This window comes from Pseudomonas sp. BRG-100 (assembly GCF_000737955.1).
GTDB classification, from domain to species: Bacteria; Pseudomonadota; Gammaproteobacteria; order Pseudomonadales; family Pseudomonadaceae; genus Aquipseudomonas; species Aquipseudomonas synxantha_A.
In genome coordinates, this window is sequence record NZ_JPRX01000001.1 from 2111838 (window position 1) to 2342523 (window position 230686).

General features: G+C 59.6%; 214 protein-coding genes, 2 tRNA genes, 1 other RNA gene, 1 pseudogene and 1 riboswitch (2 of these 219 only partly in view). Of the genes and pseudogenes, 112 read left to right on the plus strand and 106 right to left on the minus strand.

Annotated elements, in window-relative coordinates; all coding sequences use genetic code 11:
- The 6 genes from JH25_RS17920 to JH25_RS17895 form a co-directional block, all read left to right on the plus strand.
- Positions 1 to 359, plus strand: partial view of an alginate O-acetyltransferase gene (locus tag JH25_RS17920; protein ID WP_032881093.1) — the final stretch only. The gene continues 1090 nt to the left of window position 1, outside the view; the window shows 359 of its 1449 coding nt (coding positions 1091-1449); its start codon lies beyond the left edge, outside the window; its stop codon occupies positions 357 to 359.
- Between the two features lie 8 nt (positions 360 to 367).
- Positions 368 to 1477 carry a mannuronate-specific alginate lyase gene (locus tag JH25_RS17915; protein ID WP_103733353.1) on the plus strand — a complete coding sequence of 370 codons (1110 nt, stop codon included), beginning with the start codon at positions 368 to 370 and terminating at the stop codon, positions 1475 to 1477.
- Between the two features lie 227 nt (positions 1478 to 1704).
- Positions 1705 to 3237 (plus strand): MBOAT family O-acyltransferase, encoded by a 1533-nt coding sequence (locus JH25_RS17910; RefSeq protein WP_032877692.1) that lies wholly within the window; start codon positions 1705 to 1707, stop codon positions 3235 to 3237.
- 11 nt (positions 3238 to 3248) lie between these two features.
- Positions 3249 to 4421 carry an alginate O-acetyltransferase gene (locus tag JH25_RS17905; protein ID WP_032877694.1) on the plus strand — a complete coding sequence of 391 codons (1173 nt, stop codon included), beginning with the start codon at positions 3249 to 3251 and terminating at the stop codon, positions 4419 to 4421.
- A 16-nt stretch (positions 4422 to 4437) separates the two neighbouring features.
- Positions 4438 to 5094, plus strand: coding sequence for an alginate O-acetyltransferase AlgF (locus tag JH25_RS17900; RefSeq protein WP_005785001.1), 657 nt, complete (start codon positions 4438 to 4440; stop codon positions 5092 to 5094).
- Positions 5095 to 5281: 187 nt separating this feature from the next.
- Positions 5282 to 6733 (plus strand): mannose-1-phosphate guanylyltransferase/mannose-6-phosphate isomerase, encoded by a 1452-nt coding sequence (locus tag JH25_RS17895; protein ID WP_032877695.1) that lies wholly within the window; start codon positions 5282 to 5284, stop codon positions 6731 to 6733.
- A 140-nt stretch (positions 6734 to 6873) separates the two neighbouring features.
- Here JH25_RS17895 and JH25_RS0127015 read toward each other — a convergent pair whose 3' ends face one another.
- Positions 6874 to 10602: a dermonecrotic toxin domain-containing protein gene (locus JH25_RS0127015; RefSeq protein ID WP_032877697.1), complete on the minus strand. Its 3729-nt coding sequence runs from the start codon at positions 10600 to 10602 to the stop codon at positions 6874 to 6876.
- 193 nt (positions 10603 to 10795) lie between these two features.
- Between JH25_RS0127015 and JH25_RS27915 the strand changes: the two genes are divergently transcribed.
- The 3 genes from JH25_RS27915 (at position 10796) to JH25_RS17885 (ending at position 12467) form a co-directional block, all read left to right on the plus strand.
- Entirely contained in the window at positions 10796 to 11008 is a 213-nt protein-coding gene (locus JH25_RS27915) for a DUF3077 domain-containing protein (protein ID WP_148853492.1), read from the plus strand.
- 167 nt (positions 11009 to 11175) lie between these two features.
- Entirely contained in the window at positions 11176 to 11640 is a 465-nt protein-coding gene (locus JH25_RS17890) for a hypothetical protein (protein WP_005784995.1), read from the plus strand.
- Positions 11641 to 11654: 14 nt separating this feature from the next.
- Positions 11655 to 12467 (plus strand): SDR family oxidoreductase, encoded by an 813-nt coding sequence (locus JH25_RS17885; protein WP_032877698.1) that lies wholly within the window; start codon positions 11655 to 11657, stop codon positions 12465 to 12467.
- Here JH25_RS17885 and JH25_RS17880 read toward each other — a convergent pair.
- Positions 12464 to 13321, minus strand: a complete 858-nt coding sequence (locus JH25_RS17880; RefSeq protein ID WP_032877699.1) for a LysR family transcriptional regulator — start codon at positions 13319 to 13321, stop codon at positions 12464 to 12466. The genes JH25_RS17885 and JH25_RS17880 overlap by 4 nt on opposite strands.
- 111 nt (positions 13322 to 13432) lie before the next feature.
- Between JH25_RS17880 and JH25_RS17875 the strand changes: the two genes are divergently transcribed.
- Both JH25_RS17875 and JH25_RS17870 read left to right on the plus strand, forming a co-directional pair.
- Positions 13433 to 14620 (plus strand): MFS transporter, encoded by a 1188-nt coding sequence (locus JH25_RS17875; RefSeq protein ID WP_032877700.1) that lies wholly within the window; start codon positions 13433 to 13435, stop codon positions 14618 to 14620.
- Positions 14613 to 15014: a nuclear transport factor 2 family protein gene (locus tag JH25_RS17870; protein WP_032877701.1), complete on the plus strand. Its 402-nt coding sequence runs from the start codon at positions 14613 to 14615 to the stop codon at positions 15012 to 15014. The genes JH25_RS17875 and JH25_RS17870 overlap by 8 nt, the downstream gene beginning before the upstream one ends.
- A gap of 495 nt (positions 15015 to 15509) precedes the next feature.
- Here JH25_RS17870 and JH25_RS17865 read toward each other — a convergent pair whose 3' ends face one another.
- Genes JH25_RS17865 through JH25_RS17850 form a run of 4 tightly spaced genes read right to left on the minus strand, consistent with a single transcriptional unit; the run spans position 15510 to position 20270 of the window.
- Entirely contained in the window at positions 15510 to 16370 is an 861-nt protein-coding gene (locus tag JH25_RS17865) for an efflux RND transporter periplasmic adaptor subunit (RefSeq protein WP_032877703.1), read from the minus strand.
- 10 nt (positions 16371 to 16380) lie between these two features.
- Positions 16381 to 16581, minus strand: coding sequence for a DUF1656 domain-containing protein (locus JH25_RS17860; RefSeq protein ID WP_005784982.1), 201 nt, complete (start codon positions 16579 to 16581; stop codon positions 16381 to 16383).
- Positions 16571 to 18748 (minus strand): FUSC family protein, encoded by a 2178-nt coding sequence (locus tag JH25_RS17855; protein ID WP_032877705.1) that lies wholly within the window; start codon positions 18746 to 18748, stop codon positions 16571 to 16573. The genes JH25_RS17860 and JH25_RS17855 overlap by 11 nt, the downstream gene beginning before the upstream one ends.
- A gap of 10 nt (positions 18749 to 18758) precedes the next feature.
- Positions 18759 to 20270, minus strand: a complete 1512-nt coding sequence (locus JH25_RS17850; protein WP_032877707.1) for an efflux transporter outer membrane subunit — start codon at positions 20268 to 20270, stop codon at positions 18759 to 18761.
- A 181-nt stretch (positions 20271 to 20451) separates the two neighbouring features.
- Here JH25_RS17850 and JH25_RS17845 point away from each other — a divergent pair, with 181 nt between their 5' ends.
- Positions 20452 to 21420: a LysR family transcriptional regulator gene (locus JH25_RS17845; RefSeq protein ID WP_032877708.1), complete on the plus strand. Its 969-nt coding sequence runs from the start codon at positions 20452 to 20454 to the stop codon at positions 21418 to 21420.
- 56 nt (positions 21421 to 21476) lie between these two features.
- Here JH25_RS17845 and JH25_RS17840 read toward each other — a convergent pair whose 3' ends face one another.
- On the minus strand, positions 21477 to 21869 hold the full coding sequence (locus tag JH25_RS17840) for a hypothetical protein (RefSeq protein WP_032877710.1): 393 nt from the start codon (positions 21867 to 21869) through the stop codon (positions 21477 to 21479).
- Between the two features lie 211 nt (positions 21870 to 22080).
- Here JH25_RS17840 and JH25_RS17835 point away from each other — a divergent pair, with 211 nt between their 5' ends.
- The 4 genes from JH25_RS17835 (at position 22081) to JH25_RS17820 (ending at position 25494) form a co-directional block, all read left to right on the plus strand.
- The gene (locus JH25_RS17835; protein WP_032877711.1) at positions 22081 to 23055 is read left to right on the plus strand and encodes a 2-hydroxyacid dehydrogenase; all 975 of its coding nucleotides are present in this window, start codon (positions 22081 to 22083) and stop codon (positions 23053 to 23055) included.
- Positions 23056 to 23253: 198 nt separating this feature from the next.
- The gene (locus tag JH25_RS17830; RefSeq protein ID WP_005784972.1) at positions 23254 to 24156 is read left to right on the plus strand and encodes a chemotaxis protein CheV; all 903 of its coding nucleotides are present in this window, start codon (positions 23254 to 23256) and stop codon (positions 24154 to 24156) included.
- 3 nt (positions 24157 to 24159) lie between these two features.
- Positions 24160 to 24642 carry a GNAT family N-acetyltransferase gene (locus JH25_RS17825; protein ID WP_032877712.1) on the plus strand — a complete coding sequence of 161 codons (483 nt, stop codon included), beginning with the start codon at positions 24160 to 24162 and terminating at the stop codon, positions 24640 to 24642.
- A 108-nt stretch (positions 24643 to 24750) separates the two neighbouring features.
- Positions 24751 to 25494: a YkgJ family cysteine cluster protein gene (locus JH25_RS17820; protein ID WP_032877713.1), complete on the plus strand. Its 744-nt coding sequence runs from the start codon at positions 24751 to 24753 to the stop codon at positions 25492 to 25494.
- Between the two features lie 51 nt (positions 25495 to 25545).
- Here JH25_RS17820 and JH25_RS17815 read toward each other — a convergent pair whose 3' ends face one another.
- Complete coding sequence (locus JH25_RS17815; protein WP_032877714.1) at positions 25546 to 26328, minus strand: transporter substrate-binding domain-containing protein; 783 nt, start codon at positions 26326 to 26328, stop codon at positions 25546 to 25548.
- A gap of 162 nt (positions 26329 to 26490) precedes the next feature.
- Positions 26491 to 26724: a hypothetical protein gene (locus JH25_RS17810; RefSeq protein WP_005784964.1), complete on the minus strand. Its 234-nt coding sequence runs from the start codon at positions 26722 to 26724 to the stop codon at positions 26491 to 26493.
- A 193-nt stretch (positions 26725 to 26917) separates the two neighbouring features.
- Here JH25_RS17810 and JH25_RS17805 point away from each other — a divergent pair, with 193 nt between their 5' ends.
- The 6 genes from JH25_RS17805 (at position 26918) to JH25_RS17780 (ending at position 36510) form a co-directional block, all read left to right on the plus strand.
- On the plus strand, positions 26918 to 28084 hold the full coding sequence (locus tag JH25_RS17805; RefSeq protein WP_032877715.1) for an efflux RND transporter periplasmic adaptor subunit: 1167 nt from the start codon (positions 26918 to 26920) through the stop codon (positions 28082 to 28084).
- Positions 28081 to 31176, plus strand: a complete 3096-nt coding sequence (locus JH25_RS17800; RefSeq protein ID WP_032877716.1) for a multidrug efflux RND transporter permease subunit — start codon at positions 28081 to 28083, stop codon at positions 31174 to 31176. Before JH25_RS17805 ends, JH25_RS17800 begins: the two co-directional genes overlap by 4 nt.
- A gap of 7 nt (positions 31177 to 31183) precedes the next feature.
- Complete coding sequence (locus JH25_RS17795) at positions 31184 to 31861, plus strand: heavy metal response regulator transcription factor (protein ID WP_005784958.1); 678 nt, start codon at positions 31184 to 31186, stop codon at positions 31859 to 31861.
- The gene (locus tag JH25_RS17790) at positions 31851 to 33215 is read left to right on the plus strand and encodes a heavy metal sensor histidine kinase (protein ID WP_032877717.1); all 1365 of its coding nucleotides are present in this window, start codon (positions 31851 to 31853) and stop codon (positions 33213 to 33215) included. Before JH25_RS17795 ends, JH25_RS17790 begins: the two co-directional genes overlap by 11 nt.
- A 382-nt stretch (positions 33216 to 33597) precedes the next feature.
- Entirely contained in the window at positions 33598 to 34920 is a 1323-nt protein-coding gene (locus tag JH25_RS17785; RefSeq protein ID WP_032877718.1) for an OprD family porin, read from the plus strand.
- A gap of 105 nt (positions 34921 to 35025) precedes the next feature.
- The gene (locus JH25_RS17780) at positions 35026 to 36510 is read left to right on the plus strand and encodes a GGDEF domain-containing protein (protein ID WP_032877720.1); all 1485 of its coding nucleotides are present in this window, start codon (positions 35026 to 35028) and stop codon (positions 36508 to 36510) included.
- A 67-nt stretch (positions 36511 to 36577) separates the two neighbouring features.
- Here JH25_RS17780 and lpxC read toward each other — a convergent pair whose 3' ends face one another.
- The 18 genes from lpxC to rsmI form a co-directional block, all read right to left on the minus strand.
- Complete coding sequence (gene lpxC / locus JH25_RS17775; RefSeq protein ID WP_003171886.1) at positions 36578 to 37489, minus strand: UDP-3-O-acyl-N-acetylglucosamine deacetylase; 912 nt, start codon at positions 37487 to 37489, stop codon at positions 36578 to 36580.
- Between the two features lie 112 nt (positions 37490 to 37601).
- Complete coding sequence (gene ftsZ, locus JH25_RS17770; protein WP_005784951.1) at positions 37602 to 38807, minus strand: cell division protein FtsZ; 1206 nt, start codon at positions 38805 to 38807, stop codon at positions 37602 to 37604.
- A 75-nt stretch (positions 38808 to 38882) separates the two neighbouring features.
- A complete protein-coding gene (gene ftsA, locus JH25_RS17765; protein WP_003188682.1) occupies positions 38883 to 40145 on the minus strand; it encodes a cell division protein FtsA in 1263 nt (420 codons plus the stop codon).
- A gap of 15 nt (positions 40146 to 40160) precedes the next feature.
- Complete coding sequence (locus JH25_RS17760; protein ID WP_032803262.1) at positions 40161 to 41030, minus strand: cell division protein FtsQ/DivIB; 870 nt, start codon at positions 41028 to 41030, stop codon at positions 40161 to 40163.
- A 3-nt stretch (positions 41031 to 41033) separates the two neighbouring features.
- Positions 41034 to 41990: a D-alanine--D-alanine ligase gene (locus JH25_RS17755; RefSeq protein ID WP_032877721.1), complete on the minus strand. Its 957-nt coding sequence runs from the start codon at positions 41988 to 41990 to the stop codon at positions 41034 to 41036.
- Positions 41987 to 43435, minus strand: coding sequence for a UDP-N-acetylmuramate--L-alanine ligase (gene murC, locus JH25_RS17750; RefSeq protein WP_005784945.1), 1449 nt, complete (start codon positions 43433 to 43435; stop codon positions 41987 to 41989). Before murC ends, JH25_RS17755 begins: the two co-directional genes overlap by 4 nt.
- Complete coding sequence (murG, locus tag JH25_RS17745) at positions 43428 to 44498, minus strand: undecaprenyldiphospho-muramoylpentapeptide beta-N-acetylglucosaminyltransferase (RefSeq protein ID WP_032877722.1); 1071 nt, start codon at positions 44496 to 44498, stop codon at positions 43428 to 43430. Before murG ends, murC begins: the two co-directional genes overlap by 8 nt.
- On the minus strand, positions 44488 to 45711 hold the full coding sequence (gene ftsW, locus JH25_RS17740; protein WP_005784942.1) for a putative lipid II flippase FtsW: 1224 nt from the start codon (positions 45709 to 45711) through the stop codon (positions 44488 to 44490). Before ftsW ends, murG begins: the two co-directional genes overlap by 11 nt.
- Complete coding sequence (gene murD / locus JH25_RS17735; protein WP_032877724.1) at positions 45708 to 47054, minus strand: UDP-N-acetylmuramoyl-L-alanine--D-glutamate ligase; 1347 nt, start codon at positions 47052 to 47054, stop codon at positions 45708 to 45710. Before murD ends, ftsW begins: the two co-directional genes overlap by 4 nt.
- Before the next feature lie 6 nt (positions 47055 to 47060).
- Positions 47061 to 48143 carry a phospho-N-acetylmuramoyl-pentapeptide-transferase gene (mraY, locus tag JH25_RS17730; protein WP_032877726.1) on the minus strand — a complete coding sequence of 361 codons (1083 nt, stop codon included), beginning with the start codon at positions 48141 to 48143 and terminating at the stop codon, positions 47061 to 47063.
- Positions 48143 to 49513, minus strand: coding sequence for a UDP-N-acetylmuramoyl-tripeptide--D-alanyl-D-alanine ligase (locus JH25_RS17725; protein ID WP_032877728.1), 1371 nt, complete (start codon positions 49511 to 49513; stop codon positions 48143 to 48145). The genes mraY and JH25_RS17725 overlap by 1 nt, the downstream gene beginning before the upstream one ends.
- Positions 49506 to 50969 (minus strand): UDP-N-acetylmuramoyl-L-alanyl-D-glutamate--2,6-diaminopimelate ligase, encoded by a 1464-nt coding sequence (locus JH25_RS17720; RefSeq protein ID WP_005784935.1) that lies wholly within the window; start codon positions 50967 to 50969, stop codon positions 49506 to 49508. Before JH25_RS17720 ends, JH25_RS17725 begins: the two co-directional genes overlap by 8 nt.
- Positions 50969 to 52711, minus strand: coding sequence for a peptidoglycan D,D-transpeptidase FtsI family protein (locus JH25_RS17715; protein WP_164699553.1), 1743 nt, complete (start codon positions 52709 to 52711; stop codon positions 50969 to 50971). Before JH25_RS17715 ends, JH25_RS17720 begins: the two co-directional genes overlap by 1 nt.
- The gene (ftsL, locus tag JH25_RS17710; protein WP_003188663.1) at positions 52711 to 53004 is read right to left on the minus strand and encodes a cell division protein FtsL; all 294 of its coding nucleotides are present in this window, start codon (positions 53002 to 53004) and stop codon (positions 52711 to 52713) included. Before ftsL ends, JH25_RS17715 begins: the two co-directional genes overlap by 1 nt.
- Positions 53001 to 53948 carry a 16S rRNA (cytosine(1402)-N(4))-methyltransferase RsmH gene (gene rsmH / locus JH25_RS17705; RefSeq protein ID WP_005784932.1) on the minus strand — a complete coding sequence of 316 codons (948 nt, stop codon included), beginning with the start codon at positions 53946 to 53948 and terminating at the stop codon, positions 53001 to 53003. The genes ftsL and rsmH overlap by 4 nt, the downstream gene beginning before the upstream one ends.
- Positions 53945 to 54400, minus strand: a complete 456-nt coding sequence (mraZ, locus tag JH25_RS17700) for a division/cell wall cluster transcriptional repressor MraZ (protein WP_003171868.1) — start codon at positions 54398 to 54400, stop codon at positions 53945 to 53947. Before mraZ ends, rsmH begins: the two co-directional genes overlap by 4 nt.
- Positions 54401 to 54755: 355 nt before the next feature.
- Positions 54756 to 55109: RNase P RNA component class A (gene rnpB, locus JH25_RS27700), an RNA gene on the minus strand.
- A gap of 95 nt (positions 55110 to 55204) precedes the next feature.
- Positions 55205 to 56110 (minus strand): 16S rRNA (cytidine(1402)-2'-O)-methyltransferase, encoded by a 906-nt coding sequence (gene rsmI, locus JH25_RS17695; RefSeq protein WP_164699512.1) that lies wholly within the window; start codon positions 56108 to 56110, stop codon positions 55205 to 55207.
- A gap of 176 nt (positions 56111 to 56286) precedes the next feature.
- Here rsmI and JH25_RS17690 point away from each other — a divergent pair, with 176 nt between their 5' ends.
- The 4 genes from JH25_RS17690 (at position 56287) to JH25_RS17675 (ending at position 59734) form a co-directional block, all read left to right on the plus strand.
- On the plus strand, positions 56287 to 58098 hold the full coding sequence (locus JH25_RS17690; RefSeq protein WP_032877729.1) for a penicillin-binding protein activator: 1812 nt from the start codon (positions 56287 to 56289) through the stop codon (positions 58096 to 58098).
- A complete protein-coding gene (locus JH25_RS17685) occupies positions 58098 to 58469 on the plus strand; it encodes a YraN family protein (protein WP_005784926.1) in 372 nt (123 codons plus the stop codon). The genes JH25_RS17690 and JH25_RS17685 overlap by 1 nt, the downstream gene beginning before the upstream one ends.
- 93 nt (positions 58470 to 58562) lie before the next feature.
- Complete coding sequence (locus JH25_RS17680; protein WP_007904374.1) at positions 58563 to 59156, plus strand: phosphoheptose isomerase; 594 nt, start codon at positions 58563 to 58565, stop codon at positions 59154 to 59156.
- On the plus strand, positions 59153 to 59734 hold the full coding sequence (locus JH25_RS17675; protein WP_005784922.1) for a BON domain-containing protein: 582 nt from the start codon (positions 59153 to 59155) through the stop codon (positions 59732 to 59734). The genes JH25_RS17680 and JH25_RS17675 overlap by 4 nt, the downstream gene beginning before the upstream one ends.
- A 69-nt stretch (positions 59735 to 59803) precedes the next feature.
- On the opposite strand, the gene JH25_RS17670 is transcribed toward JH25_RS17675, so the two are convergent.
- Both JH25_RS17670 and JH25_RS17665 read right to left on the minus strand, forming a co-directional pair.
- Entirely contained in the window at positions 59804 to 60577 is a 774-nt protein-coding gene (locus JH25_RS17670; RefSeq protein ID WP_032877730.1) for an OmpA family lipoprotein, read from the minus strand.
- Positions 60578 to 60754: 177 nt separating this feature from the next.
- Complete coding sequence (locus JH25_RS17665) at positions 60755 to 61399, minus strand: MBL fold metallo-hydrolase (protein ID WP_032877732.1); 645 nt, start codon at positions 61397 to 61399, stop codon at positions 60755 to 60757.
- 149 nt (positions 61400 to 61548) lie between these two features.
- Here JH25_RS17665 and JH25_RS17660 point away from each other — a divergent pair, with 149 nt between their 5' ends.
- Genes JH25_RS17660 through JH25_RS17645 form a run of 4 tightly spaced genes read left to right on the plus strand, consistent with a single transcriptional unit; the run spans position 61549 to position 64982 of the window.
- A complete protein-coding gene (locus tag JH25_RS17660; protein WP_005784917.1) occupies positions 61549 to 62139 on the plus strand; it encodes a paraquat-inducible protein A in 591 nt (196 codons plus the stop codon).
- Positions 62136 to 62780, plus strand: a complete 645-nt coding sequence (locus JH25_RS17655) for a paraquat-inducible protein A (RefSeq protein WP_032877734.1) — start codon at positions 62136 to 62138, stop codon at positions 62778 to 62780. Before JH25_RS17660 ends, JH25_RS17655 begins: the two co-directional genes overlap by 4 nt.
- A complete protein-coding gene (locus JH25_RS17650) occupies positions 62761 to 64410 on the plus strand; it encodes a PqiB family protein (RefSeq protein ID WP_032877736.1) in 1650 nt (549 codons plus the stop codon). Before JH25_RS17655 ends, JH25_RS17650 begins: the two co-directional genes overlap by 20 nt.
- Positions 64411 to 64424: 14 nt before the next feature.
- Positions 64425 to 64982, plus strand: a complete 558-nt coding sequence (locus tag JH25_RS17645; RefSeq protein WP_032877738.1) for a PqiC family protein — start codon at positions 64425 to 64427, stop codon at positions 64980 to 64982.
- Between the two features lie 12 nt (positions 64983 to 64994).
- On the opposite strand, the gene JH25_RS17640 is transcribed toward JH25_RS17645, so the two are convergent.
- The 5 genes from JH25_RS17640 to JH25_RS17620 form a co-directional block, all read right to left on the minus strand.
- Positions 64995 to 67727 carry a LuxR C-terminal-related transcriptional regulator gene (locus JH25_RS17640; RefSeq protein ID WP_032877740.1) on the minus strand — a complete coding sequence of 911 codons (2733 nt, stop codon included), beginning with the start codon at positions 67725 to 67727 and terminating at the stop codon, positions 64995 to 64997.
- A gap of 250 nt (positions 67728 to 67977) precedes the next feature.
- Positions 67978 to 69342, minus strand: a complete 1365-nt coding sequence (locus JH25_RS17635) for a DUF1329 domain-containing protein (protein ID WP_032877742.1) — start codon at positions 69340 to 69342, stop codon at positions 67978 to 67980.
- A 42-nt stretch (positions 69343 to 69384) separates the two neighbouring features.
- Complete coding sequence (locus tag JH25_RS17630; protein ID WP_032877744.1) at positions 69385 to 71244, minus strand: DUF1302 domain-containing protein; 1860 nt, start codon at positions 71242 to 71244, stop codon at positions 69385 to 69387.
- Positions 71245 to 71577: 333 nt separating this feature from the next.
- Positions 71578 to 73260 carry a fatty acid--CoA ligase gene (locus tag JH25_RS17625; RefSeq protein WP_005784903.1) on the minus strand — a complete coding sequence of 561 codons (1683 nt, stop codon included), beginning with the start codon at positions 73258 to 73260 and terminating at the stop codon, positions 71578 to 71580.
- Between the two features lie 265 nt (positions 73261 to 73525).
- The gene (locus JH25_RS17620) at positions 73526 to 74158 is read right to left on the minus strand and encodes a LysE family translocator (RefSeq protein WP_032877746.1); all 633 of its coding nucleotides are present in this window, start codon (positions 74156 to 74158) and stop codon (positions 73526 to 73528) included.
- Positions 74159 to 74245: 87 nt separating this feature from the next.
- Here JH25_RS17620 and JH25_RS17615 point away from each other — a divergent pair, with 87 nt between their 5' ends.
- The 3 genes from JH25_RS17615 (at position 74246) to JH25_RS17605 (ending at position 77080) form a co-directional block, all read left to right on the plus strand.
- Positions 74246 to 75208: a 2-hydroxyacid dehydrogenase gene (locus JH25_RS17615; protein ID WP_005784899.1), complete on the plus strand. Its 963-nt coding sequence runs from the start codon at positions 74246 to 74248 to the stop codon at positions 75206 to 75208.
- Positions 75209 to 75238: 30 nt separating this feature from the next.
- Positions 75239 to 76237, plus strand: a complete 999-nt coding sequence (locus JH25_RS17610) for a class I SAM-dependent methyltransferase (RefSeq protein WP_032877748.1) — start codon at positions 75239 to 75241, stop codon at positions 76235 to 76237.
- Between the two features lie 50 nt (positions 76238 to 76287).
- Positions 76288 to 76408, plus strand: a riboswitch (yybP-ykoY riboswitch).
- Between the two features lie 87 nt (positions 76409 to 76495).
- Complete coding sequence (locus tag JH25_RS17605) at positions 76496 to 77080, plus strand: TMEM165/GDT1 family protein (protein WP_032877750.1); 585 nt, start codon at positions 76496 to 76498, stop codon at positions 77078 to 77080.
- Positions 77081 to 77146: 66 nt separating this feature from the next.
- Here JH25_RS17605 and JH25_RS17600 read toward each other — a convergent pair whose 3' ends face one another.
- The 4 genes from JH25_RS17600 to JH25_RS17585 form a co-directional block, all read right to left on the minus strand.
- A complete protein-coding gene (locus JH25_RS17600) occupies positions 77147 to 77965 on the minus strand; it encodes a M48 family metallopeptidase (RefSeq protein ID WP_005784894.1) in 819 nt (272 codons plus the stop codon).
- A 109-nt stretch (positions 77966 to 78074) separates the two neighbouring features.
- Entirely contained in the window at positions 78075 to 78695 is a 621-nt protein-coding gene (locus JH25_RS17595) for an SOS response-associated peptidase (RefSeq protein ID WP_005784892.1), read from the minus strand.
- A gap of 37 nt (positions 78696 to 78732) precedes the next feature.
- The gene (locus JH25_RS17590; RefSeq protein ID WP_032877751.1) at positions 78733 to 78993 is read right to left on the minus strand and encodes a putative signal transducing protein; all 261 of its coding nucleotides are present in this window, start codon (positions 78991 to 78993) and stop codon (positions 78733 to 78735) included.
- A 31-nt stretch (positions 78994 to 79024) separates the two neighbouring features.
- The gene (locus JH25_RS17585) at positions 79025 to 79207 is read right to left on the minus strand and encodes a CPXCG motif-containing cysteine-rich protein (RefSeq protein WP_032877753.1); all 183 of its coding nucleotides are present in this window, start codon (positions 79205 to 79207) and stop codon (positions 79025 to 79027) included.
- Between the two features lie 132 nt (positions 79208 to 79339).
- On the opposite strand from JH25_RS17585, the gene JH25_RS17580 reads away from it, so the two are divergent.
- Positions 79340 to 80503: a 1-acyl-sn-glycerol-3-phosphate acyltransferase gene (locus JH25_RS17580; protein ID WP_177327401.1), complete on the plus strand. Its 1164-nt coding sequence runs from the start codon at positions 79340 to 79342 to the stop codon at positions 80501 to 80503.
- A gap of 166 nt (positions 80504 to 80669) precedes the next feature.
- Here the strand turns inward: JH25_RS17580 and JH25_RS17575 are convergent, their stop codons facing one another.
- Positions 80670 to 80918 carry a hypothetical protein gene (locus JH25_RS17575; protein ID WP_032877757.1) on the minus strand — a complete coding sequence of 83 codons (249 nt, stop codon included), beginning with the start codon at positions 80916 to 80918 and terminating at the stop codon, positions 80670 to 80672.
- A gap of 182 nt (positions 80919 to 81100) precedes the next feature.
- On the opposite strand from JH25_RS17575, the gene JH25_RS17570 reads away from it, so the two are divergent.
- The gene (locus JH25_RS17570; protein ID WP_005784881.1) at positions 81101 to 81310 is read left to right on the plus strand and encodes a hypothetical protein; all 210 of its coding nucleotides are present in this window, start codon (positions 81101 to 81103) and stop codon (positions 81308 to 81310) included.
- Positions 81311 to 81369: 59 nt separating this feature from the next.
- Here the strand turns inward: JH25_RS17570 and JH25_RS17565 are convergent, their stop codons facing one another.
- The gene (locus JH25_RS17565; protein WP_032877759.1) at positions 81370 to 81954 is read right to left on the minus strand and encodes a YajG family lipoprotein; all 585 of its coding nucleotides are present in this window, start codon (positions 81952 to 81954) and stop codon (positions 81370 to 81372) included.
- Between the two features lie 182 nt (positions 81955 to 82136).
- Between JH25_RS17565 and JH25_RS17560 the strand changes: the two genes are divergently transcribed.
- Together JH25_RS17560 and mqo are read left to right on the plus strand one after the other, a co-directional pair.
- Entirely contained in the window at positions 82137 to 82370 is a 234-nt protein-coding gene (locus tag JH25_RS17560) for a hypothetical protein (protein ID WP_032877761.1), read from the plus strand.
- 726 nt (positions 82371 to 83096) lie between these two features.
- Complete coding sequence (gene mqo, locus JH25_RS17555; RefSeq protein WP_005784875.1) at positions 83097 to 84605, plus strand: malate dehydrogenase (quinone); 1509 nt, start codon at positions 83097 to 83099, stop codon at positions 84603 to 84605.
- 53 nt (positions 84606 to 84658) lie between these two features.
- On the opposite strand, the gene JH25_RS17550 is transcribed toward mqo, so the two are convergent.
- The 3 genes from JH25_RS17550 to JH25_RS17540 all read right to left on the minus strand — a co-directional run bounded on the left by JH25_RS17550 (position 84659) and on the right by JH25_RS17540 (position 86047).
- Positions 84659 to 84946: a PA4642 family protein gene (locus JH25_RS17550; protein ID WP_032877763.1), complete on the minus strand. Its 288-nt coding sequence runs from the start codon at positions 84944 to 84946 to the stop codon at positions 84659 to 84661.
- 72 nt (positions 84947 to 85018) lie between these two features.
- Positions 85019 to 85486, minus strand: coding sequence for a WbuC family cupin fold metalloprotein (locus tag JH25_RS17545; RefSeq protein WP_032877765.1), 468 nt, complete (start codon positions 85484 to 85486; stop codon positions 85019 to 85021).
- 3 nt (positions 85487 to 85489) lie between these two features.
- Positions 85490 to 86047, minus strand: a complete 558-nt coding sequence (locus JH25_RS17540; protein ID WP_005784869.1) for a hypoxanthine-guanine phosphoribosyltransferase — start codon at positions 86045 to 86047, stop codon at positions 85490 to 85492.
- Positions 86048 to 86211: 164 nt separating this feature from the next.
- Here JH25_RS17540 and upp point away from each other — a divergent pair, with 164 nt between their 5' ends.
- A complete protein-coding gene (gene upp, locus JH25_RS17535) occupies positions 86212 to 86850 on the plus strand; it encodes a uracil phosphoribosyltransferase (protein ID WP_003188608.1) in 639 nt (212 codons plus the stop codon).
- Positions 86851 to 86852: 2 nt separating this feature from the next.
- Positions 86853 to 88127, plus strand: a complete 1275-nt coding sequence (locus tag JH25_RS17530) for a uracil-xanthine permease family protein (protein ID WP_032877767.1) — start codon at positions 86853 to 86855, stop codon at positions 88125 to 88127.
- Positions 88128 to 88257: 130 nt separating this feature from the next.
- Here JH25_RS17530 and hisC read toward each other — a convergent pair whose 3' ends face one another.
- The 10 genes from hisC to JH25_RS17480 all read right to left on the minus strand — a co-directional run bounded on the left by hisC (position 88258) and on the right by JH25_RS17480 (position 96212).
- Positions 88258 to 89310 (minus strand): histidinol-phosphate transaminase, encoded by a 1053-nt coding sequence (gene hisC, locus JH25_RS17525; protein ID WP_032877769.1) that lies wholly within the window; start codon positions 89308 to 89310, stop codon positions 88258 to 88260.
- A 3-nt stretch (positions 89311 to 89313) separates the two neighbouring features.
- Complete coding sequence (gene hisD, locus JH25_RS17520; protein WP_003188601.1) at positions 89314 to 90630, minus strand: histidinol dehydrogenase; 1317 nt, start codon at positions 90628 to 90630, stop codon at positions 89314 to 89316.
- A 128-nt stretch (positions 90631 to 90758) separates the two neighbouring features.
- The gene (gene hisG / locus JH25_RS17515) at positions 90759 to 91394 is read right to left on the minus strand and encodes an ATP phosphoribosyltransferase (RefSeq protein WP_003188599.1); all 636 of its coding nucleotides are present in this window, start codon (positions 91392 to 91394) and stop codon (positions 90759 to 90761) included.
- A gap of 138 nt (positions 91395 to 91532) precedes the next feature.
- Positions 91533 to 92798: a UDP-N-acetylglucosamine 1-carboxyvinyltransferase gene (murA, locus tag JH25_RS17510; protein ID WP_032877771.1), complete on the minus strand. Its 1266-nt coding sequence runs from the start codon at positions 92796 to 92798 to the stop codon at positions 91533 to 91535.
- A 23-nt stretch (positions 92799 to 92821) separates the two neighbouring features.
- The gene (locus JH25_RS17505; protein ID WP_003188597.1) at positions 92822 to 93061 is read right to left on the minus strand and encodes a BolA family protein; all 240 of its coding nucleotides are present in this window, start codon (positions 93059 to 93061) and stop codon (positions 92822 to 92824) included.
- 116 nt (positions 93062 to 93177) lie between these two features.
- Positions 93178 to 93483, minus strand: a complete 306-nt coding sequence (locus tag JH25_RS17500) for an STAS domain-containing protein (RefSeq protein ID WP_005784859.1) — start codon at positions 93481 to 93483, stop codon at positions 93178 to 93180.
- Positions 93480 to 94127: an MlaC/ttg2D family ABC transporter substrate-binding protein gene (locus JH25_RS17495; RefSeq protein WP_032877773.1), complete on the minus strand. Its 648-nt coding sequence runs from the start codon at positions 94125 to 94127 to the stop codon at positions 93480 to 93482. Before JH25_RS17495 ends, JH25_RS17500 begins: the two co-directional genes overlap by 4 nt.
- An 11-nt stretch (positions 94128 to 94138) precedes the next feature.
- Positions 94139 to 94606 carry an outer membrane lipid asymmetry maintenance protein MlaD gene (gene mlaD / locus JH25_RS17490; protein WP_005784855.1) on the minus strand — a complete coding sequence of 156 codons (468 nt, stop codon included), beginning with the start codon at positions 94604 to 94606 and terminating at the stop codon, positions 94139 to 94141.
- A complete protein-coding gene (gene mlaE, locus JH25_RS17485; protein ID WP_005784853.1) occupies positions 94606 to 95403 on the minus strand; it encodes a lipid asymmetry maintenance ABC transporter permease subunit MlaE in 798 nt (265 codons plus the stop codon). The genes mlaD and mlaE overlap by 1 nt, the downstream gene beginning before the upstream one ends.
- Complete coding sequence (locus JH25_RS17480) at positions 95403 to 96212, minus strand: ATP-binding cassette domain-containing protein (protein ID WP_005784851.1); 810 nt, start codon at positions 96210 to 96212, stop codon at positions 95403 to 95405. Before JH25_RS17480 ends, mlaE begins: the two co-directional genes overlap by 1 nt.
- 298 nt (positions 96213 to 96510) lie before the next feature.
- Between JH25_RS17480 and JH25_RS17475 the strand changes: the two genes are divergently transcribed.
- From JH25_RS17475 to JH25_RS17430, 10 genes are all read left to right on the plus strand, one after another.
- Positions 96511 to 97485: a KpsF/GutQ family sugar-phosphate isomerase gene (locus tag JH25_RS17475; RefSeq protein ID WP_032877777.1), complete on the plus strand. Its 975-nt coding sequence runs from the start codon at positions 96511 to 96513 to the stop codon at positions 97483 to 97485.
- Positions 97486 to 98010: a KdsC family phosphatase gene (locus JH25_RS17470; protein ID WP_005784847.1), complete on the plus strand. Its 525-nt coding sequence runs from the start codon at positions 97486 to 97488 to the stop codon at positions 98008 to 98010.
- 8 nt (positions 98011 to 98018) lie between these two features.
- Positions 98019 to 98591 (plus strand): LPS export ABC transporter periplasmic protein LptC, encoded by a 573-nt coding sequence (gene lptC, locus JH25_RS17465; RefSeq protein ID WP_032877780.1) that lies wholly within the window; start codon positions 98019 to 98021, stop codon positions 98589 to 98591.
- Positions 98578 to 99111, plus strand: coding sequence for a lipopolysaccharide transport periplasmic protein LptA (gene lptA / locus JH25_RS17460; protein ID WP_032877782.1), 534 nt, complete (start codon positions 98578 to 98580; stop codon positions 99109 to 99111). The genes lptC and lptA overlap by 14 nt, the downstream gene beginning before the upstream one ends.
- The gene (lptB, locus tag JH25_RS17455; protein ID WP_005784841.1) at positions 99111 to 99836 is read left to right on the plus strand and encodes an LPS export ABC transporter ATP-binding protein; all 726 of its coding nucleotides are present in this window, start codon (positions 99111 to 99113) and stop codon (positions 99834 to 99836) included. The genes lptA and lptB overlap by 1 nt, the downstream gene beginning before the upstream one ends.
- 183 nt (positions 99837 to 100019) lie before the next feature.
- A complete protein-coding gene (locus tag JH25_RS17450) occupies positions 100020 to 101513 on the plus strand; it encodes an RNA polymerase factor sigma-54 (protein WP_005784839.1) in 1494 nt (497 codons plus the stop codon).
- A gap of 75 nt (positions 101514 to 101588) precedes the next feature.
- The gene (gene hpf, locus JH25_RS17445; RefSeq protein WP_003171804.1) at positions 101589 to 101894 is read left to right on the plus strand and encodes a ribosome hibernation-promoting factor, HPF/YfiA family; all 306 of its coding nucleotides are present in this window, start codon (positions 101589 to 101591) and stop codon (positions 101892 to 101894) included.
- A gap of 9 nt (positions 101895 to 101903) precedes the next feature.
- Positions 101904 to 102368, plus strand: coding sequence for a PTS IIA-like nitrogen regulatory protein PtsN (ptsN, locus tag JH25_RS17440; RefSeq protein WP_032877784.1), 465 nt, complete (start codon positions 101904 to 101906; stop codon positions 102366 to 102368).
- A 2-nt stretch (positions 102369 to 102370) separates the two neighbouring features.
- Positions 102371 to 103228, plus strand: a complete 858-nt coding sequence (gene rapZ / locus JH25_RS17435; protein ID WP_005784834.1) for an RNase adapter RapZ — start codon at positions 102371 to 102373, stop codon at positions 103226 to 103228.
- Between the two features lie 16 nt (positions 103229 to 103244).
- Positions 103245 to 103517: an HPr family phosphocarrier protein gene (locus tag JH25_RS17430; RefSeq protein WP_032877786.1), complete on the plus strand. Its 273-nt coding sequence runs from the start codon at positions 103245 to 103247 to the stop codon at positions 103515 to 103517.
- A gap of 21 nt (positions 103518 to 103538) precedes the next feature.
- Here the strand turns inward: JH25_RS17430 and JH25_RS17425 are convergent, their stop codons facing one another.
- The 6 genes from JH25_RS17425 to pmbA all read right to left on the minus strand — a co-directional run bounded on the left by JH25_RS17425 (position 103539) and on the right by pmbA (position 108792).
- On the minus strand, positions 103539 to 104432 hold the full coding sequence (locus JH25_RS17425) for a ZIP family metal transporter (protein ID WP_005784830.1): 894 nt from the start codon (positions 104430 to 104432) through the stop codon (positions 103539 to 103541).
- 32 nt (positions 104433 to 104464) lie between these two features.
- Positions 104465 to 105076 carry a superoxide dismutase gene (locus tag JH25_RS17420; RefSeq protein ID WP_032877788.1) on the minus strand — a complete coding sequence of 204 codons (612 nt, stop codon included), beginning with the start codon at positions 105074 to 105076 and terminating at the stop codon, positions 104465 to 104467.
- Between the two features lies 1 nt (position 105077).
- Positions 105078 to 105506, minus strand: coding sequence for a hypothetical protein (locus JH25_RS17415; RefSeq protein WP_005784824.1), 429 nt, complete (start codon positions 105504 to 105506; stop codon positions 105078 to 105080).
- A 27-nt stretch (positions 105507 to 105533) separates the two neighbouring features.
- Positions 105534 to 106910 carry a class II fumarate hydratase gene (locus JH25_RS17410; RefSeq protein ID WP_032877789.1) on the minus strand — a complete coding sequence of 459 codons (1377 nt, stop codon included), beginning with the start codon at positions 106908 to 106910 and terminating at the stop codon, positions 105534 to 105536.
- Positions 106903 to 107298 carry a hypothetical protein gene (locus JH25_RS17405; protein ID WP_032877790.1) on the minus strand — a complete coding sequence of 132 codons (396 nt, stop codon included), beginning with the start codon at positions 107296 to 107298 and terminating at the stop codon, positions 106903 to 106905. Before JH25_RS17405 ends, JH25_RS17410 begins: the two co-directional genes overlap by 8 nt.
- Before the next feature lie 147 nt (positions 107299 to 107445).
- Positions 107446 to 108792 carry a metalloprotease PmbA gene (pmbA, locus tag JH25_RS17400; RefSeq protein WP_005784818.1) on the minus strand — a complete coding sequence of 449 codons (1347 nt, stop codon included), beginning with the start codon at positions 108790 to 108792 and terminating at the stop codon, positions 107446 to 107448.
- Between the two features lie 108 nt (positions 108793 to 108900).
- Here pmbA and yjgA point away from each other — a divergent pair, with 108 nt between their 5' ends.
- On the plus strand, positions 108901 to 109422 hold the full coding sequence (gene yjgA / locus JH25_RS17395) for a ribosome biogenesis factor YjgA (protein WP_005784816.1): 522 nt from the start codon (positions 108901 to 108903) through the stop codon (positions 109420 to 109422).
- A gap of 44 nt (positions 109423 to 109466) precedes the next feature.
- Here yjgA and tldD read toward each other — a convergent pair whose 3' ends face one another.
- From tldD to mreB, 8 genes are all read right to left on the minus strand, one after another.
- Positions 109467 to 110909, minus strand: a complete 1443-nt coding sequence (gene tldD / locus JH25_RS17390) for a metalloprotease TldD (RefSeq protein ID WP_012722229.1) — start codon at positions 110907 to 110909, stop codon at positions 109467 to 109469.
- Positions 110910 to 110925: 16 nt separating this feature from the next.
- Positions 110926 to 111774, minus strand: a complete 849-nt coding sequence (locus JH25_RS17385; RefSeq protein ID WP_032877791.1) for a carbon-nitrogen hydrolase family protein — start codon at positions 111772 to 111774, stop codon at positions 110926 to 110928.
- A gap of 48 nt (positions 111775 to 111822) precedes the next feature.
- Positions 111823 to 115638, minus strand: coding sequence for a YhdP family protein (locus JH25_RS17380; RefSeq protein WP_032877792.1), 3816 nt, complete (start codon positions 115636 to 115638; stop codon positions 111823 to 111825).
- Between the two features lie 78 nt (positions 115639 to 115716).
- Positions 115717 to 117174, minus strand: coding sequence for a ribonuclease G (rng, locus tag JH25_RS17375; RefSeq protein ID WP_003188562.1), 1458 nt, complete (start codon positions 117172 to 117174; stop codon positions 115717 to 115719).
- Positions 117175 to 117244: 70 nt separating this feature from the next.
- Positions 117245 to 117841, minus strand: coding sequence for a Maf family protein (locus JH25_RS17370; protein WP_032877793.1), 597 nt, complete (start codon positions 117839 to 117841; stop codon positions 117245 to 117247).
- Between the two features lie 50 nt (positions 117842 to 117891).
- Positions 117892 to 118380, minus strand: a complete 489-nt coding sequence (gene mreD, locus JH25_RS17365) for a rod shape-determining protein MreD (RefSeq protein WP_003188558.1) — start codon at positions 118378 to 118380, stop codon at positions 117892 to 117894.
- A complete protein-coding gene (gene mreC / locus JH25_RS17360; protein ID WP_081883294.1) occupies positions 118380 to 119480 on the minus strand; it encodes a rod shape-determining protein MreC in 1101 nt (366 codons plus the stop codon). The genes mreD and mreC overlap by 1 nt, the downstream gene beginning before the upstream one ends.
- Before the next feature lie 139 nt (positions 119481 to 119619).
- Positions 119620 to 120657: a rod shape-determining protein MreB gene (gene mreB, locus JH25_RS17355; RefSeq protein WP_002555108.1), complete on the minus strand. Its 1038-nt coding sequence runs from the start codon at positions 120655 to 120657 to the stop codon at positions 119620 to 119622.
- 210 nt (positions 120658 to 120867) lie between these two features.
- On the opposite strand from mreB, the gene gatC reads away from it, so the two are divergent.
- The 6 genes from gatC (at position 120868) to JH25_RS17325 (ending at position 126033) form a co-directional block, all read left to right on the plus strand.
- Positions 120868 to 121155: an Asp-tRNA(Asn)/Glu-tRNA(Gln) amidotransferase subunit GatC gene (gene gatC / locus JH25_RS17350; protein WP_003188556.1), complete on the plus strand. Its 288-nt coding sequence runs from the start codon at positions 120868 to 120870 to the stop codon at positions 121153 to 121155.
- A 16-nt stretch (positions 121156 to 121171) separates the two neighbouring features.
- Positions 121172 to 122623 (plus strand): Asp-tRNA(Asn)/Glu-tRNA(Gln) amidotransferase subunit GatA, encoded by a 1452-nt coding sequence (gatA, locus tag JH25_RS17345; RefSeq protein WP_032877795.1) that lies wholly within the window; start codon positions 121172 to 121174, stop codon positions 122621 to 122623.
- Between the two features lie 10 nt (positions 122624 to 122633).
- Positions 122634 to 124079, plus strand: a complete 1446-nt coding sequence (gene gatB, locus JH25_RS17340) for an Asp-tRNA(Asn)/Glu-tRNA(Gln) amidotransferase subunit GatB (RefSeq protein WP_005784800.1) — start codon at positions 122634 to 122636, stop codon at positions 124077 to 124079.
- A 99-nt stretch (positions 124080 to 124178) separates the two neighbouring features.
- On the plus strand, positions 124179 to 124550 hold the full coding sequence (locus tag JH25_RS17335; RefSeq protein WP_005784798.1) for a septal ring lytic transglycosylase RlpA family protein: 372 nt from the start codon (positions 124179 to 124181) through the stop codon (positions 124548 to 124550).
- Between the two features lie 26 nt (positions 124551 to 124576).
- Positions 124577 to 125656 carry a calcium/sodium antiporter gene (locus JH25_RS17330; RefSeq protein ID WP_005784796.1) on the plus strand — a complete coding sequence of 360 codons (1080 nt, stop codon included), beginning with the start codon at positions 124577 to 124579 and terminating at the stop codon, positions 125654 to 125656.
- The gene (locus tag JH25_RS17325; protein WP_032877796.1) at positions 125653 to 126033 is read left to right on the plus strand and encodes a carboxymuconolactone decarboxylase family protein; all 381 of its coding nucleotides are present in this window, start codon (positions 125653 to 125655) and stop codon (positions 126031 to 126033) included. The genes JH25_RS17330 and JH25_RS17325 overlap by 4 nt, the downstream gene beginning before the upstream one ends.
- Here JH25_RS17325 and JH25_RS17320 read toward each other — a convergent pair.
- From JH25_RS17320 to kdgD, 5 genes are all read right to left on the minus strand, one after another.
- Positions 126030 to 126971, minus strand: a complete 942-nt coding sequence (locus JH25_RS17320; protein ID WP_005784792.1) for an AEC family transporter — start codon at positions 126969 to 126971, stop codon at positions 126030 to 126032. The genes JH25_RS17325 and JH25_RS17320 overlap by 4 nt on opposite strands.
- 174 nt (positions 126972 to 127145) lie before the next feature.
- Positions 127146 to 128699 carry a galactarate dehydratase gene (garD, locus tag JH25_RS17315; protein ID WP_032877797.1) on the minus strand — a complete coding sequence of 518 codons (1554 nt, stop codon included), beginning with the start codon at positions 128697 to 128699 and terminating at the stop codon, positions 127146 to 127148.
- A gap of 10 nt (positions 128700 to 128709) precedes the next feature.
- The gene (locus JH25_RS17310) at positions 128710 to 130074 is read right to left on the minus strand and encodes an MFS transporter (RefSeq protein WP_032877798.1); all 1365 of its coding nucleotides are present in this window, start codon (positions 130072 to 130074) and stop codon (positions 128710 to 128712) included.
- A gap of 170 nt (positions 130075 to 130244) precedes the next feature.
- The gene (locus tag JH25_RS17305) at positions 130245 to 131690 is read right to left on the minus strand and encodes an aldehyde dehydrogenase family protein (protein WP_032877799.1); all 1446 of its coding nucleotides are present in this window, start codon (positions 131688 to 131690) and stop codon (positions 130245 to 130247) included.
- A 54-nt stretch (positions 131691 to 131744) separates the two neighbouring features.
- Positions 131745 to 132656, minus strand: coding sequence for a 5-dehydro-4-deoxyglucarate dehydratase (gene kdgD, locus JH25_RS17300; RefSeq protein WP_005784786.1), 912 nt, complete (start codon positions 132654 to 132656; stop codon positions 131745 to 131747).
- A 237-nt stretch (positions 132657 to 132893) separates the two neighbouring features.
- Here kdgD and JH25_RS17295 point away from each other — a divergent pair, with 237 nt between their 5' ends.
- Positions 132894 to 134051, plus strand: coding sequence for a hypothetical protein (locus tag JH25_RS17295; protein WP_032877800.1), 1158 nt, complete (start codon positions 132894 to 132896; stop codon positions 134049 to 134051).
- 138 nt (positions 134052 to 134189) lie between these two features.
- Here the strand turns inward: JH25_RS17295 and JH25_RS17290 are convergent, their stop codons facing one another.
- From JH25_RS17290 to rplM, 8 genes are all read right to left on the minus strand, one after another.
- Positions 134190 to 134939: a FadR/GntR family transcriptional regulator gene (locus JH25_RS17290; RefSeq protein WP_032877801.1), complete on the minus strand. Its 750-nt coding sequence runs from the start codon at positions 134937 to 134939 to the stop codon at positions 134190 to 134192.
- A 158-nt stretch (positions 134940 to 135097) separates the two neighbouring features.
- Positions 135098 to 135517, minus strand: coding sequence for a ClpXP protease specificity-enhancing factor (locus JH25_RS17285; RefSeq protein ID WP_005784780.1), 420 nt, complete (start codon positions 135515 to 135517; stop codon positions 135098 to 135100).
- Positions 135518 to 135534: 17 nt separating this feature from the next.
- The gene (locus JH25_RS17280; RefSeq protein ID WP_005784778.1) at positions 135535 to 136152 is read right to left on the minus strand and encodes a glutathione S-transferase N-terminal domain-containing protein; all 618 of its coding nucleotides are present in this window, start codon (positions 136150 to 136152) and stop codon (positions 135535 to 135537) included.
- 148 nt (positions 136153 to 136300) lie between these two features.
- Entirely contained in the window at positions 136301 to 137080 is a 780-nt protein-coding gene (locus JH25_RS17275) for a cytochrome c1 (protein WP_032877802.1), read from the minus strand.
- The gene (locus JH25_RS17270; RefSeq protein ID WP_032877803.1) at positions 137080 to 138291 is read right to left on the minus strand and encodes a cytochrome b; all 1212 of its coding nucleotides are present in this window, start codon (positions 138289 to 138291) and stop codon (positions 137080 to 137082) included. Before JH25_RS17270 ends, JH25_RS17275 begins: the two co-directional genes overlap by 1 nt.
- The gene (gene petA, locus JH25_RS17265) at positions 138291 to 138884 is read right to left on the minus strand and encodes a ubiquinol-cytochrome c reductase iron-sulfur subunit (RefSeq protein WP_032877804.1); all 594 of its coding nucleotides are present in this window, start codon (positions 138882 to 138884) and stop codon (positions 138291 to 138293) included. The genes JH25_RS17270 and petA overlap by 1 nt, the downstream gene beginning before the upstream one ends.
- A gap of 265 nt (positions 138885 to 139149) precedes the next feature.
- On the minus strand, positions 139150 to 139542 hold the full coding sequence (rpsI, locus tag JH25_RS17260; RefSeq protein WP_002555064.1) for a 30S ribosomal protein S9: 393 nt from the start codon (positions 139540 to 139542) through the stop codon (positions 139150 to 139152).
- Between the two features lie 14 nt (positions 139543 to 139556).
- Positions 139557 to 139985 carry a 50S ribosomal protein L13 gene (rplM, locus tag JH25_RS17255; protein WP_003171742.1) on the minus strand — a complete coding sequence of 143 codons (429 nt, stop codon included), beginning with the start codon at positions 139983 to 139985 and terminating at the stop codon, positions 139557 to 139559.
- A 249-nt stretch (positions 139986 to 140234) separates the two neighbouring features.
- On the opposite strand from rplM, the gene JH25_RS17250 reads away from it, so the two are divergent.
- Positions 140235 to 141275, plus strand: coding sequence for an NADP(H)-dependent aldo-keto reductase (locus JH25_RS17250; RefSeq protein ID WP_032877805.1), 1041 nt, complete (start codon positions 140235 to 140237; stop codon positions 141273 to 141275).
- 113 nt (positions 141276 to 141388) lie between these two features.
- Here JH25_RS17250 and JH25_RS17245 read toward each other — a convergent pair whose 3' ends face one another.
- A complete protein-coding gene (locus tag JH25_RS17245) occupies positions 141389 to 142525 on the minus strand; it encodes an acyl-CoA dehydrogenase family protein (RefSeq protein ID WP_032877806.1) in 1137 nt (378 codons plus the stop codon).
- 244 nt (positions 142526 to 142769) lie between these two features.
- On the opposite strand from JH25_RS17245, the gene JH25_RS17240 reads away from it, so the two are divergent.
- A complete protein-coding gene (locus JH25_RS17240) occupies positions 142770 to 143666 on the plus strand; it encodes a GlxA family transcriptional regulator (protein WP_177327423.1) in 897 nt (298 codons plus the stop codon).
- 152 nt (positions 143667 to 143818) lie between these two features.
- Here the strand turns inward: JH25_RS17240 and zapE are convergent, their stop codons facing one another.
- The 3 genes from zapE to JH25_RS17225 all read right to left on the minus strand — a co-directional run bounded on the left by zapE (position 143819) and on the right by JH25_RS17225 (position 146994).
- Positions 143819 to 144913 carry a cell division protein ZapE gene (gene zapE, locus JH25_RS17235; protein WP_005784768.1) on the minus strand — a complete coding sequence of 365 codons (1095 nt, stop codon included), beginning with the start codon at positions 144911 to 144913 and terminating at the stop codon, positions 143819 to 143821.
- 79 nt (positions 144914 to 144992) lie between these two features.
- Positions 144993 to 146348: a tryptophan--tRNA ligase gene (locus JH25_RS17230; protein ID WP_032877807.1), complete on the minus strand. Its 1356-nt coding sequence runs from the start codon at positions 146346 to 146348 to the stop codon at positions 144993 to 144995.
- A gap of 16 nt (positions 146349 to 146364) precedes the next feature.
- Complete coding sequence (locus tag JH25_RS17225) at positions 146365 to 146994, minus strand: alpha/beta hydrolase (protein ID WP_005784765.1); 630 nt, start codon at positions 146992 to 146994, stop codon at positions 146365 to 146367.
- A gap of 146 nt (positions 146995 to 147140) precedes the next feature.
- On the opposite strand from JH25_RS17225, the gene JH25_RS17220 reads away from it, so the two are divergent.
- Positions 147141 to 147578, plus strand: coding sequence for a YhcB family protein (locus tag JH25_RS17220; RefSeq protein ID WP_005784763.1), 438 nt, complete (start codon positions 147141 to 147143; stop codon positions 147576 to 147578).
- 194 nt (positions 147579 to 147772) lie between these two features.
- Here the strand turns inward: JH25_RS17220 and JH25_RS17215 are convergent, their stop codons facing one another.
- From JH25_RS17215 to JH25_RS17205, 3 genes are all read right to left on the minus strand, one after another.
- Positions 147773 to 149497 carry an ABC transporter ATP-binding protein/permease gene (locus tag JH25_RS17215; RefSeq protein WP_032877808.1) on the minus strand — a complete coding sequence of 575 codons (1725 nt, stop codon included), beginning with the start codon at positions 149495 to 149497 and terminating at the stop codon, positions 147773 to 147775.
- Between the two features lie 100 nt (positions 149498 to 149597).
- On the minus strand, positions 149598 to 150158 hold the full coding sequence (locus JH25_RS17210) for a response regulator transcription factor (RefSeq protein ID WP_003171731.1): 561 nt from the start codon (positions 150156 to 150158) through the stop codon (positions 149598 to 149600).
- Positions 150151 to 151413, minus strand: a complete 1263-nt coding sequence (locus tag JH25_RS17205; RefSeq protein WP_032877809.1) for an ATP-binding protein — start codon at positions 151411 to 151413, stop codon at positions 150151 to 150153. The genes JH25_RS17210 and JH25_RS17205 overlap by 8 nt, the downstream gene beginning before the upstream one ends.
- A gap of 205 nt (positions 151414 to 151618) precedes the next feature.
- Here JH25_RS17205 and JH25_RS17200 point away from each other — a divergent pair, with 205 nt between their 5' ends.
- The 12 genes and pseudogenes from JH25_RS17200 (at position 151619) to JH25_RS0127020 (ending at position 170790) form a co-directional block, all read left to right on the plus strand.
- Positions 151619 to 152329, plus strand: a complete 711-nt coding sequence (locus JH25_RS17200) for an SIMPL domain-containing protein (RefSeq protein ID WP_032877810.1) — start codon at positions 151619 to 151621, stop codon at positions 152327 to 152329.
- A gap of 350 nt (positions 152330 to 152679) precedes the next feature.
- Positions 152680 to 155478 carry a hypothetical protein gene (locus JH25_RS17195; protein WP_032877811.1) on the plus strand — a complete coding sequence of 933 codons (2799 nt, stop codon included), beginning with the start codon at positions 152680 to 152682 and terminating at the stop codon, positions 155476 to 155478.
- A gap of 115 nt (positions 155479 to 155593) precedes the next feature.
- Positions 155594 to 157195: an ABC transporter substrate-binding protein gene (locus JH25_RS17190; protein ID WP_032877812.1), complete on the plus strand. Its 1602-nt coding sequence runs from the start codon at positions 155594 to 155596 to the stop codon at positions 157193 to 157195.
- Positions 157196 to 157453: 258 nt separating this feature from the next.
- Positions 157454 to 159082, plus strand: coding sequence for an ABC transporter substrate-binding protein (locus JH25_RS17185; RefSeq protein WP_005784750.1), 1629 nt, complete (start codon positions 157454 to 157456; stop codon positions 159080 to 159082).
- A gap of 331 nt (positions 159083 to 159413) precedes the next feature.
- The gene (locus JH25_RS17180) at positions 159414 to 160991 is read left to right on the plus strand and encodes an ABC transporter substrate-binding protein (RefSeq protein ID WP_371920263.1); all 1578 of its coding nucleotides are present in this window, start codon (positions 159414 to 159416) and stop codon (positions 160989 to 160991) included.
- Positions 160992 to 161162: 171 nt separating this feature from the next.
- Positions 161163 to 162563 carry an OprD family outer membrane porin gene (locus JH25_RS17175; protein ID WP_032877814.1) on the plus strand — a complete coding sequence of 467 codons (1401 nt, stop codon included), beginning with the start codon at positions 161163 to 161165 and terminating at the stop codon, positions 162561 to 162563.
- A gap of 80 nt (positions 162564 to 162643) precedes the next feature.
- A complete protein-coding gene (locus tag JH25_RS17170; RefSeq protein WP_032877815.1) occupies positions 162644 to 164242 on the plus strand; it encodes an ABC transporter substrate-binding protein in 1599 nt (532 codons plus the stop codon).
- Positions 164243 to 164317: 75 nt separating this feature from the next.
- Positions 164318 to 165328 carry an ABC transporter permease subunit gene (locus JH25_RS17165; protein WP_003171721.1) on the plus strand — a complete coding sequence of 337 codons (1011 nt, stop codon included), beginning with the start codon at positions 164318 to 164320 and terminating at the stop codon, positions 165326 to 165328.
- Between the two features lie 10 nt (positions 165329 to 165338).
- Positions 165339 to 166250, plus strand: coding sequence for an ABC transporter permease subunit (locus tag JH25_RS17160; RefSeq protein WP_005784738.1), 912 nt, complete (start codon positions 165339 to 165341; stop codon positions 166248 to 166250).
- A gap of 10 nt (positions 166251 to 166260) precedes the next feature.
- Positions 166261 to 167229, plus strand: a complete 969-nt coding sequence (locus tag JH25_RS17155; protein ID WP_032877816.1) for an ABC transporter ATP-binding protein — start codon at positions 166261 to 166263, stop codon at positions 167227 to 167229.
- On the plus strand, positions 167229 to 168200 hold the full coding sequence (locus JH25_RS17150; RefSeq protein ID WP_005784734.1) for a peptide ABC transporter ATP-binding protein: 972 nt from the start codon (positions 167229 to 167231) through the stop codon (positions 168198 to 168200). The genes JH25_RS17155 and JH25_RS17150 overlap by 1 nt, the downstream gene beginning before the upstream one ends.
- Before the next feature lie 331 nt (positions 168201 to 168531).
- Positions 168532 to 170790, plus strand: a pseudogene (locus JH25_RS0127020) (TonB-dependent siderophore receptor).
- Between the two features lie 74 nt (positions 170791 to 170864).
- On the opposite strand, the gene JH25_RS17145 reads toward JH25_RS0127020, so the two are convergent.
- On the minus strand, positions 170865 to 171119 hold the full coding sequence (locus tag JH25_RS17145) for a hypothetical protein (RefSeq protein WP_032877817.1): 255 nt from the start codon (positions 171117 to 171119) through the stop codon (positions 170865 to 170867).
- Between the two features lie 225 nt (positions 171120 to 171344).
- Complete coding sequence (locus JH25_RS17140; RefSeq protein ID WP_005784726.1) at positions 171345 to 172928, minus strand: peptide chain release factor 3; 1584 nt, start codon at positions 172926 to 172928, stop codon at positions 171345 to 171347.
- A 332-nt stretch (positions 172929 to 173260) separates the two neighbouring features.
- On the opposite strand from JH25_RS17140, the gene JH25_RS17135 reads away from it, so the two are divergent.
- From JH25_RS17135 to JH25_RS17115, 5 genes are all read left to right on the plus strand, one after another.
- On the plus strand, positions 173261 to 173977 hold the full coding sequence (locus JH25_RS17135) for an ABC transporter permease (protein WP_004372306.1): 717 nt from the start codon (positions 173261 to 173263) through the stop codon (positions 173975 to 173977).
- Between the two features lie 19 nt (positions 173978 to 173996).
- Positions 173997 to 174890, plus strand: a complete 894-nt coding sequence (locus JH25_RS17130; protein WP_032877818.1) for a glycine betaine ABC transporter substrate-binding protein — start codon at positions 173997 to 173999, stop codon at positions 174888 to 174890.
- A gap of 12 nt (positions 174891 to 174902) precedes the next feature.
- Positions 174903 to 175556, plus strand: a complete 654-nt coding sequence (locus JH25_RS17125) for an ABC transporter permease (protein ID WP_005784720.1) — start codon at positions 174903 to 174905, stop codon at positions 175554 to 175556.
- Positions 175553 to 176710: an osmoprotectant ABC transporter ATP-binding protein OsmV gene (locus tag JH25_RS17120; RefSeq protein ID WP_005784718.1), complete on the plus strand. Its 1158-nt coding sequence runs from the start codon at positions 175553 to 175555 to the stop codon at positions 176708 to 176710. Before JH25_RS17125 ends, JH25_RS17120 begins: the two co-directional genes overlap by 4 nt.
- Before the next feature lie 474 nt (positions 176711 to 177184).
- Positions 177185 to 178348: a type III PLP-dependent enzyme gene (locus JH25_RS17115; RefSeq protein WP_005784717.1), complete on the plus strand. Its 1164-nt coding sequence runs from the start codon at positions 177185 to 177187 to the stop codon at positions 178346 to 178348.
- A gap of 49 nt (positions 178349 to 178397) precedes the next feature.
- Here the strand turns inward: JH25_RS17115 and JH25_RS17110 are convergent, their stop codons facing one another.
- Both JH25_RS17110 and JH25_RS17105 read right to left on the minus strand, forming a co-directional pair.
- Positions 178398 to 179147: a tetratricopeptide repeat protein gene (locus JH25_RS17110; protein WP_032877819.1), complete on the minus strand. Its 750-nt coding sequence runs from the start codon at positions 179145 to 179147 to the stop codon at positions 178398 to 178400.
- 1 nt (position 179148) lies between these two features.
- Entirely contained in the window at positions 179149 to 179829 is a 681-nt protein-coding gene (locus JH25_RS17105) for a Fe2+-dependent dioxygenase (RefSeq protein ID WP_032877821.1), read from the minus strand.
- 205 nt (positions 179830 to 180034) lie between these two features.
- Here JH25_RS17105 and JH25_RS17100 point away from each other — a divergent pair, with 205 nt between their 5' ends.
- Both JH25_RS17100 and JH25_RS17095 read left to right on the plus strand, forming a co-directional pair.
- Positions 180035 to 182320: a TonB-dependent receptor gene (locus JH25_RS17100; protein ID WP_032877822.1), complete on the plus strand. Its 2286-nt coding sequence runs from the start codon at positions 180035 to 180037 to the stop codon at positions 182318 to 182320.
- 136 nt (positions 182321 to 182456) lie between these two features.
- Positions 182457 to 184982: a PepSY domain-containing protein gene (locus JH25_RS17095; protein WP_032877823.1), complete on the plus strand. Its 2526-nt coding sequence runs from the start codon at positions 182457 to 182459 to the stop codon at positions 184980 to 184982.
- 69 nt (positions 184983 to 185051) lie between these two features.
- On the opposite strand, the gene JH25_RS17090 is transcribed toward JH25_RS17095, so the two are convergent.
- From JH25_RS17090 to ptsP, 4 genes are all read right to left on the minus strand, one after another.
- Positions 185052 to 186593: an alkaline phosphatase D family protein gene (locus JH25_RS17090; protein WP_032877824.1), complete on the minus strand. Its 1542-nt coding sequence runs from the start codon at positions 186591 to 186593 to the stop codon at positions 185052 to 185054.
- 131 nt (positions 186594 to 186724) lie between these two features.
- Positions 186725 to 188443, minus strand: a complete 1719-nt coding sequence (locus tag JH25_RS17085; RefSeq protein ID WP_032877825.1) for a PTS fructose-like transporter subunit IIB — start codon at positions 188441 to 188443, stop codon at positions 186725 to 186727.
- An 11-nt stretch (positions 188444 to 188454) separates the two neighbouring features.
- Positions 188455 to 189375 carry a 1-phosphofructokinase gene (pfkB, locus tag JH25_RS17080; protein WP_032877826.1) on the minus strand — a complete coding sequence of 307 codons (921 nt, stop codon included), beginning with the start codon at positions 189373 to 189375 and terminating at the stop codon, positions 188455 to 188457.
- Positions 189376 to 192234 (minus strand): phosphoenolpyruvate--protein phosphotransferase, encoded by a 2859-nt coding sequence (gene ptsP / locus JH25_RS17075; RefSeq protein WP_032877828.1) that lies wholly within the window; start codon positions 192232 to 192234, stop codon positions 189376 to 189378.
- Positions 192235 to 192527: 293 nt separating this feature from the next.
- Here ptsP and cra point away from each other — a divergent pair, with 293 nt between their 5' ends.
- Positions 192528 to 193523 carry a catabolite repressor/activator gene (cra, locus tag JH25_RS17070; RefSeq protein ID WP_032877829.1) on the plus strand — a complete coding sequence of 332 codons (996 nt, stop codon included), beginning with the start codon at positions 192528 to 192530 and terminating at the stop codon, positions 193521 to 193523.
- A gap of 2 nt (positions 193524 to 193525) precedes the next feature.
- On the plus strand, positions 193526 to 194302 hold the full coding sequence (locus JH25_RS17065; protein WP_032877831.1) for a TatD family hydrolase: 777 nt from the start codon (positions 193526 to 193528) through the stop codon (positions 194300 to 194302).
- On the opposite strand, the gene JH25_RS17060 is transcribed toward JH25_RS17065, so the two are convergent.
- The 5 genes from JH25_RS17060 to JH25_RS17040 form a co-directional block, all read right to left on the minus strand.
- Positions 194249 to 194677: a hypothetical protein gene (locus JH25_RS17060; RefSeq protein WP_032877832.1), complete on the minus strand. Its 429-nt coding sequence runs from the start codon at positions 194675 to 194677 to the stop codon at positions 194249 to 194251. The two genes, JH25_RS17065 and JH25_RS17060, sit on opposite strands and share 54 nt — an antisense overlap.
- 125 nt (positions 194678 to 194802) lie before the next feature.
- Complete coding sequence (locus JH25_RS17055) at positions 194803 to 196833, minus strand: methyl-accepting chemotaxis protein (RefSeq protein WP_032877834.1); 2031 nt, start codon at positions 196831 to 196833, stop codon at positions 194803 to 194805.
- A gap of 546 nt (positions 196834 to 197379) precedes the next feature.
- Complete coding sequence (gene ampE / locus JH25_RS17050; protein WP_032877836.1) at positions 197380 to 198216, minus strand: regulatory signaling modulator protein AmpE; 837 nt, start codon at positions 198214 to 198216, stop codon at positions 197380 to 197382.
- Positions 198213 to 198776 (minus strand): 1,6-anhydro-N-acetylmuramyl-L-alanine amidase AmpD, encoded by a 564-nt coding sequence (gene ampD / locus JH25_RS17045; RefSeq protein ID WP_005784693.1) that lies wholly within the window; start codon positions 198774 to 198776, stop codon positions 198213 to 198215. Before ampD ends, ampE begins: the two co-directional genes overlap by 4 nt.
- Positions 198777 to 198837: 61 nt before the next feature.
- Positions 198838 to 200991, minus strand: a complete 2154-nt coding sequence (locus JH25_RS17040; protein ID WP_032877837.1) for a DUF1631 domain-containing protein — start codon at positions 200989 to 200991, stop codon at positions 198838 to 198840.
- Positions 200992 to 201236: 245 nt separating this feature from the next.
- On the opposite strand from JH25_RS17040, the gene nadC reads away from it, so the two are divergent.
- Positions 201237 to 202085, plus strand: coding sequence for a carboxylating nicotinate-nucleotide diphosphorylase (gene nadC / locus JH25_RS17035; protein ID WP_032877839.1), 849 nt, complete (start codon positions 201237 to 201239; stop codon positions 202083 to 202085).
- 74 nt (positions 202086 to 202159) lie between these two features.
- On the opposite strand, the gene JH25_RS17030 is transcribed toward nadC, so the two are convergent.
- The 3 genes from JH25_RS17030 to JH25_RS17020 form a co-directional block, all read right to left on the minus strand.
- Positions 202160 to 202465 carry a DUF6388 family protein gene (locus tag JH25_RS17030; RefSeq protein WP_032877840.1) on the minus strand — a complete coding sequence of 102 codons (306 nt, stop codon included), beginning with the start codon at positions 202463 to 202465 and terminating at the stop codon, positions 202160 to 202162.
- 150 nt (positions 202466 to 202615) lie between these two features.
- Positions 202616 to 202688 (minus strand) — tRNA-Thr (locus tag JH25_RS17025).
- A 63-nt stretch (positions 202689 to 202751) separates the two neighbouring features.
- Complete coding sequence (locus JH25_RS17020; protein ID WP_005784685.1) at positions 202752 to 203165, minus strand: pilin; 414 nt, start codon at positions 203163 to 203165, stop codon at positions 202752 to 202754.
- A gap of 199 nt (positions 203166 to 203364) precedes the next feature.
- On the opposite strand from JH25_RS17020, the gene JH25_RS17015 reads away from it, so the two are divergent.
- From JH25_RS17015 to yacG, 4 genes are read left to right on the plus strand one after another with little or no spacing between them, the layout of a single operon-like run.
- The gene (locus tag JH25_RS17015) at positions 203365 to 204573 is read left to right on the plus strand and encodes a type II secretion system F family protein (RefSeq protein ID WP_032877841.1); all 1209 of its coding nucleotides are present in this window, start codon (positions 203365 to 203367) and stop codon (positions 204571 to 204573) included.
- On the plus strand, positions 204570 to 205436 hold the full coding sequence (locus JH25_RS17010) for a prepilin peptidase (protein WP_032877843.1): 867 nt from the start codon (positions 204570 to 204572) through the stop codon (positions 205434 to 205436). The genes JH25_RS17015 and JH25_RS17010 overlap by 4 nt, the downstream gene beginning before the upstream one ends.
- On the plus strand, positions 205433 to 206056 hold the full coding sequence (gene coaE / locus JH25_RS17005) for a dephospho-CoA kinase (RefSeq protein WP_032877844.1): 624 nt from the start codon (positions 205433 to 205435) through the stop codon (positions 206054 to 206056). Before JH25_RS17010 ends, coaE begins: the two co-directional genes overlap by 4 nt.
- Positions 206053 to 206253, plus strand: a complete 201-nt coding sequence (yacG, locus tag JH25_RS17000; protein ID WP_003188437.1) for a DNA gyrase inhibitor YacG — start codon at positions 206053 to 206055, stop codon at positions 206251 to 206253. Before coaE ends, yacG begins: the two co-directional genes overlap by 4 nt.
- Here yacG and JH25_RS16995 read toward each other — a convergent pair.
- Entirely contained in the window at positions 206250 to 206465 is a 216-nt protein-coding gene (locus JH25_RS16995; protein ID WP_003171680.1) for a hypothetical protein, read from the minus strand. The genes yacG and JH25_RS16995 overlap by 4 nt on opposite strands.
- A 66-nt stretch (positions 206466 to 206531) precedes the next feature.
- A complete protein-coding gene (locus tag JH25_RS16990) occupies positions 206532 to 207221 on the minus strand; it encodes an energy-coupling factor ABC transporter permease (RefSeq protein WP_032877845.1) in 690 nt (229 codons plus the stop codon).
- Between the two features lie 129 nt (positions 207222 to 207350).
- Between JH25_RS16990 and JH25_RS16985 the strand changes: the two genes are divergently transcribed.
- From JH25_RS16985 to JH25_RS16980, 3 genes are read left to right on the plus strand one after another with little or no spacing between them, the layout of a single operon-like run.
- Positions 207351 to 207980 (plus strand): DUF1780 domain-containing protein, encoded by a 630-nt coding sequence (locus tag JH25_RS16985; protein ID WP_003188431.1) that lies wholly within the window; start codon positions 207351 to 207353, stop codon positions 207978 to 207980.
- Between the two features lie 53 nt (positions 207981 to 208033).
- Entirely contained in the window at positions 208034 to 208207 is a 174-nt protein-coding gene (locus tag JH25_RS0127025; protein WP_005784671.1) for a DUF3094 family protein, read from the plus strand.
- Positions 208208 to 208267: 60 nt separating this feature from the next.
- Complete coding sequence (locus JH25_RS16980; RefSeq protein WP_005784669.1) at positions 208268 to 209566, plus strand: NAD(P)/FAD-dependent oxidoreductase; 1299 nt, start codon at positions 208268 to 208270, stop codon at positions 209564 to 209566.
- Between the two features lie 178 nt (positions 209567 to 209744).
- On the opposite strand, the gene JH25_RS16975 is transcribed toward JH25_RS16980, so the two are convergent.
- Positions 209745 to 209821 (minus strand) — tRNA-Pro (locus JH25_RS16975).
- Between the two features lie 242 nt (positions 209822 to 210063).
- Here JH25_RS16975 and JH25_RS16970 point away from each other — a divergent pair.
- The 23 genes from JH25_RS16970 to JH25_RS16875 all read left to right on the plus strand — a co-directional run.
- A complete protein-coding gene (locus tag JH25_RS16970) occupies positions 210064 to 210924 on the plus strand; it encodes a ParA family protein (RefSeq protein ID WP_032877846.1) in 861 nt (286 codons plus the stop codon).
- A 1-nt stretch (position 210925) separates the two neighbouring features.
- A complete protein-coding gene (locus tag JH25_RS16965) occupies positions 210926 to 211684 on the plus strand; it encodes a hypothetical protein (protein ID WP_032877848.1) in 759 nt (252 codons plus the stop codon).
- The gene (locus JH25_RS16960; RefSeq protein ID WP_032877849.1) at positions 211681 to 212382 is read left to right on the plus strand and encodes a DUF2786 domain-containing protein; all 702 of its coding nucleotides are present in this window, start codon (positions 211681 to 211683) and stop codon (positions 212380 to 212382) included. The genes JH25_RS16965 and JH25_RS16960 overlap by 4 nt, the downstream gene beginning before the upstream one ends.
- Positions 212379 to 213098 (plus strand): HNH endonuclease signature motif containing protein, encoded by a 720-nt coding sequence (locus tag JH25_RS16955; RefSeq protein ID WP_032877850.1) that lies wholly within the window; start codon positions 212379 to 212381, stop codon positions 213096 to 213098. The genes JH25_RS16960 and JH25_RS16955 overlap by 4 nt, the downstream gene beginning before the upstream one ends.
- Positions 213082 to 213300, plus strand: a complete 219-nt coding sequence (locus JH25_RS16950) for a hypothetical protein (RefSeq protein ID WP_032877851.1) — start codon at positions 213082 to 213084, stop codon at positions 213298 to 213300. The genes JH25_RS16955 and JH25_RS16950 overlap by 17 nt, the downstream gene beginning before the upstream one ends.
- A complete protein-coding gene (dnaB, locus tag JH25_RS16945) occupies positions 213297 to 214646 on the plus strand; it encodes a replicative DNA helicase (RefSeq protein WP_032877853.1) in 1350 nt (449 codons plus the stop codon). The genes JH25_RS16950 and dnaB overlap by 4 nt, the downstream gene beginning before the upstream one ends.
- Before the next feature lie 180 nt (positions 214647 to 214826).
- Entirely contained in the window at positions 214827 to 215348 is a 522-nt protein-coding gene (locus JH25_RS16940) for a hypothetical protein (RefSeq protein WP_032877854.1), read from the plus strand.
- On the plus strand, positions 215345 to 215584 hold the full coding sequence (locus tag JH25_RS27925; protein WP_008437325.1) for a type II toxin-antitoxin system HicA family toxin: 240 nt from the start codon (positions 215345 to 215347) through the stop codon (positions 215582 to 215584). Before JH25_RS16940 ends, JH25_RS27925 begins: the two co-directional genes overlap by 4 nt.
- Entirely contained in the window at positions 215584 to 216585 is a 1002-nt protein-coding gene (gene yejK, locus JH25_RS16935; RefSeq protein ID WP_032877855.1) for a nucleoid-associated protein YejK, read from the plus strand. Before JH25_RS27925 ends, yejK begins: the two co-directional genes overlap by 1 nt.
- Positions 216586 to 216618: 33 nt before the next feature.
- On the plus strand, positions 216619 to 216855 hold the full coding sequence (locus JH25_RS29235; protein WP_032877856.1) for an Arc family DNA-binding protein: 237 nt from the start codon (positions 216619 to 216621) through the stop codon (positions 216853 to 216855).
- The gene (locus JH25_RS16925) at positions 216852 to 218624 is read left to right on the plus strand and encodes a ParB family protein (protein ID WP_032877858.1); all 1773 of its coding nucleotides are present in this window, start codon (positions 216852 to 216854) and stop codon (positions 218622 to 218624) included. Before JH25_RS29235 ends, JH25_RS16925 begins: the two co-directional genes overlap by 4 nt.
- 28 nt (positions 218625 to 218652) lie before the next feature.
- On the plus strand, positions 218653 to 219348 hold the full coding sequence (locus JH25_RS16920; protein WP_008437329.1) for a DUF2857 domain-containing protein: 696 nt from the start codon (positions 218653 to 218655) through the stop codon (positions 219346 to 219348).
- Complete coding sequence (locus tag JH25_RS16915) at positions 219345 to 220646, plus strand: STY4528 family pathogenicity island replication protein (protein WP_032877859.1); 1302 nt, start codon at positions 219345 to 219347, stop codon at positions 220644 to 220646. The genes JH25_RS16920 and JH25_RS16915 overlap by 4 nt, the downstream gene beginning before the upstream one ends.
- A gap of 53 nt (positions 220647 to 220699) precedes the next feature.
- Positions 220700 to 221560, plus strand: coding sequence for a hypothetical protein (locus JH25_RS28625; protein WP_164699513.1), 861 nt, complete (start codon positions 220700 to 220702; stop codon positions 221558 to 221560).
- Positions 221553 to 222278: a PFL_4669 family integrating conjugative element protein gene (locus tag JH25_RS16905; protein WP_032877862.1), complete on the plus strand. Its 726-nt coding sequence runs from the start codon at positions 221553 to 221555 to the stop codon at positions 222276 to 222278. Before JH25_RS28625 ends, JH25_RS16905 begins: the two co-directional genes overlap by 8 nt.
- Positions 222279 to 222282: 4 nt before the next feature.
- Positions 222283 to 222822: a DUF3158 family protein gene (locus JH25_RS16900; RefSeq protein ID WP_032881095.1), complete on the plus strand. Its 540-nt coding sequence runs from the start codon at positions 222283 to 222285 to the stop codon at positions 222820 to 222822.
- 15 nt (positions 222823 to 222837) lie between these two features.
- On the plus strand, positions 222838 to 223302 hold the full coding sequence (locus tag JH25_RS16895; RefSeq protein WP_032877865.1) for a single-stranded DNA-binding protein: 465 nt from the start codon (positions 222838 to 222840) through the stop codon (positions 223300 to 223302).
- Positions 223303 to 223412: 110 nt separating this feature from the next.
- Positions 223413 to 223835, plus strand: a complete 423-nt coding sequence (locus tag JH25_RS16890; RefSeq protein ID WP_032877867.1) for a hypothetical protein — start codon at positions 223413 to 223415, stop codon at positions 223833 to 223835.
- Between the two features lie 178 nt (positions 223836 to 224013).
- Positions 224014 to 224211, plus strand: coding sequence for a CrpP family ICE-associated protein (locus tag JH25_RS27930; protein WP_081883295.1), 198 nt, complete (start codon positions 224014 to 224016; stop codon positions 224209 to 224211).
- 99 nt (positions 224212 to 224310) lie between these two features.
- Positions 224311 to 226215, plus strand: coding sequence for a type I DNA topoisomerase (topA, locus tag JH25_RS16885; RefSeq protein WP_032881097.1), 1905 nt, complete (start codon positions 224311 to 224313; stop codon positions 226213 to 226215).
- A gap of 110 nt (positions 226216 to 226325) precedes the next feature.
- Positions 226326 to 228140, plus strand: coding sequence for a hypothetical protein (locus tag JH25_RS0127030; RefSeq protein WP_236648034.1), 1815 nt, complete (start codon positions 226326 to 226328; stop codon positions 228138 to 228140).
- A gap of 62 nt (positions 228141 to 228202) precedes the next feature.
- The gene (locus JH25_RS16880) at positions 228203 to 230158 is read left to right on the plus strand and encodes a DEAD/DEAH box helicase (RefSeq protein WP_032877868.1); all 1956 of its coding nucleotides are present in this window, start codon (positions 228203 to 228205) and stop codon (positions 230156 to 230158) included.
- Positions 230159 to 230235: 77 nt separating this feature from the next.
- A protein-coding gene (locus JH25_RS16875; protein WP_164699514.1) for a 34 kDa antigenic family protein crosses the window boundary here: on the plus strand, positions 230236 to 230686 show its 5' portion. Its footprint extends 116 nt past the window's final position; 451 of the gene's 567 nt are visible here — the first part of the coding sequence; it begins with the start codon at positions 230236 to 230238; its stop codon lies beyond the right edge, outside the window.

The window sequence follows — 230686 nt, forward strand, 5'->3', positions numbered from 1 at the left end:
CCCTCAAGCCCGGCAAGAACGAACTGATGGTCAACAGCGCGAACAAAGACCTGCGCAACGCCAACCATCAGGTCGATATCCGCTTCGCCGATCCATCGGTAAAAACCTTGCAAGCCACCCTCTGGTACATGAACGGTCGCCACGAGGACATCAAGATCGAGAAACCCGAGACATCCGATACAGACGGGCGTTTCGCCTTTGAACTGCGCACCGATGAAGACTGGGCCTCGCAGAACTTGCTGGCCGTGGAAGTGCAGGGCCCGGAAAAGGGTGCTGCCGCGCAGAAAGTCGAAGCGAAAATTTGCACACGCAACGTATTCCCAAGCGGTGGTCAACAGACCGCTTCAACTGGGCAATGAGGTTACTTATGCAGAAGCTATTGATTCCATCGTTACTGGGCCTGGCGATCTTCGCCGGGGCAGCCAACGCCGCCGCGCCGCTGCGCCCGCCCCAGGGCTATTTCGCACCGATCGAAGCGTTCAAGACCGGCGACTTCAAGGAAAACTGCGACACCATGCCGACGCCCTACACCGGGCCGTTGCAGTTTCGCAGCAAGTACGAAGGTTCGGACAAGGCGCGCTCCACGCTGAACGTGCAGTCGGAAAAAGCCTTCCGCGATAGCACCGCCGACATCACCAAGCTGGAAAAAGACACCAGCAAACGGGTGATGCAGTTCATGCGCGACGGTCGCCCGCAGCAGCTCGAATGCACCCTGAACTGGCTGGTCTCGTGGGCCAAGGCCGACGCACTGATGTCCAAGGACTTCAACCACACCGGCAAGTCCATGCGCAAATGGGCACTGGGCAGCATGGCCTCGGCCTATGTACGCCTGAAGTTCTCCGAATCTCACCCGCTGGCCAACCATCAGCAGGAGTCGCAACTGATCGAAGCCTGGTTCAACAAGCTGGCCGATCAGGTGGTGAGCGACTGGGACAACCTGCCCCTGGAAAAAACCAACAACCACTCTTACTGGGCCGCCTGGTCGGTGATGGCGACCTCCATCGCCACCAACCGTCGCGACCTGTTCGATTGGGCCGTCAAGGAATACAAGGTCGGTGTGAACCAGGTCGATGACCAGGGCTTCTTGCCGAACGAATTGAAGCGTCAGCAGCGCGCCTTGTCGTACCACAACTACGCCCTGCCGCCGCTGTCGATGATCGCCAGTTTTGCCCTGGTCAACGGTGTGGACCTGCGCCAGGAAAACAACAGCGCGCTCAAGCGCCTGGGCGACAAAGTTCTGGCCGGGGTGAAAGATCCGGACATCTTCGAACAGAAGAACGGTAAAGAGCAGGACATGAAGGACTTGAAGCAGGACATGAAATTCGCCTGGCTTGAACCCTTCTGCACCCTCTACACCTGCGCGCCGGATGTGATCGAGCGCAAGCACGGGATGCAACCCTTCAAGACGTTCCGCCTGGGTGGCGACCTGACCAAGGTGTACGACCCGGCGCACGAAAAAGGCAACAAAGGCAGCTGATACATAGCTCCCGGTTGGACTCGGTCCAACTGTGGGAGCTGGCTTGCCTGCGATAGGGGTCTGACATTCAACATTGATGTCGACTGATACACCGCCATCGCAGGCAAGCCAGCTCCCACCGTTAACCCGGTTCCTTCAGTGAAATTGCAATACAACCTCCTCCGAAATCGTGGGGGGGTTTGGGGGGGTCTGGCCCTTGACTGTTGGTTAAACATGGAGAGATCGGGATGGTTTTCTCGTCCAATGTGTTCCTGTTTCTGTTCTTGCCGATCTTTCTCGGCTTGTACTACTTGAGCGGGCAACGCTATCGCAATCTGCTGCTGCTGATTGCCAGCTACGTGTTCTACGCCTGGTGGCGAGTGGACTTCCTGGCGCTGTTCGCCGCCGTCACGCTGTGGAATTACTGGATCGGCCTCAAGGTCGGTGCCGCCGGCGTGCGCACCAAGCCGGCGCAGCGCTGGCTGCTGCTCGGCGTGGCGGTCGACCTGTGCATCCTCGGCTACTTCAAGTACGCCAACTTCGGCGTCGACAGCATCAATGTAATGATGAAGTCAGCGGGCCTGGAGCCGTTCATTCTCACCCACGTGCTGTTGCCGATCGGGATCTCGTTCTACATCTTCGAGTCCATCAGCTACATCATCGACGTGTACCGTGGCGATACCCCGGCGACCCGCAATCTGATCGACTTCGCGGCGTTCGTGGCAATCTTCCCGCACCTGATCGCCGGCCCCGTGCTACGTTTTCGCGACCTGGCCGACCAGTTCAACAACCGCACCCACACCCTCGACAAGTTCTCCGAGGGTTGCACGCGGTTCATGCAGGGTTTCATCAAGAAGGTATTTATTGCCGACACCCTGGCGGTGGTGGCCGACCATTGCTTCGCCCTGCAAAATCCCACCACCGGTGACGCCTGGCTCGGCGCGCTGGCCTACACCGCGCAGCTGTACTTCGATTTCTCCGGCTACAGCGACATGGCCATCGGCCTGGGCTTGATGATGGGTTTCCGCTTCATGGAAAACTTCAAGCAGCCATACATCAGCCAGTCGATCACCGAGTTCTGGCGGCGCTGGCACATCAGCCTCTCTACCTGGCTGCGTGATTACCTGTACATCACCCTGGGCGGCAACCGCAAAGGCACGCTGACCACCTACCGCAATCTGTTCCTGACCATGCTGCTCGGTGGCCTGTGGCACGGCGCCAACATCACCTACATCGTGTGGGGCGCCTGGCACGGCATGTGGCTGGCGATTGAAAAAGCCATCGGCCTCAATACTGCGCCGCGCAGCTTCAACGTGTTGCGCTGGGCCTTCACCTTCCTGCTGGTGGTGATGGGCTGGGTGATCTTCCGCGCCGAAAACCTGCACGTCGCAGGCCGCATGTACGGTGCGATGTTCAGCTTCAGCGAATGGTCGCTGTCGGAACTCAACCGCGCCAACCTTACCGGCCTGCAAGTGGCAACGTTGGTCGTGGCCTACGCAACCCTGGCGTTCTTCGGCCTGCGCGATTTCTACACCAACCGCCCAGCCGACAAGACCAAGCCGGCCGATCCGAGCCTGATCAAGGCGGTACCGGGCGACAACCCAGGCAGCATTCACGAGCCCGGTTTCAGCGTGGGCCGTGACGCCGCTGTGCAACCGGCCTACTGGACCGCTGACTGGCCACGCTACGCCATGCGCGCTGCGGTGCTGCTGCTGTTCGTGGCGTCGATCCTGAAACTGTCGGCGCAGAGTTTCTCGCCGTTCCTTTACTTCCAATTCTGAGGGAGCCGACCATGACCCGTTCATTACGCGTCCTCTATATCGGCCTGTTCCTGGTGCTGCTGCTGGCACTGGGGGCGTGGTCACTGCGCAGCTTCTTTGGCTTCAGCACCAACGCTGATGCCACGGTGCTTAACGGTCGCTGGACCAAAGCCGTCGAGACTCACTATGACGAGGAGTTCCCGATCAAGCGCCTGGGCACCAACCTGTGGGCTGCGCTGGACTACAAGCTGTTCAATGAAGGTCGCCCTGGCGTAGTGCTGGGCCGCGACCACTGGCTGTACAGCGACGAGGAGTTCAATCCCGCCGTCAACGAAGACCAGAACCTTGAAGGCAATTACGCACTGGTCGAAGGCGTGCGCCAGAAACTCAAGGCCCAAGGCATCCAACTGGTGATGGCGATTGTGCCGGCCAAGGTGCGCCTGTACCCGGAACACCTGGGTGAGGTGAAGCCGGCGAGCATCCACGCCAACTTGTACCAGGACTTCCACGCCCGGGTCGCCGCCGACAACATCCCGGCTCCCGACCTGCTCGGCCCGCTGCAACAGGCCAAGCTGGGTGGCAAGCAGGTGTTTCTGCGTACAGACACTCACTGGACTCCGGACGGTGCGGAAATCGCCGCCAAGCAACTGGCCAAGGCGATTGCAGACAAGACCCCACTGAGTGGCGAGCCGCAGCGTTTTGTCACCGAGGCCGAAAAGATCGAGCCACACAAAGGCGACCTGCGTCTGTTCCTGCCCCTGGACCCGCTGTTCGAAAACCTGATGCCGCCTAAAGAGCCGCTGGAAAAACGCGTCACGCACCTGGCCGAAGAAAAAGGTGATGACGCGCTGTTCAGCGACAGCGAAACCCCGGTGGCCCTGGTCGGCACCAGCTACAGCGCCAACCCCAACTGGAACTTCGTGGGCGCGCTCAAGCAAGCCTTGCACAGCGACGTGGTCAGCTACGCCGAAGACGGCCACGGCCCGATCCTGCCGATGCTCAGCTACCTCAAAAGTGACGATTTCAAGAACAACCCGCCCCAGCTGCTGATCTGGGAATTCCCCGAACGCTATCTGCCCGTGAATAACGAAATCGGTGACGCCGACCCAGCGTGGGTTGCGCAGCTTAAACAAGCCGGTTCGCGCCAACAGAACATGGCAATCAATACATCTAAATCCGAGACGCCCGACCGGGCGCAAAACTGAAAGAGAGGAAACTCACATGACTTTCACTACTACTCCTCGTCGTCTCGCCAAGACCCTGGCTATCGCTGCCGGCCTGAGCTTCGTATCAATGTCCGCCTTTGCCGGTGGTGACGCCGCCCTCTACGGCCCAACCGCGCCGAAGGGCTCCAGCTTCGTGCGCATCTACAACGCCAGCAACCAGGAAGTCAGCGCCACCGTCGGCGCCACCAACCTCAGCGACGTTGCACCGTTGGCCAGCAGCGACTTCAGCTTCATGCCGGGCGGTGACTACAGCGCCAAGGTCGGCAGCCAGACCGTACCGGTCAAACTCGCCGCCGACCACTACTACACCCTGGTCAACAGCGGCAGCGGCCAGCCGCAATTGATCGAAGAACCGCCGTTCAAGAACAAGCAGAAATCCCTGGTACGCGTGCAGAACCTCAGCGACAAGGCCCTGAGCCTGAAAACTGCCGACGGCAAGACCGATGTGGTCAAGTCGGTGGCCGCCAAGGGCCGTGGTGAGCGCGAGATCAACCCGGTGAAGGTGAGCCTGGCGTTGTATGACGGTGACAAGAAAGTCGGCGATGTGAAGCCGGTGGCCCTGGAGCGCGGTGAGGCAGCGGTGCTGTATGTCACCGGCTCGGGTTCGAGCCTGTCGCCAGTCTGGGTGAAACGCCCGGTGTCGACCCGCTGATTATTTCCCTGAGTTGACACGTCCCCTTGTGGGAGCTGGCTTGCCTGCGATGGCGGTCTTGTAGGCGCCATCGCGGGCAAGCCAGCTCCCACACTGACCGGTTTTCAACTCAGGACCGAGACAAAAACAAGAGTGAAACGACAAACCTTCGTAGCTCTGACCCAAACTGATTCAAGGAGAAACACCCATGATCCCAGTAATCCTTTCCGGTGGTAGCGGCTCACGTCTTTGGCCGCTTTCGCGTAAACAGTTCCCCAAGCAGTTCCTGGCCCTGACCGGCGAACACACGCTGTTCCAGCAAACCCTGGAGCGCCTGGTGTTCGAAGGCATGGACTCCCCGATCGTGGTCTGCAACAAGGACCACCGCTTCATCGTCAACGAGCAACTGAGCGCACGTAAGCTTGAATGCCAACGCATCCTGATGGAGCCCTTTGGGCGCAACACCGCACCGGCCGTGGCCCTGACCGCGATGATGCTGGTCAACGAAGGCCGTGACGAGCTGATGCTGGTGCTGCCTGCCGACCACGTGATCGACGACCAGAAAGCCCTGCAACGTGCCCTGGCCCTGGCCACCGTGGCGGCCGAGCGTGGCGAGATGGTGCTGTTCGGCGTACCGGCAACCCGTCCGGAAACCGGCTATGGCTACATCAAGTCCACCAACGACTCGCTGTTGCCCGAAGGCGTGAGCCGCGTGCAGCAGTTCGTGGAAAAGCCCGATGAAAAGCGCGCCATCGAGTTCGTCAAAAGCGGTGGTTACTTCTGGAACAGCGGTATGTTCCTGTTCCGCGCCAGCCGCTTCCTCGAAGAGCTGAAAAAGCACGATCCGGACATCTACGACACCTGCGTACTGACCCTGGAGCGCAGCGAGCAGACCCACGACACCGTGACCTTCGACGACGCCACCTTTGCCTGCTGCCCGGACAATTCCATCGACTACGCAGTGATGGAAAAAACCCAGCGTGCCTGCGTGGTGCCATTGAGCGCCGGCTGGAGCGACGTGGGTTGCTGGGCCTCGCTGTGGGCGGTCAATGATAAAGACGCCAACGGCAACGTGAGCAAAGGCGACGTGGTGATCCAGGACAGCCGCAACTGCATGGTGCATGGCAACGGCAAACTGGTATCGGTGATCGGCCTGGACAACATCGTGGTGGTGGAAACCAAGGACGCGATGATGATTGCCCACAAGGACAAGGTCCAGGGCGTCAAGCAGATGGTCAACACGCTCAACGAGCAAGGCCGTAGCGAAACCCAGAACCACTGCGAAGTCTACCGTCCGTGGGGCTCCTACGACTCGGTGGACATGGGCGGCCGCTTCCAGGTCAAGCACATCTCGGTCAAGCCGGGCGCGTGCCTGTCGCTGCAGATGCACCACCACCGCGCCGAACACTGGATTGTGGTCAGCGGCACCGCGGAAGTCACCTGTGACGACAACGTGTTCCTGCTCTGCGAGAACCAGTCCACCTACATCCCGATCGCCTCAGTGCACCGCCTGCGCAACCCGGGCAAGATCCCGTTGGAGATCATCGAAGTGCAATCGGGCAGCTATCTGGGTGAGGACGATATCGAGCGGTTCGAAGATATCTACGGGCGCTCGACACCGGTTGAACGAGGTGTTTCGGTGAAAACTATCGCGCAATAAAACAGTCGTACAAGAAGCCCTCACCCAACCCATTGCGTCCCCTATCCGCAGTGGGTTGGGTGGGGGCTTTTTGTTTGGGCCTTTGTGGTCAATTTAAAGCCATCATGGGCCCTTACCCAATACCGGCCAACGCCATGGGCTTATATTTTAATCGGCGTTTTCCCATGAGAAATAACGCGATTGACCATTACACGGTCAGGACCAGCTGGGTACTGCAAAGGAATTGCAAACTTCGTCTCCACATAAAAAATATGTGGGTTATGAGAGCTTTGGATAACGTTCAACCCCGACGTATTGATTTCATAGTAGTGCGACATTTTATCCAACGCATTTTGATATTTACGCTTCCCAAAGATGGTTTCGGAAATCTTTTTGGTCGGCATATCTCCTGGCGCCAAGTCCGTAAAGTAATGCCTGCCTTTACCTTGGGGCAGACGTTGACCATCAAAATCTGACGCTGAAGAAGTCAGGGCTTTCTCACCCATGATTTCGTGATGAGGATTTTTCCCGGTGTAGTGATAAAAAACATTCTGACCTTTTACCGGTGGATCCAGCAGCGCCTTTAAACCGTCAGGGACGCCCTCCACTCTAGGTTGCTTATTGGCCGGTTGAGCACTTGTCGCGTTATTCGTGTCGACGTTGCCTGAAAAGCTGCCTTGGTCCAACGGACGCTTGTTCGGCCGGGATGTCCCCGTAGCAGTGGGAACCCCGCCCGGCAATCGGCTCAATCGCCACTCACCGTTACCCGCAGACCCCAGAAATGCTTGAACCCTATAGAGCTTCGACGTCGTCAATGGCGCCTGAGGATCCACGATAGCGACCCGCCCGTCACGTGCGTGGAAGGCCGAATCAATCTGATACACCTTGTTGACCCCGGTACTGTCGGTATAGCGCACGTAAAAATTATCGCCCACGTTATAGGTACCGTCCGGCCTCAAAATGCGGCCTTTGATGACATCTTCCGACACGGAGAAGGCGCTCAGATCAAGGTTTGGACTCGTGCCGGCCGTTGGTGCTCTGGCGATGACTGGAGGGGCTGGCGGCACCACCGGGCTTTTGAACACCGGCCGCAACGGCACGGCATTCACATTGGGAATACCAGAGGCGGCCATCGTGAAATCCGAGTAGACCGCACGCATCGCGCCCGGACTTTTGAGCAGCCGCGGCAAGATTCGAGCATTGGCGCGCAAGGCCGTCACGCCAGCCTTTCCTAAGCGAACCCCCATGGAGATGCCTTTTCCGAGCACTGGCAACAAATCAAGGAAGATGGAGGCCACCTCAATGCCGAACTGAACCTTGTTGATTCTCGATTGATGCGCAACCTCTGCGCTGCTGACGCTTTGGTGGTCCGCGTGATCGATGAGCAACTTCACTTTCTGCTTGTACAGCTCATCCTGAAAGTTGCCATCGAAGGGTTTGAGTGTCACCGGAGCGCTCGTCAATTTGAATGCAGTGACGAGCGCATCCAGCGTGCGCAATGGGCTCTTCGTCGGATCGAATGCGCGCTCCTTGATCGCCTCGCCAGCTTTAACCACGTCGTTTTTATCGACCGGCGACGCTCTGCTCGCGGTGTAGAGCCTCCACTCCTTTTTCTCCATCAAGGCGTTCAGCGCATTCACATCCGCCAATTCGCGAAAACACACGCCGTCGGGCGCATTCGGCGTGCACAGTACAAGCGAGGCGTCTGTGTCATTGCCAATCACCATCGCGCCCTGAACCGGCAACCCACGCTGAATAAGGGCACTGGTGACAATTTTTTTCCCATCCACCAGAGGCCGGTCAGCCGGGTCCGGGTAGTCAAGAACAGCCGCGACCCACTGCGCCCCTCGTTTGGTACTGGTGTCTTGGGTAGCGTCTATGTTGTAGGTATTGGGGTTGAGTGCTGCGAGAAAAGCCTCTTTATCCAGCATGTCGCTCAGGTGGGTTTTCCACGCTTTGCGGACGTCGCCGGCAGCACCCGACTCGGCATCCGTGGCCAACTCCTGTTTAAGCAGCTCAGTATAGGCGCCTCCCACATCGGCAGTGTTGACCAACGCTTTGAGCTGCTCGGTATCCAGGACGACCTGCTTGCCATCGTCGCCCAGCAGAGGGTTGCCGTGAGTATCGGTCAGCGGCAGTTCGAAGGTGGACCGGCTGAAATGGCCGTGCTGGACGGCTGGAAACTCACTGGGGTTTTTCAGCGCCAGATCAGTCAGCGATACGCGGTGCTGCTTGACGGTGAGCGTATGACTGCTGCTTTGCCCGCCAGAGTGAGGATTGGACCTGGTTTTCACCCGCACCATCAGCTTGTCCGCATCGACCTGCGCAGCGGGGAACTGCCGTTTGATCGCTTCGTTCATCCGATCGCGGGAAAAGCTACCCAGAGAAGGAAGAGTTGCCAGCGATGACGCCAGCGCATTTGCACTGCGGTCCTCGGAGTGTTCCAGGTAATCAAACAACGCTTCCTGGGCCGGGCTCAGGTTTTTCAGCCACTCGGGGGCCAGCTTGTCAGCCAGTTGTTCATCTCGCGCCGCCATGGCGTTTTCGCCACTGAGCAGGTACGACCAGTCAGCGGCATCATCCATGCGCTTGAGTGCTCCCGGCTCTGTCGATACCCGGGCGAGATTCGCAACGACTTCCTCCTGCTGACGCTTGAGCATCCAGGGGATGCCTTCGGCCAGCACATCCCCCGTCAAGGGCTCGGCGCTCAACATCACATCGTCGCCAGAAGGCGGTTCCGACTTGTTTTGTAACGACAACGGCAGTGTTTGCAACAGTAGGTCCGCGTCGGCGCCCCCCTCATCAAGGCGCGCTGCAATCGCCTGGCGCGCCAGGGCTGGCGTCGCAAACTGCTCGAACCCCTCACCCGGGGTGTACAGCACGACCGGCCCATTAGTCTCATCGAGTGCCAAGGTCCGGCCTTTGGTCCAGACGGGGGGCGTGGCCCCGGAACCGTCGGTGCTGGTGATTAGGAAGCAGCCCGCCATCAAGGCTCCCCGCTCGCTACCGTCATCAACAGTAAGCGGGTAGACACCAGGGCGTGCGCCATTGGGGAAGACAGCTTCCCGTTCAGCCAGCGTGGGGTATTGCAGTGCTGCGTCGATCAACCGCTTGCTCGCCGCGCTCAGTGTTCCATCGCTCACGCGCAATGCCGCCAGCGTCGACAGTTGTTGCTTGTGCAAGGTCAACAACTGGTCTTGAGGGGCCTGCAGAACCTGAGGGTCTTTCAACGTCGGGCGGGGGGTTGTCCAGAAGGTTTGAAGGGCCATCGGAAACTGCGTGACCATGCGCTGGGCAATCGTATCCAGTGTCAACTGTGGCGTGACGAGGGTGCCCGGGCTAGTGTCCGTGTCCGGGGTAAAAATGCCGGACTGTTCAACATCGTCAACGACGGGCTGCTGGCCAGGATTGGCCAGCAAGGTCGCAACCTTCCTGTTCAAGGCGTCCAGCACCGGCTCGGACGACAGTGTTTTGATAGAGCCATCGTCCTGCTCGACCCAGCGCTTGAAGACCAGGTCTTGTGGCTTCAGGGTCGACATGTACGGAAACATTTGGTCCACTTGCTGGCGCAGGAAGTCCTGGAAGCTCGGTTGCTCACCGTGCAAACGCTGCATGTCGCGGGACTGAAGGGCGTGTTGGGTGACAAACGCCTCCTGATTGGTAACCTTGAATTGCTGCATGAGCCGTGGGTATTCCACCCCGACCGGGGGTATGCCGGCCGAGGTGGGAAGAGGAATACCGTCCGGCGCGTAGGTCAATACCGGTGGCAGGTGAACAGGGGGTTGCGCAGATGTTTCAACGGCAATATCGGTTTGGGTGGCCAATGCGTTTGGAGCAACAACGCTTTGTGGGGGGGAAAGGTGGGTCGAGTTTTCGGTCGCTGCAAACATGAAATAAACCTTACATAGAAGAGTTGAACGTCGCCGCTACCTCCCTGTAGGTCGTCAGATAAGTGGACGTTCAATGCGCTCCGGTTCCTGTCCCGAATGTAAGCTCAAGTAGCAGAACGCTGTGAGCTCTGCTGAAAATGCAAGACCAAGTACCAGGGCACTGTACGGTCCTATTGATTGAAGTGAAAAACACCTGCCTGGCGTACAGCCCCTTCCCCTCGAACATGCGCTGGAACATGCCAGTCATGTACTGGGCACCACTCGAGTCCTCACCCTGGCTGCTCAGGACCTATACACCGAACACCAGAGCTACCTGAATTGGGCCAGCTTGCAATTAGCCGAAACCGGCTTGGCCTTGGTCGAGGCCCACATCGAAGGTTTGCAGGTGGACGCTGCTGCTCAGTAAGTAAGTCATCGGGAGCAAGCCCCCTCCCACATTTGAATGTGTTCACAAATCAAAGGTGGGAGGGGGCTTGCTCCCGATGAGGCCCGCACGGCCACCACAGCACTCAAGTTAACCAATCCCACCTACGCTTAAGTTAGGATGCTCGTTCCCCATTCGAGGTGGTCTCCATGTTCTTCGGCGTTCTCCTGATCATCACCTGGCTGATCCTGCTGCTGCGCTACCCGGCGAAGGCGCTGCCGGTTTCGCTGGCGGCTGCCGTCGGCCTGGGTTTCGTCGCCGTCTGGGTGGTGTGGCTGGACAACCGCGAAGCCGCGCAACTGGCACGCCTTGAGTTGCGCATCAGCTATGCCCCGCAGGACTGCCCGGCCGACCGCCCACTGAAATTGACCCTCAACAACGGCAACGACGTGCCGTTGACCGAACTGCGCTGGCGCGTGGCCGCCTACGCGCCGGGCGACACGGTCAACCTGGCCGACAATGTCTACGCCGCCCCACGCTATCGAGGCCCCGGCGAGTTGCAGGCCGGGGCCACCTGGGACGATTGCCTGCCCACACCGCCACTGCGCCCCGGCTATCGCCCGCAAACCCTGGAATTTCGCGCCGAGCACCTGCAAGGCAGTTTCTCGGACTGACAAAGGAATGATGCATGCCCAACGTACTGATCACCGGTTGCTCCAGCGGCATCGGCCGCGCCCTCGCCGACGCGTTCAAAGCCGCAGGCTTCAACGTGTGGGCCAGCGCCCGCCAGCCAGATGACGTCGCCGCCCTCGCTACCGCTGGCTTCAATGCCGTGCAGTTGGACGTCAATGACAGCGCCGCCTTGCAACGCTTGGCCGAACAAATGGGCGAACTGAATGTGCTGGTCAACAACGCGGGCTACGGCGCCATGGGCCCGTTGCTCGATGGCGGCACCGAGGCGATGCGACGCCAATTCGAAACCAATGTGTTTTCCATCGTTGGCGTCACCCAGGCACTGTTTCCCGCGTTGCGCCGCAGCAAAGGACTGGTGGTGAATATCGGCAGCGTTTCCGGGGTATTGGTGACGCCGTTCGCCGGCGCCTACTGCGCATCCAAAGCCGCTGTCCATGCCTTGAGCGATGCCCTGCGCATGGAACTGGCACCGTTTGGCGTGCGGGTGATGGAAGTGCAGCCCGGTGCGATCAATACCCATTTTGCGAAGAATGCCGGGGCCCAGGCCGAATTGTTGATCAACGAAACATCGCCCTGGTGGCCGTTGCGCGAAGGCATTCGGGCGCGCAGCCAGGCCTCCCAGGACAAGCCAACCCCAGCCACTGAATTTGCGGCGGATGTGCTCAAGGCCGTGCAGCAAGCGCAGCCACCGCGTCTGCTAAGGTCGGGCAATGGCAGCCGGGCGTTGCCATTGATGGCGGCGCTGTTGCCCAAGGGGTTGCTGGAGAAGGTGTTGAAGAAGCGCTTTGGGTTGGGCGGTAAACTCTAACCCTTCATAAAATCAATAAACGCCCGCACCTTAAGCGGCAAATGCCGGGTATCCGGATACATCGCGTAGACCCCTTGGGGCGCGAAGCGATAGTCCGCCAATACACGCACCAGCCGTCCCGCCTCCAAATCCTCCTGCACAAGCCACTGTGGCAAGATCGCCACACCGTGGCCACGCACCGCAAACGCCTGGAGCACCGCCGCACTGTCGGCCACCAAGGCGGCCGGACCTGCGCGGTATTGATGCCCATCGCCGGCAGGGTCGGTCACGCTCAACTCCGTCAAGCGGCCATGGCCCAGCCTGGGCACCTGCTCCAACTCCTCCAGGGTCTGAACGCCCGCAAACGCTGGCGCAGCGACGGCGAACACTTCAAACGTCGACAACCGCACCGCTCGATGATTGGAGTCCAGCAAGCGCCCCAGGCGAATAGCCACGTCAAAACGCTCGGAGATCAAATCGGCGTGGGTGGAGGATGTGGATAAGTGGATATTCAGGTCCGGGTGCAGGCGGCGAAACGCTTCCACCGCCGGGGCGACCACGGCCAGGGCATACTCGACGGTGGTGGTGATGCGCAGCGTGCCTTTGAGCTGCGCATGTTCGGAACGGGCCTCTTCCACCGCCAGGCGCGCCTCTTCGAGCATTCGTGTGCAGCGCAGGTAGAAACGTTCGCCGGCATCGGTGAGCGCCAGCTGGCGAGTGTTGCGGGTCAGCAGGGTGACGCCCAGCTCCGCCTCCAGGCGCTTGAGGTTGAAGCTGACCACGGCGCGGGTCTGGCCGAGCAGATCCGCGGCGGCCGTGAGCGAGCCGGCCTCGACCACGGCCTTGAAGGTGTCGAATCGATCCAGGCTGACCATGGCCACGCCCTCCGTTTGTCAAAATATTTTTGACAAACTAACAGGCAAACCGACGTATCCCAAACCCTGCTTGCCGCCTACCCTGCGCGCTTCATTCGCAGGATCGCGTTCATGACCTACCGCTCGAAAATTGCCTGGTTCTTTCTACTGGGTTTTGCCCTGGACCTGGTGAACATGTTTGTCGCCACCGTCGCCTACCCGGACATCGCCCGCGAACTGCACGCCTCGGTCACGCAACTGGCGTGGATCAGCAATGCCTACATGCTCGGGCTGACGGTGATCATTCCCTTGAGTGTGTGGCTGGCGGCGCTCATGGGCGAGCGCACCCTGATCGCCACCAGCCTGCTGCTGTTTGCCGGGGCATCGGTGATGGTCGGCCAGGCCGGCTCCATCGACGCGTTGATTGGCTGGCGCGCTGTGCAGGGGCTCGGCGGCGGCTTGTTGATTCCGGTGGGGCAAGCCATGGCTTACCGACACTTTCCCGCGGCCGAGCGCAGCCAGTTGACGGCGCGGGTCATGTCGGTGGCATTGCTGGTACCGGCATTGTCTCCGGCGCTGGGTGGGGTAATTGTCGACAGCCTGTCCTGGCGCTGGATTTTCTACGCCAACCTGCCTCTGGCGCTGGTGACCCTGCTGCTGGCGCTGCTGTGGATAAAACCCGATGTGCCTTCCACCGTACGCCCGCCCCTGGACCTGGGCAGTATGTTCAAACAAGCCGCCAGCCCGATGCTGCGTGTGGCAATGCTGGTTTACCTGTGTATTCCGGGGATATTTATCGGCACCAGCCTGATCGCCATCCTCTACGTGCGTGACCTGGGGTATGACGCCACCCAGACCGGCGTGCTCATGTTGCCGTGGGCACTGGCCTCGGCAGTGGCGATTTACTTGAGCAAAAAACTCTTCAATCGCTGCGGCCCGAAACCTTTGCTGCTGGCGGGCATGGTGCTGCAATGCGGCGGCATCCTGTCGCTCAACGAGCCGGCGCTGATCATTGCGGCCTACGTCTTGATGGGCCTGGGCGGCAGCCTGTGCAGCAGCACCGCACAGACCCTGGCCTTTCTGGATATTCCCGCCGAGCGCATGGGCCACGCCAGCGCGTTATGGAACATGAACCGGCAAGTGAGCTTCTGCGTGGGCGCCGCCTTGCTCAGTGCAGTACTGTCGACCTTGGATTCCTTCGCCATAACCTTCACGATAGCGGCAGCTCTGACCCTGTTGCCGCTTTTCGCAGTGCTGCGTCTGGATGCGTCCAAGGTACGCAGGCTGCTTCACCCTTGCAGCGAGCCCAACCATGATTGACTACAGCGATTTTTTTGAACAAGTGATCCAGACTCATGTCGAGATTGAGCAGTGGTTTGCCGGTTTTGCGCCTGAGGGCACGCTGCAAAATCTGCTGGCGCGCTTCTCACCGGAGTTCAGCATGGTCGCGCCGGCCACCGGCACGCGGGTCAACAGGGCCGGGGTTAATGCATTGTTCACGCGCCTGGGAGGGATGCGGCCGGGGTTGAAAATCACCTTGAGTGAAATGACCGGGATTGATCGTCATGCGCGGGGAGCCACGGTGACGTATCGCGAACATCAGGTGGATGCCAGCGGTACGCAGACAGATCGCCGCGCCACGGTGGTGTTCGAGAAGCAGGCCAGTGGTGCGCTGTTGTGGCGGCACTTGCATGAGACGTTCATCAAGGCTTAACGCGGGCCTGAATGTGGGAGAGGGCTTGCCCCCGATGAGCATAGATATCTACACAACTTTGTAGTCGCCAATGGTAACCACGATGCGAAGCGAGCCGCTCTTGCTCTTGATCTGCTTTTGATCTTAGGCGCCCCGTTAAACCACGCTGGCCGGAATTCGACAGGGATTTGGGGGGGTATGCCGGTTTAGCCGCCCCGCGCCATGGATGGCGCGTGGCGGCGGCCCCCCAAATCCATGGAGGATTACGGGCACACCGAGCCTAAGCGAGGTGCCGAGTGGTGGGGCAAGAGCCCTTTGGTTACTTTGGGGCTCTTTTCCAAAGTGACCCGCTGTAAAAGCGGAACCAATAGCAGCCGTTACCCAAATAACGGATATGTACTCGGTCTGATCCAACATCCTGGTCGGCTGTCAGGCCGCCATCGGGGGCAAGCCCCCTCCCACAGGGGCCCGCGGTATACCGAAAAGTTGTGTAGATACTCATGCCCCTCCCACAGTTTAGTTTTGTGTTGGGTTGACGATCACAGTGCAGGTAATCCCGGCCGCCAACAGCACGCCCTCCGGCACTTCATCAATGTGAATCCGCACCGGCACACGCTGCGCCAACCTCACCCAGTTGAACGTCGGGTTCACATCGGCAATCAGCTCACGGCTCTCGGGGTTGTCGCGGTCGTAGATGCCACGGGAGATGCTTTCCACGTGACCCTTGAGTGTCTCGCCACTCATCAATTGCATATCGGCTTTATCCCCGACGTTGACGTGGGGCAGCTTGGTTTCTTCAAAGAAGCCATAGACCCAGAACGAATTCATATCCACCACAGCCATCTTCGCTTCACCGATACGCGCATAGTCGCCGCGATGCACGTTGAGGTTGGTGACGTAGCCATCCACTGCCGCCAGCACACGAGTACGTTTCAAGTTGAGTTCAGCGGCCTCCAGTTGCGCCAGGGCGTGCTGATAATCGGCCAGGGCCGAGTCGGCGATATTACTGGCGTCGTCGCGGTTTTCCCTGGAGATCACCAGGGCGTCGAGGTCAGCGCGGCGGTGGGCGTTGAGCTTGCGCATCTCCCAGGTAGCCTTGCGTGAAGCCACCAGCGATTGCGCCTGCTTGACCGCGATGCGGTAGTGCTCGGGGTCGATCTGCATCAGCAGGTCGCCTTTTTTTACCAACTGGTTATCGCGTACCGGCACGTCCACCACCTCGCCGGTCACGTCAGCCGCGACGTTGATGATGTCGGCGCGTACGCGGCCGTCGCGGGTCCATGGCGTTTGCATGTAGTGCACCCACAACGTGCGGCCAATCCAGATCGCCAAGGCCAGAACCAGCAAGGTCGCGAGCAGGCTGAAAAACTTTTTCATCGGGGCATTCTCAACGGTAGACGCTCAGCGCCAGGGCGCCGAACAGGCAAGCGAACAGGCTCAGGCGCAACAGCGCCGGGTGCCAGAAAAACCGGTACAGGTCGAACCCGGCCAGAAAGCGATCAATCGCCCAGGCCAGCCCGGCGGCGATCAGGAACATCAGGGTCATGGTCGGCATATAGATGCCATGAAATGCGATTTCACGAGGCATTCGAGGCTCCTTTTAGGGCCGCCAGTGGGGATTGCGGGTCGAGCAGCGAAGTGCGGATAAAGTGCAGGTAGCTCTTCACCCGGCGCAGGGCCGAGGTATCGAAGTGCGGGGCGAAAGGTTCGTCGGTGGCCTGCACGCGGCTGATCGCATGGTCGACGGCGATCAAGCCGCGCTCCAGGTTGCTGGCGCTGGGTTGCAGGAACAAGCGCACCAGCGAACGGCCCATCACGCGGATTGCCTGGCGCCACGGCTGGGACTCGGCATAGGCCGGATGCACCGGCAGGATCGCCTGCTCCTTGCGCAACTCGATGATTGCGTGGCCGACCTCCAGCACCACGAACATCCAGCGCAGCAGGTCGCGTTGCACCTGCGGCTGGCCGGCCGCGAGGCCGTAAGCCTGGTGCAGCAGGTCGCGGGTACGGCTTTCAAAACTCGACGCCAGGCCCTTGAGCTTGCCGCTGATCGCATACACCACTTGCTCACGCAGGTCCTGCTCCAGGCGGCGCCACAGCCAGCGGCTGTTGGGTGGCAGGATGATCGCCCCCGCCGCCGCGCACACCAACATGCCGATGACCATGGCGATGTAGTCGTTGATAAAGGTGTAAGGGTTGTAGACCGTGAGGTTGTCCGGCACCGAGCCGGTGCTGAAGAAAATCAACAGGCCCACGCCGACACCGGCGTACTGCGGGCGGGAGGAGAGGAAAGCACCGAAGATGATCACCGGTGCGAGCATCACGCACAGCAGCGGGAAGCCGTCGATCCAGGGGAACACGAAGAACATTTCGACAAAGCCGACCAAGGCGCCGATCAAGGTGCCGCAGGCCATCTGGAACGCCATGCGCTTGGGGTTGGGTGTGGCGGCGGAGAGGCCCACCGTGGCCGCCGCGATCAAGGTCATGGTTGCGCCGCTGGGCCAGGCGGTGGCTACCCAGTAACTGCCCAGCACGATCAGGATAAACGAGGCCCGCACCCCGGCGGCGGCGCAGGCCAGCCAGTTGGTTTTTGGTGTATAGGCTTCGTGCCAGTCTTCCCGCGCATGGCGGTGGTCAGCCAGGGACGCGTGGGTTTGCGCGTAGTTGTGCAGGTCGTCGACGAAGCGGTACAGCAGCTCGTAGGCGGTATGAAAGTCCAACTGCTCGGCTTCGGTCGGGTTACCGTCCTGGAAGCTCGCCCGCAGGCTGCGCACCTTGGCGGGCAGGTCGTCCTTGTAGGCGCTCAGTTGATTAACCAGGCGCGTGGCATCCGGACTGGTGAGGGCGCGACCGGAGAAGCTGTCGAGCACTTCGGCCAGGTCTTGCAGGCCGGGTTTGATCGCTGCGACCACATGATCGGCCTCATCGGCACGCAAGCGTTCAAGCAACTGGTGCAAGGCGTTGAAGCGCGTGGTGATGCTCATGAATTCGCTGTTGAGGCGACTGAGCCGCCCGTTGCGTCGGCGCATGTGCGGGTCTTCGAACACGGTGACGCTGCGCAGCCCTTCCAGGCCCACGGCTTCGGCGATAAAGCGCACGTTACTGGCCTCGAACCCTTCGCGTTGGCTGCGCCCGCGCAGGCCGTCGGTGACGAACAGCGCGAACACGCCAAAGCGCTGGTACAGCGCGTTGCGCATGGCGGCGCTGGAGGTCTGCGGCAGGATGGCGGCGCTGACCACTGTCGAGCACAGAATCCCCAGAGAGATTTCCAGCACCCGCCACACCGCTGCCATAAAGGCGCCGTCCGGGTGAGCCAGCGCCGGCAGGCCGACCATCGCGGCGGTGTAGCCGGCAAGCACAAACCCATAGGCGCGGAAGTTGCGGTTGCGCGTAGCGCCAGCGGTACAAATGCCCACCCAGATCGCCAGCGCGCCGAGGAACAGTTCGGTGTTCTGTGCAAACAAGGCGATCAACAGCACCATCACCGCCGAGCCCGCCAAGGTTCCGAGGAAACGGTAGAAACTCTTGGCGAACACTTGGCCGCTCTGGGGCTGCATCACGATAAACACGGTGATCATCGCGGTGCGCGGTTGCGGCAGTTCCAGGCGCATCGCCAGCCACAGCGTGAGGAACGCGGCGACCAGTACCTTGAAGATATACACCCAGGTCACGCCGTCGCTGCGTGCCCAGTCGAAAAAGCCACGGCGCCACTCAAGGGAATGCAACCAGCGCAGCGGTGCAGGCAAGGAAGTCATCGAATCCTACTCAGTGGTCGAACACGGCAAGTGCCGCCGGGGTCTTGCTTGGAAGGGTCTTGGCATCCTGGGGCACATCGTTGCCGGCACCAAGGCCGCCGCCCAATGCCGTTACCAGTTCGGCATGGGCACTCAGGCGCGCCGCCTGCACCTGTTGCTCGACCTGTTGCTGACGGAACAGCAGGGTCTGGGCGTTGAGCACATTGAGGTAGTCGGTGAGGCCACGCTGGTAGGCGATCATGGCGATGTCATAGGTCTTCTGCGCCGAGGCCACCGACTGCGCGGCGAAAGCCGACTGCTTGTCCATGGACTCGCGGCGGATCAACTGGTCGCTGATGCCCTTGAGCGCATTGACCAGCGTTTGGTTGTACTGGGCGACCGCGATGTCATAGCCGGCACTGGCTTCGCCCAATTGAGCACGCAGGCGGCCGCCATCAAAGATCGGCAAGGTGATCGCCGGACCGACGTTGTAGTTGAATTTCTTGCCAGCCAGGAACTCCAGCATACCGCCGCCCGTGGCCATGTAGCCGAGGCTGCCGACCAGGTCGACGTTGGGGTAGAAACCGGCGTGGGCCACATCGATGCCACGGGCCTGGGCCGCCACCTGCCAGCGGCTGGCGACCACATCCGGGCGTTGGCCGAGCAGTTGCGCAGGCAGGCTTGAGGGCAACTTCAATGGCGCGGCGAGGGCCAGGGTCGGGCGTTGCAACTGCGCACCCTCGCCCGGGCCTTTACCGGCCAGCGCCGCCAACTGGTTACGGCTCAGGGCGATTTCCTCGTCCAGGGCATCCAGTTGGCGATGGGTTTCCGGCAGCGGGGTTTCGGCCTGGCTGACGTCGAAGTGGGTGCCGATCCCGGCGTTAAGGCGTTTGTTGGCCAGGTCGAGAATCTGCTGTTGCTGGGCCAGGGTGGCCGCGGCGATATCGCGGTCGGCGTAATGCAACGACAACTGGATATAGGCGCGCACCACGTTGTTCTGCAGTTCGAGCTGGGCCTGACGTGCTTCGGCAGCGCTCATGTGCGCCAGGTCGACCGCACGTTCGGTGCTGTTGCTTTCCCGCCCCCACAGGTCGAGGGCATAACTCAGACCCAGGGACGAGTTGTTATCCCAGGTGTTGGCGCCGCTCAATTCGCCGGGGCCGTAGAACTGATCTTTCGGCCAGTTGTGGCGCTTGAGGGTGGTGTCGCTGTTGATCTGCAACGACTCGGCCGACTCCGCAACCCCGGCCAGCGCCCGCGCTTGCCGCACGCGTGCGGCGGCCACGGCCAGGCTGGGACTGTTCTGGGTGGCGAGTTCGACCCAACGGTTGAGCTGCGGGTCGCCGTAGGCTTGCCACCATTGGGCGGTGGGCCAATGGGCGTCCTGGGAGGCGTCTTGAATGGCTTCATCGGTGGCCAGGGTATTGGCGTTGAGGGCCTGGCCTTGGGGGGCAATTCCTCCGGTTCCGATGCAACCGCTGATGGCTAACGATAAGGCCCAAACACTGAGAGTCTTCAGCTCTCTGCTGATGCGACGCGGCACGGCAAGCGAATTCCTGAGAGGTGTTGCGCAAAAGGTGGCGCAATTCTAGGCGGCGGCATGGAGGACGATAAGCTGGCATTCCTGTGAATCTTTGTTACCGTTCAGGCGATAATCCGTTGGTAGGGATCACTGGTCGGCGTAACTTTCTGTCACAATTTGTCATCTCCCTTGAGAACACTCCATGGACACTTTGCAAAACATGCGCGCTTTCAGTTGCGTGGCCGAAGCCGGCAGCTTCACCGCCGCCGCCGTGCAACTGGACACCACCACGGCCAATGTCTCGCGCGCGGTCTCCAACCTTGAGGCCCACCTGCAAACCCGCTTGCTCAACCGCACCACCCGGCGCATCGCGCTGACCGAGGCCGGTAAACGCTATTTGCTGCGCTGCGAGCAGATCCTTGCGTACGTCGAAGAAGCCGAAGCCGAGGCCAGCGACGCCCACGCCCGCCCTGCCGGGCAGCTCAAAGTGCACACCATGACCGGGATCGGCCAGCATTTCGTCATCGACGCGATTGCCCGTTACCGCCGCACCCACCCCGACGTGACCTTCGACCTGACCCTGGCCAACCGCGTACCGGACCTGCTCGACGAGGGCTACGACGTGTCCATCGTGCTGGCCAGTGAACTGCCGGACTCGGGTTTCGTGTCCCAGCGCCTGGGCATCACCTACAGCATTGCCTGTGCTTCCCCGGAATACGTCAAGGCCAAGGGCTGTGCACAGCGGCCGCAGGATTTGCTCAACCATGCGTGCCTGCGCCTGGTCAGCCCGGTGATCCAACTGGACAAATGGACCTTCAACGGGCCTGAAGGTCAGGAAAGCGTGGCGATCAACAGCTCGCCGTTCCTGGTCAACTCGGCCGACGCGATGAAAACCGCAATTACCAGCGGCATGGGCGTAGGCCTGCTGCCGGTGTATGCCGCCATCGAAGGGCTGCGCAACGGCACACTGGTGCGGGTGATGCCGACCTACCGCTCCCAGGAACTGAACCTGTACGCCATCTACCCTTCGCGCCAATACCTGGATGCGAAGATCAAGACCTGGGTGGAGTACCTGCGTGGTTCGTTGCCGGAAATTCTGGCGGCGCACCAGGCGGAGCTGGTGGCGTATGAATTGAGCGGTGGTTTAGGTGGTGCTCGCTTGAGTAATTGAGCCAGGCATGCGGTGACTGGTTTTGAACAGGTCACCGTATGCCTTGATAGGACGCATCATCTGACGGTGAAGGTCGTCCACTCAGAGGTTTCTTTGCCATCGATGAAGTAAAGACAAAGACCAAGCTCGTTTTTATGCAACTTTTCAATCTTTTCCTTGGGTACGGTAACAACGTAAGGTTTCACCTCTATCACTGTAACGGCCTCGTTATAGTCGCCATCCGAAGGCGTATTGCTGAACAAATATAAAACGAACTCCTGACCCTCCAGCATAGTGTCGTAATCCACCCCAACCTTCAGCCCCGTCCCAGGTACATGGTCGACGAACAACTCGCCATTGACGATCAATTCGATTGTGGGAGCCTGCGGCAAAGCCTCGTCAGGCTCGTTGCGTGTTTTACCAGCGGCTAAAAAATCCCTGATTCGCTTTATCTCATCGTCGATATTCATAAGAGTGATCTCCTGTTTAACAAAGGCATCAACCCCTGCCTTGAAAAACGAGAATAGGCGCTCACGTATTGGCCGAACAGCTCGTAGTTTTCACAGTTGACAGGTATTAAAACCAATGGAAGAGAAGCAGGACCGATCAAAACCCTGCAAAATTCTTATCGGGAATGTTAGCGTGCTTGGCATTCTTCCGTAGTCGACGAGCCCGCCTGCCATGAAAAAGACTGTCCTGGCCTTCAGCCGCATCACCCCACCGATGATCGAACGCCTGCAACAGGATTTCGAGGTGATCGTGCCCAACCCCAAACTGGGTGATATCAACGCGCAGTTCAACGACGCCCTGCCCCATGCCCACGGCTTGATCGGCGTGGGCCGCAAGCTGGGCCGTGAACAGCTTGAAGGCGCGAGCAAGCTTGAAGTGGTGTCCAGTGTATCGGTGGGCTACGACAACTACGACGTGCCGTACTTCAACGAGCGCGGCATCATGCTGACCAACACCCCTGATGTACTCACCGAAAGCACTGCCGACCTGGCCTTTGCGTTGCTGATGAGCAGCGCACGCCGGGTGGCCGAGCTGGACGCCTGGACCAAGGCCGGTCAGTGGAAAGCCAGCGTCGGCGCGCCGTTGTTTGGCTGCGATGTACACGGCAAGACCCTGGGCATCGTCGGCCTGGGCAATATCGGCGCGGCCGTGGCCCGGCGTGGGCGCCTGGGTTTCAACATGCCGATCCTGTACAGCGGCAACAGCCGCAAGACTGCGCTGGAGCAAGAACTGGGCGCGCAGTTCCGTAGCCTGGACCAGTTGCTGGCCGAGGCGGATTTTGTCTGCCTGGTGGTGCCATTGAGCGACGAGACCCGTCACCTGATCAGCACGCGCGAATTAGGCCTGATGAAGTCCAGCGCGATCCTGATCAATATTTCCCGTGGGCCGGTGGTGGATGAACCGGCGCTGGTCGAAGCCCTGCAAACCCAGAAAATTCGCGGTGCCGGGCTGGATGTGTATGAAAAGGAACCGCTGGCCGAATCGCCGCTGTTCCAGTTGAGCAATGCCGTGACCCTGCCGCACGTCGGTTCGGCCACCGGTGAAACCCGCGAAGCCATGGCCAATCGTGCTTTGGATAACCTGCGCAGCGCACTGCTGGGCCAGCGCCCGCAGGACCTGGTGAACCCGCAGGTCTGGAAGGGCTGATACATAACCCAATGTGGGAGGGGGCTTGCTCCCGATGGCGGTGGATCAGTTGTACATCTGCTGACTGACACGCCGATATCGGGAGCAAGCCTCCTCCCACATTAGCAGTGCCCGACACAAAATCCGGTTAAAGCCCAGGCCAGCCGAGTCGATAACCTTCCATAGATGATCGTCATCCCTGATCCACAGAAGGTTTTTATGTCCACCACCAAAGCCCGCGCAGACTCACTTTCGCTTCTGCTCTTTACCCTGCGCAGCGGCAAGCTGATGGCCATCAACCTGTTGAAAGTCAGTGAAATCATCCCCTGCCCGCCGCTGACCAAGCTGCCGGAGTCCCACCCGCACGTCAAAGGCATTGCCACCTTGCGCGGCACCTCGCTGTCGGTGATCGACTTGAGCCGCGCCCTCGGTGAAATGCCCTTGCAAGACCCGGACGGCGGCTGCCTGATCGTCACCGACGTCAGCCGTTCCAAGCAGGGTTTGCATGTGCAGGCAGTGAGCAAGATCGTGCATTGCCTGACCACCGACATCCGCCCGCCACCCTACGGCTCCGGGGGCAACCGTGCATTTATCACTGGGGTAACCCAAGTGGAAGGTGGCCTGGTACAGGTGCTGGATATCGAGAAAGTCATCCACGGCATCGCCCCGGCACCGATTGAAACGGCGCCGACCGACCTGACCATGGAAGAAGCCGAAGTGCTCGGCAACGCCCGCATCCTGGTGGTGGACGACAGCCAGGTGGCCTTGCAGCAATCGGTACACACCCTGCGTAACCTTGGACTGACCTGCCACACCGCGCGCAGCGCCAAGGAAGCCATCGATGTGTTGCTGGAACTGCAAGGCACGGGCGAGCAGATCAATGTGGTGGTGTCGGATATCGAGATGTCCGAGATGGACGGCTACGCCCTTACCCGCACCCTGCGCGAAACCCCGGATTTCAAGGACCTCTACGTGCTGTTGCACACTTCCCTGGACAGCGCGATGAACAGCGAGAAAGCCCGCCTGGCCGGTGCCGATGCGGTGCTCACCAAGTTCTCCTCCCCGGAGCTGACCAAGTACCTGGTCATCGCCGCGCAAACCGTGGCACAAAAGGGCCTGTAAGCAGTGGCCGAGTATTTCCAGCTGCTGCGTCGCGACCTCACGGGCAGCCTGCCCGCCCCGCAGTGGCCAGCGAATACGCGGCTGGATCATTACCGGGATGAATTGGCCCCGGCGATCCATGCCGTGTTGCGCATGACTCAAGACCAGGGCGGAGGCCGTGTCGCCAGCCTGGATGAATGGCGCCGACAGTTCGTGACCGATGCCGAGTGCGACCCGACGTTGTGCCTGGTCGCCATTAACGCCGACGGCATTCTCGGTGTCGCCCAGTGCTGGACCAGCGCCTTCATCAAGAACCTTGCGATACATCCTTGCGCCCAGGGCCAGGGGCTGGGGCGCGCCTTGTTGCTGCACAGCTTTCAGGTGTTCAAGCAGCGCGGCGAACCTTATGTCGACCTCAAGGTGCTGGAAAGCAACCTGCGTGCCCGGCAACTGTATGAAAGTGCCGATATGAGATTTGTCCTGCGCGACACTGTGCCCAAGGGCTGACAACCCCTGGCGCATAACTTGCTTCCAGAGTGCCGAGCGGTCGATAGAGGTAAAAAACCCGTCACCCCTCAAGCGTGCCCTCTGACCTAGCCTGGTGACAGATCCGCCATGAACACTCAGTTTTCTTGCGTAGGTTGCGGCAAATGCTGCAGCGACCATCACGTCCCCCTGACCCTCGCAGAAGCCCGTAGCTGGGCGGCGGACGGCGGTAACGTCATCGTCCTGGTTGAGGGTTTCCTCGGCAACGGCCTGGGCCTGCCCCTGCAACAACGTGAACACGCCGAGCGCCGATCGGTGATGGTGCCCAGCGGCACTACCGAGGCGTTTGTGGCAATCACCTTTGCCGCCTATAACGCCGGACGCTGCCGGAATCTTGACGAAGACAACCTTTGCCGTATCTATGAACGACGCCCACTGGTGTGCCGGATCTACCCGATGGAGATCAACCCGCATATCCCGCTGAACCCGAGTGCCAAGGATTGCCCGCCAGAATCCTGGGAACAGGGTCCGGCTTTGATCGTCGGTGGCGAGTTAATGGACAAGGAACTGGCTGAACTGATCAGCCGCTCGCGCCAGGCCGACCGTGATGATGTACAAACCAAGGAAGCGGTGTGTGCGTTGCTCGGCATTCGTACCACAGCGCTCAAGGGCGACGGCTTTACCGCCTACCTGCCGGATATGCAGGCGTTTGCCCAAGCTGTCGAGCAGGCAGTGGTCCAGCCGAGCATGGCCAATGAGTGGGTGTTCCATGTATCCGGTATGGACATCGCCGAACAACTGCTGGACGCCGGGGCGCAGATTGCCACCGAAGTGCCGGCCAACTATGCGTTTATCTCGTTGCGGGCTGCCTGACCGCCGACGGGGATTTGACTGAGCCTGCTCCGGCATTGAGATCTATCGCGATCATGGAGTGGCAGGCGCTACATCCAGACCATAGGGCTGGAGGATGCGTTGGTATTCGCCGTTGTGCATCAGCTGTTCAAGCGCATGGTTCAGCTCATTGCGCAGTGCGGTATCAGGTTTGCGTACCGCGATAGCCACGCTGTTGCCCAACAGGCCCGATGACACCACAGGCCCCAGGAAACCGAAGTCCAGGCCGTCGGCGGTGTCGAGCAGCGCCTCACGGATCTCCACGGCACCTTGCAAGGTCGCATCGATATCACCCGACACCAGGCTCTGAACCAGTTGGTCGTTGAGCCAGAAACTTCTGATGATCACCCCCGCCGGTGCCCACTGCGAGAGCGCAAAGGCTTCACGATTACTCCTGACCAACACCCCCACGCGCTTGCCCTTGAGCGAGCGCCGGCCAGGGATCAAGCCTGAGCCTTTACGACCCACCAGGCGGGTGGTGATCGGGTAGAGGTCATCGGTAAAACTCACCCGTTGTCGGCGCCGACATGTCGGCGCCATACCCATGATCGCGTCGAACTGCCGGGCTTCGAGGGCCGGAAAATTTTCCATGACGACTTGGTCAACCCAGATACAGCGCACGTTGAGTTGTTCGCACAAGGCATTGCCCAGTTCGATGTTCAGCCCCACCAATTGCCCTTGCGGGTTGCGGCTCTGAAAGGGGGGAAAATGCGCGGCCACGGCGAAACGAATCTCGCGCCGCGGTTGAACGTCGCCCGCAACGGCAGTCGTCGAGAGCAAGAAGGCAAGCACTGCACAGAGGTGTATCAGGGCCACGGGAACGTCCTTTTCCGGAAAGCTTACTCACTCGTCCCGATGGAGCGTCATCGGGACGAAGCAAACGCTGTGCAAGCTTTCAAGAATCGACCGCGGACCTACAAGTAGAAATATCGACAGGCGACGTAGGCAACAGCCTATAACGCGAGCTTCGATTTAGCCTTAACGTTTACCCATCGAACGGCGCGTGCCTGGGGGTGCCATGCCTGGGGTCTTGGTATGGCCGTTCTTGGCGCCACCTTTGTACCAGGGCTGGCTGGCGTTTTTGGCGCCTGCCAGCTCACCCGGCTTGAAGGGGAACTTGAACGCCGGGATCTCGGCTTTTTCAGCACTGTCGGCGGTGGCCGAATCAACGAGGTCGGCCGCTTCAACAGGGGGTTGGGTGGGGGAAGTCATAGGGGCTCCGGCACAGCTATAGGTGTAAAAACGCGAGTATACGGGGCCGAGGCTGCCAGCAGTAACTTCAAGCGACAGGCTCACACAGCCTAACTGTCACGGCTGTCAGTTTGCCGTCACCGTGCTGACGGTGAAACAGCGCTATAAAGCAGCTTTCCAAACTCCAACGTGCAGTTTGCGCCGGCGCCCTCCTATGCAGATCAAACGAAACATGGCCCTGATAGTGGGTGCCCTCCTGATACTGGCTGTCGCAGCCTGGGCATTGACCCGGCCGGTCAAAGCACGGCTGGCGGCGCCTACCGCCATTCCCGTGCGGGTGGTGAGCGTGACGCAACAGGATGTTCCGCGGTTTGTCAGCGGCATCGGCTCGGTGCTGTCGTTGCACAATGTGGTGATTCGCCCGCAGATCGACGGCATTCTCACCCGATTGCTGGTCAAAGAAGGTCAGTCGGTGAGGGCCGGTGACCTGCTGGCGACCCTCGATGACCGCTCGATCCGCGCCAGCCTCGACCAGGCCAAGGCGCAACTGGGTGAAAGCCAGGCGCAGTTGCAAGTGGCACTGGTCAACCTCAAGCGCTACAAGGCACTGAGCATTGACGACGGCGTATCAAAGCAGACCTATGACCAGCAGCAGGCATTGGTGAACCAGCTCAGGGCCACCGTGCAAGGCAATCAGGCTGCGATTGATGCTGCTCAGGTACAACTTTCCTACACCCAGATTCGCTCCCCCGTCAGTGGTCGCGTGGGCATTCGCAGTGTGGATGAAGGTAATTTCCTGCGCATGAGCGACACCCAGGGGTTGTTCTCCGTCACCCAGCTCGACCCGATCGCCGTTGAGTTCTCCCTGCCGCAGCAGATGCTGCCGACCCTGCAGGGTCTGATCGCGGCGCCAACCCCGGCCAGCGTCGACGCCTACCTGGGCGCCGATACCGACGGCGACACCGGCCACCTGCTCGGCGAAGGCCACCTGAGCCTGATCGACAACCAGATCAGCTCCACCACTGGCACCCTGCGGGCCAAGGCCGAGTTCAACAACCCTGCGCAAAAGCTGTGGCCGGGGCAACTGGTGACCATCAAGATCCAGACGGCCCTCGACAAGCATGTTCTAGTGGTACCACCGACCGTAGTACAGCGTGGGCTGGACTCGCACTTCGTGTACCGGGTCAACGGTGATAAAGCAGAAGTGGTGCCGGTACAGGTTGCCTATCAGGACAGCGAGATCAACATCATCACCGGCGTGCAGGCCGGGGACGTGCTGGTCAGCGACGGTCAGTCGCGGCTCAAGGCCGGCGCCCAGGTGGAAGTACTCAAGGAGCCACCACAGGTGATCCAGACCGCTGACGCCACGGTGCAACCATGAGCGGCAGCCGTTCGCCCTCGGCCTGGTGCGTTGATCACCCGGTCGCCACCCTGTTGTTGACGTTTGCCTTGGTACTGCTGGGGGTCATCGCCTTCCCACGCCTGTCCATCGCCCCGTTGCCGGAAGCGGAATTTCCGACGATCCAGGTCACCGCGCAACTGCCCGGTGCCAGCCCGGACACCATGGCCTCATCAGTGGCCACGCCCCTGGAAGTGCAATTCAGTGCCATCCCCGGCGTGACCCAGATGACCTCCAGCAGCGCCTTGGGCTCAAGCCTTTTGACGTTGCAGTTCACTCTGGAAAAAAGCATCGACACCGCCGCCCAGGAAGTCCAGGCCGCGATCAACACCGCCTCCGGCAAGCTGCCCAGCGATATGCCGAACTTGCCGACCTGGAGAAAGGTCAACCCGGCGGACAGCCCGGTGCTGATCCTCAGCGTCAGTTCAGGCAGCATGCCCAGCACCGAGCTGAGTGATTATGTGGAAACCCTGCTGGCGCGCCAGATCAGCCAGATCGACGGCGTCGGCCAGATCAACATCACCGGCCAGCAACGCCCGGCGATTCGCGTGCAGGCCTCCCCCGACAAACTCGCGGCCATCGGGCTGACCCTCGCCGACATACGCCTGGCCATTCAGCAGTCGAGCCTCAACTTGGCCAAGGGCGCGATCTATGGCGAGAACAGCGTCTCGACCCTGTCGACCAACGACCAGCTGTTTCACCCCGAAGACTACGGCCAGTTGATCGTTTCCTACAAAGACGGCGCACCGGTGCAACTGCGCGATATCGCCAACGTCATCAATGGTTCGGAAAACGCCTATGTGCAAGCCTGGTCCGGTGATACGCCAGGGGTCAACCTGGTGATTTCGCGTCAGCCCGGCGCCAACATCGTCGAAACCGTCGACCGCATCCAGGCCGAACTGCCGCGCCTGCAAGGCATGTTGCCGGCCTCGGTGCAGGTCAGCGTATTGACCGACCGCACCAAGACCATCCGCGCCTCCCTGCATGAAGTGGAAATGACCCTGCTGATCGCCATCCTGCTGGTGGTGGCGGTGATGGCGCTGTTTTTGCGCCAGCTCTCGGCGACACTGATTGTTTCGGCCGTGCTGGGTGTATCGCTGGTGGCCAGTTTTGCCCTGATGTACGTGATGGGGTTCAGCCTGAACAACCTGACCCTGGTCGCTATCGTGATCGCCGTGGGCTTCGTGGTGGACGATGCGATTGTGGTGGTGGAGAACATCCATCGGCACCTGGAGGCCGGCCTGGGCCAGCGCGAAGCGGCGATCAAGGGGGCCGGCGAAATCGGCTTTACCGTGGTGTCCATCAGCTTCTCGCTGGTGGCGGCGTTTATTCCGCTGCTGTTCATGGGCGGCGTGGTCGGGCGGTTGTTCAAGGAATTCGCGCTGACGGCCACCTCCACCATCCTGATTTCGGTGGTGGTTTCGCTGACATTGGCACCTACCCTGGCCGCCTTGTTCATGCGCGCACCGAGCCATCCTGCCCACGCCAAACCCACCTTCAGCGAGCGCCTGCTGGCCGGCTACGCGCGCAACCTGCGCCGGGCACTGGCGCACCAACGCAGCATGGCGGCGATCTTCGTGGTGACCCTGGCCCTGGCCGTGGTCGGTTATGTGTTTATCCCCAAGGGTTTCTTCCCGGTGCAGGACACCGGTTTCGTGCTCGGCACCAGCGAGGCGGCGGCCGATGTGTCCTACAAGGACATGGTCGCCAAGCACAAGGCCCTGGCGGACATCGTCAAGGCCGACCCGGCGGTGCAGGCGTTTTCCCACTCGGTGGGCGTCACCGGCAGCAACCAGACCATCGCCAACGGGCGCTTCTGGATTGCCTTGAAAGATCGCGGTGATCGCGACGTGTCCGCCAGCCAGTTCATCGACCGCCTGCGCCCGCAACTGGCGAAGGTGCCCGGTATCGTGCTGTACCTGCGCGCCGGCCAGGACATCAACTTGAGCTCCGGCCCCAGCCGCGCCCAGTACCAATACGTGCTCAAGAGCAACGACGGCCCGACGCTCAACACCTGGACCCAACGCCTCACCGAGAAACTGCGCAGCAACCCGGCGTTTCGTGACCTGTCCAACGACCTGCAACTGGGCGGCAGCATTACCCACATCAACATCGACCGCCAGGCCGCTGCCCGCTTCGGCCTGACCGCCACCGATGTCGACCAGGCGCTGTACGACGCCTTCGGCCAGCGCCAGATCAACGAGTTTCAGACCGAGATCAACCAGTACCAGGTGATACTCGAACTGGACAGCCAGCAACGCGGCAAGGCCGAAAGCCTCAACTACTTTTACCTGCGCTCGCCGCTGACCAACGAAATGGTGCCGCTGTCGGCACTGGCCAGGGTCGAGCCGCCCAGCGTGGGGCCGTTGTCCATCAGCCATGACGGCATGTTCCCCGCCGCCAACCTGTCGTTCAACCTGGCGCCCGGCGTGGCCCTGGGCGACGCGGTGATCATGCTCGACCAGGCCAAGAGCGACATCGGTATGCCGAGCACCCTCATCGGCAACTTCCAGGGCGCGGCCCAGGCGTTCCAGAGTTCGCTGGCCAGCCAACCGTGGCTGATCCTCGCAGCGCTGGTGGCGGTGTACATCATCCTGGGTGTGCTGTACGAGAGTTTCGTGCACCCGCTGACGATCATTTCCACCCTGCCCTCGGCGGGCCTGGGGGCGCTGATCATGCTGTGGCTGCTGGGCCAGGACTTTTCGATCATGGCCTTGATCGGCCTGGTGTTGCTGATCGGCATCGTCAAGAAAAACGGCATTTTGATGATCGACTTTGCACTGGAGGCCCAGCGCATGCGCGGGCTGACGCCGGAGGATGCAATTTATGAAGCCTGCGTCACGCGGTTCCGACCGATCATCATGACCACCCTCGCCGCCCTGCTCGGCGCGGTGCCCTTGATGCTGGGCTCGGGCCCGGGGGCGGAACTGCGTCAACCGCTGGGCATTGCGGTGGTGGGAGGCTTGCTGGTGAGCCAGGCGCTGACGCTGTTCACGACTCCGGTCATATACTTGTACCTTGAACGGACTTTCCACAGGCCCAAACCAGCGCTGGCGCTGGCGACCACACACTGAGGCGGTCATGCGCGTCCTGATTATTGAAGATGAAGAGAAAACCGCAGACTACCTGCACCGTGGCCTGACAGAGCAAGGCTACACCGTCGATGTGGCACGCGAAGGCGTCGAGGGCCTGCACCTGGCGCTGGAGAATGAATACGCGGTGATCGTGCTCGACGTGATGCTCCCCGGCCTGGACGGCTTTGGCGTATTGCGGGCGTTGCGCGCCCGCAAGCAGACGCCGGTGATCATGCTCACCGCCCGCGAGCGCGTGGAGGACCGCATTCGCGGCCTGCGTGAGGGCGCCGATGATTACCTGGGCAAGCCGTTTTCGTTTCTTGAGCTGGTGGCGCGCCTGCAAGCCCTGACCCGCCGCAGCGGAGGCCATGAGCCGGTGCAGGTAACCGTCGCCGACCTGTGGATCGACTTGATCAGCCGCAAGGCCAGTCGCAACGGTGTACGCCTGGACCTGACCGCCAAGGAGTTCTCGCTGCTCAGCGTGTTGGCGCGTCGCCAGGGAGAAATCCTGTCCAAGACCGCGATTGCCGAGATGGTCTGGGACATCAATTTCGACAGCGATGCCAACGTGGTGGAAGTGGCGATCAAGCGCCTGCGCGCCAAGCTCGACGGGCCGTTCGAACACAAGCTGCTGCACACCATTCGTGGCATGGGCTATGTGCTGGAGAACCGCAGTGTCGGCTAACTCCATCGCCCTGCGCCTGAGCGGCATGTTTACCCTGGTGGCGCTGCTGATCTTCGTGTTGATCGGCGGCGCGCTGTACCAGCAGGTGGATCGCGGCCTGGGGTTGTTGCCGGGCGCCGAACTGGATGCGCGCTACAGCGTGCTGGAATCGTCGGTGAACCGCTTCGGCACGCCGGAGCATTGGGTCAAGATAAAGTCCAAGCTCAAGCTGCTGGGCGAAGAAGACAAGCGCATTCGATTCTGGGTGGTCAGCAGCGACCCGAGCTATGAATATGGCGAGCCGGACGCGCAAATCCGCGCCTTTGCACAGGGCCCGACGGGCAAGCGCGACCTGCGCCTGCCCGGCCACGCTTATCCGTTCAAGGTGCTGGTCAGCCAGTTTGCGGCCAAGGACCAGCGCCCGGCGTTGCGCTTTATGATCGCCATCGACACCGAAAACTTCCGCGCCACCCAGCATCATTTGCTGGTGGCGTTGATCAGCCTGGCAATGGTGGGTGTGGTCATGGCCGCGCTGCTGGGTTTCTGGGTTGCGCGCATCGGCTTGAAGCCACTGGAAAAGCTCTCCGACGAAGCGCGCAAACTCGCCCCGCCCAAACTCTCGGGGCGCTTGAAATTGTCACCGCTGCCGCCGGAGTTGAGCCTGTTCGTCAATTCGTTCAATGCCACTCTCGACCGCGTGGAACAAGCCTACTCGCGCCTGGAATCGTTCAACGCCGACGTGGCCCATGAACTGCGCTCGCCGCTGACCAACCTGATCGGCCAGACCCAAGTCGCACTGACCCGCGGGCGTTCGGCCGAGCACTATTTCGAGGTGTTGCAATCGAACCTGGAAGAGCTGGAACGGCTGCGCTCGATCATCAACGACATGCTGTTCCTCGCCAGCGCCGACCAGGGCAGCAAAGCCACCAAGCTGATCGAATGCTCACTGGCCGATGAAGTGGCCACCACCCTCGACTATCTGGACTTCATCCTCGAAGACGCTCAGGTGCGGGTGCGGGTGCACGGCGACGCCCGGGTGCATATCGAAAAGGCCCACCTGCGGCGTGCGCTGATCAACCTGCTGAGCAATGCCGTGCAACATACCGCGCCCGGACAGGTTATCAACGTGCACATCCAGGTGCAGGGGCAACAGGTAGCGATCGGCGTGACCAACCCGGGCGAGGCGATCGCCAGCGAACACTTGCCACGCCTGTTCGAACGTTTCTACCGGGTGGATGCATCACGCAGCAACAGCGGGGCCAATCACGGGCTGGGGCTGGCGATCGTCAAGGCGATTGCGTTGATGCACGGCGGGGATGTGTTTGTGCGCAGCGAAGGCGGTGGCAATACCTTTGGTATCACCCTTCCGGTCTAAACAACTCGGTCAAAAATGTGGGAGCTGGCTTGCCTGCGATAGCATCACCCCGGTGCGCCTGGCATACCGAGGTGTCTGCATCGCAGGCAAGCCAGCTCCCACAGAAGATCCTATCGCCCACACTGTTGCGATTTGGGCAATAGTTATTATCTTGTTACACTCTGTATCGCACCGCTCGCCTGCGTTACTTTGACGCATCGATGAGCGCGACGGCAAAGGCAGCTGACCCGCTTACCCGAATTTCCCTCGACTTATTTCCAGGGCTCTACACTGGGAATCTGTCTTAAAGCCGCTGACTTCAGCGGCTTTTTTTTGCCGTGAAAAAAGGCCGGGCACACCCCACGACACTGGCCGTTCATGATTGACCAAAGGAGCTCCACCGGTGAAGAACTCGCTGACGTTCACCCCGTTATTCCTCGCAATCGCAGCAACGATCATCCCCCTTGCCCACGCGGCGGACGCCCCGCCCGACGAAGGCTTCGTCGAGGGTTCGCACCTCACGGTCAACACCCGCAACTACTACATGAACCGCGACCGTCGCGACATCCATACCGATGACAGCAAGGAATGGGGCCAGGGCTTTATCGGCACTTTCGAGTCCGGCTACACCCAGGGCACCGTCGGCTTTGGCCTGGACGTCAACGCCATGCTCGGCCTGAAGCTCGACGGCGGCGGCGGCACTGATGGCTCCAGCATCCTTCCCTACGGCAGCGGCAACGGCAAGGCACCGGGTTCGTTTTCCACCGCCGGCGGCACCTTGAAAATGCGTGCCTTCGATACCGAACTGAAAGCCGGCGACCTGTTCCTCAACAACCCGGTGATCGCCGGCGGCATGACGCGCATGTTGCCGCAGACGTTCCGGGGTGTAAGCCTGACCAACCACAGCTTTGACGGCTGGATGATCGAAGGCGGCCAGGCCAGCTTTACCAAGCTCTACAACCAGAGCGGCCATCGGCGCATCGGCACCAGCTACGGTGCATTGCCGGCCAATGCCGACAGCCAGCACCTGGACTGGGCCGGCGTGTCGTTCAGCGGCATTGCCGGGTTGACCAGCAACCTGTACGCCTCCGAACTCAAGGACGTATGGCACCAGTACTACTACGACCTCGAATATACCTACGCCCTCAATGATCTGGTCAGCCTGACCCCCGGCCTGCACTACTACCACACCCAGGACACCGGCCAATCGCTGCTGGGTGATATCGACAACAACACCTACAGCCTGCATTTCACTGTAGGCGTGGGCAACCACAGCGTCACGGCCACCTATCAGCGGGTCAACGGCAACACGCCGTTCGACTACATCACCCAGGGCGACAGCGTGTACCTGGACAACTCCCAGCAGTACTCGGACTTCAACGGCCCCAACGAGCGCTCCTGGAAGCTCAAGTACGCCTACGACTTCGCCGGCCTCGGCGTGCCGGGGCTGACGTCTGCCGTGTCCTACATCAGCGGCAAGACCGACCTGACCAAGGTCGACCCCAACAGTCGTGGCTACAGCAGTTGGTACAGCGCCGACGGCAAGGACGCCAAGCATTGGGAACGGGATATCGACGTGAAATATGTGGTGCAGGGTGGCAAGGCCAAGGACCTGGCCGTGCGCCTGCAATGGGCGACTAATCGAGGAAGCAATGGCTACTCGGCAGTGGATCGGGATGTGGATGAGTACCGTGTGATTGTGGATTACCCCATCAACATCTTCTGACAACGTTCCAAATGTGGGAGGGGGATTGCTCCCACATTTGGGTTCTGCGACCTATTCCAGAGTTGCTACTAAGCTATTGGCATCCTCAAAGCAGAAGTGCGTCCGATGAGCCCAAGCCTTACCCGCCCTGAGCGCCTGCTTATTCTGGGCAGCACGCTGACAGTGTTGCTGATCGTGGGAGTCGTCACGGCGCTGCTGATTCGTGAACACGCCAATACCTTGCAGACGGCCAAGCGCACCGCCAATACCATCACCCAATTGATCGACGCCGACGTGTTGCGCAATGTCGAACTCTACGATGTGGGCCTCAAGGGTTTGATCACCGCTACCGAACGTACTGACCTGCAGGATGTATCCGCGAGTATCCGTCAGTTGGTGCTGTTCGACCGCTCCGCCGCCGCGCCATACAAGGGCGATGTCCTGTTGCTGGATCCCACCGGCGAGGTGATTGCCGACTCGTCACTGCTCACGATCAAGCCCGGCAACTTCGCTGATCGGGACTATTTTCAGGTTCACCGCCAGAATCCGGACGTGGGGTTGTACATCAGCCGTCCGTTCATGGCCCGCTGTGTGTGCGATGACCAATGGCGCATCGCGTTCAGCCGCCGCGTTTCGTCACCGGACGGGCGCTTCCTGGGAGTCGCCGTCGCGTCCATGCGCCTGTCGTACTTCCACCAGCTGTTCACCAGCCTGAATATCGGCAGCAACAGCACGATCAACCTGCTCAACCACCAAGGCATCCTGCTGGCGCAAGAGCCTTTGCTGGAAGCGGATATCATCAATAAGGACCTGAGCCAACGCCCCAACGTCGCACGTATGCTGCGTGAACGGGACGGCAGTTTCCAAAGCATCTCCAGTGTCGACCATCAGGCACGCCTTTACAGTTTCTCCAATGTGGGCAATTTGCCATTGATCGTTGCGGTGGCCCTTTCCAGTGATGAAGTGTTCGCGCCCTGGCGGCGCGCAGCGTGGCTGGTCAGCCTTGCGACGGGGGTGTTATGCGTGGGTCTGTTGTGGCTGACCTGGGCGCTGTGCATGGAATTGCGCCGTCGCCATCGTGCTGAGCAAGTGCTGTCAGAACTGGCAGCCACCGACGCCCTCACCGGCCTGGCCAACCGTCGTACTCTGGACGAGCGTTTGCGTATGGAATGGGACCGTGCGCAGCGCTCAACCGAGCCGCTGACTGTGCTGATGATCGACGTGGACCACTTCAAGGCCTTCAACGACCGCCACGGCCATCAGGGTGGGGATGATGCGTTGCGGGCAGTCGCGCAGGTAATCAACAGCACTATCCGTCGCCCGGCCGACCTGGCCGCGCGTTATGGCGGTGAAGAGTTCGCCGCGGTGCTGCCCCATACCGACGCCAAGGGCGCCTGGGTGATCGCCGAGCGTATCCGCCAGAGCGTTCAGCATTTGCCGCAGGTGGCCGGGGATGATCAGCCGATCACGGTGAGCATCGGCATGAGTACCTGGCACAAGCACAGCCGTATCACCCTTGAGGACTTGCTGCTCAAGGCTGACCAAGCGTTGTATGAGGCCAAGCACAGTGGGCGTAACCGCATTGTGGATGCGGCAACCCATCCCATATAAAACGGCGCGCCATAAAAAAAGGCCACCCGAAGGCAGCCTTTAAAAACTAAAGAAAGAGAGTTGTTACTTACACCGCCGCAACGGGACGCATGTAAGAGATCGGTGCGGTGCTGGCATCTTCGAAGGTCACGACTTCCCAAGCGTCTGTCTGCTCAATCAACTTGCGCAGCAGCTGGTTGTTAAGGGCGTGGCCCGACTTGAAGCCTTTGAACTCGCCTATCAGGCTATTGCCCAGCAGGTAGAGGTCACCGATTGCATCGAGGATCTTGTGCTTCACGAATTCGTCTTCGTAGCGAAGGCCGTCTTCGTTCAGTACACCATCCGCGTCGACCACAATGGCGTTTTCAACGCTGCCGCCGAGTGCGAGATTGTGCTTGCGCAGGTACTCGATGTCACTCATGAAACCAAAGGTACGGGCGCGGCTGACTTCTTTTACGAACGAAGTGCTGGAAAAATCCACGCTTGCACTTTGGGTGCGGTCACGGAATACCGGGTGATCGAAATCGATCTCAAAGCTCACTTTAAAGCCTTCGAACGGGACGAAGGTGGCGCGCTTGTCGCCGTCTTCTACTGTCACTTCCCGCAGAATGCGAATGAACTTCTTGGCTGCGTCCTGTTCTTCCAGGCCGGCAGATTGAATCAAGAATACGAAGGGTCCAGCGCTGCCATCCATGATCGGGACTTCGGACGCGGAGAGCTCGACGTAGGCGTTATCGATGCCCAGGCCAGCCATGGCCGAGAGCAAGTGCTCCACCGTGTCCACTTTGACGTCACCGTTGACCAGAGTGGTCGACATCGTGGTTTCGCCAACGTTTTCCGCGCGAGCAGGAATCTGCACCACAGGGTCCAGGTCGGCACGAACAAACACGATGCCGGTGTCGACAGGTGCGGGCTTGAGGGTCAGGTATACCTTCTCCCCGGAGTGCAGACCTACACCTGTGGCACGGATAATATTCTTCAGGGTGCGTTGTTTAATCATGGCTTGGACCGCTTCAGCGCAAATTGCGAACTGGTATCAACAAAGGCTGGCGATAATAACAGACCAGACCTTTGCTGAACACCAATCACCTTCATAGCCCTGATACATTCCATTAATCGGCCTGACGACGAAGGAATGCCGGGATGTCCAGGTAGTCCAGATCATCTTGCGGATTCAGGCTACGGGATGCAGCAGCACCGGCCTGGGCCTGGTTGCGCATCACGGTCGGACGGTCCAGATCACGGTAGTTCACCGACGGCAGTTCCTGGCGAGCAGGTGCTGCAGCGGCCGCTGCCTGATTAGCCTGGCTGACCTGGCTGTTGTGCAGGGTGTTGTCGATGACCTTTACAGGCTTCTCGATTTTCGCACCCAGGCCGGTCGCAACCACGGTTACATGCAGTTCATCACGCATGTCCGGATCGATAACGGTACCCACCTTGACCATGGCGTGCTCGGACGCGAAGGCTTCGATGATGCTACCCACGTCGGAGTACTCACCCAGGGACAGGTCGGGACCTGCGGTGATGTTCACCAGGATGCCGCGTGCACCTTGCAGGTTCACGTCTTCGAGCAACGGGTTGCGGATGGCCGCTTCGGTCGCTTCGCGTGCACGGTTAGGACCGCTGGCGCAGCCAGTGCCCATCATCGCCATGCCCATTTCGCTCATGACGGTACGAACGTCGGCAAAGTCGACGTTGATCATGCCCGGACGCTTGATGATGTCGGAGATACCGCGAACGGCACCGGCCAGTACATCGTCAGCCTTGGCGAACGCAGACAGCAGGCTTGCGTCCTTGCCCAGGATGGTCAGCAGTTTCTCGTTGGGGATGGTGATCAACGAGTCGACGCTTTCAGACAGCAGACGGATACCTTCGTCGGCGATCTGCATGCGCTTGCGGCCTTCGAACGGGAACGGACGCGTCACGACCGCAACGGTCAGAATCCCCATTTCCTTGGCTACTTCGGCAATGATCGGAGCAGCACCGGTACCGGTACCGCCGCCCATGCCGGTGGTGATGAACACCATGTTGGTGCCTTGCAGCACTTCGGCAATACGCTCGCGGTCTTCCAGAGCGGCTTGACGGCCGACTTCCGGATTGGCGCCAGCGCCGAGGCCCTTGGTCACCGCTGTGCCCAATTGCAGGATGGTCCGCGCGCCGATGCTTTTCAGCGCCTGGGCATCAGTGTTGGCGCAGATGAATTCAACGCCTTCAATGTTGCTCTTGACCATGTGGTTGACAGCGTTGCCGCCGCCACCGCCGACACCGATTACTTTGATAACCGGGCTAGCGGGGATGTTGTCTACGAGTTCAAACATGTTCCCTCTCCTTTCGTTTTCTCTAGTTTTTTCGCCTACTGCTTACTGCGGGTGCTGCGGTGTCGCGGTAAATCTTTAGAAATTGCCTTTGACCCAAGCCTGCAACCGCTCGAACAACGGCGCTTTGGCTTCGTCGTCACTGCGGTAGCTGTCGCGGATGCTCGGGCCCGACAAGGAAATGCCATCGGTCTGCTTTTGCAGCCCGTACAACAGCAAGCCCACACCGGTGGAATAAATCGGGTTGCGCACGACGTCGCCCAGGCCTTTCACGCCATGGGGCACGCCCAGGCGCACAGGCATGTGGAAGATCTCTTCGGCCAGTTCGACCGCGCCTTCCATTTTCGAGGTGCCACCGGTCAGCACGATGCCGGCCGGGATCAAATCTTCGTAGCCGCTGCGACGCAGTTCGGCCTGGATCAGGGTGAACAGTTCGTCGTAGCGCGGCTCGACCACTTCGGCCAGAGCCTGGCGCGACAGTTCGCGCGGTGGACGGTCGCCCACGCTTGGCACCTTGATGGTCTCGCCGGCACCGGCCAGTTTGGCCAGGGCGCAGGCGTAGCGGATCTTGATTTCTTCGGCGTACTGGGTCGGTGTACGCAACGCCATGGCGATGTCGTTGGTGACCTGGTCGCCGGCAATCGGGATCACCGCGGTGTGACGGATCGCACCCTCGGTGAAGATCGCGATGTCGGTGGTGCCGCCGCCGATGTCCACCAGGCACACGCCCAGCTCTTTTTCGTCGTCGGTGAGTACCGAGTAGGCCGAAGCCAACTGCTCGAGAATGATGTCGTCGATTTCCAGGCCGCAACGGCGCACGCATTTTTCAATGTTCTGTGCGGCGTTGACGGCGCAGGTCACCACGTGGACCTTGGCTTCCAGACGTACGCCCGACATGCCCAGGGGCTCGCGCACGCCTTCCTGGTTATCGATCACGTAGTCCTGCGGCAGGGTGTGCAGCACGCGCTGGTCAGCCGGGATCGCCACGGCCTGGGCGGCGTCGAGGACGCGCTCAAGGTCGGCCGAGCTGACTTCACGGTCGCGGATCGCCACGATGCCATGGGAATTCAGGCTGCGGATATGGTTGCCGGCCACGCCGACGAACGCCGAGTGAATCCGGCAACCGGCCATCAGCTGCGCTTCTTCGATGGCGCGCTGGATCGATTGCACGGTGGACTCGATGTTCACCACCACGCCCTTCTTCAGGCCCCGGGACGGATGCGTGCCAATACCGACGATTTCGATCGCGCCGTCTTCCCCAACCTCGCCCACCAGCGCCACCACCTTGGAGGTGCCGATATCGAGACCGACGATCATTTTGCCGCTTTGCACGTTTGCCATGGGTCCTGCCTCTTCTTAATTCTTCGCGACAGCGGGTTGTGCTGCCGTGGGCGCGGCCGGTGCACGCCAGCCGACGGCCAGGCCGTTGGCGTAACGCAGGTCGACGCTCGCAATGTTCGTAATCTGTTCTTTCAAGGTTTTTTCATAGATGGCAATAAAGCGGCGCATCTTTTCCACCAAGCGGTCGCGTCCCAGCAACAACTCGATGCCCGGGCCGGAACTGCCTGCCCCGGTCGTCAAAAACCAGCTGCCCCGTTCACGCAGTTCCAGGCGTGCAATGGAGAAGCCCAGTGGCCGCAGCATCTGGCTCAAGGCCTGGTACTGCTGCATCACTTGCTGCTGCGCCCGCTGCGGCCCGAACAGCTGCGGCAGGTGCTCATAGTTGGCCAGCTCACGCGGGGTGAACGCCTGGCCCTGGTTGTTCAACAGCGCTTCATCACCCCAACGGGCCACGGGCAGTTGTTCTTCCAGGCGGATCGTGACCTGGTCGGGCCATACGCGGCGCACTTCGGCGTGTGCGATCCACGGCATCTGTTCCAGCTCCGAGCGCATACCGGCCAGGTCGATAGTAAAGAAGCTCGCGGCCAGGTACGGGCCGATGCGCTGCTGTACCGCCTGCTGGCTGATGTAGCTCAAGTCGCCCTGCACGCTGATCTTGGTGATCGGCCGGTCGGCATACGGCAGCAGGCGTTGCGCGCCTTCGTAGGTACCGAACCCCAGCACCACCAGCAACACCGGCCAGAACAGCGCCTTGATAAAACCAAAGTTGGCTTTGGGCAGGCGCGCCGACATCGGCTCTTTGGCCACCATGCGGCTGGCACCCCGTGGCACCGGCTTGCGGCTCGGTGCTTGTGGGGGCTGATGACGAAGCGATGCGCCTTTCATGTCTTAGCCTCGTGACTCGATACTTGCCGCCAGGATCGCCAGCACCAACTGCTGAAAATCCAGGCCGGCTGCGCGAGCGGCCATCGGCACCAGGCTGTGGTCGGTCATCCCCGGTGCGGTGTTAACTTCAAGGAACCAGAAATTCCCTTGGTCATCCTGCATCACGTCTGCCCGCGCCCAACCGGCGATACCCAACGCCTCACAGGCTTTCGCCGTGAGGTCCATCAATTGCTGTTCCTTGGTTGCTTCGAGGCCACATGGGATCCGGTACTGGGTATCGGAAGCCAGGTACTTGGCGTCGTAGTCATAAAAGGTGTGGGGCGTGCCCAAAGCGATGGGCGGCAATACCTGGCCACGCAGGGTGGCGATGGTGTACTCGGGACCGGAAATCCACTGTTCCACCAACACTTGCGAATCGTAGGTACTTGCCGCTTTCCATGCGTCGATCAATTCGGCGGCCGAGTTCACTTTAGCCATGCCGATACTGGAGCCTTCATGGGCTGGTTTGACGATCAAAGGCAGGCCCAGTTCCTTGGCCGCAGAAATACAATCGTCTTCGCTGCACAGCACGGCGTGACGCGGGGTCGGAATACCCAGGCTGTGCCACACCTGCTTGGTGCGCAATTTGTCCATCGCCAGCGCGGAAGCGAGGATACCGCTACCGGTGTAGGGGATGCCGGCACATTCGAGCAGGCCTTGCATGCTGCCGTCTTCACCGCCACGACCATGGAGGATGATGAAGGCGCGGTCGATCTTCTCGGCTTGCAGACGGGCGAGGAAGTCATCGCCGACGTCGATGCCAAAGGCGTTCACACCGGCACTTTGCAGCGCCTGGAGCACGGCATTGCCGGACTTGAGCGACACTTCGCGCTCAGCGCTCTTGCCGCCGAACAGCACAGCGACGCGACCGAAATCGGCAGGCGCGACAGTGGAAAACAGGGAGCCGTAGTCAGTGATCATTTCGACGCCCCCTTTGCCACGGCTGCAAACAGCGGGCTCGCCAGCAACTTGGGCGCAAGGCCACCGATATCACCGGCACCCTGGCACAGCAGGATGTCGCCGGCGCGCAGCAACGGCTTGACGATAGGGGCCAGGTCGACGCCACGCTCGATGTAGATCGGGTCCAGTTGGCCACGCTGGCGGATGCTGTTGCACAGCTTGCGGCTGTCAGCGCCCGGGATCGGTTCTTCACCGGCCGGGTAAACCTCCATCAGCAGCAGCACGTTGGCATCGGCCAGCACATTGACGAAATCGTCGTACAGGTCGCGGGTACGGCTGTAGCGGTGCGGCTGGTAAACCATCACCAGGCGGCGCTCCGGCCAGCCGCCGCGCACGGCCTTGATCACAGCGGCAACTTCGGTCGGGTGGTGACCGTAGTCGTCCACCAGCATCACGTCACCGCCTTCAACCGGCAACTGGCCGTAGACCTGGAAGCGACGGCCGACACCGGCAAAGCGCGACAGCCCTTCGACGATGGCTTCATCGCTGACGCCCTCATCGGTGGCGATGCAGATGGTCGCCAGGGAGTTCAGCACGTTGTGGTTGCCCGGCATGTTCACCGAGACATCCAGCGGTTCGCGGTCGGGACGCAGCACGGTGAAGAAGGTTTGCATGCCTTCCTGGCGTACATTGATTGCGCGCACATCGGCGTCTTCGCTGAAGCCGTAGGTCACGGTCGGACGCTTGACCTGCGGCAGGATTTCACGCACCACCGGATCGTCCAGGCACACCACCGCCAGACCGTAGAACGGCAGGTTGTGCAGGAAGTCGACGAAGGTTTTCTTCAGTTTATTGAAGTCACCGTCGTAGGTCGCCATGTGGTCTTCGTCGATGTTGGTGACGACGGCGACCAGCGGTTGCAGGTGCAGGAAGCTCGCATCGCTCTCATCGGCTTCGGCGATCAGATAGCGGCTGGTGCCGAGCTGGGCATTGGTGCCGGCTGCATTCAGGCGGCCACCGATGACGAACGTCGGGTCCAGGCCACCGGCGGCGAACACCGAAGCGATCAGGCTGGTGGTGGTGGTCTTGCCATGGGTACCGGCGACGGCGATGCCGTGGCGATAGCGCATCAGTTCGGCGAGCATCTCGGCACGCGGCACCACCGGGATACGGCGTTCAAGGGCGGTGGCCACTTCCGGGTTGGACGTGTTCACGGCACTGGACACCACCAGCACGTCGGCCTCGGCGGCGTTCTCGGCACGGTGGCCGATAAAGATCTGCGCACCGAAGGACTTCAGACGCTCGGTGACCGGCGACTCTTTCAAGTCCGAGCCGGACACCTGGTAGCCCAGGTTCAGCAGTACTTCGGCGATGCCGCACATGCCCACACCACCGATACCGACGAAGTGAATGCGACGGATGCGGCGCATCTCGGGTTGCGGCATGGCTTTCTGATTCTCAACCATGGGCCACCTCCAGGCAGATATCGACCACGGTGCGGGTTGCGTCAGGTTTGGCCAGGCGGCTTGCGGTGCTCGCCATGCTGTTGAGTCGTTCCGGTTGCATCAAAACCTCGGTCAGGCGTGCGGCCAAATCGGCGGCGCCAGTCGTTCTTTGCGGCAGCAGGAAGGCAGCGCCCTCCCCGGCCAAATATTCGGCGTTGCGGGTCTGGTGATCGTCGATCGCATGGGGCAAAGGCACCAGCAACGACGGCAGACCGGCAGCGGCCAGTTCACTGACGGTCAGCGCACCAGCGCGGCAGACCACCAGGTCGGCCCAGCCATAGGCTTGGGCCATGTCTTTGATGAAGGGCTGTACATTGGCCTCCACACCGGCCTCGCGATAACGCGTGGCGGTGACTTCATCATGGTTCTTGCCGGCCTGATGGAAGATCTCCGGGCGCAGAGTCTCAGGAAGTTGCGCAACGGCTTCAGGCAGCAATTTGTTCAGTGGCTCGGCGCCCAGGCTTCCGCCCAGGATCAGCAGGTGCGCCTTGCGGCCGGCCAGAGCGTCACGCGCAATGGCCATGAACAGTTCGGTACGCACTGGGTTACCGGTGGTACGAAGCTTGTCCGAGGCAGCGAAGGTTTTCGGGAAGGCTTCACACACCCGCGATGCCAACGGCACCAGCAGACGGTTGGCAGTCCCGGCGACGGCGTTCTGTTCGTGCACGATCACCGGTACGCCAGCGAGCTTCGCCGCAACGCCACCAGGGCCGGTCACATAACCACCGAAACCGAGCACGCACACCGGCTTCAGTTCGCGGATGATCCTGCGTGCCTGCATGACCGCCTTGAGCAACACGAACGGCGCCTTGAGCAGGGACAACTTGCTCTTGCCACGCAGGCCGGTGACGTTGATCAAATGCAGGGGCAAACCGGCATTGGGCACCAACTCGTTTTCAATGCCACGGGGCGTACCCAACCAGTGCACGGTATAGCCGCGGTTCTGGAATTCACGGGCGCAAGCCAGGGCCGGGAACACATGCCCCCCGGTGCCGCCGGCCATGATCAACACGTTAGCGCCCATGGGTCGGCTCCTCGGCGAAGTCGCTTTCGCTGAACTCCATCTCTTCGCTGCCCAAGTGGGTTCGACTCTCCCACTCGATACGCAGCAACAAGCCAAGACAGGCGCAGCAGATCACCAACGAACTGCCACCGTAGCTGAGGAACGGCAAGGTCAGGCCCTTGGTCGGCAACAGGCCGACGTTCACACCGATGTTGATCAGGAACTGGCCGATCCACAGGAACGCCAGCCCGTAGGCAACGTAGGCGGCAAAGAACTGCTTGGCCTTCTCGGCCCACAGACCGATGTACATGGCGCGTACACAGACGAATACAAACAGGCCGACAGTGCACAGCGAACCCACGACACCCAGCTCTTCGGCCAGTACCGAGAACACGAAGTCGGTGTGGGCTTCGGGCAGGTAGAACTGCTTCTGCACGCTGTTGCCCAGGCCCACGCCCAGCCACTCGCCGCGACCGAAGGCAATCAGCGCCTGGGTCAACTGGTAGCCGGAACCGAACTGATCGGACCAGGGGTCGGTAAAGGTAATCAGACGCGCCATCCGGTAAGGCTGCGCTTGTACCAGAATGGTCACCGCCGCGACTGCCAATACCACCATCAAGGTGAAGCGGAACAGGCCGACGCCGCCGAGGAACAGCATGGCCGCCGCAGCCCCCATCATGACCACGGTGGCACCGAAGTCGGGTTCCATCAGCAATAGCCCGGCCATGGGCAGCAGCACGATGAAGGGTTTGAAGAAGCCCATCCAGCTTTCGCGCACTTCTTTCTGACGGCGTACCAGGTAACCGGCCAGGTAGATCACCACGAACACTTTGGCGATCTCCGAGGGCTGCACGTTGAACGCGCCGAAGCCGATCCAGCGCATCGAACCGTTCACCTCGCGGCCGATGCCGGGCACGATCACCATCACCAGCAAGCCGAACGCGCCGATCAGCATCAGCCAGCCCAGACGCTGCCAGGTGGCGATAGGAATCATCATGGTGACGATGCACGCGCCGAGGCCGATCACCAGATACACCAGGTGACGGATCATCATGTAAAGGGTATTGCCCGACTGCACGGCAGCCACTTCGGAGGATGCCGAAGTGATCATCACCAGGCCCAGGCCGAGCAGCGCGAGGCACCCGGCGAGCATCGGGAAATCGAGGTCGATGCCGCGCCCGGTAATGATCGGCGACGGGTACGGCTTGATGATGTTTTTCAGGTTGAGGCTCATGCCAAGGCCTCCACGGCGCGGGCGAACAGCTGACCGCGCTCTTCGTAATTCTTGAACATGTCGAAACTGGCGCAGGCCGGCGACAGCAGCACCGCGTCACCCGGCTGGGCCAGGGCTTTGCATTGGGCAATGGCGTCATCCAGCGAAGTCGCGCGTACTTGCGGCACCGCGTCGCCGAGGGCGGCGGCGATCAGGTCCGAATCGCGACCCATCAGCACCACGGCGCGGCAATGGGCGGCGACCGGATTTGCAAGGTCCTTGAAGTCGGCGCCCTTGCCATCACCACCCGCGATCAGCACCAGCTTGCCGTCGATATCGGCACCCAGGCCCTCGATGGCAGCCAGGGCGGCACCGACGTTGGTGGCCTTGGAGTCGTTGTAGTAGCTCACGCCATTGAGGTCGCGTACCCACTGGCAGCGATGCTCAAGGCCAGCGAACGTACGCAGGCTGGCGAGCATGGCGTCGAATGGCAGGCCAACCGCATGACCAAGCGCCAGGGCAGCCAGGGCATTGGACTGGTTATGTGCGCCACGGATCTTCAATTCGCGTACCGGCATCAGGTTCTGGAATTCGAAAGCCAGGTACTTCTCGCCGTTCTCTTCGCGAATGCCGAAGCCTTTGAAGTCGGGTTTGCCCAGGCCGAAAGTCCAGCAAGGCATGCCCTCGCCCATCAGCGGACGGCTCAGGGCATCCTGGCGGTTGACTACAAATTGCCTGGCGCCACGGAAGATCCGGTGCTTGGCCAGGTGATAAGCCGGCAGGCCGCTGTAGCGGTCCATATGGTCTTCGCTGACGTTCAGCACGGTGGCCACTTCAGCACCGAGATCGTGGGTGGTTTCCAGCTGGAAGCTCGACAACTCCATTACGTACAACTCGACGTCGTCGCTGAGCAAATCCAGCGCCGGCACACCGAGATTGCCGCCCACGGCCACGCGCTTGCCGGCCGCAGCCGCCATTTCGCCGACCAGGGTGGTCACGGTGCTCTTCGCGTTGGAACCGCTGATGGCCACGATCGGCGCCTTGGCGTTACGCGCAAACAGATCGATATCGCCGGACAACTTGACGCCACGCGCTGCAGCAGCTTGCAGGGCGGGTGTAGCCAGCGCCAGGCCGGGGCTCACGTAGAGCTCATCGGCACGGCACAGAAACTCGACATCCAACTCGCCACAACGCACTTCCACGTGCGGGTAGTCACGGCGCAGCGTGACCAGCTCCGGTGGATTTTCCCGCGTGTCGGCCACGGCAAACGACGTGCCCCGGTTCGCCAGGAAGCGAACCAGGGACATGCCGCTCTTGCCGAGGCCGACAACGATGCGGAAGTGGTCTGAAGCGATCAGGGACACTCGTTTCTACCTCAGTTTCAGGGTGGCAAGGCCGACCAGTACCAGAATCACGGTGATGATCCAAAAACGGACAATCACACGTGGCTCGGGCCAGCCCTTGAGTTCAAAGTGGTGGTGGATCGGCGCCATGCGGAACACACGACGCCCGGTCAATTTGAAGGAAGCCACCTGGATGACCACCGACAGGGTTTCCATCACGAACACACCGCCCATGATGAACAGCACGATTTCCTGGCGAACGATCACCGCAATGGTGCCCAAGGCAGCGCCCAGCGCCAGCGCGCCGACGTCACCCATGAAGACTTGTGCCGGGTAGGTGTTGAACCACAGGAACCCCAGGCCGGCACCGATCAGCGCGCCGCAGAACACGATCAGCTCACCGGCGCCCGGTACGTAAGGGATCAGCAGGTATTCTGCGAATTTCACGTTACCCGACAGGTAGCAGAAGATGCCGAGTGCACCGCCAACCATCACCGTCGGCATGATCGCCAGGCCATCAAGGCCGTCGGTCAGGTTCACCGCGTTGCTGGAGCCGACGATCACGAAATAGGTCAGCACCACGAAGCCGACACCCAGTGGAATGCTCACATCCTTGAGCATCGGGATGATCAAGGTGGTTTCCACGGCGCTTGGCGCAGTGGTGTACAGGAAGGCTGCCGCAGCGAGACCGAACACCGACTGCCAGAAATACTTCCAGCGGCTTGGCAGCCCCTTGGAGTTTTTCTCGATCACTTTGCGGTAGTCATCCACCCAGCCGATGGCACCGAACAGCAGGGTCACCAGCAGCACCACCCACACGTAGCGGTTATGCAGGTCGGCCCAGAGCAAGGTGCTGACGCCGATGGACGACAGGATCAGCGCACCGCCCATGGTCGGCGTACCGGACTTGGACAGGTGCGACTGCGGGCCGTCGTTGCGAACCGATTGACCAATTTGCAGGTTCTGCAGGGTGCGGATCATCCACGGCCCCAGAAACAGTGACAAAGACAGCGCGGTCAGCACACCCAGGATCCCGCGCAGGGTCAGGTACTGAAAGACCGCGAAGCCTTTGTGGAACTGTTGCAGATACTCAGCCAGCAGCAGCAGCATTAATGTTTCTCCGTACTTGAGCCACACAAGGCTGCGACGACGTTTTCCATCACCGCGCTGCGCGATCCCTTGATCAAAATGGTTGTGTGTTTGTCGTGTTCAGTCGCCGTCAGCGCCTGGATCAATTCAGCTTGCGTCGCAAAATGCCGCGCACCGGGACCGAAGGCGCTCACGGCGTGAGTCATGTTCGGGCCGACCGCGTAGAGCGCGTCGACCTTGCCGCTGGCGTAGGCACCTACTTCCCGATGGGACTGCTCGGCCCAGTCGCCCAGCTCGGCGATATCGCCCAGCACCAGTACTTTGCGGCCATCGAAACCCTTGAGCAGATCTATGGCGGCGCAGACCGAGGACTGATTGGCGTTGTAGGTGTCATCAATCACGCGCATGCCGTTGGCAGCCAATTGCGCCACAGTGCGGCCCTTGACCGGCTGCACCGCGCCCAGGCCCGTAGCGATACCGAACAGCGACACGCCCAGGGCATGGGCGGCGGCGGCGGCGGCCAGGGCGTTGGCAACGTTATGGTTGCCCAGCAGGTTCAGCTGCACGTGTTCGCTGCCTTGCGGGGTATGCAAGGTGAAGGACGGGCAACCGCGGGCGTCGACGGTGATATTTGAAGCATGGAAGTCGGCCGCGGCATTGAGCACCGCAAACGTCAGCACCTTGCGGCCGGCGGCGCGTACACGCCAGGTCTCGAAAGCCTTGTCGTCCTGGTTCAGCACAGCGGTGCCCGAGGCGTCGAGCCCTTCAAGAATTTCACCCTTGGCTTCGACGATTTTTTCCGGGCCGCCGAACTCGCCGACATGGGCGGTACCGGCATTGTTGATGATCGCCACGTGAGGCTTGGTCAGCGCCACGGTGTAGGCGATTTCGCCGATACGCGAAGCCCCCAGCTCGATCACGGCTGCCGTGTGCTCCGGGGCCAGTTCGAGCAGGGTCAGCGGTGCGCCGAAATCATTGTTGAGGTTGCCACGGGTCGCAAGCACCGGCCCGCGCGTACGCAGGACACCGGCAAGCAGTTCCTTGACCGTGGTCTTGCCGCTGGAGCCGGTAATGGCCGCCACCGGCTTGTCAAAAGCAGCGCGGTTGAGCGCACCCAATTGACCCAAGGCCAAGCGAGTATCGGGCACCAGCAATTGCGGCAAGGTGGAGTCGGGCACTTCACGCTGTACCAAGGCACCGACGGCACCTTTGGCGGCGACTTCGTTCAGGTAGTCGTGACCATCGAAGCGCGGGCCTGCCAAGGCGACAAACAACTGCCCAGGCTGAATGTTGCGGCTGTCGATACTCACGCCGTTGAAGGTGCAATCGCTCGACACTACGCGGGCCGACAGGGCCTGGGTGAGTTGGCTGAACTGCATGACTTTAAGCATGGGCGACCTCCCAGGCAGTCAAGGCGTGATCAGCCTCGACCAGATCGGAGAAGGCATGGCGCTCGCCGTTGATTTCCTGGTAGTCCTCGTGCCCCTTGCCCGCCAGCACCACCACATCGTCAGCGCTGGCGCTGGCAATCAGTTGGGCAATGGCGGCACCACGACCAGCAACGAAGGTGGCCTTGGAGGCATCTTTGAAGCCGACACGGATGTCATCGAAAATCTGGCTTGGGTCTTCACTGCGCGGGTTGTCGTCGGTGACGAGTACACCGTCGGCCAAACGCTCGACAATCTCAGCCATCAACGGACGCTTGCCGCGATCGCGATCACCGCCGCAGCCGAACAGGCAGAGCAATTTGCCCTTGGCATGTGGGCGCAGGGCTTCGAGAACTTTTTCCAGGGCATCCGGGGTATGGGCGTAATCGACCACCACCAGCGGCTGTTTGCCGCCACCCAGGCGCTGCATACGGCCAGCCGGGCCCTCAAGCTTGGGCAGTACGCGCAGGATTTCATCCAGGGCGTAATCCAGACCCAGCAGCGCGCCGATGGCAGCGAGTACGTTGCTCAGGTTGAAGCGGCCGAGCAAGGTACTGCGCAAGTGGTGTTCGCCCTGGGGCGTGACCAACGTGGCGCGTACGCCCTCGTCATTGAACTGGGCTTCGCGGCAATACAGGTAGGCACTGGAATCTTTCAGGCTATAACTGATCAGGCGTGCTTCGCTTTCTTCGCCAGCCAGTTGACGGCCAAATGCGTCGTCCAGGTTGATCACCCGGCACTTCAGGTCATTCCAGGCAAACAGCTTGGCCTTGGCGGCGGCGTACGCCTCCATGGTGCCGTGGTAGTCGAGGTGATCACGGGACAGGTTGGTCATCACCGCAACGTCAAAGGCCAGGGCAGCCACTCGCCCCTGATCCAGACCATGTGAGGAAACTTCCATGGCAACCGCCTTGGCGCCGGCCTTTTTCAGGTCGGCCAGGGTCGCTTGCACGGCAATCGGGTTCGGCGTGGTGTGCAGGCCGCTTTGCAGCGCACCATAAAAGCCAGTGCCCAGGGTGCCGACGATGCCGCAGTGCTGGCCCAACAGGTCAAGGGCCTGGGCGACCAACTGGGTCACGCTGGTCTTGCCATTGGTGCCGGTCACGCCGATCAGGTTGAGTTGGCGGCTCGGGTCGCCGTAAAAACGCCCGGCGATGTCAGAGAGCTGCGCAGCCAGGCCCTTGACTGGAATCAACGGCACGTCGGTGATCGGCAGCACAGTGGCGCCTTCCACTTCATAGGCCACAGCCGCCGCGCCACGTTGCAGGGCGTCTGCGATATGCGCACGACCATCGAACTTGCCGCCAGGCACCGCCAGGAACAGGTCACCGGCGCGTACGTTGCGGCTGTCCAGGCTCAATTCGCGAATCAGCAGATCGCGGCCGGCATGGGCAAAAATCTTGTTGAGGCTCAGAGACATCAGCCGCGCCCTCCATTGGCTTTGACAGCGGCGGCCGGTGGTCCGGCGTTGGCTTGTTGGGTCGGCGGCAGGTTGTCCGGCGTGATGTTCATCAGGCGCAGGGTGCCGGACATCACTTTGCTGAACACCGGCGCCGAGACCAGGCCACCGAAGTAGCCGGCTTTACTCGGTTCGTCGATGACCACGACGATGGCGTAGCGCGGGTCGCTCATCGGGCCAAAACCGGCAAACAGCGAGCGATAGGAGTTTTCGGCGTAGCCCTTGGTGCCTACCGATGTCTTGCGCGCAGTACCCGACTTGCCTGCCACGTGATATGCCGGCACCTGGGCACGGAACACGCCGCGTGGAGCTTCGATCACTTGTTGCAGCATGCCCTGGATGGTCTTGGCGACTTTTTCCGGAATGACCTGATTGGCTTTCGGCGGTTCGTCCACATGGATCAGGCTCAGCGGCACCATGCGGCCGTTATTGGCCAACACCGAGAACGCGTGGGCCAGCTGGATCGCAGTGACCGACAGGCCGTAGCCGTAGGACAGCGTGGCAGTCTCGGCCTTTCTCCACTCGCGGTAGTTCGGCAGGTTGCCCACGCGCTCACCCGGGAAATCGAGGCCGGTGGGTTGCCCCAGACCGATTTTTTGCGCCAGGTGATAGATCGTTTCGCCACCAATGTCGAAGGCAACCTTACTCATGCCCACGTTACTGGAATTGATCAGGATGCCTGTCAGATCCAGCACCGGACCTTCGCTGCGGGATACGTCACGAATGGTGTATTTGCCAAGTTGCAAGGTGCCTGGGTAAACCTCGACCTTGTCGGTAGGTTTCCAGCGCCCGGTTTCCAGGGCAGCGCTCATGGAGATGGCTTTCATGGTCGAACCGGGCTCGAACACGTCGATCATTGCGCGGTTACGCATCATCGCCGGCTGCAGGTTGCGACGGTTGTTGGGGTTGTAGGTCGGCTGGTTGACCATGGCGAGGATCTCGCCGGTCTTCACGTCCATGATCACCAGGCTACCGGCCTTGGCGCCGTTCTCGATGATCGCGTTACGCAGTTCGCGGTTGGCCAGGTATTGCAGGCGCAGGTCGATCGACAACGCCAGAGGCTTGCCGGCCTTGGCGTTTTTGGTGACCTGGACATCCTTGATCAGCCTGCCGCGCCGATCCTTGATGACCTGCCGCTTGCCCGGAACTCCGGCCAGCCATTCGTCGTACGCCAGCTCAACGCCTTCGCGACCATGATCATCGATATCGGTAAAGCCGACCATGTGCGCGGTGGTTTCACCGGCCGGGTAGAAACGACGAAACTCCTCGATGCCGTAGACACCGGGGATTTTAAGGTCGAGCACCTGCTGGCCTTGCTCGGGGGTGAGCCCGCGAACCAGATAGATGAATTCCTTGTTGGCCTGGGCTTCGAGGCGATCGGTCAGGGCCTTGCGGTCCTGACCAAGGGCGGCGGCCAGCTCGGGCCACTTGTCCTTGGCAACTTGCAGCTCTTTAGCGTTGGCCCACAGCGTCGTCACCGGGGTACTGACGGCCAGGGGCTCGCCATTACGGTCGGTGATCAGGCCGCGGTGCGCAGGAATTGGAATATGCCGCAGGCTGCGGGCGTCACCCTGGCCGATCAGGAAGTCGCGGTCGACCACCTGCAGGTCGAAGATGCGCCAGACGATGGCACCCACCATCAATGCCAGCAAGCCGAGCATCAGGCGGAAACGCCACGGGTAGAGTGCGCCTTCGAGCTTCATCATGGCGCCACCATGCGAACTTCGGCCGCGCCCGGAATGTGCATCTTCAACTGCTCGGTGGCCAGCACTTCGATACGGCTGTGGGCTGTCCAGGTACTTTGTTCGAGGATCAACCGGCCCCACTCCGCCTGCGCCTTGTCACGCACGCTCAACTCCCCATACAGGGTATTGAGCAACTGACGGTTCCAGTGGGCGCTGTAGGACACCGCAATCGCGGACACCAGCACGCCGACAAACAGCAGCAACATAAAGAAGCTGCCGCCCGGCAGGGGTTTGGCGAAAAGCTTGCTCACCGCAGCTTCTCCGCGACGCGCATGACGGCGCTACGGGAACGTGGGTTGGCCTTGAGTTCGGCTTCGGAAGCGAACTGCGCTTTGCCATGGATTTTGATTTTCGGCACAAAGGCTTCGAAACGTACCGGCAGGTTGCGCGGCAGGTTGTCGGACTCGCCCTTGACCAGACGACGCATGAACAGTTTGACGATGCGGTCTTCCAGGGAGTGGAAACTGATCACCACCAGGCGGCCGCCCACTTCCAGAGCGTCCAGAGCGGCTTCGAGGCCGGCTTCCAGATCGCCCAATTCGTTGTTGACGTGAATGCGCAGGCCCTGGAACGCGCGAGTTGCCGGGTTCTTGCCCTTTTCCCACGCCGGGTTGGCGACCTTCAACACTTCGGCCAGGTCGGCGGTACGCTCGAAAGGCTGGATTTCCCGACGCTCGACCACGGCACGCGCCATCCGGCCGGCGAAGCGTTCTTCGCCGTATTCCTTGAATACGCGGGCGATTTCTTCCACCGGTGCGGTGGCGATGAACTGGGCAGCGCTGACCCCACGGGTGGGGTCCATGCGCATATCCAGGGGGCCGTCGTTCATGAAGCTGAAGCCGCGCTCAGGGTCGTCGAGCTGCGGCGAAGACACGCCCAGGTCGAGCAAAACCCCGGCCACCTTGCCTGCCATGCCGCGCTCGGCGACTTCGGCACCCAGCTCGGCAAAGCTGCGCTGCACAACGACAAAGCGGCCGTCTTCGGCCGCTAGCGCTTGCCCGGTGGCAATCGCTTGAGGGTCCTTGTCGAACCCGAGGAGCTTACCGTCGGGCCCGAGCTGGCTGAGTATCAAACGGCTGTGCCCGCCCCTGCCGAAGGTGCCATCCAAATAGCAGCCATCCGCGCGTACGGCGAGAGCCTCAACGGCTTCGTCAAGCAGTACGGTGATGTGGTTAAAGCCGCTATCAATAGTCACAGGATCAAATCACGCAGTTCATCAGGCATGGCGCCCGGTTGTTGAATAGCAGCCAGGTCAGCTGCAGACACAGCATCCCAGGCATCTTCGTCCCACAATTGGAACTTGTTCAGCTGGCCCACCAGCATTGCGCGCTTGTCGAGCTTGGCGTACTCGCGCAGACGCGGAGGCACCAGGAAACGACCGCTGCCATCGAGTTCAAGGTCAACGGCATTGCCGATCAGCAAACGCTGGAGGCGGCGGTTTTCTTCACGCAATGAAGGCAGCGCGCGCAACTTGGTTTCAATCAACTCCCACTCATCGAGGGGGTAAACACACAAACAAGGGTCAACGGCGTCAATCGTGATGATTAACTGCCCTGAACTTCGCGAAATGAGCTCGTCACGATACCGGCTCGGCATGGCGAGACGGCCTTTTGCATCGAGACTGATAGCGTTAGCTCCGCGAAACACAGATGCGTTTCTCCAAATTTTAGCGTTTTACGTTCAAAAAACCCACTTTGTGCCACTTTCCGCCACTTGCGCACACTATAGGAATGCGCCTACCACACCGTCAAGGCGCGGATTCAAGGAAAAGCCTTACAGAACGGAGATTTAGGAGGGTAAGAGGAGGAGAAACGAGAGTTTGACGATGTTTTTGACTCAACAACGGCAAATAGCTCATGGAGCTACGACTTAAAGTTAAAGTAATTTATTAAGAGTAAGATTTTTTTGGTATTACGAAGACGCATCTGCCAATGATTTGGCAGGGAGGGATTCTTGCGTTACTACCGGGTTTGCGCACGAGATTCGAACGCAAGGAAAAAAGGTGGAGAGTCGATCTGTAAGCCGGGTTCTGTCTTGAACAGTCATTCGTCTACGATGGCCATCACTGGACATCTTTAGCAACCTACCCGGTCCCAGCGCGGGCCACGCCTTGGGACCCTATTTGGTCTTGCTCCAAGTGGGGTTTACCTAGCCACGAACTGTTGCCAGTCGTGCGGTGCGCTCTTACCGCACCTTTTCACCCTTACCGGCACCGAAGCGCTTAGGCGGTTATTTTCTGTGGCACTTTCCGTAGGCTCACGCCTCCCAGGCATTACCTGGCACTTCGCCCTATGGAGCCCGGACTTTCCTCCCCCCCCTAATTTTCATAGAGGGCAGCGACTGTCCAATCGACTCTCCGCCGCGCAGGTTAACGGCACGAAGGTCTGAGGACAAGTATTAAAGTGCAGCAGTGCCATCATGTTCAGACGAAATACAGATTCGACCCCGGAACTATTCAGCCTTCTGTTTATCGAGCGCCACTTGATACAACACGTTTTTACGCACGCCGGTAATTTCTGCGGCAAGGGCAGCGGCACGCTTGAGCGGCATCTCCTTGAGTAACAAGTCGAGGATGCGCATGGCTTCGCTGCCCACGGCATCTTCATTCTCCGGCGCGCTCCAGCCCGCCACCAGCACCACACATTCGCCTCGCTGCTGATTGCTGTCGCCCTCGACAAACGCCCGCAACGCCTCCAGCGGCAGCCCCTTGAGGGTTTCGAAGGTCTTGGTCAACTCCCGGGCCAGCAATGCCAGGCGCTCGCCGCCGAACACCAGCTCCATATCCTGCAGGCATTCAAGGATGCGGTGCGGAGCTTCGTAGAAGATCAGGGTGCGTGGCTCTTCCTTCAGGGCCTGAAGGCGTGCGCGACGGCCGACTGCCTTGGCCGGCAGGAAACCTTCAAAAATAAACCGATCCGACGGCAAGCCTGCCGCAGATAATGCGGCAATCAGCGCGCACGCTCCCGGAACAGGCACTACATTGATACCAGCGGCGCGTGCCTGGCGGACCAGGTGGTATCCCGGATCGGAAATCAACGGCGTACCCGCATCGGAGATCAATGCCACGTCATCACCGGCCAGCAAGCGGGTGATGAAACGGCTGCCTTCTTCACGCTCATTGTGCTCATGGCACGCCGCCAGTGGCGTGCTGATTCCAAAATGCTGCATCAACCGTTGGGAGTGTCGCGTGTCTTCCGCCGCGATCAATTTAACCTCGCGCAACACCTTCAGCGCCCGGGCACTGATGTCGTCCAGGTTGCCAATCGGCGTCGCCACCACAAAAAGCGAGCCAGCAGTGGAATTCAATGGACCTGGAGCAGTCAAAACGCACACCTCGATGGTTGGCAAAAGCCACATTGTAGCGCGTAGACGCCTTGAAAATATGCCATCACGGTGGATGCCGTTTCAGCCAGCCTTTGCCAATCGCAACATTTACACGACCTAAATCCACGGTTTCACGCCACTAACATCGCGCCTGGGCCAGTGCTTGGGTACACTTCCACGCTAATTTGATCGGTATCAGGAACACTTACATGATCGCTTGCCTGCGGCTGCTCTCCGCCCTCTGCCTCGCTGCCTTGCTGGCCGCGTGTGCCAGCTCGCCCTCGTCCAGCCTTGGCGACCTGCCACGGACTCCGGATGCCAGTATCGAGCAACTGCTCGAACAGGCAACGAACGCCAACACGCCAGAAAAGGCCGCCATGCTGCGCCTGAGTGCGGCAGACCTGGCCTATCAGCAGAACAATGCCGGCCGCTCGTCGCAGATCCTTGCGCAGGTGCCCCTGGACGTCCTCAAACCCGCCGCGCAGATATTTGCCAGCACCCTGGCCGCCGAACTGGCGATGACTCGCAACCAGCCCAAGGCGGCATTGGCGGCGCTGAACCATCCCAGCCTGCAAAGCCTGAAGGAGCTGCCGGCAGACCAGCAGATCCGCACCGGTACCGTGCACGCCCGCGCTTACGAAGCCGACGGCCAGACCCTGGCCGCCGCTCGCGAGCGGGTTGCCATGGCGCCGCTGCTGACCGGCGATGCCGCTGCAAGCAACCACGAAGCCATCTGGGTGCTGATTGCCGCGCTGCCGGCCGAACAGTTGCAAGCCACCGGCAACCCGACACTCGATGGCTGGGTGACCCTGGCCCAGGCGGTCAAGGGCGCCGGCACCCTGGAGCAACAACAGGCTGCTATCGATACCTGGCGCGCACAGAACCCGGGCCACCCGGCAGCGGTGCAACTGCCCACGCCGCTGACCAGGCTCAAGGAACTGGCCAGCCAGCCCCTGAACAAGATCGCCGTGCTGCTCCCGCAGGAAGGCCCATTGGCTTCGGTCGGCAAGGCATTGCGAGAAGGTTTCATGGCGGCTCACTACCAGGCCGAACAGGCCGGGCAGAAGGCGCCGGTCATCGAGTTCTACGACAGCTCGCGCCTGAGCTCCCTCGATGACTTCTACGCCAAGGCCCAGGCTGCCGGCGTGCAACTGGTGGTCGGCCCGCTGGAAAAACCACTGGTGAAACAACTCAGCGCACGCCCGCAATTGCCGATCACCACCCTGGCGCTGAATTACAGCGAGACCGATCAAGGCCCGGCGCAACTGTTCCAGTTCGGCCTGGCCGCTGAAGACGAAGCCCGTGAAGTGTCGCGCCGCGCCCGTGCCGATGGCCTGCATCGCGCTGCAGCCATGGTGCCGCGTGGCGAATGGGGCGAGCGTGTCTACAGAGCCTTCCGCCAGGATTGGGAAGCCAATGGCGGCACTGTGATGGGCGTCGAGTATGTCGATCAGCCAGTGGCACTGGCCCAGCAGATCGCCGACCTGTTCCAGTTGCGTAAAAGTGAAGGTCGCGCCAAGAGCCTGCAAAGCACGGTCGGCACCGACGTTGCCGCCCAGCCTTCGCGTCGCCAGGACATCGAGTTCATCTTCCTGGCGGTCACCCCGCAACTGGCCCAGCAGATCAAGCCGACCCTGAACTTCCAGTACGCCGGCGATGTGCCGGTCTACGCCACGTCCCATGTCTTCAGTGCCAGCGGCGACCGCAACCAGTATCTGGACATGACCAACGTGATGTTCTGCGAAACCCCTTGGCTGCTTGACACCACCGACCCGCTGCGCAACCAGGTCGCCGCGCAATGGCCGCAAGCCAATGGCAGCCTGGGCCGCCTGTACGCGATGGGCGTCGACGCCTACCGCCTGGCACCGCGCCTTGGCCAACTCAAGGCATTGCCGGACACCCGTGTCGACGGTCTCTCGGGCAACCTGGGCATCAGCGCCAACCAGCGCGTTGACCGCCAGATGCCATGGGCGAAGTTCGTCGGCGGCGCCATTCAGCGCCTGCCCGATACCCCACGCTGATGCCTGAGCGGTCCAGCGCACAAAGCGGCAAGGATGCCGAACTTCAAGCGCTGAAATATCTGCAACAACAGGGTCTGCGCCTTCTGGCGCAGAACTGGTTATGTAAACGCGGCGAGCTTGATCTGGTCATGCTTGACGGCGATACAGTAGTATTCGTCGAAGTCCGCTACAGAAAACACGCACAATGGGGTGGCGCGCTCGCCAGTATCGACGGGCGCAAGCGTCAGAAACTGATACTCGCCGCGCAGTTTTTTCTGCTAAAAGAGCATCGCTGGGCTGACAGCCCCTGCCGTTTCGATGTGGTCGCCATAGAAAGCACACCGTCGGGTCCTGCTGATCTGAACTGGCTCAAAGATGCCTTCGACAGCTGACGCACCCGGCACCTTCACCACACACTTTTGCTCTTTGCATTGCGGGCTGCACATTACCTGTGCCAAACAGCCGCGCTACTTAAGGTCACACAGATGGACATGCAATCCCGAATTCGCCAGCTTTTCCAGGCCAGCATCGACACCAAGCAACAGGCGATGGACGTACTTGCACCGCACATCGAGCAAGCCAGTCAGGTCATGGTCAACGCCTTGCTCAACGAAGGCAAAATGCTTTCGTGCGGCAACGGTGGTTCGGCTGGCGATGCCCAGCATTTCTCTTCAGAGCTGCTCAACCGCTTCGAGCGCGAGCGCCCGAGCCTGCCGGCCATTGCCTTGACTACCGACTCGTCGACAATCACTTCGATTGCCAACGACTACAGCTACAACGAAATCTTCTCCAAGCAGATCCGCGCCCTCGGCCAGCCGGGCGATGTGTTGCTGGCGATTTCCACCAGCGGCAACTCGGCGAATATTATTCAAGCGATCCAGGCCGCACATGATCGTGAAATGATTGTCGTAGCCTTGACCGGTCGGGATGGTGGCGGCATGGCTTCGCTGCTGCTGCCTGAGGACGTGGAGATTCGCGTCCCGGCCAATGTCACTGCACGCATTCAGGAAGTCCACCTGCTGGCGATCCACTGCCTGTGCGATCTGATCGACAGCCAACTGTTCGGGAGTGAAGAATGACCGTTAACCGCCTCAGCCTTTTGGCCATTACGCTGTGCCTCGCCATCAGCGGCTGCAGCTCGGCAATCACCGCTACACGGGACACCCCCATCCAGGACGACCGGGGCACACGTACTTTCGGCAGCACCATCGATGATTCGCTGATCGAAACCAAGGTCAAGGTCAATGTCGCCAAGGCCGCCACAGACCTGGGCAACGGCGCCTCGCGCATCGTGGTGACCAGCTTCAACGGCGTCGTCCTGCTGGCAGGGCAAACCCCGCGCGCCGACCTCAAGGCCCAGGCTGAACAAGCCGCTGCGGGCGTGCAACGAGTCAAGAAGGTCCACAACGAATTGCAGGTCATGGACCCGATCACCCTGCTGGCCATCAGCAACGATGCGCTGCTGACCACCAAGATCAAGGCGCAGATGCTCACTGACAGCGCGGTGCCGGGCTCGCGCATCAAGATCGTTACCGATAATGGCATCGTCTACATGATGGGCCTGCTGACCCAGGCCGAAGCGACCCGCGCGGCGAACCTGGTACAGGGCGTGTCGGGCGTACAGAAGATCGTGAAGGTGTTCGAATACATCGACTGATGTAGACACACAGCCACAAAAAAGGGCGCCGTGCATTGACTGCACGGCGCCCTTTTTAGTGGCCAGTGTTTACTGGTACTGCTGGTACGGGTTGCCCTGGAACTGATTGTTTTGCTGTGGCGCCTGTTGTTGCTGACCAGGCTGGCCGTATTGCTGGCCTGGGATCGGGCCGAGGTTGACTTCGACACGACGGTTCTGGGCACGGCCATTCACATCGGCGTTGCTGGCAATCGGGTTATCCGGGCCGGCACCGCGAGCACTCAGGTTGGCAGCGCTCACACCCTGGGAAGTCAGGTAGTCGGCCACGCTCTGCGCACGACGCTGGGACAGGTCCATGTTCAGTTGGCGACTACCGGTGCTGTCGGTGTAGCCTACGATCTGGATGGTGTTCTGGTTGAATTGCTTGAGGGAGTTGGCCAGGTTATTGAGCGGCTGGTAGAAGCTGCTGGCGATCGCGGCCGAGTTGGTGGCGAAGGTGATGTTGCCCGGCATGATCAGCTTGATCTGGTCACCCTGGCGCTGCACTTCCACACCAGTGTTGGCCATGCTTTCACGCAGTTTTTTCTCTTGCTGGTCGGCGTAGTAGCCATAGCCGGCAGCACCGGCACCCGCAACGACGGCGCCAATCAGCGCGCCCTTGCCACGGTTGTTATGGTCGATGGCCGCACCGGCCAATGCACCGGCCAGCGCGCCGAGGCCGCCGTACTTGGCGGTCTTGCTCATACCGCTTTCAGAACCATTGCCGGCCTGTCCCTGGCTGCCGTCATAAGGATTAGGTGAGGCACAGCCAGACAACAGGGCTACGGCGGTAGCGACAACAAGCAGACGACGCGGAGTAAACATGAAGGGAGCTCCTACTTTTGCATTCTGTGATGCAGAGGACATTGGCAATGGACCTGTGCCGAGTTTGGAACGCGACAAGCGGCAAAAATTCCGTGGGGCGTGCTCAAAGCATAGCTGTCTTTGGCTCGAGCCTGTGCCTGCGTGTCTGTACCGACTTGTATCAGAGCCGACAACCCATCACGCACGCACGAAAGGATTCTCTCGCATCTCATCGCCCAGCAACGTATCCGGCCCATGCCCTGTCACCACTGTCGCGCGCTCATCCAGCGTGTATAAGCGCTGCTTGATCGACCGCACGATCGTCGCCTGGTCGCCGCCCCACAAATCCGTGCGCCCAACGCCGCGCCGGAACAAGGTGTCACCGGCAATCAGCAGCTTGGCATCGGCAAACCAGAAGCTCATCGAACCCGGCGTATGCCCAGGGGTGTGCAAGGCAACACCGCATCCACAGGCCAATTCTTCATCGTGTTCCAGCCAGCGATCCGGCGACGGCACTGGCACATAGGGCACGCGAAACATCTGGCATTGCATTTCCAGGTTATCCCATAGAAATTGATCATCTTTGTGCAGGTGCAGCGTGGCTCCGGTTTTTTCTTTCAATTGGCCAGAGGCCAGGAAGTGATCCAGGTGAGCATGAGTGTGGATAATGCTCACCACCTTCAGACCCAACGCATCAAGACGCGACAGGATCAATTCGTGATTGCCGCCGGGGTCGACTACGATGGCTTTTTTAGTGATCGGGTCGCCAATGATGGTGCAGTTGCACTGCAACGGGCCGACGGGGAAGGTTTCGCGAATCAGTGGTGGTTTTTCGGTAGTCATGAGTGTCCTGCAAGCTCTCTGGCGCGTTCCAAGTGCAGTATGGTGGAGGTTGCCCCCACTCTGGAAGGGATCGATTCGGCGGTGTATCCACTGCTAAGCTACACAAGCGCCATCCCCCGCTGCAGTCCGTCGCATTTGGAGCAACACCCATGGCGAATCAACAGATCATCTGCGAGCACTGCGACTGCGTGTACGAAAAGGTCACGCTCGCCAAACATCAAAAAGCCCTGTGTGTGCGGTGCTCGGGTGTGCTGCAGCGCTATAACGGCCTGTCGGTGCAACAACGCCTCGCGCTGACGGTGACCGCAGCAGTGCTGTGGACCTTTGCCAACTTTTATCCGGTGATGAGCATCAGCCTGCAGGGCTTGAAAAACAGTGCGACGCTGTGGGATTCGGTGGTGGCGCTGAGCCTGGGGCCGATCACGTTCATTGCGTTGGTGGCGGCGATCTCCATCATCATCGCGCCGGTGTTTCAGCTGGTCTTGCTGATCTGGGTTTTGAGTTTTGCCTTGGCCGGCCAGCGTTCGCCGGCGTTCAAACTGTGCATGCGCTGGCTGGAAGCGCTCAGGCCCTGGAGTATGCTGGAAGTCTGCCTGCTGGGCGCCATGGTTGCCGTGTTCAAACTGGCGGGTATGCTGGATGTGATCCCCGGTACCGGCCTGTTTGCCCTGGCCGCCCTCAGCCTGTTGCTGATCCGCATTGCCGGGCGCGATGTCCGCGACCTGTGGGACACCGTATGAATTCACCGCCCACCGCCCGCGAGCTCAACCTGTGCCTGTGCCATACCTGCGGCCAGGCCTGCGACATGCGCCTGGAGCCCACTGAATGCGAGCGCTGCGGCGCGCCCTTGCACCGGCGCAAAACGCAATCGCTGACACGCACCTGGGCCTACATGCTCACCGCCCTCGCCTTTTACATACCGGCCAATTTGCTGCCGGTGATGAACACCACCATGCTCGGCTCCGGCGCAGACAGCACCATCATGAGCGGCGTGCTGGAGTTCTGGCAGCATGGCGCCTGGGACATTGCCCTGATCATTTTCATCGCCAGCATTGCCGTGCCGGGCATCAAGTTCCTGTCACTGGGGTTGCTGCTGATCACCGTGCAGCGCAATAGCCAGTGGGCGCGCAAGGAACGCTCAAAGCTGTTTCGGTTTATCGAGCTGATCGGCTATTGGTCGATGCTGGACGTCATCGTGGTCGCACTGGTGGCCGCGCTGGTTAAGTTTCAAGCCCTGGGCACGATCGAACCGCGCCTGGGCATTCTGTTTTTTGGCTTGGTGGTGGTATTTACCATGCTCGCGGCCATGAGTTTTGATCCCCGGCTAATCTGGGAAAACCCACATAACGAGGAGACCTCGGATGAGCGCATCCAAGGCTGACACCCCTGCGGGGCAACCCGCGATCAAGACGCGTCGCTTCAGTGTCTCGCTGGTCTGGATCGTGCCGATTGTCGCCGTGCTGGTGGGGATCTCGCTGGTGATTCACAGCGTCATGCAACAAGGGCCGACCATCGTCCTCAACTTCAAGACCGGCAGCGGGCTGGTCGCCAACAAGACCGAGGTCAAATACCGCAACGTGGTGATCGGCCAAGTGACCGCCGTGGCCTTGAGCGGTGACCAGAAAAGTGTCAACGCCACCATCGAGCTGTCCAAACAGGCCGAAAGCTTCACCCGCGAGGACTCTAAATTCTGGGTGGTGCGCCCACGTATCGGCGCAGGCGGCGTATCCGGTATCGACACGCTGCTGTCCGGCGACTACATCGGCGCGGATATCGGCCAGTCCGAAACCCGCGCCAAACATTTCACCGGCCTGGAAAACCCGCCCCCCATCACCTATGGCGAGCCTGGCAAGCGTTTCACCCTGCACACGCAGACGCTGGGTTCTCTGGACATCGGCTCGCCGGTCTATTACCGCAAAATCCCGGTAGGCCAGGTGGTGGCTTATGAGTTGGACAGCGAAGGCAAGGGCGTGAACGTCGAAGTCTTCATACACGCGCCCAATGATGGGTATGTCACCGAGAACACGCGGTTCTGGAATGCCAGCGGTGTCGATCTGAGCGTCGGTGCCAATGGCTTTGCGCTGAAGACCGAATCGGTGTCGTCCATGCTGATGGGCGGGATCTCCTTCCAGGCCCCACCCTACAACCCCAACGACAAGCCGGCCGAGGAAAATCGCGGCTTTGAATTGTTCGAAGACCAGCAAAGCGCCCTCGCACCGCCCAATGGCAAAGGGCAATACATGGTCCTGCGCTTTGATCAGGCCCTGCGTGGGCTGAAAGTTGACGCACCGGTTGAGTTCCTCGGCGTCGAGTTCGGCAAGGTGGTGTCGATCAATCTGGATTTCGATGCGAAGAAACGCAGCTTCCCGGTCAATGTCGGCATCGTGATCTACCCGCAACTGCTCGGCGCGGCCCATACCAAGCTGCTCAAGGCCATGAACAACAACCCTGACGATGAGGCGGCCGGCGTGCGCCTGATCGGCAGCTTCATTGAAAACGGCCTGCGCGCCCAGGCCCGCAGCGGTAACCTGCTGACCGGCCAGTTGTACATCGCCCTGGACTTCTACCCCAAGGCCGAGAAAGTGGCGTTCGATCCGAACCAGCGCCCCGTGGGCATTCCCACCATCCCGGGCAACCTGGAACAACTGCAGGAGAAGTTCGAAGGTATCGTCAACAAGCTCAGCCAACTGCCGGTCGAGCGGATTGCCGGCAACCTCGATGCCAGCCTGGTCGAACTGCGCAAGGGCCTGGCGCAATTCAACGCCAAGACACTGCCGGGTGTGCAGACGACACTGGCCGACGTGAGCAAGACCCTGCAATCGGCCAGCTCAACCCTGGCAGAAGACTCACCCCAGCGTGAACAACTGACCCAGACCCTGGATGAACTGGCACGCATGTCGCGCTCCTTGCGCGAGCTGTCCGATTACCTGGGCCGGCATCCGGAGTCGCTGATTCGCGGTCGTCCTGATAACGCCGCGCCGAACGACCTGCAAGGGCCACCCCGCAAATGACCATTGGAGCCGCCATGACGTCGCCGTTGAAGATCACACTGCTGACCACGATGCTGTTGCTCGCGGCCTGTCGCAGTGACCCCATCGCCTTCCACACCCTGACCCCGGCACATGCGAGCAACAGCTCACGCGCAGATGCCGGTGGTGTACGGATTGAAAGCCTCAGCGTGCCGCCCCAGGTCGACCGCGCGCAGATAGTGGTGCGCCAGGGTGACAGTGGGTTGGCGATTCTTGAAACCCAGTGGTGGGCCGCCAGCCTCGCTGACGAACTCAGGAGCGCGTTGGTGGATCAATTGGCCAATAGCGATCCACGCCACGCTGTGGCCCTGCGCCTTGAAGTGCAACGCTTTGACTCGGTCCCCGGGCAGTACGCGCTGCTCGACGTGCGCTGGCGCCTGCGCCAGATCAATGGCGACCGCCCAGCCCTGACTTGTCGCAGCACCTTGCAGTCACCCGCGGGGCCAGGCATCGACGATCTGGTGGTGGCGCATCAGAACAACCTCAAGCGGTTCGCGGCACTGATCAATCAAACCATCGGCACGTCACTCAAAGGCTGCCCTGCCGCGCCATAAACTGCGCTGGGCTCAGACCAGCAAGCCCATGGCCTTGGCTCGCGCCACTGCCTGGGTTCGGCGCTCCACGCCGAGCTTGCTGTTGATATGGCTGGCGTGGGTCTTGACGGTGTGCAAGGAAATAAACAGCTGGTTGCTGATTTCCTGGTTTGAACAGCCTTGGGCAATCAGTCGCAGCACCGCCAGCTCTCGCGTACTCAGGGTTTCTTGATGAGCTGGGGCCTGGACCACGCTGACTTGGGGCAGCAGCGCCAGCAAGCTCTGGTTCAGCAGACCATGGGGATCTTTGCCCAACTGCTCACGCATCCAGTCCGGGTAGCCCTCCAGCAACCGCTGGAACGGCTGCAACGCGCCGCCCGAGCCGGCTTCAAGTGCACGGGCCAATACCTGTCCGGCCTTGGCCTCCTGGCCGCCCGCCAACAGAAGCTGCACCTGCTGGGTCAGCGCCATCAAGGCAATCATCTGTCGCCCACTGTTCTGGGACTGTTGCGCCAATGCTTCCAGACATTGCAACGCGGTGTCGGGCTGATGGCGTATGGCATCGAGCGCGGCTTGTTGCAGTTCGATATGTTGTGGCAGGTGTGGGTGGAACTCCGGCGCGGCAGCGGCGTGCTCGCCGTTGTAGGTCTGCCCCAGCCTGGTCAGCCAGGCGTCCGCCAGCTCGGTACGACCCTGGGCCAGCCATAGCTCGCATTTGATCAACGTAATCATCGCCAGGTAATAGATCGGCGGTACGTCCCAGATGTGCATCAAGCGCTCGGCCTCGGCCAGCTCGGCAAAGGCATTGGAAAACTGGCCGCGCCGCCCTTCAAAGTTGGCGATCACGCAATGCCCGATCAGCACGCTGATATCCCGGCAGGCACGGGCTTCGGCCAGGCCGGCGCGCAAACGCACAAGGCCGGCTTCGGGCTGGTAACGCGCCAGCAGCAGGTAACCTTCGTAGAGCGACAACCGCGCACGCACCGCATACAGGCGCTGGGGCGCCAGGCCGTGCAAGCGTTCCAGGCCCTGGCGCACTTCGTCCAGGGAGCGCAGGATTTCGCCGCGTGACTGCAACACCCGCGCCCGGTCGTAATGGGCCAAGGCTTCAAACAACGGATTACCGACGCGCTGCGCCAGCTCCAGGGATTCGCGGTTCAAACCGCGGGCGCGCCACAGGTCGGCATCGACAATTGCCAGGTTGGACAGGGTCGACAGGCACATCAGGCGCTGGCCGTAGCGCTTTTGCGGCAGGCTCTCCAGTGCCTCGTTGCAATAGCGCAGGGTCAATTCGCGATCCCCGCGCCCACGGGCGATGATCCCGCTCAACGCCAGCCATTGGGCCAACATGGACCTTTGCGCGGTCGCCGAGGGTGCCGGCAGGAAGCGACTGAGGTAGCTGGAAAGCTCCTGGGCCGCGTCCAATTGGCACGCCAGCCCCAATGCCCAGCTGTAGAGCACGATCAAGCGCGGCGTGCTGATCAGCAGGCTGTCGGGCAAGTCCATCTTCCAGCGCAGCAACATGCCAACATTCTGCTCTGCCAACAGTTGCTCTTCGGACAGGTTCTGGACCAGGTTCGCCGCCACGTCCAGATGGCCGGCCCGCAGCGCCTGCTCTACTGCCTCGTCGATCAAACCCTGGGCGTTGAACCAGCGGCAGGCGCGCAAGTGCAAGCTGGCAGGCGGCAATGTGGTGCTCTTCTCGCGGCGGGTACGCAGCAGGTCGGAAAACAAATGGTGATAGCGGTACCAGTGGCCCTGTTCATCCAGCGGCACCAGGAAAACCTGATGGGCCTGCAAATAATTCAGGATTTCGGCGCTGTCATGGGCTTCGCGGACCGCGTCGCACAACTCGCTGCAAAAACGCTCCTGGGGAGCAGTGTCGTACAGGAACGCTTGCACGTCGGCAGGCAGGCAGTCGATGACTTCTTCAAGCAGGTAATCACGAATCAGCCCTTCGCCACCGTGAAGGCTTTGGGGTAAGGCCCCCTCATTGCCACCGGCTTCGGACGCCGCCAACAGCCAGAAGCGCAGGCCGGCGACCCATCCCTCGCTGCGGCGGATCAGGTTTTCCAACGCTTCGCCGCCTAACGCGCCGCTGTGCCCATCCAGCACGGCCAGGGATTCGTCGTGAGTCAGGCGCAGGTCTTGTTCATGCAGCTCCAGCAGATGCCGCGACAAACGCAGGCGCGCCAGGTGCCAGTCCGGACGCTGCCGGCTGGTGACCAGTACCAACAGACCGTCGGGCAAATGATTGAGGAAAAATTGCAGGCAACGATCCAGCACCGGGCCCTGGGCCAGGTGGTAGTCATCCAGCACCAGCAATAGCGGCGAGCGCGTGGACAGATGCTCCGCCAGCTCATCGAGCAGGCCGTCCAGCCATTCTTCAAAGGCAAAGGGTTGATGACGCTGACGCATTTTCAGCAAACCCAGGGATTGGGCGCCCAACTGCGGAAAATAGTGCTGCAAGCCGTCGAGCAATCGCTCCAGGAAGCGGCCGGGGTCATTGTCCCGTGGGCTCAGGCCCAGCCACAGACTTTGCCAGTGGGCCGGCAGGCCCTGGCAGAACTCCACCGCCAACGAACTCTTGCCGAACCCCGCCGGTGCGCAGACCAGCAACAATCGCCCGTCCAGGCCCGCGTTCAACCGTTGGCACAGGCGCGGGCGCAGCACGTAGCCGTCAGGCAATGGGGGCCTGTAGAAGCGGCCTTCCAGGGTTGGCATCACCACACTGGCAGGCCCTTGGATTCGGGACAGATCAGTCATCGCCGGGCTCTTGTAGAAGGCTGTTGTCGGCATTGCAGATGTCCGCAGACTAGCGGTAAAAGCGGCGGGATTGTAGATCTTTGCAACAATTGGCTGAAAAAGAACTGCGACAAGAAATATCCCTACAAACAGCACACACAAAAAGTGGGAGGGGGCTTGCTCCCGATGGCAGTGGATCAGTCAGAATTTTAATCGACTGTCAGACCGCCATCGGGGCAAGCCCCCTCCCACAGGGGTGCATTAGTGTGGGTTAGCGAACACCGTCCTGGCGCAGGGCCGCTGGGGTGAAGTCGCTGGTGGTGGCGGTGAAGCCGAAGTCATAAGCCTGTTTCTCTTCGTTCTTCATGCCCAGGGCGAGGTAGCGGCCGGACTGCAGGTCGTACAGGGTTTCCAGGGCGTACCACGGCACTTGCTTGTCGTAGTAGTTCTCGGCATGGGCTTCGGCAACGCGCCACAGTTGGCCACGGCCGTCGTAGTGGTCGATCACCGCCGCTTGCCAGGTGTCTTCGTCGATGAAGAAGTCACGCTTGGCGTAGATGTGGCGCTGGCCTTCCTTCAAGGTGGCGACCACGTGCCAGACGCGGCGCAGCTCGTAGCGCGCCAGGTCCTGGTTGATGTGGCCGGCCTTGATGATGTCGGCGTACTTGAGCTTCGGATCGTCGATCTTGTAGCTGTTGGAGGCGATGTAGATTTCTTTCTTGCCTTCCAGCTTCCAGTCGTAGCGATCCGGCGCACCGTTGTACATGTCGAGGTTGTCGGAGGTGCGCAGGCCATCGGCAGCAGTACCCGGCCCGTCATAGGACACTTGCGGGGCCCGGCGCACACGGCGCTGGCCGGCGTTGTAGACCCACGCTGAACGCGGTTCCTTGACCTGGTCCAGGGTTTCGTGCACCAGCAGTACACCACCGGCCAGACGCGCTGGCGCGGTGACTTGCTGCTTGAAGTAGAACAGGATGTTGCCCGGGTTTTTCGGATCGAAGTCCTTCATCTTGTCGCGGAACACAAACTGATCGCGGAAGTACACCAGGCTGTAGGAACCGTTGGTTTGCGGCGTGGCCTGGGTGACCAGACGGGTTACGCTGCCGCCGCGATAACGGGTGATGTGGTTCCAGATGACTTCAACGCCGGTTTTGGGAATCGGGAACGGCACGGCGGTCTCGAAGTTTTCCAGACCGTTGCCGCCGGACACCAGGTTGGTAGTGGTGGCGTTTTTCTTGATGGCAGCGAACACGTCAGCCGGCACCGTGGCACCGCGATGAGTCGGGTAGACCGGCATCTTGAAGCTGTCCGGGTAACGCTTGAACATCGCGTACTGCCCTGGAGCCAGTTTGTCTTTGTACTGCTCGACGTTCTGCGCGGTGATGGTGAATTGCGGTTGTTCGCTGGCATATGGGTTGGCCAGGAAGCCACGGGAATCCACGGCGCCGGCGTTGGTTGGCAAGGGTGACCATTTGGGGATGGTGCCGGCCGCGTTGCCCGCCATCTCGGCGCCCATCGGGGTCAGGGTAGTACCGAGCTTGGCAGCTTCATCCGCCGAGACTGCCGCCATGACGTTGCTCGCCAGGATCGACAGCCCAAGCACACCGACGTGCAACAGACTTTTAGTTATTTTCATACTCTGGTCTTCCTGAATACATGCCACTTGAAAAGAGTGTGCTTAGAAGTTGGCGCCGAAGCTCAAGGCGACAAAGTCGCGATCATCCACGGTGCTGAACTTGCCACCAAAGAAGTTGGTGTACGCCAGGCTCGCGGTGTAGGTGTTCTGGTATTCGGCATCCAGGCCAAGGCTGACCGCCTTGCGACCCTCTTCAAAGTTGCCGCCGGGACCTGGCGAGTAACCTTTGACGTCATGGGACCAGGCCACGTTGGGCTTGAGGTTCACGCCAGCGAACACGTCCGGGTATTCCCAGATGGCACGGGCACGGTAGCCCCAGGACGTTGCAGTGGTGTAGCCGTCGTTGTTGCAGTTGGTGTTCAGGCCGGCAGCGTTGGGCAGCCCGGCGCCGTTGGCGGTGGAGTTGTTCAGCGCGTTGCAGAACCCACCCGGCAGCGTGCCTGGGCCGAACACCGGATCGCGACCATAGCGAGCCTGGGACTTGCTTTCCAGGCCACCCACATGGGTCACACCGATTTCACCGACCGTGGTCAGGCGACTGGCGCCCATCACCTGGTCGAAGAAGTGTGTAAAGGTGGTCTGGAACTGGGTGACTTCCTTGCGGTTGTAGCCATGCAGGTCTTGGCCCGGCGAGCCCTTGAGCACCGAAGCATTGCCAAAGCCAGGGATCGGCGTGACACCGGCAAACAGAATGTCGGTGGTACTCAACTGCACCGGCGCATTCGGCCGATAGCTCAATTCACCACTCCAGGCGGTGCCGGTAGGCAGCGTGGTGGAGAAGCTCAAGCCGTAGAGACGAATATCCTCCGGGTACTCGACGAAGTAGTTCGAACTGCCCGCCACGATCAGTGGACGCAGTGCCCCCAGCGGGCCCAATGGACGGGTGTAGGCCGCGGACGGCGCACCCTGCGCACTAAAGATCGGCGCACGGCTGTGGTAGTTCATGAAGTAGGCGCCGAACTCGGTGTCCAGCGGTTCGAAGTTGTAATGCATGGCCACACCGAACTGGCCGCTGTCACGCGCATCACGGTCCGGCCCACGGCGCACCAGCACGCCTTCGCTGTTCACGTCCACGCCCAGGGCACCCAGGGTCGGCAGTGCCGCAGCGGGAATGGTCGAGCGCTTGTTCAACACCCGCAGGTTATTGCTGCAACCATCGGAGATCACGTCTGGCTGGGAGAAGAAAGTGCCGCAGTTATCAGTGACAGTCTGGTCCCATTCCAGTTGATAGAACGCTTCGGCCGACAGGTTGTCGGTGAGCGTCTGGGACACGTAGAACATGTTGACCGGAATCAGGCCTTCCTTGATCTCGGCCCCCGGGCGACGAAACGCCGACACGTCGATCGGGTTGATGGAGTTGATGCCGCCGCCGATGAAGGTACTTTCGCCCCAGCTCACGACCTGCTTACCAAAACGCACGGAACCCGGCGCATCGGCAATCGAGTAGTTGTGGTAGACGAACGCATCGAGAATCTGACCGCCAGAAGACTTGGCGCCTTCCTTGCGGTTGTTGTCGCTGATGTCCTTGAACTGACGGCTCTCGTCCTTGAGTTCAAAGTCGTACCAGTACTTGCCGCGCACAAACACGCCGGTGTCGCCGTACTTCAGTTCCAGGTCATGAATACCCTTGAAGATCTTCGAGAACGTCTCGCCGCGCTTGAAGTTCAGGTGACCGTCATCGGAAGTCTGGGACAGGCCCTTGCCGCCATTGTTGGCGCCGATCAGATCACGATTGGGCTTGGCCGTAGACCAGCTCGCACCCACCGAAAGCGAGGAGTCAAAGCTCCCTTCGATTTCACCGATGTTGAAACTGACGCCGAATGCAGGCCCGGCGAGCGTAGAAGCGAGACTGACGGCCAGGGGCAGTCTTGCCCGGCGCCAGAACTGGTTTACTTGGGTCATCGACGCTACTCCATGTGCATATTTTATTGTTATGGCAGTGAGCCCTTTCTTCAGATGTAACGGCCGGGATACAAAGATTCCAATGCCGAACCGCAACCGAGCCTCCCTGGCTCGACGCGCAACATCCGCGAAAAACTCTGAAAGGGACTATAGCCAGAGGGGGGGTAGTGCTTGATCCCTCTAAAGTGTGATTTGCATCACCAACCTGTCTGCCACAACCCTTTCGCCACGCCGACGAAGGTCGACGCGGGAAGGATGGCTGAAATTCGGCAAATCACAAGTAGAGGCTTGAGATAGAGCAGCGCCGCGCCCGAAAGGGCGCGGCGAGGGGCGTCAAAGCGTAGACAGGAAGGTGCTGTTGTTGGCCTGCCATTCGATGATGTCGATACGGATACGTTTTTTGTCGAGCTTACCTACGCTGGTCTTGGGAATTTCAGTAACAACGGCGATCTGGCTCGGAATCGCCCACTTACTCAAATGCCCCAGTTCAACGTAAGGCTTGAGGTGCTCCTTGAGCTCCCGCGCCCCAATCACTTGGCCCTCATGCACCACCAGCAAGGCAAAGGGGCGCTCGCCCCATTGCGGATCGGCGATGCCCACCACCGCTACCTCGCGTACCGCCGGGTGGCGGCTGACCAGGTCTTCGAGGGCCAGGGACGAGATCCATTCCCCACCGGTCTTGATCACATCCTTGATACGATCACGGATATCGATCACACCAAACGCGTCCAGTGTGGCAACGTCGCCGGTGTGCATCCAGCCGCCGGCCCACAGCTCGGCGCCCTTTTGCGGTTCGTTGTAATAACCCTCGGTCAGCCAGGGCGCGCGCAACACCAGTTCGCCCTGGGTTTCGCCGTCGGCGGGAAGAAAGTTGCCGTCGGTGTCCATGATTGCCGCCTCCACCAACGGCCCAGGCACACCGGCCTTGATGCGATAGGTGGTGCGTTCGTCTTCGCTGCCGGCCATCAGCTCTTCATTGAGGTGTGCGCACGACACCAGCGGCCCGGTCTCGGACATGCCATACGCGGCGGTCAATTGAATGCCGCGGGCCTTGGCGGCTTCGTACAGCGAGCGGTTGAGCGCGCTGCCACCAATGACGATTTTCCACCCACCAAAATCCACGCCCTGGGCAGCCTTGGCGTTGAGCACCATTTGCAGGATGGTCGGCACGCAATGGGAGAACGTGACCTTCTCCTTGCGCCACAGCTGCACCAGGTATTCGGGGTCGTAGCGCCCGGGGTAGACCTGCTTCAAGCCGAGCATGGTCGCCACATAGGGCAGGCCCCAGGCGTGTACGTGGAACATCGGTGTAATCGGCATGTACACATCGTTGGTGCCCAACAGACGCACGCTGTCGACGCTGCCCATGATGGTCGCCACGCCAATGGTGTGCAGCACCAATTGGCGATGGGTGAAATACACCCCTTTGGGGTTACCGGTGGTGCCGGTGGTGTAGAAGGTGGTGGCGACGGAGTTTTCGTCGAAGTCCTGGAAGTCGTACTGGGGGCTGGCGGCGGCCAGCAGGGTTTCGTACTCACCGACCAGGTTGGGTAGTTCGGCGGTGTGGGTGTCACCATCGGTAATCAACAGGGTCTTGTCGACGGTGGTGAGCTGCCCGGCAATCGCCTGATAGAGCCCCACGAACTCACTGTTGACCAGCACGAAGCGGTCTTCGGCGTGGTTCATGGTGTAGAGAATCTGTTCCGGTGACAGGCGCACATTGATGGTGTGGATCACCGCGCCGATCATAGGGATAGCAAACATGCACTCCAGGTAACGGTGGCTGTCCCAGTCCATTACGGCCACGGTGTCACCGGCCTTGACCCCGGCCTCGGTCAGCACATTGGCCAGGCGCGCAACGCGCTCGATCAGCGTCGGGTAGGTGTAGCGCAGCTTGTCGCGGTAGATGATTTCCCGGGTCTTCTCGTAGCGAGTCCCGGACATCAACAGGCGCTTGATCAGCAGCGGGTATTGGTACGCACCTTCGGCGGGCGGGATAACACGGGTCTGCAACATACGAATCCCTTTAATGACTGCACGGTCTTGACTTGAAGACCTGCACTGTAGAGGGCTTATGTTTCAACCAAATCAGCCAAAGGAATGATTTGCGGAACTCAGTAAATGCTAGCTTTGCGCCAGTATCTGCAGCTTATGGAAGACCAATGTGGGAGGGGGCTTGCTCCCGATAGCGGGGTGTCAGTCAGCTTATGTAGGGCTGACACACCGCTATCGGGAGCAAGCCCCCTCCCACATTTGAGCTGTGTACCCTTGAGAAAATTGATTACTTCATGCTGGTAAACGCCAACTTCACCCCAATGGCGATCAACACCGCGCCCATGGTCCGATCAAACCAATGCCCCATGCGCGCAAAGCCGGCGCGTACACGCTGCTGGCTGAACAACATGGCCACCAGGCAGAACCACACCGCCGTCGCCACCGCCAGGTACACGCCATAACCCGCTTGTACCGCAAGTGGCGTATGCGGGTTGATCACCACGGTGAACAGCGAGAGGAAGAACAGCGTCGCCTTGGGGTTCAGGCCGTTGGTCACAAAGCCTGCGGTAAATGCACCGCGTGGGGTGCGCTCGCCCGCTTCGAGGTGCAACTCGCCTTCGGCAGCAGGCTTGGCCGGCTGGGCGCGCAGGGCCTTGAAGCCGATATACAGCAGGTACGCCGCTGCGGCCCATTTGAGCGCATTGAACAACACGATGGACTGGGACACGATCAAACCGATCCCCAGCAACGAGTAACCCACATGCACAAAAATCGCCGTGCCAACGCCCAGGGCCGTCCAGGTGCCGGCGCGGCGACCGTGGGTCACGCTCTCACGGACCACCACGGCGAAATCCGGGCCGGGGCTGGCCACCGCCAACAAGTGAATCAAGGCTACGGTCAAAAACTCGGCGACGTACATGCTCACTCCATTAAGTAACTGATTATTTCATCTGATAGGCTCGGAAGATTACGCCTTCGAACCTCGTCGCAAAAGGTACAGTTGATCATGAACAATCGCCGCGCCGTCTTCCTCGACCACCCTTCGCTGGACTTGGGCGACCTCGACCTCAGCGGTTTGCGCGACTGCTTCAGCCAGTTGCAGCTGTTTGAGCAGACTACGCCACAGAATGTGCTGGAACGCTTGCAGGGCGCTCAAGTCGCGATCAGCAACAAAATACCGCTCACCGCGCAAACCCTGGCGGCGTGCCCCGAGCTCAAGCTGATCCTGGTTTCAGCCACCGGCACCAACAATATCGACCTTGAAGCCGCCCGCGCCCACGGCATCACCGTGAGCAACTGCCAGGGTTACGGCACGCCGTCGGTGGCCCAGCACACGATCATGCTGCTGCTCAACCTCGCCACGCGCTTGAAGGACTACCAACAGGATGTGGCCGCCGGCAAATGGCAGCAGGCCAGGCAGTTCTGTCTGCTGGACCATCCAATTGTCGAGCTGGAAGGCAAAACCCTCGGCCTGCTCGGCCATGGCGAACTGGGCAGCGCGGTGGCGCGCCTGGCCGAAGCCTTCGGCATGCGCGTGGTACTCGGCGCGATTCCCGGGCGCCCTGCCCGCGCCGACCGCGTGCCACTGGATCAACTGCTGGCCCAGGTCGATGCGCTGACCTTGCATTGCCCGCTCAATGAACACACCCGCGACTTTATCGGCGCCCGTGAACTGGCGCTGCTCAAGCCCGGCGCGTTTATCGTCAACACCGCCCGTGGTGGCTTGATCAACGAACAGGCCTTGGCGGACGCGTTGCGCAGTGGTCATCTGGGCGGCGCGGCGACCGACGTGTTGAGTGTGGAGCCGCCGATCAATGGCAACCCGCTGCTGGCCGGCGATATTCCTCGGTTGATTGTCACGCCCCACAATGCCTGGGGCAGTCGCGAAGCGCGGCAACGCATCGTCGGCCAATTGACGGAAAACGCCCGAGGCTTTTTCAGCGGTGCCCCGCTGCGCGTCGTCAGTTGATAAACTGCGCCCCTTTTCAAGGAGCAGACCATGGATCCGCGCAGTGAAGTACTGCTTCGTCAGGCCGAACTTTTTCAAGGCAACCTGCTGCTGGTAGGTTTGCCTGCCGACGACTTGCTTGGGCGCTTGCCCAACGCCCATGGCTGGTGCTGGCACGCCGGCGACCAGGCCGCGCTTGATGCACGGTTTCCCGAGCGCAGCCAGTTCGGGGTGAATGTGCCCGAGCGTGCCTTCGATGCCGCGGTGATCTTCCTGCCCAAGTCCAAGGACCTCACCGACTACCTGCTCAACGCCGTGGCCGCTCGCCTGCCTGGCGCCGAGCTGTTTCTGGTGGGTGAGAAAAAAGGCGGTATCGAAAGCGCTGCCAAGCAGATGACCCCCTTCGGCAAGCCGCGCAAGCTGGATAACGCGCGGCATTGCCAGCTATGGCAAGTCACCGTCGCCAACGCCCCGCAAGCGGTCGAACTGGAGAGCCTGGCACAGGTCTTCGATGTACTACTGGCCGAAGGCCCACTGAAGGTGGTGAGCTTGCCGGGAGTGTTCAGCCATGGCCGCCTGGACCGCGGCACCGAGTTGCTGCTGGAGCACCTGGACAAGCTGCCCAGCGGGCATCTGCTCGATTTCGGTTGCGGCGCCGGGGTACTGGGGGCTGCGGTCAAGCGTCGCTACCCGCATAACACCGTGACAATGCTGGATGTGGATGCCTTCGCAGCTGCCAGCAGTCGGCTGACGTTAGCGGCGAACGGCCTGGAAGCCGAGGTACTGACCGGGGATGGAATCGATGCCGCGCCAATGGGGCTGAACGCGATTTTGAGCAACCCGCCGTTCCATGTCGGGGTGCATACCGATTACTTCGCCACGGAAAACCTGCTGCGAAAAGCAGCCAAACATCTGGCAAAAGGTGGCGAACTGCGCTTGGTTGCCAACAGCTTCCTGAAGTATCAGCCGCTGATCGAAGAGCATCTGGGTATCTGCGCAATCAAGGCCGAAGGCAATGGTTTTCGCATCTACCGAGCCAAGCGCCCCTGACGGGCGTTTGAAAAAGAACGCTTGCCGAATGGATTTTGCCTAGGCAGAATCCGCAGCGTCCTAGGGGAGTAGTCTCCCACGAGCCCATGCTCGTCCGGCATACGTCAACATACTTGGTCAGCAGACCATGGCGTATGCGACCCAGGAGTCCGCACAGACGGGCCGGGGTTTGACAAGACCTATGACACGCACACCTTACCCGGGGCGGGAAGGCTGTACGTGTCATAGCCGTGTCGACCCGCCCCTGGAAACTACCTGATGCTGGATTCACTACTCGTTCCTACCGCAATCGTTGCCTTGGCCGAAATCGGCGACAAGACGCAGCTGCTCGCGCTCGTTCTTGCTGCCCGCTTTCGCAAACCCTGGCCGATCATCGCCGGCATTGTCGCCGCAACCCTGGCCAACCATGCGGCCGCCGGTGCCGTGGGCGCCTGGTTCGGGAGTTTCTTCTCGGATGCGGTGCTGCACTGGATCCTCGCGGCGAGCTTCTGTGCCACGGCACTCTGGACCCTGGTGCCAGACAAACTCGATGATGACGAAGCCAGTACCACCCGCAAGTTCGGGCCATTTCTGACCACGCTGATTGCGTTCTTCCTTGCGGAAATCGGTGACAAGACCCAGATCGCCACGGTGATGCTGGCAGCGCAGTATCCGGAGTTGTGGCTGGTGATTATCGGCACCACGCTGGGCATGTTGATTGCCAACGTACCGGTGGTTCTGGCGGGGAATTTCGCGGCGGAGAAACTGCCGCTGACCTTGATTCGTCGATTGGCGGCCACAGCGTTCTTTGTACTGGCGATTGTGGCGGTCTACAAAGCCATGCAAAGCAGCGGCTGGATCTAAGACTGCAACCCGATCTATTGTGGGAGGGGCGGTGCGCCCCTCCCACATTTGGATCGTCATCAAGCCTCAGGATTTCTTGGCCTGCTGGTACAGCGGCATTACCTTCGGAATCGCTGCCTGCAACGAAGCAATCCGGCTGTCGGAAGCCGGGTGAGTACTCATGAATTCCGGCGGCGCGCCTTCGGAAGCCTTGGCCATTTTGTTCCACAAGGTGATCGCGGCGTTCGGGTTGTAGCCGGCACGCGCCGAAAGCTCCAGGCCGATCAGGTCGGCTTCGTTTTCGTTGCTGCGGCTGTTGGGCAAGGTCATGCCATAGTTGGCCACGGTATCGGCCAGTGCCAGGCTGTCCTGGCCGAGACCGAATATTGCACCAGCGCCCTGCTTGGCCATTTCAATACCGTACGCCTTGGACATCGCTTCACGACCGTGCTCACGCAGGGCGTGGGCGATTTCATGGCCCATCACCGCAGCCAACTCGTCATCGGTGAGCTTGAGGTTGTCGATCAGCGCGCTGTACACCAGGATCTTGCCGCCAGGCCCGCAGTTGGCGTTCATCTCGTCGCTTTTGATCAGGTTCACTTCCCAGTTCCACTGGGCGGCATCTGCGCGAAAGGTCGGCGCCTGGGCGATCAGGCGCTTGGCGATGGCCTGCACACGCTTGGCGTTGGCGCTGGTCTTGTCCAGAACGCCTTTGCCACTGGCTTCACCCAGGGTCTGCTGGTAAGACTGGGCGTACATCTGGTCGACTTCCTGGCTCGACAACATGCTGAACATGTATTGCTTGCGCTCAACCCCAACAGCACCGCCGCTGGTCGTGTTGACCGACTGGCAACCCGCCAGCAACATCGCTGCAACCAAACCGCTTACCGCCAATGACTTCTTCATGAACACGCTCCCTGAAAACATGGCGCGTATCGTAGGCGGTCGTTTGTATTGGCGCCAGATACATCAGACATTTAACCGCTGAATTTCGGACACATCCCACAGTGCAGGCTCAAGCCGGGGTCAGGCACTCCGGCCCATTGAGCTTGGGATCATTGACCATATTGGCCAGCACGCGCTCACGTAAAGCGCTGGGCTCACCGGCCAGCAACCCCTGCAACACGTGCAGCGGCGTCTCGGGGTCGAGCCAGGCGGCTTGCCCCGCCGCATCAAGAATCAACGGCCGACGTTGGCTTTGCGCTGCCTGGGTGACCACGGCGGTGCTCAGCCACACCTGCTCCTGCACGGGATACGCTTCCCAGATCGCAGCAAAAAACAGGGTGGAGCCCTCCCCCGGCGTCAACCAATACGGGCGCTTGCGCTGGGTACCGCGCCATTCGTAGAAACCGTTGGCTGGCAACAGGCAGCGGCGCTGGCGGAATGCCTCGCGGAACATCGGTTGCTCGGCGAGCGTTTCGGCGCGGGCATGGGCCGGAGTACGGGAAAGATCCGTCAACCAAGGCGGCGTCAGCCCCCAACGGGCACGCGCCAGGGTGAGCTGGCCTTCGCTCAGGCGCTGGATCAGCACCGAATCATTGGGGGAAATGTTCCACTGGGCCTGCTGGTCGGCGGGGAAGCCGGGCAAGGCAGCAAAGGCAGGGTTCCAGCGAAACAGGGCATAACGTCCACACATGGGGCAACACGACTCTTGGGGTAAACCGACCGACAGCCTAACAGACCAATACGTCGGGGAAGCTGTCGGGTTCGTCGCCGGGCAAGGGTTGCGCGCCGATATAGGCCGTGATCAGCTCGCGGGCGTACGCCGCCTGATCATTATCGACCTCCAGCCCCAGCAAACCGAAGATCGGCAACTCGCCGGTACCACCGAGCAAGTGGCGGCCCATCAAGTGCGCTTCGATGCCCTCACTGGCCAGCATCTGTTGCAACAGCTCGCCTTCCATCAGGTTTTCCGGCTCGTAGATTCGCTGCATGGGCGTACCTGTTATTCGTTTTCGCTACGCATCATTCATTTTCGCTGCGGGTTTCGAGCATCCACTCGTCACCATGCACTTGCAGGTTGAACGTGATCGGCCGGCAACACACCTGGCAGTCTTCTATATAGGTCTGGTCCCCGCCAGACAAATCCACTGTTGTCTCGACCACTTCGCCACAATAAGGACAATCGTACATCGCAGTTTCCAGCATCGCAGTCTCCAAGGTGACTTGTGCGTATAATCGCCGGTCTATTTACAGGGCTATTTCCGGCAGAGCCAGTTTACTCACGCCGCCCCTGCTATTTCCTTTACTTACCCTAGCCGTTTCTAACAAGAGAGCATGATGGGCGAATTCGATACCATCCGACCTTACAACGACAGCGAAGTCCCGGCAGTGCTGGCGCGTCTGTTCAGTGACAAGGCCTTTCTGGACATCCTGACCCACTTTCGCTTCCCGCGCTTTGCCGGCGCCCTGGGCTGGTTGCTCAAGCCGATGATCGCGCGCAAATTGCGCCGTGAGTTTGCCGGCGTCACCACCGTGGCGACGCTGCAAGACAAAGTTGAATACTACGTTGACCACACGATTGACCGGGCGACCGACGGCGTAACCTACACCGGCGTCGAGCAGCTCAAATCCGGCACCGCCTACCTGTTTCTGGCCAACCACCGCGACATCGTGATGGACCCGGCCTTCGTCAACTATGCCGTGTATCACGCCGGCCTGCCGACGCCACGCATCGCCATTGGTGACAACCTGCTGCAAAAGCCGTTTGTCAGCGACCTGATGCGCCTGAACAAGAGCTTCATCGTGCACCGTTCGATCACCGGGCGAAAGGAGAAGATGGCGGCCTACAACCTGCTGTCGGCCTATATCAACCATTCGATCCGCAACGACTGCCAGTCGATCTGGATCGCCCAGGCTGAAGGCCGGGCCAAGGATGGCGATGACCGTACCGAATCGGCGATTCTCAAGATGTTCCACGTCAGCCGCAAGGACGAGCCGTTTGCCGAGGTTATCCAGTCGTTGAACCTGACGCCGGTATCCATCAGCTACGAGTACGACCCTTGCGATGCCGCCAAGGCCCGCGAGCTGTATATCCGCGCCACCACCGGCACCTACACCAAGGCACCGGGCGAGGACGACGTGAGCATCGCCCTGGGTATCACCGGCTACAAGGGCCGCGTACATGTGAACTTTGCGCCGCCGATTACCGAGCGTTTCGAAGATACCAAGCTGCTGGCAATGGAAATGGACCGGCAGATCCTCGGTGGCTACCGCTTGTTTCCGGTGCATTACCTGGCGTACGCACAGTGGGTTGATGCCGATCCGCAGTTGCAGGTGCCTAAAGCGGCGGATGTATTCCCCGCCGATGAGCTGGCCAAGGCCAAGGCAGAATGGGAGCGACGCTTGAACGAATGCCCGGCCGAACACCGGCCTTATCTGGTGGTGCAGTATGCGACGCCGGTACGCAATCAATACCGAGTCAAGGCCGGGATCCCCCTGTAATATGTGACCCTACAGGGGATATGTGGCAGGCGCTGATTCTACGGGCAGTACATGGCCAGTGTGGGAGCTGGCTCGCCTGCGATAGCGGTGGTTCAGTTAAAGATTCAGTGGCTGATACACCGCCTTCGCGGGCAAGCCCGCTCCCACATTTGGTTTTGCAGTGGAATTAGAAATGGGTGCTGAGCCAGGAGGCGGCCAGGGCCAAGCCAAGGCAGCCGAACCCCACACGGTAAGCCTGACGATGCGCCCGTTCGGTGTGCGTATCCAGAAAAAGCATCGGCTGGTCGATAGCACGCTCTTCACTACGCATGGCGAGTTCAGCCATCGCACGTTGCGCATGCAGGCGGGTGATAAACAGCACCAAGGCGCCCGAGCAGGCAACCAACAGGGCAACAGCATTGATGAGCAGCGCCATCGCAAACCTCGGCGAATCAGTATTCGGATATCAGTCCAGATACCAACCTGAACGATAGTCGCCTCCTGCGCCTTTAATGCTCCTTCTCCGTTGACGGCTAATGTATCCAGTAATTTACAGCGTCACCTGAACGTCACCTTAACAAGCCACTCTGTTGCCCTTCGACGCTTGAGGAGCAAGTCATGTTACACGCGCAAAATCAGGATCGGCTGTATCTGATCGCCCCAAACGATGAGCAAGAGGCGCTGGTCGGCAGCCTTGCGTTCAACGTCCAGGATCGCCACTGGCTGGTGTATTGCGCCCTCGGCGGCCACCAACATGCGGACTTGCCGGAACTGGATTTGCTCACCGGCGTGAGTGTGCTGGACTTCTATGTCGATACGGCGGCATGACCAAACCACGGGCATAAAAAAACCGGGCTCATCACTGAGCCCGGTTTTTTGTGCACGGTTTATTGCGAACTGAGCAACTGGCTGATGCTTGGGTCCTTGAACAGGCGGGTCAGTGCATCGCTGAGCACATCGCTGACCAGCTTGGTGTTGGTTTCCTGGTTGGGCGACATGCCGAAGCGCTGATTCAGCGATGCGGCGTAGCGGCCACTGTAGCGACGGGTACCGGCGCTGACGTCAGACTTGAAGGTCGCACCGATGGAGGCTTCGGTCACATACAGCCCCTCTTTGGGCGACTGGTACTTCAGCTCGGCCAGGGTCACGGTCAGTTGCGGCACACCTGGCGAGTTGGTCGGTGTAAAGCCCAGCAAGCGCACAGCGGCTTCAGCCTGGGCCTGCAGCTTGGGCAGCACATCCTGGCCGGTCACCGAAATCAGCGCAGTCTCCGGATACAGGCCGCCACGCGAGCCCAGGGTTGGCGACGGACGACCGTCGACCACACGTACCGACACCGGCTGGCCATGACCTACCGCAGCCAACGGCGCGGTGACTTTAGGTTGCGGGCTGAGTTGTTGCGGGCTGTTGGCGCAGCCAACCAGGGTCAAACTGGTCACAGTGATCAAACCGAACAACAGGCGTTGCAACATACTCATTTCTCCAGGACTAGGTGCAGACAGGTCGCCAGTATAACGGTGCACGCACGCCACTCACCAGCAATCCTGAACAGTGGCTGAAGCCACGGGCAAATTACAAATTCGCATAAATTGGTCACCGCAGTGTCATGCCACACTGGCAATCTTCAAGCATGTAACACACCAGGTACACAGCCATGCGCCTTCTCAAGACACTGTTCATGTCACACGCCCGTCACCGCCACTTCGCCCTGCTCGACGCCCAGGGCCATTGCCAGGCATTCAAGCAATGCAGCCTGCCGCCCGTCGGTGAAGGTTGGGTAGAAGTGACCGAGACTCATCTGGGCTGGATGCACCGCCCTCTGCCGGCCAGCGCCAGGGTCAAGCCGCAGGTTTTTCGCGCACAACACCGGCAAGCGTTGGCCTCCTGACCGTGACCCGAATAAAAGTCATAAAACACGCCCATTTCCCTGGCGTTCTTCGCTACAATCTCCCCCCGATTATAAGGACGTCTCCTGATCGGGCCCCGCAGCATCGTTAATGCCCAGGCATTAGCCCCAAAATCGCCCACAGAGAGCCGCCCACACAGATCAAGTGAAGCTGGCGTGCTTGCTGTTTCCTTTGCAAACCACCCCGCCTTTATCGGATCTGCCAGAGCTGCCATTGCGCTCGGCCACTTGTGTTGTTTGCCCGTTTTGCCGCATGTCGGCAGAGGTTTACGGGCCAGGTGCCAGGCTGGGGCAGCCCTTTTTTGAGGTTCACGTCTTCAAAAGAGCGTGAAAAAACGGGTTTTCACAACTTCACAAGAGTGTGGCGAGCAAATGAATAGTTTGGCGTTTGTACAAACACCACCAGCGTCTGGGGCAGCCCAATTACACAGGATCGAGCCTTCCTCAAAAACCGGAGCTTGAGCCTGTCCGCTACGGATTGGTTGCACGAATCGCACGCTTTGACCATAAGTCGAATTGCCACAGGCGCCCATGAATGCGTTCATAGGCAGATTAGCCCGGCAGGAAGCGTGTGCTGAAGTTGCAAAGAATTGCGAAACGGACATGGCGATCCTGGCCATGGGTAACCTGGGGCAACACGTGAACCGCCCCGTCACTCCTGGCAGCCATGCCGTCAATTTGGTGCTGCAGATTTTGGAGACGCGTTAAATGGCGCATAACGAAGCAGTCGACGTAGTACTGGTAGGGGCCGGCATCATGAGTGCCACCCTGGCCGTACTGCTCAAAGAGCTCGACCCCGGCCTCAAGCTGGAAGTCGTTGAGCTGATGGATTCGGGTGCCGCGGAGAGTTCCAACCCGTGGAACAACGCCGGTACCGGCCACGCCGGGCTGTGTGAGCTGAACTACACGCCACAGGCCGCCGATGGCTCCATCGACATCAAGAAAGCCGTGCACATCAACACCCAGTTCGAGGTGTCGAAACAGTTCTGGGCGTACCTGACCAAGAAGGGCACCTTCGGCTCGTCCAAGTCGTTCATCAGCCCGGTCCCGCACCTGAGCTTCGTGCAGGGCGACAAAGGCGTGTCCTTCCTCAAGAAGCGTTTTGAGACCCTCAGCCAGCATCACGCGTTTTCGGACATGCACTACACCGAAGACCGCAGCGAAATGGCCGAGTGGATGCCGCTGATGATGCCGGGCCGCCCGCTTGACGAAAAAATCGCCGCGACCCGCGTGATGAACGGCACCGACGTCAACTTCGGCGCCCTGACCAATCAGTTGCTCAGCCACCTGACCAGTTCGCCGGATGCCCAGGTCAAATACTGCAAGCGCGTCACCGGCCTCAAGCGTAACGGCGCCGGCTGGACCGTGAGCATCAAGGACGTCAACAGCGGCAACAGCCGCGAAGTGGACGCCAAGTTCGTGTTCCTCGGCGCCGGTGGTGCGGCCCTGCCGCTGCTGCAAGCCTCGGGCATCGAAGAAAGCAAAGGCTTCGGCGGTTTCCCGGTCAGTGGCCAGTGGCTGCGTTGCGACAACCCGGAAGTGGTCAAACAGCACCAGGCCAAGGTCTACAGCCAGGCTGCCGTGGGTTCACCGCCCATGTCCGTGCCGCACTTGGACACCCGCGTGGTGGATGGCAAGAAGTCCCTGTTGTTCGGGCCATACGCAGGCTTTACCACCAAGTTCCTCAAGCACGGCTCGTTCCTTGACCTGCCGATGTCGATTCGCGCTGGCAATATTGGCCCGATGCTGGCCGTGGCCCGCGACAACATGGATCTGACCAAGTACCTGGTCAGCGAAGTGCGCCAATCCATGGAGCAGCGCCTGGAATCCCTGCGTCGCTTCTACCCCGAGGCAAAAGCCGAAGACTGGCGCCTGGAAGTGGCCGGCCAGCGGGTGCAGATCATCAAGAAAGACCCGAAGAAAGGCGGCGTGCTGCAATTTGGCACCGAGCTGGTGGCGGCCAAGGACGGTTCGCTCGCGGCGCTGCTGGGCGCATCTCCGGGTGCCTCGGTGACCGTATCGATCATGCTGGAGCTGATTGAACGCTGCTTCCCGCAGAAGGCTGCCGGTGAATGGGCGAGCAAGCTGCACGAGATCTTCCCGGCGCGGGAAAAGGTCCTGGAGACGGATGCCGAGCTGTATCGCAAGATCAACACGCAGAACAACATCAGCCTTGAGCTGGTGGAGCAAAGCAACGAAGCCCAAAGCTACGCTTAAGGTTTGAATGCAAAAAAAACGCCCCTCGGGGCGTTTTTTTGTGGCTCGGATAATCAGCCGCGGGCCTTGTCGATCAGCTCGATGTACTCGGCGGCGTTGCGCTGGTCCTTGATCAGATCAACGAAGGTCTGGCCATGCTCGTCCTTGCCATCCAGGTCCAGGCCTGCTTCTTGGAAAAAGCCCAGGAAACGCTCGAAGTCGTCGATACGCAGGCCGCGATAGGCCTTGATCAGTTTGTGCAGGGACGGCGAAGTCGCATCAACCGGCTCGAAGTCCAGGAACAACTTGATTTGGTCGTCACCGATCTCGTCGCCAATCACCTGTTTCTTATCTTTACGCATTACCGACTCCAGCCTGCAGACATTTACACGGGGTTTGAAGTCTACCTGCGCGACGCAGGATGTGGGAGGGGCTCAATCGAACTGGGCAAGCATCCAGCGTTGGTAGTCAGCCACACCGGCATCACCTTCTCGCGGCGCCCAATCAGCCAGCTCCCCCTCACCCACCGGTCGATAAGGCCCGGCCTTGCATTCGAACATCACAGTGTCAGGCTCCAGCACCACCAGGCCATGGAATACGCCCGGCGGCAAGTCGACACCGGCGCACTTACCACCCGCCTGCATCACGCGCTTGGCAATCACTTCACCCGTTTCGGTGAATATCAGTAGACCCAGGGCCCCCTGAAGCACCAGCAAGGTCTCCGCCTTGTCGGCACTCAGGTGACGATGGGGCGGTACATATGTGCTCGGTTGCAGGGCCACAGCCAAGCGATGGCAAGGTTCTTCCATCTGATGGAAATTATGGTGATACCGGCCACGAGGGCTGGCGGCCGCTTTCTCGGCCAATTCGGCAAACAGGGTCTGATCAAGAAAGCGGGCCATCGATTACATTCCTTTAACGGCAAAGATGCCATTGGCGTTACGCCAGTAGCCTTTGTAGTCCATGCCATACCCGAAGATATAGCGGTCGACGCACGGCAGCCCAACAAAATCGGCCTTCAATTCAGGGCGGGCCTTGCGGTCGTGGTCTTTATCGATCAACACAGCGGTATGCACTTTGCGCGCGCCGGCATGTTTGCAGAAATCGATGATCGCGCCCAGGGTATGACCTTCATCGAGGATGTCATCAATGATCAGCACATCGCGGTCAATGAACGAAACTTCCGGCTTGGCCTTCCAGAACAGATCGCCGCCGCTGGTTTCGTTGCGATAACGGGTGGCGTGCAGGTAAGAGGCTTCCAGTGGGAATTGCAGGTGGGTGAGCAATTTACCGGCGAAGATCAGGCCACCGTTCATCACACAAAAGACCACCGGGTTGGTGTCGGCCATTTCGCGGGTGATGTGCTCGCCGACCTTGGCGATTGCTGCTTCGACCTGCGCTTCGGTGTACAGGCAGTCAGCCTCGTGCATGATTTGACGGATATGCTCGAGATCAGCAGACATGGCGCTCTCCAAGGGGGTGCTGTGGCAAGAAAAGCGGGCGAAGGTACGCTTCTCGTGCGCTCCAATCAAGCCTTTATGGACTAACGTACTTGATGTCTATAGGACAACACTCTCGGATAGATTAATCTAGGCCGGTTTTTTTGCCCGCCGCCGGAGCCTTTCCCATGCCCACTCGCGAGATCCGCCACCCGCTGATCCGACACAAACTCGGCCTTATGCGCCGTGCCGACATTAGCACGAAGAATTTCCGTGAGCTTGCTCAGGAAGTCGGAGCGCTGCTGACTTACGAAGCCACCAAGGATTTACCCCTGGAAACCTACGAGATCCCCGGTTGGGCCGGTCCCGTACAAGTGGAAAAAATCGCCGGTAAGAAAATTACCGTCGTCCCTATCCTGCGCGCCGGTATCGGCATGCTCGAAGGTGTACTCAGCCTGATCCCGGGCGCCAAGGTCAGCGCCGTGGGCGTTGCCCGCAATGAAGAAACACTGCAGGCCCACACCTACCTGGAGAAGCTCGTTCCGGAAATCAACGAGCGCCTGGCCATGATCATCGACCCGATGCTCGCCACCGGTAGCTCCATGGTCGCGACCATCGACCTGCTGAAAAAAGCCGGCTGCCGGGACATCCGTGCCATGGTGCTGGTGGCCGCGCCCGAAGGCATCGCCGCCGTCGAGAAAGCCCATCCGGATGTGCAGATCTACACCGCATCCATTGATGAGCGCCTGAATGAACACGGCTACATCATCCCAGGCCTTGGCGATGCCGGTGACAAGATCTTCGGCACCAAGCAGAAGGACGCGTGAACATGCAGGATGAATTCAACGACCCGCTTTGGCGCCAGATCCTGTCTGGCGCACAGATGCTCTTCGTAGCATTTGGCGCGCTGGTGTTGATGCCGCTGATCACAGGTCTTGATCCAAACGTCGCACTGTTCACCGCCGGCCTGGGCACATTGCTGTTCCAGGTGGTGACAGGGCGGCAGGTGCCGGTATTTTTGGCATCGAGCTTCGCGTTTATCACCCCGATCATCCTCGCCAAAGGCCAATTCGGCCTGGCGGCGACCATGGGTGGGGTGATGGCGGCCGGTTTCGTCTATACGTTCCTGGGCCTGGCCGTGAAGGTCAAGGGCACCGGCTTTATCGATCGACTGCTGCCACCGGTGGTCATCGGCCCGGTGATCATCTCGATCGGCCTGGCCATGGCGCCGATTGCCGCCAATATGGCCATGGGCAAGTCCGGCGACGGAGCCGAGTTGATCCATTACCAGACGGCGATGCTGATCTCGATGCCCGCGCTGCTGACCACCTTGATCGTGGCCGTGTTCGGCAAAGGTATTTTCCGCCTAGTGCCGATCATCTCCGGCGTGCTGGTGGGCTTTGCCATGTCGTTCTATTTTGGCGTGGTCGACACCGCAAAGATCGCGGCTGCGCCGTGGTTCGCCCTGCCCCACTTTACCGCGCCGGAGTTCAACTGGCAGGCGATCCTGTTTATCGTCCCGGTGGCCCTGGCCCCGGCGATCGAACATATCGGCGGTGTGATTGCGGTGGGCAGCGTGACCGGTCGCGACTACCTGAAAAAGCCCGGCCTGCACCGCACCTTGCTGGGTGACGGTATCGCCACTACGGCTGCCGGCATGTTTGGCGGCCCGCCGAACACCACCTACGCCGAGGTGACCGGCGCAGTGATGCTGACCAAGAACTACAACCCGAAAATCATGACCTGGGCGGCAGTGTTTGCCATCAGCCTGGCGTTTATCGGAAAGTTCGGCGCACTGCTGCAGAGCATCCCCGTGCCAGTGATGGGCGGGATTCTGTGCCTGCTGTTCGGCTCGATTGCCGCGGTGGGGATGAACACGCTGATTCGCCACAGGATCGACCTGGGTGAAGCACGCAACCTGGTGATCGTGTCGGTAACCCTGGTATTCGGGATTGGCGGTGTGCTGGTCGGCACCGGCACCGGCCCGGACGATTTCGGCCTCAAGGGCATTGCCCTGTGTGCGGTGGTGGCGATTGGCTTGAACCTGCTGCTGCCGGGCAATGATGGCTGGAAGAACAAGAAGCCGGATGAGCCGCTTCTTTAACTAACGCCGCAAAATAGAATGTGGGAGGGGGCTTGCCCCCGATGACGGAGTGCCAGTCGACATCTAATCGACTGATCCACCGCTATCGGGAGCAAGCCCCCTCCCACATTTTTTTGATTTTCAGTGTGGCTTAGAGCTCGCCCAGGCCATCAACCAGCGCCTGGTTCTGCTCAGGCGTACCGATACTGATCCGCAGGAACTGGGCAATCCGCTCCTGCTTGAAGTGCCGCACGATAACCCCCTGCTCACGCAACTTGGCTGCCAATCCAGCAGCGTCATGCCGTGGGTGGCGCGCAAAGATGAAGTTCGCCGCCGAGGGCAACACTTCAAACCCTTTGCCTTCCAGTTGCGCGACCACCTTGTTGCGGCTGTCGATCACCATCTGGCAGGTCTGCTCGAAGTATTCACGGTCTTCGAACGCCGCCGCCGCGCCAACAATCGCCAATCTGTCCAGCGGGTAGGAGTTGAAGCTGTTCTTGACCCGCTCCAGCGCCTCGATCAGGTCCGGATGACCCACGGCCAGGCCCACACGCAAACCGGCCAGTGAGCGCGATTTGGACAGGGTCTGGGTCACCAGCAGGTTCGGGTAACGGTCCACCAGGCTGATGGCGGTTTCGCCACCGAAGTCGATGTAGGCTTCGTCGACCACCACCACCGAATCCGGGCTGGCCTTGAGGATCTGCTCCACCGCATCCAGCGCCAGTACGCAGCCGGTGGGTGCGTTCGGGTTGGGGAAGATGATCCCGCCGTTGGGCCTGGCATAGTCAGATGCGCGAATCTGGAACTGCTCGTCCAACGCCAGCGCGTCGTACTTGATGCCGTAGAGGCCGCAATAGACAGGGTAAAAGCTGTAGCTGATATCCGGGAACAGCAGTGGCAGATCGTGCTGGAACAGGCCATGAAAGATGTGCGCCAGGACTTCATCGGAACCGTTGCCCAGGAATACCTTCCCGGCGTCGATTCCGTAATACCTGGCCACTGCCTGTTTAAGCAGGTCGCTGTTGGGGTCCGGGTACAGGCGCAAGTTGTCGTTCAACTCGGCCTGCATCGCTGCCAATGCCTTGGGCGATGGGCCGTATGGGTTTTCGTTGGTGTTGAGCTTGACCAGCTTGGTCAGCTTCGGTTGCTCACCGGGTACGTAAGGCACAAGGTCCTTGACGAAAGGGCTCCAGAATTTGCTCATGCCTTACTCTCCCTTGACGATGCGGTATTCAGCGCTGCGTGCGTGAGCGCTGAGGGATTCACCACGGGCCAGCACCGAGGCAGTCTTGCCCAGCTCGGAAGCACCTTGTGGCGAGCAGAAGATAATCGACGAACGCTTCTGGAAGTCATACACCCCCAGCGGCGATGAAAAACGCGCAGTGCCGGAGGTCGGCAACACGTGGTTAGGCCCGGCGCAGTAGTCGCCCAGGGCTTCGCTGGTGTGACGCCCCATGAAGATCGCACCGGCGTGACGAATCGACGGCAACCAGGCCTGTGGATCCGCTACGGACAGCTCCAGGTGTTCCGGCGCGATGCGGTTGGCCACTTCGATGGCTTGCTCCATATCACGCACCAGAATCAGGGCGCCGCGGCCATTGATCGACTTCTCGATGATTTCGGCACGCTCCATGGTCGGCAGCAGCTTATTGATGCTGGCGGCGACCTTGTCGAGGAACTCGGCATCGGGGCTGACCAGGATCGCCTGGGCATCTTCGTCGTGCTCAGCCTGGGAGAACAGGTCCATGGCGATCCAGTCCGGATCGGTCTGGCCGTCACACACCACCAGAATTTCCGAAGGGCCGGCGATCATGTCGATGCCGACCTGGCCGAACACATGGCGCTTGGCGGTGGCGACGTAGATGTTGCCTGGGCCAACAACCTTGTCGACCTTCGGCACGCTTTCGGTGCCATAGGCCAAAGCCGCGACGGCCTGGGCGCCACCGATGGTGAACACTCGGTCGACACCCGCGATGCAGGCGGCAGCCAGTACCAGTTCGTTGATTTCACCACGAGGGGTCGGCACCACCATGACCACTTCAGTGACGCCCGCCACTTTGGCCGGAATCGCGTTCATTAACACGGACGACGGATAAGAGGCTTTACCGCCCGGCACGTAAAGGCCGGCACGGTCCAACGGCGTGACCTTCTGGCCTAGTACGGTGCCATCGGCTTCGGTGTAGCTCCAGGAGTCCTGCTTCTGCTTTTCGTGGTAGCTGCGTACCCGCGCCGCTGCGACTTCCAGGGCTTCGCGCTGGGGCGCGGTGATACGCGTCAGGGCCAGCTCAAGGCGCTCGCGGGGCAGGATCAGGTCCGCCATCGACTTGACGTCCAGGCCGTCGAACTGACGGGTGAAGTCCACCAGCGCCGCATCACCGCGCTCGCGCACGGCCTTGATAATGTCGAGCACCCGCTGGTTGACCGAATCGTCGGACACGCTTTCCCAGCTCAGCAGATGATCCAGATGATGGGCGAAATCCGGGTCGGCAGCGTTGAGTCGGGCAATTGCAGTGGACGTGGTCATAGCGAGGGCCTCAATAGAATTGGCAAAAACTCAGGCGCCCTAAACTAGCAGTCGTTTCCGCTTGGGCACCTGAGAATTCTGGCTATGAGGCGGATAGACGGGCGCAGCCTTTGGGCTACGCGGGTGAGTCAACCGCGGTGTCGAGACTCCACTGCCTTGCGCAGGGTGTCGATCAACGCCTGGATACGGGCGTGTTGCATCTTCATAGAAGCTTTGTTGACGATCAGGCGAGAGCTGATGTCGGCGATGAAATCCTGTGGCTCCAAACCGTTGGCGCGCAGGGTGTTGCCGGTGTCGACCACGTCGATGATTTTGTCGGCCAGGCCGATCAGCGGTGCCAGCTCCATCGAGCCGTAGAGCTTGATGATATCGACCTGGCGGCCCTGTTCGGCGTAGTAGCGCTTGGCGACGTTGACGAACTTGGTCGCCACCCGCAGGCGGCCCTTGGGCTCGACATCACCGACACGGCCAGCGGTCATCAACTTGCACAGGGCGATACGCAGGTCCAGTGGCTCATACAAGCCCTGGCCACCGTATTCCATCAGCACATCCTTACCCGCGACACCGAGGTCGGCGGCACCATGTTCAACGTAGGTCGGCACGTCGGTAGCCCGCACGATCAGCAGGCGAACGTCGTCCTGGGTCGTGGGGATGATCAGCTTGCGGCTCTTGTCCGGATTCTCGGTCGGCACGATGCCCGCTTCAGCCAGAAGCGGCAACGTGTCGTCAAGGATGCGGCCCTTGGACAGTGCGATGGTCAACATGGGAACGTCAGTCCTTCATCAGGCTATTGCTGTCCGGTCACAAACAGTGCCAGACACAGATCGAGGCCATGACAGCCTCGATTTGAAACAAACCAGTGTGTAGGAGCGAGCTTGCTCACCCCTACAGGGCAGTGGGGGTTAGCCCGGTACGCGGCGGATTTTAGCGCCGAGCATCTGCAGTTTTTCTTCGATGCACTCGTAGCCACGGTCTATGTGGTAGATGCGGTCGATCAGGGTGTCGCCTTCGGCGCACAGTGCCGAGATTACCAGGCTGGCGGAAGCACGCAGGTCGGTAGCCATTACTGGCGCGCCCTTGAGCTTGTCGATGCCGGTGACGATGGCCGTGTTGCCTTCCACCTGGATCTTGGCGCCCATGCGGTGCAGTTCGTACACGTGCATGAAGCGGTTTTCGAAGATGGTCTCGATCACGGCACCGGTGCCTTCGGCAATGGCGTTCAGGGAGATGAACTGCGCTTGCATGTCGGTCGGGAACGCCGGATACGGAGCAGTACGCACATTGACGGCTTTTGGCCGCTTGCCGTGCATGTTCAGCTCGATCCAGTCTTCGCCGGTGGTGATCTCTGCGCCGGCTTCCTTGAGTTTTTCCAGGACGGCTTCAAGGATGGTCGGATCGGTGTCCTTGACCTTCACGCGGCCACCGGTCACAGCAGCGGCAACCAGGTAGGTACCGGTCTCGATGCGGTCAGGCATGACTTTGTAGGTGGCGGTGTGCAGACGCTTTACACCATCAATAGTGATGGTGTCAGTGCCAGCACCGGAAACCTTCGCGCCCATGGCGTTCAGGAAATTGGCCAGGTCGACCACTTCCGGCTCACGCGCAGCGTTTTGCAGCACGCTGCGGCCGTTGGCCAAGGCAGCGGCCATCATGATGTTTTCGGTACCGGTCACACTGACGGTATCAAAGAAGAAGTTCGCGCCACGCAGGCCGCCTTCCGGCGCCTTGGCCTTGATGTAGCCGCCTTCGACGTCGATGACTGCGCCCATGGCCTCAAGGCCACGGATGTGCAGGTCGACCGGACGCGAACCAATGGCGCAACCGCCAGGCAAGGCCACTTCGGCTTCGCCGAAACGAGCAACCATCGGGCCCAGCACCAGGATCGACGCACGCATGGTTTTCACCAGTTCGTACGGTGCGATCAGGGTCTTGATGGTGCGCGGGTCGATTTCGACGGCCAGCTTCTCGTCGATCACCGGCTCAATGCCCATGCGGCCGAACAGCTCGATCATGGTGGTAATGTCGTGCAGGTGCGGCAGGTTGGCTACAGTCACCGGGCCATCGCACAGCAGGGTCGCTGCCAGGATCGGCAAGGCGGAGTTTTTCGCACCGGAAATGCGGATCTCGCCATCAAGGCGGGCACCGCCGGTAATAATCAATTTATCCATAAGAATCTCGACGCCTTGGGGGCTCAGGTGCGCTCGGCCCAGGCCGCGCGGCTGAAAAATTTCATAGTGACCGCATGGATGCTGCCATCGGTGATCCATGGGTTCAAATGGGCATAGATCTGCTGCTGACGCTTGACCGGGCTCAATGCCGCCAGTTCATCGCTAATCACGTTCAGCTGGAAATTGCAGCCTTCGCCTTCAACTTCAACAGTCGTTTCCGGCAGCTTTCCTTCAAGGAAGCTCTTAACTTCTAGGGCCTGCATGCTCAACCTCTATCGGCGCCCAGTGCGCACGGGTCGCACATCATACAAAAAAGCCCCGCGCCTGCGAACCCCGCATAGCAGGACTCTGACGGGGGGGCTTTTCTGATAAATGTGTATTAAGGGTGTGCCAACAGCTCGGTCAGGCCGGAAACCTCGGCAATCTCGCGCATGTCTTCAGGCAAGGCACGGATACTGAGCGGCTTTTTTGCTGCTTCGGCATCGCGCATGAAGCACAGCAGCAACGACAGACCGACGCTGCTGGACTTGGTCACCGCCGAACAGTCAACCACCAGCGCAGGCGCATTGCTGGCCTTGATCAGTGCCTGGCCCTGCTTGCGCAGGTCAGGCCCGGTACGGTAATCGAGCACGCCGCTGAGCAACAGCTCGCCGGCGTCGCCGATACGAACAGCCGCCTCGGTCATTGCGCAGGCTTCCCGGCAGCTTTGTCGGTTTCTTCCTTGGCCTTGGCCACTTCACCGGCCCAACCATTGATGGTCTTGTCCAGGTTATTGCCATTGCGCTGCATCGCATCGGCGAACTGGTCACGGAACAGCTTGCCGATGTTGATGCCGTTGATGACCACGTTGCGCAGCTTCCATTCACCGTTGATTTTCGTCAGGGTGTAGGACACCGGATAGATCGCGCCATTGCTGCCCGAGACTTTCATTCCGACCTCGGCACGGTCGCCCGACTCCTCCCTGGCAGGGTCAACGACGATGCCCTGGTTGTTGTATTCCAGCAGAGCGTTGCCGTAAAACTGGAACAGACCACGCTTGAAGTTTTCCTGGAACGTCTGCATCTGCGCCGGGGTTGCCTTGCGCGAATACTTGACCGTCATGATGCTTTTGGAAATACCTTCGGCATCGACCACCGGGCCAACAATCGTGTTGAGTGCTTCGTAGAACCTGGAAGGGTCTTGCTTGTACTGCTCTTTGTTGGCCTTCAGGTCGGCCAGCATCCTGCTGGTCGTGTCCTGCACCAAATCGTGCGCAGAACCTGCCGCATTGGCCATCAGCGGCAACGCTGCAAGCAGTACCAGCAGGCCACGTCGCAAGGTAGAGATCATGAACAGATTCCTCATTTAGCGTCTTTATTGACCGTATTGAGCAGGAATTTACCGATCAGGTCTTCAAGTACCAACGACGACTGTGTGTCGTGGATTGTAGAGCCATCCTTGAGCAAGGCTGTTTCCCCGCCCACGCTGACACCGATGTATTTCTCGCCCAGTAGCCCCGCAGTGAGGATAGATGCCGTGGAGTCGGTCGGCAGGTTATCTACCTTCTTGTCCACCTGCATGGTCACTCGCCCGGTGAAGCTGTCGCGGTCCAGATCGATTGCCGTGACCTTGCCGATGGTAACGCCGGCCATGGTCACTTTGGCTCTGACCGTCAAACCGGCGATATTGTCGAAATACGCGTAAAGTTTATAGGTATCGGCGGTGGGGCTGGCCGACAGGCCGCTGACTCGCAGGGCCAACAACAGTAAAGCCAGGATGCCAGCCAGCAAGAAAAGGCCGACACCGATCTCCACAGTGCGGTTTTGCATCAGAAATCTCCAAACATCAAGGCGGTCAAAATGAAGTCAAGGCCCAGTACCGCCAGCGAGGCGTACACAACGGTCTTGGTAGTGGCACGACTGATCCCTTCTGAGGTGGGCTCGCAGTCATAGCCTTGGAATACGGCAATCCACGTCACCACAAAGGCAAAGACAATGCTCTTTATGATGCCGTTGAGCACGTCACCGGTGAAGGTCACGCTGTTTTGCATGTTGGCCCAGTAGGAACCGTCATAGACGCCCAACCAGTCAACCGCCACCCACGAACCGCCCCAGATACCCACCACGCTGAAAATCATCGCCAGCAATGGCAGGGAAATAAAGCCGGCCCACAGGCGCGGGGCAACAATGTACTTGAGCGGGTCCACACCGATCATTTCCAGGCTGGACAGTTGCTCGGTGGACTTCATGTTGCCGATTTCGGCGGTCAGCGCCGAACCTGCACGCCCCGCGAACAGCAAGGCAGTGACCACCGGGCCGAGCTCACGCAGCAGGGTCAAGGCCACCATCTGGCCTACCGCCTGCTCCGAGCCGTAGCTGGACAGGATGTTGAAGCCCTGCAGCGCCAGCACCATGCCGATGAACACCCCGGAGACCACAATGATCACCAGGGACATCACACCCACTGCGTGCAGCTGCTTGAGCAGCAGGCCGAAGCCCCCGCCGATGCCACCGCGGCCCAGCAAGGCGTGGAACAGGAAAATGGTCGAACGCCCCAGGACTTCGATGATGTCGATGCCCGAGCGACCGAAAAGGCGAACCTTTTCGATAAGAGATGTCTTGCGCATCAGCGCTTCCCCAGAAGATCTGAGCGGTAGTCCGCTGCCGGAAAGTGAAAAGGCACCGGGCCATCGGGATCGCCGGTCATGAATTGGCGGATACGCGGGTTATCGGCGTTCATCAGCTCTTCAGGCGTACCCTGCCCCAGCACCTGGCCATCACCCACTACGTACAGGTAGTCGGCGATGCTCGCGGTTTCGGCCAGATCGTGAGACACCACGATGCTGGTGATTCCCAATGCATCATTGAGCAGGCGGATCAGGCGCACCAGCACACCCATGGCGATCGGGTCCTGCCCCACGAATGGCTCGTCGTACATAAGGATCTGCGGGTCGAGGGCAATGGCCCGCGCCAGGGCGACACGGCGCTTCATACCGCCGGACAATTCGTCCGGCATCAGGTCGATGGCACCGCGAAGGCCAACGGCCTGCAGCTTCAGCAACACAATGTCACGAATCATTTCATCGGACAGCTGGGTATGCACCCGCAGCGGGAAGGCTACGTTTTCGAAAACATCGAGGTCGGTAAACAGCGCACCGCTCTGGAACAGCACGCCCATATGCTTGCGCGCATCGAACAGATCGCTGCGCGACAGCGTCGGCAGGTTCTGGCCGTTGACCCACACTTCGCCGGCACTGGGGCGCAATTGCATGCCCATCAGGCGTAACAGGGTGGTCTTGCCGCAACCGGAAGGCCCCATGATGCCCGTGACCTTGCCGCGAGGAATGCGAATATCGACGTTATTGAAGATGCTGCGCGAACCGCGCTTGAAGGTAAGGCCCTTCAGCTCGACCGCGTAGGCGTTATCGGCACTCATCTAATCTCCTTGGGATGCAGCCTTTCACTCAGACACCATGTGTGCGACTTTGGTTTGCAACGGATGCGCAATAATTAGGCACATGGGTTGGGCGGACCGAACTGGCGGCGAACTATATCACCGCTGGTGCGGCGCCCCCAAGGCCGGAACAGCGCTCGTTCAGATTTAGGACAGGGAATAACCGTTACCGAAGGTGATTGGCTGGAACTTCGCGCACAAAGCCTGACGAACTTACGTGAGGGAATTGATCATTACCGCTATAATCGCCGCCTTTTCGTCAGGCTATACGATTTCAGACATGAGCCAATCCAGCGAACTTGTTCAATCCGCACAACGCACCATCCGCCTAGAGCTTGAAGCCGTAGAAGGCTTGCTGGCCCATATCAACGCGGATTTCGTGCGCGCCTGCGAGATGATCCTGGCCAGCAAGGGCCGCGTTGTCGTGGTCGGCATGGGTAAATCCGGCCACATCGGCAACAAGATCGCCGCCACCCTGGCAAGCACCGGGACCACCGCTTTTTTCGTGCATCCGGCAGAAGCCAGCCACGGCGACATGGGCATGATCACCAAGGATGACGTGATTCTGGCGCTGTCCAATTCCGGCACTACCAACGAAATCGTGACCCTGTTGCCGTTGATCAAGCGCCTGGGTATCCAGATGATCAGCCTCACGGGCAACCCGGAATCGACCCTGGCCAAGGCCGCCGACGTCAACCTCAACGTGCACGTGGCCCATGAGGCCTGCCCGTTGAACCTGGCACCGACTTCCTCCACCACCGCCGCACTGGTCATGGGCGATGCCCTGGCGGTGGCGCTGCTGGAGGCCCGCGGGTTTACCGCAGAAGACTTCGCATTTTCCCATCCAGGCGGTGCCCTCGGGCGTCGCTTGCTGCTGAAAGTGGAAAATGTCATGCATTCGGGCGCCGAACTGCCAAGCGTTCCACGCGGTACCCTGCTCAGGGATGCGCTGATGGAAATGACCCGCAAGGGCCTCGGCATGACGGCAATCCTGGAGACCGACGGACGCTTGGCCGGGATATTCACCGACGGTGATCTGCGCCGCACCCTGGACCGCACCATTGATATTCACACCGCCACCATCGACGCGGTGATGACACCCCACGGCAAGACCGCCCGCGCTGAAATGCTCGCGGCTGAAGCGCTGAAAATCATGGAAGACCACCGGATCGGCGCGCTGATCGTCGTCGATAACGATGATCGACCGATCGGAGCCCTTAACCTTGGCGACTTGCTGCGCGCAGGAGTGATGTAAATGACCAGCGATCTGTTGCAACGCGGTAAAAACATCAAGCTGGCGATTTTCGACGTTGACGGCGTGCTGACCGACGGCCGCCTGTACTTTCTCGAAGACGGCAGCGAATTCAAGACATTCAATACGCTCGATGGCCAGGGCATCAAGATGCTGATGGCGGCGGGCGTACAAACGGCGATTATCAGTGGTCGAAAGACGCCGGTTGTGGAACGCCGCGCACAAAACCTCGGAATTGCTCACCTGTATCAGGGCCGCGAGGATAAACTGGTGGTGCTGGACGAGCTTCTTGGCCAACTCAACCTAAGCTATGAACAAGTCGCCTATCTGGGTGACGACCTGCCCGACCTGCCGGTGATTCGCCGGGTGGGCCTGGGCATGGCGGTCGCGAATGCCGCGGCGTTTGTGCGCGAACACGCCCATGGCATCACCACCGCCCGTGGCGGCGAAGGTGCTGCCCGCGAGTTCTGCGAGTTGATCCTGCGTGCCCAGGGCAGCCTTGAAGCGGCCCACGCCGCCTACCTATAGAGCGTTATATGCTGAGCAAAAAGATTCGCAACTTCCTGCTATTCGGGGTCATTGCCGCGCTGTTCCTGGCGGTGGGCTACTGGAATATCAGCCCGGAGCGCTTTCTCGACAAGCCTGTTGCGCAGGTTGACGAAGGTGTTATCGACTATTACGCCACCAACGCCTACAGCATTCAGTTCCTGCCAGACGGCAAGGTGCAGTATGAAATGACATCGGACAAGGTCGAGCACTTGAAGGTAGCCGATGTCAGCCTGCTGACCAACCCGGACCTGAATCTGTATCGCGGTACCGAATTTCCCTGGCACGTGACCAGCAAGCGTGGCGAGGTGAACTCGGACGGCACCGAAGTTGAACTGATCGACTCGGTACGCGTCGCACGTACAGACGCGCAGAACCGCGACACCATCATTACCAGCAGTCGCATGACGGTATTCCCACAGAAGCAATATGCGCAGACCGAGCAAGACGTTAGAATCGACGGCGCTGGCGGTGTATCGACTGGCAAGGGAATGAAAGCGTATTTGAAAGAAAGCAGGATACACCTGCTATCGAACGTAAGAGGACAGTATGAGGCTCGTTAAAACCCTCCCTATTTTGCTCGGTCTGGGCGCAGCACTGGGAAGCGTGAGCGCCTGGGCTCTGCCGAACGATAGCCAGCAACCGATCCACATCTCGGCTGACGATGCGCAGCTCGATGACAAGCAAGGTGTCGCGACCTACAAGGGCGACGTAATCATCACTCAAGGTTCGATGAAGATTACCGGCAATACCGTCACCCTGACCCGCACCCCGGCCGGCGATATCGACGTCGTGACCTCGGTGGGCAACCTTGCCTATTTCGAACAGAAGCAAAACGCCGCCGATCCAGGCCCGATCAAAGGCTACGGCGTAACCATCCAGTACCACGCGCCGCAGAACCGCATCGTACTGACTGACCGCGCCAAAGTGATCAGCAGCGACGGCAACTCGACCGAAGGCGAGAAAATCGTCTACGACACCGTCAAGCAGGTCGCCACTGCTGGCCGCGCCAATGGCACCAAGGTCACCGCGCCACGTCCGCGCATTGACATGGTTATCCAGCCGAAGAAGAAGGCCCAGTAATGGCAACCCTGAAAGCCCAGCATCTGGCCAAGGCCTATAAAAGCCGCCAGGTGGTACGTGATGTCAGCCTGTCGATCGACAGCGGCCAGATCGTCGGCTTGCTCGGCCCCAACGGTGCCGGCAAGACCACCTGCTTCTATATGATCGTCGGGCTGGTCCAGGCGGATCAGGGTCGCGTATTGATCGACGACCTGGACGTCAGCCACCAGCCCATGCACGGTCGTGCACGCGCCGGTATCGGTTATCTGCCCCAGGAAGCGTCGATCTTCCGCAAACTGTCGGTAGCCGACAACATCATGGCGATCCTCGAGACCCGCAAGGAACTCGACCGCGACGGCCGCCGCAAAGAGCTGGAAAGCCTGTTGCAGGAGTTCCACATCAACCATATTCGCGACAACCTCGGCATGAGCCTGTCCGGTGGTGAGCGCCGCCGCGTGGAAATCGCCCGCGCCCTGGCCACCGCACCGAAGTTCATCCTGCTGGATGAACCGTTTGCCGGCGTTGACCCGATTTCGGTCGGCGATATCAAGCAGATCATTCACCACCTCAAGGCCAAGGGTATTGGCGTGCTGATCACCGACCACAACGTCCGTGAGACGCTGGATATCTGTGAAACCGCCTATATCGTCAACGATGGTCAGTTGATTGCTGAAGGCGACGCCGAGACCATCCTGGCCAATGAACTGGTCAAGGAAGTTTACCTGGGTCACGAGTTCCGCCTGTAGACGGAGTGGTATCGCGCCTTTCGCCGGAGCGCGCAGGAGTCAATAGAAACCTTGGTTTTTTTATTGTTACCGCGCTCTAGGCAAAGGCCCTGATATCAGGCATATAATTTGCTTATGTTGGCGCTCACGCGCCCTGTCGTGGATGGCGCATTGCGCCGGCGAATAAGGTGTTAAGCCCCTGCCATGAAACCATCGCTAGTCCTGAGAATGGGCCAGCAGCTGACGATGACACCGCAGCTGCAACAGGCCATCCGCCTGCTCCAATTGTCGACCCTGGACCTGCAGCAGGAAATCCAGGAGGCCCTGGAGTCCAATCCGATGCTCGAACGCCAGGAAGAAGGCGACGACTTCGACAATGCCGACCCACTGGCCGACAACATCGAGCAAAAACCCAATCCCGACGTGCAGGAACCCTCCTACCAGGAAACCGCCCCTACGGTGGACAACCTGGAAGAAGGGGAATGGAACGAACGCATTCCCAACGAGCTTCCCGTGGATACCGCATGGGAAGACGTTTACCAGACCAGCGCCAGCAGCCTGCCGAGCAATGATGATGACGAGTGGGACTTCACCACCCGCACCTCGGCTGGCGAGAGCCTGCAGAGCCACTTGCTGTGGCAACTCAACCTGGCGCCGATGTCGGACACTGATCGCCTGATCGCAGTTACGCTCATCGATTGCATCAATAACCAGGGTTACCTGGACGAAACCCTCGACGAGATCCTCGAAGCCTTCGACCCGGAACTGGACATCGAGCTGGACGAAATCGAAGCCGTCCTGCACCGCATCCAGCAATTCGAGCCCGCCGGCATCGGCGCCCGCACGCTCAGCGAGTGCCTGTTGCTGCAACTGCGCCAGTTGCCTGCCAAGACGCCATGGCTCGCCGAGGCCCAGCGCCTGGTCAGCGACTACATCGATCTGCTGGGTAGCCGCGACTATAGCCAGTTGATGCGCCGCATGAAGCTCAAGGAAGACGACTTGCGCCAGGTCATCGAGTTGGTGCAAAGCCTCAACCCGCGCCCCGGTTCGCAGATTGAATCCAGCGAAGCCGAATACGTGGTTCCCGACGTGATCGTGCGCAAGGACAACGAGCGCTGGCTGGTGGAGTTGAACCAGGAATCGGTGCCACGGCTGCGGGTCAACCCGCAATACGCAGGTTTTGTGCGCCGCGCCGATACCAGCGCCGACAATACCTTCATGCGCAACCAGTTGCAGGAAGCGCGATGGTTCATCAAGAGCCTGCAAAGCCGCAACGAAACCCTGATGAAAGTCGCCACCCAGATCGTCGAGCACCAGCGCGGGTTCCTGGAATACGGGGACGAAGCCATGAAGCCTCTGGTGCTGCACGATATCGCCGAAGCGGTAGGCATGCATGAATCGACAATTTCCCGGGTAACCACGCAAAAATTCATGCATACCCCGCGCGGTATTTATGAGCTGAAATACTTTTTCTCCAGCCACGTCAGCACCTCCGAAGGCGGCGAATGCTCGTCCACGGCGATCCGCGCGATCATCAAAAAACTGGTTGCCGCGGAAAATCAGAAAAAGCCGTTGAGTGACAGCAAGATCGCTGGTTTACTGGAGGCACAAGGTATTCAGGTCGCCCGTCGAACCGTCGCCAAGTACCGTGAGTCCCTTGGGATCGCGCCTTCCAGCGAGCGTAAGCGGTTGATGTGACGGGCGGGCCACAGCGTTCCAGTGGTGGGTATTCCTGCCCACCGCTTTATGCACTGGCAACGAAGGAGAAGCTGTATGCAAGTCAACATCAGTGGACACCAGCTGGAAGTCACCAAGCCCCTGCGTGAATACACCGAGAGCAAGCTGAACAAGCTTGCGGGGCATTTTGACAAGATCACCAACGTGCAGGTCATCATGGAGGTCGATAAGCTCAAGCAGAAAATCGAGGCCACCCTGCACGTACCGAATGCCAAGCTCGTCGCCAATGCGGAACACGAAGACATGTACGCGGCGATTGACTCGCTCTACGACAAGCTCGACCGCCAACTCATAAAGCATAAGGAAAAGAATCTGCACCTGATGCAAGGTACAGGTCGTTAACCCTCCCCCATGATCCAACTTCAAACCATCCTGACCCCCGGCCGTTCCCTTGTGAACGTGCCGGGCGGCAGTAAAAAGCGCGCCCTGGAACAAATTGCCAACCTGATCAGCAGCCAAGTGCCTGAGCTGGAGATGCAAGATGTTTTCGAGGCTCTGATTGCCCGTGAAAAACTCGGCTCCACCGGTTTTGGCAACGGCATCGCTATTCCTCACTGCCGTCTCGAAGGCTGCCAGACCCCGGTCAGCGCCTTGCTACACCTGGAAAAACCCATCGACTTCGACGCCATCGACGGTGCTCCGGTTGACCTGCTGTTCGTGCTGCTGGTCCCGCAAGCCGCCACCGATGCGCACCTGGAACTGCTCCGGCAGATAGCCAGTATGCTCGACCGTAAGGAAGTACGTGACAAGTTGCGCAGTGCCAGCAGCAACGAGGCGCTGTATCAGGTCGTCCTGGATGAACAAAACGGGCAGTAATCATGCGTTTGATCATCGTCAGCGGCCGCTCCGGCTCAGGTAAAAGCACCGCCCTCAATGTGCTTGAGGACAACGGCTTCTATTGCATCGACAACCTGCCGGCCGGCCTGCTGCCGGAGTTGGCGGAGCGCGCCCTTATCCACACCGAGCTGGCGCAGCCGCTGGTCGCTGTGTCGATCGACGCCCGCAACCTGCCCAGCCACCTCTCGCGGTTCCCGGAACTGCTCGAAGAAGTGCGCGCCAAGCACATTCATTGCGATGTGCTGTACCTGGATGCCGATGAAGAAACCCTGCTCAAGCGCTTCTCCGAAACCCGTCGACGCCACCCGCTCAGCAGCGCCAACCGCTCCCTGGCCGAAGCCATTGAAGACGAGACCAAACTGCTGGGGCCGATCATTGATCTGGCCGACCTGAAGATCAACACCACCAGCCTGAACCTGTACCAGTTGCGTGACGCGATCAAGTTGCGCCTGCTGAATCAGCCCGAGCCGGGCACGGCGTTCCTGGTCGAGTCGTTTGGCTTCAAGCGTGGCATGCCGGTCGATGCCGACCTGGTGTTCGATGTGCGCTGCCTGCCCAACCCTTACTGGAAGCCGGAATTGCGCGATCAGTCGGGGCTGGATCAGCCCGTCGCCGACTACCTTGCCGCGCAGCCGGATGTGGAAGAGATGTTCCAGGACATCTCCAGCTACCTGCTTAAATGGTTGCCGCGTTTTGCCGCGAGCAATCGGGCGTATGTCACCATTGCCATTGGCTGCACGGGTGGCCATCACCGCTCGGTTTACCTGACTGAGCGGCTGGGCCAGGTGCTGCAACAAACCCTCAAGAATGTCCAGGTTCGCCACCGCGACCTAAGCTGAAAGGAACACCTGCGCGATGCCCGCTCTGGAAATTGAAATCATCAACAAGCTGGGCCTGCACGCCCGGGCGTCGGCAAAGTTCGTCGGCGTGGCCGGAAAGTTTCCCTGCCAGATCCGCGCCGGGCGCACACCGGAGTCCATGGTCGATGGCAAGAGCATCATGGCGATGATGATGCTGGCAGCCGGCAAGGGCACCACGATTCATCTGCACACTGCAGGCGAGCAAGAGCAGGAAGCGATGGCGGCGTTGGTTGAGCTGATCAACAACAAATTCGATGAAGGCGAATAACCGCCGATACGAGAGCTGGCTTCAGCCCAACGCCGTATCCATCACCATCATCAGGCAAAACCCGATACACAACCCCAGGCTGGCGAGCTTTTCGTGACCGTTGCGACGCGATTCGGGGATGACTTCATGGGTCACTACCAACAACATCGCACCGGCGGCCAGCGCCAGCCCCAACGGCAGCAACACCTCAGCCAGGCTCACCAGCCAGGCGCAGAGCACCGCAAATACCGGTTCAACCAATCCTGATGCGGCGCCGATCAGGAACGCCTTGATCCGCGACATCCCCGCCCCAGCCAATACCAGCGCGATCACCAAGCCCTCGGGTACATCCTGCAAGGCAATGCCCATGGCGAGACTGTCAGCATCCGCCATCCCTCCTCCCGCGGAGACGCCCACTGCCATGCCTTCGGGAATGTTGTGCGCAATGATGGCGAACACAAACAGCCAGATGCGCGGCGGGATCACCGGCTTATCCGGCGTCCCCACCAGCATCTCCGGGCTGGCGCCGGAGACCTTGCGATCCACCAGATACAACCCGAATGCGCCCAGCATGATGCCGAAGCTGATCAGCCCACCCGCACCCCACGGCGAAAGGCCCAGGCCTTCAGCCGCGGCGATACCCGGCACGACCAGGGAAAAAGCGGTCGCTGCGAGCATCACACCTGCACCGAAGCCCAGCAAGGTGTCGCTCAGCGCTACCGGCATCCGCCGTATCACCAGGACCGGCACCGCGCCCAGCGCCGTGCCGAGCGCGCAAATCGCGCCGCCCTGCAACGCGCGCAGGATACGCGGCTCAAGGTCCAACCAGGCCAGCCCATGGGCCACCAGCAACGCAGTCCCTGCCAATAACAGCAGTGAACCGAACGCATAACGGAACATTCGCACGCTGCTGATCGCCAGTGTTTCAGTGCCCATAGTCGCCCTTAGATCTTGTTTTAGAGTGAATGTCAGGCCAAGGCGGCCTGGTAGCGGGCAGCAACTTCCGGCCAGTTAATTACGCTGTAGAACGCATTGATGTATTCAGGGCGACGGTTCTGGTAACGCAAATAGTAGGCATGTTCCCAGACGTCCAGACCGAGGATTGGCGTGTTGCCGCTCATCAGCGGGCTGTCCTGGTTGCCGCTGCTTTCCACGACCAGCGTGTTTTGCGGGGTGACACTCAACCAGGCCCAGCCACTGCCGAAGCGGGTCAGCGCAGCCTTGGTGAATGCCTCCTTGAAACTGTCAAAACCGCCCAATTGCTCATCGATAGCCTTGCCCAGCGTGCCTTCGGGCTTACCGCCCCCTGTAGGTGACATGACCGCCCAGAACAACGAATGGTTTGCATGGCCGCCTCCTTGATTGACCACGGCAACGCGTAATTTCTCCGGTAATTTCTGCACGCTGGACACCAGCTTCTCCACCGGCCAACCGGCGAATTCCGTGCCCTCCACGGCAGCATTCAGATTATTGATGTAAGTCTGGTGATGCTTGGTGTAGTGAATCTCCATGGTTTGCGCGTCGATATGCGGCTCAAGGGCGTCATAGGCGTAAGGCAGGGCCGGCAGGGTGTAAGTCATATCAATGTGCTCCATAGTGAGACGAGGTCGACTGCGGCGCAGCATCGCCCAGCAACCGGTGGGTGCGGGGGTACTCGCCGTGATCGCTGATGAAATTCAACAGCTCGACGTAGGTCTTGCTGCTCTGGCGCAACGCCGCCTCGCGCAACTGCGGGTTAAGGCGCGGGTCCTGCATGGTCTGCAACAATCGCTGGTGAATGGCGCAGAGGTATTCCGCGCTTTCCTCAGGTTGATTCAGGCGCAAGTGCAGGTCCGCCAGGTTGTGATGAGAAATGACGCAGGCCGCCACTGCTTCGTCGGCATCCGCCCAGCGTTCGAACAACACTTGGGCCAGGGCCAGGGCTTGCAGATAGGCCTCGCGGGCATCCACCAGCTCGCCCGCCATAAAGCAGCGATTGGCCCGTTCGATCGTACGTTTCCAGTGCTCCATGGTGAGCCTCCAAAGCAGGGTGGTTAATTACACGCCGCCAGCCGTGAGCTTTTCCGGGTCCAGCAGGACTTCCAGTTGGCTGCGCGGCAGGTCGGTGTGCTCAAGGGCAACATCGATGACCGGGCGGCCTTGCTGGTAAGCTTTCTTGGCAATTTCAGCGGCCTTCTGGTAACCAATGATCGGGTTAAGGGCGGTGACCAGGATCGGGTTGCGCGACAGTGCTTCTTTGAGCTTGGCTTCGTTGACCTTGAAGCTGGCAATGGCCTTGTCCGCCAGCAAACGACTGGAGTTGGCCAGCAACTCAAGGCTGCTGAGCAGGTTTTGGGCGACGATCGGCAACATCACGTTCAGCTCGAAGTTGCCCGATTGACCCGCAACCGTGATGACGGTGTCATTGCCGATGACCTGCGCAGCGACCATCGCCGTGGCTTCCGGGATCACAGGGTTGACTTTGCCGGGCATGATCGACGAGCCCGGCTGCAAGCCCTCCAGCTCGATTTCACCGAGGCCGGCCAAGGGGCCGGAGTTCATCCAGCGCAGGTCGTTGGCAATCTTCATCAGTGATACAGCTGTGGCCTTCAACTGGCCTGAGACTGCGACGGCAGTGTCCTGGGAGCCAATCAATGCAAAAAGGTCCTTGCCGGGCGTGAACTTCACCCCGGTCAAATGGCTCAGTTGCTGACTGAAACGCCCGGCAAATTCAGGATGCGCGTTGATCCCGGTGCCCACCGCTGTGCCGCCCTGGGCCAGTGCCTGCAAGGCCGGAAGCAGGTCCTGCAAGTGCCCGATATTGGCCTTGAGCTGCTGCGCCCAGCCATGGAGCACCTGGCTCATGCGCACCGGCATGGCGTCCATCAAGTGGGTACGGCCGGTCTTGATGAACGGATGCACCTCTTCAGCCTTCTGCTCGATCACCTGCACCAGGTGCAGCAGGGCTGGCAGCGTTTGCTCATGCAGTACCAAGGCGGCGCTGACGTGAATGGTGGTGGGGATAATGTCATTGCTGCTTTGGCCACAGTTGACGTGATCGTTAGGGTTGACCACCTCACCGAGCAAACGGCTGGCAAGGGTCGCAATCACTTCATTGGCGTTCATGTTGGAGCTGGTGCCGGAACCGGTCTGGAAGATATCCACCGGGAAGTGCTGCATGTAGTCACCTTCGAGCAAGCCTTGGGCGGCATCGACAATGGCCTTGCCCTGCCCTTCGCTGATCTGCTTGAGGTCGACGTTGACCTTGGCCGCGGCTGTCTTGGCCAGGATCAGGGCGCGGATGAATTGCGCCGGCATACGCTGATGGCTGATCGGGAAGTTGTTCACCGCTCGCTGGGTTTGCGCGCCATACAACGCGTCTTGCGGCACATGCAGTTCGCCCATGCTGTCGCGTTCGATACGGGTATTACTCATCATTAGATCCTTGCACCAAGTCAGAAACGGAAATCGAAGGCAGTAATTCACAGGTCGCCAACTGCCAGGCAAAGGTCTGCCAGCGCTTGAGGCGGCAGGCACACTGGGAGAGTTTTTCCAGGTCGCGCAGCGGGCGCCACGCTTGGTCCAGGCACATCGAACGCCAATGCCAGGGCAGCGCGATATCGCTGGCGGTGTCGATCAGCAGGCGGAATGAAGTTTCGGCGATCGTCCACGGATGGGTCGCGGTGCAACAGGCCAGGTATCGACCTTCATTGAGGTAATGTTCGATCAGGCGAGGTTCATTGGGATCGAGGCCACAGCGAATCTGGCGGCTCATCCAGCGCCAGCTTTCCAGATACGGATCCTCATGCAGGACAGAACTCATGATCCACACTCATTCGGTAATGATATTTATTATTAAATGATATTGAGAATCAAAACAAGAGTGCCCGATTAATACCTCTGTGACATGGGCAATAAAAAAGGCGCGCCATCCTTGGGATGGCGCGCCTTTCCTTGAGTACCGGAGAGGTTAGCTACCGGCGACCGTCATCCGCTCGATCAGCACAGACCCCGTGCGGATATTGCTGCGCAACTCCAGATCATTACCCACAGCGACAATTTGCTTGAACATATCGCGCATGTTGCCGGCGATCGTCACTTCCTGGACGGCGAATTGAATTTCGCCATTTTCCACCCAGAAACCTGCCGCGCCCCGGGAGTAATCACCGGTGACCATATTCAGGCCCTGGCCCATCAACTCAGTCACCAGCAAGCCACGCCCCATGCGTCGCAGCAATGCAGCCTGGTCTTCGTCACCATGGGTCACGAACAGGTTATGCACGCCACCGGAGTTGGCGGTACTCGGCAGGCCAAGCTTGCGACCGGCATAGGTACCCAACACATACGAGACCAGCTCACCATTTTCGACAAACGGCTTGGCATAGGTCGCCAGGCCATCACCGTCGAACGACGAACTGCCCATCGCACGCATCAAATGCGGGCGCTCATCGATGGTCAACCACTCAGGAAACAGCTTTTGGCCGATTGCGCCTTCAAGGAATGACGATTTTCGATAGAGGTTGCCACCGGAAATCGCCCCCAGGAAGCTACCGAACAAACCACCGGCCAGTTCCGCAGAAAACAGCACCGGCACTTCGCACGTCGGCACCGGGCGCGCGCCCAGGCGACTGGCGGCACGCTGTGCAGCCCGTTGGCCAATGCTGACGGGGTCTGCCAACAAATCACCCTGGCGGTTCACGTCGTACCAGTAGTCACGCTGCATCTGGCCGTTGGCTTCGGCGATCATCACGCAACTGAGGCTGTGACGTGTGGACGCATAACCGCCGATAAAACCATGGCTGTTGCCGTACACACGGCAGCCCTGGTGAGTGCTCAGCGTGGTGCCATCAGCATTCTTGATCCGAGGGTCGGTATCGAAAGCCGCCGCTTCGCAGATCAGCGCTTGTTCAATGGCTTGCTCCGGGGTGATGTCCCAGGCGTGGAACAGGTCGAAATCCTGCACATCCCTGGCCATCAGCGCCTTGTCGGCCAGCCCCGAGCTTTCATCCTCGGAGGTGTGCTTGGCAATCGCCAACGCAGCGGCGACGGTCTCGCGAATCGCTTCCGGGCCGCTGGCCGAGGTGCTGGCCGAGCCTTTGCGCTGGCCTGCGTACAAGGTGATGCCGAACCCCTGGTCGCGGTTGAACTCGACCGTTTCCACTTCCCGCTGGCGCACCGAAGTCGACAGCCCCTGCTCCAGCGACACCGCCACTTCACAGGCGCTGGCCCCCTGGCGCTTGGCCTCGGCGAGGATCTGCTCGACTTGTTCCTGCAGTGCCGGTAACGCTTGCGGACCGACGCTTTGGGCTGCACTCATGGTTTTCTCCACTCAAATTCTGCTTTCGGTTAAGGCCATCGAGCGACCGGGCCGGACAAGCGGCCCCCGACTGGTTATCATGGCGGCGTTTCTTTGCGGACTGCCACCATGGTTGATTCTTACGACGACTCCCTCGATGGGGAGAAAAGCAAAACCCAGGTCAAACGCGAGCTGCATGCTCTGGTTGACCTCGGCGAGCGCCTTACAACGCTCAAAAAAGATTTGATTGCCAAACTGCCATTGACCGACGAAATGCGCCGGGCCCTGGCTGATGCGCCCAAGCACACCGCGAATATCGCGCGCAAACGGCACATCTCGTTTATCGGCAAATTGATGCGCGATCAGGACATTGACGCCATTCTGACCTTGCTTGATCAAACCGATGCCTCCACTCGCCAGTACAACGAACGCTTCCATAACCTGGAACGTTGGCGTGACCGCCTGATCGCGGGCGATGACGCCGTGCTGGAGAAATTCGTGATGGACTACCCGGATGCGGACCGCCAGCAATTGCGCTCCCTGATCCGTCAGGCCCAGCACGAGCAGGCGCACAACAAAGCGCCGGCCACCAGCCGTAAAATCTTCAAGTACATCCGTGAGCTGGACGAGACTCAACGCGGCCTGCGCTGATCCTCTTCCACGGGTGGCGGCCTTCGCCACCCGAAGCTCCGTCCTTACGACCCCGTGCCACCCACGGTGATCGCATCAATTTTCAGGGTTGGCTGCCCCACGCCTACCGGCACTGACTGCCCATCCTTCCCGCATGTGCCCACGCCGCTGTCCAGCGACAGGTCGTTACCGACCATCGACACCTTGCTCATGGCCTCCGGCCCGTTACCAATCAAGGTGGCCCCTTTGACCGGCGCGGTAATCTTGCCGTCTTCGATCAGGTACGCCTCGCTGGTGGAGAACACGAACTTGCCGCTGGTGATGTCGACCTGGCCACCGCCCAGATTGGCGCAATAGATACCGCGTTTCACCGAGGCGATGATTTCCGCCGGATCGCTTTCGCCACCGAGCATGTAGGTATTGGTCATGCGTGGCATCGGCAAATGCGCGTAGGACTCACGACGGCCGTTACCGGTGCGCGCCACGCCCATCAGGCGAGCGTTGAGCTTGTCTTGCATATAGCCCTTGAGCACGCCGTTTTCGATCAGGGTGGTGCATTCGGTCGGCGTGCCTTCGTCATCGACGCTCAGCGAACCACGGCGCCCGGCCAGCGTGCCGTCGTCCACGATGGTGCACAGCTTGGACGCAACCATCTCACCCATTCGCCCGCTGTAGGCCGAACTGCCCTTGCGGTTGAAGTCGCCTTCCAGGCCATGACCGACCGCTTCGTGCAACAGCACCCCGGACCAACCCGAGCCCAGCACCACCGGCAAGGTACCCGCCGGTGCAGGGATGGCTTCGAGGTTGACCAGCGCCTGGCGCAGCGCTTCACGGGCATAACCCATGGCACGGTCATCGGTGAGGAAATAGCGGTAGTCGGTACGCCCGCCGCCGCCATGGCCACCGCGTTCGCGACGACCGTTCTGCTCGACGATCACACTCACATTGAAACGCACCAGCGGCCGCACATCCGCCGCCAAGCCGCCGTCGGTGGAGGCAACGAGGATGCGCTCCCACACACCGGCCATGCTTACGGTAACCTGCTGGATACGGGGATCCAAGGCACGAGTAGCGGCGTCGATACGTTTCAGCAGCTCGACTTTTTCCGCACGGCTGATCACTTCCAGGGGGTTATCCGGCGCATACAACTGAGCCACGTCCTGGGTGCTGAACGCCTGCACCGTGCCATTTTGTCCAGCGCGGGAGATCGAGCGCGCAGCACGTGCTGCCAGGCCCAGCGCCTCCAGGGTGATCGCATTGCTGTAGGCAAAACCCGTTTTTTCACCAGACTGGGCACGCACGCCCACTCCCTGGTCGAGGTTGAAACTGCCTTCCTTGACGATGCCGTCTTCCAGGGCCCAGGACTCGGAAATCTGCCCCTGGAAATACAGGTCAGCCGCGTCAATGCCTGGCCCGGCGAGATCGCCCAGCACGGTTTGCAAACTTTCGATGGTCACGCCACCGGGTGCCAGGAGGTGTTCACTGACTGAGGACAACAACTCGCTCATAGGTTTGGCCTTAAATTCATCGTTCTGAAGCAGGCCGCTGCGCGCCCTGCGAGAAAAAGCGCCGGTGGTTCGCCACCGGCATGCGCGTCCGTATCGACGCTTGTTCACCGCTATCGCGTTCGGCCAGTAGCACCGCTTCGCCTTGATCCTGTTGCGCCAGCACCCGCCCCCAAGGGTCGATGATTGCCGCGTGGCCAAAGGTTTCCCGTGGGCCTGGGTGCACACCGCCTTGAGCCGCTGCCAGCAGGTAGCACTGGGTTTCAATGGCCCGCGCCCGAATCAGCACATCCCAATGGGCGGCCCCAGTCACCGCCGTAAAGGCCGAGGGCGCGGTAATCAATTCAGCCCCCGCAGCGCGTAATTCGCTGTACAGCTCGGGAAAGCGCAAGTCATAGCACACCGTCAGCCCCACGCGGCCCACTGGCGTATCCGCCACCACTACATTGCTTCCAAAAGCATAGTCGTCGGATTCGCGGTAGCGACCGCGAGCATCCGCTACGTCCACATCAAACAAGTGGAGCTTGTCATAGCGAGCGACGATTTCACCCTGATCATTGATCAGCAGCGAGCAAGCGTTGGCCTTGGCGTGGGGATGGTCCCTGGGCGGCAGCGGCAACGTGCCGGCCACTATCCATAAGGTGAGGTCGCGGGCAGCCTGTTTCAACCATGGCAGGATCGGGCCTTCACCGAATGCTTCGGCGCGGCCAATGTCGGCCACGTCACGGCGTCCCATGGCGGCGAAGTTCTCCGGCAAAACCGCGAGTTTCGCGCCGTTTGCCGCCGCCTGCTCCAGCAGGCGGCGTGCCTGGGCGAGGTTGGCCAGCACGTCGCTCTGGCTGACCATTTGGATTACTGCAAAGGACATGGGCCGACACTCCAGACAGGGCATGGGGCCATGCTACTCCACAGGCTCTCAGTTTGGCTTTTCAAATGGCTTGTCGAAGGTGATTTTCGGATCCTTCCAAGGGCCTTGCACCTTGTACTGCACACTGGCAAAGCGCGAAACCCGATCACCGATCAGCTTGTCGATCAGGAACAACGCACCACCAATGGCAGGCGCACCGACAATCAGCGCCGCGATGGGCAGGTTGTTGGTCACCGGCAACGTGACCAGCAGCTTGGCGTCGACGCGATCGGCGACCAGATCCAGGGTGCCGTTAAGCTCAAGATTGGTCGAGGGCCCGGTCATGGTGACGGGCTCACGGGTCACGAACACACCATTACTGGCAGCCAGCAAGCCCTTGACTCGGTCATAGCTCAAGCCTTTGCCAAACAGGTCGGAAAAGTCCAAACGCAAACGCCGGCCAATGGAGTTGAAGTTAAGCAGGCCAAACACCCGCAATGCCTGGGCGCCCCCTTCCACTTCAACGAACTGACCTTTACGGAATGCCGCATCCAGGCTGCCGGAAAAGCGCTTTGGCCCAACCCAGGCCGGCGAGCCCGGCCAACGGCCATCCACGTCCAGATGGAAATCCTCACTGGTCACCGTAGGCGCAAAACCCCAGCCCTTGAGCACATCGGCGATATTTCTGCCATCGAGGCGGCCCTTGTACCAACTGCTGCTGGCTCCCGGCGCGCCTTCCCAGCCACCGGCGCCCTTGAGCAGCATCCCCTTGAGGCCCAGGTCCAGGTTATTGAAGGCCAGGCCCTTGGCGGTCGGACGAATCCGCAGGGACCATGCCCCTATCAGATCGGGGCCCTGGAACAGCTGGTCAATGGCGATGTCCAGTGCCGGGATGCTTTTGGGGTCGATATCGGCCAGCGGGTCCGGTGCGTTTTCGTCGGCCTGGGCTGTCGGGTCCACTGCGGGCAATTTGACGTACTTGAGGTTGATCGCAATCGGCGCGCCCTTGGCATCGGGCAGGTTCACCGTGCCGTTGGCTTGCTGGCTGTCGAGCTGCAGGCCCCAGGCAGCCGGCTTGCGATCAAGCTGCAACTTGACCTGGTCAAACTGGGTACCAAATCCGGTCAGCTTGCCTACCCTGAAGTCGGCGCCACTGAGCAGTTGCTTGGCATTGCCACCTGGGTCGTTACCCGCGTAGCGGTCCACGAGCTTTTTCCAGGGATCGATATCCAGTTCCGACAGCACGCCACGAATGCGCAAGCCCTTGGCCCCGGGCAACAGCGCGTCACCGTCACCCAGGAACAATTCGCCACGGCCGTTATTGAAGTTGTCCGGCGGTGCCGCAAAGGTGAAATTCGCCAGCTCGCCGTAATCAAACCAGTAACGTCGCTCAGCGCCCTGCAACGTCATGCGAAAGGTGCTGTCACGTCCCTGGCTGGCCGGCATGCCGAACGGCGCCGGTAGATCCACCGCAACACCCTTGAGGTTGGAGTTGACCATCAACTGACTGTCCGCACCGTCCAGAATAACCTGCAACTGGTAAGGAATATCGCCGGATACCGGCAACGGCTGACTGACGTTCAGCCAATCCGTCAGGCGCTTGACCGCCACCTGGCCCTTGGCAGTCACGCGAGTGCTGATATTGCCCGGCTTGCCCTCGGCGAAGATCTGCGCAGTGATAGGTTGCTCGAATGCCTGGGCCGAGATGTTCTGACCGCTCAGGCCCTTGGCGCTATCGAAGCGAAAATCACCCTTGAGCTGGGTGAGGTCCAAGGGCGGTTCAGCCAATTGCAGGCGTGCCTTGTCGGTCTTGAAGTCCACCACGATCTTGGGCTCGGTGCCCTTGGCCAGGGGAACGTCGAGGTCCAGGCTACCTTGCAGGTCACCCTCGCCTTTCCAGCCGGCGAACGTGGACGCGGTACCGATGGGCGCTTCCTGAAGAATTTTCAGACCATCACCCAAGCCACCGGAAAACCCGCCGGTGAGCAACAGATGACTGTCCTTGCCGGCCGGTGCGTGAGGAATATTGACGTACACATCCTTGACCCGGGTGTCGAGCAACTGCCCCTTGCTCGCCAGGATGCGCACGCCGCTTTCCTCGACGAACACTTCACCATTAACCTTGTTCACATGGGGCCAACCCGGCTGGAAGGCCAGTTCGGCGTCATGCACCTTGAAGAACAGGCTGATATTGCGCGACGCCGGCAGGGCGTTGTGGCTCAACGAACCCTGGTACTGGAAAAAGCCTTCATCCACTGCCCCTTTGAGAATCGCGGTACGCAGCCATTCATCAAGCGCCGGGCTCAACACGGCCGGCAAGTATTTGGGGGTAAAACGGCCATCGCCATCGACCATGCCGACCCGCAGGTCCATGTAGTCTTCCTGGCTATGATCGAAATGCAGGCGAATAAGAAAGTCCGCCGCGACCTTACCCTCTTCGCCCAGCACCTTGATGTACGGAGCGATCAGGGTGAAACCCTGTTTGTCGAGTTTCCAGGTCAGGCGTGCATTGGCCTGGATGTACTGCCAGGGCTTGGCGAAGATGGGGAACAGATGCAGGGAAAAATCCTTGCTGTCCATGCGCAGTTCGCCATGGCCCAGGTCGCCACTGATGCTGCCGGACACATTACGCGCGGCCGGCGCACCGAAATACGCGTCGAAACCGACGCGCTCAAGGTTCGCGGCAAAGCTGACTTTCTGGTCGGTGGCGTCCTGAGGGCGGAAATCCACCAGCACATTACGCAACAGGCCAGTGGCCTTGAGATGCTCGACGGTCTTGGCGAAACCTTCGGGCAACGGCGCCAAGGCATTGAGCAGCGGCGTGATCGGCGTCAGGTCAAGACGATCGGCCTGCAACTTCCACACTTCCTGTTCTTTATCGGTCGCCAGGTTTTGCTGCAATTGAATGCGCGACTCCCAGCGGGTGTCGCCAATGTTCATTGCCAGCGAATCGAACAGCACTTCAAGGCCACTATCACTGCGTTGCAGGTAGGCCGTCAGCGCCAGATTCTCCAGATGCACGGGCTTGCGGTCGGCGTAGCTGCCCTTCACTTGCGGCGAGTTGAGGCGAACAGCAGCGCTTTGCACGGTGCCTTTGGCCCAACTGAGCCAAAACTCACCGCCGGCTTTGAACCGCGTGAGTTTCCATTGCTGGGTTAGCCGGGCGGGAATCCATTTGGCCCAGTCGCTTTGCGGCAGGCTCAGGTAGGCGTCGATCTCTGCGTCCTTCCACTGGCTGGCGCGAATACGGCTACGCAGGCTGACAGCAAGCGGCTGGCCATCAGGCAAGGTCAGCCGTGCATCCAGACGCTGATGGCTCATGCCGGTATGCAGGCTCAGGCCTACATAGGTCACGGTCACCGGCGCCTGATCGAAGGGCTGCAAGGTAACCTGACTGTCCAGCACCGACACGCGCTTGACCATTTGCATGCGCGTCAGCAACTGTTGCGGGTCCAGCGGCTGGTCGTCCTGAACCGGCAAGCCTTGCAGCGTCCAGCGGCCGTCCTTGTCTTCCTTGACGCTCAATTGCAGGCCGCTGACTTGAAGGTGGGCGATGCGCACTTCACGGGCCAACAGGCTGGCCCACATATCCGGTACCACTTCCACCTGGTCCAGGCGCAAGGCACTGCTGCCCTCGCCGACCATCACATCGTGAGCCAGCAATACCGGAGCAAACCCGCTCCAGCGGCCTTCAAGGCTGCCGATATGCAGCGGTGTATCCACTGCAGCCTGGGCCTTGGCTTCGATTTCGGCGCGATATTCGGCGACCAATGGGGTCAATTCACGCCCCAGGCTTACGTACACCGCCGCCAATACCAGCAGCAACGCACACAGGCCCAAGCCCCAGCGGGTCAAAGCGGCAAAAAAGCGTATCAGACGCTCCATGTCAGGCGACCCTCAAAAAACAGTTGGCGGACGGCAGATCAAGGTCCGCCGGTCTCGAATAAGGCAAGCAATTGGGGATCAGAGCAGCACCACGTCGTATTGTTCCTGGGAATACATGGTTTCGACCTGGAAGCGAATCGTGCGACCGATAAAGCTCTCCAGCTCCGCGACGTTCCCCGACTCTTCGTCCAGCAGGCGATCGACCACTTTCTGGTTGGCAAGCACTCTATAACCCTCGGCCTGATAGGCACGTGCCTCACGCAGGATTTCGCGGAAAATTTCGTAGCAAACGGTTTCCGGGGTTTTCAATTTACCCCGCCCCTGGCAACTGCTGCACGGCTCGCACAGCACCTGCTCCAGGCTTTCGCGGGTGCGCTTGCGGGTCATCTGCACCAGGCCCAGCTCGGTGATGCCGATGATGTTGGTCTTGGCGTGATCGCGCTCCAGCTGCTTTTCGAGGGTGCGCAATACCTGGCGCTGGTGCTCCTCATCTTCCATGTCGATGAAGTCGATGATGATGATGCCACCGAGGTTGCGCAGGCGCAGTTGGCGAGCGATCGCCGTGGCGGCTTCCAGGTTGGTCTTGAAGATGGTCTCTTCGAGGTTGCGATGGCCCACGAATGCGCCAGTGTTAACGTCAATGGTGGTCATGGCTTCGGCCGGATCCACCACCAGGTAGCCGCCGGATTTGAGCGGCACCTTGCGCTCCAGGGCTTTCTGGATTTCGTCTTCAACGCCATACAGGTCGAAGATCGGCCGCTCGCCGGGGTAGTGCTCCAGGCGGTCGGCAATTTCCGGCATGAGCTCGGCAACAAATTGCGTGGTGCGCTGGAAGGTTTCCCGCGAGTCGATACGGATTTTCTCAATTTTCGGGCTGACCAGGTCACGCAGTGTACGCAGCGCCAGGCCCAGGTCTTCATAGATGACGCTGGGCGCGCCAATGGTCTTGATCTGTGCGTCGATCTGATCCCACAACCGCCGCAGGTAGCGGATATCCATAAGGATCTCATCAGCGCCGGCGCCTTCGGCGGCGGTACGCAGGATAAACCCGCCCGCTTCCTTGATGCCCTCGGCAGCCACGCAGTCGCTGACCACCTTTTTCAGGCGTTCACGCTCGGCTTCGTCTTCGATCTTCAGGGAAATGCCGACATGGGCAGTGCGCGGCATGTACACCAGGTAGCGCGAGGGAATCGACAACTGGGTGGTCAAGCGTGCGCCCTTGGAGCCGATAGGGTCCTTGGTGACTTGCACCACCAGACTCTGCCCTTCATGCACAAGGGCGCTGATGCTTTCCACCGCAGGGCCTTCGCGCAGGGAAATTTCCGAGGCATGGATAAACGCAGCGCGGTCCAGGCCGATGTCGACGAATGCCGCCTGCATGCCCGGCAATACGCGCACCACCTTGCCTTTGTAGATATTGCCGACGATCCCGCGCTTCTGGGTGCGTTCGACATGCACTTCTTGCAGAACACCGTTCTCTACCACCGCCACGCGCGATTCCATCGGCGTGATATTGATCAGAATCTCTTCACTCATGGCTGGGTCTCGTTCAGGCGTTTTCACAATAGTGACCGATCGCTCAAGGCTTGGCGCTGGAATACGGCGTTCAGCGCACGGTAAGGTTTTGCCAACAGGGTATGCCGAATTGGGCGAGCAGTTGCGCGGTTTCGCACACGGGCAGGCCAACCACCGCAGAATAACTGCCATTGAGGCCGGCAACGAACACCGAACCCAGGCCTTGGATAGCATAGCCGCCGGCCTTGTCCTGGGGTTCGCCACTGTGCCAGTAGGTTGTAGCCTCTTCGACAGAAAGCTGGCGAAAACGTACAAGACTGCTTACATATCGAGTTTCGCAGCGCTGGCCGTCGGTGAGGGCAATCGCGGTGAGCACTTCATGCTCGCGGCCCGAAAGGGCCATCAGCATTGCCAGCGCGTCGGCCTGGTCCACGGGTTTGCCCAGGATCTGGCCGTCAATAATCACCGCCGTATCGGCGCCCAATACGCAGGTGCCCGAGGTTTGGCCAAGCGCAACAAAACCCGCCGTTGCCTTGCCGCGCGCAAGGCGCTCGACATAGGCAACGGCGGGTTCGTTGGCATGAGGGGTTTCATCAATAGCGGCGCTGACTACGGTGAAAGGCACACCGATCTGGGTCAGCAGCTCACGTCGCCGCGGGGAGCCCGAGGCCAGATAAAGCGAAATCATTGCAGCCTCTCCCTGTTGGGTTCGATAACCAGGCAGAGCCTCGCAACCATTCAATTGATTTTATAGCGGCGACGCAGCCCACGCAGGCCAAAACTGATCCAGGGCCACAGCAGTGCACTGACCAGGGCCGGCAAGACCAGCGCCAGGGTGGGCTGACGGTTGCCGGTCAATGCGCTCAGCCACAATTGCACCAACTGCGCCAGACCGAAAATCACCAGGATCACCAGGCACTGCTGCCACATAGGGAACATGCGCAGGCGCTGTTGCAACGACAGCACCAGGAAAGTGATCAGGGTCAGGATCAACGCATTCTGGCCCAGCAAGGTGCCATAGAGCACATCCTCCGCCAAGCCCAGGCACATCGCCGTGACCATGCCCACCTTGTGCGGCAGGTTCAAAGACCAGAACGCCAGCAGCAAGGCCAGCCAGAGCGGGCGCAGGATTTCCATGAATTGCGGCAGCGGCGAAACGCTGAGCAGCAAGCCAATGGCGAAAGTCAGCCAGACGATCCAGCCATTGCGCGAATGAGTACCGGCCATTATTCCTCCCTCTGCCGTGTGGTGACCGGAGCGGTTGTCGCAGGCCTCGCGGGCGCGGTGGTCGCCGCCGGTTTAGCCGGGCGAGCACCCTGTGCAGCAGGCTTGGCTGGTGTGGCGACAGGCGCTGCGGTTGCCGGAACGGCCGGCGCAGCCGCAGGCGCTGGTGGCCCGACGAAGGCCGGTTTGGGCACAATGGCGGGGACGACCGGCGCGGTGCCGTTCTGCTTGTCTTCCGCTTCCTGGGCCTGGGCGGCGTCGTTGGCGCGCTCCTCCGGGGTGCGGTTATCGCTGAACACCAGCAGCAGGTAACGGCTACGGTTAAGGGCAGCCGTCGGCACGGCCCGAACGATTGCGAATGGTTGGCCAGAATCGTGGATCACTTCCTTGACCGTCGCCACCGGGTAGCCGGCCGGGAAGCGCTGGCCCAGGCCGGAGCTGACCAGCAGGTCGCCTTCCTTGATATCCGCAGTGTCGGCAACATGGCGCAGTTCGAGGCGTTCGGGGTTGCCGGTACCGCTGGCAATCGCGCGCAAGCCGTTGCGGTTGACCTGAACCGGAATGCTGTGGGTCGTGTCCGTCAGCAGCAGGACGCGCGAGGTGTAGGGCATCAACTCCACCACCTGGCCCATCAGGCCACGGGCATCGAGCACCGGCTGGCCGAGGACCACACCGTCGCGCTCACCCTTATTGATGATGATGCGATGAGTGAACGGGTTCGGATCCATGCCGATCAGCTCGGCGACTTCAACCTTTTCATTGACCAACGCGGAAGAATTGAGCAACTCGCGCAGACGAACGTTCTGCTCGGTGAGGGCCGCCAGCTTTTGCATGCGCCCCTGCAACAGCAGGTTTTCAGTCTTGAGTTTTTCGTTCTCGGCGATCAGCTCGGTGCGGCTGCCAAATTGGCTGGCCACGCCCTGGTAGAGACGTTGTGGCAGGTCGGTGATCCAGTAGGTCTGCATCAACACCAGCGACATCTGGCTACGCACGGGCTTGAGCAGTGCAAAGCGGGCATCGACCACCATCAGCGCGACCGAAAGCACGGTCAGCACCAATAAGCGCACGCCCAATGAGGGGCCTTTGGCGAAAAGCGGTTTAATAAGCCGCTCCTCCCAGGCAAATGTTCTCTTTATTCATACGGCATCAAACCGGCCTGGATGCAGATTGAAGAAGATAAACGCCAACAGGCAGCACTGCAAAGTGCTGCCTGCCGACCAAGCATGAACCATCCAGGCAATCTTATTCGCTGGAGAGCAGGTCCATGGTGTGTTTATCCATCATTTCCAGCGCACGACCACCACCACGAGCAACGCAGGTCAGCGGGTCTTCGGCAACGATCACCGGCAGACCGGTTTCCTGTGCCAGCAGCTTGTCGAGGTCGCGCAGCAAGGCGCCACCACCGGTCAGCACAAGGCCACGCTCGGCGATATCGGAAGCCAGCTCCGGCGGCGACTGCTCCAGGGCACTCTTCACGGCCTGAACGATGGTGGCCAGGGACTCTTGCAGAGCTTCCAGCACTTCATTGGAGTTCAGGGTGAAGGCACGTGGAACGCCTTCGGCCAGGTTGCGACCGCGAACATCGACTTCGCGAACTTCGCCGCCCGGGTATGCGGTGCCGATTTCCTGCTTGATGCGCTCGGCGGTGGATTCACCGATCAGGCTGCCGTAGTTGCGACGCACATAGGTGATGATCGCTTCGTCGAAACGGTCGCCACCCACACGCACGGATTCGGCATACACCACACCGTTCAGGGAAATCAGGGCGATTTCGGTCGTACCACCACCGATATCCACCACCATCGAGCCGCGGGCTTCTTCAACCGGCAGGCCGGCACCGATCGCAGCCGCCATCGGCTCTTCGATCAGGAACACTTCGCGGGCACCGGCGCCAAGGGCCGATTCACGGATGGCACGACGCTCAACCTGGGTGGACTTGCACGGAACGCAGATCAGCACACGAGGGCTGGGCTGCAGAAAACTGTTTTCGTGAACCTTGTTGATGAAGTACTGCAGCATCTTCTCGCAGACGCTGAAATCGGCGATCACGCCATCCTTCATCGGACGAATGGCAGCAATGTTGCCTGGTGTACGGCCGAGCATACGCTTGGCCTCGGTGCCAACGGCAACGACACTTTTCTGATTACCATGGGTCCGAATGGCCACAACCGATGGCTCATTCAGAACGATACCGCGCTCGCGCACGTAAATAAGGGTGTTGGCAGTGCCCAGGTCAATGGAAAGATCGCTGGAAAACATGCCACGCAGTTTCTTGAACATGGGAAAGGGACCCTAGGCAACGCGTGGGTAAAAAAGTGCGGCAAACTCTAACAACGACAGGGATTTTGGGCAAGGCGCCAATGTGCTAAATTGGCCGACTTTCTGTGCACCAACCCCCACAATCGCGGCCATATGACCGTAGAAATGCGGTAGTGTTCCGACAATCTAACACACGGACGCCTTCCGTTCTGTTTTCCACTGGAGAATCCCATGGCGCTTGAACGCTCCGACGTGGAAAAAATCGCGCATTTGGCCTCGCTTGGCCTCAATGACGCCGATCTTCCACAGACCACCGCAGCCCTGAACAGCATTCTCGGGCTGGTTGACCAAATGCAGGCCGTCAATACCGACGGCATCGAGCCCCTGGCTCACCCGCTGGAAGCCAGTCAGCGCCTGCGCGCAGACGTCGTGACCGAGCGCAATAACCGCGAGGCCTACCAGTCCATCGCGCCAGCGGTCGAAAACGGCCTGTACCTGGTTCCGAAAGTCATCGACTAAAGGGAAAGAGCCTTTCATGCATCACATGACTCTGGCCGAGATCGCCCGCGGTCTCGCCGACAAAACGTTTTCCAGCGAAGAGCTGACCAAAACCCTGCTTGCGCGTATCGCCGAGCACGATCCCAAGGTCAACAGCTTCATCAGCCTCACCCAAGAGCTGGCCCTGAGCCAGGCCAAGGCCGCCGACGCACGTCGCGCCAACGGTGAAAACAACCCTCTGCTGGGCGCCCCCATCGCCCACAAGGACCTGTTCTGCACCCAGGGCATTCGCACCAGCTGCGGCTCGAAGATGCTCGACAACTTCAAGGCGCCCTACGACGCCACCGTGGTGTCCAAGCTGGCCGCCGCCGGGGCTGTGACCCTGGGCAAGACCAACATGGACGAGTTCGCCATGGGTTCGGCCAACGAGTCGAGCTACTACGGCGCGGTGAAAAACCCGTGGAACCTTGAGCACGTGCCCGGCGGTTCGTCGGGTGGCTCGGCTGCGGCCGTGGCCGCACGCTTCCTGCCCGCCGCTACGGCGACCGACACCGGTGGTTCGATCCGCCAGCCCGCCGCGTTCACCAACCTCACCGGCCTGAAGCCGACCTACGGTCGCGTTTCCCGCTGGGGCATGATCGCCTACGCCTCAAGTCTCGATCAGGGCGGCCCTCTGGCACGCACCGCTGAAGACTGTGCAATATTGTTACAAGGCATGGCAGGCTTCGATAAACAGGACTCCACCAGCATCGATGAGCCCGTGCCGGACTACAGCGCCAGCCTGAATACCTCGCTCAAGGGCCTGCGCATCGGCGTGCCGAAAGAGTACTTCAGCGCCGGCCTCGACCCGCGTATCGCCGATCTGGTGCAAAACAGCATCAAAGAGCTGGAAAAGCTGGGCGCCGTGATCAAGGAAATCAGCCTGCCGAACAACCAGCACGCGATTCCCGCCTATTACGTGATCGCGCCGGCAGAGGCGTCTTCCAACCTGTCGCGTTTCGACGGTGTGCGCTTCGGCTATCGCTGCGAGAACCCGAAAGACCTCACCGACCTGTACAAACGCTCCCGTGGCGAAGGCTTCGGCAGTGAAGTCCAGCGCCGGATCATGGTCGGTGCCTATGCCCTGTCCGCCGGCTACTACGACGCGTACTACCTCAAGGCGCAGAAAATCCGTCGCCTGATCAAGAACGATTTCATGGCCGCCTTCGAAGAAGTCGACGTGATCCTCGGCCCGACCACGCCGAACCCGGCCTGGAAAATCGGCGCCAAGACCGGCGACCCGATCGCCGAGTACCTGGAAGACCTCTACACCATTACCGCCAACCTCGCGGGCCTGCCGGGCTTGTCCATGCCCGCCGGTTTCGTCGATGGCTTGCCGGTAGGCGTGCAATTGCTCGCCCCGTATTTCCAGGAAGGCCGCCTGCTCAATGTGGCGCACCAGTACCAGTTGCACACCGACTGGCACACCCGCACCCCTACCGGCTTCTGAGGAGAACACTATGCAATGGGAAGTTGTGATCGGGCTGGAGATTCATACCCAGCTCGCCACCCAATCGAAGATTTTCTCCGGTAGCGCCACCACGTTCGGCTCTGAGCCCAACACCCAGGCCAGCCTGGTCGACCTGGGCATGCCCGGCGTGCTGCCGGTGCTGAACCAGGAAGCGGTGCGCATGGCGGTGATGTTCGGCCTGGCGATTGACGCCGAAATCGGCCAGCACAACGTGTTTGCACGCAAGAACTACTTCTATCCGGACCTGCCCAAGGGCTACCAGATCAGCCAGATGGAACTGCCGATCGTCGGCAAGGGCCACTTGGACATCCCGCTGGAAGACGGCACCATCAAGCGTGTCGGCGTAACCCGTGCGCACCTGGAAGAAGACGCCGGCAAGAGCCTGCACGAAGAATTCCCCGGCGCCACCGGTATCGACCTGAACCGTGCCGGCACGCCGCTGCTGGAAATCGTCTCCGAACCGGACATGCGCAGCGCCAAGGAAGCCGTGGCCTACGTCAAGACCATCCACGCGCTGGTGCGCTACCTGGGCATCTGCGACGGCAACATGGCCGAAGGCTCGCTGCGTTGCGACTGCAACGTGTCGATCCGGCCAAAGGGCCAGGTTGAGTTCGGCACCCGCTGCGAGATCAAGAACGTCAACTCGTTCCGCTTCATCGAGAAGGCGATCAACAGCGAAGTGCGTCGCCAGATCGAATTGATCGAAGACGGCGGCAAGGTGATCCAGCAAACGCGCCTGTACGACCCGAACAAAGACGAAACCCGCGCCATGCGCAGCAAGGAGGAAGCCAACGACTACCGTTACTTCCCCGACCCGGACCTGTTGCCGGTGGTGCTGGAAGATTCGTTCCTCAACGACATCCGCGCCACCCTGCCGGAACTGCCGCAGCAAAAACGCGAGCGCTTCCAGGAGCAGTTCGGCCTGTCGGTCTACGATGCCAGCGTGCTGGCCTCCAGCCGTGAACAAGCCAACTACTTCGAAAAAGTCGTGAGCATTGCCGGCGACGCCAAGCTGGCGGCCAACTGGGTGATGGTCGAACTGGGCAGCCTGCTGAACAAACAGGGCCTGGAAATCGACGAAGCGCCCGTCACTGCCGAACAATTGGGCGGGATGCTGCTGCGCATCAAGGACAACACCATCTCCGGCAAAATCGCCAAGACGGTGTTCGAAGCGATGGCCGCGGGTGAAGGCAACGCCGACGAGATCATCGAGAAGCGTGGCCTCAAGCAAGTCACCGACAGCGGCGCGATTTCGGCCGTACTCGATGAAATGCTCGCGGCGAATGCCGAACAGGTCGAGCAATACCGCGCCGCAGACGAAGCCAAGCGCGGCAAGATGTTCGGCTTCTTTGTCGGCCAGGCCATGAAAGCTTCCAAGGGCAAAGCCAACCCGCAACAGGTGAACGAACTGCTTAAAAGCAAGCTCGAAGGCTGATTGCGGTGAATGGTTGGAGCAGACTTCAAGGTCTGGCTCCAACCTGTGTGGGAGAGGGCTTGCTCCCTCTCCACATTTTTTATTGGGGATGTCCTGACAATGAAACGTCTACTCGGCCTCCTGGCCTTGTCCTCCCTGCTGGCCGGTTGCGCCAGCGGTCTCATCGACCCCAACGGTTACGACGAAACCGGCACCGCCTCCTATTACGGCGCCAAACACCATGGCAAAAGAACCGCCAGTGGTGAACCCTTCAACCAGAACGCCTTGACCGCTGCGCATCGGCGCCTGCCCTTCGGTACGCGGGTCAAAGTGACCAATCTGAACAACGACCGATCGGTCGTGGTGCGCATCAATGACCGCGGCCCGCACACCCGTGGGCGCCTGATCGACGTTTCCCGCAAGGCTGCCGAGCAACTGCGTATGCTGGGCAGCGGCACCGCACGGGTTCGCGTGCAAGCCCTGAACAATTGATTGAGGCCGCCTTGAGTATTTTCGGATTGAACGCCCTTTCGCCCTGGAGCCTGCTCGAACTGGTCGGCGGCTTGCTGCTGTTGATCGTCGGCGCCGAGATCCTGGTACGCGCCGCCGTGCGCCTGGCGGCCAGCCTCAAAGTGCGACCGCTGATCATCGGCTTGAGCGTTGTCGCCTTCGGCAGCAGCGCGCCGCAGATGGCCGTCAGCCTCCAGGCCACGCTGGCCGGCAATACCGATATCGCCGTGGGTAGCGTTATTGGCAGCAGCATTTTCAATATCCTCGTCACCCTGGGCCTGTCGGCGCTGATCATTCCGCTGCGGGTCTCGCGGCAACTGGTGCGTGTGGATATCCCGGTGATGATCTTCGCCGGTCTGCTGGTGTTTATCCTGGCCGCCAATGAAGTGCTGACACCGCTCGATGGTGTTTTGCTGCTGGTGGCGCTGGTAGCTTACCTTGGCGTGCTGCACCACCAGACGCGTCATTCACGCCGCCCGCGCACCCTGGACACCGTGGCCAAGGCACCCTGGTTGAGCAGCGCGTTACTGATGTTCGCCGGGCTATTGGTGCTGGTACTGGCCGGGCATTTGTTGCTGGGCGCCGCGGTGGAAGTGGCGGGCGACCTGGGCTTGTCGGAGCGCGTCATCGGCCTGACGCTCATCGGCGTGGGCACCTCGCTGCCCTGCCTTGCCACATCGCTGATCGCCGCCTTGCGCGGCGAGCGGGAAATTGCGGTGGGCAACGTGATCGGCAGCAACCTGTTCAACCTGCTGGGCGTGCTGGGCTTTACCGCGCTGGTGGCGCCGTCGCCGCTGTCGGTATCACCCAATGCCCTGGACTTCGATTTGCCGGTAATGCTCGGTGCCATCGTCCTGTGCCTGCCGGTGTTTTATACCGGCTACCGCGTGACGCGTATCGAAGGGCTGGTGCTGCTGGGGTTGTACCTGGCGTACGGGCTGCACGTAATGGCCTTCACCACCGGTATGCCCCTGGCCAACAAGCTTGAACAATTGATGCTGTATTACGTCCTGCCGGCGTTGGTGGCTTTGCTGTTGTTCACCTCTGTGCGCGCCTGGCACCGCCAACACAAGAGGGAATCGAAATGACCGATCAGAAAAAACCCGGAGTTGAGGTACGACGCCAAGTCATGGGCGATGCATTCGTCGACCGCGCCCTGGGTAATGCCACGGCGTTCACCCAGCCGCTGCAGGACTTCGTCAATGAACATGCGTGGGGCGCTGTCTGGAACCGCGAAGGCTTGCCGCTCAAGACCCGCAGCCTGATCACCCTCGCCGCCCTGACAGCCCTCAAATGCCCGCAGGAACTCAAGGGCCACGTGCGCGGTGCACTTAATAATGGCTGCACGGTAGACGAGATTCGCGAAGCGCTGCTGCATTGCGCGGTGTATGCCGGTGTGCCGGCGGCGATTGATGCCTTTCGGGCGGCGCAGGAAGTGATCGAAAGCTACCAGAAAGACGCCTAGATCCAGCCACCCGCCTGCAATACGAAAATCCCGATATTGGTGGTCACCGCCGCCATCAGCGTAGTGATCACGATAATCGCCGCCGCCAGCTCATGATTGCCTTGCGCCGCCCTGGCCATCACGAAGCTGGCCGCGGCTGTCGGCGCGCCGAAGTACAGGAACAGAATCCCCAGCTCCGGCCCGCGAAAGCCCAGCAACCAAGCGCCCAAGGTTGCGATCACCGGCAACCAGATCATCTTCATCAGGCTCGCACTCAACGCCATGTTGCCGCTCTTGCGCAGCGCGGCCATGGACAAGGTGCCGCCGATGCAAATCAACGCCAACGGCAGCGTGGTATCCGACAGGTACTGCAAGGACTTTTCGAACCAGCCGGGCAAGCTGATCTGAAAGTACGCGAACGGCGCAGCAACGATCACGCTGATGATCAGTGGGTTAGCCACCACACTCTTGAAAATGCTCCACGGGTCGGACTTGATCACCGGGCTGTACACCGCCAGCACAATGGTCGACAGCGTGTTGTAAAACAGGATCACCAGCGCCGCGAGGATTGCGCCCAGGGAGATCCCGTAGTCACCGTACATACTGGCGGCGAGCGCCAGGCCGATCACCCCGTTATTGCCGCGAAACGCACCCTGGGTGTAAATGCCCCGGTCTTCACGCTTGCAGCGAAAAATCGCCCAGCCCCAGGCCAAAGCAAAGCTCGCCAGGGTGGCGACGGCAAAATAGATCAGCAAACCCGGCTTGAGTGCCGCGTGCAGGTCGGCATGCAGGATGCCCAGGAACAGTAGCGCCGGCATGGTGACGTTGAACACCAGGGACGACGCGGTGTGGATAAAGTTGTCGTTGATCCAGTTGATGCGCTTGAGCAGCACCCCCAGAAACAGCATGGCAAACACCGGCGCGGTGATGGTGAGGGTGGTAAGGAAGATTGCCAGCATGCCGGGGAGAACCTTGGTGGGCGTCGTTAGTTGGCTAATGATAAGCCATGCAGCCCGTGTCGTCTGGTCTACCGCTATCGGGAGCAAGCCCCCTCCCACATTTGAACGCATTCATTCTGTTGAAATGCGGACCAATGTGGGAGGGGGCTTGCTCCCGATGCAGGCGACTCGGTCTCAGGTAATCGGCGCCGGGTTGAACAGCGTGATGTCGTTATGCAACTTGTGATGCTCCGCCCACGTCTGCTTCCTGCCACTGGCCACGTCCAGGTAGAAGTGAAACAACTCCCAGCCCAGCTCCTCGATGCTCGCGCGCCCGGTGGCAATGCGCCCGGCGTCGATATCGATCAGGTCCGGCCAGCGCTGGGCCAGCTCGGTGCGGGTCGACACCTTGACCACCGGCGCCATCGCCAGCCCGTACGGCGTGCCACGCCCGGTGGTGAATACATGCAGGTTCATCCCTGCCGCCAGTTGCAAGGTGCCGCACACAAAATCACTGGCCGGGGTGGCGCAAAAAATCAGGCCCTTGCCCTTCAAGCGCTCGCCGGGGCCGAGCACGCCGTTGATCGCGCTGCTGCCGGACTTGACGATGGAGCCCAATGACTTCTCGACAATATTCGACAGCCCGCCCTTCTTGTTGCCCGGCGTGGTATTGGCACTGCGGTCTGCTTCACCCTTGGCCAGGTAACAGTCATACCAGTCCATTTCCCTGACCAGTTCCCGGGCAACCTCCTGGTTCTGCGCCCGGGAAGTCAGCAGGTAAATGGCATCGCGCACTTCAGTCACTTCGGAAAACATCACCGTCGCGCCGGCCCGCAGTAACAAGTCCGAGGCATACCCCAGCGCCGGGTTGGCGGTGATACCGGAAAACGCATCACTACCACCGCACTGCATACCCAGGATCAGCTCGCTAGCCGGCACGGTTTCCCGACGGCGCTGGTCGAGTTTCTTCAAGCGCACCTCGGCCAGCGCCATGATCTGCTCAATCATTTCGGTAAAGCCATGGCTGGAATCCTGCAGGCGATACAACCACGGCTCGCTCAAGTCCACCGAGCTGTCGTTATCGTGCATCACCTGGCCGGCCTGCAATTTCTCGCAGCCCAGGCTGATCACCAGGGCTTCACCGCCCAGGTTCGGGTTGCGCGCCAGATTGCGCACGGTGCGGATCGGGATATAGGCATCCGTCGCCGTAATCGCCACGCCGCAGCCGTAGCTGTGAGTCAGCGCCACCACATCATCGACGTGGGGATACTTGGGCAGCAACTCATCCTTGATGCGCTTGACTGCGTGGTCCAGCACGCCGGTAACGCACTGCACGGTGGTGGTGATGCCGAGGATATTGCGCGTGCCCACGGTACCGTCGGCATTGCGATAGCCCTCGAAGGTGAACCCCTCCAGCGGTGCCTGGGTTTCAGGCACCTCGGTGGACAGCGGCAAGCTGTCAAGCGGTGGCGCGGTGGGCATGCGCAGCTGATCTTCCTGCACCCAACTGCCACGCGGAATCGGAGCCAGGGCGTAACCGATGGTCTGACCGTAGCGGATAATCCGGCCGCCCTCGGGGATATCTTCCAGTGTGACCTTGTGGCTCTGGGGTATGAACTCCACGGTGACCAGGCCGTCGGGGAATTCAGTGCCCGCCGGTACACCCTGGTCGTTTACCACGATCACCACATTGTCGCGCTCGTGCAAACGGATCGAGCGCGGCGAGTCGGCATGTTCAATCAACTGCATCACACGAACCTCAGGAATGCGCTTGGGAAAGGTTGGTCAACTCAGGGCCTTTGGCGGGCGGCTCTTTGAGCACCACGCGCTTGATCGGGCCGACAATCACCAGGTAGCTGAACACTGCGACCAGCGCGTTGGCGCCGACGAACACCAGGGCCCATTTGAACGAGCCGGTAGTGCTGATGATGTAGCCGATGACAATCGGCGTGGTGATCGACGCCAGGTTACCGAAGGTGTTGAACAGGCCGCCACTGAGGCCGGCGATCTGCTTCGGCGAGGTGTCGGACACTACCGCCCAACCCAGTGCGCCAACGCCTTTGCCGAAGAACGCCAGGGCCATGAAGCCCACCACCATCCATTCGATGTCCACGTAATTGCAGGCCACGATACTGCTGGAGATCAGCAGGCCACCAATGATCGGCGCCTTGCGTGCAAAGGTCAGCGAGTGGCCTTTACGCAGCAGGTAGTCAGAAATCACCCCGCCGAGCACACCGCCGATAAAGCCGCAGATCGCCGGCAACGAGGCGATAAAACCAGCCTTGAGAATGGTCATGCCGCGATCCTGCACCAGATACACCGGGAACCAGGTCAGAAAGAAGTAGGTGATGCCGTTGATGCAGTACTGGCCCAGATACACGCCGAGCATCATGCGGTTGGTCAATAACTGGCGTATGTAATCCCACTTCGGCCCATCAGTTTTCTTACCCTTGCCCTTGTCCTGATCCATGTCGACCATCGCGCCGTTGGCAGCGATGTGGTTGAACTCGGCCTCGTTGATCATCGGATGCTGGCGCGGGCTGTGGATAACTTTCAGCCAGATCATCGAGAACACGATGCCGATCACGCCCATCACGATAAACACATGCTGCCAGCCGAAGCGGTAGACGATCCAGCCCATCAATGGCGCAAACAACACCGTGGCGAAGTACTGCGCCGAATTGAAGATTGCCGATGCGGTGCCGCGCTCAGCCGTAGGAAACCACGCCGCAACAATACGGGCATTGCCCGGAAACGACGGCGCCTCGGCCAGGCCCACCATAAAGCGCAGCATGAACAGCGCCACTACGGCGGTGGAGACGCCGAACTCACCGACATAGCCTTGCAGCACGGTGAATAGCGACCAGGTGAAGATGCTCAAGGCGTATATTTTTTTCGAGCCGAAGCGGTCGAGCAGCCAGCCGCCAGGAATTTGCCCGGCCACGTAAGCCCAACCGAATGCGGAGAAGATGTAACCGAGGGTGACCGCGTCGATGCCGAGGTCTTTTTGCAGGCTGGAGCCGGCGATGGCGATAGTTGCGCGGTCGGCATAGTTGATCGTGGTCACCAGAAACAGCATGAGCAGGATCAAATAGCGGACATGGGTCGGCTTGGTCGCTTGCATGAAGAGGTACTCCCACTAATTATTTTTTTGCGGGTAATGATTTTTTGTTTTTCCTGTGGGAGCCGGGCTTGCCCGCAATGCAGACACCTCGGTGTGTCAGCAAGACCGAGGTGATGCTATCGCAGGCAAGCCAGCTCCCACATAAAGCCAGTGCCACAGGATGCTGCGTATTACGACCCGATATAGCTGGTCTTCACCACGGTGTAGAACTCTTGCGCATAGCGACCTTGCTCACGCGAACCGTAGGATGAGCCCTTACGGCCACCGAATGGAACGTGGTAGTCCACACCCGCCGTCGGCAGGTTGACCATCACCATCCCGGCCTGGGAGTGGCGTTTGAAGTGGTTGGCGTACTTCAGCGACGTAGTGGCGATACCCGCCGACAGGCCGAATTCGGTGTCGTTGGCCATGGCCAGCGCCGCCTCGTAGTCAGCCACACGCACCACGTTGGCCACCGGGCCGAAGATTTCTTCACGGCTGATGCGCATCGCCGCTTCGCTGTCGGCAAACAAGGTCGGCGCCAGGTAATAGCCTTCGGTATCGCAGGTCACCAGGCCGCCACCGCTGACCAGCCGCGCACCTTCGCTCTGGCCGATGTCGATGTATTTCATGTCCTGGTCCAACTGGGTCTGGGACACCACCGGGCCAATGTCGGTGCCGCTATTCAAAGCGTGGCCGACCCTGATCGACTTCATGCGCTCGGCCATGGCGGCGACAAACTGGTCGTGGATCCCCGCCGTGACAATCAAGCGGCTCGACGCAGTGCAACGCTGGCCGGTGGAATAGAACGCGCTCTGCACCGACAACTCCACCGCCTGCTTGAGGTCGGCGTCATCGAGGATGATCTGCGGGTTCTTGCCGCCCATTTCCAACTGCACTTTGGCCTGGCGCGACACACAATTGACGGCGATCTGACGACCCACGCCAACGGAGCCGGTGAAGCTGATGCCATCGACTTTCGGGCTGTTAACCAACACGTCACCGACGACACGACCGCTGCCCATCACCAGGTTGAACACACCAGCAGGGAAACCAGCGCGAGAAATGATCTCCGTCAGGGCCCAGGCGCAACCCGGCACCAGCTCCGCAGGTTTGATCACCACGCAGTTGCCGTAGGCCAGGGCCGGGGCGATTTTCCACGCGGGAATGGCAATCGGGAAATTCCATGGAGTAATCAGCCCCACCACGCCAAGGGCTTCGCGAGTCACTTCAACGCTGACGCCCGGACGCACCGAGGGCACGTAATCACCTGAAAGGCGCAGGCATTCACCGGCGAAGAACTTGAAAATATTACCGGCGCGGGTCACTTCGCCGATGGCTTCGGGCAGGGTCTTGCCCTCTTCCCGGGCCAACAAGGTGCCGAGCTCTTCGCGACGGGCAAGGATTTCACTGCCGACTTTATCCAGCGCGTCGTGGCGCGCCTGGATACCGGACGTGGACCAGGCCGGGAAAGCGGCGCGGGCCGCGTCAATGGCCGCGTTGACTTGGGCCACGTCCGCTTTGGCGTATTCGCCGATGACATCGGACAAATCAGACGGGTTGATATTGGTGCAATAGTCGGCGCCGGTTACCCATTCACCGTTGATGTAGTTTTCGAAACGCTTTGCTTGGGACACAAATCTTCTCCTGACGCAAAAGGCCGCTGATTGCTCAGCGGCCTTGTGGATAATTTATTGCGCGCCTTGCTTGTCGATCAGCGCGGCCAGGGCTTCGTATTCTTCCGGCAACAGATCGGTCAGCGGCGTACGCACCGGGCCGGCGTCATACCCGACAATTTTCGCGCCAGCCTTGACGATGCTCACTGCGTACCCGGCTTTGCGATTACGGATGTCCAGGTAAGGCAGGAAGAAGTCATCGATGATCTTGTCGACGGTGACGTGATCTTCGCGGGCAATGGCGTGGTAGAAGTCCATGGCGGTTTTCGGGATGAAGTTGAACACCGCCGAGGAGTACACCGGCACTCCAAGGGCTTTGTAGGCCGCGGCGTAAACCTCTGCAGTCGGCAGGCCGCCGAGGTAGCTGAATCGGTCACCCAGGCGGCGACGGATCGACACCATCAACTCGATATCACCCAGGCCATCCTTGTAGCCGATCAGGTTCGGGCAACGTTCGGCCAGGCGCTCCAACAGCGGCGCGGTCAGGCGGCAGACATTGCGGTTGTAAACCACCACGCCGATCTTGACCGACTTGCACACCGCTTCAACGTGGGCAGCAACCCCGTCCTGGCTGGCTTCGGTGAGGTAGTGCGGCAGCAGCAGCAAGCCTTTGGCACCGAGGCGTTCTGCCTCCTGGGCGTACTCGATGGCCTGGCGGGTCGAACCGCCCACACCGGCAAGAATCGGCACGCTGGACGCGCAAGTGTCCACGGCGGTTTTTACCACTTGGGAATATTCGCTGGCAGCGAGGGAAAAAAACTCACCCGTCCCACCGGCTGCGAACAACGCGGTGGCGCCGTAAGGGGCTAGCCATTCGAGGCGCTTGATGTAGCCCGCCTGGTGGAAGTCACCCTGGGCGTTGAAATCGGTCACCGGGAAAGACAGCAGACCGTGGGAGAGGATGGACTTCAGTTCTTGTGGATTCATTATTCGAACACCCTGGGCGAAGACTTTCTGAGGAAAGCGTTGTTGTTGGTTTTGATGATGTCGTACGTCATCGTACAACTATAAAAAGATTCGTCAACTGCAATTCGTTGAGCCTCCGCTCGCACCTGACGTGTGGATTGCAACTCTTGACGTAGGAAATTTCTCACCTATAGTAACTTTAACTGTATATACATACAGTTAAAAAGGAAGATTCCCACGACATAGCAAGGAGCTAACATGTCAGGTCTTGAACTAGCAGTACCCGAGAAACTCCCGCCAACCCTGCGTTTTGAAGGGGGTGAACACACCGCCATCGGCGATGAAACCCTGCTGCGCTTCGCCAAGGACGCTGCGGCGATTCCTGCACACCAGGTGCAATTGCATCTGCCCAACGGGCTCGCGCTGACCTACGGCCAAGTGATCGCTTTGGGTGGCGATTTCTATGGCATCCCCGGCCAAGCCATCAGCGATGGCGCCTCTGCGGCCGAGCGCGTGCAACGTTTCACTGCAGCCTTCAACTCTCTCGCCGTATTGCCCGCCTCACGGGAAGAGGCGCAGAAGATCCTGGCGGTGATGCAAAAGGAAATCAACGCCGTCAAGCAGGCGATCAAGGATGGCAAACAACCCCATGAAGCCTACGACGCACTGGGTGATACGTTGTCGGAGGAGTGGAACCGCATCACGGGTGGCGGCAGCGCTGTTTCGGCCCTGATTCCCTTGGGACGCTACCTCAAGCTGGCAGCGGACAATGCCGATCACTTCGGTGAGTGGGCCTTGTCCGCGTACCTGGCCGGTCACACGGCGGCGCTGCAACAAGCCGTTGTGGCCCACCAGACGGGTACCGACCAGGCCCTGGAACTGGCCTATGCGATGAACAGCTTCGCTGATCACTTCTTGACCGACCTGTTTTCTGCCGGGCACCTGCGAGTGCCGCGCAAACAGTTGGCAGCCGTTGTGACGCCAGGTGAACTGGGCTCGCTGATCAGCCGCTTCATGCACGACGAAGACAGCAAGTTCGGGCTCAAGGTGCGTAATGCCATGGGTGATCAGTGGCATGCCTACGGCGACAAGCGCTACTTCGACAGCATCGACGCCGATAATCGCGTGCAGGTAAAACGTGCGGTGCAGGCTTCGGCAGACGAAATCTTCGAAACCTTCATCAGCGGCGTCGCGCCCTCCCCGGCCAGCTTCAAGGCACCGCTGTATGTGCCCGACCTGAACGCCGCGCAAAACCCGGCGAATAACTTCTCGCCGTTGTTCAAGATGGAGGGGGACAAGGTGCTGCGGCGCAAGGACGTCAATGACCTGAACGACAAACACTGGACCAATGATTGGTGGGGGTGGAGTACGTATCTGTTGCTCAAAGACTACAAGCCCAATCAACCCGCCAGCTAAACAGGCCCGGTACTCCAGATAATGGAGATCAAATGTGGGAGCTGGCTTGCCTGCGAATGCAGTGGTTCAGTAACAAACTCAATGACTGACACACCGCTATCGCAGGCAAGCCAGCTCCCACACGGGATATGGCAAACCTCAGCCGCGCTGCGCTTCTGCCTCTTCATGGGCATGGCGCAGCCGCTCACGGCTGTTGGTCAAATGCAGACGCATGGCCGCCCGCGCCGCATCCGAATCCTGACGGGCAATTGCCTCATAGATTTCTTCGTGTTCGCGACTCAGGCGGCTCATGTAATGCTGTTGGTCATCATGGGCCAGGCGCGCCGAATTCAAGCGGGTACGCGGAATGATGCTGGTACCCAGGTGGGTCATGATGTCGGTGAAGTAGCGGTTGCCGGTAGACAGTGCAATTTCCAGGTGGAAGGCAAAGTCTGACGCCACCGCATCGCCAGCGTGGGCCGCACTTTCATTCAGCGCATCAAGGGCCGCACGCATGGCGGCCAGTTGTGCATCACTGCGACGCAAGGCGGCAAGGCCCGCCGACTCTACTTCCAGGCTGATACGCAGCTCCAGAATCGCCAGCACATCACGCAAGGTCACCACGGTGGCCGGGTCAATGCGGAAACCGCTAGGGCTGGGCGTGTCCAACACAAAGGTGCCGATACCATGGCGGGTCTCGACCTGCCCCGCCGCCTGCAAGCGCGAGATGGCCTCGCGCACCACGGTGCGGCTGACGCCGTGGGCGTCCATGATCGCCGACTCGGTAGGCAGTTTATCGCCGCGTTTGAGCTGGCCATCGCGGATCTGCTCGGACAACACCGTGACCAATTCCTGGGCAAGGCTGCGGCGCTTGCGGGGCAGACGTGGAGCGGCGCTGGCGTTTTCCATGATGAACCATCTTTCTCGGCGAACTGAAGACCGCATCATAGCCCATGGTGGTTGTACGATCACCGTTGTGGCGCGACTTTCATCCATATCCTTCGCGCAAAAAAATGCCCCGACAAACGTCGAGGCATTTTTCAGAGGGGTCTGAAGGCAAAATCCGCCTACTTCACCACTTTCAAGCTCGGCCGACCGCTAGGACGCGGCGGCTCGCTGTCCGGTGGCGGTAGATCATCACCGCCTTCACCGTCGATCGTTTCGTCGTCCTCGAAAGGCGACTCCAGATCGAACACCATGCCTTGGCCATTCTCCCGGGCGTAGATCCCGAGGATGGCACCAATCGGCACGAACAGCGTATGTGGTACGCCACCGAAACGCCCTTCAAAGCTCACCGCTTCGTTGTCCATGTGCAGATGGCGCACGGCACTGGGCGATACGTTCAGCACGATTTGTCCGTCGCTGGCGAAACCCTGTGGCACATCCACCTTGGGAAACTCGGAATTGACCAGCATGTGCGGTGTGCAATCGTTGTCCACAATCCACTCATAGAGCGCGCGGACCAAATAAGGTCGACTGGAGTTCATCAACGGCTCCTTAAGCCTTAGCGCATATCGCGTTCGACACCAGACAGACTCGCCTGGAAAGCCTCACGCGCAAATTGGCGCTCCATGTAATCAAGCAGCGGCTTGGCCGGCCGTGGCAGTTCAATGCCCAGGATCGGCAAGCGCCAGAGTATGGGTAATAGGCAGCAATCCACCAGGCTTTGTTCCTCACTGAGGAAAAAAGGTTTATCAGCGAACAGCGGCGAAACACCGGTCAGGCTTTCGCGCAATTCCTTGCGCGCCTGCACCCGAGCGGCTTCCTTAGAACGCGAATCCAAAATGACATCCACCAGCCCGCACCAGTCACGCTGGATCCGATGGATCAGCAGGCGGCTGTTGGCACGCGCTACCGGGTACACCGGCAGCAAAGGCGGATGCGGGTAACGCTCATCCAAGTATTCCATCACCACGGTTGACTCCCACAACGCCAGGTCACGATCGACCAGGGTGGGCAAGCTGCCGTAAGGGTTCACTTCGATCAGTTTCGGCGGATGACGGCCCGCCTCCACACTGATGATCTCGGCGCTGACACCCTTCTCTGCGAGCACGATGCGTACTCGGTGGGAATAGTGGTCGGCGGGGTCGGAGTAACAGGCCAACCGATTGGTCACGCCCATGGCGGTCCTCCTCGCTTGTTGAAATTATCGAAAGCTCAAAAACGAGCGCGCCCAGAGAGCATCTCTGTAACGTCCGGTCAAACCAGGCGTTACGTGTTCAGAGATGCCGCTGGGCGCGCAAGATTAACAGCAATTGCTTACGGTTGGATCAATGCACATCCTTCCAGTATTCGCGCTTGAGCAGATAAGCGAATACGAAGAAGAAAGCCAGGTACAGCAAGACGTACGTACCGATGCGCTGGTGCTGCAGTTTGACCGGGTTGGCCGAGTAGGCCAGGAAGGTCACCAGGTTCTTGACCTTCTCGTCGAACTGCTCTTCGTTCAGCGTACCGGTCTTGGGCACGATGGTCAGTTGATCGCATGCTTCATGGGTCAGAGGCGTACCGGTCAACGGATCATATTGCTTCTTGCCGTCTTCAACGACCTGAACCTGCTTGCATCCTACCACTTGACGACCCTGCAGGCCGACCAGAACGTTCGGCATGCCGACGTTCGGGAAGACTTTGTTGTTCACGCCATACGGGCGCGCAGGGTCTTCGTAGAAGGATTTCAGGTAGCCGTAGAGCCAGTCGGTGCCGCGCACGCGGGCCACCAGGGTCAGGTCGGGCGGTGCGGCGCCGAACCAGGCCTTGGCATCGGCCGGTTGCATGCCGGTGTTCATGTGGTCGCCGATCTTCGCGCCAGTGAACACCGCGTGGCTGAGCATCACTTCATGGGGGATGCCCAAGTCATCGGCGACACGCTCGTAACGTTGGAACTTGGCGCTGTGGCAACCCATGCAGTAGTTGGTGAATGTACGCAGCCCATCCTGCATGGCGGCCTTGTCAGACACATCGATATCGACTTTTTCCAGCTGCGCGCCATGCTCGGCGGCGAAGGACAGTAGCGGCAGGGCCGCAAGCACGAATGCAACGAATAACTTTTTCATCAGCCAGTCACCCTTTCCGGAACCGGTTTGGTCTTCTCGAGCCGGGTATAGAACGGCATCAGAATGAAGTAGGCGAAGTACAGGAAGGTGCAGACCTGCGACAGCAACGTACGCTCGGGGGTCGGCGCCAGCACGCCTAGCACGCCCAGGATCACGAACGAAATGCAGAACACCCACAGCCAGATCTTGCTCAGCCAGCCTTTGTAGCGCATCGACTTGACCGGGCTCCGATCGAGCCACGGCAGCACGAACAGCACCGCGATGGCTGCGCCCATGGCGATCACGCCCATGAGTTTGTCGGGGATCGCACGCAAGATCGCGTAGAACGGCGTGAAGTACCAGACCGGGGCAATATGCTCGGGCGTCTTGAAGGCGTTGGCCTGTTCGAAGTTAGGTTTCTCCAGGAAATAACCACCCATCTCCGGGAAAAAGAACACGATCGAGCAGAACACAAACAGGAACACCACTACGCCGACAATGTCTTTCACGGTGTAGTAAGGGTGGAATGGAATGCCGTCGAGCGGGATGCCGTTCTCGTCCTTGTGCTTCTTGATGTCCACACCATCAGGGTTGTTGGAACCCACTTCGTGCAGTGCCAGGATGTGCAGTACCACAAGGCCCAGGATCACGATCGGCAGGGCCACCACGTGCAAGGCGAAGAAGCGGTTCAGGGTGATGCCGGAGATCAGGTAGTCGCCACGAATCCACTGGGTCAGGTCGTTGCCGATCACCGGGATTGCACCGAACAGCGAGATGATCACCTGGGCGCCCCAGTACGACATCTGGCCCCATGGCAGCAGGTAGCCCATGAAGGCTTCGGCCATCAGCGCCAGGTAGATCAACATGCCAAACACCCACACCAGCTCACGCGGCTTCTGGTACGAACCGTAGAGCAGGCCACGGAACATGTGCATGTAGACGACGATGAAGAACGCTGACGCGCCTGTGGAGTGCAGCAGGCGCAGGATCGAGCCGTACTCGACGTCGCGCATGATGTATTCGACGGAAGCAAAGGCCTCTTCCGCCGACGGGGTGTAGCTCATCGTCAACCACACGCCGGTGACGATCTGGTTGACCAGCACCAACAAGGCCAGGGAGCCAAAGAAGTAGAAGAAGTTGAAGTTTTTTGGCGCGTAATATTTGCTGAGATGGTCTTCCCACATTTTGGTGGCGGGGAAGCGCGCATCCACCCAATCCATGAACTTGCTCATCACGCGTTCTCCTTGTCGAGGCCAATGACTATGAGGTCGTCAGTTTCGTAGGTATGCGGAGGCACGGGCAGGTTCAATGGAGCAGGCTGGGATTTGTAGACACGGCCAGCGAGGTCGTAGTGCGAGCCGTGGCAGGGGCAGAAATAACCACCGACCCAATCCTTGCCCAGATCGACAGGGGCCACTTCCGGGCGGAAGGTAGGCGAGCAACCCAAGTGGGTACACAGACCAACCAGCAACAGGATCTCTGGCTTGATCGAACGCATTTCGTTCTTGGCGTAGGCGGGCTGATCGGAATTTTCGGATTTCGGGTCAGACAACTGGCCTTCGATCTTTTTCAGATTCCCCAGGATTTCCTCGGTACGGCGAACAATGAAAACCGGCTGGCCGCGCCATTCAGCAATCATCTGCTGACCTGGCTCGATCTTGCTGACATTCACCTTCACCGGTGCACCTGCGGCTTTCGCCTTGGCACTGGGAAACCATGACCCCACGAACGGGACCGCAGCCCCCACCGCTCCTGCAGCACCCACCACGGATGTGGCTGCTACCAAGAAGCGACGCCGGCCTGCATTCACGCCGTCATTGCTCATTCAGTCCTCTCCCATCAGCTTTTTGGCCTGTTAAATCAGGCGTCTACTAAGTGTTGAATCTTTACTTATAAAAATTTTGACGGATGGTAATGAAAAGCCCCACGTATGACAAGGGAATTGCCCGGGCCTCCGCCCTCAGGCCTTGTAGTATAGGGGGTCTACGGATGTGGCAAGTTGTCACGGCGAAAAATGTGCATAAATCGCAGGCAATAAAAAACGCCCAGCTCCGTGAGGAGGCTGGGCGTTTTCTGGAACGTAAAGCGAATTAACGCTTCGAGTACTGCGGACGCTTACGCGCTTTACGCAGACCGACTTTCTTACGTTCAACTTCACGAGCATCGCGAGTAACGAAGCCAGCTTTGCGCAGAGCGCCACGCAGGGTTTCGTCGTACTGCATCAGAGCGCGAGTGATACCGTGGCGGATTGCGCCAGCTTGACCACTTACACCGCCACCGATAACGGTGACGTAGATGTCGAACTTTTCAACGGTCTCGGTCAATTCCAGCGGCTGACGAACTACCATGCGGGCAGTTTCGCGACCGAAGAAGTTGTCCAGGGAGCGGTTGTTGATCGAGATGTTACCAGTGCCCGGACGCAGGAAAACGCGTGCGGTTGCGGTTTTGCGACGGCCAGTGCCGTAATTTTGAGTCGCCGACATAATGAACTATTCCGTTAAAACTTCAGTTCTTGGGGCTGCTGAGCAGCATGAGGGTGTACAGCGCCCGCATAGACTTTCAGCTTGCGAAACATATCGCGACCCAGTGGGCCCTTCGGCAGCATGCCTTTGACCGCGATTTCGATCGGGGCTTCAGGCTTCTTGGAGATCAGGCCTTCAAAGTTGGAAGACTTGATACCGCCTGGGAAACCGGAGTGACGGTAGTACATTTTGTCTTGCGCTTTGTTGCCGGTAACACGTACCTGCTCAGCGTTGATGATCACGATGTAGTCACCGGTATCAACGTGCGGGGTGTATTCAGGCTTGTGCTTGCCACGCAGACGGCTGGCGACTTCAGTGGCCAGACGACCCAGGGTCTGACCAGCGGCGTCGACGACAAACCAGTCGCGCTGAACTGTTTCCGGTTTTGCAGTAAAAGTTGTCATTCTTTAATAGCCTCAGGGGCCGCCCTGTAAATTAGACGGCGGATCTTACTGAATAGTGCGTACTTTGACAAGTCAAAGGCAGCCGGATACAGACGCTATCGGGGGCTCGGGTCGGCGCGTCCGTTCAACGGCAAGATTCTTCGGCAGGCGGCGCATCACTTCCACTGCAGAAAGAGGTGGGCAATTATGCAGATTGCGAAAAAAAATTCAACCTGCTTTTATGATTGTTTTCCCCTGAAGGAGTACCCGATGGATTACCGACAGCTGGGCCGCACCGATCTGAACGTCAGCGCCATCGCGTTGGGCACCATGACCTGGGGCGAGCAGAACAGCGAGGCAGAGGCTTTCGCGCAGATCGAACGGGCAAAGGGCGCGGGGATCAACTTCCTCGATACCGCAGAAATGTACCCGGTACCGCCCAAGGCCGACACCTATGCCACCACCGAACGCTACATCGGCAACTATTTCAAAAGCCGTGGCGACCGCGCCGACTGGATCCTCGCCAGCAAGATCGCCGGCCCCGGCAACACGATTGACTACATCCGCGATGGCTACCTGCGTCACAACCGCAAGCACATCACCCAGGCGCTCGACGCCAGCCTCAAGCGCCTGCAGACCGACTGGATCGACCTCTACCAACTGCACTGGCCGGAACGCAGCACTAATTTCTTCGGCCAACTGAGCTACAAGCACAAGGACGAAGACGACCTCACCCCCCTGGAAGAAACCCTCGAAGCCCTGGATGAACAGGTCAAGGCCGGCAAGATCCGCCACATCGGCCTGTCCAACGAAACCCCATGGGGCACCATGAAGTTCCTCGCCCTGGCCGAAGCCCGTGGCTGGCCGCGCGCGGTGTCGATCCAGAACCCATACAACCTGCTCAACCGCAGCTTTGAAGTGGGCCTGGCAGAAATCGCCATCCGTGAGCAGTGCGGCTTGCTGGCCTACTCACCACTGGCGTTCGGCATGCTCAGCGGCAAGTACGAAGGCGGCGCACGGCCGGCCAAGGCACGCCTGACCGAGTACAGCCGGTTCAGCCGTTACTTCAACCCGCAGTCGGAGGCGGCGTGCAGCCGCTATGTGGCATTGGCGCGGGAACATGGCCTGGACCCGGCGCAGATGGCCCTGGCGTTTGTGACGCAGCAGCCGTTTGTGACCAGCAATATCATTGGGGCTACGTCGCTGGAACAGTTGGATAGCAACATTGCCAGTGCCGAGTTGAAACTGTCGAAAGAGGTGTTGGAAGGGATTGAGGCGATTCAAAAGGATCATCCAAACCCCGCGCCTTGATTGACCTTCAGACCGCCATCGCAGGCAAGCCAGCTCCCACATGTTGATCTGTGAATACCGTCAAATGTGGGAGCTGGCTTGCCTGCGATGAGGCCATCAAGAGCACCAGACAATCAAAGTGCCCGCGCAATAATCTCCTTCATGATCTCATTGGTTCCCGCATAAATGCGCTGCACCCGCGCATCCGCCCAGGCCCGGGCAATCGGGTATTCCCACATGAAGCCGTAGCCGCCGTGCAACTGCACGCACTCATCGAGCACCTTGCATTGCAGGTCCGTGGCCCAGTACTTGGCCATCGCCGCTGTCGGCACGTCCAGCTTGCCTTCCAGGTGCAACGCCATGCATTTGTCGACAAACACACGGCCGATCTGAATCTCGGTGGCCATCTCGGCCAGCTTGAATCGGGTGTTCTGGAAGTCGGCAATCGCCTTGCCGAACGCCTTGCGCTCGCGGGTGTAATCCAGGGTCCATTGCAATGCCGCTTCGGCTGAAGACAGTGCGCCTATCGCCACGGTCAAACGCTCTTGAGGCAGCTCCTGCATCAGGTATGCGAAGCCCATACCGGCCTGGCCCAGCAAGTTTTCCTTGGGCACCCGCACGTCCTGGAAAAACAACTCCGAGGTGTCCTGGGCCTTCATGCCGACTTTCTCCAGGCGCTTGCCCTTGTCGAAACCGGGCGTGCCAGCCTCCACCAGAAACAGGCTGGTGCCCTTGGCGCCGGCCTTGGGATCGGTCTTGGCGACTACGATCACCAGATCGGCCAGGTAACCGTTGGTGATAAAGGTCTTGGAGCCGTTGATGACGTACTCATCGCCGTCCAGCACTGCCGTGGTCTTGACCCCTTGCAGGTCGGAACCGGCGCCCGGCTCGGTCATGGCAATTGCCGTGACCATCTCCCCGCAGATCAACTTGGGCAGGTATTTGTGCTTAAGCGCTTCACTGCCGTAATGCAGGATGTAGGGCGCGACGATATCCGAGTGCAGAGAAAAGCCGATGCCGGTCAACCCCAGGCGGCTGACTTCTTCGATCACCACCGCGCTGTAGAGGAAATCTGCGCCCAGGCCGCCATATTCCTCCGGCAGGTGGGAACACAACATGCCCGCCTCCCCCGCCTGGTTCCACAGGCTCCGGTCGATATAGCCCTGCTTTTCCCATTGCCCATGAAAGGGCGCGGCGTGTTTTTCGAGGAAGGTGCGCACGCTCTCGCGGAAGAGTTCGTGCTCCGAGCTGAACAAGGTTCTGGGGATCATGGGTCACCTGCGTGGATTGTCGGACAAGGACGAGCCCACAGAGCCTATGCCCCGATGGCGTCACGGGACACTGGACACATGCGACAAAAAATAAGACGATCCAGCCGTCTGGTGACCACTTTCCCCTATAAGAATAAATGAAATTATGTCTAACCAAATCTCCACGCCCCTGCGGCGCGTCAGCATTTTGGCCATTGATCGGGTATTCGCTTCCACCCTCATGCAAGCCAAGGACTTCTTCCATCTGGCCAGCCTGCGTTACGGTAAACAGCAGGGCCTGGGCTTGACCCCAGGGTTCGATACGCGCCTGGTCAGCCCCGACGGGCAGTCGGTGCGCAGCTTCAGCGATGTGATCATGCCGGTGGACGGCGGCCTGGAGGATGCCGATATCATCGTGCTGCCGGCCTTCTGGGACGACTTCGACGCCCTGTGCACCCGCTACCCGCAAGTGTTGCCGTGGCTACGCGAACAACATGCCCGCGGCGCCGTGCTGTGCGGTGAAGCCACCGGGGTGTTCTGGCTGGCCGAAGCCGGGCTGCTCGATGGCAAGGAGGCGACCACCTACTGGCGGTTCTTCAATGCTTTCAGCGAGCGCTTCCCCAAGGTGCAGCTCAACCAGGACAAGCACCTGACCGATGCCGATAACCTGTATTGCGCCGGCGGCACCACCTCGGCCTGTGACCTCTACATCTACCTGATCGAACGCTTCTGCGGGGCCAACATCGCCCAGGCCGTGGCCCGCGACATCCTCTATGAGGTGCAGCGCAGCTATTCGCCGGGGCGTATCGGTTTTGGCGGCCAGAAGCTGCACCAGGACGTGATCATCCTGCAGATCCAGCACTGGCTCGAAGAACACTTCGCCGACAAGTTCCGCTTCGAAGACGTCGCCCGGGAACACGGCATGAGCATCCGCAACTTCATGCGGCGCTTCCAGACCGCCACCGGTGACAAGCCGCTGCATTACCTGCAACGGTTGCGCATCGAGACGGCAAAGGGCCTGCTCTCAGGCAGCCGCAAGAGCATCAAGACCATCAGTTATGAGGTGGGTTACGACGATGCGAGTTTCTTTGCGCGGTTGTTCAGGCAGCACACGGAGTTGTCGCCGAACCAGTATCGCCAGCAATTTCAGCAAGCCGCCTAACTGAAGGAACACAGAAAACAAAGTGGGAGGGGCGGTGCGACGATTCGACTTGCTCCCGATTGCGCTGGGTCAGTCACATCTACAGTGACTGACACTCCGAAATCGGGAGCAAGCCCCCTCCCACATTGGATCTCCATTGAGCTGGAGATTGATTAAGGCTTGTGTCCGCGCGACAGGAACTCGTGGGACTGCATTTCAAGCAGGCGACTCAAGGTGCGCTGGAATTCGAAGTTCAAGCGACCGCCGGTGTACAGGTCCTTGAGCTCGACTTCCGCCGAGATGATCAACTTGACGTTACGGTCGTAGAATTCGTCGACCATGTTGATAAACCGCCGCGCAATATCGTCGGTGGTCACGCCCATCTGCTCGACGCCGCTCAAGATCACCGCGTGGAAGATCTTGCCCAGCTCAATGTAGTCGTTCTGGCTGCGCGGGCCGTCGCACAGCTGGCGGAACTCGAACCAGGCCACGTCATCGCAGGTGCGCAAGGCGATGATTTCGCGGTTCTCGATCATCAGCTTGTCGTTTTCCACCGCCTGGGTGCATTCCGGCGTCAGGGCGCGGAAGCTTTTTTTCAGGCTGTCGTGCGCCGCTTGGTTCAGCGGGAAGTGGAACAGCTCGGCTTGCTCCAGGTGGCGCAGGCGGTAATCGACGCCGCTGTCGACGTTGACGATATCGGTGTTCTGCTTGATCAGCGCAATGGCCGGCAGGAAGCGCGCACGCTGCAGGCCGTCCTTATACAGGCCGTCAGGCACAATGTTCGACGTGGCCACCAGGGTCACACCGTTCTTGAACAGCTCTTCCATCAGCGTGCCAAGGATCATGGCGTCGGTGATGTCGGAGACGAAGAACTCATCGAAGCAGATCACCCGCGCTTCTTGGGAGAAGCGCTTGGCGATGATGGTCAGCGGGTTTTTCTCGCCCGGCAGGGTTTTCATCTCTTCGTGCACGCGCTTCATGAAGCGGTGGAAGTGAGTACGGACCTTTTCCTTGAATGGCAGCGCTTCAAAGAAGGTGTCTACCAGATAAGTCTTGCCCCGGCCGACGCCACCCCAGAAGTACAGGCCCTTGACCGGCGTGTGATCTTTCTTGCCAAACAGCTTGCTGAACATCCCTGGTTTGCTTTGCGAGGCCGCGACCAGATCGTCGTACAGGCGCTGCAAATGACGCACAGCATTTTCCTGGGCTGCGTCATGGAAGAATTCAGGGCGTTTCAGATCAGCTTGATATCGTTCTAGGGGCGTCATAATTTCGTTAGCAAGGCAACAAAAACGGGCCGACACTGTAACGACGGCCCTGGAGAATGGCAATCAACCCTTGGTCGGGTTAATCCTCGATTGGGGCCAACGCAGCGCGCAAGGCTTCGATGGCCGCGTCACGCGATGCTTGATCGGCGTACTCGGCACTGTCAGCAACGGCGGCGCCGTCCAGCCATACGCTGAAGCTCAGAGCCTGCGCACGCACGTCCAGCGCATCACCACTTTGCAAGTGTTTGGTCACAGCGCCGGCCGCTTTGCCATCGGCAAAGTTGCGCGACAGCAACAGTTGCTCACCATCAGCGGCCAGCAGGCGGAAGCGGAAGCTGCCATCGTCTTCACGAAAACTCACAAAACGCGCAGCCTTCGCCGCTTTTTTCTTGGTTGCGACCGGCGCCGCAGCCTGGTTAACGAACGAACGCAGGCCCACCGCCTCACGCAACTCGGCGAGGAATGGCGCGGCCACGGCACGGGCTTTCTTGGCGCCGACCAGCAGCAGGTCTTCCATATCAGAGGGGCGCGACATCAGTTGGTGGTAACGCTCGCGCGCTTCACCAAGTTGGCCGTCGAGCAGTTGGAACAGACGATTCTTCGCCTCGCCCCAGCCCAGGCCTTGCAGCAGCTCGCCACGGAATTCTTCTTCCTGCGCCTTGGTCGCGAACGCCTGGTACAGGGTGAACAGGTGCGAATTGTCCGGGTCCTTGGCTTCGCCCGGCGCACGCGAGTCGGTCACGATCCGCGAGATCGCGTCTTTCATGTCCTTGGCGCTGGTGAACAACGGGATGGTGTTGTCGTAGCTCTTGGACATCTTGCGGCCATCCAGGCCCGGCAAGGTGGCAACGCTTTCTTCGATCAGCGCCTCGGGCATGGTGAAGAACTCTTTACCGTTGCCGAACAAGTGGTTGAAACGCTGGCCGATGTCGCGAGCCATTTCCACGTGCTGGATCTGGTCGCGACCGACTGGCACCTTGTGCGCGTTGAACATCAGGATGTCAGCGGCCATCAGCACCGGGTAGCTGTACAGGCCCATGCTGATGCCCGCATCCGGGTCTTCGCCGTTTTCCACGTTCTTGTCCACCGACGCCTTGTACGCATGGGCGCGGTTGAGCAGGCCCTTGGCGGCAACGCAGGTCAGCAGCCAGGTCAGCTCGGGAATCTCCGGGATGTCCGACTGGCGATAGAAGGTCACACGGTTCACATCCAGGCCACCGGCCAGCCAGGTCGCGGCGATTTCCATGCGCGAGCGCTGGATGCGCTGCGGGTCGTCGCACTTGATCAGCGCGTGGTAGTCGGCCAGGAAGTAGAAGGAGTCGGCATTCGCGTCTTCGCTGGCGAGGATCGCGGGGCGAATCGCACCGGCGTAGTTGCCCAGGTGCGGCGTGCCGGTGGTGGTAATGCCGGTGAGGATTCGGGTACGGGTCGTCATGGGTGATCGCTTGTCATCAATTCGAAAGGCGTGGCAGCACCAGATCCTTGAGATCGGTCAGCTTGCCATGAAAAAAGTGTCCGCATTCTGCCACTTTCAGCAACTCATGGGGGCGTTTCAGGGCGGCGGACCAGTCGTAGACCAATTGCGGGTCGACCACTTCATCGCTTTCCGGTTGGATCAGGGTCAACGGGCAGCCTTGGGGCAACACATCTGCATCGCCAAGGCGCATCACGGCGGCAGCCACCATAAACAGGTGCGCAAGCTTTTCACCCTTGGCTTCCAGACGGCCGCCGAGACTGGCCGCGACATAGCCACCGAAGGAAAAACCCAACAAGGTGATCGGCAGTTCGGGATGTTTTGCCCGCAGCCAGGTGACGGCCGCTTCGGCATCGTCGACCTCACCACTGGCCATATCGTGTGTACCGGCGCTGGCACCGACGCCACGATAATTGAAACGCAAAGTAATCAAACCGGCATCGCGCGCAGTGCGTTGCAGGGTCGACACCACTTTATTGAGCATGGTCCCACCCTGCACCGGGTTAGGGTGGCAGATCAGCGCCAGGCCACGTGGTTCGGGGTGATCCAGGTACAAGGCTTCCAATTGGCCCACCGGGCCATCGATCAAAACGGGGGTTTCACGCATGAGCAAGGATGAACTCCGTGACCTCTCAAGGGGTCGACTCGTCTAGCTAAAAGTCTGTGCATGGCATCATTGCGAGCTTAATCGCGGTATACAGCGCAGGTTTGAGCCGTTAACGTAAAGCAAAGCCGTTTATAGAGGAAGGACTCGTGGAACACTCGCTCTTAGTTTGGTTGTTGCCGACTCTTGCCCTGGTTGCCGGTGTCGCCATTGGATTCCTGGTTGCCCGCCTGCTGCCGAATGCCGCGCCTAACCGCACGCAGCGTCAGCTGGATGACATTCAGGAACGTTTTGACAGTTATCAGAACGAGGTTGTTACCCACTTCAACAGCACCGCGACCCTGGTCAAGAAGCTCACCCAGAGCTACCAGGAAGTACAGGATCACCTCGCCGAAGGCGCTAATCGCCTGGCCCTCGACGACATCACCCGCCAGCGCCTGCTGGCTGCGCTGCATTCCGATGCACCGCAAACCCCACGGGAACGCCTGACCCCGCCTCGGGAAAACCAGGAGCCACCACGGGACTACGCGCCAAAGACGCCGAACGCCCCAGGAATGCTGGATGAGCATTACGGCTTGAAGAAGTAAGTCATCTTCGAGCATTAAAAAAACGCCGGCTGATCAATGATCAGCCGGGCGTTTTTTTGTCTCATTCTCCAAGACAAAGCAGAACCTAATGTGGGAGGGGGCTTGCTCCCGATAGCAGTCTGTCAGCCCCAAAGTAGGTGGCTGACACACCGCTATCGGGAGCAAGCCCCCTCCCACACTCACCGAGGATGAGCTCAAGTGAGTTGTTGCTCCTGCAACCGCCCACCCTCGATGCGTACATGCCGCCCATGGAAACGCTTGAGGCTGCTGCGGTGGCCGACGCTGACGATGCTCAATCCCGGCAATTCATCGATCAATGCCTGGTACAACGTTGCCTCATCCTCTTCATCCATCGCCGAAGTGGCTTCATCCATATACAGCCACTGCGGTGCGAACAACAACGCACGGGCAAAGGCCAGGCGCTGTTGCTCACCCGGCGAAAGCATGCGTTGCCAGTGGTTGGCTTCATCCAGACGATTGAGCAGGTGCGGCAGGCGGCAGGTTTGCAGGACCTGTGCATAACGTTCTGCCGGATAGACGCTGTCGTCTTGTGGATAACTCAGCACCGCCTTGAGCGTACCAATCGGCAGGTAAGGCTTCTGCGGCAGGAACAGGTAGCGCGTCGCCGGCAACCGAATGCTGCCATGACCTGCGGGCCAAAGATGGCCCATCGCCCGCAACAAGGTGCTCTTGCCGCTACCGGAACGCCCGCTGAGCATCACGCGCTGGCCAGGCTCCACGGTCATGTCGGCGTCGGTGAGCAGGTGACGGCCGTCGGCCAGGTCCATGCCCAGATCCGTGATCACCAGGCGCTCGCCGTCAGGGCGCACATCGATGGCCGGGGCTCGCTGCTCGTTGTCGCTCATGGCTTGCTGGAAACTCAGCAGACGATCACTGGTGGCGCGCCATGTCGCCAGTTCCGAGTAGGCGTTGATAAACCAGCTGAAGTTTTCCTGCACGTTGCCAAACGCCGAGTTGATTTGCATCAGCTCGCCCAGCTCGATTTTGCCGGTGAAGTAGCGCGGCGCGGCCACGATAAACGGGAAGATGATCGCAATCTGGCTGTAGCCGGCGGTGAAAAAGGTCAGGCGCTTGGACACTTTCATGATGTCCCAGAAGTTGTGCCAGACCTTGCCGAAGCGCGTACTCAGGCGTTGTCTTTCATTGGGCTCGCCGTTGTACAGGGCAATGCTCTCGGCATTCTCACGCACCCGCACCATGGAAAAACGCAGGTCTGCCTCGAAGCGTTGCTGTTGGTTGCTCAGGCCGATCAAGCGTCGGCCGATCAGGTGCGTCAGCCAACTGCCCACGGTGGCGTACAGCAGCGCGCACCAGAACATATAGCCGGGGATGGTGATGCCAAACACTTCGATGCTGCCCGATACGCCCCACAGGATGATCGAGAACGACACCAGGCTGACCACATTACGCAGCAACCCAAGGCCGAGGCTCAAGGTGCCGGAGGTGAAGTTGTTGAGGTCTTCGGAAATCCGCTGGTCTGGGTTGTCGGTATAACCACCCTGTTCCAGCTGGTAGTAATTCTTGTGGGCCAGCCACCGGGTGAAGTGTTTTTCGGTGAGCCAGGCGCGCCAGCGGATCGTCAGCATCTGGGTCAGATAGAGACGGTAGACCGCGCCGAGAATCGCCACCGCCGCAATGCCGCCGAAATAACCTATCAGTTGCCAGAAGGCGGCGGTGTCCTTCTTCTCCAGGGCGTTGTAGAAATCCTTGTACCAGTGATTGATCCACACGGAAATCGCCACGCTGAACAGCGACAGGCCAATCACTGCAGCCAGCAACAGCCAGGCCCTGCCCTTCTCTTCGCTACGCCAATACGGTGTGATCATGGCCCAGGTTCGGCGGAAGAATTGCCCCCGCACCGCGTCGTTGATCGCGGAGTACTCAGCGTTCTGGTTCATTGTTCAGGCTCGGCAGGAAAAACATCACAGGCGTTTGAACCGATCATAGGTGATCGGTTCGCGCATCCGTGCAGCCTGAAGCAGGTTGTTCAGTGTTCGTTCAGCGTCGTACCGGGCGCTTCTGCAACTTGCGCTGCAAGGTACGGCGGTGCATGCCTAAAGCACGGGCAGTGGCGGAGATATTGCCTTCGTGCTCGGTCAGCACGCGCTGGATATGCTCCCATTGCAGGCGGTCCACCGACATCGGGTTTTCCGGTACCAGGGTGTCGAGGTCGGCGTGCTCGGAAAGCAGAGCGGCCAGCACGTCGTCGGCGTCCGCCGGCTTGCACAGGTAGTTGCAGGCGCCGCGCTTGATCGCCTCGACAGCGGTGGCGATGCTGGAGTAACCGGTGAGGATCACCACGCGCATTTCGGGGTCGAGCTCCAGCAGCTTGGGCAGCAGCACCAGGCCGGAGTCGCCGTCCATTTTCAGGTCGAGGGCGGCGTAGTCGGGCAGGTCGGCCTGGGCGATGGTCAGGCCTTCTTCGGCAGACCCTGCGGTGCTGACGCGAAAACCGCGACGGCTCATGGCGCGCGCCATCACGCGGGTAAAGGTGGCATCGTCATCTACCAGCAACAGGTGCGGCAGTTCTTCGCCTTCGACTTGGATCTCGTCACTCATCGATATCTCCTCGTGCGACACGGGGCAGGCGCAGCTCGGTGAGCGTGCCACCTTCCTCATGACTATAGAGCTTCACTGAGCCGCCCGCGCGGGTCACGCTGGCCTTGCTCAAAAACAGGCCCAGGCCGAAGCCTTTGCCCTTGGTGGTAAAGAAGGGTTTGCCGATCTGCTCGGCAATGGCCAGCGGCACGCCCGCGCCGTGGTCACGAATGCTGATGGTGATGTTTTCGGCGTCCCAGTCCAACTGTACACCGAGCCCTTCAGGGCAGGCGTCAGCGGCGTTGTTCAGCAAGTTGAGCAGCGCCTGGGTCAGGTCCGGCGGTGGCGCCAGGCGCGGCACGCTGCCTTGGCCCAACAGGTTGAAGCGGTAACTGGCCTCGGGGCGCATCAGGTGCCAACGGTTCAGGGCTTCATCGAGCCATTGGGTCACATCCTGCATTTCAACCGCGAGGCGGCGATTGGCTTCGGCGGCACGCACCAGTTGCTGCAGCGTCAGCTTGCATTGCTTGACCTGTTCCTGCAGCACGCTCAAGTCGTCTTGCAGCGCGGGGTCGTGATGGTCCTGGGTCATTTCCTTGAGCAGCACGCTCATGGTCGCCAACGGCGTGCCCAATTCATGGGCGGCACCGGCAGCCTGGGTGGCAACGGCCAGCAGTTGCTGGTCACGCAGGCCCTCTTCACGGCGAATGGCGCGCAGCTCTTCCTGGCGACGCAGCTCTTCGGCCATACGTGCGGCGAAAAAGGTAATGACGGCGGCAGACAGGGCAAAACTCAACCACATCCCGTAGATTTGCAGGTTTTCCCGGGCGATAGGGAAGGTCTGCAACGGGTAGAACTGAGCCAGCAACAGGGTGTACAGCGTCAGCGCGATCCCCGAAAGCACCACCGAGTAGCGCCATGGCAACGTCACCGCAGCGATGGTCAGTGGCACCAGGTAATACGAAACGAACGGGTTGGTGGACCCACCGGAGAAGTACAGCAACACGCTGTGGATAAACAGGTCGCAAGCCAGTTGCAGGGCATATTCCAACTCGGTCACCGGCCAGGTGGTGCGCAGCCGTATGGCGGTAAATGCACACAACACGGTGGAAAAACCCAGGGTCACAGCCAGTTGCAGCCAGGGCAGCGGCAGCAGGTCGAACCAATAGGCAAGCCCGACGGAACCGGCCTGTGCGGCCAATACCAGGGTGCGAATGAACGTCAGGCGCCAGAGGTTCTGGCGAGTGGCGGAAGTCAGTTTTACGGCGGCGAGCATGAGCTCTCCCGATGAGCGCTGCAGGCGGATCGGCACGAGTATAAACGAAGCGGACCTGCTGGCACGGCGCGTGTGGCTCTTTGACGCAGGCCGGCTAAATGACCGTTCGTCGGCACCCGCATAACTTGTTGGTAATGTGTAAACCCGAAGAACCCTATGCCAGCGTCTACAGTCATACCGAGCACGACTACCTCAAGGAGCTTCCATGTCTCGTTTCATTCGCAGTGCAGCCATCATCACTCTCAGCGCCAGCGCCATTGCCAGCCTGCCGGCCATGGCCGCCGATGCACTGAACTACAACCAGATCTCCCTGCGCGCCGAAGTCAGCCAGGAAGTAGCCCGCGACAAGATGATCGTCACCCTCTATACCGAGTCGCAAAACGCCGACCCGGCCAAGCTTGCCGCTGAAATCACCACCACCATGAACACAGCCTTAGGCCAGGCCCGCGAAGTCAAAGGCGTGACCCTGCGCCAGGGCAGCCGTAACAGCTACCCGATCTACGACAACAAGAACCAGAAGATCACCGGCTGGCGTGAGCGCGCCGAACTGCGCCTGGAAAGCGCGGACTTCCCGGCGCTGTCCAAGCTCACCGGCGAGCTGTTGAACACGCTGAAAATGGAAAACATGGACTTCGCCATCGCCGATGCCACGCGCAAGGCCAGCGAAGATGCGTTGCTCAAGGACGCGGTTACTGCGTTCAAGGCCCGTGCGCAACTGGCTACCGATGCACTGGGCGGCAAGGGTTACAAGATCGTCAATCTGAACTTCAACACCAATGGTTACCCGATGCCTTATGCCCGTGGCGGCATGATGATGAAGGCGGCCATGGCAGATTCTGCACCGACGCCTGACGTTGAAGCAGGCACCAGCCAAGTGAGCATGAGCGCCGATGGAGTGATCGAAGTTTTACCGTAAGTCTTCGCGAGACCAACACGGCGTAACCTTCACCGGTTACGCTGTGGTGTTGCCGCCCACGGAACACTCAGACCGCTACCACACACCAAGTAACTTGATACTACCGCCTTACTCTAATCTATCTAAACCTCGCCCTCACGACACCACTCGTCAAACATTACGAATGCAGGCCTGGAACTTACGACACTCAACTTCCCACCCAGGGTTGCCATGCACATCATCTTGAATCAGAACATCGAACAGGTTATTTGCCACACACGGACGTACTGACAACAGAACATCACACATATCGATTTCTTTGTTTCTCGATGAACGGCAGTTATTTATCCAATAATTAATGTGAGTCGATAATGAATATAACACCGTCTCTCGCTCCCACACCCGTCGTTCCCTCTTTCCCTCCCACACACGATCGCCAGCGTCGAGCGCTTGATGATTTGCCCGCAACGCAAACCCGGCAGCAGGCAGAAGAAACCTCTTCAAAACATCCAAAAAAATTGCTCGACCAACCCCCGTTCCCCTTGCCTACACCCGCCCATGAGCTCGATGCTTCCAAAAGCATCATCTATGGGTCAGTCAACGTTATTCCGCCAAACGCGGGTTATACACAGCAAGAGCGAATGCATCGTATCGATGCCTATGCCGGTCGAGTCGTCGCGCACATTCAACACATCGAAAATGGCAGCGACGCAGAACGCAATATCAAGTTCCAGCAAACTCGCCTGTTTCTTGAACCCGCAGGTTACTTCAGCGGCGGGTTGCTAGCAGCCGGCTACGATCCCCATGAAAAAATCTCGGTGACCTTCCACTCCTATGTAGGAATGGGCAAGCCCCAGGAGGAAACCAACAAGGAGGTACGCACCTATTTTGCATGGGAGATTGCAGCCGGCGCTCTTGCGCACGACAAGGTGTCAAGGGGCGGCCCGTTGAACTTCCAGGGCATGCACATCAACCCGCAAGATAAAAACAAGCTTCACGAACTGGAATCCTTGGGCAGCCAACTCCAAGGCCATTGGGAAAATGAAATAGCGGCGCCCATGCGCGACGCCTCGGGGCAACTGGCGAAGCGATCGGGCAAAGCGGATGCCTATGTGTTGCGAGGAATATTACAAAGTCTGCATGACGACAATTCCAGTAACAAACACCTAACCCCCGCTGCGCGGGCCGCCATTGTCCGCACACTTGAAGAAGACGGAAACGCGGTAATCCCCAACATATATGGCTATCCCTTAGAGGGTTATGCGTTTATTCCTTATATCAATTATCACGGTGATTATGACCACCGCCCGAATAAGGGACTGATGATTGACTTAAAGAATGGCTCCGCCCGTGAAATACACGGTGATGACGACTTTGCCAGTTGGGCTAAAAACAATCAGGCTCAATTGGTTAGCCGCTTCAACGCTCGTGACAGGCAAGGCGGTCATGATGCTCACTGGGTAGGGGCCGGGTATGTGCTCAATGCATTGATTCAGGATAACCGTTCTACGTTTCCAGGAAGAAAAGGCCCGTTCACAGATCAGGCCGTACCGGTCCGGGAGACATTCAATTACACACAATCGCGAGACAGCGATTACTACTTGAAATTTGGCGACCTTAAAAACGGTATTGCCCCCCACTACCAGGCGATAAATGCCAAGAATGCACGCTGGACCGATCAAACCGAGGTCTTTGGCGCCTCCCAACAAAGTTGGAAAGCAGCCAAAGAGTTTTGGGGTAACACGTTTGGTTACTTACCGATCGTAGGCAATGTGGGCAACATTGTCTTCGGCGTACACGATGGCCTCTACGGCAAGACGGCTGATGATCGTGTCGCAGGTAACGCCGCGGCAGTAATTTCCAGCCTGCAACTGGCGCACGAGATTGCCCCCATTGGAGTGGAAGCCGGACTTGGGGAGGCGGTTTTGACACCTGGCGCTCCCAGCGCAAAACCCTACAGCTGGCGATTCAGTCAGGACACTAGCGATCTTGAACTCGTGCGCACGCCAAACGCGTTGAGCGAGAGTGATACCAACCCGGTTGCAAATCACTCGACGCCCCAGGTGAACCCGTTGCGGCCCAGTCACGCGGGGATGATCAGCGAATATGCCATCCCTGACGGCGAGCAGTTGATTGAAAAGGCCACGCACAACCAGAAGGGCATCTATCAGCTCAAGAACACCGCCACCGACGAAGATCGCTGGTTTATCCGCTACACCGATGGGACAGGCGTCCCTGGCGTATATGAAATAAAAAGCAACTTCAAACCTAGCAATGACTACGTGCAGATTATTGATCGCTCCGGAAAGATTGTATTGACCGTGCATTCAGCCGGTGACGGAAACTGGGTTCGCAATGCAGCCAATGGGGGGGTGAGGTGGCCGTGGCAGCGCTCACCATCGCCAACACCTAGTGAAAATCTGACCCCCCATTTTTCGGACCTGTTCGCCGATGTCGATCAACAGGCCGTGGCACGAGCCGACAGATTCGACCAATTCATGAAAGTGGATGAGACCAGACCTTACGCCGTATCGACCCGCGGCTATGAAGAAAACGGCGTTGTTAAAAGAAAGCTGAATATTGGCTGGGAGGCCCCCAAGGAGAAGTTCGAAGTATTGCCCTCGGAGCGAGCGGCTCCTACGCCTCTGAGCGAGACCAATTATTCAGAGCACTTTCTTCCCGACCTGAATCGTAACAACTACACGGTCATCAAAAGCTCAAAAGGCGGCGATATCGAGGTGCCGTTGGACGCCAGTGCAGACACACCCGAAGCGACAAGACTGAGCCGTCTAAAGAAATTCGAGAAAGAGATTCCCGATGCACAACTGCGATCCCGTATCTCCGAGGTTGCCCATCAAGGATCAGTATTTCCCGCCAATTGGGAGTTGCTCCAAAGCTTAAAAGAAGGCTACGGCGTCACAGCAAGCAATACTTCTTACTTTATTGATTACGACCCGATAAACAGTGAAGCCCGAGTCAAAGTCGTCACCACGTGGTTTGTAAGCGATGTCAGCGATCACGTTCCAAAAGTGATTCCGGATTTAGAAGCAACCTCCGTCAGAACCTTCACCATTCGCGAGAACAATGACGTGTCCGGCGACCTTTACACGATTGACGATTACGCTCCAACTCAACTGGAAGTCTCGATCCCCGATGATCTCCCTCAGTAATCAAGGCCCCCTTTGATGCAGATGTCCCTACCTGAGTAACCAGAACGGCGGTAACCTCGGTGACCGCCGTTTTCGTTTAGGCAGCTTTGGTCTGCCTGCCATTTCAGGGGTCTCCATGGAAAGAATCGCCGTCAAGCCACTGCTCCTCGCCGCAAGCCTACTGGCTTTTATGCCGATGGCTCAGGCCGCAACCACCCTGGTCTACTGCTCCGAAGCCAGCCCCGCCGGGTTCGATCCCAGCCAGTACACCAGCGGCACCGATTTTGACGCGTCCGCCGAAACCGTGTTCAACCGTCTGACTCAGTTCAAGCGCGGTGGCACCGAGGTAGAACCGGGTCTGGCCACGAACTGGGATGTATCCAAGGACGGCCTGACGTATACCTTCCACCTGCGCGATGGCGTCAAGTTCCACACCACCGACTTCTTCACCCCGACCCGTGATTTCAACGCCGATGATGTGTTGTTCACCTTCAATCGCTTGCTCGATGCCGACAGCCCGTTTCGCAAGGCCTACCCCTCCGAATCGCCCTACTTCACTGACATGGGCTTGAACGCCACGATCAAGAGCGTCGACAAACTCGACGAACACACCGTGCGTTTCAACCTGAACAATGTCGATGCTTCATTCGTACAGAACCTGGCGATGAGTTTCGCCTCGGTGCAATCGGCCGAATACGCCGCCCAGCTGTTGAAAGAGGGCAAGGCCGAGCAGATCAATCAAAAGCCCATCGGCACCGGGCCGTTTGTGTTCAAGCGTTACCAGAAAGATGCGCAGATCCGGTATGTGGCCAACACACAATACTGGAAGCCCGAGGACGTAAAGCTCGATAACCTGGTATTTGCGATCACCCCGGACGCCGCTGCGCGCCTGCAAAAACTAAAGGCCGGTGAATGCCAGGTCAGCGGTTACCCACGTCCTGCCGACATCGACGTGATGAAGCAAGATCCCAATCTGCGCGTGCTGCAACAAGCGGGTTTCAATCTGGGCTTCCTGGCCTACAACGTAACGCACCCGCCGCTGGACCAACTCAAGGTGCGCCAGGCGCTGGACATGGCGATCGACAAACCAGCAATCATCAAGGCCGTTTACCAGAGCGCCGGACAATTGGCGCAGAACGCATTGCCGCCGGCGCAGTGGTCTTATGACCCAGGCATCAAGGATGCCCCCTACGATCCGACCAAAGCCCGGTTGCTACTAAAAGAAGCAGGGGTTGCACCAGGCACCACCATCAATCTGTGGGCGATGACCGTGCAACGCGCCTCCAACCCCAATGCGCGGATGTCCGCACAAATGATCCAACAGGATTGGGCCAAGGTCGGCATCAAAGCCAACATCGTCAGCTATGAGTGGGGCGAGTACATCAAACGCGCTAAAAATGGCGAACACGACGCAATGATTTACGGCTGGACCGGCGATAACGGCGACCCGGATAACTGGCTCGGCGTGCTCTACAGTTGTGCCGCGGTCAAGGGCAGCAACTATGCCAAATGGTGTAACCCGGCCTACGACAAACTGGTGCAGCAAGCCAAGGTCAGCAATGATCGCGAGCAGCGTATCAAGTGGTATCAACAGGCGCAGAAAATCCTTAAGGAACAGGTACCTATAACGCCTATTGCGAACTCGACGGTTTTCCAGCCCCTGCGCAAGGAAGTGCGCGACTTCAAGATCAGCCCGTTTGGACTGACGCCCTTCTACGGCGTGAGTCTAGATAAGTAACATCAACGCCCCAACCGAGTGCGCTAGACGCCTCGGCTGGGCTTTTTTGGTGCGCACATTGCACCGAAAAAAACCATCAAATCGACGCATTTATGGCAAAACTTTCATAATTGCGACATTCCTGTACGTTCGTACCACTGTTTACCGCTCGTAACCGTTCAGCATCTTGCATTGGGTATGGCGCCTGCATAAGTATCCGCAGGCCGACTCACGAGGTCGCCCTCACCACCAAAAATGACAACAAATCATGAGGCCAACATGCTTAAACACGCAGTCCTTCCGTTATTAGTGAGCGCTGGCCTTATGGCCGCAGCCCCCGTAGCCCTGGCGGCAACTAACCTGGTGTTCTGCTCCGAAGGGAGCCCGGCCGGTTTCGACCCAGGCCAGTACACCACCGGAACAGACTTCGATGCCTCGGCCGAAACCATGTTCAACCGTCTGAGCCAGTTCGAGCGTGGCGGCACCGCCGTCGTTCCTGGCCTGGCCACCAGCTGGGATGTGTCGCCGGACGGCCTGACGTATACCTTCCACCTGCGCGAAGGCGTCAAGTTCCACACCACCCCGTACTTCAAGCCTACTCGTGAATTCTCGGCTGACGACGTACTGTTCACCTTCAACCGGATGATCAACAAAGACGATCCGTTCCGTAAGGCCTACCCCACCGAGTTCCCGTACTTCACGGACATGGGGATGGACACCAACATCAAGAACATCGAGAAAGTCGATGATCACACCGTCAAGTTCACCCTTGGCACCGTGGACGCGGCTTTCATCCAGAACCTGGCCATGAGCTTTGCTTCGATCCAGTCCGCTGAATATGCCGCGCAATTGTTGAAGGAAGGCAAACCCGCCGACATCAACCAGAAGCCGGTCGGCACTGGCCCGTTCGTGTTCAAGAGCTACCAGAAAGATTCGAACATTCGTTACACCGGCAACAAGGACTACTGGAAACCTGAAGACGTGAAGATCGACAACCTGATCTTCGCCATCACCACTGACCCGTCGGTGCGTATCCAGAAGCTCAAGAAAAACGAATGCCAGATCACTCTGTTCCCACGTCCGGCCGACCTAAAGGCGCTGGGCGAAGACAAAGACCTGAAGCTGCCGCACCAGGCCGGTTTCAACCTGGGCTATGTGGCCTACAACGTGATGGACAAGGTCAAGGGCAGCGACCAGCCTAACCCGCTGGCTGACCTGCGCGTACGCCAGGCGCTGGACATGGCGGTGAACAAGCAGCAGATCATTGACTCCGTGTACCAGGGCGCCGGCCAACTGGCCGTCAACGCCATGCCGCCGACCCAATGGTCCTACGACACCAGCATCAAGGACGCTAAGTACGACCCAGAGAAAGCCAAGGCGCTGCTCAAGGAAGCCGGCGTCAAGGAAGGTACCGAAATCGTCCTGTGGGCCATGCCGGTTCAGCGTCCGTACAACCCGAACGCCAAGCTGATGGCTGAGATGCTGCAGAACGACTGGTCCAAGATCGGCCTGAAGGTCAAGATCACCAGCTACGAATGGGGCGAGTACATCAAGCGTTCCAAAGGCGGCGAGAACCAGGCCATGATCATTGGCTGGAGCGGCGACAATGGTGACCCGGACAACTGGCTGAACGTGCTGTTCGGCTGCGACTCGCTGTCGGGCAACAACTTCTCCAAGTGGTGCGACAAGAAATTCGACGGCATCGTGAAAGAAGCCAAGGCCACATCGGATGTCGCCAAACGCACCGAGCTGTACAAGCAGGCGCAACATATCCTCAAAGATGCAGTCCCGATGACACCTATCGCGCACTCGACGGTGTATCAACCCATGCGTAATACCGTACAGGACTTCAAGATCAGCCCATTTGGCTTGAACTCCTTCTACGGCGTTAGCGTAAGCGGCAAGTAAGGATCAATAACGGCGACGTTTCACAACGTCGCCGTTATTCCATCCGCCAGGGCCATAGGAAACAGACCACATTTGTAAGCGTTGCCGTCCTACAGCAACGAACTGCGCCTTGTGTCTCCGTTACCTACAAGTCCAGTCAGAATTGGCGCATTTACTGCAAGGTCCGCGTCCCATAACGTCGTAGGACAGCAGAGGCATCACTCTGGGAAATGGCACTTGCTGTGCGTGGGATCAGTGATGTCTTCCTGGCCATGGCCAGCGGGAGGGTTGCTGTTGATAACTACAAACAAGGATCGGGATCGTCATGCGCCATACCACTGTTCTATCCGCGATGTTTGCCACCAGCCTGCTGGCCGTGGCCACGATGGGCCAGGCCGCCGAAAAGAAGAGCCTGGTGTTCTGCTCCGAAGGCAGCCCGGCAGGGTTTGACACTGCGCAATACACCACGGCCACCGACAACGATGCGGCAGAGCCTTTGTACAATCGCCTGGTTGAATTCGAAAAAGGCGCGACCGACGTAGTACCTGGGCTGGCGACCAAATGGGATATTTCGCCAGATGGCCTGACCTACACCTTCCACCTGCGTGAGGGGGTGAAGTTCCACAGCAACAAGGAATTCAAGCCGACGCGCGACTTCAACGCCGACGACGTGCTGTTCACCTTCAACCGCATGCTTGACCCCGAGCATCCATTCCGCAAGGCCTACCCTACCGAGTTTCCGTACTTCAACGGGATGAGCCTGAACAAGAATATCGCCAAGGTCGAAAAAACCGACCCGCACACGGTGGTGATGACCTTGAACACGGTCGATGCCGCGTTCGTACAGAACATCGCCATGAGTTTCGCTGCAATCCTGTCCGCCGAATACGCCGAGCAGTTGCTCAAGCAAGGCAAGCCCAGCGACATCAACCAGAAGCCGATCGGCACTGGCCCATTTGTGTTCCAGCGTTACCAGAAAGACTCGCAGATACGTTACGTGGGCAACAAACAGTACTGGGACCCGAGCCGCGTCAAGCTGGACCAACTGATCTTCGCCATCAACACCGACGCCTCGGTACGGGTGCAGAAGCTCAAGGCCGGCGAATGCCAGGTCACCCTGCATCCGCGCCCCGCCGATGTAGACGCGCTGAAGGCCGACCCGAACCTGCAACTGCTGACCAAGCCTGGCTTCAACCTCGGCTACATCGCCTACAACGTGCGCCACAAGCCGTTCGACCAGCTTGAAGTGCGCCAGGCGCTGGACATGGCGGTGAACAAGCAGAGCATCCTCAACGCTGTGTACCAGGGCGCAGGGCAACTGGCGGTCAACGCCATGCCGCCGACACAGTGGTCCTACGACGACAGCATCAAGGACGCCGCCTACAACCCGGAAAAAGCCAAGGAGCTGCTCAAGGCCGCCGGCGTCAAGGAAGGCACCGAGATCACCCTGTGGGCGATGCCGGTACAACGTCCGTACAACCCCAACGCCAAGCTGATGGCCGAGATGCTGCAGAACGATTGGGCCAAGATCGGCCTGAAAGTCAAAATCGTCAGCTACGAATGGGGCGAGTACATCAAGCGCACCAAGAACGGTGAGCATGATGTCAGCCTGATTGGCTGGACCGGCGACAACGGTGATCCGGACAACTGGTTGGGCACCCTCTACAGCTGCGACGCCATCGGCGGGAACAACTACTCCATGTGGTGTGACCCGGCGTACGACAAGCTGATCAAGCAAGCCAAGGTCGTGACCGACCGCGAACAAAGGACTGTTCTATACAAACAGGCGCAGCAACTGCTCAAGCAGCAGGTGCCGATCACGCCAGTCGCCCACTCGACGGTCAACCAGCCGTTAAGCGCCAAAGTCGAAGGTTTCAAGGTGAGCCCCTTCGGCCGCAACGTGTTCTCGGGCGTCAGCATTACCCCATAAGAAAATAACCGGATTGCGGGGAGCGAAGTTCGCTTCCCGGCAAACGCGCAGGCTTTTGTTGGGAAAATTCCTACGCCAAACGTTTGCACAGGCTTGAACGAGTTCCACACCCAATAGCCGGTTCACCTAAAAAGACCGGCATTAAAAAAGAGAACCAAAGGAGCTTCACCCATGAAACTGAGCAGCAAAGCGCTTCTGGCCCTGGCCATCAGCAGCATCACGGCAACCGCCTACGCTGAAACGCAAAGCCAGGACTTCGTTCCTACCACGTTGGCCGGCACCAGCGCCCAAAGCGAGGCTAAAGGCTTCGTTGAAGACTTCAGCCTTGGCGGCACCACACGTAACTGGTACTCCCATGAAAGCAAATACCGTGGGGGCACCTTCGCGTACCAGAAGCATGGCCAGACCCTGACCGACCGTAACCGTACCAACTGGGTACAGGGCACCATCCTCAAAGCCAGCTCGGGTTTCACCCAGGGCACCGTCGGCGTCAAGACCGAAGTAGCGGTTTACAACGCTCTGGTACTGGACCGCAGCAAGCGTGATATCAAGGGCGGCTCCAACCGTACCCTGGCGGACTCCAACGGTGACGCCGTAGACCAGTGGAGCAAACTGGGCCTGGCCAACGTGCAGTTCCGCGTGTCCAACACCACCTTGACCGCCGGTCGCCAGAACTTCAGCAGCGGCATCGTCGACACCATCGGCAACCGTGCCCTGCCTTCAAGCTTCCAGGGTGTGAGCTTCAACAGCGAAGAGTTCAGCAACCTGTCGTTCCAGGGCGGCGTGTTTGACCGCGTTTCGCCACGTAGCGAACAGAGCCTGTCGAAATTCCGCTCCGAATACACCAACAGCGCAAAGGTTGAAACCGACAAGGTCTATACCCTGGGCGCCAACTACCAGCCATTCAAGAGCCTGAAGACCAGCTTCTTCGGCGCCAACGTCAAGGATTTCTGGAACCAGTACTACTTCGGCGCTACCCATGAACTGGGTGACAGCCAGCAACTGGCGCTGACCACCGGTTTCAACTACTACAAGACCGTCGATGAAGGCAAAAAGCTGATGGGGGATATCGACAACGATACCTACTCCCTGTCTTTTGGCCTGACTCACCAGGCCCACAGCCTGACCTTCGCCTACCAGGCCGTGAACGGTAACGAGTACTTCGACTACCTGCACGAAACCAACGGTATCTACCTGGCCAACTCCCTGACGTCCGACTTCAACGGCCCGAACGAGAAATCGTTCCAGATCGCCTACGCCATCAATATGGCCGAATACGGCGTGCCAGGCCTTAAGTTCAACGCCTACTCCGCTCGCGGCTGGGGCATCGACGGCACCCACTACACCGGTAACCGCGGTGTAGTCGGCAAAGGTTACGACGGCATCCAGTCCCAGGACGGCGAGAAGCACCAGGAATACGGTATCGGCGCTTCCTACGCGGTCCAGAGCGGCCCGCTCAAGGCCACCGCAATTCGTGCCACCTACGTTGAACACCGTGGCAGCGAGTTCCAATCCGACGGCAGCATCAAAGAGTTCCGTCTGGTCACCACCATCCCATTCAACATCCTTTAATTAGCGCCAGGCAGGCGGCGGACTCAGGACGAGTTCGCCGTCTACGCTTTTCTGGTTCCATCGATTGCAGAGGGCTCTGAATGAAAATGCTCCCGCTACAAGCCGCCATGGCTGCCGCGCTGTTGAGCGTGGCGATCGGCGTTTCGGCCAAACCGCTGGTGGTGTGCACCGAAGCCAGCCCGGAAGGTTTCGACCCGGTCCTGTACACCACCGCCGTGACCGCCGATGCCGCCGCTGAAACCATGTTCAACCGTCTGGTGGATTTCAAGCCCGGCACCACCGAAGTGGTTCCCGCCCTGGCTAAAGACCTGCCGGAAATCAGCGCCGATGGCCTGACCTACACCTTCCACCTGCGTGACGACATCAAGTTCCACACCACCGACTATTTCAAACCCACGCGCAACCTGAACGCCGACGATGTGCTTTGGAGCTTCCAGCGCCAGCTGGACCCGAATCATCCATGGCATAAAAAGTCCCTCGTGGGTTACCCGTACTTCGAAAGCATGGGGTTCAAGGAACTGCTCAAGAGCGTAGAGAAGATCGACGATCATACTGTCGTCTTTACCCTGACCCGTCCTGAAGCTCCGTTCCTGGCTGACCTGGGCATGGCGTTCTCTTCAATCCATTCGAAGGAATACGCCGACCAGTTGCTCAAATCCGGCAAGACCGAAGACCTCAATGCCAAGCCCATCGGCACTGGTCCGTTCATCTTCACCCGTTATCAGAAAGACGCCCAGGCACGCTTCAAGGCCAACCCCGACTACTTCCGCGGCAAACCGGCGGTCGATCCGCTGATTCTGGCTATTACCGTCGATAACAACGTGCGCCTGCAGAAGCTCAAGGCCAACGAATGTCAGATCGCGTTGTTCCCCAAGCCGGATGACATCCCAAGCATCAAGAAAGACCCGAACCTGAAAGTCGATGAACTGGCGGCGATGACCACCAGCTACACCGCATTGAACACCACCCGCAAATACATGAGCGATGCGCGGGTACGCCACGCTATCAACATCGCGTTCGACAAGGCCGGCTATACCGAAGCGCTGTTCGGAAAAGGCAATGCAGTCGTGGGCACCGGCCCTTATCCACCGACATTGCTGGGTTTCAGTGAAAAGCTGAAAAACCCAGCACGCGACCTGGACAAGGCCCGTGCCCTGCTCAAGGAAGCCGGCGTGCCGGAAGGCACCGAATTCACACTGTTCACCCGTAACGGCGGCGGCCCGACCAACCCCAACCCGATGCTCGGCGCCCAGCGTATGCAAGCAGACCTGGCCCAGATTGGCTTGAAGATCAATATCAAGGTCATGGAATGGGGCGAGATGCTCAAGCGTGCCAAAAACGGCGAGCACGATATGGTTTCGGCGGGCTGGGTCGGTGATAACGGCGACCCGGATAACTTCCTGACGCCAAACCTGAGTTGCGATGCAGCCAAAAACGGCGAAAACTACGCCCGCTGGTGTAACAAAGAGTTTCAGGACTTGATCGACAAAGCCCGTGCAATCGCGGAACCGGCCGAACGGGCCGCGCTCTATGAACAAGCACAGGATGTGTTCGAGAAAGACCAACCCTGGCTTCCCATGGCTTACCCGAAACTGTTCACCGCCCTGCGCAAGAACGTAGAAGGCTTCACCCAAAGCCCTCTGGGTACAAATAACTTCGCCACCACCCAGGTGAAGTAATAAGAAAAACGCTCGGCACCGTCGACATTGACGGTGCCGAACCTGCCTAACCGGCTGATTGAGGTACACACCAAGATGTTTAGTTTTATTGCCCGCCGATTGGGGTTATTGATCCCCACGTTCTTCGGCATCACGTTGCTGACCTTTGCGTTGATTCGCATGATTCCAGGCGACCCCGTAGAAGTCATGATGGGCGAGCGGCGGGTTGACCCCGAAATGCACGCCCAGGCAATGGAGCGCCTTGGCCTTAACAAGCCGCTGTATGCGCAATACCTGGATTACGTCGGCAAGCTCGCCCAGGGCGACCTTGGCGAATCGCTGCGCACCCGCACCAGCGTGTGGACCGAGTTCACCGCCCTTTTCCCGGCGACCCTGGAACTGTCCATGGCCGCCCTGTTGTTCGCCGGTATCCTGGGCCTGTTGGCCGGGGTGATCGCGGCACTCAAACGAGGATCCCTGTTCGACCATGGGGTGATGGGCATCTCCCTGGCGGGCTATTCGATGCCGATCTTCTGGTGGGGCCTGATCCTGATCATGTTCTTCTCGGTAAGCCTGGGCTGGACCCCGGTATCCGGGCGTATCGACCTGCTCTACGACATCGAGCCGCGCACCGGTTTCATGTTGATCGACACCCTGCTGGCCGACGAGCCGGACGCGTTCTGGGACGCCCTGCACCACCTGATCCTGCCGGCTATCGTGCTGGGCACCATCCCGCTGGCGGTGATCGCACGGATGACCCGCTCATCGATGCTTGAAGTACTGCGCGAGGACTACATCCGCACCGCCAAGGCCAAGGGCCTGTCGCCGGCGCGCGTGGTATTCGTGCACGGCCTGCGCAACGCGCTGATCCCGGTACTGACCGTGGTCGGCCTGCAAGTCGGCACGCTGCTGGCCGGTGCGGTACTGACCGAAACCATCTTCTCGTGGCCCGGCATCGGCAAATGGCTGATCGAAGCCATTGGCGCGCGGGACTACCCGGTGGTGCAAAACGGCATTCTGCTGATCGCCTGCCTGGTGATCCTGGTGAACTTCGTGGTGGATATCCTCTACGGCTTCGCCAACCCACGCATCCGTCACCAGCGCTGAGATCATGACCATGACTACCTCTACTCCAGTGTCAGCAGTCGATCAGAGCCTGCTGTACCCGTCCCCGTACAAAGAATTCTGGCAAGCCTTCTCCAAGAACAAAGGCGCGGTTGCCGGCCTGCTGTTCATGTTGCTAATCGTGTTCTGCGCGATCTTCGCCCCCTGGGTTGCCCCGCATAACCCCAGCGAGCAATACCGCGACTTCCTGCTGACCCCACCGGCGTGGCTGGAGGGCGGGCAGATGCAGTTCCTGCTCGGCACCGACGAACTGGGGCGTGACTTGCTCTCGCGCCTGATCCAGGGTTCGCGCCTGTCATTGCTGATCGGCTTGTCGTCGGTGGTGATGTCGCTGATCCCGGGCATCCTGCTGGGCCTGTTCGCCGGTTTTTTCCCGCGTTTGCTCGGCCCGACCATCATGCGTCTGATGGACATCATGCTGGCCCTGCCGTCGCTGCTGCTGGCCGTGGCGATTGTCGCCATCCTCGGCCCTGGCCTGATCAACACCGTGATCGCCATCGCTATCGTGTCGCTGCCGTCCTACGTGCGCCTGACCCGCGCCGCGGTAATGGGCGAACTGAACCGCGACTACGTGACCGCCGCCCGCCTTGCCGGCGCCGGCCTGCCACGCCTGATGTTCATCACCGTGCTGCCTAACTGCATGGCGCCGCTGATCGTACAAGCGACCTTGAGCTTTTCCTCGGCGATTCTCGATGCCGCGGCCCTGGGCTTCCTCGGCCTTGGCGTACAACCGCCAACCCCTGAGTGGGGCACCATGCTGGCTTCGGCCCGTGACTACATCGAACGCGCCTGGTGGGTCGTGAGCCTGCCTGGCTTGACCATTTTGCTCAGCGTGCTGGCAATCAACTTGATGGGTGACGGCCTGCGCGATGCGCTGGACCCGAAACTCAAGAACGCCGCCTGAGGAGATTCCCATGTCACTGTTAGAAATCAAGAATCTCAACGTGCGCTTCGGCGACAAGACCGCCGTACCGGTGGTCGACGGCCTCGACCTGTCGGTCGACAAAGGCGAAGTACTGGCGATCGTTGGCGAGTCGGGCTCGGGTAAATCCGTGACCATGATGGCGCTGATGGGCCTGATCGAGCATCCCGGCATCGTTACCGCCGATGCGCTGAACTTCGACGGCAAGGACATGCTCAAGCTGAGCAACCGCCAGCGCCGCCAGATCGTCGGCAAAGACCTGGCAATGGTGTTCCAGGACCCGATGACCGCGCTGAACCCCAGCTACACCGTGGGCTTCCAGATCGAAGAAGTGCTGCGCCTGCATTTGAAAATGTCCGGCAAGCAAGCACGCAAACGCGCCATCGAACTGCTGGAAAAGGTCGAGATCCCAGGCGCTGCCAGCCGTATGGATGCCTACCCGCACCAATTGTCCGGCGGTATGAGCCAACGCGTGGCAATCGCCATGGCGATTGCCGGCGAGCCCAAGTTGCTGATCGCCGATGAACCGACCACTGCACTGGACGTGACCATCCAGGCGCAGATCATGGAACTGCTGCTGGCCCTGCAAAAAGAGCAGAACATGGGCCTGGTGCTGATCACTCACGACCTCGCGGTAGTGGCTGAAACCGCCCAGCGCGTATGCGTGATGTACGCAGGCCAAGCGGTGGAAGTCGGCCAGGTGCCGCAACTGTTCGACATTCCGGCGCACCCGTACAGCGAAGCGCTGCTCAAGGCGATCCCGGAGCACAGCCTCGGCGCCACGCGCCTAGCCACGCTGCCGGGCATCGTTCCCGGCCGCTATGACCGTCCGCAGGGCTGCTTGCTGTCACCGCGCTGCCCGTATGTCCAGGATTCCTGCCGCGCCCAGCGTCCAAGCCTTGATCCGAAAAGCAACAGCCTCGCCCGCTGCTTCTACCCGCTGAACCAGGAGGTGGCGTAATGGCCGTCGTACTTACCGCCCGCGACCTCACCCGTCACTATGAAGTGTCCCGTGGCCTGTTCAAGGGCCACGCCACCGTGCGTGCTCTCAATGGCGTGTCCTTTGAGCTGGAAGCCGGCAAGACCCTCGCGGTTGTGGGCGAGTCGGGTTGCGGCAAATCCACCCTGGCCCGTGCCCTCACGCTGATTGAAGAGCCGTCTTCGGGCTCCTTGAAAATTGCCGGCCAGGAAGTGGCCGGTGCCGACAAGGCCCAGCGCAAGCAATTGCGTAAAGACGTGCAGATGGTGTTCCAAAGCCCGTATGCGTCGTTGAACCCACGCCAGAAAGTCGGTGATCAACTGGCGGAGCCGTTGCTGATCAACACCAACCTGTCCGCCGCCGAGCGCCGCGAAAAAGTCCAGGCGATGATGAAGCAAGTGGGCCTGCGCCCTGAGCATTATCAGCGCTACCCGCACATGTTCTCCGGTGGTCAGCGCCAACGTATCGCCCTGGCTCGGGCGATGATGCTGCAACCCAAAGTGTTGGTGGCGGACGAACCGACCTCGGCGCTGGACGTGTCGATCCAGGCCCAGGTGCTCAACCTGTTCATGGATTTGCAGCAGGAATTCAACACCGCCTACGTGTTCATCTCCCACAACCTGGCAGTGGTGCAACACGTCGCCGACGACGTGATGGTGATGTACCTCGGCCGCCCGGTGGAAGTAGGCCCCAAGGAAGACATCTACGCCCGCCCGCTGCACCCTTACACCCAGGCGCTGCTGTCGGCCACACCGACCATTCACCCGGATCCGAACAAGCCGAAGATCAAAATCGTCGGCGAACTGCCTAACCCGCTGAACCCGCCACCTGGCTGCGCGTTCCACAAGCGCTGCCCGTATGCGACCGAGCGCTGCAGCAGCGAGGAGCCGCTGTTGCGACCATTGGATAATCGGCAGGTGGCTTGCCACTACGCGGAGCAATTCGTGGCCTGACGCCTCCCTTGTAGGAACTGCAGCTTCAATGAGTTCCATCGCCCTTCCCGCCAGATTGCGCATCAGTCTGGCCGGAGGGGCTTTTTTTTGCGCATTTGTAGCAAAGAAAATACAGATGGACCTGCGCCTTTCAATGCCTCCGGCCTTGAAAACATTGCGCCAGAGCCCTCTGGAAAGTGTATAGATTGTAAATGAAATTTACTTTTGTTTGAGAATCAATACCATCAAGGCGCAAAGAGGGCGCTGGATACTGGCTGCCAAGCCACGGTTGGCTACGCGAAAAATTCAGACGCCTCTCGTTCAATCGCCCCTCGTAAAGGACTTTGTGGACATGTCGTCTCAATTCAGGCTCAGCCATCTATCGCTGGCGTTTATCGCTACCCTCTCGTCTCCCGCGCTGCTGGCGGAGAGTGTGGAAAAAGAGCGCGATAAAGTGCCGATCCAGGCAACGGACCTGCCTGTAGATGGCACCTCCCAAGCCTTGGTGTTGGGCGAGACGCGCGTGCTGGGCACCGCTGCCGAAGAACTCAAGCAAGCGCCCGGCGTGTCGATCATCACCGCCGAAGACATCAAGAAACGCCCACCCAGCAACGACCTGTCGGAGATCATCCGCCGCGAGCCAGGCGTCAACCTGACCGGCAACAGTTCCAGCGGCAGCCGTGGCAATAACCGTCAGATCGACCTACGCGGAATGGGCCCGGAAAACACCCTGATCCTGATCGATGGCAAACCCTCCACCTCACGCAACGCCGTGCGTTATGGCTGGAGCGGTGACCGTGATACCCGTGGCGAAACCAACTGGGTGCCGGCCGAAGAAGTCGAGCGCATCGAAATCCTGCGCGGCCCGGCCGCCGCTCGTTATGGCTCCGGGGCCATGGGCGGGGTGATCAACATCATCACCAAACGCCCGACCGATCAATTGCACGGTTCGCTGACCGCCTACACCGCCTTCCCCGAAAACGATGCCGAAGGCGCGAGCAAGCGCACCAACTTCAACCTCAGCGGCCCGTTGACCGACACTCTGGCATTCCGCGTCTATGGCGGCCTGAACAAGACCGACGCCGATGACGCCGACATCAACCGCGCAGCTCAAGCGACGCCTGATTCTTTGGTCGCTGGCCGCGAGGGCGTGCGCAATAAAGACGTCAATGGCTTGCTGAGCTGGCAATTCACCCCCGAGCAAACACTCGACCTGGAAGCCAGCTACAGCCGCCAGGGTAATATTTTTGCCGGCGATACCATGCTCAACGGCGGTGGCGCATTCGTTGAAAGCCTGGTGGGCAAGGAAACCAGCGTGATTCAACGCAGCAGCTTCTCGGCCACGCACCGCGGCGAATTTGACTGGGGTTCGACCCTGGCCTCGCTGACCCACGACCTGACCCGCAATGAGCGTCTCAACGAAGGCCTGGCCGGATCCGGCGAGGGCGCGCCTTCGGCCAGCGCCGGGCGTTTCGAATCACGCCTGCGTAACACCCGGGCCACCGCCGAGGTCAACCTGCCCCTGAGCTTCGGTGCCGAACAGGTCCTGACCCTGGGCAGCGAATACCTCTAAGAGTCGATGAACGATCCAGGCTCGTTGCGCCCGCAAACTTATGACCCGGGCACCGGCGGCGTCCCCGCCATCCCCGGCGTCAGCCGCAACAGCACCAAGACCACCGCATCGAGCTATGCCTTGTTTGCCGAGGACAACATCGAACTGGGCAGCAAGACCATCATCACCCCTGGCCTGCGCTACGACGACCATGAAGAATTCGGCGGCAACTGGAGCCCCAGCTTCAACGCCTCGCACCAGTTGACCGATGAACTGAGCCTCAAGGGCGGTATCGCCCGTGCCTACAAGACCCCCAACCTGTACCAGTCCAACCCGAACTACTTGCTGTACAGCCGTGGCAATGGCTGCAACGCCAGCGAAGCCAATATGGGCGGTTGTTACCTGGTGGGTAATCGCGACCTGAAGCCGGAAATCAGCGTCAACAAGGAAATCGGCCTGGCCTTCGACAAGGGTACCTGGCGTACCAGCGCGACGTACTTCCGTAATGACTACAAGAACAAGATCAATGCCAGTAACGAGACGGCTTTCCGCCTGGGCAATGGTCGCCGCGTACTGGAGTGGGAAAACAGCGGGCCCGCGTTGGTCCAGGGGGTTGAAGGCAACCTGTTCGTAAGCCTGCGCAGCGATCTGGACTGGAACACCAACCTGACCTACATGATCGACTCCAAGGACAAAGACACCGGCGAGCCGTTGAGCATCATCCCCAAGTACACCGTCAACACCACGCTGGACTGGCAAGCCACCGACAAGCTGTCCTTCCAGGTCAGCGGCACCTACTACGGCAAGCAGGAAGCGCCGACACTCAACTCACGCAGTGCCAACAGCTATGACCGCAGCGCCCAGCAGGATGTCGACCCGTATGGGCTGATGGGACTGAGCAGTGGTTATGAGTTCAGCAAAAACTTGAGCGTGCGTGTCGGTATCAACAACCTGCTGGACAAGCGCCTGTCGCGCAAAGGCAATGCCGAGGATGCCGGTGCACAGACCTATAACGAGCCGGGCCGGGCTTATTTCGCGTCGGTGACCACCTCGTTCTAAGTCACCGCCGGAGGTCTGAAAAGCGCCTTCCGCCAGCTATAGCCTGACGGGAGGCGCGTTCTTTTCAGCAAGCCTTACGTCTGGCTGTCGCCTTCATCTGCGTCGTCGCTGTCAGGCTCGTCGGTAGTCGAGTCATCATCACCCTCGCTGCCGCCCTGGCCTTGATCGCCTGGTTCGGCTTCGGACTTGGCCAACTGCAAGTCCGATGCCTGGCCACTCGTCACCACCCCTACGCTCTGCACCGGGTTATGCGCCCAGGCCGTCGACATCCCCAACGACAACAGCACCAGCACCTTCATCAACAGCACTACGCGTTGAAAAATACTCATGGTTGATTCCGTCCAGTCAGTAAATAAGACCCGCACGGCAGTCATTAACTGCCACCAGCGTTTACGCTAGTCGCGATGCCGGATTACCGCCAATCTCCAGCCTTTTGGAGATCAAAATGTGGGAGGGGCTTGCTCCCGATTGCGGAGTGTCAGAGCCCAATACACTGGCTGACACACCGCTATCGGGGGCAAGCCCCCTCCCACATTCTCTGAAACGCTCAGACCTTAGTGGTGTTCGCGGGTCGCGCGGAATTTCACATCCGGCCAGCGCTCTTCCATCAACGCCAGGTTGACCCGGGTCGGCGCCAGGTAGGTCAGGTGACCACCGCCGTCGACCGCGAGGTTTTCCACCGCCTTGTTGGAGAACTCTTCCAGCTTCTTCTTATCGCTGCACTCGATCCAGCGCGCCGAATACACGGTGATCGGCTCGTAGGAGCACTCCACTTTGTATTCCTCTTTCAAGCGACTGGCGACCACGTCGAACTGCAGCACACCCACGGCGCCGAGGATGATGTCGTTGCTGCGCTCGGGGAAGAACACTTGGGTGGCACCTTCTTCGGCCAATTGCTGCAAGCCTTGGCGCAGTTGCTTGGACTTGAGCGGGTCGCGCAGGCGCACGCGGCGGAACAGTTCCGGGGCGAAGTGCGGGATACCGGTAAAGCCCAGCGCTTCGCCTTCGGTGAAGGTGTCACCGATCTGGATGGTGCCGTGGTTGTGCAGGCCGATGATGTCGCCGGCGTAGGCTTCTTCGAGCTGTTCACGCTCGGAGGAGAAGAACGTCAGGGCGTCGCCGATGCGCACGTCCTTACCGGTACGCACGTGGCGCATCTTCATGCCTTTTTCGTATTTGCCGGAGCAGATGCGCATGAAGGCAATACGGTCACGGTGTTTCGGGTCCATGTTCGCCTGGATCTTGAACACGAAGCCGGTGAATTTCTCTTCCACCGGTTCCACGGTACGCTCGTTGGCGACACGGGCCAGCGGGCGTGGGGCCCAATCCACTACCGCGTCGAGCACGTGGTCGACGCCGAAGTTGCCCAAGGCGGTACCGAAGAACACCGGGGTCAACTGGCCGTCGAGGAATTCCTGCTGGTTGAATTCGTGGCAGGCGCCCTGCACCAGTTCCAGCTGGTCGACGAAACGGTCGTACTCGTCACCCAGATGGGCGCGGGCTTCGTCGGAGTCGAGCTTTTCGATGATCTTGGTTTCGGTACGTTCGTGACCATGGCCGGCGGTGTAGACAATGATGTAGTCGTCGGCCAGGTGGTACACGCCCTTGAAGTCGCGATAGCAACCAATCGGCCAGGTAATTGGCGCGGCCTTGATCTTCAGGACGGCTTCGATTTCATCCAGCAACTCGATCGGGTCGCGGATATCACGGTCGAGTTTGTTGATGAAGCTGACGATCGGCGTGTCACGCAGGCGGCAAACGTCCATCAGCGCAATGGTGCGTGGCTCGACACCCTTACCGCCGTCGAGGACCATCAGCGCCGAGTCCACCGCGGTCAGAGTGCGGTAGGTATCTTCGGAGAAGTCTTCGTGGCCCGGGGTGTCGAGCAGGTTGACCATGTGGTCGCGATACGGGAATTGCATGACCGACGTGGTAATGGAAATACCCCGTTGTTTTTCCATCTCCATCCAGTCGGATGTGGCATGGCGGTCGGATTTGCGCGATTTCACCGTGCCGGCTACCGCGATCGCCTTGCCCATCAGCAACAGCTTTTCGGTGATGGTGGTTTTACCGGCATCGGGGTGGGAAATAATGGCGAAAGTGCGGCGTTTCGCGACTTCGGCGGCCTGGTGGGTCATGGGAAATCGCCTGGCAGGTGAGTCAAAAAAGGGCGGCGAGTATAGCGCAAACGAGGGGGTACGGACCACCGTTGAGCCCATTGGGGGTGGCTAAATGCGCCCAAGTGTGGAACCTTTTAAAAGGTCGAGACGTCCACTCCCCTGCTACCGCACTCGGAACAGGGGCTGAAATATCAGCAAGTTAGCCTGACGAGGCTGCGCTCATGGCTTGATCGCATACTGCATTGCCAGTATCGGCGAGCTGCTTTTCGCGAACCTATTCGCCGACAGCCAGGAATGGCATTGCCGCCGGAGAATGTGTTCGCCGACAAAAGAAAAAAAGGAGTCCGCCTGTGGCTATTCGCTATGGCAAAGGGCTGATAGGAGGCGCGGTTGTCGTCGCGCTCCTGGCCCTGCTGGTCCACTGGATCGGCATCAACACGATCGAACTGTACCGCGACGATTTGTTGTTTTACCTGCAAGCTCACCTGATTCTTGTCCTAGTCTCCATGCTGGCAGCCCTGATTGTGGGCATCCCCGCTGGTATCCTGCTCAGCCGACCCAACATGGTCGGGCGTGCAGAACGTTTCATGCAGATCTTCAACATCGGCAACACCGTCCCTCCCCTGGCCGTACTGGCCATCGCCCTCGGCGTCCTCGGCATCGGCAGCGGCCCGGCCATCTTCGCGCTGTTTCTCGCTTCCCTCCTGCCCATCGTGCGTAACACCTACGAAGGCTTGAAAAACGTCCAGGGTTCCCTCAAGGAAGCCGCCACCGGCATCGGCATGACGCCGCGCCAGGTGCTGTTTCGCGTGGAACTGCCCAACGCCGTGCCGATCATCATCGGCGGTGTACGTGTGGCCCTGGCGATCAACGTCGGCACCGCGCCACTGGCGTTCCTGATTGGTGCCAACAGCCTGGGCAGCCTGATCTTCCCCGGCATTGCCCTGAACAACCAGCCGCAACTGCTGCTCGGCGCTGCATGCACCGCGCTGCTGGCATTGCTGCTTGACGGCCTGGTGACCATGGCCAGCCGCCTCTGGCTGGAACGCGGGTTGCGCCCGTCTTAACGCCAGGAAAGGAATCGACATGAAAAAACTAAGCTTGATATTAGGCTGCGTCCTGCTGTTTGCAGGTATTGCGCAAGCCGCTGAAAAACCGGTGATTCGCATTGGCGCCCGGGTGTTCACCGAGCAGACCCTGCTCGCCGAAATCACCTCCCAGTACCTGCGCACCAAGGGTTACGACGCCCGTGTGACGGGTGGCCTGGGCAGCAACCTGGCACGCAGTGCCCAGGAAAGCGGGCAACTGGATCTGATCTGGGAATACACCGGCGTATCGCTGGTGGCCTATAACCACATCGACGAGAAGCTCGACAGCGAACAGTCCTACGCCCGGGTGAAAGAACTCGACGCGAAAAAAGGCTTGGTCTGGCTCTCGCCGTCGAAATTCAGCAACACCTACGCGCTGGCACTGCCGGAAAACGTGGCCAAGGAATTTCCGCAGATCAACAGCATCAGCGACCTGACCAAAGCCCTGGCCGAGGACACCAAGGAAAACCGCCTGGTGGCCCTCGACACCGAGTTCGCCAACCGTTCCGACGGCATGGGCGGCATGGTCAAGTTGTATGACATGAACCTCACGCGCAAAAACACCCGGCAGATGGACGCTGGCCTGGTCTACACCGCCCTGCGTAATGGCCAGGTGTTTGCCGGTCTGGTCTACACCACCGATGGCCGCCTGAACGCGTTCAAATTGAAGCTGCTGGCCGACGACAAGCATTACTTCCCGGACTACACCGCAGCTCCGGTGATCCGTCAGGAATATCTCGACCAGCATCCTCAATTGGCCGCAGAGCTCAAGCCCTTGGCCGAGCTGTTCGACGACGCAACCATGCGCGAGCTGAATGCGCGGGTCGACGTCGACCACGAAAGCCCGTCCGCTGTCGCCGCCGATTTCCTGCGCCAACATCCGATCAACTAAGAAGGAGAAGACATGGAATTTTTGAACGCCTTTTCCCATCTTGATTGGGCCCAAGTCCTGCACCTGACCTGGCAGCACATCACCCTGGTCGGCATCGCCGTGATCCTCGCGATCTTTATCGGCGTGCCCCTGGGTATTCTGATGACGCGCTTCCCAACCCTCGCAGGCCCCTTGCAAGCCAGCGCCACGGTGTTGCTGACCGTGCCATCCATTGCGCTGTTCGGGCTGCTGTTGCCGTTCTACTCCAAGTTCGGCCAGGGCCTGGGGCCGATGCCGGCGATCACCGCCGTGTTCCTGTACTCCCTGCTGCCAATCATGCGTAACACCTACCTGGCCCTCACCGGCGTTGAGCCAGGCATTCGCGAGGCCGCCAAAGGCATCGGCATGACCTTCGGCCAGCGCCTGCGCATGGTCGAACTGCCGATTGCCGTGCCGGTGATCCTCGCTGGCGTGCGCACCGCCGTCGTGATGAATATCGGTGTGATGACCATCGCCGCCACCATCGGTGCCGGTGGCCTGGGTGTACTTATTCTGGCTTCCATCAGCCGCAGCGATATGTCGATGCTGATTGTCGGCGCCGTGCTGGTCAGTCTCCTGGCCATCTTCGCCGACCTGCTTCTGCAATGGCTGCAACGCTCGCTGACTCCAAAAGGATTGCTCAAATGATCGAACTTCAAAACCTGTCCAAGACTTTTCAAAGCAACGGCAAGACTGTCACCGCCGTCAACGATGTAAGCCTGACCGTCAACGAAGGCGAAATTTGCGTATTCCTGGGGCCCTCGGGCTGCGGCAAGAGCACCACGCTGAAGATGATCAACCGCCTGATCAAGCCCTCCTCGGGCAAGATCCTGATCAACGGTGAAGACACCACTGACCTGGACGAAGTGACCCTGCGTCGCAACATCGGCTACGTGATCCAGCAGATCGGCCTGTTTCCCAACATGACCATCGAGGAAAACATCGTGGTCGTGCCCAAGCTGCTCGGTTGGGACAAGCAAAAATGCCACGACCGCGCCCGCGAACTGATGAGCATGATCAAGCTGGAACCCAAGCAGTACCTGCATCGCTACCCGCGTGAACTGTCCGGTGGCCAGCAACAGCGTATCGGCGTGATCCGTGCGCTGGCGGCCGATGCGCCGCTGTTGCTGATGGATGAGCCGTTCGGCGCGGTCGACCCGATCAACCGCGAGATGATCCAGAACGAGTTCTTCGAGATGCAGCGCGCGCTGAACAAGACCGTGATCATGGTCAGCCACGACATCGACGAAGCCATCAAGCTGGGTGACAAGATCGCCATCTTCCGTGCCGGCAAGCTGCTGCAGATCGACCACCCCGACACGCTGCTGGCACACCCGGCCGATGAGTTCGTGAGCAACTTCGTGGGCCAGGACAGCACGCTCAAGCGCCTGCTATTGGTGAAGGCCGAAGACGCGGCGGACAACGCCCCGTCGGTCAGCCCGGAAACCCCGGTGGCCGATGCGCTGGAGCTGATGGACGAGCACGACCGCCGCTACGTGGTGGTCACCTGTGCCGAGAACAAGGCACTGGGGTATGTGCGCCGTCGCGACTTACACCGTCAGACCGGTACCTGCGGCCAGTACCTGCGCGAGTTCAACGCCACCGCTGCCTACGACGAGCATTTGCGCATCCTGCTGTCGCGCATGTATGAGTTCAACCGCTCGTGGTTGCCGGTGATGGATGCCGAGCGGGTGTTCCTGGGTGAAGTGACTCAGGAGTCGATTGCCGAGTACCTGAGCTCTGGCAAGTCCCGTGGGGGCAAGACCAGTATTGTCTCGCCGGCCGAGACCGCCCTGGCCTGACCTGATACAACAGGGATAAAAATGTGGGAGGGGGCTTGCTCCCGATAGCGGTGAATCAGTGACTGAGAAGTGACTGACACACCGCTATCGGGAGCAAGCCCCCTCCCACATTTGCCCCTCGGTGAGTCAGGGAAATGTCCTCAATTCCCACTCAGCGGGGAACATCAATCCGTCACACCGGTCGGTTACATAAGTAGCTGGACTGGGTCCCGCGACGAACGCGTGCAAAAACGCGACATTTTTAGTTGATCCCACGCCCATCAAGCCCTAAAGTTCGCGCCGAACGTCCATGCTGGAAACGATCCATCCGGCTCAAGTACTGACGACGAGACAGCAAGGCCAAGGGAAGCTTATCCCGTGGCCTTTTTGCTTTCGGCGACATGCCTTGGGAAGTAGGCGAACCAAAGTGGGGATACGGAGGACGTTCATTTGCACCCATTGATCAATACAGTTTGCCCTTAGGAGTTCCCCAGCATGTCGATCAACGTCGAAGATTATTTCGCGCGCGCCACCTTTGACAAAATGAAGGCGTTCGCCGACAAGCAAGAAACCCCGTTCGTGGTGATCGATACCGCGATGATCAGCCAGGCCTACGATGACCTGCGCGCCGGTTTCGAATTCGCCAAAGTGTATTACGCCGTCAAGGCCAACCCGGCCGTGGAGATCATCGACCTGTTGAAAGACAAGGGTTCGAGCTTCGACATCGCCTCGATCTACGAGCTGGACAAGGTCATGGACCGCGGCGTCAGCGCCGACCGTATCAGCTACGGCAACACCATCAAAAAATCCAAGGACATCCGCTACTTCTACGAGAAGGGCGTGCGCCTGTTCTCCACCGACTCCGAAGCCGACCTGCGCAACATCGCCAAGGCCGCGCCGGGCTCGAAAGTGTATGTGCGCATCCTCACCGAAGGCTCGACCACGGCCGACTGGCCTTTGTCGCGCAAATTCGGCTGCCAGACCGACATGGCCATGGACCTGCTGATCCTCGCCCGCGACCTGGGCCTGGTGCCTTACGGCATCTCGTTCCACGTTGGCTCGCAACAGCGCGACATCAGCGTGTGGGACGCGGCCATCGCCAAGGTCAAGGTGATCTTCGAGCGTTTGAAAGAAGAAGACGGCATCGAACTGAAGCTGATCAACATGGGCGGCGGCTTCCCGGCCAACTACATCACCCGCACCAACAGCCTGGAAACCTACGCCGAAGAAATCATCCGCTTCCTCAAGGAAGACTTCGGCGACGACCTGCCGGAAATCATCCTGGAGCCAGGCCGTTCGCTGATCGCCAACGCCGGTATCCTGGTGAGCGAAGTGGTGCTGGTGGCCCGTAAGTCGCGTACCGCCGTCGAGCGTTGGGTGTACACGGATGTGGGCAAGTTCTCCGGCCTGATCGAAACCATGGACGAAGCCATCAAGTTTCCGATCTGGACCGAGAAGAAGGGCGAGATGGAAGAAGTGGTCATTGCCGGCCCAACCTGCGACAGCGCCGACATCATGTACGAGAACTACAAGTACGGCCTACCGCTGAACCTGGCGATTGGTGATCGTTTGTACTGGCTGTCGACCGGTGCGTACACCACCAGCTACAGCGCGATTGAGTTCAATGGGTTCCCACCGTTGAAATCGTTCTACGTGTAAGAACGCCGCATATAAAAAACCCATGACAAGTCATGGGTTTTTTTTGGCTTCAGGAAAAGGTCGCGGCACGCTGTTGATAGGCATTGGCCATGGCGCGAATCTGCGGCTCATTGGCCAGCGCCAACGCCTTGTGCGCCGTTCGCAGGAATTTGAGATTCCCATGCGCCAACGCCTTGCGCAGCCACTCCAGCGCAGCGTCGATTTGGCCTCTGTGCGCCAGCACCGCCGCATAACTGAACTGCCCCCGAAAATCCCCGGCTTCGGCGGAGCGCCGGTACCATTCAACTGCTGCCTCAAGATCCTTGGGGCAATACTGCCCATCTTCCAGATAACGCCCCAACAGATTCATCGACTTGGCGTGGCCCTGCTCTGCCGCCTGGCGATAAAGCGTCAGCGCCTGGGCCTGGTCTTGCACAACGCCACGGCCGGTCGCCAGCAGGTTGGCGTAGTTGTACTGGCCCCAATCCAGGCCGGTCTCTGCTGCCAGCCGGTATTGCCGCGCAGCTGCCGCTTCATCGACGGCGCAACCCCAACCATGCTCCAGGCAACGCCCGGCCATATTGCGCGCCATCACGTGCCCGCCCTGCGCCGCAATCTGGAACCAGCGCAGCGCCAGCGCTTCATCGCGTGCAATACCGCGCCCTTCCAGCAGGATCTGCCCGAGCAACGCCTGGGCATCGACCACGCCTTCCTTGGCTGCGATCAGAATCGCCTGGGCGGCGCGCACCGGGGAATCATCAAGCATGGACTGCAATTGCTCGACGTTGAGCACTTCCTGGCGACGCAATAAAAAGCCCATCTCAGACCTCGACCCAGCGGCGCAGGAGGTTGTGATAGGTGCCGGTGAGCTGGATCAGCGCCGGGTGCTCGGGCACGTCGCGGCTCAGTTGCTGGATGGCGCCGTCCATTTCGAACAGCAAGGTGCGCTGGCTGTCTTCGCGCACCAGGCTTTGGGTCCAGAAGAACGAGGCATAGCGAGCACCACGGGTCACGGCGTTGACTTTATGCAGGCTGGAGCCGGGGTACAGCACCAGATCGCCGGCGGGGAGCTTGACCCGTTGCAGGCCGAAGGTGTCCTGGATCTCCAGTTCGCCGCCGTCGTACTCGTCGGGATCGCTGAAGAACAGCGTGGACGACAGGTCGGTGCGCACGCGCTCGTGGCTGCCTTTGGGCTGGCGCACCGCATTGTCGATATGGAAGTCAAAACTGCCACCTGCGGTATAGCAGTTGATCAGCGGCGGGAAGACTTTGTGCGGCAGCGCCGCCGACATGAACTGCGGGTTGCTCCACAACCGCTCCAGCATGGCTGCGCCGATCTCCTTGGCCAATGGGTGGCCTTCGGGCAATTGCAGGTTGTGCTTGGCTTTGGCGGACTGATGCCCGGCAGTGATTTTGCCATCGGCCCATTCGGCCTCTTCCAGGGCTTGGCGAATGCGCAGCACCTCCTCGCGAGAGAACAGGTCGGGAATGTGCAGCAACATGAGGCAATACCTGCGATCAGAGAGGCGCCAATGGTATTGATTCTTATCCGCCCTGTAAAACCCGGGGACGAACGAGAACGCAAAATCCGTAACGAAAAAGTGTAAAGAATGTAAATTCGATGCGAATAGCAATACCTCTCAATTGATACAAAGTCTTGTTGGCCCTATATTCCGCGGCCTCACATCCTTGGGGAAGGGACACGTCATGTCGCGCACTACGCTAATAACAACCGCCAGTTCACCACGTATGCTGGCCTCGGCCATCGGCGTTGCCCTCAGCGCCAGCTCTGCCGCCCACCTGGCGCAGGCAGCAGAAAACACCGAGCAAAAAGGCGAGCGCAACCCTATCTCCCTCGGCGCCACCAACATTACCGGCCAGGACCAGGACAACACCTCCTATCAGGTGGAAAAAGCCTCGTCGCAGAAATACACCGCGCCGCTGGTGGACACACCGCGTTCGGTCACCGTGGTGCCGCAACAAGTACTCAAGGACACTGCCGCCACGTCGTTGCAGGACGCCTTGCGCACCGTACCGGGCATTACCTTCGGCGCCGGTGAAGGCGGCAACCCCCAAGGCGATCGCCCGTTCATTCGTGGTTTTGATGCCCAAGGCGACACTTACCTGGACGGCGTGCGCGACACCGGCGGCCAGAGCCGCGAGATCTTCGATATCGAGTCCATCGAAGTCAGCAAGGGCCCGAACTCCTCGTTCGGCGGCCGTGGTTCGGCCGGTGGTAGCCTCAACCTGGTGAGCAAAACCCCACAAGCACGTGACTTCACCAACGGCGGCTTTACCTACGGCTCCGACCAGACCCGCCGCTACGTGCTCGACGTGAACCGCCAGTTCCTCGACGACAGCGCCGCCTTCCGCCTGAACCTGATGAGCCACGAACAAAACGTGGCAGGCCGCGATGCGGTGAACTACGACCGCTGGGGTGTAGCCCCGTCGCTGACGTTTGGCCTGGGCACGCCGACCCGCGTCAACCTCAGCTATTACCATATGGAAAGCGATGACCTGCCGGATTCGGGGATTCCGTATGGTTATGGCTCCTCGACCGCCACCGCCCACGCGCACGACAAACCCAACGACGGCGGCGACAGCAACAATTTCTACGGTTTGAAAAGCCGCGACTTCCGCAAGACCCGCGCCGACATCAGCACGTTCTCCATCGAGCACGACCTGAACGACAACATGACGCTGAAAAATACCCTGCGCCATGGCAGCACCGGCCAGGACTATGTGCTGACACAACCGGACGACAGCAAACTCAACGTCAACAAGTTCGGCACCGTATGGCGTCGTGCCAATAGCCGTGTTTCCACGACCACCACAACCACCAACCAGACCGACCTGTTTGGCAGCTTCCAGGCGCTGGGCTTCAAGCACAGCTACTCCACCGGCCTGGAATTCACCGGTGAAGAGACCCGTGTCAGCGGCTATACCGTCAGCCCCAACGCCAACCCGGTGTGCAACCCGGCCAAGGGCAGCCTGGGCGGCCAGTGCACCTCACTGAGCAACCCGAACCCGGACGACGCCTGGAACGGCAGCGTTGCGCGCAACTACATGGGCACCAACACCAAGGCCACCAGCCGCGCCGCCTATGTGTTCGACACCATCGAGCTGGATCCGAAATGGCTGCTGAACGTGGGCCTGCGTTACGACACCTTCGATACCGAGGCCAACAGCAACGCCGTGGCCGGACGCTCCAAGATCAAGGACGACAGCCAGTTCTTCAACTGGCAGGCCGGCCTGGTGTGGAAGCCGCTGGAGAACGGCAGCATCTACGCTTCCTACGCGACCTCGGCCACGCCTGCCGGTGGCCTGATCGGCGAAGGCTCCGACGGCAACCCACTGTCAGCCGGTGCCGCCACCAGCGACTTGCAGCCCGAAGAAACCGTCAACTATGAACTGGGCACCAAGTGGGACCTGTTCCACGATCGCCTGTCTCTGACCGCAGCTATCTTCCGCACCGAGAAGAAAAACACCCGCATCCTGGTGGACGCTCTCACCTACCAGAACGCCGGTGAATCTCAGGTCGACGGCATCGAGTTGTCCGCCAGCGGCAAGATCACAGATAAATGGCAGTTGTTTGCGGGCTACAGCTACCTGGACAGCGAGCTGGTCAAATCCGGCCTGAACGGGCGTAACGGTGTAGTGAGTGCCGGCTCCAACAAAGGCAACCAGATGCCCAACACGCCGAAGAACTCCTTCAGCCTGTGGACCACCTACGACCTCACCCCCAAGCTGACAGTCGGCGGCGGCGCGTTCTACGTCGATGAGGTTTACGGCGATGCAGGCAACACCGTGTACGTACCCTCCTACACTCGCTACGACGCCATGGCCAGCTACAAGCTGACCAAGAACGTCGACCTGCAATTGAACGTGCAGAACCTGACCGACAAGACCTACTACGACAAGGCCTACTCGGCGCACTTCGCCAACCAGGCGGCCGGTCGTACCGCCCTGTTGACCACCAGCTTCCACTTCTAAACGCAGTCAATGCTCGACCCAAGGCCCCACGCATCGGATGCGTGGGGCTTTTGTGTGTAAAACAGAATTTTTCTCGATAACCCACGGCATAATGCGCGCCGTGACATCGATATCCAGATCAGCGAGGCGCTCCGACGTGTTGAAGAAAACCCTGTTTCAGTTGCACTGGTTCTTCGGCATCACTGCCGGGCTGGTGCTGGCCTTGATGGGGATCACCGGGGCTGCGTACTCGTTCCAGGATGAAATCCTGCGGGCCCTCAACCCCACAGTATTGAACGTACAGAAACGCGAAGCCGGCGTACTGCCGCCTGCCGAGCTGGTGCGCAAGCTGGAGGCCACCGAAGGCAAGAGCGTCGCGATGCTGTGGGTAGAAAGCGACAGTGGCAATGCCGGCCGGGTGTCCTTCACCCCGCCACCGGGGGAGCGTCGTGGCCAGATGCGCTACTTCGACCCGTACACCGGCGACTACCTGGGCGACGCCGTCGGCCAGGATGTATTCGGCTTTATCCTGCAACTGCACCGCTTCCTCGCCATCGGCGACACTGGGCGCAATATCACGGGCGCCTGCACCCTGATCCTGGTGTTTTTCTGCCTCTCTGGTTTGTACCTGCGCTGGCCGCGCCAGGTAAAAAGCTGGCGCGTGTGGCTGACCCTGGACTGGCGCAAAAAGGGCCGCAGCTTCAACTGGGATCTGCACTCGGTGTTCGGCACCTGGTGCCTGCTGTTCTATCTGCTGGCGGCACTGACCGGGCTGTATTGGTCCTACGACTGGTACAACCAGGGCGTGACCAAACTGCTCTCCGATGCGCCGCAGAACGAGCGGATGCGTAAACGCGGCCCGCCGCCCCCGGGCCCTGCCCCGGTGGCCAACTACGAGGCGATCTGGAGCAGCATCTACAGCAACGCCGGCCCCGACCTGAGTGCCTACAATATCCGTATGCCGGCCGTCGCCGGGCAACCGGCAACCGTGTACTACCTGCTCAAGGATTCACCCCATGACCGTGCGCTGAACCAGATCAACCTGGACCCGGCCACCGGTGAGGTCAAATCCCATGATCGCTATGCCAGCAAGAGCCTCAAGGCTCAACTGCTGACCAGCGTCTATGCGTTGCACACCGGCAGTTATTTCGGCCTGATCGGGCGCATCGTGCTCACCGTCAGCTCGCTGCTCATGCCCCTGTTTTTCCTCACTGGCTGGCTGTTGTACCTCGACCGTCGTCGCAAGAAACGCCAGGTACGCGAAGCCCGCCAAGGTTTGAGTGCCCCTCACAGCGATGCGCCGGCCTGGCTGATCGGGTTTGCCAGCCAAAGCGGCTTTGCCGAACAGTTGGCCTGGCAGACTGCCGGGCAATTGCAGGCCGCCGGCGTTGTGGTCAAGGTGCAGCCCCTGGGCAGCGTCAGCCGCGACGACCTCAGCCAATCGCAACATGCGCTGTTTGTGGTCAGCACCTTCGGCGACGGCGAAGCCCCCGACAGCGCCCGTGGTTTCGAGCGCAGCGTGCTCGGCCAGGACCTGCCCCTCAAAGGCTTGAATTACTCGGTACTGGCCCTGGGTGATCGGCAGTATGAACACTTCTGTGGCTTCGCCCGGCGCCTGCATTTCTGGCTGACCAACCAGGGCGGCAACCCGCTGTTTGCCCCGGTGGAAGTCGACAGCGGCGACGCAGTGGCCTTGCACACCTGGCAACAGCAACTGGGCCAGCTCACCGGTCACGGATCCGCGGCAGCCTGGCAGGCAGACCCGTACGAAAACTGGACGTTGAGCCAACGCCGCCTGCTCAACCCCGGCAGCGCGGGGGCCGATGTCTACCTGCTAGGTCTCACTCCACCCTCGCCTCAGAGCTGGCTCGCCGGTGACTTGGTGGAGGTCTTGCCGCGCAATTGTCCGTGGGCCGTGGAGCATTTCCTCGACGGCCTCGGCCTGGCCGGCAGTGACGGCGTGTTGATCGACGGCTTGGCACAAACGCTCGATCAAGCCCTGGCCAACCGTCAACTGCCGGACAACCGTGCACACCTGGTCGGCTTGCATGCCCAAGCCCTGGTGGACGCACTGGTGCCCCTGGGTATGCGCGAATATTCCATCGCCTCGATTGCCAGCGACGGCGTGCTGGAACTGATCGTGCGCCAGGAACGCCACCCCGACGGCAGCCTGGGCCTGGGCTCCGGCTGGCTGACCGAACACGCCGCCATCGGTTCGGGTATCAGCCTGCGCCTGCGCCGCAACAGTGCCTTCCACCTGCCGGACGCTCCCGTGCCGTTGATCCTGCTGGGCAACGGTACCGGCCTTGCGGGCCTGCGCAGCCTGCTCAAGGCGCGTATTGCCGATGGCCAGCAGCGTAACTGGTTGCTGTTTGGCGAGCGCAATATCGCCCACGATTACCTGTGCCAGGACGAACTGCAAGGCTGGCTCGCCAGTGGCGACCTGGCGCTGCTGGAGCTGGCGTTTTCCCGGGACCAGGAAGAGAAGATCTACGTACAGGATCGCCTGCGCGAATCGGCAGATGTGTTGCGCAAATGGCTGGCGGACGGCGCGGCGATTTATGTGTGCGGCAGTTTGCAAGGGATGGCGACGGGGGTGGATCAGGCGTTGGTGGATATCCTGGGCAGTGAGGCGGTGGAGCGCTTGATTGAACAGGGCCGCTATCGCCGGGATGTCTACTGACCCGTCAGGCAATGAAGATCAATTGTGGGAGGGGGCTTGCTCCCTCCCACAGTTTTAACTGCATTCCAATCAGGCAGGTTGCAGTTTTTGCTCAAACACCGAAACGCCATCGAGATCGCGCAAAATGACGGTCAACTCCCCCGTCTGCCCATCAATCTGCACTTCACCAAAAAACTGAAAGCCAGCAAACGGCGAGGTGTTTTGCGCAGGCGGCGCTTTCTCGAACACCACTTGCGGGCCAAAGGTTTTATCCAACGGATTCGGCCCGAAGCTGCCGGCATTCAGCGGCCCTGCCACAAACTCCCAAAACGGCTCGAAATCCTGGAACGCCGCCCGGTCCGGGTGGTAGTGGTGCGCCGCGCAGTAGTGCACATCGGCCGTCAGCCACACATGGTTGCGCACCTTCTGCGCACGCAGAAAGCCAAGCAGTTCGGCAATCTCCAGCTCACGCCCTTGCGCCGGGCCGGGGTCGCCATTGGCGATGGCTTCCCAACGCGCCACGCCGGGGCTGACTTCACCGTCGGGCACGCCCAGGCCGATCGGCATGTCGGCGGCGATCACCTTCCACTGCGCCTGCGACGCCTTGAGTTCGCGCTTGAGCCAGTCCAGTTGCTGGCGGCCGAGGAAGGGTTTTTCGCCGCCCAGGTTGTCATCATTCGGCCCACGATAGCTGCGCATATCCAGCACAAACACGTCCAGCAGCGGCCCGTAACTGAGCTTGCGATAAATACGCCCGCCGCCGTCGGCACTCTGGCGGCGCATCGGTGAATATTCCAGCCAGGCCTGCCGCGCACGGCCGACCAGGGTATTGATGTCGCGGGTCTGGTAACGCTCATCCAGTTGCTTGCTGGAGGACCAGTTATTGATCACCTCATGATCGTCCCACTGCCAGATCTGCGGCACTTGGGCATTGAAGCGGCGCACGTTTTCATCCAGCAGGTTGTAGCGGTAATTGCCGCGATACTCATCGAGGGTTTCCGCCACTTTGCTCTTGGCCTCGGTGGTGATATTGCGCCAGATACGTCCGCCTTCGGTGGTCAACTGCGCGGGCACCGGGCCGTCGGCGTAGATGGTGTCGCCGCTGTGGATAAAAAAGTCTGGCAGGCGCAGGCGCATGGCTTCGTAGATACGCATACCGCCAATCTCCGGGTTGATGCCGAAGCCTTGGCCAACGGTGTCGCCGCTCCATACAAAGCGGATATCGCGACGCTGTTGCGGCTCGCTGCGCAAGTGACCGAACCAGGGCTCGCTGGCGACACCGGTCTGGGCGTCTTCGAAGTGAACACGGTAGAAGATCGACTGATCGACCGGCAAACCGGTGAGCTCGACACGGGCAGTAAAGTCGCTGCGGCTGTCGGCCAGCGGGGAAACCAATCGGCGGGGGTTGCTGAACACACTGCGCGTATCCCACTCCACCACCATCTTCGCGGGGCGGTCGCTGCGGCTCCAGATCATCGCACGGTCGCCGAGCAGGTCGCCCGATTGCACGCCATCCGTGAGTTGCGGCCGGTCCTTCACCGAAGCGATCACCGCCGGGGCCAGGCCCGGCAACAACAGGCCGGCGCCCACGGCTTGCATCACGCGGCGGCGGCCGAGATCGAAGTGGCTCATGCAGGTGCCCTCTTGAGTATCAAAAGGGCCACTAAAGCATGATGGGATGAAACGAAGATGACACCGGCCTTACAAACAATGGAGATCCAAATGTGGGAGGGGGCTTGCTCCCTCCCACATTCTGAATCCCATCAGCCCCTGGCAGCAGTGACCGTCAGCTCCACGGCTTCCGGTCGCTTGAGCAGCGCATACACCAACCCCGTCAACACACTGCCCGCCACAATCGCCAGCAAGTACAACAACGCGTGGTTCATCGCATTCGGAATCACCAGCACAAACAACCCGCCATGGGGCGCGGCCAACTTGCAGCCGAAGTACATCGACAGCGCACCGGTCAGCGCGCCACCGGCGATGCTGGCCGGGATCACGCGCAGCGGGTCTTTGGCCGCGAACGGGATCGCGCCTTCGGAGATAAAGCACAGGCCCAGGATCATCGCGGCCTTGCCGGCTTCGCGTTCAGTCTGGGCGAACTTGCGCCGAGCCAATAACGTAGCGATGCCCATGCCAATCGGCGGCACCATGCCGGCAGCCATGGTCGCGGCCATCGGTGCGCCGCTCGACGCCGCCAGCAGGCCGACAGAAAACGCATACGCCGCCTTGTTGATCGGCCCGCCCAAATCCACGCACATCATGCCGCCGAGCAAAATGCCCAGCAGCACTGCGTTGGTAGTGCCCATGGTGCTGAGAAAATCGGTGAGACCCGTCAGCAAACGTGCGACCGGCGGGCCCACCAGGTAGATCATCACCAGGCCGGTGAACAGGCTGGCCAGCAACGGGATGATCAGGATCGGCTTGAGCGCCTCCAGGCTCTGGGGCAATTGCACCGCACGGCTGATCAGCTTGACGCAGTAACCCGCGACGAAACCGGCCAGGATGCCGCCGATAAACCCAGCCCCCAGCGTCCCCGCCAGCAAGCCGCCGATCATGCCCGGCGCCAGGCCAGGACGGTCGGCGATCGAGTAGGCGATGTAGCCCGCCAGCAGCGGTACCATCAGCAGGAATGCCTGGTCACCGACGCTTTTCAGCGCCGCTGCCAAGGTGCCTGGCTGTTCGAAAGCATGGATGCCGAACACAAATGACAAGGCGATCAACAAGCCCCCCGCCACCACCATCGGCAACATGTACGACACGCCAGTGAGCAGGTGCTTGTAGACCCCGGTTTTCTCCGACTTGGCCGGCGCGCCACTGCCGGCGTTTTCCACCGCGCCTTCAGCCAGGGCTTTGTTAAGGATGGCTTCGGATTGCTTGAGGGCGATGCCGGTGCCACAGCGGTAAATTTTCTTGCCGGCAAAACGCTCGGTGGCGACTTCAATATCCGCCGCCAGCAACACCACGTCGGCCTCGGCGATGGCTTGCGGGCTCAGCGGTGTGCGGGCGCCGACCGAGCCTTGGGTCTCGACCTGCAAGTCGTAGCCCAAGCGCTTGGCGGTCTGCTGCAAGGCTTCGGCGGCCATGAAGGTGTGGGCCACCCCGGTCGGGCACGCAGTAATCGCGACGATACGCGGCGCATTCTTCGCCGATACCGGGGCGTCACTGGCGACATACACCTGGGCCTCTTCAGCGCCCCGGCGCAATACGCCTTCGACATCTGCCAGCGCCTGGGCCGGTGTGGTCTGAAACACGCGTTTGCCGACAAAACGCTGCATATCCACCGGCGTGCTGCTGACCAGCAGTACCCACTCGGCATCATCGATCGTGGCTTGGGACAACTGACGTTCCGGGCGCTGCACATCAACGACCTCGACACTGGTGTGCAAGCCCATGCGCTGGGCGGCGGCGTCCAACAAGCGGGCGCACAGCACACTGGTGACCATGCCGTTGGGGCAGGCGGTAACAATGGCTAACTTCATCACAAACCCTCTTATTGTTCTGTCAGCGCGCGTACATCGACGCCGCTTTCCAGGCGCGCCAACTGCGCGTCATCGCTGATGCCAAAACCGATCTGCGTGACGGCCATCGCGGCAATCGCCGTGGCGCGGCGCAAAGTGTGCTCAGGCGTATCGCCACTGAGCAAACCGTGAAGCATCCCGGCCAGCAGCGAGTCGCCAGCGCCCACGGTACTGGCCACCGTCACCTTGGGTGGCGTGGCGTGTAGAGCCGCGCCTGGGCGGTACCAGGTCACGCCTGCGGCGCCGTCGGAGACCACCACATGCTCGACGCCTTGCTGATGCAGTCGGCTGATCGCATCGGTGGCATTATCCAGGGCCTCTGCCAGCTCTTCGGTATTGGGTTTGACCAGCCACGGGCCAGCCTGCAAACCAGCGCGCAACGCTTCACCACTGGTGTCCAGGGCGACTTTCAAACCGAGGTCTTTCAACTGACCCAACAGTGCTTGAAACCACTGCGGGCTGACGCCGCGCGGCAAGCTACCGGCCACCACCACCGCATCGAATTGCGCACCCTTCTTCGCGATCATCTCAAGCAGCGCTGTTTGCGCCGCTTCACTCACCAGCGGCCCCGGCGCATTGATATCGGTGACACGTCCGTCCTGTTCGGCAATCTTGATATTGCTGCGGGTTTCGCCCGGCACGCGGACGAACGCATCGCCAAACCCGCGGCTGGCGATCAGCGCGTCGAAAGCCTGAGGGTTCGCGTCACCGAGAAACCCGCCAACGCTGACGTGGTGGCCCAGGTCGGCCAGCACCTGCGCCACATTCACGCCCTTGCCGGCCGCGTGGGTCAACATCGCCTCACTGCGATTGACTGCACCGGGCTCCAGGCGCGCCAGGCGCACCGTCAGGTCCAACGCCGGGTTCAGCGTCAGGGTCAGAATCTTCGCCATCTACACGGCCTCCACTAGGGCACGCACTTGCGCGGGCGAACCCACCGCCAGTGCTTGTTGCGCCAGGCCCTGGGCCTCGCTCAGACTGAATTCGCGCACCCGCGCCTTCACTTCAGCAATGCTGCGGGCCGACACGCTCAACTCATCCACCCCCAGGCCGACCAGCACCGGCACCGCCAGCGGGTCTGCCGCCAACTCACCGCACACGCCGACCCATTTGCCATGGGCATGGGCGGCGCGCACGGTGATGTCGATCAGTTGCAAGACCGCTGGGTGCAAGCCATCGGCCTGGGCCGACAGGGTCGGGTGGCCGCGGTCGATGGCCAGGGTGTACTGGGTCAGGTCGTTGGTGCCGACGCTGAAGAAGTCGACTTCCTTGGCCAGTACCGGCGCCAGCAAGGCGGCTGACGGCACTTCGATCATGATGCCCAGTTGCAAATCGGCGACCGGGATTTCCAGGCGCAGGCGCTCGGTCATGTCGCGGGCGGCGCGCCATTCATCCACGCTGCCGACCATGGGGAACATGATGCGCAGCGGCCGGTTATCCGCCGAACGCAGCAGTGCCCGCAATTGCGCTTCCATGATCTGCGGGCGTTGCAAGGTCAGGCGAATGCCGCGCACGCCAAGGAAGGGGTTTTCTTCCTGGGCGATGGGCCAATAGGGCAAGGGCTTGTCGCCGCCTACATCGAGGGTGCGCACCACCAGCGGGCGACCGCCGAGCCCATCGAGGACGCGGCGGTACTCGGCTTCCTGGGTAGCCTCGTCCGGCGCCTGAGGGTGGGCCATGAAAATCAGTTCGGTGCGCAGCAGGCCAATGCCTTCGGCGCCCTGCTCCACCGCACTCGCCACACCGGCGCTTTCACCGATATTGGCGAACACTTCCACGGCGTGACCGTCACGGGTCAGCGCCGGCTCGTGGCGTTGAGCCGAGGCAGCTTGCAAGCGTTGTTCGCGGGTGTCGCGCTCCACGGTGGCGCGTTGCAGGGTAGCGGCGTCCGGGTCGACATGCAGGCGACCGCGCTGGCCGTCGAGCAGCAGTGGCGTACCGGCGCTCAGCAGCAGCACCGCAGCACCAGCACCGACCAAGGCGGGAATCCCCAGGGCGCGCGCGACGATGGCGCTGTGAGCGGTGGCACCACCGCGGGCAGTCAGAATGCCAGCTACGCGGGCCGGGTCCAGGCGCGCAACGTCCGAGGGGCCGACTTCATCCATCACCAGAATGTAGGGCTCGCTGGGTTCCTGGACGGTTTCGACACCGCACAACTGCGCCAGCACGCGACGGCCGATGTCACGCAGGTCAGCGGCGCGCTCGGCCAGCAAGGCGTCCTGCAAGGCTTCCTGCTGCTTGGCGGCGGCTTCGATCACGCTCATCCACGCAGCTTCCGCGCTTTCGCCCTGCTTGAGGCGGGTATCGACTTCGTCGGTCAGTTCCGGGTCGTCGAGCATCTCCTGATGAGTAATGAAAATCTCGCGGATGGCCTTGGCCTGGCTACGCTCGATCAGGCCCTGGATATCCTTACGCACATCGCCCAGGGCGGCGTGCAGGCGCTGGCGTTCGATGGCGGCAGACTCACCGCGCAGGGGGTAATCGAACAGCTGTGGAATCTGGATATGCGCCGGGCCGATGGCGATGCCCGGCGCGGCGGCGATGGCCTGGATCTGGCTGCCGCTCGATGGCGCGCTGAGCACCGGCTCGATATCCACAGGAGCAGGCTGGGCGCTCAGGGCCGGCAATGGTTCGACCTCTTCGCCAAGGCCCTCTTCGACCGCGGCCAACAGTGCAGGCAGTGCATCGCCGGCAATCGTCGGCTCGGCGACAAACTCCAGCACCTGGCCACGACGCGCACCGAGGCTGAGCAACTTGCTCAAACTTTTGACCGATACCGCGCCCACCGGTCCATCAACGATGCGCACGCGGATATCGCCGTCAAAACTTTTCGCCAGTTGCGCAAGGATCTTGGCCGGACGGGCGTGCAGGCCGTGGGCGTTGGCCAGGCTGATGCGGGCGCTGGGCCAGTCCGGTGGCAATTCGCCGCCCAGCACTTCCAGCACCGCACGGCTGCTGGTGGCACGCCCCAATTCCTGGCCGCGCCCTTCAATCAACAGGGCACACAAGCGTTCAAGCAAGGTTTGGTGGGCTTCGCCCAGGCTCGCCAGGCAGAACAGGCCGTGCAGCGGCTGGCCGAGGTAGCGCATGGGTTTGTCCGGCGTGACAAACGCCAGGCCCGGACGCTTGACTGTCTGTTCACTGTGCAACCACCACAGGCCATCGCCCAGGGGCAACGCGTCGACCTGTTGCAACACCGCAGCAAAACCATTGCTCACGCAGTCGGCCTGGCGCAGCAGGCGCGCCCCCCTCCATACCAACTCTTCAAAATCATCGGCAGACACGCCCAGGCTGATCATCTGCGCATCCAGCGCCAGTTCCTGGGGCGCACCTTGCAACAGCTTCAACAACGCTTCGGCGCTGCCGGCACGGCGCAACGCCTGGCCGAGGTCGGTTTCACCGAGGGCACGGGTCAGCAGTTGCAACAAGCGCAAGTGTTCGTCGGATTTGGCGGCGATGCCAATCGCCAGGTAGACGATCTGGCCATCGCCCCAGTCCACCCCTTCGGGGAACTGCAGCAGGCGCACACCCGTGGTGAACACCTGGTCGCGGGTCTCTGGCGTACCGTGGGGAATGGCAATGCCCTGGCCGAGAAAGGTTGAACCCTGGGCCTCACGGGCTTGCAGGCCGCTCAGATAGCCCTCGGCAACCAGGCCATCGGCCACCAGTTTGTCAGCGAGCAGGTGCAAGGCAGCAGATTTATCCACAGCCACCTGGCCCATGGATATCTGCTCTACAGTGAGCTCAAGCATGCCGTTCTCCTAGTTAGTGCGATGTGCGCACTAGGTATTGTTTTGAATAAATCAGCGCGAGACGTTCAAAAATAACTGACTGAGTGGTCAATTGGCAGTAGCCACTCAGCGGCGAACATCGTAAAAATACGCTTGCTGAAACGTTTAATCTAGAATTTATGGCAGATTACGCGTTAATTGCGCAAGCTTGAAGCACCACTCGGCACCTGTCGTGGGACATTGGTCGTGGGCTGGAATCGGTTACGATTGGACAAAATGTCGGGGCACGCTCTAAAAAACAAGGAAATCCCGGTTTGAAACTCAGTGATATTGCACGTCTGGCCGGTGTGTCCGTGACCACCGCCAGCTATGTCATCAATGGCAAGGCCGAACAGCAGCGCATCAGCAACGCAACCGTTGAGCGTGTGCGTGCCGTGGTCCAGGCCCATGGTTTTACCCCCAACCCTCAAGCCGCCGGGCTGCGCAGCCGGCATACGCGCACCCTGGGGTTCATCCTGCCAGACCTGGAAAACCCCAGCTACGCACGCATTGCCAAGCTGTTGGAGCAAGGCGCCCGGGCACGGGGCTATCAGTTGCTGATTGCCAGCTCCGATGACGAAGCCGACAGCGAACGCCAACTGCTGCAACTGTTCCGTGCGCGGCGTTGCGATGCGTTGTTCGTCGCCAGTTGCCTGCCGGCCAGCGATGACAGCTATCGAGACTTGCAAGCCAAGGGGTTGCCGGTGATTGCCATCGACCGGGTGATGGAGCCTGACCAGTTCTGCTCAGTGGTCAGCGATGATCACCAGGCCTGTCAGCAACTCACCAGCAGCCTGCTACAACCGCTGCCCAAGCAAATCGCGCTGATCGGCGCACGTCCCGAGCTGAGCATCAGCCAGGAACGTACTGCGGGTTTTCGTGAAGCGCTGCAAGACTTCACCGGCGAAGTGATCATCGAACAGGGCGAAGCCTTCAGCCGTGACTGTGGCCGACAGCTGATGGAGCAACTGCTGCAGCGCCTGGGGCATTTGCCTGACGCGCTGGTGACTACCTCCTACGTGCTGCTGCAAGGCGTGTTCGATGCGCTGCATGACTTCCCGCTCCGGTCGCGGCCGCTACGCCTGGGCACCTTTGGCGACACCCAACTGTTGGACTTCCTGCCGCTGCCAGTCAACGCCATGGCCCAGCAACATCAACTGATCGCCGAGACAGCTCTGCGCCTGGCCCTGGCGGCCATCGAAGAAGAACAGTACCAACCGGGTGTGCATGCGATTGGCCGCACGTTCAAGCAGCGCATTCACGAGGTCTGAACGTGGAGCTGATCGACACCCACACCCACCTGGACTTTGCGGACTTCGATCACGACCGCCCGCAAGTCCTCGCCCATAGCCGTGAACTCGGGGTACGGCGTCTGGTGGTACTGGGGGTGTATCAGAAAAACTGGCAGCGGCTGTGGGATCTGGTGCAGCAGGACGACGGTTTGTTCGCTGCCTTTGGTTTGCACCCGGTGTATCTCGATGAGCATCGCCCTGCCGACCTGCTGGAGCTGGGTGACTGGTTGACGCGCTTGCACGGCCATCGGCAACTCTGCGCCGTGGGCGAAATCGGTCTGGATTACTTCCTTGAGCACCTGGATCGCGAGCGCCAGCAAAGCCTGTTCGAAGCCCAGCTGAAACTCGCGGCGGATTTCCAACTCCCCGCCTTGCTGCATGTACGCCGCAGCCACGCCGTCGTGATTGCTACGCTCAAGCGCATCCGTCTACCGAGGGGCGGGATCATTCATGCGTTCGCCGGCAGCATTGAAGAGGCCCGCGAGTACATCAAACTGGGCTTCAAACTCGGTCTGGGCGGCGCCGCCACTTGGCCCCAGGCCCTGCGCATGCACAAGGTACTGGCACAATTGCCTCTTGAAGCCGTGGTACTGGAAACCGATTCGCCGGACATGGCCCCGGCCATGTATCCCAACCAGCGCAATTGCCCGCAACACCTGCCGGATATCTGCACCGCCCTGGCTGAGCGTATGGGCATCAGCCCTTTATTGCTGGGTGAGACGAGCACACGCAATGCGTGCGAGCTGTTCAACTGGTAGCGGGCTGATGACCTGCAAGTTCAAGGTCATCCTTTGCCGATAACGGGCGTAGCGCACGACCAGCAGATAAATCAACACCGCGACCAGCGAAATGTTCAGCTGCCCGATCACGCTGAGCAGCCCCAACCACTCTGCGAACAACGCCATCAGCAAGGTCGCGCACGTCAGCATGATCATGCCGGGCCGCACCAGCGCCCACTGGTCCAGGGCGCGAAACTGACGCAACTGCTTGTGGCAGCACAACTGCAGGCCCGAGTGGCAGTACGCACAGTCAAACGGTACTTCCATGGCGATGGCGTTCAGTTGCCAAGGCTTGAGTTCAAACGTCATGTTGCACTGGGCACAATGCCCTTTGATGCCGATTGCAGCGGCCATCGTCGTATCCCCTCGTGACCGTGACTGATGAAACAAATTCTCACCCATTCACGTCGCGATAAAACACAGCCCGGCAAATCAGGACAAATGCCACGTGATTCATGGCCCAGTCCCACAGAAAGTTCTTACACCCGAAACGCACCAATCAATTGCTTCAGCTCAATGACCTGCGCCGACAACTGCCGGCTGGCCGCTTCGGTCTGTTGGGCGCCTTGTGCTGCATGTTCACCGGCGCGGTTGATTTGGACAATATTCTGGTCGATGTCGTGAGCGACCGCCGTTTGCTGCTCCACGGCAGCGGCGATCTGCTGGTTCTGGTCAACAATCATGCCTACGGCACCGAGGATATTTTCCAGGGCGTGCTGGACCTTTTCCGACTGCCCTACCGTGCCACTCGCCATTTCATGGCTACTGCCCATCGCCTTTACCGCTGCGCCGACGCCGCTGTGCAAGCGGCTGATCATTTGTTCGATTTCTCCGGTGGAATGCTGGGTACGCCGGGCCAGGGTGCGCACCTCATCGGCCACTACGGCAAAACCGCGTCCTTGCTCACCGGCACGCGCAGCTTCGATGGCCGCGTTGAGCGCCAGCAAATTGGTTTGCTCGGCGATGCTCTTGATCACCTCCAATACGCTGCTGATGGACTGGCTATCGGCCGCCAACTGATTGATCACCCGCACCGACTCATCGATCTCCAAAGCCAGGCGTGCGATGCCGCTTTGTTGAGATTGCACCAGCGCCCGTCCGCTGACGGTTTCATCATTGACACTCTGTGCACTGTTGACCGCCGCCGCCGCGCTGCGCGCCACCTCCTGTGCGGTGGCAGACATCTGGTTCATCGCCGTTGCCACTTGTTCGATCTGGCTGCGCTGGCCGGATACCGCCTGGTTACTCTGTGCCGAAATCGTCTGCACCTGGCTGGCCTGCAACTCGACCTGGCTGACCGTATGCCCGACGCGCTCAATCAGGTCGTGGATCTTGGCCACGGTGCCATTGAATACTTGGCCCAGGTCTCCCAGCTCGTCGCGGCTGTGGGCGACGAAAGTGACCGTCATGTCACCGGCCGCGACTTTGTCCATCATCGCCCCCAGGCTGCGCAAGGTAGTGCGAGTGGAGACAAAGAAACCTGCATACAAGTAGAAGATCAGCGCAAATACCGCCACCAGGGCCGCGACCAGCAACACCATGTGCAGGCGGTTTTGCGTCAGACGCTGCTCCAGTTGCTGGCCGATGAACGCTAAGGTGGCGTCATCGAGTTGATAGGTCTTGGCCATCAGTTGACTGACGCCGTCGTAAAAACCTTGCCAAGGTGTATCCAGGGTCTCGGCCATCACTACCTGTTCTTCGAACAACTCACTGCCTTGCTTGAGGCTGGCCTGGCTGGCTTGCGCCAAGCTATCGAGTGCTGCATGCGCGGCGTTGCTGGCGCCCAGCGCGTCCTGCAGCTTCAAGCCGTATTCGCCCTGGAGCTTTTCCACCTGCTGCAGTAACTCGTCAAAGCGCGTACTGGAGGAGGAATTGATAAAGCCCTGGCCCAGGGAATACGCGCCCATCGCGCGGCCCTCACCGAGTAGTTGGGTGACCTGTGGGGTGACCGCAGTGACCAGGTCGCTGAGTTGGCGCAGGTCACTCTGCGCATCACGGCTCAAGCCGGCTTGGCTGGCGATGATTTGGCTGAGCATCTGGGCCTGGTTGAGTAACTTGCCGATCAACGCCGCTTTGTTGAGCAACGAGGTTTCCTGTTGCTGCGCCTTGAACGCGGCGATCAGCTCGTCGCGCTTGTTTTCAAAAACCTCGACTTGCTCGGGCTGCGTCGCCATGGCGTGCAACCCCTGCAACCGCTCCAGCACACCTTGCTCCAGGGCAGTGATCTGCGCTTCAAGATCAGCCGCCTTGCCGGACTGCCCGAGAATGACGTTGATCTGCACCTGGTTGTTGAGCGTTTCCAACTCACGGCGCAATGCCAGGCTGCTGCCAAGCAGGTCGAGACTTTGCAGTTCGATACGGGTGCCCTGAAATTCGCGCCACGAGTCACGCACCAGGTAATAGTTGGTCGCCAGCATCGGCAGCAGGAACAGCACGCTGATCAGGCTGAACTTCATGCCGAAGCTCAGGCGGTTCATCAGCGCGACGGCAGGATAGAGCAAGCTCATCACAGGTGATCTCCCCTTCTTTTATTGTTATTGAGGCGCAGGGCGGCGGCAGATAGCCACTATTTGGCGCTCTGTCTGTATAGCTCAATTCGAAGGGAAGTTTTGTAACGTAAGGTTAACGGCAGATCCGGAGAGCACATGTAGGAGGGCTTGCCCCCGTAACCACGATGCGAAGCGAGCCGCTCTTGATCTTGATCTGCTTTTGATCTTGATCTTAAGCGCCCCGTCAAACCACGCTGGCCGGAATTCGACAGGGATTTGGGGGGTAAACCGGCAGGGATGCCGGTTTAGCCGCCCCGCGCCATGGATGGCGCGTGGCGGCGGCCCCCCAAATCACTGGCGGATTACGGGCACACCGAGCCTAAGCGAGGTGCCGAGTGGTGGGGCAAGAGCCCTTTGGTTACTTTGGGGCTCTTTTCCAAAGTGACCCGCTGTAAAAGCGGAACCAACCGTGGCCGTTACCGCAGGAATGGATATGTACTCGGTCTGATCCAGCACCCTGGTTGGCCCGGAGGCCGCCATCGGGAGCAAGCCCACCTCCCACAGTGTTCAGGGCAACACAGTCCAAATGGCAAACCCGGCATACCACAACACCGCCGCACGCAGCAGCAGCTCCCACAACCGATCCAGGCTATTGATGCCGTCAGCCCCCACCACTGGAGGAGGGATTTCAGCCGCGGCCAGCCCGACCTTTTCCATCAACTGCGCCGCGCTGATGTCCCAGCTCAGCAGTTCGTGGAGCATCACCCGACTGACCCCGACAAAGTTGCCCACCAAAGCAAAGCTCGCCGCCAACAGGCGTACCGGCAACCAGTCAAACGCGTGACGCAACTGCGCGGCACGTTCAGCCACCAACGGGTTCTGGCTATGTTCGCTGGCCAGCGCCAACAGCCGGTAGGCCAAAGCCGCCACCGGGCCCAGCAGGAAATACCAGAAAATCACCGCAAAAAAGCTCTGGTACGCCTGCCACAACAGATAGCCCTGGACCCGCTCCAGCAATTGCTCGCCACTGTCGGCGCCAAGCTTCAGGTCGCGCTCGGCCACATGCTCTGCAGCTTGCAGGTCGCCACGTCGCCAGGCATCACGGAACGGCCCCAGCCCTGCCAATAAATCACCACGGCCCAGGCTATAGATCACCACCAGCATGTGCACCGGTAACGCCAACAGGCCATAGGCCACCGGCTCCAGTACCAACAACAACAGCGCCAGCAACGCTACCGGCAGCAGCACCAGCAGCGTCAGGATCAGCCAGGGTCGCTTGCCCATACGCGGGCTCGACTCCAGCTTGGCCAGCTCACGCAGCCATCCACCGTCACGCTGCAACCGCAGGCGCAAGGCCGAGAACTTCTCGATCCACACCGCCAGCACCAACACCAGGAAACTCATTGTTCGTGTCCTCCATCCTGCAGGGCGCCGAGAAAGCGCGCCCAATCAAAAGCGGGGCCCGGGTCAGTCTTGCGCCCCGGGGCGATATCGCTGTGACCACAAATACGTTGGCGAGTGATCTTTGGGTAAGCCTTGAGCAACTGGCGCGTCAGCTCGGTCAGCGCCGCGTACTGGGCATCGGTGAACGGCAGTTCGTCTGTGCCTTCCAGTTCGATCCCCAGCGAGAAATCATTGCACACCTCGCGCCCCTCGAAGCTGGAAATACCGGCGTGCCAGGCCCGGTCCCGGCACGAGACAAATTGCGTCACAGTGCCGTCACGTTCAATCAGAAAATGCGCAGACACGCGTAGGTGGTCGATACCGGCAAAGTAGGGATGCTCTGAAACATCCAGACGATTCTGAAAAAACTCTTGCACCTTGCCCGTGGCGAACTGCGCTGGAGGCAAGCTGATGTTATGCACCACCAACAGCGAGATTTCGCCTTCAGGGCGCTCGTTGAAATTGGGCGACGGGCAATGACGGATGCCCTGGCACCAACCGCTGGCGGGGTCCAACTGCATACAGGCTCCTGAAATGAGACGAGGTGTTACCAGTATGCCGCGTTCCACCCTGCGGTTGCGATCACTTGCCGCGTTTGAGTTGACGCAGGTCGCCCATCACCGCAGCCAGCGCACGCTCGAACAAAGGGCCATCATCCAGCGTGCGCAGCACACCACGCTTGAACGCATGGGCTAATTGGTCGGTAGTTTTTTCCAGAACCTTGAGCCCGGTGCGGCTGACGAAAATACAGGTATTGGCAGGCGGCATGATTGCCGTCAACTTGCAGCGCAGGGTGTTTTCCTGATCGTGCTGAAACGCTACCCAGGCGCCGATCTGCAACTGCCTGGCCTTGAGCAGGTCGGGGTCATCATCGGGCAGCGGCGCAACGACGGACGGCGCACCGGTGCCAAGCGTGAAGGACTCACGGACTTCGACCAGCACTTCGGCGCCGTCGCCCCCGAGACACTGAACATGCATGGTCTGCAACCGCCGGAAAAATTCACGGGTGCTGAAAGAGTCGAACGCCGCAGCGGCCAAACCGTCACGCAGCGCCTTGAGCAACGCGGGTAGTTGCTCAAGCAAATGCCGGCCCGCTTCGGTGTCTTCCCGCAGGCCGACGCTCCAGATCAACTCATCGAGGGTGCGCAGCGCTGCCTGCCATTGCAGCGACTGTCCGCCATGCTTGAGCATGGCCAATAGCAACACCTGGCTCCAGGCTTGCTGGAGGAATTGCACCACAAACTGCGGCAGAACCTTGCCCGCCAGCCTTCGATCAAGCACCTGCGCCACACGTTGGCGGGCAGCCTCGGTATGCAGGCGCTCCTGCTCGGCCTCTCGGGTATGGCGCTCAAGCAACTCGCTGCGCCTGGATTCATCAGCGGTAAACGCGCTGAATTGGGTCAGTAGCTGGGAGAAAATCGCCGGGTCTTCAACAAATTCATTCAATAAACGCTGCACGACCTGCTCGACACACAGGTACAGAGTATCGCGGGAGGCGTCTTCGGGCGGGTTCCAGCCCATGACGGCGCCCGCGATGTCATTGAGCAAGCGTCGCGCCGGATGGCGCGTGCAACTGAACAGGCTCTTGTCCAGCACGGCGACTTTCAGCAAGGGGATCTGCAAACGGGCGATCAGGCCCTTGAACGCGTCCGGCACGCTGCTATCACCGAGTATGAACGCGAACAGCATAGCGAACAGATTGATTACATCTTCGTCAGCATCTTCCAGGACCCGCGACTTGCCACTCTTGACGCTGACTCGGGTGAGCAGCTGTTCAAGCTGGTTACGCAGGTCGAAATCGTCTTCAGCCTCGGGCTCGGGGACGTACTGCTGCAAATGCGACAGTAGGCGTAGCAGATCACGGGTGGCAATGGGTTGCGGCTCGGCACTGGCTTCGAGGGTCGGCGCCACGCTGCCACGCACGGCTTGCAGTAACTTCTGCAATGCGCTGAACGCTTGCTGGCCGCTTTGATCGAGCGGCGGGTCGACGATCGGCTGGCTGGCGCGTTGGTGTTCCCGGCTGGCGCGCCCGCCGGGACGACGGGATGGCACGGCCTTGAGTTCAGGCAGTACACCAACGGCGACCAGCAGTTGATTGGCTTCGCCATACAACAGGTCCGCGTCACTTAGCACGTATTTTTCAAAGAGCTTGAGCATGATCAGTTTGACGCGGATTTCCACCCCCAGACTGCGCCCTGCCTGCAGGAAAAACTCACAGAGCAGTGCCGGACCCAGTGGGTTGGTATGGTCATCCAGTTGCCGGCCCAGCAATCGGCTCATGCGCGCGCTTAACTGTCCCAGGGCCAAGCCATCACGATGTCGCACCCGACCGAGCATCGCCTCAAGGGCTACGGCTTTTTCCATATCGTCGGCACTGGTACCGGATACCGCTTCGTAGGACACCACCGGCACCAGGTGCAGATCGCCGCTTCCGGCCTGGCCCAGATTGGCGAAGGCGACAAACAGCTGCTCCATGAACACGCGTTCGAAGTTCTTGCGCTTGAGGCGCAGGTCGCGCATTGCTTCGAAAAAAATATGATGGTCGACGGTGCTTCGGGCCTTGTCAGCCATTTCGAACAGGGTGTCGTCGGCGTTATCGAACAGTTCCTGCAAACCCTGCTGCAATTGTTGCGCGGCCTTGTCACGCACCTGCAGCAACACCACCGGCAGGCGCGCGAGCGGCGATGGCGTGGCCTGTGCCCTGTTGATAGGCACCACCTTTCCGTCATTGTGCATCCTGGCCTCCTGAAACGGCGGTGTTGAGAGGGGCAAAGAACGGGGCAGGCACGGCAGTGCGCTGCAAATAAACCGGCTACCACCTCGACGTCAAAGCTATGACGCCAATTGAAAGGCGCGAGATTATCTTGCAAATGAGGGGGGTTGCGCCAGCAAACTCTGCCTTTACGCTGTAAATGAGCGGCGCGCTGGGTTCGAACGCACGCAGCCCCTATAATCCAGGCACTTTGTTTGTGGAGCCTGTTATGCCGAACCTCCGTCTTGCCGACCTCACCGCCGAAATCGAAGCCAACGTGCGCCGCGCACTGCTGGAAGACATCGGCAGTGGCGATATCACCGCGCAGTTGATCCCCGCCGAACGGCTGGCCAAGGCCACGATCATTACCCGCGAAGCGGCTGTTATTGCCGGTACGGCCTGGGTGGATGCGGTATTTCGCCAACTGGACCCACGGGTCGCCGTGCATTGGCAGGTGGCCGACGGTGAACGTGTGAGCCCCAACCAGGCGCTGTTCCACCTTGAAGGCCCGGCACGCTCGCTGCTCACAGGTGAACGCAGTGCGCTGAATTTTTTGCAGATGCTGTCAGGTGTAGCCACCCGAGCGCAGTTCCTCGCGGACTTTGTCGCCAGCACCCAGGTCAAGCTGCTGGACACCCGCAAGACATTACCGGGCCTGCGCCTGGCGCAAAAATACGCGGTCACCTGTGGCGGTTGCCACAATCACCGCATCGGGCTGTATGACGCGTTCCTGATCAAGGAAAACCATATTGCCGCCTGCGGTGGCATTGCCCAGGCGATTACGGCCGCCCACAAGATCGCCCCAGGCAAGCCGGTGGAAATCGAAGTGGAAAACCTGGATGAGTTGCGCGAAGCCCTGGCGGCGGGAGCCGACATCATCATGCTCGATGAACTGAGCCTGGTAGACATGCGCGAGGCCGTGCGCTTGAACGCCGGCAAGGCCAAGCTGGAAGCCAGCGGCGGGATCAATGAAAGCACCCTGCTGCCTATCGCTGAAACCGGTGTGGACTTCATCTCCATCGGCGCGATGACCAAGGATGTGAAGGCAGTGGATCTGTCGATGCGCCTCAGTATCTGAGTAGTTGCCAGCTGCAAGCTGCAAGAAGGCTGCGAGACAACTTGCCGCTTGCAGCTTGAAACTCGCGCCTGCTTTTAAACTACAAGATTATTCATCTCGCAGTACTCTTCCCATTCGACGCCCAGCACCTCGGCCGCCTCTTTATGCAAGGCCAACCGCGCAGCTTCGAATTCTTCCGGTGTCGAGGTGTACTTGAGGGTCAACTCCCAAGGCTGGAGGCTCTGGCTCTCTGCCTCATCCTCGAATGCCCACTGAATCTGATCGCGCTGGTCGTCAGCGCTCAGGTCCTTGATCTCTTCTTTAAGCTGCGGCGACTCCTCAAGGTATTGCTTGAGTGCTTCTTCGTGACGCGCTTGCTGGGTTATCTCAGTCGTGGTCATGTCGTTCTCTTGGATCGAGGAATGGGGATGCATCTGGGTCATCTAGGTTGCGCAGATACAAAAGAGCGAGCACGAATGCCGACTCGTCTGGCCTTCAGAACCATTCTGGGATCATCTGAAAACATTGCCTTTGAAGCAGTGGTGCGCTTTTGCCCGAGACAGGAATCGAACCTGCGACCTTCGCGTTACGAGTGCGCTGCTCTACCGGCTGAGCTACACGGGCGGTGGGCTAAAGCTAGCACTGCATTGGTCATGCAGCAACTGACTCGCTCACCGCCCGGCGCCATCACGCGCCGTTGGCAGAGCAGCCCTTGGCAACGTACTGCGGATCCGCTGTGGTAGCACAGGTCCATCCGCTGGTTGCGTTGCGGGTCAAGGTGATGGTCTTGCCGAGCACGGGCGCTGGCGCATCGAGGATTTCACAGCTGATGGAGCCGGCGCCCGAGGCTACATCTCCTGTCACGTCGATCTTGCAATTGGCAGTGGGGCTGTTGCCACCGATCAACGACACAGTGGGCACAGTGCCCTGGTTGATGACGTCTTCATAACCGGCCTTCAACGCGCTGATTTCAGCCAGCCCCGCCGTAAACTTGGCCTTGGCCTGGTGCTTGGTGTACATGGGCAAACCGATCGTGGCCAAAATGCCGATGATTGCCACAACGATCAACAACTCGATCAAGGTAAAGCCTTTTTGACGCATCTCTTTCACTCTCCAGAATAAAACCATGACAAGGCGCGTCCTGCGCCCCGAAGTGTGCAACGGCGCCAGTGTACCCACCACCACGAAGCCCATCGCCTGCAAGACGCACATTCTGACACTTTATCCCATAACACCAGCCGCCCCGAATCCGCCACCTGACTACGCTATAAATTCTTCACTGCCGGGTGCGCAAACCGATATGAACGACACGTCAACGATCTATGCCTGGGAAGGCATCAACCGCAAAGGACGCAGGGTGACCGGGCAAACCGCTGGCGACAGCCTTGCGCTGATCAAGGCACAACTGCGCCAGCAAGGGATCTGCCCCGAGCGTGTGCGCAAGAGGCCTCGATCACGTTCGGCTTTCACCCCGCGAATCCTGCCAGCCGATATCGCCCTGTTTACCCGACAGTTGGCGACCTTGCTCAAAGCCGGGATCCCGCTGCTGCAAGCCTTCGACATCATCAGTGAGGGTTTTGAAAACCAGCAGGTGCGTGAACTGGTCAAGGCGTTGAAACAACAGATCGCCAGCGGCAATAACCTGGCCGCAGCGCTACGCCTGCACCCGCGTTATTTCGATGACCTGTACTGCAACCTGGTAGCTGCCGGAGAACAGGCCGGGGCTCTGGAAACCCTGCTGGAGCGCGTGGCGATTCATCTGGAAAAAAGCCAACAGCTCAAAGCCAGGATCAAAAAAGCCATGACTTACCCTGTCGCAGTCCTGGTAGTCGCGACACTGGTCAGCACAGTGCTGTTGATACACGTCGTGCCTCAGTTCCAGCATCTGTTTGCCGGGGTCGATAGCCAACTGCCCGGGTTTACCCTGGGGGTCATTGCCCTGTCCGAGTTCTTGCAACAAGCGTGGTGGATACTCGTGCTGGGCCTGGCCGTGGGGGTGGGCGGGCTGCGCCACGCCTACCGCCGTTACCCTGGCTTTCGCCATTGGCTGCAAGCGAGTTTGTTGAAAGCGCCTCTGGCAGGCAAACTGCTGCAAAAAACCGCCGTCGCCCGCTACGCCCGCACGCTTTCGACCACGTTTGCAGCGGGTGTCCCGCTGGTCCAGGCACTGGGCTCGGTAGCCGGAGCCGTCGGCAATGACCCCTTCAAACAGGCAATCGAACGTATGCGCCACGATGTATCCACAGGCATGCAGTTGAATCAATCCATGCACAGCTGCGGTTTGTTTCCCGGCATGGCGATCCAGATGACCGCCATTGGAGAGGAGTCCGGCACCCTGGACCGGATGCTGGAAAAAGTCGCGAACCACTACGAGTCGGACGTAGACACCCTGGTCGATAACCTCACCAGCCTGATGGAGCCGCTGATCATGGTTGTCCTGGGGGCCATTGTCGGCGCGCTGGTGATTGCGATGTACCTGCCGGTATTTCAATTGGGTACGACCTTTTGAGCCTGCTGCTGAGCGAGCAGCACTGGGCGTTTGCCTGCATGGCACTGGTGCTCGGCCTGATCATCGGCAGTTTCATCAACGTGCTGGTCTGGCGCCTGCCCAAAATGCTCGAACGCGAATGGCGTGCCCAGGCCCATGAGGTCCTCGGCCTGCCAACCGAGCCCGCCGGTCCGGTGTACAACCTGATGCGCCCGAACTCCTGCTGTCCGCGCTGCAACCAGCCGATTCAGCCCTGGGAAAATATTCCGCTGCTCAGCTTCCTGATGCTCCGGGGTCGTTGCGCCCATTGCCGTGACCCCATCAGCGTCCGCTATCCCCTGACCGAAGTGACGTGCGCGCTGATCACTGCCGCTGTTGCCTGGCATTTCGGCTTCGGCTGGCAAGCCGCTGCGGTGATGTTGCTGAGCTGGGGCTTGCTGGCCATGAGCCTGATTGACCTGGACCACCAATTGCTGCCGGACGTGCTGGTCCTGCCGCTGCTCTGGCTGGGGCTGGTTATCAACAGCGCTGACCTGTTGGCGACACTGCCCGACGCACTGTGGGGCGCGGTCATTGGCTACATGAGCCTATGGAGCGTGTTCTGGTTGTTCAAGCTGGTCACCGGCAAGGATGGCATGGGCCATGGCGATTTCAAGTTATTGGCATTGCTGGGAGCCTGGGGTGGCTGGCAGATCCTGCCGATGACGTTGCTGATGGCCTCACTGATGGGCGTGTTTGCAGGGCTGATCCTGCTGCGTTTGCGCAAGGCCCAAACGTCGACGCCGATGCCCTTTGGGCCGTGCCTGGCAATTGCCGGCTGGATTGCATTGCTCTGGGGTGGTCAAATAACCGACTTCTATTTGCAGTCTGTCGGTTTCAGATGACCACTTCTGTCGCAACACCCTGGATTCTTGGCCTCACAGGCGGCATTGGCAGCGGCAAAAGCGCTGCGGCCGAGCACTTTATCGACCTGGGCATCGACCTGGTGGACGCCGATCATGCTGCCCGCTGGGTCGTCGAACCCGGGAGGCCGGCTCTGGCGCGCATTGCCGAGCATTTCGGCGACGGCGTGCTCCTACCCGACGGCCAGCTGGATCGCGCAGCGCTGCGCAAACTGATCTTTGAGGTACCGCAAGAACGTTTGTGGCTGGAAGCCTTGCTGCACCCGCTGATTGCCGAGGAAATTCGCAGCCACCTGGCACGCGCCCAGTCGCCTTACGCGATCCTGGTGTCACCGCTGCTGATCGAGTCCGGCCAATACAGCATGACCCAGCGCATCCTGGTGATCGACGTGCCGCAATCGCTGCAGATTCAGCGTACCCTGCAGCGCGATGGCATCAGCGAACAACAGGTGCAGGCGATTCTCAAGGCTCAATCGAGCCGCGAAGACCGCCTGAACCATGCCGATGACGTGCTGGTCAACGATAAGGACCTTGCCTGGCTGCACGGCGAGGTCGAGCGACTGCACCACTTTTACCTTACTTTGCGTGGAGGCCGATCATGAGCCAACCCTTGACCGTCGACTGCCCAACCTGCGGTGCACCCGTGGAATGGAAAGCGACCAACCTCAACCGGCCGTTCTGCTCGGACCGTTGCAAGCTTATCGACCTGGGTGCCTGGGCCGCTGAAGAACACAAGATTCCGGTGGCCCCGGACGCCGAAGATGAACTGTTTTCCGAAGACCTGCCGCCGCGCCACTAAGGCCGCATAAAGGCATATTCCTGCTGGTCGTCGAGGTTTTCTGCAAGGTATTGCAACTCGTCGGCCAGGTCTTCAAAACTGCGTACACCCTTGCTTTGCTGCACCACCGCACTGAGCATGGCGCGCAAGGTCAAGCCGGGGTCAAAACCGATTTCCTGCGCTGCGTCCTGGCTTCTGCGCAACTCCTGCCGTGCCCACTCGTACACACTCATGATCCGTGCTCCAGAAAAAATTTTGCAGAGCATGGGCCTGCGCCGTCGTGCGAGATTTGACCTGGATCAACGCCGTGAATCGTCGTCCTTCCAGGGGGCCGAGAGATAGCGAGTTCGGTTGAAGGTCTCCAGCCATTCCGGGCAAAACACCACCAGCGCGCTGATGACCATGCCGTTGATAAAGGCTTCGGGGAAGATGATCAGCCAGAGGTAACCTACAAAGTCCTCCAACCATTCCGGCATCGCAAAGCGGCCGTTCAACCACAACAGGCCCAGGCCAACCAACAGGCACAACAATGCCGACAGCGCCGCCGCAAAAAAACCGGAACAGAAGATATACACAAAGGGGTTTCGCGGTTGCGCCCGTTCGACCAACAGCGCGCAGCTTTCGGTGACCAGCACCGGCAGCCCGACCAGAAGCAGGCCGTTGACGCCAAGGGCGGCCAGATCCTGGCGCCCCAGCAGCATCAAGCCGAACTGTGCAGCAAACCCACCGACGATTGCCAGCGGCCAATCCAGCAGCAAGGTCACGGCGGTCATGCCGATAAAGTGGTACGAGACCCCGGTATCGAAATCCCGGCGCACCAGCCACAGCATAAACAACGCGAACACCGTACCGAACAGCAAATGCTGGCGCCGTCGGTCGGCGAACAATTCGACCCAAGGCGAGCGCAACGTCGCCCACATCACCACCGGCGCATATAACAGCCAGCCAATGCCGAGGGTCGATGGCGCCAGAACAGCTGCACTGATCACGGATGCACTTCCTTTATAAAAAGCCTCACCACACACCTCATCCTTGGGCCTGCTGCCAGGTGACCAGTCTACACCCGCGTTTTAAAGCAGGACTTCCTGTGGTCATCATTTGAACGCTAAGCTGGGAATATGGATGACTCAGATTATTTGCGCCTGCTCACCGTAGCAGCCGAACAAGCCAATGCGTTTCTGTCCAATGCCCGCAAATGGGAGCGTGAGCGTTGGGTCTGCCAGCGCCTGCTGCAGGGCTTGAATGTGCCCTACCGCGTCGAAGAGTTTCACGCTGCGGGCCAGGAGCCGCCGGATGTGTTGTTTCGCGACGCCAGTTTCGAGGTGTTTTTCGTGCTGGACGAGGGGCGCCGCCTGAACGACGAATGGCGCGATGAATTGCTGCGCAGGCGTAGCGCGTTCTCTTTGAGCCAACTGGTGCGGCGCGAAGCCAAGCCACGACGCATTCCCGCCCATGAGTTTTTGTTGCGCCTGGCACCGACACTGCGCAAAAAAGCACATAACTACAAAGAACGCGGCATGGACCTGGGGGAGTTGGACCTTATCGCTTTCACCAGCCTCAAACGCGAAGTGCTGGACCTCAACAGCCACTTTCCGCCGCCAACTGAATACCTGCGCCAGGGCTGGCGCTCACTGTCACTGGTGGGGCCAACCTTCGCGCGCGTACTGTTCGCACACCCGGACGCGCCGGACTTCTTGCGCAACAACCTGGGCCGCAGCATAGTGTTCGATGTGGGCATCAGCCTTTGAACCCTTGGCTGTAACGTGGCGCCCTTTTGCAACGTCTACCTGACGAGGCCTTTATGACCAGCCGCCTGAACCCCGATGACCAACAGCATGTCCAAGAGTACCTGCAACTCTCCCAGCACAGAGTCGAGCGCAAGCCTTTCCGGCCATGGCTGCTCCTTTGTGTGGTGCTGGTAGTGGTGATCGGGCTCGGCGTGCTGAGCCGCCTATTGAGTTACCTGACGCTATGAGCTGCCTGGCGCTCGCGGGGGTAACTGCTCCGATTTCTTTTAGCCTTGCGAGATATCCCCATGACCCATCGTATTATTATCGTCGGCGGCGGCGCCGGCGGCCTGGAGTTGGCTACCCGCCTGGGTAAGACTCTGGGCAAGCGCGGCAAGGCCAGCATCACGCTGGTGGACGCCAACCTGACTCACATCTGGAAGCCTCTGCTGCACGAAGTGGCTGCCGGCTCGCTGAATTCTTCGGAAGACGAACTCAATTATGTCGCCCAGGCAAAATGGAACCACTTCGAGTTCCAGCTTGGGCGCATGAGTGGGCTTGACCGTGAACAGAAGAAAATCCAGCTGGCCGCCACCCTCGATGAAGAAGGCCGCGAGCTGGTGCCCGCGCGCGTACTGGGCTATGACAGCCTGGTCATTGCCGTAGGCAGCACCACCAACGACTTCGGCACCGAGGGTGCGGCGCAGCATTGCCTGTTCCTCGATACCCGCAAGCAAGCCGAGCGCTTCCACCAACAACTGCTCAATCACTACCTGCGCGCCCATGCCGGACAAACCGATGCCGTTGAACAAATCAGCGTGGCCATCGTCGGTGCCGGCGCCACCGGGGTGGAGCTGGCCGCCGAGCTGCATAACGCAGCCCATGAACTGGCGGCCTATGGCCTGGACCGCATCAAACCGGAAAACATGCATATCACCCTGATCGAAGCCGGCCCGCGGGTATTGCCTGCCCTGCCAGAGCGGATCGGCGGCCCAGTGCATAAAACCCTGGAAAAACTCGGGGTGACCGTGCTGACCAACTCGGCGGTCAGCGAAGTAACCGCCGACGCGCTGATTACCAGCAGCGGCCAAGTGATTCCCGCCAGCCTCAAGGTATGGGCGGCCGGGATCCGCGCACCGGGTTTTCTCAAAGACATCGACGGCCTGGAAACCAACCGCATCAATCAGCTTCAGGTGCTGCAAACACTGCAAACCACTCGCGATGAAAACATCTTCGCCTTTGGCGATTGTGCCGCCTGCCCGCAACCGGGCACCGACCGCAATGTGCCCCCACGAGCCCAGGCCGCGCATCAGCAGGCTTCGTTGTTGGCCAAGTCGCTGAAATTGCGCATTGAAGGCAAGGATCTGCCGACCTACAAGTACACCGACTACGGCTCGCTGATCTCGCTGTCGCGGTTCTCGGCGGTAGGTAACCTGATGGGTAACCTGACTGGCAGCGTGATGCTGGAGGGCTGGTTGGCGCGGATGTTCTATGTGTCGCTGTACCGTATGCACCAGATGGCGCTGTACGGCTTCTTCCGCACGGCGATGCTGATGCTGGGCAGCAAGATTGGGCGAGGCACAGAACCGCGCCTCAAACTCCACTAACAACGCATAACACCTGTGGGAGGGGGCTTGCTCCCGATAGCGGTGTGTCAGTTAATGAATACTTAGCTGACCCACCGCTATCGGGAGCAAGCCCCCTCCCACATTTGTTTTGAGGAGAATTCAGGATTCGCGCGCGCAAAAAAAATCCCCGTATCTTTCGATACGAGGATTTTTAATATGGTCGGGGTAAGGGGATTCGAACTCCTGACATCCTGCTCCCAAAGCAGGCGCGCTACCGGACTGCGCTATACCCCGGTAAAAAAAAGGCGACCTTTCAGTCGCCTTCTTCGATCAGCGCTTTTGGCCTCTGATCTTAAGATTCGATTCCAGCCTGAACTGGTCTCAAAAATGGTGGGTCGTGTGGGATTCGAACCTACGACCAATTGGTTAAAAGACAATTGGTTCTAGTGCTTCAAAGCCCAGGATCGTGTTCGCTACACATAGCTGTTTCCGTGGCCTCGCAGCCTCTAATGAACCCACATTAGAGGCTCCAAACCATGAAAATCTCTGCGGTCGTTTCGACCAAAGGCGGCGTAGGAAAAACCACCATCGAGGCCAACCTCGGCGCTTTTTGTGCGGATGCAGGCCTGCGCGTGCTCCTCATCGACCTAGATCCTGCACAGCCCTCACTCTCCTCGTATTACCAATTGGTCGACGAAGCTCAGGGGGGCATCTACGACCTGCTGGCATTCAATATCACCGAATCAGCCAAGATCATATCCAGCACCGCGATACCAAACCTGTCGCTTGTCATTTCCAACGACATCAACAACCAACTGAACAGCCTGCTCCTGCAAGCACCTGACGGACGGTTGCGGCTCGCCAACCTGATGCCGGCGTTCAAAGATCATTTCGACCTGGTACTGATTGACACCCAAGGCGCCAGATCGGCCATGCTCGAAATGGTGGTCCTAGCCTCTGATTTGGTCATATCGCCACTTCCGCCCAATATGCTCGCTGCACGGGAGTTCAGCCGGGGAACCATGCAGATGTTGGACGGCCTGCGCGCCTATGGGCGCCTGGGCATGAAAATCCCACCCGTGCGGATAGTCGTCAACAATCTCGACCAAACCACTGACGCGCAAATGATCGAGCAGTCGGTACGGGAAATTTTCCAGGACAATGACGAAATCAACGTTCTGGATAGCGTCGTCCCCAGCGCAGTGGTGTTTCGTAGCGGTTCTTCCCTGGGCGTCCCAGTACACCGCCTGGAATACCGACAGCCTTCAAACCGAATATCCCCGGCAGCCTTAGTCGTCATCCGCCGTTTGGCCATTGAGCTTTTTCCAGAATGGCGTGACCGCTTCGAGGCCATGACCGAGGAAAAGGTAGCCAACTTGGTGAGGGAGGGTCGTTGAAATGGCGAAGCCCTCCATTACCGACGCCCACAGTATTACTGCAGATCTCATCCTAGAGGTTGGCAAGTACTACAGCGCTCAGCAATTGCGCAGCTTGCAAGCCAAGCTCAGTGGAACCGCACGAGAAATCAGAGCCCTGACAAGCGGTTGCCATCTACCCGGTCGGATTGGCGCCCAGTTGAGCGTTGAACAGATTCAGCTTTTGCAAGACGCCGCGAAGCTAATCGAGTCTGTGAACTCGAACATAAAGCACGCGAAGAAAAAGCGCGGCCGCGACGAAAGCCAAGCCAAACGCCGTCAGCAAAGTCGATATGCCGAAGCCAAACGCCTGGTAGCTGAAACATATCTAGAACCTTTTGTTCCTGAGTCAACGGCTTTGGACCCTCTCCTAGATATTCTTAAAACAGCGTTGACGCTCAATCGCGCAGACGTTTTCAGGAATGGTTATTCACCTAGGGAGTTCAATCTCAGGCTCCGTGATTACCTGTCGCCTGCTAGAACTCGAAAGCTTATTGGCTGGACCAGTCCAAGTGCTTTTTGGATAAGCACGGTTCTCTCTCTGCGTAATGACGTTGTGCAAACTGTTGAGCAAGAGATTGCTTACGACGATGGCTCGAGTGTTCAAGACCGTCTTGATGCCTTGAAACAGAAGGTTGCGCACTGTCTTGCACAGACTCACCTCTCTGCTGATGAGGAAGAAACACTTCGCCTGTGGTCAGAAGCGCTCTCCCCCAGCCTTCAAAAGGAAGGGGGCGAATGATGGACAAGCAAAAAGTCCTCAGCAAGGTTGCCAAACTCATGGCGCTGGCCAAGTCACAAGGCGCTGCCCCAAACGAAGTGGAAATTGCACTTCGTCAAGCTCGCCATTTGATGAAGCAGTACAACCTGGAACACACCGAAGTTGCTGCCCATACAATCGAAGAAGCCATTGTGGGTACCAAAACCCGTAGGGCACCGCAGGATTGGCTGCACAACCTGGCCTCAATCTGCTCCCAAGCCTTCGATTGCAGCCACTTGGCGTATTTCAATCCGCTGCTTGGCTGGTCCTTCAAGTTCTTGGGAAAAGGTATTTCACCCGAGCTGGCAGCTCACACCTATTCAACGCTGCATCACCAGCTTGTCGCAGCCCGACGAGCTCATGTTGCCCAGCAGAAGCGCTGCCAACTAAAAACCAAACGTCACCGTGGCCAACTGTTTGCAGAGGGCTGGCTCAATGCCGTCGCCTCTAAGGTGAACCAGTTTGCAGGCGGGATAGACGAAAACACTGCGCTGGAGATCCAAGCCTACCTGGAATGGCACCATCCAAAACTAACACTAGCCATTATCAAGCCCATCGAAGCCAAAGGTCATGACACCCGCTCTTTGCAAGCGGGATGGGACCAGGGCAAGCATGCCAGGCTGCATCGTGGTGTTGGACAGCAGTCGCAAGGAGCCCTTGGGCATGGGGGGAGCCAATGAGAACTCATTCGCTTTCACCTTTGGCCATGGCGGCGCTGGAACAAGCCAGATCCCAGCTTGGGCTTACCCCGGTTCACAAACACCATGTTTGGAGTGAGGCAGAAGAGCGCACGCTCATTGCCCGTTATCCCGATGAACCGACTCATGTCCTAGCCGCCGAATTGGGGCTCAGCGTCTATCAGGTCTATGCCAAAGCCAAACGGCTGGGTTTGAGCAAAAGCACCGAGTTTCTTCGCAGTAGTCTCTGTGGCCGGCTTGACGGCAAGTTGGGCGCTGAATTCCGCTTTCCCAAGGGTTTTGTCCCGTGGAATAAGGGCCTCAAGGGGCTCCCCTCCTCTGGCCGCATGACTCAAACGCAGTTTAAGGCGGGGAATAAACCAGGGAACTGGCTCCCTGTTGGCAGCCTGCGCACGACTCCTGACGGCTATCAGCAGAAGAAAATCACCGATACCGGTTATCCACCCGTTGACTGGAAAGCGGTGCACGTACTGCTCTGGGAGGAGCATCACGGACCAGTCCCTTTAAACATGTTCGTGTGCTTCAAGGACGGCAACAAGGCCCATATAGCCCTGAATAACCTGGAGTTACTGACGAGGGCAGAACGCATGCGTCGTAACACCATTCATCGGTATCCGGAAGAGCTGAAATCCGCAATACGCGCTATCGGCAAACTCAAACGCACCATCCGGGAGGTTGAAAATGAAGAACAAGATTGAAGATCTACGTAATCACCTGTTCGTCGCGATCGAGAGCCTCCTGGACCCGGAAAAACCAATGGAAATTGAACGGGCTAAAGCGGTAGCGGAGGTTGCTCAGGTCATGATCAATTCAGCGAAGGTTGAAGTCGACATGGTCAAAGCCCTGGGGGCACGCAACGGGAGTGGTTTTCTTCAGATAGGTCAGGAGTCAGGGAAATGAATCACCTTGACCTATCACCGCCCTACTCCGTAGAGGCTGAACAAGGTGTGTTAGGTGGGCTACTGCTCGACAACAACACCTGGGATCTCGTCGCGGACAAACTGGATGCCTCTGATTTTTTTCGACACGACCATCGGTTGCTGTTCCGGACAATGGCAAGCCTTGCTGACAAGTCGATTCCGTTCGACATCGTCACCGTCCACAACGCGTTGGAGGAGCCAGACGAAGCCGGAGGGCTGGGCTATCTGGGCGAGCTGGCCAAAAACACGCCGTCTGTAGCCAACATCGAGCATTACGCATCCATCGTGCGTAATCGCTCTCGGCTCAGACAGCTCATGTCCCTTGGATACCAATGCTCTCGCGAGGCGACAGACCCGTTGGCAAGTGCGGAGGATGTTCAAGAATCAATTGAACAGCAACTGTTCGCTCTGGGTGAGGGCAAGAGCGCAACGGAATTCGTCAATATCAACCAGTGCCTGACGAATGTCGTCGAACAAATAGACGAACATTTCAACGGCAATATCACCGTGACCGGCCTGCCTTCAGGCCTGGAGGACCTGGACGAGCTGACTTCGGGTTTTCAAGAAGCCGACCTGATCATCCTCGGCGCGCGCCCGTCTATGGGGAAGACCTCTCTGGCCTTGAACTTCATAGATACGGCTCTGCAGGCAAAGCTTGATCGTACAGTTCAGGTTTTCAGCATGGAGATGCCGGCCAAAGCATTGATGTATCGATTGATGGGCATCCTAGGCCATATCGATCTGGGCAGGCTATTGAAGGGCAAGCTCGATGATGATGATTGGCCGAAGCTGACTGCAGCGGTTTCTCGTATCAATGGCTATGGCGAGCGCCTGGTCATCGACGACTCATCAGCGCTCACGCCTGCAGTAATCAGAGCCAAATCTCGTCGAGCAGCTCGTCGCTTCGGGCACCCGAGCTTGATCCTAATCGATTACCTGCAGCTCATGCGCTGCCCAGGTCAGGAAAACAGAGCCAACGAGATCAGCGCTATATCCCAATCCCTCAAGGCCCTGGCGAAAGAGATGAATTGCCCGGTGGTTGCGCTTTCCCAGCTCAACCGAGAACTGGAGCGACGGCCAAATAAGCGTCCGATCAACGCAGACCTGCGTGATAGCGGTGCGATTGAACAGGACGCGGACCTGATTATGTTCGTCTACCGGGACGAGGTGTACCACCCTCAGAGCGAACACAAAGGCATTGCAGAAATCATTCTCGGCAAGGCGCGTAACGGCCCAACTGGGACCGTACGAACAGTCTTCATCGCCAATCAGACCCGGTTTGCCAACCTCAGTCCCAACGCCGGCTGGCAAGGGGCTCAAATATGAAAAAGCACACCTCAGCGATGAATACTCTCGTCCGCATCACTCACTGGTGCCTTCAATGCGATAGCCACCACCCAAAACATCAAGTGAGTGGCGCTCCAGCCTTACCCGGCGGTGAAGTGGACGAGCTTATTTGCCCTACTTGCAATAGCTATGACATCGAGGAGCTTCAGGAGGTGTCGGATGCACAGTAGCGCCGAACTATTTCCTAGTATGCATGCCGGTGCCGTGTTCGAAGCCTCTGCCGTGGCTCATGCCCATAAATCTGGGATAAACCCAGTGGAGCTCGACGCATTAGCTCAAGCGATCGGCCGCCTTGCTCGTGACCACAGCACCGTGGTCCCAATGAGCATGCGTGAGTATCTGTTGGAGTTTGAGAAGCTCGGCTACGTCGAGCTGACCAACACGCTCAGCGCAACAATTACCGTTGAACTGCTCTGCGCGGGCGCCTTGCTATCCAGCTACTTCTGGTCGGTTTGGGTGCCCCGCTACCTCCAGTGCTGCTCGCTGAAAGTGGCCGTCATGTCTCACCTGCAACACCCCGCGGAAGTTCAGCACTGCAGCGTGGTGTTCCGCGTCCCTGGAGCACGTGAGGCTATGCGTCACTTTTTGCATGAGCTCGGTACCAAGTTTCCTGGCGACCAGGCTGAAATCATCGCGATCCAGACCGGTAACGTTCTGGCAGCCAGGGATGCAGAGCTATGACCACCAATCTCCTACGCGGAAAAAGCGAGAGCCTTCGTGTACTCGTGAAGTTTGCTGAAGCGAATGGCTGGACGGTGTCTCGCACTCAAGGTGGCCACATCAAGTTCACCAAGTCTGGCCTTGGATCGATTTACACCTCATCAACCGCAAGCGATTACCGCTCAGGCCTCAATGCCAAAGCCCGTATTCGTCGTGCTGATCGAGCTCAAACCCTACATTCGCAGGAGGCAATCTAATGCCTATCCGTCATTGCATCGTCCACCTGATCGACAAAAAACCCGATGGCACACCTGCTGTTCTCCAGGCACGCGATTCGGAGCTATCCGAATCGGTCGCCATCGAGAACATGCTTGCCGACCTCAACGAGAGCTATAACGCCAAACAAGGCAAGGCCTGGGGTTTCTTCCACGCCGAGTCCGGCGCGCACCCGTTTAGCGGCTGGTTAAAGCAGTACTTTGAAGGTGGCCAGGACTTCGCCGCCTTCAGCCACACGGCGGTCGAGCATCTGCAAAAGCTGATGGAAGAATCCAACCTCTCCACCGGTGGCCACGTACTGTTTGCCCATTACCAGCAAGGCATGACCGACTACCTAACTGTTGCCCTGCTCCATCACAGTGAAGGCGTGGTGGTTACTGACGATCTGGACGTCACTCCTTCACGCCACCTGGACGTTGGCCAGCTGCACCTGGCGGCGCGTATAAACCTGTCCGAGTGGCAGAACAACAAACAGTCCAAGCAGTACATCTCGTACATCAAAGGCAAGAACGGTAAGAAGATCTCGGGGTATTTCAGCGACTTCATTGGCTGCATGGAAGGCGTCGACGGCCCGGGCGAAACCCGCACCCTCCTCAAGGCGTTCAGCGACTTCGTTGAAAACGAAGACCTGCCAGACGAATCGGCCCGCGAGAAAACCAAGGCCCTGGTGGACTACGCCACCAGCCAGGCCAAGCTCGGTGAACCCATGGGCCTGGAGGAACTCTCGGGCCTGATCGATGAAGATCGGCCCAAGGCGTTCTACGACCATATCCGCAATAAGGACTACGGCCTGTCGCCGGAAATCCCCCTGGATAAACGCACTCTCAACCAATTCCGTCGGTTCACCGGCCGTGCCGAAGGCTTGTCCATCAGTTTTGAAGCGCATCTGCTAGGGGACAAGATCGAGTACGACGAGGCGTCCAATTCATTAGTCATCAAGGGGTTACCTACCCAACTCACTGATCAGTTGAAACGTCGCTGAACACACTTTCTACCCTAGGCATCGGAGCCCACCATGAGTAACAAACCAAAGCGTCTGCATGAAGAAAAATTCGTTATTCGCCTTCCCGACGGGATGCGCGAACGCATCGCGTTGGAAGCACGTGACAACGCCAGGTCGATGAACTCAGAAATTGTTTATCGGCTGGAAACAACTGCCGAACTTGAAGCCGCTCTTGATCGTGCTTTAAAAATCATTGACCAGCTTTTGGCGGCAAGCCCGGCTTACGAGCAGCCAGGAGCCAGAGTATGAAACCGTCTTTGGCCCAGACCATGAAAGATAAGCTGTTGCTGCCGGCGTTTGAATCGAAGTCGCCAGTGGCGGCGCGGATGAGTGACCCCATCGTTGATACACCCATGCTGTTGACCCTCGACGAAACGCTGCCGTATGACGAAAACCCAAGGACGACTCGTAACCCGAAGTACGATGAAATTAAAGAGTCGATACGAAATCGGGGTCTCGATACGCCACCTCCCGTAACCCGTAAACCTGGGGAAGATAAGTACCGGATCCGCAACGGCGGTAACACTCGTCTGGCAATTTTAAACGAGTTGTATCGTGAGACCGGCGACGAGAAGTACTTCAAGTTTCACTGCCTATTTCGCCCCTGGGACGCCGTTCGGGGCGAAATCATCTCGCTCACCGGCCACTTGGCTGAAAACGACCTGCAAGGCCAGCTCCTATTCATTGAGCGGGCTATTGGGGTCGACAAAGCGAGAGCGCTATATGAAACAGAGGCAGGGGAATCTATCTCATTGCGTGAGCTTTCACGGCGGCTCAGCGCAGATGGCTACCCTATCTCTCATACGCACATAAGCCGAATGCAGGACGCCATCCGCTACCTGCTTCCTGCAATTCCTACGGTGCTGTATTCCGGACTAGGTGTAGACCGAGTTTCGAAGCTTCTTTCTTTGAGAAAGAGCGCCTTGCAGTGCTGGGAGCGCAATTACCAAACGCAAGAAAATGGGCCGATTCTAGAATTTGAGACAATTTTTCAAGATGTATTGTCCCAGTTTGAGGGCGATGCAGAAGAGTTTCTGTTCAAGCGATTCCAGGACGAACTAATTGATCAGCTCAAAAAGCCTTTAAATCTCGGTTACGAAAAGATACTGCTGGAAATCACTCAGAACCAGGACCAGTTGCGCCGCTCTACGCCGGTTCTTGAGCTGCCACAGTACCCTGCATCGCAATTTGAGGGGGGGACTCAACTTAACGCCTCAAACAATGGCATTGAGGCTAATCAGAACCCTCTACAACTACCCCCTGCTCCTTCGGGGGGCAGCACACATAAGACGACGCCCTCCAAAGAGAGTCCTTCACCTCAAGGGGTCCAACAGCAACTGGCCCCTACTCCGCAGGAGCAAATGAGCCCACAAGAGCGCCAAGCACGTATCGATGGGCACGTTGCGAGTCCTGTGAAGACTTCTCCCAGAGTCGACAAGATGAAACGGGAGCTCGCTGCGCTTGACGGTGAGGTCTTGCCCGACTTCGCCTCCAATGCCTTGGTGGCCATACCTGTTCAAGCGGGCGGACTCAATCCCATTTCTGACCTTTGGTACATCGAACGCGAAATAGACAATACCGCAACCCTGCGTCAGCACATTGCTCAATTGGCTCGCGAAATAGCCAGCTCGGTCAAAGCCCCAGGTCAATTTATCGATATCGATGGTGGCGTCGGGTTCAGCTACCGACACCCCGAAGCGGAAGTCGAAATTACTGCCACAGCCCAACATACCTTGACGCTGCTCCAGTCTTTGAGCGGCTCAATGGCCATCGTACTGAAAATGATTCAGCAGCAACCCGAGCTTCAAATCGACGCTTTGGCTGACTTCGAGTTCGCAGCCGGGCTGGGCCAGATCTTACTGGGCCAGCCTCACACAAAAGATCAGCCCCCTGAAAGTGAATGCCGTCTCAGCGACGGCGCTTTAGTGAAGCTGTTCCGCATTATTCGTCTCGCAAGACGTTTGATTGACCTGGAAATCCAGTCAGTCGCCAACAACGGTCCGAATTCAGCCAGTTAACACACGGACTCTACAAGGGGGAGTCGTCATGTCCAAGACACCAATAAATGAAGCAATCCTGTCACAGGTGCTTCATCACATGCGTAATGGCCAACTTCGGCGCTGCATCGAAATGGGCCTGGAGCCAGAGATATTGGCTCAGCTCCAACAACCTTCAGTACTGAGCTTGCTGCTTAACACTCCCGTGTCTTGGTGCAACGTCACCATTGATGGGGACATGGTAAAAAAACTACTGTCAGGCGCGCAGCGTTCTGATGAAGAAGTGCGCATGATTGAACGTGCGCTGCGACTTGGCGCGACCACTCAAATGCTGCAACAGTTCTTCGGGCTGTCTCCGCAGGATGTGGCCCTTCAACGCCTCATGATCGGCGTGACGGCACGTCGTGGCCGTTGGCGCGAATTCAGTGAGGAGATGGACGCTCAGCTTTGGTACCGATGGACGCACCTAATGCAAGAGCATCAGGTAGAGCTTGGCGACAGTCTCGCGTTGCTGGACATCGCCATGTTAGTCGCCGAGGAACTCAATGCTCCACAGGATACTAGCCCAGATGAAACCCACGAAAACCTCAGCCTGGCCATCATCTGGCATCGCATTCAGTCCTGGATAAAGGAAGGGCTTTACCCTCCTGCAAACCCTGGCCTTCCGAGAAGGCTACAGCTTGTGTCTTCTCAACGACTTGCACAGCCAGCAGCGACATCGGTGGAAGGTGACTCTGTATTATGAGGTTGTCTCGGCTCCCCTTGTCGACGCTTTTAGACTCGGCCTCGGGTCACCTTGAAGCTCACTTGCTTCAGAAAAAAGAGTCGGCGCCTCCGGGGATTGAAGGGTCTTCCCCCTACTCCGGAATTATTTTCAGCGGGAACCCACACGAAACGGTACCTCGCCGATTGCTTTTGGATGATCGCTTAACCCCGCTTGAAAGAAACACCTGGCAGGTATTTCGCCTACTGATCAATGACGACGGCCTTACGGCGTTCCCTACCTATGACCAACTGCGGCCATATTTGGGTATGCAACCCGGTAGGCCTGCCTCACGTGAAACTGTATCAAAAGCATTAGTGACCTTACGTCTCACCCGTTGGCTTAGCCTGGGGCGACGGGTGCGCAATGATCTGAGTGGACAAGTGCAAGGCAACGTCTACCTGCTTCATGACGAACCGGTCACACCGGCCGAAGCTCTAGAGTTCGACAAGGACTACTTGCAGCTACTCGCGCAGTCAATGCAGCACCAGACCAAGGTGATTCGCGAAGTAGCGGAAATTGCCTGGAAGGAATTTGCAACTGATCCTGACGTTGGCCAACGCTTACCTAGCCGGCTGGACATCATCGAATCCCGAATGAACAGCCAGGCCTGGACCAAAGCGCAGGCTCCAGTCGTTCTCAAAGCGGCAGAGTTCGGAATCCGAACTCAGCAAAATATAGCTCTATCTCCACTGAGTTCGGATACCGAACTCAGCAAAAAAGACGAAGAGCGAATCGCTTTGGAGCAGAGTTCGGATGCCGAACTCAGCCGTAAATCCCTGAGTTCGGACTTAGTTCGGCATCCGAACTCATATAGTACGTATACAGATACACACAAAGATGTTTGTAAAAGCTCTGTACACGTACCGCCCACACCAAACGACATGGCTGCCGATTTACGCGGTGCACTGCATCGTCTACCGGTCGAGCAAAAACAGAACGCGGTCATGGCGCTGCAAAAGGTTCCAGCAGAGTTGAAACCGGCGCTGATCAAACAATGGGTCCACCGCTGTGACTCGGGAGGTGTCCGTAACCCGCTGGGTTACTTGATGACACTCGTCGGAATGGCCGTTCGCGGCGATTTCAACAGTCAATGGAACCCTGACGAAAAGGCAAAAGCGAGTCACGAGCGTCAAGAAGCTTCAGCGCCGCCAGAGGGCACAGAGCAGCCGACGAAGACGGTAACTCAGCCCCGTAGCCCTGAGTCGATACAAACCGCAAAACACTCACTCAGCGGAATGTTGCATCTGCTGAAGCCTAATCGGGGTACACATCCGTGATGTTAGGTGGACAACGAGGTCATCGAGGTAACGCGGCCCACAGCACAGCGGCCGTGGCCGGAATCTGGACCGGCGACACAGCAAATGTTGTGGCCCGCAACACCTTGTCAGGATCCGGCATCGATGGCGGCAGCCATGCAAGTGGTGCGGCCCGCACCACCTCAGCAGGATCCGATATCGATGCCGGCAACGATACAGATGATGCGGCTCGCACCACCCCGGCAGAATCCGGCATCGATGGTGGCAGCCATGTAAGTGGTGCGGCCCGCACCACCTCGGCAGGGTCAGGCATCGATGGTGGCAGCCATGTGAGTGGTGCGGCCCGCACCACCTCAACAGGCTCAGGCATCGATGGTGGCAGCCATGTGAGTGGTGCGGCCCGCACCACCTCAGCAGGATCAGATATCGGTGCCGGCAGCAATACAGGTGATGCGGCCCGCATCACCCCGGCAGAATCCGGCATCGATGGTGGCAGCCATGTAAGTGGTGCGGGCCGCACCACCTTCGCAGAATCCGGCATCGGTGGTGGTCGACACGCAAATGGTGCGGCCCGCACCACCTTGCCAGGATACGATATCGGTGGTGGCAGCCATGTAAGTGGTGCGGGCCGCACCACCTTCGCAGAATCCGGCATCGGTGGTGGCCGACACGCAAATGGTGCGGCCCGCACCACCTTGCCAGGATACGATATCGGTGGTGGCAGCCATGTAAGTGTTGCGGCCCGCAACACCCCTACAGGATCCGGCATCAGTGGAGGTCTTAAGCTCACTGGCGAGTTACAGCTCTTCCTATATATAGAAGCCTCAACAAATCCCCTTCCATCGGGCTACGCATTTAATGCTGCGTCTCCTATAGCCAAATTGCAGCATGGGTACGTCAATCCTCTTCCCAAGGAAACACTGCACCATGGCTGATAACTTCCGGCTCAACATCGGTTCACTGCGCAGCGATGTGAAGCTCACCCTTCACACTCACCATGCCGCTCGTATATGGATGGGGCGCCCTAAAAATGACCTCAAAGCCGGCATCATCGGTCTGTCAGGGTTCTGCACTGTCGTCAATCGGATGTCTCGTGGCGCCCAACAGGATGATCCCTACTCTGACTGGTGGATGATCCTCCTCGAAGAAAAGATCAACGATTCCAAGGAAGCGCTAAAGACCATCGAAGATCGACTGGACACAGCCATGGCCTCCCTTCCGCCGGCCATCAGCATTAGCGAAAACCTGTCGATCCAGCCTGTCAGCCTCCCGCTGTATATCTCCAACCCTCTGGGATTTCAGGCGGTGTACCTGCTGACGAACTATGACGAAATTGTCAGACGCATTCTGCTGGCCCAGCACGTTGGTCTTGTCGGGCGGCACGATATGGAAACCTGGATCGATGAAGGCGCAGCGGTACTGCGGAGACTGTTTGGTCTGGCCCAGATATATAAGTACTCAGGCGCTACCCGCGACGACTTCGCTGCAAACAATGCCAAGGCTGAAGCAGCCCGCAAAATGTACGAGCGGTACGGTGAGCTGCCACAGGACATCCTGGAAGGCACCCGCCGTTCGAATTTCGCGCCACCGATCATCCGCGGTCAGCAGCAAACCGAGACGGATGATCATCTCGATGACTCCGTTGAGGGTTAAGAGCATGGGCCAGATTCCCTCAAATGATGGGTCGCTGCAACAGACCGCCTTCCGGCCACTGCAACAGGAAGCCTTTCAGCGACTGCAACAGGCTGCCTCACTAAAGGGCCTTTTAAAGCCTTTTAAAGGTAAGGGGGAGCTGACCCAATTTGCCGATCTTTGCCGAGCTCAAGAATCGGACTTAAAAGCTCTTGCCCAGGAAGTACTGAGCCAAGCCCGCCGATATCCATTCACCCTTGTTCCAGTGCGGTTGACTGAGCAAAACACCCAAGCCGGTACCCAGTTTTTGAGATGGCAGCTGGTGACAGATCGGAGGATGGGCGTAGGGGTTTGGGCAGAAATGATGGGCTCGCCAAGAACACCGGAATCCATGCTGCAGGATCTTTACGTGATGGAGCTGCAGCGCATCACCTTGAACATGCAAATGAGTTTGCTGCACTCGATCACCAAACAGGCCGCCGAGTGCGCAGAAAAAATGGGCCAGGCAGAGGCCGTGTATACCGCTCGCCTGCAGCAGCTCAACAACCCAACGCAACACCAATAACCGCGGAGAATACTCATGGGCACGCCCGTACAAGGCTGGGAAGGCAATATCGGTTCTGCACCGGAATTCAAAGAATTCCCCAACGGCAATAAAGATCCACGTCGACTCATGCGAGCCAACGTTTACTTTGACAATTCGATTCCGGATGGCAAAGGCGGCTACGAAGATCGTGGCGGTTTTTGGGCGAATGTGGAGTGGTGGCACAAGGACGCCGAGCATTATTCGCAACTGTTCCAGAAAGGTATGCGAGTGCTGGTTTCCGGTCGCGCTGTTATGGACCGCTGGAAGAACGACGAAGGCGAATTCGAAGCTTTGAAAATCCAGGCCAGCCGGGTCGGCATGCTGCCGCACCGCGTGACCATGGTGAATCTGGCGCCTTCGCAAAACCAAAGTTCGCAACAGTCCAACAGACCCGAATCGCGGCCGCAGCCAGCTCCAGGCCCGGATGAATATCCAGATACCGATCCACCGCAATTCTGAAAACATGGGCTTAATTTTTCGGCCCAATCGTGTAGCTGTCGGTGTTGGGGGAAATAGCTCATGGTTTCCCCCGACCTCATTAGGGAACCACTACAAATTAGGACGTGCCGATGGATGAAGTTTTGAGGGACCCAACAGGGTACGTTGTCATTGGCGCAGAGCATCCAGCTTTAGGTCGTGTGTACTGGGCTTACTTTGATGAAAGCGAGGTGAATGCTCCGGACTACTACGGGCTCACCCTGGACCTAAACCGAGCATCATGGGCTCCAGTTGGGTGGCGAACGGGAGAGTATCTGATGGGGGGCCGTGAAGAGACAGACCTTGATACCTGGCAAGCCCGCCGATTTATCAGCACCTTGCTCGATGAATACCGCTTAGATACTGAATACCGCGTCGACTTTGACGACGACGAAATGACTGAACACTTATACGGCAAGCTGGAACAACTACGTGTTCAAAGCGGACAATCCACTCAGGACTTCATCGCGTGGATCAGAGCTGCGAACTGGACGGACGAGCCGGCTACGAATTGACATAAAGCCCGCCAATTGGTTGGCAAAAAAATCGCGCCATTCGTTAACTTTCAGGTTGAGTCATACTTCCATTCGGCTATCTCAAGCACAGAAGTTTAAAACTTCCGTTTTTGAGGAAAAAAAGCCCTATTCGTGATGTTACAGTCTGATAGATCTGTTCTTCGGGGACCCATAGCCAATGGCGCAATCTCGAACTTCTTTGAAACCAGCAGATAGGCGGCAATTCAACAACCCTCATACTGCCGTTCAAACAGCCGGTGCTGACGCCGCCCGAAAAGGGCTACGGGTGTATGACTGCCCTTACCACCATCCTGCGATGCGCACGTCGTGGCTAAAGGGCTTTGCCCAGGAACAGCAGCTGACGCTGAACCTCTAGCCGCTAAAAGCCTCCCGTTGTGCATTGACCATTTCCCATTGAAGCCCTACCTGCCATGACGTGACAGTCCCTCTCTGCATAATTGAGAAGGGGCACACCGTGAAGCTATTGATCATCGAGGCACCTGGGAAGCTGAAAAAGCTTCAGCCAATGATGAAGAAGCTGCGCCCAGGCGAAGACTGGTTGGTTGTCGCCAGTGGTGGGCACATACGTGACTTGCCGGCCAGAGGGCAGGACGACAGCATGATCACCACAGGCGTCCGCAAAAATTACACACCGGTGTACGAAATCCTGGATAAGAGCGCCAAGGCCGTGCGGACCATCAAGGCCGCAGCTAAACAGGCCGATGAAATCTACCTCGCAACCGACCCGGATCGCGAAGGTGAAAGCATCAGCTGGCACATCCAGCAGGTACTGGCGGTCAAATCCTACAAACGCATCACCTTCAATGAAATCACCCTGAAGCGTGTCGCAGAGGCTCTAGCCAATCCTCGCCAAATCGATTTGAACAGAGTCGCGTCACAAGAATGCCGGCGTGTACTTGATCGCTTGGTGGGTTACCTGGTGACTCAGGAGCTACGCCGACTGATGGGCAAGCCCACCTCTGCAGGCCGCGTGCAATCGCCTGCCGTATACCTGGTGGTTTTGCGCGAGCGCGAGATCCGCAACTTTCAGGTAGTCAACCACTTCGGTGTGCGTCTGAACTTTGTGGATATGAATCAGGCCACCACCTGGTATGCAGATTGGCAACCGGTACCGGATTTCGCGAGCAAAGACTTCCCTTACGTTCAAGATGCCAACCTGGCCCAACTCGTCGCCGGCACACGTAATGTCGTCGTCGAGTCCTGTGAAGACCGCAAGGCCGAGCGCCACCCACCCGCGCCCTTCATCTCTTCCACCCTACAGCAAGCGGCCAGCAACGCCTTGAAATGGGACCCGGACAAGACCATGCAAGTCGCCCAGCGACTGTATGAACAAGGCGTGATCACCTACCACAGGACGGATAATCCCAACGTACCAGACGAGGCCATGGAGGATATTAGAACCCTAGCTAGATCTATCGGGTTGAAGACCGTCGACGAGCGACGTACATTCAAGGCCGCAGAAGGCGCGCAGGAAGGCCATCCCGCTATTACCCCGACGCATTGGGCTGATACAAAAGCTGGTGAGAACGACGAGGAGCTCGCCCTGTACAAGTTGATTTGGGTCCGGGCGCTGGCCAGCCAGATCGAAGCGGCAGTATTCGACATGCGTGCTGTGAAACTGCTCGCGGTTGGCCCAAATGGTAAGGCTCTGCGATTCAATGCAACTGGTGAAACCCTTTTTCATCCTGGGTGGCGGAAACTGCTCAAGGGCGATGACACAGACGATGAGGAAGATGCAGCAGCGAGCAACCCAGTTCCTGCACTCTCACCAAAACAGATCCTCTCTGTGCACAACGGAGAACTGCTGAAGAAGAAAACCCAGCCGCCATCCCGCTACACCAAGGCCAGTCTAATCAAGGAAATGGAGCGCCGCGGTATTGGCCGTCCCAGTACGTTCGCCTCGATCTTGAAGAACATCACCAGCAAAGGAATGATCGAGGAAAAAAGCCGCAAGCTGGTACCGGCGCCGCTGGGGGAGGAAACAATCGCGAAGCTGGAAGGGTTCTTCAGTTTCGTGGAGCTCGATTTTACGAGAAAGCTGGAGCGCGATTTGGACAAAATCGCCCAGGGCCAAGACACCTATGGAGCTGTCGTTGCACGTCTGCATAGGCGCTTGGAAGAGGAACTGTCTCAGCAACGTGGAATGCCGAGTGTGCCGATGGCGTCCGCTCCACGCCCAGCCACAGCAGGTGGCGCTTTCAACTGTCCCAAGTGCAATCAGCCCCTCGCAAGGCGACAGAAAAAAGGAGACGGTGGCTATGACTTTTGGGGTTGTACAGGCTTTAAATCGAATGGATGCAAGGTGAGTTTTCCAAACTTGAATGGCAAACCCGATCTCAGTAAACCCAGAGGGCTGTGACTTCTGCCATTGCCGATATAAATCACCGACAACGCCGTTACTCATTAACCCTGGAAGCCCACCATTCCTATACCTGACAGTCCTCTGCGAAATTGCAGAGGAGGTCATGGGTGAGCGTACAGAAGAGACAATCGGTGGTGGGGCTGCGCATCTTAGCGCCGAAGCTGGAGAAGTTCTCAGACCGGCAAATTGAAGTCGCCCAGACCTGGGCTTTACAATTTAACATACCGCCCTCCCAGCTGACCTCCTTCATCGAGACCTATCTGAGTTCCACTGTCCATACTCGTTGCTGGTGCGTAGCCCTGCCCTCTACAGATGATCAAACACGGCCGGTCCTGGCCAGAATCGGCGATCACCTCCAATACTTCGATGGTCATCAGGTTAAGGCCTGCAAAATCTTCAGCAAGGACCGCGTGCATAAGAGAAAACCCACCGCAATTGTGGCCCAGCAGCTACTGCTCAGGTTTGAAAAACGCTGGTATGCAGACGTCCTACTGACCTCCTTCTGCAAGTCGGCTGGAGAGAGGGCGAAAGCCCTATCGATTGATGATCTCGGAAGCTTTAATCGCCGCGGCTTCGATTGGACAGCGAGCAACAATCGGTACTTCAATCCCCGCACCCGATTTTACCTAAAGCAGATTGGCAGCACGCTGAAGCAGTTTTGCCAGTGTCTGGACCAAGAGCTTTTATTCGCCATTCGTTCAGCGCAATGTCCCTCACCCAAGCTCTATAACTGGCTGGCTCAAGGTGACCGAAAACGCCGCCTCCAGGCCCTAAAAGCCCAGCCAGTACTGATTCCACTTCTGGTACTAGTAGATCAATGGCCGTGGCCGTGGGATGGGCAGCAGCAGGTATACATGAACTGCCCATGGGATGAACTTCAGGGGTGGCGCCCATACTGGAGCGAGGACCGTTATTTGATTTCCGCTGAAGAGTGCCTGATAGGTCGCATAGCCGACGCGGGCCTCCCCCTTTCCGACACACTGGCTTGGCTGCTACAGGCGCCGCGCACTGCAGTGCGCTACCTGGGTCAACAGCGGGTATTCGATACCGGCAGCGCATTGACCCGTATCAGCCGTGAGGGGCCACAAGGACCCTGGCATCGACTGCTGCTGGGAGCCTCACTGGGCAATCGCCGTCCTCTTAAAAAAGCGCACTGGATCACTCTCTTCGCCCTGCTGGATAAAATCCCGTATCAACTGCTGGATCAAACGCAGGACTGGAACAGGCTGCTGTCAGGGTGTCCAACTGATTGGTCGGACGACAATTGGTCCAAAATCGCCGACGACTTTCGAGACCTGAACGAGCTCTTTAACAACGTTGATGAGAGCGACGGACCAACTGCTGGTGAAGCACTGCAGAAACTCAAAAGCTTCATTGCTACTGCTTCCTATCACCAGATCGCCAGCTTGGTGAATGGCTTTCACCGCGCGTTGATAGACATACGTGAGGCTTTAGATGCAGTAGATCCACAAACAAAAACAGATTCTTTAACGCCCTGGAAGCCGCTGCTTTATTCAACCGGCACAACCATCGTGAGTCCAAATGGGCTGCAAATTATCGAACTGAAGTGCCCCGCCGATCTTGATGCGGAACATCGAGCGCTGGGCCATTGCATTGATGGTTACGACTACAGCGCTTATCGGGGCATCTGCCGTCTTATTTCGGTTCGCGAAAACGGGAAATCGTTGGCCTCTGCAGAAATTCAAATGGATGAAAGTGCCTGGGGCGAAACGTCAGCAAAATTGACTCCCAAACACCTGGTGTCAATACAACTGAGAGGGCACCGCAATCGCACACCTAAGTCGGGCTCCAGGGTTGACCGGGCCTATCAATGGTTTTGGGCAAAGATCAAATCGGGTGAACTCGCCATCAACCTGGAGTGGCCCGACCAAACACTATTTATGTCGCGCTATACAAATTGAAACCGGAAAAAGCTGCATGCACAAGCCTGTGCGGAATGGATCAACCAACGCTTGAGCAAGACATGAGTCGTCCACGTCTGATGAACCGCCGGCAGGACCTGGTCGAAAAAGTCATTTTTGACGGCTATGACTTCGGCGTCTTATTGCAATACGTTGAGGGTGCGAACCGGCTGTTTCTCGAACGTAATGGTTTCTATATTCGGCGTGCCGAGCATCCTCAACATCGCTATTGGCGATTACCAAAAGGCAAGTTGCTGGATGACCTGGATGTGCTCTTCCACCGTTTGATGGAGTTGTCCGAGGACCGTTTCAATGAAAGTTGGGAGACGTTTTCACATAAAATCACAGCCGCACCAAACGCCCCAGATCGGCAGGCATTCACGTGGGGGCTGACCTTTCGGATAGCTCCACTCGTTCAGGGCGGGATCCTGCTGTCAGGTGACTTCCATCCTGGTGCGGTCGCCGTTTCAAGGCGCATGCACGGCGTGTTTCTCGGGCATTCCAAGTCCTGGCGCATCGACGCTGGTGCGGAAGTGGTGCGAAGCAACTTGATCCTGGAGCTTGGATTGTCGGAGGATCAGTTCGAAATCCTCGACACCGTGCAAGAGCTGCTGACCGACGGATCGGTTGTTCCAGCTGATGAAATCACCCGCATCAGTCTTGGTGGACCGCCACAAGAGCGCGCAGCAAAAGCGGCTGATGACAGCACCTCAACCGATATGTATCTAGCCGCGGTGCCCTCAATCGAGCGCACCGGGTTCACCACCGAACAGATTAACCAGGCATTGGCTGGTTATTCTTTACTGGACCATCAACCGGCAGGCATCCGGCACTTGCTACAGCGCACAAGCGCCTTGCTTGCGGATGACATGGGGCTGGGCAAAACTCGCCAGGCAATCATTGCCGCTGCAATCCGAGCAGCTGATAGACCCATCTTGGTAATCACCCTGTCGACGTTGATCATCAACTGGCAACGCGAAATCCAGATGGTGTATCCCGAGGCCACAATCGGCCAACAGGTCTTTGATCCCTCTTCGCAATGGATTATCACCAACTACGAACGCCTGGGCGATTTTGTTCTGCATGCAGGACACTTTGACGTGATGATCATCGACGAGGCGCACCGCCTGAAAGAGCCGACCGCCGCGTGGACACGTCACGGCTTCGACATTGCCGCCAAGATACCCAACCGCTACCTGCTGACGGGTACGCCAGTCCTCAACCGAGAATCTGAGCTGCACACGTTGCTACGGCTATCCGGCCACCCCGTTGGGAAACTGCCCTTGAAAGAATTCTGCGAACAGTTCGCCGGCAGTCAGGATTTCCGCATGAATCTGCGGGACGCAATCGGCGATTGGATGCTTCGTCGACGCAAGGATGTCTTACCCGGTCTCAAAGGCAAACAGCGCCAAACGCTACCCGTCGAGCTCACTGCTGAAGAGCGCAAGCAATACGATCAGATTCGGCTTGAAGACAGGCCTAGCCTCGCCAGGTTGGGATCACTGCGTCAGTTGCTTGAGCAGGTGAAGATTCGCGTCGTAATGGATCTGCTGTGTGAACTGGACGCGGAGGACAAAGTTATCTTGTTCTGTGAATTCAAGGATACGGTAGGAACACTTCGCACTCGGTGCAAGCAAGCTGAGTACGGGTGCGTCACGGTTGTCGGCAGTGACTCTGTAGGCAAACGGCAGAAAGCGATCGATCAATTCCAAAGTGATCCAGAAACCCGCATTTTTGCAGCCACTACCTCCGCTGCCGGCACCGGCAACAACCTCACTGCGGCCAACTATGTCATGTTCCTGGGCCTGCCCTGGACGCCTGGACTGCAGGACCAGGCTGAGGACAGGGCCTACCGCAATGGGCAGTTGAGGATGGTCGTGGTGAAAATCCCGCTGGTGGAAAACACCATCGACCAGATGCTCTGGCAAATGCTGCTGGATAAGCGCCAGTTGGCAAGTGACCTCATTGAGCCCGATGCTGTCGCCAACGCCAGATCTGAACTATTGAACTACGTGTAACTTTACATCCATGCTCCTATACGATGCGGAAACCCAAGATTTAGGTCATGAGGCAAGGTTTTCATATAATTATATTTATGAAAGAATCTCACGAGACTATCCGCAAGGTATTTGGAGTTTTTGTGCGCAAAAAGGCCTTCCCCAGAAAACTATATTTCTTAATAGCCACTGCCCTACTATGGGGAGTGCTCGCCTATCTAAGTCGTTATGAAACACATCTTCCCGTAAGAGAAGTATTCAAGCTCATCAGATTCGGCAATGCGAGCTTGATTGAACACTTCATAGGAGGATTTGCGGCCACTGCTGTCTTGCTGGCGATACTGCTTTTTGCATTGTCCGTCACATCAAAAGCCCGCTTTATAAAAAGTCCTATTCGAGTATTGGCGTTTGGGAAGTTCCGTAGATGGTTAATGACCAGAACCCGCCCAGCTTACATCACTCATTGGACGGCAATCCTTGCAAGCGCTTACATCGTAGTATCGATAGCATGGGAGGTAGGCCAAATTGAAAAGCATGGTTTTTTTCAGC

Coding starts and splice junctions, on each gene's coding strand:
- JH25_RS17540 (WP_005784869.1), bottom strand. CDS start 86,047: ATGTCTGCTGATCTCGAGCATATCCGTCAAATCATGCACGAGGCTGAC.
- mqo (WP_005784875.1), top strand. CDS start 83,097: ATGGCGCATAACGAAGCAGTCGACGTAGTACTGGTAGGGGCCGGCATC.
- JH25_RS17835 (WP_032877711.1), top strand. CDS start 22,081: ATGAAAAAGACTGTCCTGGCCTTCAGCCGCATCACCCCACCGATGATC.
- JH25_RS17205 (WP_032877809.1), bottom strand. CDS start 151,413: ATGCTCGCCGCCGTAAAACTGACTTCCGCCACTCGCCAGAACCTCTGG.
- JH25_RS17040 (WP_032877837.1), bottom strand. CDS start 200,991: ATGCACAATGACGGAAAGGTGGTGCCTATCAACAGGGCACAGGCCACG.
- JH25_RS17625 (WP_005784903.1), bottom strand. CDS start 73,260: ATGTTGCAGACCCGTGTTATCCCGCCCGCCGAAGGTGCGTACCAATAC.
- JH25_RS17160 (WP_005784738.1), top strand. CDS start 165,339: ATGACTACCTCTACTCCAGTGTCAGCAGTCGATCAGAGCCTGCTGTAC.
- JH25_RS17890 (WP_005784995.1), top strand. CDS start 11,176: ATGTTCTTCGGCGTTCTCCTGATCATCACCTGGCTGATCCTGCTGCTG.
- lptA (WP_032877782.1), top strand. CDS start 98,578: ATGAGGCTCGTTAAAACCCTCCCTATTTTGCTCGGTCTGGGCGCAGCA.
- JH25_RS17845 (WP_032877708.1), top strand. CDS start 20,452: ATGGACACTTTGCAAAACATGCGCGCTTTCAGTTGCGTGGCCGAAGCC.
- murC (WP_005784945.1), bottom strand. CDS start 43,435: ATGGTTGAGAATCAGAAAGCCATGCCGCAACCCGAGATGCGCCGCATC.
- mlaD (WP_005784855.1), bottom strand. CDS start 94,606: ATGCAAAACCGCACTGTGGAGATCGGTGTCGGCCTTTTCTTGCTGGCT.
- JH25_RS17505 (WP_003188597.1), bottom strand. CDS start 93,061: ATGCAGGCCCTAGAAGTTAAGAGCTTCCTTGAAGGAAAGCTGCCGGAA.
- JH25_RS17335 (WP_005784798.1), top strand. CDS start 124,179: ATGAAACGTCTACTCGGCCTCCTGGCCTTGTCCTCCCTGCTGGCCGGT.
- gatA (WP_032877795.1), top strand. CDS start 121,172: ATGCATCACATGACTCTGGCCGAGATCGCCCGCGGTCTCGCCGACAAA.
- JH25_RS17150 (WP_005784734.1), top strand. CDS start 167,229: ATGGCCGTCGTACTTACCGCCCGCGACCTCACCCGTCACTATGAAGTG.
- JH25_RS17140 (WP_005784726.1), bottom strand. CDS start 172,928: ATGACCCACCAGGCCGCCGAAGTCGCGAAACGCCGCACTTTCGCCATT.
- JH25_RS16970 (WP_032877846.1), top strand. CDS start 210,064: ATGAAAATCTCTGCGGTCGTTTCGACCAAAGGCGGCGTAGGAAAAACC.
- rsmI (WP_164699512.1), bottom strand. CDS start 56,110: ATGTGGCTTTTGCCAACCATCGAGGTGTGCGTTTTGACTGCTCCAGGT.
- JH25_RS17635 (WP_032877742.1), bottom strand. CDS start 69,342: ATGAAAATAACTAAAAGTCTGTTGCACGTCGGTGTGCTTGGGCTGTCG.
- mlaE (WP_005784853.1), bottom strand. CDS start 95,403: ATGCGCAAGACATCTCTTATCGAAAAGGTTCGCCTTTTCGGTCGCTCG.
- coaE (WP_032877844.1), top strand. CDS start 205,433: ATGACCACTTCTGTCGCAACACCCTGGATTCTTGGCCTCACAGGCGGC.
- JH25_RS17430 (WP_032877786.1), top strand. CDS start 103,245: ATGCCCGCTCTGGAAATTGAAATCATCAACAAGCTGGGCCTGCACGCC.
- JH25_RS17245 (WP_032877806.1), bottom strand. CDS start 142,525: ATGATCCCCAGAACCTTGTTCAGCTCGGAGCACGAACTCTTCCGCGAG.
- JH25_RS17480 (WP_005784851.1), bottom strand. CDS start 96,212: ATGAGTGCCGATAACGCCTACGCGGTCGAGCTGAAGGGCCTTACCTTC.
- hisG (WP_003188599.1), bottom strand. CDS start 91,394: ATGTTGACCATCGCACTGTCCAAGGGCCGCATCCTTGACGACACGTTG.
- JH25_RS17295 (WP_032877800.1), top strand. CDS start 132,894: ATGTCAGGTCTTGAACTAGCAGTACCCGAGAAACTCCCGCCAACCCTG.
- JH25_RS17165 (WP_003171721.1), top strand. CDS start 164,318: ATGTTTAGTTTTATTGCCCGCCGATTGGGGTTATTGATCCCCACGTTC.
- JH25_RS16955 (WP_032877850.1), top strand. CDS start 212,379: ATGAGAACTCATTCGCTTTCACCTTTGGCCATGGCGGCGCTGGAACAA.
- upp (WP_003188608.1), top strand. CDS start 86,212: ATGCCCACTCGCGAGATCCGCCACCCGCTGATCCGACACAAACTCGGC.
- JH25_RS17755 (WP_032877721.1), bottom strand. CDS start 41,990: ATGATCACTGACTACGGCTCCCTGTTTTCCACTGTCGCGCCTGCCGAT.
- JH25_RS17875 (WP_032877700.1), top strand. CDS start 13,433: ATGACCTACCGCTCGAAAATTGCCTGGTTCTTTCTACTGGGTTTTGCC.
- ptsP (WP_032877828.1), bottom strand. CDS start 192,234: ATGCTTGAGCTCACTGTAGAGCAGATATCCATGGGCCAGGTGGCTGTG.
- JH25_RS16965 (WP_032877848.1), top strand. CDS start 210,926: ATGGCGAAGCCCTCCATTACCGACGCCCACAGTATTACTGCAGATCTC.
- JH25_RS27930 (WP_081883295.1), top strand. CDS start 224,014: ATGGCGCAATCTCGAACTTCTTTGAAACCAGCAGATAGGCGGCAATTC.
- JH25_RS16980 (WP_005784669.1), top strand. CDS start 208,268: ATGACCCATCGTATTATTATCGTCGGCGGCGGCGCCGGCGGCCTGGAG.
- JH25_RS17425 (WP_005784830.1), bottom strand. CDS start 104,432: ATGGGCACTGAAACACTGGCGATCAGCAGCGTGCGAATGTTCCGTTAT.
- JH25_RS17570 (WP_005784881.1), top strand. CDS start 81,101: ATGTTACACGCGCAAAATCAGGATCGGCTGTATCTGATCGCCCCAAAC.
- JH25_RS16950 (WP_032877851.1), top strand. CDS start 213,082: ATGAAGAACAAGATTGAAGATCTACGTAATCACCTGTTCGTCGCGATC.
- JH25_RS17385 (WP_032877791.1), bottom strand. CDS start 111,774: ATGTCCTTTGCAGTAATCCAAATGGTCAGCCAGAGCGACGTGCTGGCC.
- JH25_RS17865 (WP_032877703.1), bottom strand. CDS start 16,370: ATGAAAAAGTTTTTCAGCCTGCTCGCGACCTTGCTGGTTCTGGCCTTG.
- JH25_RS17565 (WP_032877759.1), bottom strand. CDS start 81,954: ATGTTGCAACGCCTGTTGTTCGGTTTGATCACTGTGACCAGTTTGACC.
- JH25_RS17855 (WP_032877705.1), bottom strand. CDS start 18,748: ATGACTTCCTTGCCTGCACCGCTGCGCTGGTTGCATTCCCTTGAGTGG.
- JH25_RS17495 (WP_032877773.1), bottom strand. CDS start 94,127: ATGATCTCTACCTTGCGACGTGGCCTGCTGGTACTGCTTGCAGCGTTG.
- JH25_RS17210 (WP_003171731.1), bottom strand. CDS start 150,158: ATGAGTGACGAGATCCAAGTCGAAGGCGAAGAACTGCCGCACCTGTTG.
- JH25_RS17840 (WP_032877710.1), bottom strand. CDS start 21,869: ATGAATATCGACGATGAGATAAAGCGAATCAGGGATTTTTTAGCCGCT.
- JH25_RS17805 (WP_032877715.1), top strand. CDS start 26,918: ATGCAGATCAAACGAAACATGGCCCTGATAGTGGGTGCCCTCCTGATA.
- JH25_RS17225 (WP_005784765.1), bottom strand. CDS start 146,994: ATGCGTGAAACCCCCGTTTTGATCGATGGCCCGGTGGGCCAATTGGAA.
- JH25_RS17085 (WP_032877825.1), bottom strand. CDS start 188,443: ATGAAGTTAGCCATTGTTACCGCCTGCCCCAACGGCATGGTCACCAGT.
- JH25_RS16940 (WP_032877854.1), top strand. CDS start 214,827: ATGCACAGTAGCGCCGAACTATTTCCTAGTATGCATGCCGGTGCCGTG.
- JH25_RS17690 (WP_032877729.1), top strand. CDS start 56,287: ATGATCGCTTGCCTGCGGCTGCTCTCCGCCCTCTGCCTCGCTGCCTTG.
- JH25_RS17285 (WP_005784780.1), bottom strand. CDS start 135,517: ATGAACTCCAGTCGACCTTATTTGGTCCGCGCGCTCTATGAGTGGATT.
- lptC (WP_032877780.1), top strand. CDS start 98,019: ATGCTGAGCAAAAAGATTCGCAACTTCCTGCTATTCGGGGTCATTGCC.
- ftsZ (WP_005784951.1), bottom strand. CDS start 38,807: ATGTTTGAACTCGTAGACAACATCCCCGCTAGCCCGGTTATCAAAGTA.
- JH25_RS16915 (WP_032877859.1), top strand. CDS start 219,345: ATGAGGTTGTCTCGGCTCCCCTTGTCGACGCTTTTAGACTCGGCCTCG.
- JH25_RS17190 (WP_032877812.1), top strand. CDS start 155,594: ATGGAAAGAATCGCCGTCAAGCCACTGCTCCTCGCCGCAAGCCTACTG.
- hpf (WP_003171804.1), top strand. CDS start 101,589: ATGCAAGTCAACATCAGTGGACACCAGCTGGAAGTCACCAAGCCCCTG.
- JH25_RS29235 (WP_032877856.1), top strand. CDS start 216,619: ATGAGTAACAAACCAAAGCGTCTGCATGAAGAAAAATTCGTTATTCGC.
- JH25_RS17280 (WP_005784778.1), bottom strand. CDS start 136,152: ATGGGCGTGACCAATCGGTTGGCCTGTTACTCCGACCCCGCCGACCAC.
- JH25_RS17610 (WP_032877748.1), top strand. CDS start 75,239: ATGGATCCGCGCAGTGAAGTACTGCTTCGTCAGGCCGAACTTTTTCAA.
- JH25_RS17380 (WP_032877792.1), bottom strand. CDS start 115,638: ATGGAGCGTCTGATACGCTTTTTTGCCGCTTTGACCCGCTGGGGCTTG.
- lptB (WP_005784841.1), top strand. CDS start 99,111: ATGGCAACCCTGAAAGCCCAGCATCTGGCCAAGGCCTATAAAAGCCGC.
- rpsI (WP_002555064.1), bottom strand. CDS start 139,542: ATGTCGGCGACTCAAAATTACGGCACTGGCCGTCGCAAAACCGCAACC.
- nadC (WP_032877839.1), top strand. CDS start 201,237: ATGCCGAACCTCCGTCTTGCCGACCTCACCGCCGAAATCGAAGCCAAC.
- JH25_RS16880 (WP_032877868.1), top strand. CDS start 228,203: ATGAGTCGTCCACGTCTGATGAACCGCCGGCAGGACCTGGTCGAAAAA.
- JH25_RS17885 (WP_032877698.1), top strand. CDS start 11,655: ATGCCCAACGTACTGATCACCGGTTGCTCCAGCGGCATCGGCCGCGCC.
- rapZ (WP_005784834.1), top strand. CDS start 102,371: ATGCGTTTGATCATCGTCAGCGGCCGCTCCGGCTCAGGTAAAAGCACC.
- JH25_RS16925 (WP_032877858.1), top strand. CDS start 216,852: ATGAAACCGTCTTTGGCCCAGACCATGAAAGATAAGCTGTTGCTGCCG.
- JH25_RS17275 (WP_032877802.1), bottom strand. CDS start 137,080: ATGAAAAAGTTATTCGTTGCATTCGTGCTTGCGGCCCTGCCGCTACTG.
- JH25_RS17650 (WP_032877736.1), top strand. CDS start 62,761: ATGAGCGCATCCAAGGCTGACACCCCTGCGGGGCAACCCGCGATCAAG.
- JH25_RS17020 (WP_005784685.1), bottom strand. CDS start 203,165: ATGCGTCAAAAAGGCTTTACCTTGATCGAGTTGTTGATCGTTGTGGCA.
- JH25_RS17100 (WP_032877822.1), top strand. CDS start 180,035: ATGTCGCGCACTACGCTAATAACAACCGCCAGTTCACCACGTATGCTG.
- yacG (WP_003188437.1), top strand. CDS start 206,053: ATGAGCCAACCCTTGACCGTCGACTGCCCAACCTGCGGTGCACCCGTG.
- pfkB (WP_032877826.1), bottom strand. CDS start 189,375: ATGGCGAAGATTCTGACCCTGACGCTGAACCCGGCGTTGGACCTGACG.
- ampE (WP_032877836.1), bottom strand. CDS start 198,216: ATGAGTTTCCTGGTGTTGGTGCTGGCGGTGTGGATCGAGAAGTTCTCG.
- JH25_RS17655 (WP_032877734.1), top strand. CDS start 62,136: ATGAATTCACCGCCCACCGCCCGCGAGCTCAACCTGTGCCTGTGCCAT.
- JH25_RS16985 (WP_003188431.1), top strand. CDS start 207,351: ATGGATGACTCAGATTATTTGCGCCTGCTCACCGTAGCAGCCGAACAA.
- JH25_RS16920 (WP_008437329.1), top strand. CDS start 218,653: ATGTCCAAGACACCAATAAATGAAGCAATCCTGTCACAGGTGCTTCAT.
- murG (WP_032877722.1), bottom strand. CDS start 44,498: ATGGGCGCTAACGTGTTGATCATGGCCGGCGGCACCGGGGGGCATGTG.
- garD (WP_032877797.1), bottom strand. CDS start 128,699: ATGCAGTTGATTGAACATGCCGACTCGCCGCGCTCGATCCGTTTGCAC.
- JH25_RS17880 (WP_032877699.1), bottom strand. CDS start 13,321: ATGGTCAGCCTGGATCGATTCGACACCTTCAAGGCCGTGGTCGAGGCC.
- JH25_RS17615 (WP_005784899.1), top strand. CDS start 74,246: ATGAACAATCGCCGCGCCGTCTTCCTCGACCACCCTTCGCTGGACTTG.
- JH25_RS17600 (WP_005784894.1), bottom strand. CDS start 77,965: ATGAAGAAGTCATTGGCGGTAAGCGGTTTGGTTGCAGCGATGTTGCTG.
- mraY (WP_032877726.1), bottom strand. CDS start 48,143: ATGCTGCTGCTGCTGGCTGAGTATCTGCAACAGTTCCACAAAGGCTTC.
- JH25_RS17665 (WP_032877732.1), bottom strand. CDS start 61,399: ATGACTACCGAAAAACCACCACTGATTCGCGAAACCTTCCCCGTCGGC.
- JH25_RS0127025 (WP_005784671.1), top strand. CDS start 208,034: ATGACCAGCCGCCTGAACCCCGATGACCAACAGCATGTCCAAGAGTAC.
- JH25_RS17895 (WP_032877695.1), top strand. CDS start 5,282: ATGATCCCAGTAATCCTTTCCGGTGGTAGCGGCTCACGTCTTTGGCCG.
- JH25_RS17155 (WP_032877816.1), top strand. CDS start 166,261: ATGTCACTGTTAGAAATCAAGAATCTCAACGTGCGCTTCGGCGACAAG.
- JH25_RS17450 (WP_005784839.1), top strand. CDS start 100,020: ATGAAACCATCGCTAGTCCTGAGAATGGGCCAGCAGCTGACGATGACA.
- JH25_RS17675 (WP_005784922.1), top strand. CDS start 59,153: ATGACCGTTAACCGCCTCAGCCTTTTGGCCATTACGCTGTGCCTCGCC.
- JH25_RS0127015 (WP_032877697.1), bottom strand. CDS start 10,602: ATGTTTGCAGCGACCGAAAACTCGACCCACCTTTCCCCCCCACAAAGC.
- JH25_RS16890 (WP_032877867.1), top strand. CDS start 223,413: ATGGATGAAGTTTTGAGGGACCCAACAGGGTACGTTGTCATTGGCGCA.
- JH25_RS17820 (WP_032877713.1), top strand. CDS start 24,751: ATGAACACTCAGTTTTCTTGCGTAGGTTGCGGCAAATGCTGCAGCGAC.
- JH25_RS17680 (WP_007904374.1), top strand. CDS start 58,563: ATGGACATGCAATCCCGAATTCGCCAGCTTTTCCAGGCCAGCATCGAC.
- JH25_RS17290 (WP_032877801.1), bottom strand. CDS start 134,939: ATGGAAAACGCCAGCGCCGCTCCACGTCTGCCCCGCAAGCGCCGCAGC.
- JH25_RS17250 (WP_032877805.1), top strand. CDS start 140,235: ATGGATTACCGACAGCTGGGCCGCACCGATCTGAACGTCAGCGCCATC.
- JH25_RS17830 (WP_005784972.1), top strand. CDS start 23,254: ATGTCCACCACCAAAGCCCGCGCAGACTCACTTTCGCTTCTGCTCTTT.
- JH25_RS17120 (WP_005784718.1), top strand. CDS start 175,553: ATGATCGAACTTCAAAACCTGTCCAAGACTTTTCAAAGCAACGGCAAG.
- JH25_RS17585 (WP_032877753.1), bottom strand. CDS start 79,207: ATGCTGGAAACTGCGATGTACGATTGTCCTTATTGTGGCGAAGTGGTC.
- JH25_RS17795 (WP_005784958.1), top strand. CDS start 31,184: ATGCGCGTCCTGATTATTGAAGATGAAGAGAAAACCGCAGACTACCTG.
- JH25_RS17545 (WP_032877765.1), bottom strand. CDS start 85,486: ATGGCCCGCTTTCTTGATCAGACCCTGTTTGCCGAATTGGCCGAGAAA.
- rng (WP_003188562.1), bottom strand. CDS start 117,174: ATGAGTGAAGAGATTCTGATCAATATCACGCCGATGGAATCGCGCGTG.
- JH25_RS16960 (WP_032877849.1), top strand. CDS start 211,681: ATGATGGACAAGCAAAAAGTCCTCAGCAAGGTTGCCAAACTCATGGCG.
- mreD (WP_003188558.1), bottom strand. CDS start 118,380: ATGGCCGGTACTCATTCGCGCAATGGCTGGATCGTCTGGCTGACTTTC.
- JH25_RS17185 (WP_005784750.1), top strand. CDS start 157,454: ATGCTTAAACACGCAGTCCTTCCGTTATTAGTGAGCGCTGGCCTTATG.
- JH25_RS17470 (WP_005784847.1), top strand. CDS start 97,486: ATGACCAGCGATCTGTTGCAACGCGGTAAAAACATCAAGCTGGCGATT.
- JH25_RS17325 (WP_032877796.1), top strand. CDS start 125,653: ATGACCGATCAGAAAAAACCCGGAGTTGAGGTACGACGCCAAGTCATG.
- JH25_RS17270 (WP_032877803.1), bottom strand. CDS start 138,291: ATGAGCAAGTTCATGGATTGGGTGGATGCGCGCTTCCCCGCCACCAAA.
- JH25_RS17550 (WP_032877763.1), bottom strand. CDS start 84,946: ATGCGTAAAGATAAGAAACAGGTGATTGGCGACGAGATCGGTGACGAC.
- kdgD (WP_005784786.1), bottom strand. CDS start 132,656: ATGAATCCACAAGAACTGAAGTCCATCCTCTCCCACGGTCTGCTGTCT.
- ftsA (WP_003188682.1), bottom strand. CDS start 40,145: ATGGCAAACGTGCAAAGCGGCAAAATGATCGTCGGTCTCGATATCGGC.
- ptsN (WP_032877784.1), top strand. CDS start 101,904: ATGATCCAACTTCAAACCATCCTGACCCCCGGCCGTTCCCTTGTGAAC.
- ampD (WP_005784693.1), bottom strand. CDS start 198,776: ATGCAGTTGGACCCCGCCAGCGGTTGGTGCCAGGGCATCCGTCATTGC.
- JH25_RS17420 (WP_032877788.1), bottom strand. CDS start 105,076: ATGACTTACACCCTGCCGGCCCTGCCTTACGCCTATGACGCCCTTGAG.
- JH25_RS17900 (WP_005785001.1), top strand. CDS start 4,438: ATGACTTTCACTACTACTCCTCGTCGTCTCGCCAAGACCCTGGCTATC.
- JH25_RS17310 (WP_032877798.1), bottom strand. CDS start 130,074: ATGCAAGCGACCAAGCCGACCCATGTCCGCTATTTGATCCTGCTCATG.
- JH25_RS17670 (WP_032877730.1), bottom strand. CDS start 60,577: ATGTTTACTCCGCGTCGTCTGCTTGTTGTCGCTACCGCCGTAGCCCTG.
- JH25_RS17800 (WP_032877716.1), top strand. CDS start 28,081: ATGAGCGGCAGCCGTTCGCCCTCGGCCTGGTGCGTTGATCACCCGGTC.
- JH25_RS17410 (WP_032877789.1), bottom strand. CDS start 106,910: ATGAGTAATACCCGTATCGAACGCGACAGCATGGGCGAACTGCATGTG.
- JH25_RS17105 (WP_032877821.1), bottom strand. CDS start 179,829: ATGTTGCTGCACATTCCCGACCTGTTCTCTCGCGAGGAGGTGCTGCGC.
- tldD (WP_012722229.1), bottom strand. CDS start 110,909: ATGAGCGAGTTGTTGTCCTCAGTCAGTGAACACCTCCTGGCACCCGGT.
- JH25_RS17030 (WP_032877840.1), bottom strand. CDS start 202,465: ATGACCACGACTGAGATAACCCAGCAAGCGCGTCACGAAGAAGCACTC.
- JH25_RS27925 (WP_008437325.1), top strand. CDS start 215,345: ATGACCACCAATCTCCTACGCGGAAAAAGCGAGAGCCTTCGTGTACTC.
- JH25_RS17530 (WP_032877767.1), top strand. CDS start 86,853: ATGCAGGATGAATTCAACGACCCGCTTTGGCGCCAGATCCTGTCTGGC.
- JH25_RS17780 (WP_032877720.1), top strand. CDS start 35,026: ATGAGCCCAAGCCTTACCCGCCCTGAGCGCCTGCTTATTCTGGGCAGC.
- JH25_RS17115 (WP_005784717.1), top strand. CDS start 177,185: ATGTCGATCAACGTCGAAGATTATTTCGCGCGCGCCACCTTTGACAAA.
- JH25_RS17860 (WP_005784982.1), bottom strand. CDS start 16,581: ATGCCTCGTGAAATCGCATTTCATGGCATCTATATGCCGACCATGACC.
- JH25_RS17905 (WP_032877694.1), top strand. CDS start 3,249: ATGACCCGTTCATTACGCGTCCTCTATATCGGCCTGTTCCTGGTGCTG.
- murA (WP_032877771.1), bottom strand. CDS start 92,798: ATGGATAAATTGATTATTACCGGCGGTGCCCGCCTTGATGGCGAGATC.
- JH25_RS17090 (WP_032877824.1), bottom strand. CDS start 186,593: ATGAGCCACTTCGATCTCGGCCGCCGCCGCGTGATGCAAGCCGTGGGC.
- lpxC (WP_003171886.1), bottom strand. CDS start 37,489: ATGATTAAACAACGCACCCTGAAGAATATTATCCGTGCCACAGGTGTA.
- JH25_RS17415 (WP_005784824.1), bottom strand. CDS start 105,506: ATGGAGCACTGGAAACGTACGATCGAACGGGCCAATCGCTGCTTTATG.
- JH25_RS16900 (WP_032881095.1), top strand. CDS start 222,283: ATGGGCCAGATTCCCTCAAATGATGGGTCGCTGCAACAGACCGCCTTC.
- JH25_RS17915 (WP_103733353.1), top strand. CDS start 368: ATGCAGAAGCTATTGATTCCATCGTTACTGGGCCTGGCGATCTTCGCC.
- JH25_RS17175 (WP_032877814.1), top strand. CDS start 161,163: ATGAAACTGAGCAGCAAAGCGCTTCTGGCCCTGGCCATCAGCAGCATC.
- JH25_RS17870 (WP_032877701.1), top strand. CDS start 14,613: ATGATTGACTACAGCGATTTTTTTGAACAAGTGATCCAGACTCATGTC.
- JH25_RS17725 (WP_032877728.1), bottom strand. CDS start 49,513: ATGCTTAAAGTCATGCAGTTCAGCCAACTCACCCAGGCCCTGTCGGCC.
- gatC (WP_003188556.1), top strand. CDS start 120,868: ATGGCGCTTGAACGCTCCGACGTGGAAAAAATCGCGCATTTGGCCTCG.
- JH25_RS17130 (WP_032877818.1), top strand. CDS start 173,997: ATGAAAAAACTAAGCTTGATATTAGGCTGCGTCCTGCTGTTTGCAGGT.
- mreB (WP_002555108.1), bottom strand. CDS start 120,657: ATGTTCAAGAAACTGCGTGGCATGTTTTCCAGCGATCTTTCCATTGAC.
- JH25_RS17715 (WP_164699553.1), bottom strand. CDS start 52,711: ATGAAGCTCGAAGGCGCACTCTACCCGTGGCGTTTCCGCCTGATGCTC.
- JH25_RS16995 (WP_003171680.1), bottom strand. CDS start 206,465: ATGAGTGTGTACGAGTGGGCACGGCAGGAGTTGCGCAGAAGCCAGGAC.
- JH25_RS17590 (WP_032877751.1), bottom strand. CDS start 78,993: ATGCAGCGAATCTACGAGCCGGAAAACCTGATGGAAGGCGAGCTGTTG.
- JH25_RS17170 (WP_032877815.1), top strand. CDS start 162,644: ATGAAAATGCTCCCGCTACAAGCCGCCATGGCTGCCGCGCTGTTGAGC.
- JH25_RS17195 (WP_032877811.1), top strand. CDS start 152,680: ATGAATATAACACCGTCTCTCGCTCCCACACCCGTCGTTCCCTCTTTC.
- JH25_RS17595 (WP_005784892.1), bottom strand. CDS start 78,695: ATGTGTGGACGTTATGCCCTGTTTCGCTGGAACCCTGCCTTTGCTGCC.
- petA (WP_032877804.1), bottom strand. CDS start 138,884: ATGAGCAATGACGGCGTGAATGCAGGCCGGCGTCGCTTCTTGGTAGCA.
- JH25_RS17215 (WP_032877808.1), bottom strand. CDS start 149,497: ATGAACCAGAACGCTGAGTACTCCGCGATCAACGACGCGGTGCGGGGG.
- JH25_RS17810 (WP_005784964.1), bottom strand. CDS start 26,724: ATGACTTCCCCCACCCAACCCCCTGTTGAAGCGGCCGACCTCGTTGAT.
- JH25_RS17605 (WP_032877750.1), top strand. CDS start 76,496: ATGCTGGATTCACTACTCGTTCCTACCGCAATCGTTGCCTTGGCCGAA.
- rplM (WP_003171742.1), bottom strand. CDS start 139,985: ATGACAACTTTTACTGCAAAACCGGAAACAGTTCAGCGCGACTGGTTT.
- JH25_RS17660 (WP_005784917.1), top strand. CDS start 61,549: ATGGCGAATCAACAGATCATCTGCGAGCACTGCGACTGCGTGTACGAA.
- hisD (WP_003188601.1), bottom strand. CDS start 90,630: ATGACCACGTCCACTGCAATTGCCCGACTCAACGCTGCCGACCCGGAT.
- JH25_RS17685 (WP_005784926.1), top strand. CDS start 58,098: ATGCCTGAGCGGTCCAGCGCACAAAGCGGCAAGGATGCCGAACTTCAA.
- dnaB (WP_032877853.1), top strand. CDS start 213,297: ATGAATCACCTTGACCTATCACCGCCCTACTCCGTAGAGGCTGAACAA.
- pmbA (WP_005784818.1), bottom strand. CDS start 108,792: ATGAGTGCAGCCCAAAGCGTCGGTCCGCAAGCGTTACCGGCACTGCAG.
- JH25_RS17760 (WP_032803262.1), bottom strand. CDS start 41,030: ATGAAAGGCGCATCGCTTCGTCATCAGCCCCCACAAGCACCGAGCCGC.
- JH25_RS17630 (WP_032877744.1), bottom strand. CDS start 71,244: ATGACCCAAGTAAACCAGTTCTGGCGCCGGGCAAGACTGCCCCTGGCC.
- JH25_RS17110 (WP_032877819.1), bottom strand. CDS start 179,147: ATGGGCTTTTTATTGCGTCGCCAGGAAGTGCTCAACGTCGAGCAATTG.
- JH25_RS17125 (WP_005784720.1), top strand. CDS start 174,903: ATGGAATTTTTGAACGCCTTTTCCCATCTTGATTGGGCCCAAGTCCTG.
- JH25_RS17500 (WP_005784859.1), bottom strand. CDS start 93,483: ATGACCGAGGCGGCTGTTCGTATCGGCGACGCCGGCGAGCTGTTGCTC.
- JH25_RS17560 (WP_032877761.1), top strand. CDS start 82,137: ATGCGCCTTCTCAAGACACTGTTCATGTCACACGCCCGTCACCGCCAC.
- JH25_RS16895 (WP_032877865.1), top strand. CDS start 222,838: ATGGGCACGCCCGTACAAGGCTGGGAAGGCAATATCGGTTCTGCACCG.
- JH25_RS17370 (WP_032877793.1), bottom strand. CDS start 117,841: ATGATTTCGCTTTATCTGGCCTCGGGCTCCCCGCGGCGACGTGAGCTG.
- JH25_RS17405 (WP_032877790.1), bottom strand. CDS start 107,298: ATGAGTTCTGTCCTGCATGAGGATCCGTATCTGGAAAGCTGGCGCTGG.
- JH25_RS17910 (WP_032877692.1), top strand. CDS start 1,705: ATGGTTTTCTCGTCCAATGTGTTCCTGTTTCTGTTCTTGCCGATCTTT.
- JH25_RS17580 (WP_177327401.1), top strand. CDS start 79,340: ATGGGCGAATTCGATACCATCCGACCTTACAACGACAGCGAAGTCCCG.
- JH25_RS17200 (WP_032877810.1), top strand. CDS start 151,619: ATGTCTCGTTTCATTCGCAGTGCAGCCATCATCACTCTCAGCGCCAGC.
- JH25_RS17575 (WP_032877757.1), bottom strand. CDS start 80,918: ATGGCGCTGCTCATCAATGCTGTTGCCCTGTTGGTTGCCTGCTCGGGC.
- JH25_RS17015 (WP_032877841.1), top strand. CDS start 203,365: ATGAACGACACGTCAACGATCTATGCCTGGGAAGGCATCAACCGCAAA.
- JH25_RS17645 (WP_032877738.1), top strand. CDS start 64,425: ATGACGTCGCCGTTGAAGATCACACTGCTGACCACGATGCTGTTGCTC.
- JH25_RS17145 (WP_032877817.1), bottom strand. CDS start 171,119: ATGAGTATTTTTCAACGCGTAGTGCTGTTGATGAAGGTGCTGGTGCTG.
- zapE (WP_005784768.1), bottom strand. CDS start 144,913: ATGACGCCCCTAGAACGATATCAAGCTGATCTGAAACGCCCTGAATTC.
- JH25_RS17640 (WP_032877740.1), bottom strand. CDS start 67,727: ATGACTGATCTGTCCCGAATCCAAGGGCCTGCCAGTGTGGTGATGCCA.
- JH25_RS17320 (WP_005784792.1), bottom strand. CDS start 126,971: ATGCTGGCAATCTTCCTTACCACCCTCACCATCACCGCGCCGGTGTTT.
- JH25_RS17475 (WP_032877777.1), top strand. CDS start 96,511: ATGAGCCAATCCAGCGAACTTGTTCAATCCGCACAACGCACCATCCGC.
- JH25_RS17060 (WP_032877832.1), bottom strand. CDS start 194,677: ATGGCCGCTGCAATCGGCATCAAAGGGCATTGTGCCCAGTGCAACATG.
- JH25_RS16905 (WP_032877862.1), top strand. CDS start 221,553: ATGGCTGATAACTTCCGGCTCAACATCGGTTCACTGCGCAGCGATGTG.
- JH25_RS17230 (WP_032877807.1), bottom strand. CDS start 146,348: ATGACGACCCGTACCCGAATCCTCACCGGCATTACCACCACCGGCACG.
- ftsW (WP_005784942.1), bottom strand. CDS start 45,711: ATGAGCCTCAACCTGAAAAACATCATCAAGCCGTACCCGTCGCCGATC.
- hisC (WP_032877769.1), bottom strand. CDS start 89,310: ATGAGCAAATTCTGGAGCCCTTTCGTCAAGGACCTTGTGCCTTACGTA.
- JH25_RS17180 (WP_371920263.1), top strand. CDS start 159,414: ATGTTTGCCACCAGCCTGCTGGCCGTGGCCACGATGGGCCAGGCCGCC.
- JH25_RS17620 (WP_032877746.1), bottom strand. CDS start 74,158: ATGTACGTCGCCGAGTTTTTGACCGTAGCCTTGATTCACTTGTTGGCG.
- gatB (WP_005784800.1), top strand. CDS start 122,634: ATGCAATGGGAAGTTGTGATCGGGCTGGAGATTCATACCCAGCTCGCC.
- JH25_RS17720 (WP_005784935.1), bottom strand. CDS start 50,969: ATGTCTCTGAGCCTCAACAAGATTTTTGCCCATGCCGGCCGCGATCTG.
- yjgA (WP_005784816.1), top strand. CDS start 108,901: ATGGTTGATTCTTACGACGACTCCCTCGATGGGGAGAAAAGCAAAACC.
- yejK (WP_032877855.1), top strand. CDS start 215,584: ATGCCTATCCGTCATTGCATCGTCCACCTGATCGACAAAAAACCCGAT.